The sequence below is a fragment of the Companilactobacillus sp. HBUAS59699 genome (genome assembly GCF_036913575.1).
Taxonomy (GTDB): domain Bacteria; phylum Bacillota; class Bacilli; order Lactobacillales; family Lactobacillaceae; genus Companilactobacillus.
Genome location: NZ_JAYKTV010000002.1, coordinates 388,305 through 617,264, shown reverse-complemented (window position 1 = coordinate 617,264; position 228,960 = coordinate 388,305). Strand labels below are relative to the sequence as shown.

The window sequence follows — 228,960 nt, the reverse complement described above, 5'->3', positions numbered from 1 at the left end:
TTTTTTAAATTAATTATTTAACAACTTGAGAACAAGAAGCTCTGAAGTCGTTGTCGCCGTTGCTGTATCGCAACAACAGGTAATATATTACTATTGAAGTAACACCTTTGCAAGTACTTTTTGAAAAAAAGTTAATTTTTTTTGATTTCTTCGATATCAAGCACTTTATCGATCCAATCACTACTGTAAAAATCCTCTTCGTGAGTGACTAGAATCATTGATCCATCATAGTTTCTAAGCCCTTTACGTAAAGCAGCTTTACTCTCATCGTCCAAATGATTAGTTGGTTCGTCCATGAATAGAAAGTTGGTAGGATCAAACATTAGATCAGCTAATTTGACCTTAGTCTGCTCCCCACCAGAGAGTGAACGAATGTTAGACATGATCTGTTGATTAGTCAATCCCGTTCGAGCTAGGACACGACGAATCTCTTTACTATCCTTATCAGGGTGATCACGACTAACGATCTGGAATGGTGTTTCCATATTGTTGTTCCAAACTAAATCCTGCTTAAAGTAACCGATCTTGACTACTTCTGAAAAATCAAAGTTACCTTCGATCGGTTTGATCTTACCTAATAAAGTCTTGATCAAGGTCGACTTACCGATACCGTTGAATCCTTTAATAACCATCTTCTCACCACTAACGATCGAGAAGTTGAGTTTTTGCTCGAATAAGGCCTTATCATAACCAATCTTGAGGTTATTGACTTCCAGAACCATTCTAGAGCTTGGTATTTCAGCATAGGGGAAACCGAAGCTTCCGATAGTCTTATTCCCTGGAGGTGTCAAAACATCCATATGGGCTAGTTGCTTTTCACGACTCTTTGCACTTTTAGAGCGACTACCAGCTTTGAATTTTCTGATATAGGCTTTAGTTTTAGCGATTTTTTCTTGTTGTTTAACGTAAGCTTTCATGTAAGTCTCTTTATTCGCTGACTTTTGCTTTTGCACTTGTTTCAAATTACCAGTGTACTTAGTGATCTTACCGAATTCAATATCAGCTACACAGTTAACGATCTTATCCAAGAAGTTATAATCGTGGGAAATAACGATGAAGGCACCATCGAAGTCATTCAAATAGTCGGATAGCCATTCAATATGGTTAGTATCCAAATAATTAGTTGGCTCATCTAAGAGGATCATATCTGGCTTCTCCAAGAGGATCTTTGCCAAAATAATCTTTGAACGTTGACCACCACTAAGCTTAGAAACATCGTGGTCGTAACCAATGGCATCTAATCCTAGACCCGTGGCAACTTGTTCGATCTTAGTATCTAGTTCGTAAAAGTCGTTCGCATCCAAAATTTCTTGTAGTTTCCCTGCCTTTACAAGATCATCTTCATCGGGATCATTCATATAGATCTCAGTTAATTTGTCATTTGCTTCATATAGTTTGCTAAAAGCTGTCTGTAAGTATTCTTTGACAGTCATCCCTTCAACCAACTTAGCCTGCTGATCCAAATAACCGATCGTCAAATGTTTTTGCCAGGTGATCTTACCTTCGTCAGGTTCGATCTGTCCTGTCAAGATCTTGATGAAAGTCGACTTACCAACTCCATTCTGACCAGTGATCCCCAAGTGATCTTCTTTATTCACTTGTAAACTTGCATCGTCATACAATCTCTTGTCCAAGAATTGCTGCGTCAAGTTATGTACTTCTAAAACGCTCATATTAAATCTCCTTATGTCTCTTAACACCATAACAAAAGGCTGAAACAATTACATGTTTCAGCCCTCATGTTATTTTTATCTACTATTAATAGTTATTTGGACCTGATCCAGTAAAACTGTGCTCAGGTTCAGTTCTTTCGCTACTGGTAGTACTACTACTACTTGATGTTGTGGAACTCATTTTTATCTCGTAATTTTGTGTCTGAGTTCCTGTGTACTCAAATGAAAAACCAAGCTTCTCATTATACTTGTTGAGTTTAGTCTCTTGATTATCCAAAGTTTCTTCAGATAGATCCAACGACTTCCTCAACTTATTCGATACTCGTTGTAATTCTTTAGTTGGAGCAATCTCGTATGAAGAACCACTGATCATTGATCCATATCCTTGAAGATGATCTGAGCCGATCTTCTTAGCTGCACCACTATAATTCAAGAACATCGATTGCATGTCCGTAAAACTAAGGTTAGTTGTCATTGAATTAGAAATACTATCTAAGACTTTTTGATAACGTGTGAACGTCTTCGCCGAAGCTGCACTCTTAATGATAGCTGTGATAACTTGACGCTGACGTTTTTGTCGACCATAGTCACCTTCAGGATCTTCATATCTCATTCGAGAATAATCCAAGGCTTGTTTGCCATTCAAATGCATCTTGCCCTTCTTGAAATGTGATTCTTTTTCACCAGTATCACCGTAAGAAAAGCTGAACGGCACATCCACGTCAACACCGCCGACAGCATTAACGATCTTCTTCAATGAATTAAAATCGACTTTAACATAATAATCGATTGGAACGTTCAAGAGTTTTTCAGTTGTAACGACTGCACTCTCTTCATTACCAACGTTATAAGCTGAGTTGATCTTAGCGATCTTGTGAGTATTATTACCCACACCCTTCCAAATTTGAGCCATCGTATCACGTGGTACAGATACCATAGTAGTCTTATTTGTCTTAGGGTTGACCGTTACAACGATCATTGTATCGGAATTACCACGATAATCAGTCTCAGTATCTCTGACACCATTATCAGTCGTATCAACACCTAACAGTAAGATTGAAACGGGCTTCTTGTTACTGATCTTAGCTGAGGGTGCTTTGCCATCGAGGGCTTTGTACGTATTTCCCAGAGAATTTTGGGCTTGAGCATACAATCTGAATCCGTAAGCACCAATAACAAAGAAAGCTACTAACAGTGCCAATCCCATTACTTTTAAGAAAGGATGGTTGCCACCACCGCCATTGCCGCTAGACAAGGCACTGTTCCTAGATATCTTTCTTTGTTCTCTAGACATATTATTATTATTGTCCATATTAAACTCCAATTAGTGTATCCGAAATTACAAACTACCTTTTTATTATATATAGATAGAACACAATTATACAGCCCAATTTGATTAACAAATTAAACCAGGCAGACAAATGCATTAGACACTATTATAAAAGTTTAATCAAAACTGTCAAATTTACCCTCAAAAATCAGAATGACGTTATAATTTTAAATAACGATAATTACTTTGTCTAAATCCCGATTGAATAGGGGGTTACTAATGATGAGGAAGACTAGTGCTCAACAAGTATCCGAACTGTGTCTAAAAACAGGTTATCTTTTGATCAGCGGCGGTGCAGAATCGTACCGGATCGAAGATACAATAGAAAGAATTGGCAAATCTCTCGGTCATCAAGTCAACTGTTACGTTACCGTAACGGCGGTTTTCGTTGAAGTTGACGATCATAATTCTAAATTCATCAAGTCGACTCTCGGCGGGACTAATCTGCAGATGATTGACGATATCAATACGATGTCACGTAAATTGGCTGAGAAAAAACTCAGTCCGAAAACTTTTACTGAAGAGATCGAAAAAATTTATCAAGATAAACATACAACGGATTTTCCTTTTTATTTGAAGGCGATCGGGGCTGGTTTTGTCTCCATGGCACCGATGCTGGTCTTTACGATGCCGTTGTATTACTTCTTATATTGTTTTGTTGTCGGTACGATCGGTTACGGGGTCTCATACTACTTGGCCAAACTATCAAGTATGCCCTACGTTGATCTATTTATCTCTGGATTCGTCATTGCTATTCTTTCTATCTTATTGAGTCGCTTCAACTTAGTCGACCAATATCATAATATAATCATCGGAGCTATCATGCCACTGGTTCCAGGAGTAGCGATCACTAACGCTATTAGAGAATTAGTCATGCGTCACGCCTTGAGTTCAGCTGTTAAATTACTAGATGCCTTACTGGTTGCCAGCAGCATCGGTTTTGGCATCGCCACCGCTTTGATCTTATTCTAAGGAGGCCCACATTATGTTGGCAATTTTGTTGAATCTCGCTTTGAGTTCCGCATCAGCGATCGGATTTTCGTTGATTACGAATGCCCCACATCGTGCCGCCGGGATCATCGGGGTAACCGGTGGTTTAAGTTGGACGATCTTTTGGGTCTTAAAAAACTGGGCTCATGTCAATATCCTATTCGCTAATTTTGTCGGTGCACTGACGATCGGACTACTAACTTACTATCTTTCACGAAAATTCAAATTACCAGAAAACATTATTTACATCCCTTGTCTCGTCAATCTTGTTCCTGGGGGCAACGCTTATCGAACTATTCTTTATATGGTTCAGAACAAATACATCGATTCTTTGGAACAAGCTATTACAACTTTTTTGATTGCCTCTTTCTTGGCAGTTGGATTATTCTCGGCCCAATACTTGATCTCACTAGTAAAAGGAATTATCTATTTTCGAAAAATAAAACGTTAATTTTTAGGTTCAATTGACATTTGTTTACTGTATAATCTTCCTTCGTAGGAGGATATTTTCATGCCAGAAACAAAGAATAATGCGAAGACCTTCAGATGGTGGAACATTGCCTTAATCGGTTTTACTTCTGTCTGGGGGTTGAATAATGTTATCAATAACTTCGCCAATCAAGGCTTAGCTGTTGTAACATCTTGGATCTTAATAATGATCTTATACTTTGTCCCATACACTTTAATGGTTGGACAATTGGGATCAGCTTTTCAAAATTCTGGTGGTGGAGTTAGTTCATGGATCAAAATGCTTTCCAACAATAAACTAGCTTACTTCGCCGCTTGGACTTATTGGGTGGTTCACGTTCCATATTTAGCTCAGAAACCACAAATTATCATGATCAGTCTCAGTTGGCTGTTCAAGGGGAATGGATCGTTCGTTAACTCGGCCTCTCCATTACTAGTTCAAGGACTCAGTTTGGTGATTTTCCTTGCCTTTGTCTGGATTGCCAGCAAGGGAGCTGCGACACTGAACAATATCGGTAGTATTGCCGGAATTGCCATGTTCGTTATGTCAATGCTCTTCATCATCTTGGGTGTCAGTGCACCTTTTATCACTCACGTTCAAATCGCTACACCGAATATGTCTGATATTCATACTTATATACCGAAATTCGACATGCAGTACTTCACGACTATTTCGATGTTAGTTTTTGCCGTTGGTGGGTGTGAAAAAATCTCGCCTTACGTTAATAAGACCAAAAATGCTTCTAAAGAATTCCCTCTAGGAATGATCATCCTAGCGATTATGGTTGCTGTTTCAGCCATTCTGGGATCATTCGCTATTGGGATGATCGTTGATTCAAACCATATTCCAGCCGACTTAATGGCTAATGGTGCTTACCAAGCTTTCCAATTCTTAGGCAACAGTTTCCACGTCGGTAACTTGTTCGTCTGGGCGTTCGCCATTACGAATACCTTAGCTTCAGCTGCTGCTCTAGCCATCTCGATCGATGCGCCGCTTAGAATGTTACTCGATGACGCTGATGCTAAGTACATCCCTAAGGCGTTGAGCAAGAAGAACAAAAGGGGTATTGCCATCAACGGTTATTACATGACGGCTGCCTTAGTTTCTATCTTGATCATCGTACCAGCACTTGGTATCAACGGAATGAATGACTTATACAACTGGATGCTTAACTTGAACTCAATCGTGATGCCAATGCGTTACTTATGGGTATTCCTGGCATACATGCTTTTGACGATGCAACTGGATAAGTACAAGTCAGACTATATGTTTGTTAAGAACAAGTACGTTGGCTTTGGATTCGGTCTATGGACCTTCTTCTTAACTGCCTTCGCCTGCATCATGGGTATGGTACCTAAGATGAATATGGCACAAGATCCAAGTTCTTGGTGGTTCCAATTAGCACTTAACATCGCTACCCCAATTATCTTTATCTTATTGGGCTTGATCTTACCTGCGATTGCTAAACGAACTAATGGTCCACAACTTAACGCTTAAAACACAAAAACGACTTCTCTTAATTGAGAGGTCGTTTTTTTAGTACGATTAATCATTGGTCGATGAAGAACTAGTGGAACTACTATTAGAATCAATATTCAATTTCAGATCCGGTGCATTACCACCGTAACTTCTGATCTCGTTCATAATGTCGATCAACTTTTGCTTTTGATCTTCCTTGTCAGAATCGTCGTTCTTATAAGCATCCTTGACCTTTTGCAGTTGCGCATCATATTGCGTCTGTAACTTGGCAACTTTATTCTTTCGTTCTGCTTCACGTTGATCTTCTAGCTCTTCTTTTTGAGCATCGTAGCTGGCAATCTTCTTATTATCCTTTTCAGATTGGAACATTGCCTGACTCATATTCAGATCCTTTTGCAGTTGCAAGATCTGGTCATTGAACTTGATCTTAGCACTTTGACGTTTAACATTAGCGTTCAAATAACGGATTTTTTGAATCTGATCCAGCTTCTTATCATATTGTGACTGCTTCTTGATCGGTGATTCATTGTATTTGTCGATAGCTTTTTGAACTTTGCGTTCACGACTGAATTCTTCTTTTTTGGTTAGATGATAGATGATGCGATAGTCCATATTGTAGAGTCGCTTGTCATTCTTGGTTTCTTGAGCTTTATTAAACTTCTCAAAATTAGTATCGATCACATCTTGAATACTTGGTTTCTTATTGCTCTTGACTACCGTTAGATCATTGCCACTGACTTTGATCGTACTTGGCTTCTTGAAATCAGTATCCTTTTCCTTCAACTGATCGACTAAATATTCACCTTCAGCCTTGAAAGTCGACATTGGCAAGGACTGTTCTGCCCCTGTCAATGTGGAAGCAACGTCATTTCCTGTCCAATTAGCAATCGTGAAGTCTTTGGTCATCCCTACAAAGTAAGAATCCTTAGTATTATCAGTTGTACCCGTCTTACCAGCTGTATGACTGTAATTATCCAAGGCCGCAGCCTTACCGAGGCCATCACTAATTACTGACTGCATGACATTGATCGTCATGTAACTAGCATCGGCCGTATAAATCTTTTTCTTCAAGTGAGTATTCTTGTAAATATAACGTTCATGCGCCGTATCGTAAATACTATTCAAGTTACTTGGGTGAATGAACTGACCACCACGAGAGAAAGTGCTGTATCCTGACGCCATTTCAGTAGTCGTCACACCATAGGTGAAACCACCGATTGCTACGATTGGATTGTTATCTTGCGGTACCAGTCTAGCAAATTCCATCTTAGTCAAATCATTGTAGTAATCATGACTCGTGTCTTCCGAAGCTAATTTGAAAGCAACAGTATTGATAGAATTCTCCAAGGCGTGACGAACGGTCGTCTTACCAGTATATCCGTCATACCAGTTCTTGATAGCTCGACCAGATTCCGCATTGACAGCCGAATCGATCACCGTACTCTGTGGCAAATAGCCGCGTTCAAAGGCTGGTGCATAGGCTGTCAGTGGTTTAGCACTAGATCCTGGCTGACGATAGCCCATAATAGCACGGTTGACTTGATCGCCATCAGTAGTTCGTCCACCTACGACGGCAATGACATCCCCCGTCTTGTTGTCGATCACTGTACTTGACACTTGTGGTGCCAACTTACCGTGCACATCACGACCAGTATAAGCAGCGTATTGCTTCTTGACGATATTTTCGATTTGATTTTGTAGCTCCATGTCGATCGAGGTGTGAATGCTGTAACCACCATCCATCAATTCACCATGGGCACGTTCATAAGCTTGCTGATACTCGGTGTTGTATTGCTTACGTTGGGCATCGGTATCGAATTTGTATTTCATCGTGAATCCAGATGACTTCATCAATTCCTCCGTCGCATTGTAGACGGCATAACTCAAGGCATAGTTATTCGAGATGTCATTATCATACTTGTGCTCGTTAACTTTGATGCCTAAGGGACGTTTTCTAGCGTTACGGTAAGTGCTCTTACTGATCACACCGTTTTTGTAGAAGATGGACAAGACCATGTTGCGCCGCAACAGAGAGCGTTGTGGATAGTTGACCGGATCGTAATAAACTGGGTTATTAGGGATGCCGACTAACATAGCTATTTTATCAATCGATAAATCCTTTTGATCCTGTGAAAAATAATAATTTGCTGCAGAGCTGAATCCATATGATCCGTGCCCCATATAGACATCATTGATATAGAACTCAAGGATCTGCTTCTTCGTAAATTTTTTCTCTAACTGCTGAGCAATGACCATTTCCTTGAGTTTACGATTAACCGTCTGCGATTGATCTTTTAGAACGACATTCTTGACTAATTGCTGCGTCAAGGTCGAACCACCTTCAATTCTACGACGCAGAATCTTAGCCACTAATGAACGTAAAATAGCATAAGGATCGACCCCGTGATGAATGTAAAAACGTTGATCCTCGACCTTAACCAAGCCCCTAGTTATCTTCGGATTAATTTCATTTATCGGTGTATAATCAGAACTCGATTGTGACAACTTCTTGATAACTTTACCGTTACGATCATATATAACGGTACTGTTCTTTGGCTTAAAGTCGCTCTTTGTCAGCCCTTGACTGTAAGAATAACCGTCAGCAATATTGTTCTTAATATCATAACCATACTTAGCCCAAAATAAACCGGTACCGACTAAGATCACAGCAATAATAATTAAGATGACCCAAGGCCATTTTCTATGTCGTTTAATGTGTTTCCTGTGAAGATTCGTTTCTCTCATAATGACTCCTAATTAACATAGAATGTAATACCTGATGAAACGTCAGATTTTAGACTCGACAAGTCCGATGAACTGATCTGCATACCATTGTTATAACTAGATCCACCAGCGTAGATGAAACCGATCGTATTGCCATTACTGAAGTAGATCGAACTCGTCAATGCACTGTTGTTCTTGAACCAGAAGACTGGTGTGGCTGAGTTGAAGTCAGCTGTAGTATTGTCGGCATTACTTACACCTAAGTCTGACAGGTCATCACTCGAAGCACTGGAGACGTATTGACCGAAGTTACTATTACTACTGTCAGTGATGATAGCGTCGGATGACCCAGCTGAAACGATCCGCTTGATAGTATATTTGCCCTTACTTACTTGTGAATTAGAAACACTGATATAACCATCTTGTGCCACATACTTGCTGCCAACTTTGGTCATCAGTGCTAAGTTATTCGAACTGGAATCATAATATAGAACATACTTACCAGTAAGTCCGGCTGCCGTCAAAGCATCTTCAGCATCACTGGAGAAATCAAGACTAGAAACAATGTCTACCTGAGCAGGCGTATACTTCTCAGTCAATGGAGAATTACGTAACTCCTCTAATTCTTGCTTAGCAGCGGCAACCTGTGTACTCTCTCCTTGATGACTAGCATAATAGTCACGCATCTTTTTTACAGCTTCGGTCCATTGTTTCTTGACCGATTTATTTTTGATCAGTTTATAATACGTACTAGACATCGAGACCTTCTTAAAACTCAAACTGGAGTTATCTTCATTGAAGGCATCCCAAACTTTAGAAATATACTTATCCGCATCTTGCGTCTGTTCATACCAGATCTGAATCGTATCTAATTTATTACGTAGTTTTTGATAAACATCTTGGTTTTTTTCTTTTAAAAGATTCTTATCCAGACTATTGATAGTCTCATTAGTCACGTCGTTTCGGTAATCATTCTTACCATCGTACAATTTAGAAATATCTCTTGCACGTTGCTTGCGAGCTTTAACGTAAGTCTCTAGCTGATCGTACTTCTTAACGTTGTCGGCCGAGACCACATAACCGTCTGAAACATCAATCAACTTACCGATAGCATCCAGGGAATGATAATCAAGATCCGTCTTCAAGACTTCCAATTCCTTATCCTGATACTGACTGGATATTTTGGAAGTCACAACCGCATTGACGACTCCACGTGAAAGCATGACAAAGAATATTACGGCAGTAATAATTCCCACTGCCGCAGCACCGATCAGCATATAATCTTTGCTACCCCTTAAATCTTTCTTATCTTTCATTATTTTCTCCAAATACGCATATCTTTTTGTATATTATATATATTAAGGTAACACACTTACAAAGGGTGAAAAATTTGAAAAAATTAAACAAAAAATATATCAAATGGTTAGTTTTACTCGGACTAGTTATCATTATTGGTGCAGCTTATGGCTTCAACGTCTATAACATCAAGAATAAGACCGTCGACAAGATCTCTAGTTTGACGATCCCCTTTTCACTGATAGTTAATCCCAAGAATATCGACGAAGGTATCACACCGAAGTCGATTTCTCTTAAAACTGGCGACATGGAAAAGACTAAATTAAAGGCTATCAGCTTAGTGTCAAAGATCAATGATGATTACCAAAATACTAAGCAACTAGACTTTTTGTCTAGTGATCAAGAGAAATCTCTACTAAAAAAAGTCCATAAAAAGTCTCATCGTTATATTTACCAAATGACCTTATTAAACTTCGGTCGTGACAGCCACGGCAATTACATTACTGTCAGCTGTAATCGCTATGACGACACTAAAAACATCGTCAGCTACCGGTATCGTCTCTATTATAAGGATGATAATATTACCTCAGCTAAATACCTCAATACCAAGTCAAACAAATTCCCACCTAAGTACGTGATCGAAGATACTGAACTAGGAAATTCTGGGATCGATCAAGCGAAGTCATTTATGGAACGAGTCAAAACTACGATCATCAATTCCAACTTAACTATGACTAACGCAACTGATCCTGGTGATTTCAATCAACTATCGCTCAACTTAGGACTGAATCCAGATGATAGTAACAATGGTCTCTACAATTTAGCTAGAAACTCTAATTCACGAGTAACCAACTTCGGGATTGTCGGTTATCAACTATCCGACGTACCAAGATACTCTAGGATATATTTGAAACAACAGACTAAAGATACTAGTTACTACTACACCCTGACCTTCAACCGTAATAGTAGTAAATTTGTTAAATTCCAACGAGGAATTATTTCGACTGACAATAAAAATTAATACTAAAAAAGTCTTTGTAGACATAAAATCTACAAAGACTTTTTATTTTTACAAATTATTAAGCATTCCAAACATCATTTACTTCAATTGTTTGTTCACGATCTGGACCAACTGAAACTGTAGCATATTCAACGCCCAGTTCATTCTTCAAGAAGTCTAAGTAATCTTTGGCTTGTTGTGGTAATTCATCAAGACTCTTAACTTGAGTAATGTCATCATCCCAACCAGCGAAGGTCTTATAAACTGGCTTGCATTGAGCCAAGATGTTCAAGTTAGCTGGATATTCATCAATGATCTTACCGTTCAAGTCATAGCCAGTACATACTTTGATCTCCTTCAAACCTGTCAATACATCAAGACAGTTGAGTGATAGGTGTGTCACACCAGAAACATTAGCTGAGTGACGTAATACAACAGTATCTAACCAACCGACACGACGAGGACGATGTGTAACTGTTCCGTATTCATGACCAGCTTCACGTAAGAAGTCACCAGTTTCATTCTCTTGTTCTGTTGGGAACGGACCAGCACCAACACGTGATGTATAAGCCTTAACAACTCCAATCACGTTATCGATCAATGGTGCACCGATACCAGCACCAGTTGTAACACCACCAGCTGGATTAGATGAAGTAACGTATGGATAAGTACCATGATCGATATCGAGCATGATTCCTTGTGCACCTTCAAATAATACATTCTTACCGGCTTTTAATTCACGGTTCAAATAAGCAGAAGTATCGATCACACGATCCTTCAAACTTTGACCGATCTCATAAAACTTGTTATAGATAGTATCAAAATCCATTGGTTCAGCACCATAGATCTTAGTGAATAATTCATTCTTTTGTTTAAGATTCTCAGTTAATTCTGCTTTGAAAATATCTTTGTCCAAGACATCAGCCATACGGATACCAACACGGGCAGCTTTGTCCATGTAGGCAGGTCCGATACCACGATTAGTTGTACCGACTTTAGAGTTACCTCTGGCTTGTTCTTGGCACTTATCTAATTGAATATGATAAGGAAGGATCAATTGAGCACGATTTGAAATCTTCAAGTTAGTTGTATCAACACCTTGATCATGTAAGCGTTGCAACTCTTCAGCTAGAGATTCAAGATTCAAAACCACTCCATTACCGATTACACTAGTTTTATCTGAGTACAAAATACCTGATGGTACTGATCTCAATTTATAAACATTACCGTTGAGATTCAATGTGTGTCCAGCATTATCACCACCTTGATATCTGGCAATAATATTAGCTTCTCCACTAAAGTAATCAGTAATCTTACCTTTACCTTCGTCACCCCATTGGGTTCCTACTACAACAACTGTTGTCATATCCAATTCTCCTCTTGCACTTTGTATTTTGGGATCTTGGTTCGTTTAGTTTCCTATGTATGTTTTGTTCCGCTCTCTATCCGAAACGAGCTGCGAAAGCCAGACTTCTGCGCTTACTACGGATAAGTGATGCACCAACTTCGTTGGCACCTCCCATATCCTAGGTAATGCTCAAAGTCTCCCGGCTTTCTCCGCTCTCTAATTTTCGGGGATATTAGCGATCGAAGAAAACTTATTATAGGATTTCACGAACAATAGCTTTGCTGTTCCACGAGGACCCGAACGATTTTTTCCGACGATGACTTCGACTTCACCGACATCTTGGTCCTCTTGATTTTCAGGTTCACTATTATTATCATCACCATCTTCATCTCGATAATAATCATCACGATATAAGAAGGCAACAATATCAGCGTCCTGTTCAATTGAACCAGATTCACGGATATCTGACAACATCGGTCGCTTGTCTTGACGCGCTTCAACACCACGAGAAAGCTGTGATAGCGCGATTACTGGCACATGCAATTCTTTTGCTAATTTTTTTAAGTTACGCGAAATAACTGACACTTCTTGCTGTCGATTCTCTTGTCCGGTACCTTCGATCAATTGTAAGTAATCGATGATGACCAAATCTAACTTGCCGGTTTCTTTCAAAAGTCGCCGACATTTTGATCTGATCTCAGCCATTTTCGAACCAGGTGTGTCATCAATATAGACGTTAGTTCTGGATAAACTTCCCATCGCTACAACCAAACTATTCCATTGATTTTCGTCTAATTGTCCAGTTCTGAGCGAATTAGCATCAATACTTCCTTCTGAACAGAGCATACGATTGACTAATTGTTCCGCACCCATTTCTAGTGAGAATATGGCAACTGTCGCTTGATCCTTGGTAGCAGCATTCTGAGCCAAATTAAGAGCAAAGGCAGTCTTACCCATACCAGGACGAGCAGCTAAGATAACCAACTCATCCTTATGCAAACCAGTCGTCAATGCATCGAGATCCTTGTACCCAGTCGACAGGCCAGTAACGTCAGAATCTTGATCGTACAGGCGATCGATTTCTTCAAATGATGACTTCACGACATCCGAGATCTTACGAAATCCTTTGTGATTCCGATTTTCAGAGACATCCATAATGTCACGTTCTGATTGATCAATGATCGTATCAAGATCTTCATCTTCATCAAAACTGCGGCCGACAATATTTGTCGCCGCATTGATCAGTCTTCTTAAAACTGACTTATTCTTGACGATCTTAGCATAGTAAGCCGTGTTAGCAGCAGTTGGCACTGCATTAGCTAGATCAGCTAAATAACTAACACCGCCAATATCCTCGATCTGATTCATCTTATCTAATTCATTTTGAACCGTCACAACATCGACTGGTTCCTCACGGTCATTCAAATTGACCATGGCTTGGAATACTAATTGATTAGCATGTTGATAAAAATCATCCGCTTCAACGTACTCCATTGCTTCAACTAATGCGTCTTGACTAAGAAATACCGCTCCTAAGACGGCTTGTTCAGCATCCTTGTCATTGGGCGGTATTCTTGAAGTTATATCATTATTCATTTATTCCTAGCTCTTTTCAACAATATGAACTCTTATAGTGGCCTCTACACCATCAAAAACCTTTGCGGGTACATTTACGTATCCAAGTGCTTTAGCTCCTTCAGAGAGCACCATTTTGTGCTTGTCGACCTTTAAACCGTATTGCTTGTTGAGTTCCTCAGAGATCTTCTTAGTTGTTACTGAACCGAAGAGTCTTCCATCAGTACCAGCCTTAGCTGGAATCTCAACTACAGTACTGTCTTTTTCAATTTCAGTCTTGAGTTTTTTAGCTTCAGCTAATTCAGCTTGATAATCTTTTTCTTCACGATTTTGTTCAGCCTTTAGCTTAGCCATATTTGCCTTTGTGGCTTCGATTGCTTTGTTATTCTTGATCAAAAAGTTTTGGGCATAGCCTGAAGCTACCTCTTTCACTTCGCCCTTTTTTCCTTTTCCTCTAACATCTTGAGTAAAGATAACTTTCATAATAAAAACTCCTCCTACTTTTTACTACTGTCCGATAATACATCGATCAATTGGTCTTTAGCTTCATCAACTGTCACATCGGCTATTTGTGTCGCTGCATCAGTTAAATGACCGCCTCCGCCCAACTTCTCCATGATAACTTGCACGTTGACCTTTCCTAAACTTCTAGCGGAAATTCCAACACGTCCATCGGGACGTTTACTGATAACGAATGACGCCTCAACATTATTCAATGATAACAAGGTATCGGCTGCTTGAGCAACAATGACTGGATCATATGAACGGTCATTTTCACCGAAACAGACTGCCATTTGACCGCCAACCATCGTGATCGTCTCGATCAAATGATTTCTTTGAATAAAGGAATCGATATTTTCTTTTAATAGGTTTTGGATCAGTGCTTCATCAGCTCCGACGGAACGCAAATAACTAGCTGCGTCGAAAGTTCTCGTACCAGTTCTCAATGAGAACGACTTCGTATCGACTGTGATACCAGCAAGTAACGCCGTAGCTTCGATCTTTTCAACGGACTTCTTATTCTTAGGTTGATACTCTAACATTTCAGTGATCAATTCACTCGTTGAAGAAGCGTATGGTTCGATGTAGATCAACATTGGATTCTCTGGGAATTCCTCACCACGTCTGTGGTGGTCGATCACAACGACTTTTTCATTAGCTTGATTGAACAAACTAGGATTGATCGAAATACTCTGCTTAGAATGATCGACCATTACGATCAAAGTATTAGATGTTCGCAAATTCATTGATTCTTCAGGTGTCACAATATCATTCTTAATATCAGGATCTTTATTGATCAATTGCAACAAGCGACTGACATCAGTGTGGATCGTCTTCGGATCGATCACGACTTTACATGGCGTGTTGTTCATCAAGGCAATTCTTCTGATACCTAAAGAAGATCCAACTACATCCATATCCGGATGCGAGTGTCCCATAACGATCACTTGATCACTATCTTTAAGTAATTCTTGCAGAGCTTCACTGATCATTCGTGCCCGAACACGTGTTCGTTTCTCCATTGGATCAGTATTCCCGCCATAGAACCTAGCCTTCTTACCGATCTCCTTAACAACAACTTGATCGCCCCCGCGACCTAGTGCCAAGTTAAGGTTCTTCTGTGCTTCGTCATTAAGTGTATTAAGATCATCCACTCCGTACGAGAAGCCCATACTCAATGTTAATGGTACGTTTTGTTGTGAAGTATATTCACGAATGGCATCCAAGATCTTAAAACCAGTCTCTTCCATCTTAAACACCTTACCAGTATAGGCAACGATGAAGAAATGATCATCATCGATTCGCTTTAAGAACATTTGCTCACGCGATGCCCAATTCGATAATTCATTAGTAATGTAATTATCCAAATTAGAAATATCACGATCACTCATTGACTGCGTGATTTCAGCGTAATTATCCAAATAAACTTGACCAATTACTGAACGATTATTTTCGTAACGTTTCTCAACTTTGGAGTAATGGGTAATGTCCATGAAGTAAATGACTTTTAATTCAGTTTGAACTTGTACCAAATAGTACTTGTTACCGATCTGAATCGTCTTATGCTTACCGTGATTTTCTTCATCCTCGTCATCATCAACGAACGAAGCCAATTCGGATGAAATATCAGAGATATTCATACTATACACTGAATCGATTCCCGTCTTCTCGACGAAGTAAGGATTGACCCACTGTACTTGTTTGTCATCATCATAGAGCAAAATTCCCAACGGATACTCGACAAAACTGTTGTCCGTTCCTCGATCAATTCGGTACTGCAAATTATTAGTATACTTACCAGCCTTTTCTCCTAAAAGCAAAAATAAGTAGATAAAAAGTACAAATGCAATCACGACTAATAGGGCTTGAATATATCCACTAATAGAACCGTGGACCAAACCAACTATAAAAATCGATATCAACATGACAACTAACGAAATCGCTGTCAGTTGTGTTGAATAATCAACTCGAGAAAGGAAGAAACGTAGATTAGATTTTATCTTTTTCATATTAGTCCCCTCTTAGATATACCCCTTAATTTTATCACAGCCGACAGCTATTTATAGAATAAAATAATTCATCCAAACAATGGCTGTAATAACTAGGACCAAGGTCTAATTTTAAGTAAAAAAAAAGCCCGGACGACTGTCCCGACTTGAATTTTCAAAAATTAGTCTTCTGCAACGAATGGTAATAGAGCCATGATTCTTGCACGCTTGATAGCGATTGTAAGTTTTCTTTGGTTCTTTGCACTTGTGCCTGTAACACGTCTTGGCAAAATCTTACCACGTTCTGAGATAAATCTCTTAAGTAGATCTGTATCTTTATAATCGATATATTCGATATGGTTAGCTGCGATGAAGTCAACTTTACGTCTTCTACGTCCGCCACGTCTTTGTTGTGCCATTTTAGTCATCCCTTCTATATTAGAATGGTAAGTCGTCATCTGATATGTCGATAGGTTTACTGTTGTCAGCAAATGGATCGCTCATATTATTTGAGTTGTTACTGTTATTGTTAGATTGATTATTGTTATTATTATTGTTTCCAAATGGAGACTGATTTGATTGACTTTGTTGATTATTGTATGGAGCTTGATTAGGATTGCTATTGTTGCTGTTGTTTCCACCAAAGTTATTGTTTGATGAATTAGCATTTCTCTTTTCACTTTCAGCTCTAGATTCTAGTAATGAGAAGTTATCGACGACAACTTCAGTTACATAGACTCTTTGACCTTGTTGGTTCTCATATGAACGACTTTGTAGACGTCCATCAATACCAACAAGTGAACCTTTATTAGTAAAATTACTGAAATTCTCAGCAGCCTTTCTCCAGATAACACAGTTAATGAAATCAGCTTCACGTTCGCCTTGAGCGTTTGTGAATTGTCTGTTTACAGCAACTGTAAAACTGGCAACGGCAGCACCACTACCAGTGTACCTAAGCTCAGGATCACGTGTCAGGCGTCCAACTAGTACAACTCGATTAATCATATGTCTGCCTCCTTTAAGTGTTTCACGTGAAACAAATTAGTCTTCACGTTTGATAATCATGTGACGTAGCACGTTGTCATCGATCTTTGATAGACGGTCGAATTCGTTGATAGCTGCATCATCTTCAGCATTTACGTTAATGATATGGTAAATACCTTCTTTATAATTAGCAATTTCATATGCTAAACGTTTCTTTTCCCAGTCTTTTGAGTCGATTACGGATGCGCCGTTGTCTGTAATGATCTTGTCGTAACGATCAATAAGAGTCTTCTTAGCGTCTTCTTCAATATCAGGTTTGATGATATATGTAATTTCGTAATGTGTCATAAATAACTGCACCTCCTTATGGTCTAATGGTTCTACTGAAAGAACAAGGAGCATAAATTAACTACATTTTATACTCACAATGTTAGATTCTATCATAGATTTTCAGTGAATGCCATAATAACTTTCAATAAAAAAACGTTTTTGCCTGACACGTATCCTAAATGATACATAATCAAATTACGCAAAAACGCTAATTATTTTTTATTCTTCTGAATCATTATCTGAATTATCAGTTGAATCAGTCTCAGTTTGATCTGTTACATCATCGCTTGAATTCGACTCATCAGCCTTATCAGAAGTTGTCTCTTTATTGTCAGAATCAGAGTCATCATCGACGTCTTCCTCTTCGATCTTAGCCATAGTTGAAACGATCGAGTCGTCATCAACCTTGATCAATCTAACTCCAAGAGTTGCACGTCCAGTTTGGGAAACCGTATCGACACTGAAACGGATCATAACACCCTTATCAGTGATCAACATAATATCCTCATCACCATTGACAGCTGTAACGCCGGCAATTGGACCATTCTTCTCAGTAACGTTAGCGGTCTTGATACCTTTACCGCCACGACCCTTGATTGGATATTCTTCAACTGCCGTTCGCTTACCATAGCCCTTCTCAGAGATAGTTAGAACTTCTTCGCCAGCTTCAACGATCGATGAACCAACAACGTAATCTTCATCACGCAACTTAATACCACGAACACCTGCAGCAGTACGTCCCATTGGACGAACGTCACTTTCTCTAAAGGTTACAGCATAACCCTTGTGTGTTCCGATAAAGATGACCTTGTCACCGTCTGTTAAGAAGACGTTGTCCAATTCATCCCCATCTTTGAGGGTGATCGAACGTAGTCCAGAATGTCTGATATTAGCGAAGTCAGTCACAGGAGTCCGTTTGACCGTTCCGTACTTAGTTACGAAGAACAAGTAGGAGTTCTCACGGTCAACATCACGATCGACATTGATCACCGTTTGGATCGTCTCACCCTTCTCGATATTCAGTAAGTTGATCACTGGAATACCCTTGGCTGTGCGACCATATTCTGGAACTTCATAACCTTTTGTCCGATAAACTTTACCAGTATTAGTAAAGAACAACAGACGATCATGGGTTGAAGTATAGATCATATGCTCGATGAAGTCGTCATCGTGGACACCCATACCTTGAACACCACGGCCACCACGATTTTGAACACGGAATTCATCCATGGACAAACGCTTAATGTAACCCTTGTGTGTCAAGACGATCAAGATGTTCTCTTCTTCGATCAGATCTTCATCCTCGATATTGGCAACTTCACTCGCACGGATCTCAGTTCTGCGATCATCACCGAATTTCTCTTGGATCTCGAGCAATTCATCATAAATGATCTTATCAACACGTTCTGGCTTAGCCAAAATATCTTGATAGTCAGCGATTTTAACTAACAAGTCTTGATATTCAGCTTCGACTTTTTCACGTTCCAAACCGGTCAAACGTACCAAACGCATATCCAAGATAGCTTGTGATTGTTTGTCAGATAATTCGAAACGATCCATCAAAGTTTGCTTAGCAATACTTGAAGTCTGTGAACCACGAATGACTTTGATGATCTCATCGATATGATCAAGTGCGATTCTCAATCCTTCAAGGATATGAGCACGAGCTTGAGCACGACGTAATTCATATTCAGTTCTCCGTCTGATGACTACTTCTTGGTGCTTCAAGTAATACAACAAGACTTCCTTCAGTGACAAGACACGTGGTGTCTTGTCAACGATGGCAACCATGTTGATACCGTAGGAAATTTGTAATTGTGTCAGCTTGTACAAGTTATTCAAGACTACTGAAGCACTCATATCACGACGAATATCGATCACGATACGCATACCTTCACGATCTGATTCATCGTTCAAATCAGTAATACCTTCAAGTTTCTTGTCACGAGCCAGTTCAGCGATACGTTCAACCAAGTTAGCTTTGTTGACCATATAAGGAAGCTCTGTAACGATAATCTGTTCAGCGCCACTCTTCTTCGTTACAACGTCAACTTTGGCGCGTAGGATAATCGTTCCCTTACCATTCTCGTAAGCCTTTCTGATACCAGAACGACCCATGATGATACCACCAGTTGGGAAGTCGGGACCAGGAATAACTTTCATCAAGTCAGCGATCGTTGCATCCTTGTTACGCATCAAGATGTGTAACGCATCAATAACTTCTTTTAAGTTGTGTGAAGGAATATTTGTTGTCATACCAACGGCGATACCAGTAGCACCGTTAACCAAGAGGTTAGGGAATCTAGCTGGCAAGACCATTGGTTCTTTTTCTTCACCATCGTAGTTAGGAACTAGATCAACAGTATCCTTGTTGATATCGCGCAACATCTCAACTGCCATCTTGCTCATACGTGCTTCGGTATAACGCATAGCAGCAGGTGGATCACCATCGATCGAACCAAAGTTACCATGTCCATCAACTAATGGGTAACGGTAACTAAAGTCCTGCGCCATTCTAACCATTGATTCATAGATGGCTGAATCCCCATGAGGGTGATATTTACCCATGATATCACCAACGAAACGGGCACTCTTCTTATATGGCTTGTCAGGTGTAACGCCCAATTCATTCATACCGTAAAGGATACGGCGGTGAACTGGCTTCAATCCATCACGTACATCTGGAAGCGCACGAGATACGATAACACTGGCAGCGTAATCGACGAAAGATTTTTTCATTACTTCCGTCAAATTAACATTTGCTATTCTTCTATCGTCCAATTTGCAACCTCCTAATTAGTAGTCAACTTCAGCATAGCGTGCATTTTCTTCAATAAATTCTCTTCTAGGTTCAACTTTGTCACCCATCAACATTGAGAAGATCTTGTTAGCCTCGATAGCATCATCGAGATTTACGCGATCCAATCTTCTCTTCTCTGGATCCATAGTTGTTTCCCACAATTGATCAGCATCCATTTCACCAAGACCCTTGTAACGTTGGATCTTTGGTTCTGGTTTTGGTGATAATTGTGATACGAAGTCATCTTTTTCTTTATCAGTATCGAAGTACTTCATCATCTTACCTTGACGAACTTGATACAAAGGTGGCTTAGCGATATAAACATAGCCTGCATCAACGATCGGACGCATGTAACGATAGAGCAAAGTCAAAAGCAGTGTTCTGATATGTGCCCCATCGACATCGGCATCGGTCATAATGATGACCTTGTGATAGCGAGCCTTCGAAATATCGAAGTCTTCACCAAAACCAGTTCCCATCGCTGTAAACAAAGTTCTGATTTCTTCGTTAGCCAAGATCTTGTCCATCGAAGCTTTTTCAACGTTCAGAATCTTACCTCTGATAGGCAAAATTGCTTGTGTCAAACGTGAACGACCAGTCTTAGCGGAACCACCGGCCGAATCACCCTCGACGATGAATAATTCTGAGATCTCAGGATCTTTGCTGGCATTATCAGCCAACTTACCAGGTAAGTTACTGATCTCCAGACCATTTTGTTTTCTCGTTACTTCACGAGCACGTTTAGCGGCCATTCGAGCTTTAGTAGCTAAACTACCCTTTTCAACGATCTTTTTAGCGATACTTGGATTTTCCATCATGAACTTCATGAAGTGCTCACTGAATAAACGATCAGTGATTGTTCGAGCATCAGAGTTACCAAGTTTGGTCTTCGTCTGACCTTCGAACTGTGGATCTGGATGCTTGACACTGACAACAGCAGTCATACCTTCACGAACATCTTCACCAGACAGTTTTTCAGTGTCCTTCAATAACTTGTTCTTGTGCGCATAGTCATTGATAACCCGTGTCAAGGCCGTCTTGAAGCCGACTTCGTGAGTACCACCTTCATAAGTGTGGATGTTGTTAGCAAAAGTCATCAAGTTAGTGTGGAACTCATCTGTATATTGCAAGGCAACTTCAACCGTAATTCCATCTTGAATACCTTCAACATAGATCGGTTCATCAAAGACGACTTCCTTGTCCTTATCCATGAATTCAACGTAGCTCTTAATTCCACCTTCATAGTGGAAGACTAATTTTTCTGCTGTATCAGAACGTTTATCAGTAAAGGTCAATTTGAGGCCCTTGTTTAAGAAAGCCAATTCACGAATTCTAGTCGTCAAGACTTTGTCATCATAAACAGTTGTTTCGGTAAAGATATCTGGATCGGGAACGAAGTGAACACGAGTACCATGTTCAAATTCTGGCGCATCCCCAACGATGTGCATTGGATCCTTTACCTTACCCTTTTCAAAGTCGATCCCGTATTTCTTACCAGCACGAGTAACGACAACATCCAGTTCACTACTCAAAGCATTAACTACTGAAGCACCAACACCGTGAAGTCCACCGGAAACCTTATATCCGCCACCGCCGAATTTACCTCCGGCATGCAGGATCGTATAAACAGTTTCAAGAGCGGGCTTACCAGTTTTCTTTTGGATGTCGACAGGAATACCACGACCATCATCAAAGACCGTGATCGAATTATCCGGTTCAACAGTTACGTCGATCTTTGTCGCAAAACCAGCTAAGGCTTCATCAATACCATTATCAATAATTTCCCAAACTAGATGGTGTAAACCTTGCTTACTAGTAGAACCAATATACATACCTGGTCTTTTACGAACAGCTTCAAGTCCTTCAAGAACTTGAATTTGACTAGCGTCATATTCTTCAGCTAGTTCTTCTTTTTTCTCTAGTTCAGCTTTTCTACTGTTTTCAGCCATTAAACTTCCTCCTGTTGAACTTTTCCATTAGTAATATTTAAAATATTCGGATCCTTAACGATCGATGAATCGACATCTTCCAGCGACGTTGTCGTAATAAAAGTTTGAATGCCGCGGCCGATCGACGAAAGCAAGTGTGTCTGACGTTTTTGATCTAACTCTGACAAAACATCGTCCAACAAAAGAATTGGATAATCCCCCACTTGTTCTTTTATCAATTCGACCTCAGCCAACTTCAAACTCAAGGCGACCGAACGCTGCTGACCTTGAGAACCGAAATCTTGAACATTCTTATCATTGATCAAAAATTTAATATCATCCCGATGCGGGCCGAACAAAGTTACTCCACGCTGGATCTCTTTTTGATAGTTATCTTTGAAAGTCTGCTTGTAGATTCCATAAATATCTTCCAAAGACTTGTCAGTACTGTCATAAAAGCTAGAATAGACAATTTTCAAAACTTCCTGATGATCCGTGATCTGATCATGGATCTTTTCAATATGAACTTGGAGCTTTTTCAGAAAATCCAAACGTGTCTTCACAACTTCAGCACAATAAGCTGACAATTGATCGGATAAAACTTCTAAATAAACCAGATCTTTGGTCTGATGATGCTGGAGTTTTTTCAGATAAACGTTGCGTTGTTTCAAGACTTGTCGAAACTGACTGACCGTCTTCAAATACTGCGACGAGATCTGACCAAATTCCATATCAATAAATTTCCGGCGGATTCCAGGATTGCCTTTGACAATCGATAAATCCTCCGGAGAAAACAAAACAACGTTCAAATTTCCTATGTAACTAGATAATTTACGTTGTTCTAAATTATTCAGTTTTGCTTTTTTTCCTGACTTACTGATGACTAGGTCCAGTTTTAGTTGGCTGGAGTTATCCTTGATCACCACACCAGAGATTCTGGCAAATTCACTGCCCCATCTGATTAAATCTTTATCATTTGATGTTCGATGGCTTCTGGTCAAAGCTAAAAAATACATAGCCTCTAATAAATTTGTTTTACCTTGGGCATTGTGTCCCAAAAAAACGTTAATGTTCGGCGAAAAACCAATCTCTAAAGACTTGTAGTTGCGATAATCCTGAAGTCGAAGTTTTTTTATATACAATTATTCGATTTCAAAACTCTGATCATCGATCTTAACTACATCGCCCTTGTGCAATTTCTTGCCACGACGGTTTTCCGGTTCACCATTAAGACTGACCGAATTCTCTTGTAAGAACCACTTAGCTTGTCCGCCAGTCGAAATGATACCAGCATCCTTGAGTAGTTGACCTAATGTGATAAATTCAGTATCAATTGTTATTTTTTGTGACATACTTACACCCTATTTATTAGATTTATACCATTAAAGACATGCTTTAATTATAGTAGTTTTCAAGTTAAAAAACAACTTAAACGTAATTTAGAGCCCCTCTAAGCAATTTTCGACAAAACTAGTATCCACCCACTAAAAAAGCTTAGAAAAACTCCTAAAGCAAAAATCACAGCTTAAAAACGTAAGACACAAAAAAATAGCTCAGAACGAAATGTTCTGGGCTATTTTTCATCCGTATGATGATTTTTAGAATGTTCTCACTGGTGTGATCAATTGGACAAAGTTCTCTTTATCCTCGACCGGACGCAATGTGAATGGATGAAGTGGTGAAGTAAAACTCATTTCAATTGTCGTGTTACTACCAAATGAACGCAAAGCATCCTTCAAGTAGTCAGGGTTGAAAGAAATGTCTAAGTCTTCGCCTTCGAGATTTTCAAAGTCAAGAACTTCCTCAACAGTACCGACTTCTGGAGAATTTCCATAAAGTGTAGCTTTTTTGTCAGCAGCTTTGATTTCTAATTTGATAACGTTGTTTCTACTTTCGTGTGACAGCAGAGAAGCACGTTCAACCGATGCTAAAAGATTAGAAGTATCAAAAGTCAATCTAGTGTTTGAATCTTCAGGGATCAAACGATCAGTTTCAGGATATCTTCCATCTAACAAGCGTGAGTAGAACATGACATTGTCAAAACTGAATAACACTTGGTTTTCAGAGATCGACATCGAGATTTCCTTAACGGAATCACTGATAGTTCTAACTAATTCTGTCAAACTCTTACCAGGAATGATCAAGTTGTACTCTTCTTCACTCGTGATATTGATCTTACGTTGTGAGAGACGGTGTGAGTCAGTGGCTACTAAAGTTAGCCCTTCACTATTGATGATGAAGTTGACTCCAGTAAGGACTGGACGGCTCTCTTGATTTGAAACGGCGATAACAGTTTGGTTAACGACTTCTTTAAATAGGTCAGTTGGAAAGACTAATTGATTGTCAGTTTCAACTTCTGGTAAGTGAGGATAATTATTTGCATCCAAACCGTTGATCGTAAATTCTGAAACTCCGGATGTAATTAGAGTTTGGTTGTTGTTCAAAACTTCTAATTCAAAATTGTCGCCAGGAAGTTTTTTGATGATCTCGTTGAAGAAACGAGCTGGTAAGACAATTGAACCCGTACTTTCGATTTTTAGATCATTGTCAGTTTCATCCGCTGCAATGAATGAAGTGATAGAAATATCTGAATTACTACCAGTAATTGTTAAACCTGATTCAGTTAATTCAAGTTTCATCCCTGTAAGAATAGGAATAGTAGTTTTGGTTGAAATTGCGCGTTGGACATTTGTAGTTTGATTGACGAATTTTGTTCGATCGATTGAAAATTTCATATGAGCGACTCCTTATTTTAATTAATTAATATATAGATAGCAGTAGTAGTAGGTACTGTTAATTGTGTGGAAAAGTAAGGTGAACCTAAGAGCCTGTTGAAAAATAGCTGTTATTAACAGGTGTGGAAAACTTTAGAAAAACTCCAAAGTTATCAACATGTTAATTTCTCAGTTCATCCTTTAATTCATTGACGGCCATTTTGACGTTGTCATCCTTAATGACTAACTCGGCTATTTTATCACATGAGTGCATTACAGTCGTGTGATCTTTACCACCAAATTCCATACCGATCTGCGGCAAGGAACGATCAGTTAGTTCTCGTGACAGATACATGGCGATTTGGCGAGGTACAACGATAGTTTTGACACGTTTTTTACCTTTTAAGTCATTGATCGAGACGTGATAATACTTGGCAACCTTGTTTTGAATGTCAGCGATCGAAAGACCACGCTTTTCCTTGGATAGTTTGAATAGTTTCAAGGCATCAGCAGCGACTGACTTGGTTATATCGGCGTTTTCAAGTGTTGAGTAAGCTTGAACTCGAATCAAGGCCCCTTCTAGTTCACGGACGTTGGTATCGACTTGTTCCGCAATGTAAGACAAGGTGTCGTTAGGGATCTCTAGTTTTTCTGCTTCAGCTTTATTGCGCAAAATAGCAATTCTAGTTTCTAAGTCAGGAGCAGTGATATCAACGGATAGACCCCATTTAAAACGGGAAACCAATCGTTCTTGCAACTTGGGGATCTCGTTAGGTAGACGATCAGAAGTCATGACGATCTGTTTACCGTTGTCGTGTAATTCGTTGAAAGTATGGAAGAACTCTTCTTGAGTTCCCTCTTTTTCAGCGAAGAATTGAATATCATCTATTAATAGTAGATCGACGTTTCGATATTCTTGTCTGAAATCATCTTGAGTCCTAGTTTGGATCGAGTTGATGAAGTCGTTAGCGAAGGTTTCACTAGTAACATACTTTACTTTGGCGCCAGGTTCGATCTTGATCATCTGGTGACCAATAGCTTGCATCAAGTGAGTTTTGCCTAGTCCCACGCCACCATAAATAAATAGTGGATTGTAAATAACCCCTGGTTCTTCGGCAACAGCGAGTGCAGCTGCGTGCGCCATTTGGTTGCCAGATCCGGTAATAAAAGAATCAAAAGTATATTTAGGATTTAAATGAGAGTTATGGAAGACATGACCCTCATTTTTTTTGGCTGTTTCGGTTTTTACTGGGGTTTCTTCTTGTGGTTGTTCGCCTTTGGCATGCTCATCTTCAGTTTCAATGACAGGATTTAGTTCGATCCCATTGAATTGGTAAGAATACATCGCAATATCTTCGGCGTAGTGACGTTCCCAGTAATCTTTGTGAAGTTCGGTTGGAACAGTTATATGGATGTCATTTCCTTTAATGTACAAAGGTTTGGCACTTCCGACCCAAGTTGTGTAGCTGACTGAGGTTAAACTTTTTTTCAGTTTTTCAGTTAAATAATCCCAAAAGTCGTTTAATTCAGAATCGGATGAATTATTTATATTTTGCACAAATTCCCCCCCAATCTTAGTTGTGTATAATTTTTTCCGGAAAAAAGACATTGTATAGTTTATCATTGTATAAAATAGTTTTCCACAGAACAGACGTTTAAATTAAGAGTCTTTTTGTTATTTAGTTATCCACAGTAGATAACAAGTAAATTTATTGTTTTTAACAGAGTGTTTATTTACAAATTTAGAAGTTGTGGATTCAAGTGGAAACATTTAGTTATTCACACAGTTATCCACAGAACATCTGAAATAAAAGGTAGCAATATCAAGGGGTTAACTCAACTTGTAAACTATTTTTAAAACCTGTGGAAAACTATTTCACAGTAAAAAATCACGCTGGAAAAGTTTGTGGATTTGCTTGTGCAAAACTATTGTTGATAACTTAATACACAGATTATCCACAAGAGAAAAAAACAAAAAATCGCTTGAAAAATCTCCTATTATAGAAAATTTGGTGTTTAAATTAAGCCGAAAGCATGGTATTATATACGAGCAATTGTCTGAAGAAGTGATATTTTAATTTAAAGTTTAAAGTCAGGAGGTTTATTGAATGACTACAAAGAGAACATTTCAACCTAAGAAGCGTCATCGTGAACGCGTCCATGGTTTCATGAAAAGAATGAGTACAAGTAATGGTCGCAAGGTTCTTGCAAGACGCCGCAAAAAGGGTAGAAAAGTATTATCAGCTTAGTTTTGAAGGATCACTAATTTTTGGTGGTCTTTTTTTATTACAACTTAAGAGACTATGGTGACATATGAGAAAAAGTTATCGAATTAAAAAAGAAAATGAATACCAATATGTCTATTCACAAGGAAAGTCATTCGCAAATCGAAATTTTGTTTTGTATAAGATGCCCAAAGAGGGCCAAAAACATTTTCGAGTTGGACTTTCAGTAGGTAAGAAGGTTTCCCACACTGCCGTTGGACGAAATCGTATCAAACGATACGTACGCCAATCTCTATTGGAATTAAAACCTGAAATACCAGCAGAATTGGATTTTTTGATCATTGCTAGAAAACCAGCTGTTGATTTGGACATGTTTGAAACGAAAAAAAATATCGTACACTTACTAAAATTAGGTAAGATTATAGGGTAAGAAAAATAAATAGACTTATAGGTGTAAAAGGTGAATAAAAAAAGCTTAAAGAAATACTTAGGTGTTGCACTCTTATTGAGTGTGGTTCTAGTTTTAGCCGGTTGTTCCAACCTAAATGAGCCAATTACTAGTAGCAGTACTGGGTTTTGGGATCACTATGTCCTTTATAGTTTCTCAAGATTTATTCTATGGTTAGCATCACTCGTTGGAAACAGCTATGGTTGGGCGATCGTACTCTTTACCGTCGTAATCAGAGTTATTCTATTGCCACTTAACTGGTTCCAAATTAGAAGTATGAATAAACAAATGCAGATCCAACCGCAAATGCAGGCTCTGCAAAAGAAATATTCTGCTAAAGATGTCGATACGCAACAAAAATTACGTGAAGAAACACAAAAACTATACAGCGAAGCTGGAGTTAATCCAGTTGCTGGTTGTTTGCCACTGATCGTGCAGATGCCAGTTATGTTTGCCTTGTATCAAGCAATTTACAAGACAACACAATTACGTGATGGTAGTTTCTTGTGGATGCAATTAGGTAAGGCTGATCCGTACTATATTATGGCTATCTTAGCCGCCTTATTTACTTTCTTGAGTACTTACATTTCAAGTTACTCACAGCCAACACAAAACGCGACAACGAAGTTGATGACATACGTGATGCCGATCTTTATCTTCGTGCCCGCTTTAACATTCCCATCAGCGATCACAATTTATTGGGTTGTTACTAATGCATTCCAAGTTCTTCAGACATTGGCTTTCCAGAATCCGTTCAAGTATCGTCGTGAACAGAGAGAAAAGGAAGAAGCAGAGCGTGAGAAACAACGTAAACTTAGAAAAGCTAAGAAACGTGTTTACAAGCGTCGTAAATAATTGACAATTTGAACAAATGTAGTTAAGATGTTTTAGAAATTTGTTTTGAAAAATTGTTATATATAGAAAAGTAGTCAAAGTGCTTTTCCGTCTTTTGGGACGGATTGTGCACTTTTTTTGTGCCTTAAAACAGAGAGTGAAAGAAGCCGGGAAGATTTTGAGCACTGCCTAGAATAAGAAAGGTAGCGCGTAGCGGTGCATTTGTTATTCGTAGCAGGCGCAGAGATCTGGCTTTTGTAACTCTCAAAAAAAAAACTCAAAGGAGATCAAAATGGCAGCAGTAACTGAATATGACACTATTGCAGCAATCTCAACCCCACCTGGGGAAGGTGGCATTTCTATCGTCCGTGTTTCTGGAGACCAGGCGGTCGAAATTGCTCAAAAAATTTATAAGGGTAAGGATCTAGCTAAAGTCCCAACGCATACGATCAATTATGGACATATTTATGATCCTGCTGACGGTAGTTTAGTCGATGAAGTTATGGTGTCAGTCATGCGTGCACCTAAGACTTTTACCCGTGAAGATGTCGTTGAGATCAATACTCACGGTGGAATCGTACCAACGAACAAAGTCTTGCAACTATTGATCGGTGCCGGTGCTCGAATGGCTGAGCCAGGTGAATTCACCAAGCGTGCCTTCTTAAATGGCCGAATCGATCTGACTGAAGCTGAATCTGTGATGGACTTGATTCGCGCTAAGACAGATAGGGCAATGCAAGTGGCTGTCAATCAGTTGGATGGTAACTTGAATCATTTGATCTCTAACTTGCGTCAGGAGATCCTCGATGCCTTGGCTCAAGTCGAAGTAAATATTGATTATCCAGAATACGATACGGAACAAATGACGACTAAGATGTTGTTAGAGAAGGCAAGATTAGTCGGTTCTAACATCGACAGCTTGTTGAAGACAGCTGACTCAGGTGAGATCTTGCAACATGGTTTAGCCACGGCAATCGTTGGTAAACCTAACGTTGGTAAGTCTAGTCTGTTGAATCGTTTGCTCGATGAGGATAAAGCAATCGTTACCGATGTTGCCGGAACTACTCGTGACGTTGTTGAACAATACGTCAATATCGACGGCGTACCGTTGAAGTTGATCGATACAGCCGGTGTTCGTGATACAGAAGATAAGGTTGAAAAAATCGGTGTTGAACGTTCGATCAAGGCTCTGAATGAAGCTGATCTAGTTATCTTGGTCTTAGACTCCAGTCGCAAACTAGAAGCTGACGACCTAGAGTTATTGGATGCTACAAAAGACAAACGACGGATCATTATCTTCAATAAGAATGACTTAGTACCCGTTATAACGCCGGATGATGTTGAACAGTTAAAGTCTGATGACATTGTTATCGTTACATCGGCCATCAAGAATTCCGGGATCGATACGATCAAGCAGACGATCGGCAAGATCTTTAATGCTGGGATCGAAGACAGCAGTAGCGACGTTATTATTACTAGTGCTCGTCAAGCGGGACTATTGCGCCAAGCCAAAGCTAATTTGAATGATGTTATTTCTGGTATTGAAGCTGGGATGCCGATCGATCTAGTCCAGATCGACATGACCTCTTGTTGGGATACATTAGGAGAAATAACTGGTGAGAGTTATCCAGACGAATTGATAACACAACTATTCTCACAATTTTGTTTAGGAAAATAGAAAACAGGTGAAAGAATGCAAGTAAAGGAATTTGATTCAGAGAACTACGATGTCGTCGTTGTAGGAGCCGGACACGCCGGTTCTGAAGCTGCGCTAGCAAGTGCCCGTATGGGTCAAAAAACACTCTTAGTAACGATTAATTTGGACATGGTCGCATTTATGCCATGTAACCCTTCCGTTGGTGGTCCAGCTAAGGGAATCGTTGTCAGAGAAGTTGACGCCCTCGGTGGTGAAATGGGTAAGAACATCGATAAGACATACATTCAGATGCGGATGTTGAATACTGGTAAAGGACCAGCCGTTCGTGCTTTGCGTGCCCAAGCTGATAAGAATATGTACCATCGCATGATGAAGGAAACTTTGGAAAAGGAACCTAACTTAACTTTGCGCCAAGGAATCGTTGAAAAGTTGATCGTTGAAGATGGCGTCTGCAAAGGTGTTGTTACCGCAACTGGTGCTAGATACCATGCCAAGTCAGTCGTCCTGACTGCAGGTACATCATCACGTGGTAAGATCATTATCGGAGAATTGACTTATTCATCAGGCCCTAACAATAGTATTCCTTCGATCAAGCTGTCAGAAGACCTTGAGAAGCATGGTTTCAAATTAACACGTTTCAAGACCGGAACACCTCCACGTGTCAACAAGTCAACGATCGACTTCGACAAGACCGAGGAACAACCTGGTGATAAAGAACCAAATCACTTCTCATTTGAAACACCTGATTCACAATACTTGAAGGATCAATTGTCATGCTGGATGACTTATACTAATGCGACAACACATTCGATCATTCGTGAGAACCTCAGCCGTGCACCAATGTTCTCTGGTGTGATCAAAGGTGTTGGACCTAGATATTGTCCTTCGATCGAAGACAAAATCGTACGTTTCGCAGACAAGCCACGCCACCAGATCTTCCTAGAACCAGAAGGTAAGGATACAGAAGAATACTATGTTGGTGACTTCTCAACTTCAATGCCCGAAGAAGTGCAATTGAAGATGTTACATTCAGTTGCTGGACTAGAACATGCTAAGTTGATGCGTCCTGGTTATGCAATCGAATATGACGTTATCGAACCATGGCAATTGAAATTAAATCTCGAAACAAAAGTCGTTAAGAATCTCTTTACAGCTGGTCAAATGAACGGTACTTCTGGTTATGAAGAAGCTGCTGGACAAGGTTTGATGGCTGGCATCAATGCCGCTTTGCGTGCCCAAAACAAAGATCCGTTCATTTTGCGTAGGGATGAAGCTTATATCGGCGTTATGATCGATGACCTAGTTACTAAAGGTACGAATGAACCTTATCGTTTGTTGACAAGTCGTGCTGAATATCGTTTGATCTTACGCCACGATAACGCTGATCTACGTTTGACCGACAAAGGATACGATCTAGGACTCATCAGTGAAGACCGTTATGCTAAGTTCAACCACAAACGTGACGCTACAAATGAAGAACTAAAGCGCCTAAGTCGTAAGATGATCACACCTAAGATGGCCGAACCATTTATGACTAGTCACAATTTGAAGGGCTTGAAGGATGGCATTTTGGCAGATCATTTGTTGAGACGTCCAGAAGTTCACTATGAAGACATCATCGATATGATCGGTGAACCAGAAATGGGTCCCGTTGATCGTCGTGTTAAAGAGCAAGTTGAAATTGCGGTTAAATACGCTGGTTATATCAAGAAGGAACAATTGAAGATCGAACGATTGAAGAAGATGGAATCAAAGAAGATCCCTGATCGAATCGATTATACAAAGGTACCATCACTAGCAACTGAGGCCGTTCAGAAGTTGAGCAAGATCAACCCTGAAACAATCGCCCAAGCTAGTCGTATCAGTGGTGTTAACCCAGCCGATATTGGTATTTTGAGTGTTTATATTGAACAAGGTAGAATCGCTAAAGTAGCAGGATAACTAAAAAATTTGCATTGTAAGAACCACTGAGGAAAAGTAATAATTTTTCTTCAGTGGCTTTTTTATTAGCACTGCTTTTACAGAAAATTTACATAAAATACACGTTAACAAAATATTTCAAATGTAAATTAATGTAAGAGGTGATTATAATGCATTACTTAGCTATTATTAGCTCTTTTTTGGTTTTACAGTTGTTTATTTTGTATTTACTGGTGAAAGAAGAGTATGAGTTCAAATTTATGATTTCATTGATCGCGGCAGTTTTGATAGCTCTACCAATATTCTTAAGAGATATGGGATTGCGATTTTTAGCTACTTTTCTGCTGGGAATCATTTTGTTTTCAGTCGGTATTTTGATCAGGAAAAAGTCTTATATGTATTTAGGATCTATTTGCTCGCTATTAATTGTGATATCAACTTCTTATTGGATGTACCTGCTACCATCGTAGGCTATAATGGGATTAAAAGATGTGAGGTATGAGTGATGACTCCGATTGAGAACTATATTGCACATGCGCCAGAGAGACAAAAATCGCACTTAGAACAAATGTATCAGCTCTTGAAAGCTGAATTACCAAATGCTTCAGAAAAAATTTCCTATGGGATGCCAACCTTTTTTACGGATGAAAATATTGTTCATTTTGCGGGCTTCAAGCATCATTTAGGATTCTATCCAACACCAGGACCGATCGTTAAATTTGCGGATGAATTGAAGGACTATAAAACCTCAAAAGGAGCGATTCAATTTCCATATACTCAGGAATTACCGGAGAATTTGATCAAGCAAATTGTAGATTATCGAAAGATGGAACTTGATCAAAAATAATTTTCAGAAAACTATTATCTCGAAAAAGACAATATTCAGATTACTTTCAGAAAATGAATATTGTCTTTTTGCTTACCAATAATTTTTGAATATGGAATTAGCATTTAAAAATACTTTCCCAAAAAAGAACTATAAACATACAACATATAGTAATAAAAAATAATTTATATACCATATGTTCCACATGAAACAATTTGTCTTAAATGACTGATATTTCAACGTTTTTCCTGTAAGCGATGACAAATTTTTGCTACACTATTGGAGAAAGTAGAGGTTACATTATGGAAAAAATAGGAGTAATCGGTCTGGGTAATATTGCTCAAAAAGCATATTTGCCAGTTATGGCCAGTTTACAAGATAAATATGAATGGCATTTGACGACAAGAAATGAGGAAAAAGGACGGAAGTTAGCTGCCAAATATGGTTTCACGCATCTGCATCAAACTTTAGATCAGTTGATGGCTGAAAAACCTTTGGCAGTTTTTGTACATACACCCACCAGCACCCATGAGATGATTATCAGACAGTTGTTGCAAGCTGGGATCAACGTCTATGTTGATAAGCCAGTTTCAGAGGATATCGATGTCGTTAAGGATCTTTATAAGTTGGCCGCTGAAAAGAATCTGATGCTGACTTGTGGTTTCAATCGTCGCTTTGCACCATTCAATCAAGAACTTAAGAATTTACCTGATAAACGTTTGATCGTGTCAGAAAAGATTCGTGAGAATTCACCTCAACCAGTGAAATTTGCCATCTTTGATTTAATGATCCATTCTGTCGACACGGCACTTTATTTAATGGACGAACCAATTACAAAAGTGGAAAATCATTTGGTAACTAATGGTGATAACTTGGAGCAGGGATATATAACTTTGGCGACTGAACACGAGCAAGTGCAAATTACGACTAATATGGTTGGTGGTATTAACTTAGAAAAATCCACCGTTCAAACATCACATACTCGTTTAGAAGTGACTAACTTGAATTCATTGAATAAATATGAGACAGGTAGTGCACAACAAGTCTTACGTCCAGACTGGGAACGTAATTTGGTTACTCGTGGATTTGAACCATTGATTCTGAAATTTTTGAATGCCGTAACTAATAGAGAAATGAATCCGATTGATCCTGAATCAGCTATTTTGAGCCATCAGATCTGCACCGACTTATTAAATAGCTAATATCTATATATAGTGGGAATAGGTGTTCTAGATACAGGATGTTCCACATGAAACATTTGGGATGAAAAAAAACAGCTTATTTGGAATTATTCCAAATAAGCTGTTTGTGGTCAATTGTAAATTAAAGTTTTGATGCTGCAGCATCGTCAAGGATCAATGTTACGTCAGGGTGATTTTGCAAAGCACTTGCAGGAACATCTTCAGTAACAGGTCCGTTAACTGTTTTAGCAATAGCGTCGGCTTTGTTTTCACCATAAGCTAGCAAGATGATCTTCTTAGCTTTCATGATCGAACCGATACCCATTGAGTAAGCGTAACGAGGAACGTCTTTTTCATCTTCGAAGAAGCGTTTGTTAGCTTCAATAGTTGATTCTGTAAGGGCAACCTTACTTGTTTTACCATCCAGTGGTGAACCAGGTTCGTTGAAGCCGATGTGACCATTTCTACCGATACCTAGAACTTGGACGTCGATAGGATTGTCAGCGATGATCTTGTCGTATTCTGAAGTTGCGGCTTTTGCGTCAGGGTTTGAACCATCAGGAACGTATGAATTCTTGAAAGGTTTCTTGCTGAATAGATGTTCATTCATAAAGTAGTGGTAGCTTTGGTCGTTGTCAGCACTTAGGCCAACGTATTCGTCCAAGTTAACTGATGTCATATTTGAAAAATCAATGTCGCTATTTGTCATTTCATTATACATAGTGATAGGGCTACTACCAGTTGCCAAGCCAAGAACCTTGGCACCGTTGTTGATCGCAGTAGCAATAATATTGAAGGCTTCTTTACCGCCTAAATTTTGATCTTTAACTTTAATAATATTCATAGTGTTAATCTCCCATCTCTTTGTCTGGTCTAGTCCAATTTAACGTTTTTTTAGGTGAAAGTCAATTAAAAACGATCAGAATATGAAAAAAAATAAAAATTTCAGCATAATCCATGCAAAACTCTCAGAATTTCGGTATATTTTGAGAGTGAGAAAAATTAAAGAGGCTTAAAATTTGGAAAAAATATATGAAGTAACAAGTGGTAAGGTGAATATCAAAGTCACCGGTGATCTGGACAGCGATAAGAAAATTATCGTATTGATCCCTGGTATCAACGGTTCAGTAGAATACTACGACGAGATCACACCTTACTTGCAAAAAAAATACACCGTCATTGCGATAGATCTGCTGGGACAAGGTAAGTCTAGCAAATCAAAAGACGGTGTCTATAGTATGGACGTACTGGCTTGGGCAATTCTTGAGGGAATCGCTCGACTCCGTGTGACCGATAGCATGATCCTGTTTGGATATGGTATCGGCGGTTTAATTGCCAATAGAGTGGCTGAAATACGTGATTTCAGCGTTGCAAAATTAATTATGCTCAATACACCAGCAAATGAGAAGTACGCTGAGATGGACGTTAATTCGTCATTTGCGGCTATACCGTTGTTAGGTAAATTAGCCAAATCACCAGTTAAAGCTAATTTGTATTTCGCAAAGGATTTCGATACATCTAAGTTGAAAAATCCTAACGTCATAAACGATGCTGCCAATGCAGTTGATCGTAAAGTTGCTAAGCAATTGAGTAAGACCGCTGATGAATACTTGGAAGATAAAGCTTTGAATAAGCGCCTAAGAATCACCGCTCTAGCCACCTTGGCAATCTTCTCTGATGATGATCAAATCTTGACCGAAGCTGGTATCAAAGATGCCAAAGCAACAATCGGCCGTGTGCCACACCTTACTATGAAAGACTTGAAGGGTGCAGGTCACGTAGGGATGATCGAGAAGCCAGAAGAAGTGGCTGAGATGATTGCTGAATTCGACGATAACGTTGACGATATTATTAAGATCGATATGTAATTTTTGAGTGCCTGACTGATTTTGGTTTGGTACTTTTTGTTTGAAAAATTGTTGTATTAAAAAATGCCTGAATTTTTGCGTTCAGGCATTTTTTGTGGTGATTTAAATATTTAGATTTTCATTGATTAGTTCAAAGCTACATGAAATGATGCACTTCTAAAACTTAACAATCAAGTAATCGTTAAAAATCTTAGGTTCTTAACTACATGAAATGACGTACTTCTAAAACCAAGCGGTGTAAGTTTGCAATATAAATTGCGGTTCTTAACTACATGAAATGACGTACTTCTAAAACTTCTTACAGAAGAGATTAGCTGATCCACACGGTTCTTAACTACATGAAATGACGTACTTCTAAAACGCCGTATCAAGACATTCTTTTCTGATCTTAGGTTCTTAACTACATGAAATGACGTACTTCTAAAACGAAGGCATCCAATCAACTTCTATTTTGTATGGTTCTTAACTACATGAAATGACGTACTTCTAAAACCAAGCGGTGTAAGTTTGCAATATAAATTGCGGTTCTTAACTACATGAAATGACGTACTTCTAAAACGATGTTGACCGATTCATATTTATACTTTTTGGTTCTTAACTACATGAAATGACGTACTTCTAAAACAAGGAGCAAATAAATAATGGGATTAAGAGAGGTTCTTAACTACATGAAATGACGTACTTCTAAAACTAATATATGCCGATGGCGTTGATTGGAATAGGTTCTTAACTACATGAAATGACGTACTTCTAAAACGTCAAGGTCTACTTGTTGTTATTGTTATTTGGTTCTTAACTACATGAAATGACGTACTTCTAAAACATATCGTTCCTCCTAATTTAATTTCCATGGGGTTCTTAACTACATGAAATGACGTACTTCTAAAACGGGAGGGTGTTCGTAGCTTTGGCCGTGCTAGGTTCTTAACTACATGAAATGACGTACTTCTAAAACTCAGAAAATGGTTAGGAGGACTTAGCTAACGGTTCTTAACTACATGAAATGACGTACTTCTAAAACACAGGCTTGGCGGCAGTGTGAGTAATTGAAGGTTCTTAACTACATGAAATGACGTACTTCTAAAACGTAGTCATCAACGTTAGAAATATAAAACAAGGTTCTTAACTACATGAAATGACGTACTTCTAAAACACTTGTTAAATCCAAAAATTCAGATGGTAAGGTTCTTAACTACATGAAATGACGTACTTCTAAAACTTCTTCCTTGCTGATTATTTTCACTTCCAGTGGTTCTTAACTACATGAAATGACGTACTTCTAAAACAAAGGACTAGGTGGATTAACCATTGGTAATGGTTCTTAACTACATGAAATGACGTACTTCTAAAACACAAGCGATAATTCTTATATTGAACGACTTGGTTCTTAACTACATGAAATGACGTACTTCTAAAACCTTTCAATTTTCTATACTCGTAATAAGATAGGTTCTTAACTACATGAAATGACGTACTTCTAAAACTGCACACTACCGAAGAATTACAAAAGAATCGGTTCTTAACTACATGAAATGACGTACTTCTAAAACATGTATATCAACAAGCTATTCAACAAAGTTGGTTCTTAACTACATGAAATGACGTACTTCTAAAACGCGTAACTGTGTAGTAGTAGTCACGGCCGTGGTTCTTAACTACATGAAATGACGTACTTCTAAAACAGGTGTTTACAATTTTCTTTTTGATATACCGGTTCTTAACTACATGAAATGACGTACTTCTAAAACAATAAAGTCTCCTTTTGTTTTGATCGTTTTGGTTCTTAACTACATGAAATGACGTACTTCTAAAACTTGCAAGAGAGCCTAAAGGACGGTTTTTGTGGTTCTTAACTACATGAAATGACGTACTTCTAAAACAGACTTCACACGAAAGGTAACTATCAATGGGGTTCTTAACTACATGAAATGACGTACTTCTAAAACGTTTTTAAATTCGTTTGAATAGTCATTTTTGGTTCTTAACTACATGAAATGACGTACTTCTAAAACTCAGAGTTAGACGTTCAGCCGAAAAAATTTGGTTCTTAACTACATGAAATGACGTACTTCTAAAACTGGATTGTGATGTTTTTGTGTTAGTTCCCGGGTTCTTAACTACATGAAATGACGTACTTCTAAAACTGATATATCAGTATTTATACGACTTTTGTGGGTTCTTAACTACATGAAATGACGTACTTCTAAAACTAGAGGCTTCATGCAATCTTGGGAACTTCCGGTTCTTAACTACATGAAATGACGTACTTCTAAAACATACACATCGTGTTTTTCATTAAGCTTTTGGGTTCTTAACTACATGAAATGACGTACTTCTAAAACCTTAAGTATTGATAAATCAACAATAACGGCGGTTCTTAACTACATGAAATGACGTACTTCTAAAACCACCTACTTAACGTTAACTTTAAGTCTTAATAATTGAATCGAACGTGATCCTCGTCGATTGAGTAAACTCGGGTGTTCAAGCCGAGTTTTCTCAATGTCATTGGATAAGATTCGAGACTTACTACAGCTAACTTGATGGACTTCAGATAGTCATTCAAATAGTTGATTTGTTCTAAACTACATAGGCGTTCTAACCCATGAAATAGCAACAATCGCTTGTCACTAAATTCTACATAAAATTTAACTACTGACTGAAGTTTATCATAATAATTCTGCCAGTCACCAGTATCTATTTTAAAATTTTTGGATTTAAGTAATTTTGCTAATTCTGGCAATAATTCATACTCAAAAGTTTCGTCATAACCATTGATTGAGTCAAAAATAAGTTCGTTGATTTCTTTATTTAAGTTATCAATCTTATCTCGGTTGATAATTTGATTATCAGCAACGATTTTTTCAAGAACAGCTTTTAAATTGCTAGTAGAGTTGATTTCAAAGCTGGTCAGATCACCAATCATAGCCACTTGTTTAAGTGATGATTTCAAGTTATCTTTTTCATCAACATAGAAGTGGATGTATTGATCAACATCATCGACAAATGTCTCATGTTTTTTCAATTGATTTAATTTAAACAACAATGTAGAGTACTCTTCTTTACATTGGAGGTTCAAGACGGTCATACCATAGTCAATGTCAAACGGTTCATAAGGGTAGATAGTTATGGTTTCAGCGCTCATACGATCACCAACCTTTCGAAGCGATTGTCAGGAGTATCTTTTTTCTTACCAGTAATATATCGCATTGCTTCAAATTGTTTTTCGGTGATAGTTAGAGCTTGGATAAGTCCCTTGCTTGGGGCATACATTTCAACTTTATTTGCCAACAGTTTGGCTGAAGCACTATCGACTAGTACGCAGGTGTAAATCGATTCTTGCATCATAATGAAACCATCTTTGTTTAATTTTTTCATGAATTGACGATAGTTTTTTCGATCCTGTGCAGTCAAAGTCGGTAGATCAAACATTACCATTAGTCTCATAACTCGACACCTCATCTTCATTTTTCAAATTCCACCTTAGCAACGGATTCTTTTTTGATATCTAGGAATTTTAAGCAATTTTGAACGTGTTTTTCGATAGCATTTTTGAGAATGTAGTGCTTATTGTTATAAAGTATCTCTTTTTCTAGGACGGCGAGTATTTCTAGCTTAGTTTCTTGATCGAAATCATCGTTTTTGTGTTCCAAAACGATTTGGTCTACGAATTGTCTAAAGGGTTCCATTAGGTCACTCGATAAGTTGAAGTCATTCTGGTTACTGTGATGATGGACTCCCAATTGTGTTAAGTAACCTTGGGCGACGATCTCTTGATTCATAGATGATAATAAGATCGTATAGCCATAATTTAGCATTTTATTGATATTGTCTTCCTTGTTACCACGACTAAAGTTGCTGCCAAAAAGCGCTGGGAAATATTTCATAGCAATGATCGCTTCACGATTAGTACGGTCGTTGTCTTTCATATTGTTGAACTCTTCGATTATTTCAGTCGTGTCGATTTTTTGTTGTTCTAGAACATGAATTTGGTTTTCAATTTTATTGGTCACAATATTAGTCCAGAGCTGTTCTTTTTTAGGAATTGGCCAAGAAAATTGCTTTTCAATATTTTGATTACGATTATTGTTTGAATAATAACCACTCAGTTCAGCACAAGGATTATGGTCGTTATCGCATAAGATGACTTTAATGTCATCTTCGATTAATTTGGCCATCAAATAACAAGTTATAACAACATCAGTAGTACTAACCACAATGCAATTTATTTTGCGAAAGGCAATCTCATCAAGACCAGTTGGACTCTGTATTATCAGATGATTGGCCTTGTATGACAATTTAGATTTCGAAGCTACATATATCGTTTCCCATCCCATGATTATTCTCCTTTGTATTGATATTTTTGTAGGGATAACTTATAATGAACTTGTTCAAACTACATGAAATGACGTACTGAGTTAAAATCAACATTTATGTTAAATAGTCTTAATTGACTGCTCCCGCGTGGGAGCTATTTTTTTGCCCTTTTTTAGGCTAATCTATGTGAATTCGGGATTCATATAAACCTGTTGGTGACTGGTGGATGAAATCTGAATTGGAGAATTCGTAACCGTTCGGTTTTCTACCAAATGTTTGGGTCTTGATATTTCCAAATTTCAATTTAGCACTTGATGAATTAGCGTGAAGAAGATTTAGTATTTGTTCAATGACTGAAACTTGTTCTGATGCAGATAATTCATCTAATTCGTCGATATTTTCATTAAGTCTCTTAGCTTCACTGCTATAGGTTGGATAGAATGAATTCATTTTTTGAATTATTTGAGAATAAATAGTCTTTAGATATGAATTATCGTAATGACTAATAATAAACTCGTAATCATCACTTGTAGTGTGACTAAGTAATGATAATAGAGCAGATTGCTCGTAAGGTAGAACTAGTTGTTTGGCATTAACTAGTTCGGTTGCTGAAGGTAATGCCACTAATCCACGATCAGCACTATCAACAATCTGGCCAATAGGAACTTCATCGATAAGAATCTCAATATCTTTTTTATGCTTAGTATTGTCAGAGATCCACTCTAATTTATCGATTCTACCAGCGTCGATCTCATGAGCAATACGTACAGGAATATTAACCAACTTCTTCTTACCGTCCAGATTAATGAGGGTGGAATATGATGGCTTATCGCTAGTATAACCACCATAGATCTGTGGATCTAATCCCTTCTTTGTAGGAATCAATTTCTTTTTCTCGTCGGCTTTTTGAATCGTCACATTGTACAGAGTTCCATCATAAATATGAGTCTGTTTAGTGATATTGTATTGTTTAAATTTAAAGGTCTTACTGATATTATCTTTGATCGTTTGATCCCAGATAATTTCGCCATCTTTATTAATTTGAGTATGACCATTGAACATCGATCCGATAATAAATCCATTACGTGAATAGACGGGAACTTTTCCGTCTTTTTTTCTGGCTTCTTTTTTCAGATCTTCGAAGAATTTGGAATAAGCATTGAAGGCTAAGCGCATGTTGTCACGAGGATATTTCTTCAATTGATAAGTCCCAACGATTGTTGAAATATAAGCGTCTTGAGCATGATGGAAGTCGTTAACATTTCTATTTTTGACGAATTCGGGATGTTCGTAGTGATAGTTTTCTTTGTTTAGGTGACTGAAGGCATCACGGAAGCCCATTCCTAATCCGGCACGTGTTTCGATAATTTGGGTATCAGGATAAGTAGCACCGAGAATATTAGCGATATTTTTCACCATTTGAGAAGTTTGTACTAGTTGACGGTTGATGAATCCTTCTTGTTGACGTTCGGTAACTTGAGTTCTAGTTAAGTTAGCGAATTTCTTAGGACCCATGAGACCGGCTTCTTTGAGATATTGCCAACGTTGTTTATTTTTGGCAATGACATCGCTTGGCAAGAGTAAGTCATCCAGTTTTCTTTGATTTTCGTTAGCTTTAACGAGTGCTTTATTTTCCAGTGAATCATCCTTGATATACGACTGAGGTAAAATATGATCTACTTGATAATCAGCTGTGAACAGACGATTAATATCGATTTCAGAATTACTGTATAGACTCTTTCCCATTTGTGAGAAGTACAGCATTAGTCGTTCATTGGAGAGAGCATCTTTTCGTTCTTTTAGTTGATCTTCTAGATCGTCAGTTGGATAAAGAGCATTTTTTAGTTCAGGAGCGAGTTTCTTGACCATGTTTTTAATGTCTTTGTATCTCTTTACTAATTGATTATGTCTAGATTTGGTTATATTACTATCTTGATCCTCTCGAGTGAATTCAATGAAGATATGTTCAGGGTCATGTTTCATGAACTTGGATAGTTCTTGAACGATGGTAATAGCTTGCCAAATACCACGTTTAAGTGCGGGTGAGCCATGTAATTCGTTGATTAGATCCAAGGTATTTTTGTTACCAGCATCGTCCACGTTGTAGTTTTTCATCTGTGTTTCAAAGCCATACTTATCATTCCTAATGATTTCCATGAAATTGCTCTTAGTCTGCCACATTAAATCGAGAATCGAATGGTCGGTAGGTTGATGTTCATTGCCAACTTTCGTATTAACGACCAACTGGGTCAATAATTTATTAGAGAAGCGTCCCCAACCTTGATATCGGATAGCAGCTAGTTTCTTTATTTGTTCTTCTGTATAAAGTTGTGATTTTTTCAGTTTTAGTTTTAAGATCTGTCGATCCTCAAAGACAGTTTGCCATTCGACAACTTGTTCCAATTGTTTAATATTCTTAGGATCATTGACGAAGTCTTCACCGAATATTTGGGCAAACTTCCGGTAAGTCGATAAGCTGGATAGGAATTTGGTCTTATCCGCTAATCCGTGAATCTCAGGAGCAGAATAATAACTTTCTTTGATCAGCCAGTTTTTAAGGCGTTTAGTTGTAACAGTGGTGTGCTTCTTGAAGACTTCGTTATAGATACGTTGTTTTACATCAACGTTTAAGCGCTCGCCACCGTTATTATCTTCGCCAGCACTAGTGATTCTAAGATTGTTTAATTCACTCAGGACCTCATACTCTTGATAGACCAAGCTGTTCTTAGGAACGACTGGTTCACCGATCAAATACGTATCAGTAGCGGTCATTCGACGAATGAAATTATTGGAAGATTTTTCTCGATCGACTTTTTCATCGAAGTTCCAAGGTCTGATAGGACCGTCAGCTTTTCGTTCCATCCAAGCAAAGTCACTCTTATCCTTGCTTTGAAGTGGTCCAACATAGTAAGGGATTCGGAAGTTGATCAGTGACAATATCTTGTCTTTGTTTTCTTTTAGGAAAGGATAATATTGTGCTTGGTTATCGATGATCTTAACTAGTTCATTTTCGTTAAGTTGGAAGGGAATAACACCATTGTCGCTAGTCCTCTGTTTCAATAGGTATTGATGTTTATCGATTTTTTCCAGTGCATCTTGAGCAATTGGATCGTCTTTTTTAGATAAGTATTTTTTAACGTCTTTATAGAAGTCATCGAGATTATATTTACCATCATTGAGATATTTATCATAGGCTTCACGAGCCTTTTTGACGGCCGCACGATCAGTATCGTCTCGCCAGAGTTCTTTTAGTTTCATCAGATCTTCGTGATGGCTTCGATACTTCTTGACTTGAGCAAAACTCAAATAAGTTTCGCCATTTAAGATGTCGTTTAAGACGATAGTACTGTAGATAGGATTAGCTGCGGTAACAACGTGGTATTGATCTTCGGTTAATTGTTGCATAACGTTAGCCAGATCTTCTTCAATGTTTTTAGAAGAGAAACTGATATCTATCTTTTCAGCGCTGTCAATACTGAATAGTTTAGTTAGGTCAGCCTTGTTACCGACAATTAGAGTAAAAAGCTGTTTGTAGATTTGTTTCATATCCTTGTCGGGATTGATCATTGATAGAATGTCACTCACCTTACTGCTAGGACTGGCATTCTTATCCAACAAGATAGTACTGATTTCTTTGAAATTTGTGTCCTCTGGCAAACTAATACCGAATTGTTCTAAGCTTTGATTTAGTTCAGTGAGAGTATTTTCTAAGCCGTTACTCATCTTGGAAACATCAAAGTTTTGGTGTTCATAGGTGAAGTTACCACGATATTTCAAAATATTATGAATTGCCAAATAAATCAATCTAATATCAGTCTTACTGGAGTCTTCTATCAGATGTTTTCTAAGGTGGAAGATGGTAGGGTAGTTATCGAAGTATGTCTTATCGTTGAAATCTTTATCAATAAATAGATTGTATTCGTCACGGGTTCTAGTTTGGTCTTTTTTGGATACCCAGGAATGCTTCATGCGATTCAAAAAGCCTGGATCAGTCTTGAATAATTCTTCTGAGAATAATTCATCGAGCCAGTTCAAACGATTGCGGCGTCTACGATAGCGTCTTCTAGCAGAACGATTGATTCGCCTATCAGCAGCAGTTTCGGCAGTGCTGAATAATCTTACACCCCAAAGATTTTTCTTTTTTGCATGTAACAAATTATAGTTGTCATCTGTTACAGCCCAGCCTACGGAGCCGGTACCAATATCTAATCCAATATTAAATTTGGTCGTTTTTCTATTCATTACTTAGTCCCTCCAGAATAAATAAACATTAAAACACTTTAATTCTATCAAAACTGGAAGCGTTTTACGTGTTTTTATAATAAATATTGCTTTTTTTACGTAGGATTTGACTTCTAAGCACGAAGCATTAATAATCAAAGTAACAAATCAGAAAGTAGGGATGAACATGGCATCACATGAAGCTTTACTTATTATTGATTACACGAACGACTTTGTAGCGGACGAAGGTGCTTTGACTTGTGGAGATCCGGGACAAGCAATCGAGCCAAACATTATCAAGTTAGCGGAGTCTATGCGTAAGAACGATGATTGGGTCTGGCTGCCAACTGACTTACACATTCCGTTCGACCAGTATCACCCTGAATCGAAACTCTTCCCAGCTCACAACGTTAAGGACACTTGGGGCAGGGAGTTATATGGCGAACTCAAGCCTTGGTATGAGAAGCACCGTGATGAAGAAAATATTAAACAATTTCCGAAGACTAGATACAGTGCCTTTGCGGGAACTGATCTAGATATTAGACTACGTGAACGTGATGTAGACACGATACATCTAGCTGGTGTTTGCACAGACATCTGTGTTCTACATACGGCCATCGACGCCTACAATTTGAACTACAAACTTGTGATCCACAACTCCTGCGTAGCCTCGTTCAATCAGCTTGGTCATGACTGGGCAATGGAACACTTTGAAAAAGTCTTAGGTGCTAAAATTACAAAATAGATCAAAAAAATAAACTTCCATTCAAGGAAGTTTATTTTTTTGTATTCACAATCTGTTTTTTAACTAAGTAGTGATCGATGTGGCTGCCTAAGAATAGGGGAACTTTTTCTTCGGTCACATCACTGAAGTCCAAGCCATACCACAATGCTGGTGACAAGGTGAGGTCTTGCAAGAGGATTCGGCCGCCGATCAAAAATCGATCCCAACTCTTCATGAATTCTTGCGCACCTAAGTCTTGGAATTGTTCATTCAAAATAACGAATTTAAATGAACCTACCCGCCGATCAGGCATCATCGAATAATCGGGTGTCTGTTGATCGATAACTTTGTCATCCATCAGCGCATTGACGATTTGGCGAATATAAATATTAACGTGTTGTGATTTCTTGAAGCCGAGATTCAATTGGACGTTAACGACGTTGCGAGTGTGCATCATATCGATGTTGTAATTACATTCGTATGGCTTGTCAGTTTGATTAACGGTAATGAACCAATAAACCTTAGCTCGCTTAGGTTCTTGATCGAGAATTGAATAAATGATCGAACGTTTGACCGAGTAATCATCTTCAACCCGATTCAAAAAGACGAGGTTGGTAGCGAACAAGGGCACACGTTCGTCATCACTGAGACGTTCTAGTTGCGGGATGTAATTGAGTAGTGATACTGATTGACTGTCATCTAGGTACATATCACGGCGTTTGTTTCCGAAGTACCAGACCACCATGATCATCAGAATGAAGGCAGTGATGATGACAGTTACGTAACCACCATGAATGAATTTTACTAAACTGGAAATGAAGAATAAGGTCTCAAGAGTGAAGAAGAAAGCCACGAATATATTAGCGGCAATGCGATGTTTTTTCATGATCAAGAACTGGTGCAACAGGATCGTTGTCATCAGCATGGTCAAGGTGATCGCCAAACCATAGGCTGCTTCCATGTGTTCTGAAGTTCGAAAACTCCACACGATACTCATTGTAACAGCGCACAGCATCCAATTGATCGAACCGATGTAGAGCTGGCTCTTGCTGTCACCGGGAAATTTAACTCGCAGTCTTGGTAGGATCTTCAAACCGATGGCTTCTTCTACTAGCGTGAAAGATCCAGTTATCAACGCTTGTGAAGCGATGATGGCTGCCATAGTCGCAATGACGATCGCAAAGATTTTCATTTGTCCCGGCAACATTTCATAGAAGGGATTAACGGTATTGAGATTCATGTATTGTTTGTCGAGATAATGAGACATTACCCAAGCACCTTGGCCTAAGTAATTGAGCATGAGCATTGTATAGACAAATGGCCAGGTCGCATAGATGTTGCGTTTGCCCACTTGTCCCATGTCAGAGTACAATGCTTCAGCACCGGTGGTTGCCAAGAAGACACTACCGAGGATGAAGATTCCCACGTGATTGACCGGACTAGTTAGGACAGTTAAGGCGTAAATCGGTGATAGGGCTCGTAAGATGGTCCAATCGTTAGTGATATTGATCAAGCCCATAATGCCGATGAAACTAAACCAGACTAACATGATCGGTCCAAATGATTTACCGATGCGGTCGGTCCCAAATTTTTGAATGATAAAAATCGTCATCAGAATGATCGTGACCATAACTAAAATAACGCTCTGATCATTGGGCAGAGTTACACCACCGATTGCTTGACCTTTAAGACCTTCCATCGCAGAAGTAACTGTAACGGCTGGAGTCAAGGTTCCGTCGGCTAGTAGCGCTGAACCACCGATCAATGCTGGAATTATCAGCCATTTTTTAGAACGGACCAAGGCAAACAGGGCGAAGATTCCACCTTCGTTGTGGTTATCAGCTTTCATAGCGATACAAACATATTTGATCGTCGTTATCAGCATTAATGTCCAAAAGATCAAGGAAATACTACCGATAATATATTCAGGCACAGCTTGTTTCATTTTACCGGCATCGTTGATGATCGCATTCATTACGTAAAGTGGTGAAGTACCAATATCACCATAGACGATTCCTAAGGTTATCAACATACCTAGTTTTGAAAATGAGGATGTCGTTTTTTTCATTTCTAATCCTCCTAATCTGTAAAGGTGATACTAGTCGGAAAGGATCGATTCTTCAATAAAACAGTCTTACAAATTTTTTCTCTTGTGACGTAAGTGCTGTGGATTGGATTGCTTGCTCTGTTCATCTTTGAGTGATTGAATTTCATTTTCTAGTTCGCTGAGAACTTCTATTTGCATCTTTTGAATATCGAGTAAGTGCGGCCACTGGACTTCATTGAGCTGATCGATTTTTTCATGCAGTACGCTGATCTCGACTTCAGATTTGGTGTTAGTGCGATAATCATTTTCAGCATCGAAGCGGTCACGGTCAGCTTGACGATTCTGACTCATCATAATGATAGGAGCTTGAATGGCGGCAATGCAGCTGAGGAACAGATTCAAGAGGATGAAGGGGTAAGGGTCGAAGTTCATCCCCATGAAGTGAACGACATTGACCGCCATCCAGGCGACCAAGATAATGATGAAAGTAATGATAAAGCCCCAACTACCACCGAACTTAGCGACAGCATCGGATAACTTCTGTCCTTTGGTCAATTTTCCGTGGATGGTGTCATTGATATTGCGAGTAACATAAGTGTTCTTCGAGAGTTCTTTTTGCAGAGCAGCATTCATCTCACGGTCCATGGCTAAATCGTGTTCAATGGTGTCTTGCATTCTGGCCAAACGGATGACTTGCATATCACGGAGGCAGATAAAGCTGGAGTCCTTGGCAAAATTATTACGTGTTTTTATTTCGTCTTTTAAAGTGTCGTTTAGATCTCTCAGAAACAAACCTTCGGTTAAGGAGAAGTGTTTTTGACAGATAATACATTGTTGGTTTTTTTTGATGGACATGATTATCGCCTCGCATTCACCAAAGATATTAATATGATTTTATTAAATTAACAATTTAAATACACTGAATTAGTTATTATGTTACAAATCGTCTTTTTTGTTTGGAGGGGTGTTCTCTTGCCGCTGGCGAAGGTCAACGATTCCATCTGCCGTAGGACCGATTTCAAACTTCGTTTTCAACCTCGCTTGGAAGCCTGTAGTCTTCCAAGTCGTCCAATGTACTAAGCGATAAATCGCTAAGTACATTTTTACGGCTGATTCCATTGTTGACCTTCGCCAGCTAGTTTTTTTGTTATTTTCGGTTTAGTGCTCAATTGGTAATCAAATAATAATGGAACTTTATATTTTATAAACGAAATAGCACGTAACAACAATTGGATAATTTAATCCATTTGTCATTACGTGCTATTATTTTTTGCAGTATTTAGCTGGAGGTCAGCAGTAATGGAATCAGTAGCGAAAGTGGTGTTAATGCGGAGGTTTTCCGCATTTACAGCACTGGACGTCTTTCTTGATTTGCGGTTTGTGCAAAGCAAGAAAGCGAAGTTCAAGACCGCTCTTTGGCTTGAACTGGTCCCGCTACAGATGTAATTACTGATGACCGGAAGCGGAATAGAACCACAACTAGAATTTAAATAGTACCTTTCTTAAAGGCGGTCTTTAATCCGGCAACTTCCATCAAACTTCTGTCTCCTGAGAGATGTTTGAGTAGTGAAGCTGTGTGCCCCTTGAACTTGTATCCTTTGCTCAAGATTTCAGCAATACCATGATTTTGACCAAGGGATGCGACAGTACCCATTGAATTGTAAACGAATGGTTTGAGTTCTTTGCCATTCAATGCGGCACCGATGTTGTTAGCTACTGAAACACCTTCAGCAGAAGCAAGTTGACCAGTTGTTGGCAATGGACGTTCTGCTCCTTCAGGGATCATAGCGGAATCGTCACCGATGAAGTATGCTTCGGGATGTTCTTCAAGGTTAAGGAATGATGTTGTCATAACACGGTTTCTTCTAGCTTCGATACCAGAATCCTTGATAACATCACTACCACTAACACCAACAGTCCAAAGAATTGTGCTTCCTTCGACCTTCTTTTCAGTGTCTCCATCCATATAAACGACAGCTTTTGGTTCGATCTTAGTGATCTTAGCACCTGTTAGTAGTTTGATACCATTCTTTTCAAGATATGAAACTGCGTAACTAGCAAGGCTTTCATCGAACATTGGTAAAATTCTTGTTGCCATTTCTAGACATGTAACTTTGATTTCTGGAACACCGTATTTTGCTTTAAGAATCTTAACTGTATCAACTAATTCCCCAAGAATTTCGATACCAGTGAATCCAGCACCACAGACAACGATGCTCAAGTCTGCTGGGTCTTGTGATTCTTTGTAGTTAGCAATATTTGCGTTCATTGTTTTGTATATATGTTTTGCTGTTTCTAAGTCTTGGAGGATGAGGGCGTTATCGCTAGCACCTTCTAGGCCAAAGTCTTCAGAGCGGAAGCCAAGAGCTACAACAACATAATCATAATTAATATCGTCGTGATCCTCGAAAGTAACGGTTTTGTTATCGAGGTCGATGTTCTTAACTGTAGCTTGAATGAAGTTGACATTTGAAGGAAGAACAGAACGAATATCAAAAGTAACGGCATCTGCTCTTGTTGTTCCTGCTGCAATCATGTGTAGTCCGGTTTTTTCAACGTGCAATGCATTCTTATCTACTAAATCGATTTGTGTTCCTGCTGGTGCTGTTTTGGCAAGGTCACGAGCGGCCGTTAACCCACCGTATCCAGCGCCTAATACTAAAATATGTGCCATAATAACCTTCTCCTTCATATAATTGATTGAAAAATTGTTTACGCTACCATTATATATCTTTTTATCAAATAAGTGGTACTGATAAGACTATATAGGGTTTTTACTAATAGAATGTTTCAAGAAAAATGGAGCCAAAATTGTAATCAAGATAATGCTGATGATAACTGATGAATAATACTCATCGGATAGCAAGTGGACACTGTAGCCAACTTGCGCCACGATCAGAGCCATTTCACCACGCGAGATCATTCCTGAACCGATAACGTAGGAATCTTTCATGTCGAATCCGGAGATTCTAGCTCCGAATCCTGCACCAATAAGTTTACCAACGATTCCCGTAATAGTGAATAGGAGAATTAACCAAAAATCTTTAATTAAACTATTAAATTCTAGATTTAAACCGATACTGATGAAGAAGACCGGGATAAAGATCGAATAACCAATAATCTCAATATTACGATTTATCTTGGTATTGTAATTGGGTGAATTAGAGATCGCGATTCCGGCTACAAAAGCACCCAAGACGGAGTCTAACTGTGTCCAGTCAGCAAAGTAAGCAAATAATAAGCAGATCACTAAAGCAGTAATGGTAGGCGCATGAGTTGCTTCCAAATAATTAGCTAAGTGCATCATCCCGGGAACGATCCAACGATAGGCAATGTAAGTTGCAATAACGAATAAGACCCAGAGTGCCAATAAGATACCGATCTTCTTGATCGAAAAATTACCAGTCAGAGTACCAGACATGACACTTAAAATCGAAATAGCTAAAATATCGTCTGCGACAGCGGCGCCTAAGATAACAGTTCCAGAGATACTGGATAGATAGTTCAAACTCTTCAATACTTCAACGGAAATTGAGACTGAAGTGGCTGCGAAAACAACTGAAATAAAGATACTTTCGCGCATGTTGATTCCAAAGATCAATGCGGTTAGAAGGGTTAACGCGACGGGTAGGATAACTCCACAGATAGCTACGGTAATACTAGGCCCCAAATGTTTTTTTAGTAATTTTAAGTCACTCTCTAAGCCGGCTAGAAACATCAGCATGATTACACCAATATCAGCGAACAGTTCTAATTCGTGAGTTGGTTTGACAATGTCAAGCAGGCCACGTCCTAAGACGACGCCCAGAATCAGCTGCCCAATCACAGCTGGTAGGTTCATCTTATTGAAAATGTGACTAACAATTAGGGTTAAAAAGAGCATTAAAGCTAGTAGAGTTATAAATTCCATCAGTTCTCCTATTCTTTTTTGATACCGTGAATAAAGATCTTGATCATGGTATTAAGATTAGCGATATTGCGTTTGCGGCGAGCTTCGCTGTACTCGATATATGGAACTAACATAGTTAAGAAAGTTCCCACTTGCACAGGAATAGATAGGTCAGATCTCAGTTCATCCTTGTGTGCTTGGAAGATATTAAATAAGACTTTATAATATCCGCCGTCCCAGTTCTTGCTGATCTCTTTTTTTTCATCATCAGTAAAGACAGTGTCTAGATCGTGTCGCAACATGAAGAAATTGAGCTTGAAATTTTCGACCATAAAGGTAGAAATAGTCGTCAGCATTTCATCAAAAGGAAGATCCTTGTTACGATTGTATTCTTCGTAGAGCTTCTCACTGAATCCGCCGACTTCATGTTCGATAGCTTTTACGTAAAGAACTTTCTTGTTCTTGTAATAGTGATACATATTAGGTTGTGTAATATTTAATTCTTGAGCAATTTTTCGAGTAGATGTTGCTTGATATCCTTGAGATAGGAAGTCCTTTGCGGCTACTCGTAAGATTGCACTCTTGGTGTTAGCCGCTTGTTTATCACGTGAATTCATTTTTTTATCCGTCCTCATGTTCGTTGATTCTATTATAGCCTATTGTTACTAAGTTTTTACGCCATTTATCAATTGATAAGAAATAATTGTGATAAAAAAATAAAGACCGCAAAATCGGCCTTTATTTTTTCTCTCTTATGATATAAATCGGACGCTTCTTAACCTCTAAGAAGATCTTTCCGATGTATTCACCTAAAATACCAATACTGAGTAGTTGGATACCACCTATCAGTAAGATGATCGATACCATTGAAGCCCAGCCAGTTACACTGCTTAATGGGTAGATCAATTTGCGGATAATTATACCAATTATTGCAAAAACGGAAACGACAGAGAATAAGATTCCCATCCAAGTGGCGAACATCAGTGGGCGCTCGGTGAAGTCGATTATTCCAGTAATTGCATATTTGAGAAGCTTCCAAAAGTTCCAAGACGTTTTACCAGCTATACGTTCACGGTTCTTATAAGGAAGGTATTTGGTTCTAAAGCCGACCCAGCTAAAGATACCCTTAGAGAAACGATTGTATTCAGTCATTGAAAGAATTGCATCGACCATCTGACGTGTCATGAGACGATAATCACGGGCACCAGGAATGATCTTAGTTTGGGACATTTTATTGATGACACCATAGAAGGCGTTGGAGAAGAAGGAGATAACAGGATTTTCACCTTCACGATCCATTCTCGCTGTACCGATACAGTCATATTCATCAGATTCTAAGAGGTCGAACATTTCTTCTAACATTTCTGGTGGGTCTTGTAAGTCCACATCCATAACTGCAACGTAGTCACCAGTGACAGCATTTAGACCAGCATATAGAGCTGATTCCTTACCGAAATTTCTTGAGAAAGAAATATAGTGGACTTCGTCAGGGTGAGCAGCTTGTAATTCTTTTAAGACAGGATAGGTCTTGTCCTTGGAACCATCATCCACAAACCAGTATTCAAATTTAAATTTTGTGCTGTCATTTTTTACCTTTGTCATAGCGTCATAGTACAAGTTGATAGTCTCTTGTTCGTTATAACAGGGCACAATTACGGATATGGTTTTCATAGTTTTAGTCACTTTCTTAGGCTTGATTCAAAAAAAGGTACTCAAACAGATGAGTACCATCATAATTACTATTATATTTCTAATGATTCAGGTAATGCAAGGTTGCTACTGTTAGAAGTTCTAATGACACTTACGCTAATATCACGGTTAGTTGCACTTTCAATAGCGTGAAGATCCTTACTGTATTGAACCAAGATGTTAGTGATATCTTGGTTTTTGTCGAGTGACTTAATAACATCATCGATATTTTCAGCAACATTTTGAAGTAACGAAATCGTTTGATCAGTGTCCAATTTGTCTTCTTTGATTACCAATTGGTATAGTTGATCGTCTACACTACCAACGAAGATGGCGTTTTGTGTATCTGGAGAGATACTCTCGAGCCACCATGTGATCAATTCAGCTTTACTGTTGAAGTCATGTTCAAGCAAACCATTTTTGTCGAATAATTGATAGCTTGTGGGGTTGCTATCTTCGAAGATAATAGTTAGAACGATCGATCCATCAGTACGGTAGAAGTTTTGTTCAGTTAGAACTTTTTCTTTGTTAAAGTTTTGAACTGATGACAATTGGCCGGTAGCGTTATAAATATTGGCCTTAACTACTTGATCGTTCTTGTAGTAATTGATGCGGTCGATCTTCTTATCATCGTTGTTGTTGTCATATTCAACTGTCATCAATAAGGTATTACTTTGATCATAAATAACAGTGTCGTGTGACTTAACATCAGTTCTAGTTACCCAGCCGTCGTTTTCAGGGATCGTAACGGTCTTGTCAGTTGGATTAGGGCTAGCTTGCAATTGGTCGAATAAGCTAACAACGTTAGGAATGTGTATCTTAGCGGCTTTTGCATTTTGATCAACTAATTCATTCAAGTGATTGTTGTAGAAGGTTGAAACTAATGTGACTGGTTTTTGTAATTTAGATTCAAGGAATTGAATCGTATCGAAGACGTCACGTTGTTGTGATTCGGTATCGAATGAATCAGCAGTAACGTAGTAATCCTTATCCTTGTCTAAGTAGACGTCACGCACCAAATAGGCTGAATGGAAGACATCTTTAATGTACTTTTCAAGATATTCGATCTTTCCGTTAACTTCTTCCAATTCAGATTCGATTTTTTCACGTTCATCAGCGAGGCTTTGAAGATGTCTTTCAAGACCAGCTTTAGTTTCAATACGATAGTTGCGATCATTCTTGATCTTGTCTTCAATTTGATTGGCTTTTGACTTCAACATATCAATGTTGGAACTGGTGTCATTGATATTCTTATTAGCTTCGTCCAATTCTGTTTGTAGTGAATCGATAGTTTCTTTGATCTCGTCGATATTTTGTTGGATGCCTTCGCGTTCTTTGTACAACTTATCGATCGAGTTCTTTTGATCTTCCATTAAGACCATCATTTTTTGAAGGTCTTTTTCTTCTTTGATAGAAGAAGACATGTCAGTCTCTGCTTGTTCATTCTTAGTTAATTCATCTTTAGCATTGCTTAGTTTTGATTGATTGTCGGATATTTTGTCAGAGAGTTCTTGTTGTTGACTCTTAAAGTTGTTTAATAGTTCATTTTGTTCTTTTTGATCAGCGTGAACACCAGCTAGTCTTTCAGTTTCAGCATCATCATTTTGTGCTTTAACATCAGCTAACTTTTCGTTTGATTCTTTTTGATCGCGTTTTAGAGTGACCAAATAATTATCAAGAGTTTCTTTTTTAGTTTCGTGTTCATCTTTTTCTGAGAAAAGATTCGTTTTGAGGTCGTTACGTAGTTGAGCGTAATGGTGTGAAAGTTGGTCCATTTGCTCTTCAATATTGACACGTTTGTCATGAGTTGTTACTGGAAGTTGTTCTTTTTCTTCGGCTTTTTCTTCGACAACTTCATTTTTTTGATCGTTATTTTGACTTTTTTCTGCGGCAGCCTTATCTCCTTGAGGTGCCTTGGAGGAAGCGGTATCAGTGCTTGGAGCACTCTTCTCTGGATCTGCATCTATTTTGCGTAACATATCTAAAAATTTCACGAATGAATTCCCCCACCAATTGACTTATAATAGTTACTAAAGAGTAGCATTTTTTTAAAGTGGTGTAAAGTTGTTGTGAAGCCCATGTAGGTGCCACTTGAGCTAAATGTTAACATCAAAAATAAGGGAGATTTATATATGAAGATAATGGCCATAAATGCGGGAAGTTCAACTTTGAAATGGAAGCTGTTCGAAATGCCGGAAAAACAAACGATTGCATCAGGTATGATCGATCGTTTAGGATCACCTAAGTCAGTATTTAAACTTAAATACAATGGTGAAAAATTCGAACATGAAGAAGCAATTGAATCAAATGAAATTGCGGTACTATCAGTTTTAGATGCTTTAAAAGATAAAGATATCATTCAAAGATTTGAAGATATTGTCGCTTTTGGTCATCGTGTTGTTGCTGGTGGAGAAGACTTCAAAAAGTCTGAGATCATTACTGAAGAGAACTTGAATAAGATTTTACAATTATCCGAATATGCCCCATTGCACAATAAAATCGAGGCTTATTACATTGACGTCTTCAAGAAATTAGTTCCTAAGGCAATTCAAGTAGCGGTCTTCGATACTTCATTCTTCACAGAGATACCGGAAGTCAACTACTTGTACAGTGTAGATCTAAATGATTACAAAGAATTCAAGGCGCGTCGTTACGGTGCTCACGGTACTAGTCATCGTTATATCGCTCAACGATTGAATGACTTAGTTGACGGTGGCATCAATAATAAGAATGTTATTGTAATGCACTTGGGAAGCGGTGCTTCGATCAGTGCGATCAAGAATGGTAAGGCCTTTGATATTTCTATGGGATTCACACCACTTGCCGGAATTACGATGGGTACTAGAAGTGGTGACATCGATGTTTCGATCTTGCCATATCTAATGAAAAAGTTGGGCCTAACTGATATTGACGATATGATCGATATTTTGAATCATAAGTCAGGACTACTTGGTATCTCTGGTATTTCTGCTGATATGCGTGATATTGAAGCAGCAGAAGATACGAATGATCGTGCTAAGTTAGCACTACAAATTTTCCGTAATCGTATCATCAAGTACGTTGGATCATACATCGCTGAAATGGGCGGCGTCGACGTATTAGCATTTACTGCTGGTGTCGGTGAGAATTCACCTGAAGTTCGTGAAGACGTCTTGAAGGCATTCAGTTATTTGGGTGTAAAAATAGACCCTGAAAACAACAAGTTACGTGGAAAAGAAGTTCGTATTACAACGGATGATTCCAAGATTGCTGCTTATACAGTGCCTACTAACGAAGAATTGATGATTGCTGAAGATACTTATGATTTTGCCAAGTTGTTAAACTAAAAGTGGATCAAAACACCGATAAAGAACGTAACGACTTCGGTCAAAGTAATGAAGAGTAAGTTTTTAATGATAAAGGGGAAAGTTTTCTTCTTAATCGGATCGTCACAGAAGGCCTTAGCATTTTTGTAAACGATCGGTGCAATTAAGAAAGTCAGTAACATTGTTTTAGGTAAGAGTCCGATAATGACTGAACAAGTCAGAGCTAAGTAACCTAGAACATATAGAGATTTTAAGATAAAAATCGCATTATCTTTGCCTAAGTAATAGACGATCGTTTTGCGTCCTAAGGTCTTGTCTTCTTCTTCGTCAGCAATGTTATTTGCTAAGAGAAGATTAGAGATCGAGAAGACGGTCAATAGTGAGGATAATAAAATATCGCCGTAGAACTTGAAATCTAAAATTGCCGCCGGAGCATCGAAGACGTTGATGTAAATCGCAATTAGGTAAATGACAAAGCCCATTGTGAAACCGGCAAAGAATTCACCCAATGGTCCACGATTGATCGGGTGTGGTCCGCCAGCGTATAAGAAGCCGACAGCGAACGAAAATAGTCCCATAAATAAGAGCGGTAAACCAGTGCGGTAGACGATGAATAAGCCGATCACTGCAGCGACTGCAGTGAAGGTAAAATCGATCCAACCGACTAGATGGATATTCAAATGATTAACGCCGATAACGTTAGTGTTCCTGCGAAAACTCTCAGCTCCAGTAGCGTTTTTATAGTCCCAATAGTTGTCATTTATATCGACTGCCATGTTGAATAAAAACATGGCAATAAAGAATAGAATTAAATCAAGAGCATTAATAGACTGCCAGTGATAGTATGAATACAACGTTCCCATTAAAAATGGAAACACACTGGCAGTTTTTGCTTTTATTTCGACTAATTCAAAAAATACAGATGGTTTCACAAAATCATTCCTTTGGATTTGATAAACTATATTATAGAATTAGTTTTAGCTACACTACAAGTAATAGGGTGAGAGGGATTTCATGGCGCATTCAATTTGGAAAGACTATCCGAGTATCGATAGCAAGTTAGATCAAACGACTGCATTTATTCATCGCAGTGTAAAAATTAGAAATACCGAGATAAGTCAAATGATAATTGATTTGACTTCTGGCGGGAAGATGTTGCGACCAGCATTCTTCTTATTATTCAGTGCGTTTGGACCGGATAAAAAACGGGCAAAAGAGCTAATACCACTAGCTGCTTCGCTGGAATTACTTCACGTGGCTACTTTGATACACGACGATGTGATCGATGATTCGCCGTTACGTCGCGGTAAAACAACCATTCATACCCGTTATGGCAAACGTAACGCCATCTATGCTGGAGATTATTTATTTACGCTGTACTTTGAGATGATTTCACGATATTCGCCACAACAAAAAGACATCTTATTGAATTCATTAAGTATGAAAAAGATCTTAATTGGGGAATTAGATCAGATGCTCATAAATTACAATGTTGATGCGACTGCTAAGATGTACATTCGAGAGGTCAGTGGCAAGACAGCTGAGTTGTTCAGCTTGAGCACAGAAATGGGCGCCATCATCAGCGGTGCTGACGAAAAGATGATTCGTTTGTGCAAGAATATCGGACATGATATCGGTATGTCATTTCAAATAATCGACGATATTTTGGACTTTGGTGACAGTCAAACGACTGGCAAGCCTAACTTCGAAGATTTGAAGAATGGTGTTTATACTTTACCGTATATTTTGGGATTGCAAGATAAGAATAGTGATTTAATAGAGATCTTATCGGGAAATGATCTAACTAATGATCAGATCCAAACCGCAGCTGATATTGTGGAACGTGATGGCTATTTGGATAAGGCTAAGGATATTGCTCGAACTTATAATCAACACGCACTGCGAAGAATTAACTTATTACCGAATGGTAAAAATAAAATAGTTCTGAAAAAAGTGGTCAAAAAATTATTGGACCGAATCAAATGAAATAAAAACAAGCTAGTATCCATCGCTATAACGATGAATGCTAGCTTATTTTTTTTAGAGACCTTGGTCCATTTTATACAATTCTTTGAAGTGTTCATTTGTTTGATATAGCTCATGTGGTGAACCCTGCATTTCAATTTTTTCAGAATTCATGAAGATCACATGATCTACATGATCGATACCTTGTAGATGATGAGTTACCCAAATAATAGTTTTGTCCTTCAAAACCGTAAAGAAGGTCGACAATAAGTCGTTTTCGGTAATAGGATCTAGTCCTACAGTTGGTTCGTCCAGTAAGACAACTGGTGCATCTTGCAAGAGGATTCTAGCCAGAGCTAGCCGCTCCTGTTCACCACCAGAGAAATTAGAACCATTTTCACCTACTAGAGTGTTGTACTTATCAGGTAGCGATTCAACGAGATCCTTCAGACCAACTTTTTCCAAAGCTGCTTTGACTTCCGAATCGCTCTTATTTTCGTTACCGAGTCGAACGTTATTCATGATACTAGTATTGAACAAGAACGGTTTTTGATTTAAGACTGAGAAGATCTGTTCACGATGTTCTTGGATCTCTTGAATATCGTGCCCGTTAACGGTAATACCGCCTTTTTGTGGTTTTAAATCACCAAGGATCAATTGCAAAATCGTTGTTTTACCGATACCACTTGGTCCTAGTAGAGCCACTTTTTGACCTCGTTTGATTGTTTGAGAAAAATTCTTGATCAGTACGGGTGAATCGGCATCGTATTCAAAATCAATATTGTCGATTTTGATGTTGTCGAATTTATTAGGATCGAGTTCAACCTGTTTAGGTAAGTTATTTTCTACTGGCTTGAGGGTATTTAAACGAATGATAGAATCGCGATATTCGGGCCACTCTTCATATCCTTGACTGACTGGGATAAAGGTCTCAGACAGTGGGAATAAGCAAAGCACAACGGCAGAAACAAAATTGGCTTGTTCTTGGCCGTTAGTCATTGTCAAATTAGTAAAGACAATGAAACAGATCGCAATTCCAGCAAAAATCAATTGTAGGAATAAGTCCCGATTTCTACGGAATGATTTGGACTTGTCTTTAGAAGTATTAAGTTCAGAGATATTTTTAGCTGAGAGATTCTTGAAGTCCTTTTGACGTCCAGAGATGATCCAGTCGTCAGCGCCTAAGATATTGTCAGTTAAATTAGTGTAGAGATCTGCCTTGATCTGCTTTTGATGTTCACGTCTGGCACTCTCGATCGCTACTGAAGCTAGAGGTACGATCAAAACCTCAACAGCTAGTAATAGGAAGACGAAGAAGCCAAATGCTGGATTGTAGATTCCCAAAACTAGTGATCCTAAAATTGCTAGTAAATAAGAAATAACAGATGGAAAGACAGTTCTCAAATAGAGATTCTGCAAGTGACTGATATCTTCGGACAATAGTCCCATGATATCACCGGTTTTATGATGCTCATTTAAAAAGGTTGCGTCACTCTCCAAAGTTGTATAAAGACGAGTTCTCAAGTTGGAAGTTACTCGAAGGACCCAGTTGTGACTCTTCAATCGTTCAATGTACTTGAATGTAGGACGACCGATACCAAAGGCACGTGTTAATAGGATCGGTACGTAGATCAAAAGAATATTGACTGGGTGTGTAGCGGCCTTGTCGATCGTGTAACCTGAAGTGAACATCAAAGCTGAAGCACAAATAGACGTTACTAAACCTAATAGTAAAACGGTTATCAGTAGGCCCTTATATTGCTTAATATACGGTTTGACCCAAGTATCGTGCTTGAACGTTTTAAAGAAGTTCATTTTGATCACCTCGCATATTAGAGATTAATTGCTTGTAGGCACCGTTATGGCTAGCAAGCTCTTCAGGAGTACCTTGTTCAGCAATTTGACCATTATTCATAACGATAACGTAGTCCATTTCCTTGATCCAATGTAATCTGTGAGTAGCGAAAATCACTAAGTGATCTTTGAATAGCTCCTTCATTGGTTTCTTCAAAGCATATTCCGTCTCAATGTCCAAATGGGCGGTTGGTTCGTCAAAAATCAAAATGTGACGGTCATTTGCCAAGAAGGCACGGGCCAACATGATACGTTGCTGCTGACCACCGGATATCCCTCTTCCACCTTCTCCAATTATCGTTTGATAACCGAGTGAAAGACTGGCTACGAAATCGGATAAGCCAGCTTTTTGAGCTGCTGCTTCTATTTGTTCCTCTGTAGATTCTGGTGCATAAAATGCGATGTTTTCGGCAATAGTACCAGCGAATAAATATGGCGATTGTGGTAAGAAAGTCAGTTCATTTTGCCAAGCACGTTGTTTGAAATGTTTCAATTTTTGACCATTAACCGTTATAACGCCGCTGTCAGGTGTTAAGAAGCCACCCAAAGCTCGAATTAAAGTGGTTTTACCGGACCCGGATTTTCCAATGACACCGATATGAGTGTAACCAGCTAATTTTAATTGATCGATGTCTAAGCTAGAATCAGCATTGGTTTGATCTCTGGTGTAGTTGAAAACTAAGTTCTTAATATCGACCTCGGAGTTTTGATCCCAAGTAAATTTACTTAGAGTATCTTCTTCAGAAGTGTCTTTGTATTCAAGAATCTTGAAAATAGCACTCAGAGCATTCTTTCCATTCAGGGTAGCGTGGTAATCACTTGAGAAATCACGCAAGGGTAGGAAATATTCTGGTGCCAAAATCAAGGTAACTAACGCTGGGAAGAGTGGGAAGCTGTTATTGATCAGTCCTAGGCCTAAGAAGACAGCTAGAATGGCAATTCCAAGCGTTGTCAGCCAATCTAGAGCAAAGGTCGATAGAATAGCAATCCGAAGAGTATTCATTGTACGGCGACGATATTCGTCACTGACAGTATAAATGTTTTTGGCATAACGCTTACTCAGGCCCAACATTTTTAAAGTTGGTAAACCACGAAGAGCATCCAAGAAATGATTGGATAGGATCGTATATTGATGATATTGGGCGTCAGCTTTTGCTTGTGCCGCTAATCCCAAGATAATCATGAACAAGATGACCAATGGTACGATCACGGTCAATGTGATCCCAGAGGCTAAATTTTGCATATAAATATAAATCAATAAAACTGGTGGAATGATCGACATATTCATCAGTTTGGTAAAAATCAATTTGAAATAGTTCTCTATTAAGTCGATCCCGTCTAAGGCGGAGGTTACCAAATTACCAGTACCTTCGGCTGAGATCATTGCAGGTCCTGATGTGTAGACTTTGTCTAGCAATCGGGAGCGCACTTCTTCAGAAGTGTTCTCTGCGTAATTTTCGACGATCTTGTTATTTATCCAGTTGAAGCAATGACGCAAAATAAAGGCTACTGCGAAGAGTGTCATTGGTTGGATAATAGTTTGTAATGATTTTTGTTCCCACGAATTTACTAGTGCTTCTGCTAAAAACTTACCTTGGAATAAAATAGCAAATGCTTGCAAGAGGGTTAGTCCTGCAAGCATTATGAATAGTTTCTTTGTTCCTGGTAAGCTGAATAACCGCTTATCGATCATTTTAATATTTCATCGTACTTTCTCTAGGATTTATTCTCTTAGTAAAGAGTGTGTATGACCAAATGAAGTAGATAGCTACGATTGGAACCAATACAGCGGCAACGATCGTCATGATCGTCAAAGTGTATTGTGAGTTTGCGGCATCTTTGATCAAGATACTGTGTGCAGGGTTTGTAGCAATCATAACACGTGGGAACAATCCGTTGAAGAGAAGGACGATAACCATGCTGAGTGATAATCCACTACCAGCAAAGCTCCAGCCTTCTCTGTCCTTTAATACACCATAGTAGCCTAGAAGTGAGAAGAGGACGATGAGTAATGTAATAACTAATGATGAACCAAATCTCTTCGTGAAGAAGTCTGTTTGGAAGAATACCAATACTGCAAAGACTACTTCGCCGGCAAATAAGATTGGGTAGAGAATTTGGTTAAGTTTTCTAGCACGTTCACGAAGTGGACCTTCCATTCTTAGTCTGATGAAGTTAAGTCCATGGACTAATGATAGAAGTGTACCAGCAACTCCTCCGACAACTGATAACAAGTTAACAACGTCGAAGAACTTAGGGAAGGCATCACCGTTAGCGTTCATAGGGATACCTTGAACCATACTGAGAAGCATCATACATAGTAAGAATGGAGCAAGGAAGCTTCCTAAGAAGAAAGCCCACATCCAGATATTCTTACCAGCTTTTGTTTCAGCATGCTTAACGAATTCGAATGAAACACCACGAATGATCAAGCCTACCAAAACTAACATTAAAACGATGTAATAACCTGAGAACAATGAAGCGTACATAAGTGGCAGTGATGCAAACATGGCACCACCAGCTGTAACTAGCCAAGTTTCGTTACCGTCCCAGTGAGGTCCGATCGAAGTCATGAGAGCAAGACGTTCGTCAAAATCTTTAGCTAGAAAACGAGTCGACATACCTACACCGAAATCAAAGCCTTCAAGGAATAGGAATATCGCAAATAAAAGTCCGATTAAGATAAACCATAAATTAGCGAGTGTCATTTTACAAAGGCCTCCTTTGCAAATGGATCAACGTTTTGTTTTGAGTCTTCCATTTCGTAATAAGGTCCGTGATGAAGTGTTTGTCTACTGTACCAGATCATTACACCACCGAGTAGTGTGAAGAGTAGGAAGTAGAGGATGTTACTGAATAACAAACTACCGACAGTTGATGTTGGTGAAACGGCATCAGCGATAGTAAATAGTCCGTAAACGATCCAAGGATAACGTCCAAATTCTGTAACGAACCAACCAGCTGAATTACCAATGAATGGAATCCAAATAGCGAGTCCAACGATAACCATGAACCATTTCTTGTTTTCGATAGTATCTTTTTTCTTACGTGACCAGATGATACCAAAGAAGGCGATCAACATGATCAATAGATCGATACCTGTCATAACTCTGAAACTCCAGAACAATGTCTTAGGTGGGACGTAGTAATCCATATCCTTACCGAATTGTTTGTCATATTTAGCATGGAGTTCTTTGTTGATGGTATCCATACCCTTAACAGAACCGCTTGTCTTGTGATATGCCAACAAACTCAAGAGTTTTGGAATTTCGATTTGATTAGATGCAGTGTTGTTCTTTGAATCGATCGTTTCGATCACAGTCCAAGGGGCTGGATCTTTGGTATCTTTATAAATACCTTCAGTGGCGGCGAATTTCATAGGTTGATCTTTGATGATCTGTTGCGTTTGAAGATCACCTGCACCGGCTGATAAAATAGCAAAAATTAAACTTACCCAGAGACCAAAACGTAATGAAGTCTTGAAGAAATGATTCTCATTCTTCTTCTTGCGTAGTAGTCCCCAAGCACTCATACCTGCAATTACAGTACCTGCAGTTAGGATAGCGGCCAAGATAACGTGTGGGAATACTTTCCACAATTGTGGATTAGCAACCACAGCACCGAAATCAGTCAATTGAATACGACCAGTGGCGTTGTTGATCTTGAAGCCTGTAGGATGTTGCATGAAACTGTTAGCAGCCAAGATCCAAATAGCTGATAACATAGTACCAATAGCTGTCATCCAGATCATAAATGCGTGAACACCTGGTTTGAATCTATCCCAAGTGAACATCCAGATCCCGATAAAAACAGATTCGATGAAGAATGCCAGTAAAGCTTCAATGGCTAGTGGAGCACCGAATACATCACCCATGAAACGTGAGTATTCAGACCAGTTCATACCAAACTGGAATTCTTGAATAATACCAGTAACAATACCAACAGCAAAACTCAACAGAAAAATCTTCCCCCAGAATTTTGCCATATCAAGATATACCTTGTCTTTTTTAACTGCGTAGATAGTTTCCATAACAGCAACTAGAACGCCCATTCCTATAGAAAAGGGAACGAAGAAGAAATGGAAAACAGTTGTCATAGCAAACTGAAAACGAGCTAAAGAGACAATACTTAAACCAATACCTAACATGGTAATAGCCTCCTTAAGAACAATATTTATATTCCCTTATTTATACACATTTATCATATGATTACTTAGTGAATTAATCAACAATAAGCCCTTACAAATTCAATAAAAAAAAACTTAAGTCAAGAAAATTGACTTAAGTTTGAAATCGGCAATTTTACCTGCGACTACGGCTCTGTGAAGGGTCGTAATTTGGAAAACCATAAGATCCATTAGAGCTGTTATTAGCATTAGGATATTGATTATTGAATTGATTATTATTCATTTGATTGTTTGGCATTGGATTTCCAAACTGATTGTTTTGATTATTATTGAATTGATTACCAGTAAATTGTCCATTGTTACTTGGTGCTGGATAATTCATTGATTGATTTTGTTGAGGAAATTGTTGTTGATTAGGATTTGGACGATTCATATTGTTGCGAGGGTTAAATTGTCCGGATGGTAATTGACGTTGTTGATTCTGCATCGGATTTTGCGGTTGCATTTGATTTTGACCGTAATTTTGTGGTTGATTCATCCCGTTCATCTGGTTATTGAACTGGTTATTATTTTGACGGTTGAACTGATTGTTATTAGAACGTGCTCCGTATTGATCATTCTGTGGAGCAGGTTGATAAGATTGATTTTGGTATGGTTGGTTGTTGAATTGATTATTAGCTTGATATGGGTTTTGTTGAGGGAATTGTTGTTGATTGTACTGTGGTTGTCCCTGCATCTGATTCATTGGCTGTTGATTAAATTGTCCCTGTTGACCAAACTGTTGATTTGGTTGTGCGTAGTTATTTTGTTGATCAAAGCCGTTATTACCATATTCGTTGTTGTAACCATTGTCCGGTTCATCATCTTCTGCAGGTGCAGGATTCATGATGAGGTCAACGATACTGATGATCAAGACGATGGCACCGATAACGATACCGACCCATGACCAGATCACTAAGAACTTAGTATCGGGGAGATTGGAATTAAATAATCCCATCAGTCCGCCCAAAATCAAAATAACAAAACTGACGGCATCCGGAACTATGCTGTAAGTTCGATTTGTCAAAATATAAATTGCTGCCGCAATAATGTAGGTGATAGCCAACAAAATCCCTGCCGCTCCACCAATGGCACCAGTACCGACCAAGGCAGCAATGAAGTTTTCAAAGCCAGATTTGATCATCAAAATGATTGATAGAATTAGTAATAATGTTCCGGCAGAAATTTTTGTAATTCTTACCATGAGTTTAACCCTCCGATTCGTTTAGTGCTTTAACTCTTATTTTACATCATCCTTAACAAAATGGTTAATAGGACCGTATTTATGACCAACATCGATTTCATTCTTGATAGCCTGGTATGTGAATGTCTTGGACGTTCTGATGGCGTCTTCTAGACTTGCCCCTTTGGCCACTTCTGCCACAATACTGGATGAGAGTGTATCGCCAGTACCGTTAACGTGTTCAGTCTTCACGTATGGTTCTGAGATCCAGAATGATTGACCGTCTTCCATAAGAACGAAATCTTCGACAATATCAAGTGTATCGTCAGCGTGCTCACCCTTGATCATGATATTCTTAGGACCTAAGTCACGTAGTTTGTGGGCAGCTTGAACGATATCTTCTTTTGTTTTGAGTTCCATGCCGGATAGTTTTTGTGCTTCGTAGAAGTTTGGAGTAATTAAGTCAGCTAATGGGAATAATTCGTCGATCAAAGTTTGATATGCGTCTGCTTCAAGCAACATAGCACCATGCTTTGTGATAATAACAGGGTCTAGTACGAAGGTACCGAATGGCTTGTCCTTGATTGCTTCAGCCACAGTATGAATAATTTCAGAATCAGATAGCATTCCTGTCTTGAATGCGGAAACTTCAAAGTCATCCTTGATGTCTTTGATTTGGCTCTTGATGAAACTTGAAGGCATATTGATACTATCGTGGATGCCGTATGAATTACCGGCAACTGCGGCTGTCAAAACGGACATACCGTAGACACCACGTGCCATGAAAGTTTTAAGATCAGCTTGTGCTCCGGCACTACCATCAGAGTCAGAGCCAGCTATAGTTAATACTTGAACAAATTCGTTCATAATTTCACCCACCTAGTTTTTTTATAATTTTAACCTTAATCTTAACAGTTAAGTAAAAAAAGTGATATTGATTTGAAAATTTTCTTGAGCTTTACGTTGCGTCATACCTTATACTTCGAATTGTTGGAGGAGAATCAATGGAATATACAATTAAGCAATTAGCTGATATAGCGGGGATCAGCACACGGACCTTACGCTATTATGATCAAATTAATTTGTTGAAACCTAAATATAATAGTAGAAACAATTACAGAATTTATACTGAAAAAGAGGTCAATCAACTGCAAAGGATACTTTTTTACAAGGCCTTGGAGTTTCCTTTGGCAAAGATTCAAATGTTGATGAAAGATGACCGTTATTCCGAACTCTCGGCTTTGAAAGAACAGCGACAATTGTTACGTTTGAAAAAACAAGACATCGAATCTCTTCTGACGACGATCGACAAAACAATCCAAGATAAACAGGGAGAAATAACTATGTCAGATACTGAAAAATTTGCAGCATTTAAAAAGACTAAATTACAAGAAAACGAAGATAACTTTGGTTCAGAGATCCGCGAAAAATACGGCGAAGAAACCGTCACAAAATCCAATCAAAAATTCCTAGATCTGTCAGAGGCAGATGTCCAAAAGATGCAGTCACTGGAAGTAGATATGCTGGCTAACTTAAAGCTAGTTGATGCCAATGATCTTGATTCACAAGCAGCTGAAAAAGCCTATCGAGATCACAAGGAGTGGCTGAGTTATAGTTGGTCTAAGTACGATCCTGAAGCACATCGAGGTTTGGTAGATATGTATCTAGCCGACCCACGATTCGCCAAGTACTATAACGATAAAGCGAAAAGACCGATTGTACAACTATTACACGATGTGGTATACCATTACACAAAATAGTTTATGGGGATGAGTTGAGTGGCAAGGACTAACTGGCAGATTGATGATGAAATTGAATTGAGGCTAGTTCAACCTGACGATGACGAGGCATTGTTCAAACAAGTAGATGCTACGAGAGAGCAGCTAGAGGAGTATATGCCTTGGGCAGAGGATACTAAAACTGCAGCTAATGAACGAAGATTCTTAAAATATTGTCAAAAACAGATTGCAGCTAAGAAATTGTGGCCAGTTACTATTTTAGTCAATGGTCAAGTCGCCGGGATGTTTGACTTTCACGATTTTGATCATCCCAATCGTCACTGTTCAATAGGTTATTGGTTGGGTAAAGAGTTTCAGCACAACGGCGTTATGACTAGAACGGTCAAAGAAGCAGTGAAAATTGGCTTCAATGAATTGAAATTGCATAAGATCAGCATTTTAGCTGAAGTAGAGAATAGTGCCAGTAATGCAGTAGCTGTGAGAAGCGGATTCCATCTCGATGGTACGCTGAGAGGTCATATCTATTCTGCAGGTGAATTTCATGATGCTAATATTTATTCTTTAGTAAATGATCAAGATTAAAAAATGTGCTTCTGAGAAAATTTCTCAGAGGCACATTTTAGTATTATCGATTTAATAAATCTGGATTTTGTTCAACCAAATCATTATAGAAGTTAGCCATAGTCATTGAATAGTATGGATAAAACCACAGCATATACAATGCTAATAACAAAGTACTGACAAAGGTTGACATGCTGCTGGCTAAACTACCAAAACTGGCAATTATTCCTGCCAACATCCACCAGCCAATAAAGCTAAGTTGCAAAACGAAATAACGCCATTTATTTCCATCCATCAACCTGCGGCTGATCGTGATGTAGTCGGTCAATGAATAGCCATCATCCGAACCTCGATCATTTAGATCTTTGTAGACGAAGTAGGTTTGTGAATAAGAAAGTGCCTTTATGATTCCAGGAATAAATAAGAGTAGGGACCATAAGAATATGAAGATATTCATTAAGATATAAACAACTATTAGACGCCACCAGTCGGGATTACGGAAGTAAGTGAAATTACTTGGCAGTGGGTCAAAATCCTCTTCAGGATCTCTTATCCAGTCAAGTCCCTTAAAGTTAGCGGATTGAGTAATAAGTAAAAAAATTGCGCCGAAGATAAAACTAGCTAGTCCAGTAACTGCAATATTCTTTGCTAAGTAGCTTTGATCGATCGTATTTCCGGCCATGAAATCGGTTGTTGAGTTACCAGTAAATTGCATAAAAATAATAACGAACATCGGAAGCATGAATAATAGTGATGCCTTTTTGCGATCACGATGTAGTAAGTTTTTAACAGTTCGCTTCAATTCATATCTGGAGCGATAGTTTTTCATAAATAGATCCCCCTAGTATATTTGTATACATTTAGCATATCTTAAATATTAAAAATTATCATTGAAAAGAGACGGTTATTATTAATTTGTTGGCTGTATATTATGTATACTGATATTTACACAATTAGTTTTATATTTTTATGAATTTTGTATAGAATATATAAGATAAAAGAATCAACAAATACTGAAAAGGGGTATTAGACATGATTGGATTTATTGGTGCAGGTAGTATCGGTGGAGCTGTGATCACAGGATTAGTTAAAAATGGTTTTGATGCTGAAGAAATCATTGTTAAAGGTGGTAAATCAAATCGTACTAAAGATTTGCAAGAACATTTAGGATTCAAAATGGTACAAAAGATCAAACAAATGGAAAACGCCGACCCTATTTTTATTGGTGTTGGTGCAAATGCACTCGACAGTGTACTTTCCGAGTTGAATTCGATCAGTAAGGACAAGTTGGTCATTGCCTTTACTGGTAGTGCCACAGTTGCTAAACTCAGACAAGCACTGCCAGATGCTAAAGTTGCCCATGCCATTCCTAATACACCAGTTAAAGTCGGTGCTGGATTCACAGGAATTACTTATTCCGAAAAGTTCACAGTTGATGAAAAGAAAAAAGTTGCTTCAATCATGGGATATACAGGTCAATTAGTAGAAGTTCCAGAAACACAATTAGGTATTTTAGGAACCGTCGCTGGATGCAGTCCTGCTTTCTTAGATCTGTTCATTGAAGCCTTAAGCGATGCCGGTGTTAAGCATGGATTAGATCGTAAGTTAGCTTATGACGCCGCTATTGGTATGGCAATTGGAGCCAGCAAGCTAGCCTTGCAATCGGATCTCAATCCGTCAGCACTAAAGGACGAAGTGACTTCACCAGGTGGTTCAACTATCAAAGGTGTAGCAGCATTGGAAGAATATGGTTTCCGTAACGCCGTTATAAAAGCGGTTGATGCAGCTGAAGGTGAATAGCTGATTTTTAAAGTTGGTTGGGCCGCTTCCGGTCAGCAGTAATTACATCTGTAGCGGGACCAGTTCAAGCCAAAGGACGGTCTTGAGCTTCGCTTTCTTGCTTTGCATAAACCGCAAATCAAGAAAGACGTCCAGGTGCTGTAAATGTGGAAGACCACCACATTAACACCACAATCGCTACTGATTCCATTACTGCTGACCTCCAGCTAAGTTAATCATAAAACAATAGCACGTAATGATGATTTGGATATGAGTTGTCCGTTCGTCATTACGTGCTATTGTTATTTCTAAGCAGCTACTATTCTAAAATGAACATAACCTAGCTGATGTCGATCAACAATGGAATCCGCCGTAAAAATGTACTTAGCGATTTATCGCTTAGTACATTGGACGACTTGGAAGACTACAGGCTTCCAAGCGAGGTCGAAAAAGGAGTTTGAGACCGGTCCTTCGGCAGATGGAATTGTTGATCGCCGTCAGCGGAATCCACCATCAAACCTTCTTTTTTTTGATTACTGACAGTTTTTAATATAAAATTAAGGAAATAATTTTGAGGGGTTTATAGTAAATGCAAAAACGAAAAGCCTACCGCATTGCTATTCTAGGTATCTTGATGGCGATTATCTTCGTCCAATCACTGGTACCATTTTTAGGATTCATTCCTACAGGTTTCATCAATATTACGATAATTCATATAACCGTCATAGTGGCAGCGATAGTCTTGGGGCCTAAAGACGGTGCTATCGTTGGCCTTGTCTGGGGTTTAGGTACAATGGTACGAGCCTTTACCAGTCCCACCTCGATCATCGATACAACGGTCTTTACTAATCCTATCGTAGCCGTTTTACCACGTGTGATCGTTGGCTTAGTAGCAGGATATGTTTATCTGGCGCTGAAGAATCGTTTCAAAAAACGAGTTGTTGCCATGGGGATTACTGCCGGTATTGGATCATTGACCAATACTTTATTAGTTTTAGGATTAATGAGAATTATGTATGCCAGTGCTCTGTCGCAGGCTTATACGACCCAGACTGATCTGCTTAATAAACTATTGCTAGTCATTGTAGGAACCAATGGATTGCCTGAAATGATTGCCGCAGTCATCATAGCACCAGCCATTTCAGCCGCAATTTTAAAAGCAAATAAATTCTTGGATTAGAATATAAAAAAGATTCGACAAATTTATGTCGGATCTTTTTATTTGGCAGCTGCCATACGTTCTTTGTGTGAAATGATGATTTTATCGGCGATCGCGCGAGCAACATTTTCATTTTTAAGAATAGGACCATGTGAGTAACTCCCGATAGTATTTTTGTAACGCATACCTTCATTACCATCTTCAGGATTATTACCATAGCCCTCGATCATTTTTCCAAATGGCTTGAGGACTGACTTGTCATCGAAATATGTACGTCCTGAGTGGTTCTCGAAAGCACGAACCTTGCCCCATTCAGTTTCATATTCGGTATCACCGATCATGCGACTGTCAGCTTTAAAGACGGTGTGAAATGGCAAAATACCCAAGCCCTTGATCGTTTCACCGTTGGATGTCTCATAGTAGGCACCGAGGAATTGATAACCGCCACAGATGCACAGCATTGGCTTGTTGGCGTTGATGTATTTGTCGATCGTATCTTTGTGACGAACGAGATCCTTAGCAACAACGGATTGTTCAAAGTCTTGGCCACCACCCCAGAATAGGAAGTCGTAGTCAAACGCGTTGAAATCGTCGCCTAAACTAATGTTGTCAACTTGGGTGTCGTAACCTTGTTCTTTGAGTAAGAAGGCGAGGATTTTGACGTCACCGCTATCTCCATATGTATTCATTAAATCTTCGTATAAGTAAGCAATTTTGATTGTTTCAGGCATAATTTTCTCCAATATTAATATAACTATTGTAATATATTTAGTTAATGAGGTGATTAAGTTGACTAAAGAAATTAATAAAACGATTTTAGCAGATTTTCGAAAGAACTTAAATCAAGATGTTTCCAATAATGTCTTGAAAAACGCTGTGGCGCAAGTAGGTATCTTTCAAGCTGCTCAGAATATCGATGCTAAGAGTAAATTGAATCCAACTTTTAACATTGAAGTCCCAACTGGCAAAGTATCCAATCAAAAACGTTCAGGACGTTGTTGGCTGTTTTCATCACTAACTAATCTGCGAACTGAATTTGCGATGAGATACAATGTCAAAGATTTCGAACTATCTCAAAATTATATCTCATTTTGGGATCGTTTGGAAAAGGCTAATTATTTTTATCAAGGAATCATTGAAACGGCAGATTTACCAATTACTGATCGCAAGGTCAATTCATTGTTCAGTCATCCGACTGGTGACGGTGGATTCTGGCAATATGCGACGGATCTGATCAAGAAGTACGGTGTAGTTCCAGCTTATGCCATGCCAGAAACAGCTGTTTCTAATAATACATCAGCCTTTAATTCGACGATCGGAATTATGCTACGTAAGAACGGGATCGAATTACGTGAGCTGGTCAAGGCTGGTAAGTCTGAAGCAGAGATCGATCAACGGATCGAAGCAATGCTTACAGAGGTATATAAGGTCTGTGCATATTCATTTGGTCAACCACCAGTGCAGTTTGAATTGTCGATACGAGATGATAACGGCCAATTGATCGAAGATCCTAGTATTACACCTAAGGAGTTTTTCAAACAATATTTTGCAATGAATCTGGATGATTACGTTGATATTCTGAATGCTCCGCAAGATTCTAAAGAATACGGCAAACTCTATACGATCGATACTGAAGGTAATGTAGTCGGTGGTACTCAAACAACATTTTTGAATTTACCAATGAAACGGCTAAAGGAAATGACGATCGCTCAGTTGAAGGGCAATGATACAGTTTGGTTTGGTAACGATGTCGGCAAACAGTCTCAACGGACTAAAGGGATGCTCTCAGGTGACTTGTATCAAACTGATCAGTTGTTCGGGATCGATACTAAAATGAGTCGTGGGGAAGCCTTAGATTACAAGGAAGCCAATATTTCTCACGCAATGACATTAACCGGGGTCAATGTGGTAAATGATGCACCAAATCGTTGGAAGGTGGAGAATTCCTGGGGAGAAGCTAATGGCGACAAAGGTTACTTCATGATGGATGATGCGTGGTTTAATGATCATGTCTATGATGTGGTCATCAATAAAAAATATCTGACTCAAGATGAATTAGATATGTTAGATCAAGAACCAATTGTCTTACCTACATGGGATTCGATTGGATAAAAAAATACTTAGTACTCAAATAATGAGTGCTAAGTATTTTTTAAACTAAAGCAGGTTTTCCGTACAGATAACCTTGTTGAATATTAATACCAAATTTTTTAGCTAGAATTTGATCGGCCTTGTCTTCGACACCTTCGAGGACGATATCCAAGCGATATTTATCAGCCAAGTCAACCCAGAATGCTAAACATTCGGGGATCTTAGATGCATTTCCACTCATGCGTAAATTTTGCATGGCAAACTTGATTTGATCCACATAAGGCAACAAATATTTAACGTTGTCATACGTGTTAGAACCAGTTCCAACGTCATCGAGAACGACATCAATATCGTATTGGTGAAGCAGAGAACTGATTTCTTTCATTTCGGACAAGGTAGGCGCTTCGGTCAATTCGATCGTTAAGGCAGCTGGGTCAATACGTTTTTTCAAAGCAATGATCGAGCCAAGAGTTATGGGATCATTAGCTTGCTTTTGATTCAAATTGAATGCCAAAACGACCTTGTGTAAGGCGGTATCCAATTTATGTGATATTTTTTCCAGGAGATTTGCTTGCTCGTCGATAGAGATAGCCGTGAAATCTTCGGGTAGTTTCCATGATCCGTTGTCATCTGTTCTTAATAAGAGTTCGTAGCCAAAAATTGATTTATTTTTTTCATCTACTTGTGGCTGAGCAAAAAATCGGTACATAGATGCATCTCCCTTTTCTTTAGTTTATATGTCATTTATTTAAAAATAATTGTAGTCTTAATCACAAATATCATCAATGGTATATACAATTGAAAGCGTTTATGAAAATAAGACATTTCGCCAAATATATCCACTCAGGATAAATATACACCCTGATATGTAAATGTGACAAATAAAAGAAACTAAATTGAGGTTAATTGACACTAAATGGCGGGAGAACGTCTCATTGTAATATTGATGTCTGTCTCATCGCAATTTCCCGAAACAGGAACGACGACATTCTTTGTTTTTTGATAACTGCCAGATTTATTTTTGACGTCCACAGTATAAGAGCCGGGAAAACTTTTGACCAAGTAGTATTCGTTACTGTCTCTTTTAGCAGGCGAAGTCTTCCCATTTACTTTGAATGAAGGTTTGTAAGCATTTGTTTCTACTACAATATTTCGTTTTTCCAATGCCACTTTGTATTTGGGATAGATTCCGAAATAAGTACCAACTTGTATTATTTGAAAGTTACTGTAAGAACTTTCATGTCCAATGATCGTTTTGATTTGTCCAGAAGTGGTTTTATCCTTGGCCAATAATTTCTTTAAAGGCTGCAATTCTTTAGCAGCAATGGAGTGCTTTTGAGGTGTTACGACGGCACTCTCCATTTGATTGATTTTGCCACTAGTTATTTGATTGGAGAGTGCATCGAGCTGTTGGTCTTTAGAAAAATGTGAGACTCCGGTTAAATAACCAATGAATAGAACTATGATCAGTGTAATGGCTACGAAACTTATCAGGCCTCTTTTTTTAATAATTATTTGGAAGATTTCTTTAGTGTGCTCTAATTTATTTGCTGCTGGTTTTTCTTCAGTAGTATTTTTAGCGGGTTCTTCGATTGTTTCTTTATCAGTTTTTTTATCAGATTCATCTTTTTCTTTAGTCATTGTAATTCGCCTAGCATAGAAGCCAATTTTTAACTAATAAAATGTATTTGGCTTCTTAATGAAAATTGTTAAACCTTTTGTGAGGAGTTGTCGAATTTTTTGCCCTAATAAAAAAAGACGCATTTCTGCGTCTTAGATAATTATTTAAAACTACTCTCTTCACGTTCACGTTTTTGTGGTGCGGTATCTTTTAGAATACTCATCTTAAGCAATGCAATACCAGTCAAACCGATCGATGCCAAGAGACCCATATAAAAGCCTGTGTCGATCATACGCTTGATGATAACGTTACTGCTGCTGGCAATATAAGCAATGATGTAAAAGGCAGCTGGGAAGATGGAACAAATCAGTAAAATAGGGTTGCTGTATTTTTTCAGTAGTTGAGAAATTGCACCGATAAAGGCAAAGATTATTGTAATAACAATGGCGTACTTACCATACTGAATGTATTTTGACGGTGTACTTGCTTTTGTTAATAAGAGACCGATATCAAATAGCGTTAGACCACTCTTGTGAGAAATAGAGCCGATTGAAGCCATCATATTGCTATCGAGATTTAGCTTGCTGACAGTCGAGTCGATCGTTAAAACAGGTAATCTAAAGATCGAAAGCATGTTGAGCACAAAGGCGATGGCTTCCATAACGAAGAAGTCTTTAGTTGTAACTACTGTTTTGTCTAATCGATCAATACCAGTAACTTTGGCTAAATAGTCATTTGCTGGTGTTTTCTCACCTTTACTTTTGGTGTAAATCGTTCCTAAGATCACTAGTTCGATAATGATTGCTGCTAGTCCTAGGTACGTATTGATGACGCAAAATAAAATGGCAATGATTACATAAATGGCGATTAAAACCGGATTGTTTTTAATGAATTTTGACATATTTTACTTTTCCCCCTCAAGGATACAATAGTAATAGTATCAAAAAAGAGCACCTATGTGCTCTTTGAGTAATAAAATTATTTTTAAAATTCCATAACCATATCTAGATGGGGAATATTATCTTCTAGATAGACATCGGAGATAGGTTTGAAACCAAAACCGGCGTAGAATTTTTGCAAGTATGCTTGTGCTTGGATCTGAATAGTCTTTCCAGGAAATCTTTTTTTGATTTCCGCAATTGTTGCTGCCACTACTTTTTCACCTAAGCCTTGTTTACGATACTTTTCCACTACTAAGACGCGTCCGAAGTGAATCTTATCGCTATCTTCAATAATACGAGTATAGGCTTGTAACGCACCATTTTCACTTAGGCAGACGTGCAGATCATTGTAATCATCATCGTCAACTTCTTGATAAGGACAATTTTGTTCAACCACGAACACCGCTACACGGGCTTTTAAAATATCTATCAATTTTTTTGGTGTTAATTCATCGGTTCTTTTAACTGTTATCATATATTTTCTCCCAGAGATCATTGTCAGATTTGTTTTTAGAAATTGTGAATATAATATATCTTTTTAGTTGCATATACAACAAAAAGGTAAACTTTGCTATCACTTATAACGGTAACTCAGCATTGAATTCAGTACTAGAATAATATAGGATTAAGAAGTGTGAAACATGTGTTTCACGAGTGGAGGGTGTAAATGAAACCGGAAGAATTTTATCAAGCATTAGCCGCAAAAGGCATTGAATTAAATGATGAGCAGAAGAAACAATTTGAAATTTATTTTCACGAATTAGTTGAAACGAATAAGGTCATGAATCTGACCTCGATCACCGAAAAAGACCAGGTTTATTTGAAGCATTTTTATGATTCATTAGTCTTGGACTTTGTAGATGACAAACTATTAACGGAAGAGTTGACGTTGTGTGATGTTGGTTCAGGTGCTGGTTTTCCTTCGATACCGCTAAAAATCGTTAATCCTAAGTTAAAGATCACGATCGTAGATTCATTGAATAAGCGGATCAAATTTTTAGATGGCTTAGTTAATAAATTAGGCTTAGACGATGTAACTTTGGTTCATGGACGAGCTGAAGAGGTCGGCAAGAATAAGTTATATCGTGAGACATTCGATATTGTAACGGCTAGAGCCGTTGCAGCATTGAATGTCTTAACCGAGCTCTGTCTACCAATGGCAAGGGTCGATGGCACTTTCATCGCTATGAAATCGGAAAAAGCTCCGGAAGAATTGAATAACGCTACTTATTCGATCCAAGTTCTTGGTGGTCAAGTGACAGAACAAAAATCATTTGAATTACCAAATAATGAAGGCATCAGAAACTTTATTTTTATCGACAAAATTAAAAATACACCGGCTAAATATCCAAGAAAACCGGGAACTCCAGCTAAAAAGCCACTCGTGAAATAATCAAATGACCTTAAATTAACTACTATTAAATGTTAAAATTTAATGTATGTATTTTTTCAAAGAATAGGGGAGTAAAATGGCACGAAAAATATCCGTTGCGAACCAAAAGGGTGGTGTAGGTAAGACAACTACCACTATCAATCTTGGTGCGTGCTTAACTGACTTAGGTCAAAGAGTTTTGATAGTAGATATTGATCCACAAGGCAATGCTACAAGCGGTTTGGGTATTAAAAAGGCCAATGTAGAGAAGGATGTTTATGACGTCTTGGTGAATGAATATCCACTCGCTAAAACAATTATTCATTCTAAACATAAGAATCTTGATATTGTGCCAGCTACGATTCAATTGGCCGGTGCTGAAATGGAATTAACAACGATGATGGCACGTGAGACACGTCTTCGTGCAGGTTTAGAAGAGGTTGATGACAAGTACGATATTATTTTGATCGATTGTCCACCATCTTTGGGACAACTCTCTACAAATGCATTCACTGCCAGTGATTCGATCATTATTCCAGTTCAAAGTGAGTACTATGCTTTGGAAGGTTTGAGCCAACTTTTGAATACCATCCGTTTAGTTCAGAAGCATTTCAATAATAATTTGGCAATCGAAGGTGTACTCCTGACGATGCTCGATGCTAGAACTAATTTGGGTGCACAAGTGGTCGATGAAGTGAAATCATACTTCGGTGATAAGGTTTATAAAGCAATCGTTCCACGTAATACACGACTCGCTGAGGCGCCTAGTTACGGATTGCCAATCGTAGATTTTGATGACAAGTCCCGTGGGGCAGAAGCTTATTGTGACCTTGCTAAGGAGGTGTTAAAGCGTAATGGCATCAAACAAAAATAAAAAAGGCCTTGGAAAAGGTATTGACGCAATTTTTTCTGAATTTGAAGCAATCGACGAAAATAGTGAAACCGTCGTTGACCTATCACTGGATGATATTCGTCCTAATCCATATCAACCTCGAAAGACCTTTGACGAACACGCTTTGAATGAATTAGCTAGATCGATCCAACAAAACGGTGTCTTCCAACCTATCATCGTTCGTGAGAGTGTGAATGGTTTTGAAATCATTGCTGGTGAACGTCGCTTCCGTGCAAGTAAGATCGCTAAGCAAACTACTATTCCAGCAATCGTTCGTCCATTGAGCGAATCAGGGATGATGGAGATCGCGGTACTAGAAAACTTGCAACGTGAGGATCTAACGCCGCTTGAAGAAGCTGATGCATATCAAACTTTGATCTCAAAGCTTAACTTGACACAGGAACAAGTTTCACAACGTTTGGGCAAGAGTCGTCCCTACATTGCTAATTACTTGCGTCTGTTGAATCTGCCAGAAGCTACTAAGAAGTTAGTACAAAATGGCGACCTATCAATGGGTCAAGCTAGAACTCTATTGAGCTTGAAAGATAAAGAACAAATCGATAAATTAGCTAAACGTGCAGTTAACGAGGATCTAACCGTTCGTCAGCTGGAACAATTAGCTACTGAAACTAAACATGATATTAAGAAAAAGAAGAAAGTTTCTAAATCTAAATCACCTTATATCCGTGCGACTGAAGAGAAGTTGGTTGAAAAATTCGATACTTCTGTAGCTGTGAAGGAAACTCGCAGTGGTCATGGAAAATTGGAGATCGACTTTACTAATACTGAAGAGTTGAATCGTATCTTGGATATTTTAGGGATTAATTTGGATTAAGAGGATATTTTATGTTTAATTTAGGCGATATTGTGATGATGAAGAAGCCTCATGCTTGTGGGGCTAACAAATGGGAGGTCATTCGAATGGGTGCAGATATCAAGATCAAGTGTCTTGGCTGTGGTCATATCGTGATGATCCCTAGAAATGATTTTAAAAAGAAATTTAAAAAAATAATAACTGAAGCTGCGCAAGTTGATGAAAGCCAAGAAGAATTTTATTTGAAGCAGACACAAATTGCACGACCAAATATTGACGGAAATGAGGAGAATTTATAATGGCTTTAACTGCCGGAATCGTAGGATTACCTAACGTTGGAAAATCAACACTATTCAATGCCATAACAAAGGCGGGTGCAGAGATGGCGAACTATCCGTTCGCTACGATCGACCCTAATGTTGGGATGGTTGAGGTACCAGATAAGCGTTTGACAAGAATCGATAATTTGATCCCTGCCAAAAAATTAATTCACACAACTTTTGAATTTACTGATATTGCCGGAATCGTTAAAGGTGCCAGTAAAGGTGAGGGACTTGGTAATAAGTTCCTTGAGAATATTCGTCAAGTTGACGCAATTGTTCACGTTGTTCGTGCTTTTGATGACGACAACATTACTAGTGTTACCGGAACAGTCGATCCACTAGATGATATTGAAACTATCAACTTAGAGCTAAGTATCGCTGACTTAGACAGTGTCAACAAGCGTTACACCAAAGTTGAAAAAATGGCTAAGAGTGCCAAAGATAAAGATGCTATTGCTGAATTCGAAGTACTTAAGAAGATCAAGCCAGTTCTTGAAGATGGTGGTTCAGTTAGAACGATCGACTTCAATGAAGATGAACAAAAGATCGTTAAGGGATTATTCTTACTAACATCCAAGCCGGTATTGTATGTTGCTAATATTGCCGAAGATGACATGGCTGACCCTGAAGGATCGAAGTATTACAAAGTTATCGAAGACTATGCTAAAAAAGAAGACGCCCAAGTTATTGGTGTTTCTGCTAAGACTGAAGAAGAAATCGCTGAATTAGATGATGATGACAGACGTGACTTCCTTGAAGCCGAAGGTGTTAAAGAATCAGGTCTAGATAAGTTGATCAAAGCTAGTTATAAGTTATTAGGACTTAGAACTTTCTTCACTGCTGGTGGAAAAGAAACACGTGCCTGGACATTCCATGAAGGAATGAAAGCACCACAAGTTGCCGGTATCATTCACTCTGACTTTGAACGTGGATTCATTCGTGCCGAAGTTATGTCATTCGATGATTTGGATGCCTTAGGTAGTGAACAAGCTGTCAAAGAGGCTGGTAAACTACGTGTCGAAGGTAAGGATTACGAAGTTCAAGACGGTGACATTATTGAATTTAGATTCAACGTATAATTTGGGGGAGAATTAATGGCTGACGATTTAAGAGAGAAGAATAAGCAAGCTGCGGAAAAGCAAAAAGTTACTGCAGCTAAGAAATTGAAACAATCAGAGACTACGGAACAAATTTATGCTACTAGTCCTGATGATTTGCGTTCACAACTAAGTAATAAAAACGAAGAGTATGTTTTCAAACTGAACAAGCACTTGCTTGGCGATGGTTTCAAAGAAGACGAGGCCAAAGAAGCAATCGATAAGTTGATGCCAGAGATCATTGATAATCAGATCAAAGGTACACCAGCTAATCAATTGTATGGTCCTGTAACTAAAAAAGCTGGAGATATTGCTCACCCAGTAAAACCCGTTAAGAAAACACCCTTCTGGGCATCATCAGTAGATAATTCGCTATTGTTCTTTGCCTTGTTTGGATTATTGTACGGGATCGTTGCATTGACTAATAAGGATTCCAGTACCAGTAATCAAACTGGTATCATTACCCTAGTTATTCTTTCAGGAATGTGGGGAACTTTATTGACATGGTTTAACATTCAAATGAAGAAACCTAAGAAAGAACGTCCAGGTTGGGGTATCACAATTGGATACTTAGCCGTTGGCTTAATGCTGATGTTTGTTTTCTTAGGAGCCATGACATTCGTTCCAGCAACGATTAATCCATCATTGAATGGGATTGGTTACTTCATCGTTGCCGTAGTTGCCTATGGTGTTCGCTTTGTGTTCCGCCGCTATATGGGAATTCATGATCGTGGATTCTTCTAAAAGTATCAAAACTTGCACATCTGATATTTTGCGTTAGTATGGAGTCGTGATCAAATATGAATTACACAAGAAAGAGCTTCAACGCTAACAACGCCTACTATTTCCTTTGCAATAACTCATATGGTCTGAATAAGACATGGAGGTATTAAGAATGAAAAAGTTAGACAAAAGTGAAAAGAAGAGATTAAGCAAGTTTGCTGAATCAAAGGTCAATAGTAAGGGTGCTGACATCAAGAAGTCATCATTCAAGGCATTTGTCGATCAAATGAATAGTGACAAGTAAAATTTAAAAATAATTGTCGGACTGCCGTTAGGTGGTCCTTTTTTTGTCTCATAAGAAGTTGTTGTATGTCGCTTCCGGTCAGCAGTAATTCCATCTGTAGCGGGACCAGCTCGAGCCAAAAAGCGGTCTCGACCTTCGCTTTCTTGCTTTGCTAAAACCGCAAATCAAGAAAGACGTCCAGTGCTGTAAATGCGGGAAAGTCATCCGCATTAACAGCACAATCGCTACTGATTCCATTACTGCTGACCTCCAGCTAAATCTATTTAATGCATACTAAAAACAGCATATTATGACAATTTGGATAATTTGAGGTATCCATTGTTTGTCATGATATGCTGTTTTTTTATGAAATATAGAATTCAATTATTAATGTTGCTGTAAGATTTTTACTATCTAGTCTAGAAGTAATACGAATTTAGCTGAAGATGATCAACAATGGAATCAGCCGTGATAGTGTACTAAGCGATTTATCGCTTAGTACACTGGACGACTCGGAAGACTAGAGGCTTCCGAGCGAGGCTTAAGACGAAGACTTAAGCCGGTCCCAGGGCAGATGGAATTGTTGAGCATCTTCAGCGGCATAGAAATAACAAATAACTATTTAACCCTAAAAAACATCACAATAGCGTACAACCCAAAACCAATACAAGCTGACTTCAATATCTCAGAGACCCACATTATCTTAGCGCCACTGAGATTTACATTGTTCGACATTTGCCATTGGACAACGCCGAAAATAATAAGTGAAAAAACGAGAATGATAATAAATCGGATTCTTTTCTTTAAGTAGTCCATAGATACTCACTTTCTTTTCCAGTTAGTAATACACTAACATAATATTGTATAATATGACTAGTTGTAAAAATGTGCGCGTGAGAGGTTTATTTAATGAAAATATTAGTTGTAGATGACGATAAAGAAATTGTTGAATTACTCAGTATTTACATCAAGAATGAAGGCTATGAACCAGTGTCGGCCAATTCTGGCCAAGAGGCACTGGACGCATTGGCTGCACACAGTGACATTGCCTTAATGATCTTGGATATCATGATGCCAGGAATCGATGGTATCGAAGTGGTTAAACGTGTCCGCAAGGATTCACAGATCCCAATCATTATTGTGTCTGCGAAGACGACTGATATGGACAAGATCCAAGGACTGATCACTGGTGCCGACGATTACGTTACTAAGCCATTCAATCCTTTGGAAATCATGGCTCGTGTTCGCTCATTGCTACGTCGCAGTGCACAACAAACCTCAAAAAATGTTCCTGACAAACTAGAAGTGGGTCCAATTACCATTTATAAAGATTCGCACGAAGTCGTTACTAGTTCAGGCAATAAAGTTCAATTAACGGCATTAGAATTTGGTGTCTTGTATCTTCTAGCAAGTCACCCCAATCGTGTTTTCTCTGCTGATGAGATTTTTGAACGAGTATGGAAACAAGAGAGCGTGGTTTCGGCCAAAACAGTTATGGTGCACGTAAGTCACCTTAGAGACAAGCTCGAAGAAGCAACAGACGGTGAGAAGGTTATTGAAACTGTCTGGGGCGTTGGCTACAAAGTGGAGGTCTGATTTTTTGAATAAACGAGTTCAACTGGATAATAGAGAAAAAGGTGTCCTCCTGTTTGAAGGAATAGGCACCTTTCTTTTATTTCAGATCATCAATATTACTTTAATCATTATTTCAGATCTCTTCTATAGTAATGAAAATTTCCAAGGCATTGGTCACGTTATAAAAAATATCAACGGTGAACTGTCCAGATCGACTTTTTGGGGAATTTGGTTCTTCTTAGGATTGATCGTTGTGATCGAGCTAGGGATTTCCATCTATGTTGTGATCAAGACTTACCGCCAATTTGAAGTTTACAAGGTGGAATCAGAACTGATCCAAATTGCGGCTGGCGATCTTGATCATAAGATAGATCTTAAGGTCAACAAGAGATTACAAAGTATTGTCGACAGTGTCAACTTGTTAGTCTCGAATACTAATAAGCATATTTCCGAACAAAAAAAATCTGAGGATAGTAAGGATGAGCTAATTGCAAACGTTAGTCATGATTTACGAACTCCTTTGACGTCAGTTATCGGTTATTTAGGACTTATCGAGGGGAAGAACTTTGAAGATATCGAGCAGATCCTCAAGTATTCTCACATTGCATACAATAAGTCACTAGAGATGCAAAATTTGGTCAACTCCTTATTTGAGTATGCCAATGTTGAACAGGCCACAAGCAAGTTATCAGTATCAACTTTTGATATGGCACAGATGCTGGATCAATTGTCGGCCGATTTTGAATTAGAAGCTAACAAGCGCGGTATGGAAATAATCGTGAAGTCCAAACCGGAAAAGATCATGATGAGTGGTGATACTGAAAAATTAGGACGTGTCTTCAATAATCTGATCACTAATGCTTTCAAGTACGGCAAGGGAGCAACTCACCTCTGGCTTGAAGCAGAACAGACGCCAAAAGATGTGATCGTGCGTGTCGCCAATAACGGTCAGTCGATACCACGAGAATCGTTGTCACACTTGTTCGATCGCTTCTATCGTGTAGAGGACTCACGTAATAAAGAGACCGGCGGTACTGGATTGGGACTAGCTATTGCTCAGAGCATGGTCAAGTTACATGGTGGTACAATATCAGTTACATCGGATGATGAGCGAACAGCTTTCATTATTCATTTTCCAATTTCAAAGCAATAGCGAGGAACTCAATGAAAACTTTAATACAAAAAATACTATTACTAATGTCTGTAGTATTGCTGCTACCGATATTTAATCCCCAAACAGTTCAAGCAGCTGAGGAGCCAGAGCTAAATGCCAGTGCGGCGATGGCCTTCGATGAGAAGTCGGGACAAATTATTTATTCAAAAGATCCTGACAAGAAGGTTGCGATTGGGTCTATCACTAAGATAGTGACACTTTATTTAGTAACAAAGGCAATTCATGAAGGTAATCTCAAGTGGACGGATACTTTGACGCCAACAGCTGAACAAGCTGAAATGACGCAAAAAGATGAATTAACGAATGTTCGTCTAGATGCAGACAAATCGTATACAGTCAGACAACTCTATTCGGCAGCTTGGATAGTTTCTTCTAATTCTGCGGCGATGATGCTAGCTCAAAGGGTTGCTGGTAATCAAAAAGCTTTTGTTAGATTGATGCGAAAGACGGTCAAAAATTGGGGCATCAATGATGCTGAATTATACAATGTTTCAGGTTTGAATAATAATGACTTGTATGAGGGGATGTATCTCGGTGACAAGAGCGGCGAGAATAAACTGTCGGTCAATGATATTGCTATTATTGTTAAACACATCTTGGATGAATATCCAGAAGTATTAAAGACAACTTCACAAGCCAAGCTAGATTTCCCCGTCGATAATGAAACCAAAACTTATAATTCATTAAATCTACTATTAAAGGATCAACGTGATTATCAAGCAGGTTATGAATTCGATGGCTTGAAGACAGGAACAACGGAACAAGCCGGTGAATCCTTTGTCGGAACACTGCCAATCGACAACACTAGGATTGTAACTATCGTCATGAATGTCTCCGGTGAAGAGAGTGACAATGACAAACGATTCCGCAGTACGCAAAATTTGGCACATTATGTAAAAGAAAATTTTGTGCATCAAAAAATCATGACTACTGGTGACAGGGTCAATAACAAGTACAAACCAGACCAAGATGTCTATATGTGGTTACCAAGTGAATTTGATCTGGGAACATTAAAGTATGAGATCTCACCGAATGATCTCGGCTTTAAAGCAACAGCTAACAAAAAGACCGTTAGATTGCTGCCAACCAATGCACCAAATGGCTATATCCCTTATACTAAGACTGAGAAAAAATTGAAGATCAAAAAAGTTGCGGTAACGAAGCCTAATTTGTGGGATAAGATCGTCGATTTCTTTAGTAATTTATTCAAATAATTAATGGAATTAGGAGTGCAAATTATGAGTTTAGAAATAAGTAAAGCTATTGATATATTGCAAGAACACGACTTGCTAGTTTCAAGCAAAGTTTTGGACGAAAATTTATTCATGACCCATATCAGCTACAATTCACAAGAAGACCAGACCAACGGGATCTTCTTCTGTAAGGGAAATAACTTCAAAGCTGAATATTTGCAACAAGCAGTAGATGCTGGAGCTCAAGTTTATGTCTCTGAAAAAGACTATGGAATCGGGATCAGTAACCTGATCGTCAAGGACGTTCAGAAGGCATTGTCGATCCTCAGTGCAGCCTTCTATGGTAATCCTGAGCGTGAATTGTTCATCATTGCGTTTACTGGTACCAAGGGTAAGACGACTACTTCTTATTTTATTCATAATATTTTGGACAAGGTTTATCCAGGTAAAGTAGCTTTGTTCTCAACTGTTGACCGAATTGTTGGACCGAAGCCGGAAGACAAATTTAAGTCGGATCTGACGACGCCGGAATCAATGGAGTTATTCCGTGATATGCGTCGGGCAGTGGATAATGGTATGACAAAGTTAGTTATGGAAGTCAGCTCACAAGCTTATAAAAAGAACCGTGTATACGGATTGAATTTTGATATTGGTGGATTTTTGAATATTACTCCGGATCACATCGGTGAGAATGAGCATCCAACTTATGCTGATTATTTGTTCTGCAAGAAGCAATTGCTGATCAACTCCAAGGTCAACATCATTAATGCCCAAACTAACGACTTTGAGACTGTCATTGCGGCTGCTCGTGAGACTAGTCCGGATAAGGATATCTATCTCTTTGGTCGTGATACCAAAGATGCTGACTTCAGTATTTCTAGTAAAGAAGCCACTTTAAGTGATAGCATCTTTGATATAGCCGCTGTAACAGATAAGGGTAAGCAATTAAACATCGATGGCGAATACAAACTATGCGTTGTCGGTGACTTCAATGAGATGAATGCCACGGCTGCTATTATCGCTTCTAAATTAGCTCAAGCTGACGTTAAAGATATCAAGGAAGGATTGCGTACAGCTCGCGTTCCTGGACGTATGGAACATATCAATACTAAGAGCCACGGAACAATTTTCGTGGATTATGCTCATAATTATGCTAGTATGAAAGCTCTATTAGGATTCTTGCGCACAGAATATCCTAAGTCCAAACTCAAGGTAGTAGTTGGAAGTCCTGGTAATAAGGGAATCTCTAGACGTGCTGGATTTGGTAAAGTTCTAACAGAATTAGCAGACAGTGCCATTTTAACGACTGATGATCCTGGTTTTGAGGATCCAGCTGATATTTGTAAACAAATCGACGCTCACATCGATCATTCTAAAGTTGACGTGAAGACGATCATTGACCGTCAGAGTGCGATTCGTGAGATGATCGAAACTAGTTCTGGTGATGACATTGTTGTTCTGGCAGCTAAAGGTGAGGATCATTATCAGAAGACTAATGGCGTCGATGTACCATATCCAAGTGACCCAACTGTTGCAAAGGGCATTTTAAAAGATATCGAGGGATAATTATGAAAAACTTCTTTACAGTTATTGGTGGCATGGGAACTCTTGCCACAGAAAGTTATATCCACTTATTAAATCAACGAACACCGATCACAAAAGATCAAGATTACATGGATTACATTATTGTTAACCATGCGACGGTTCCAGATCGGACAGCACATATTTTAGATAATTCTCAACCTAGTTTTTTGCCACCATTGGTTGAAGATTTGAAGCAACAGAGTTTGTTGAATCCTGCTTTTATGGTGATTATTTGCAATACAGCACATTATTACTACAAAGAATTACAGGCAGCAACTGATATTCCGTTGATCCACATGCCACACTTGGCTATTTCAACGATGAAAAAAGAATATCCTAATGCTAAAAAAGTTGGTCTGATCGCTACCAAAGGTACGATCGAGGATCATATTTATGAGAATGAAATTAAAGACGCTGGCTTCGATTACACCTTGGGTGATCAACAGATCCGGGATGATGTCGAGAGCTTGATCTATGATGACATCAAGGAAAAGGGTCACATGAACGCTAAGAAGTATTATGATATCTTGAAGCGGATGTACAATGAATTCAATTGTGACGTGATTGTTTTGGGATGTACAGAATTATCCTACGCTCAAGAAAAAGCTTCAGATCATCCTTACAACGTCATCGATGCTCAAAGTATCGTCGTTGATAAGTCGATCGAATTGGGAACAATGCTCCGTAAAGGTGAAAAGATCGATTTTTCTAAGATTTATTAACGTTTCTTGTCTAATATTGCATTAGTTAGAAATCCCCATCTATAATTGAAGCTAGGAGGTACTGATTATGTTTAAAAAAATCACGCTTGCGACATTAGTACTATCTGGTGTCTTATTAGCCGGATGTTCTAATCAATCAGCAAGCTCAAATGGTTCTGATACTAAGTCAGAACAAACACAAAAGAGTACCAAAGAAGCAACACCAAAGAAATCTGAAAAAACAGTAACTAAGAGTGATAGCCAAACAACTAACAACGATACTGATGATTCTGAAAGTGCTACTGCCGATTCCCAGAAAAAAACTACCACTGGTGATACTGGCACACAGACCGGTAACAGTGATAGCACAACTTCATCAACCGATGCAGATAATCAACAAAATGCACAAAACACACAAGACAGTACATCAAATGTTAATTTAACCACATCTAATCAGGCAATTGAATATTTGGCTAATGCCTTGAGTACGACTTATGACAATGCAAATACTCAATATGTTGCCAATGGCAAGATAACTTGGAATGATGTAACTGGTTATCAGATCAATGTTTATCTAAAAGGTGCTGATTCACCAGCAGGCAGTTATCTTGTTCAAGCCAATGGTCAATACTCACAGATCTGGTAGAGCTTGATTTGCTTGCCTTTGTAGTTAATATTCGATACTATTCTAGAGGTTGGGATTTAATCCTGAGCTCTATTTTTTTGTGGAAGGAAATAATATGCGCATCGGACGAAGAGAAAAAATAATAGTCATGTCAATCTTAATGATGGTAGTGATCTTGGGAGGCTGTACGCAGACTAAGCACGCTCAAAATACTATTACGACAACTGTTAATACTTATAAAGAACCAGTTCAAAGTGTTGTTGGTAACAAGTATCATGTCGAATCGATCATTAAATCTGTTAACGTCGATCCGCATAGCTTCTCACCATCGAATAATAATGCTAAGCAGATTGCTGACTCAAAACTGATCGTATCAAATGGGTTGGGATACGATGATTGGGTCAATAAATTAGTGACTGCCAATAGTCAAGATAAGAACTTGATCGATTTTTCGAGTGACGTTTTGCATAAAAAGAACGGTGATAATGAGCACGTTTGGTTCGGTGTGTCTAATGTCCAAAAACTCAGCCGTGCAGTTTATCTAAAGATGTCTCAAGAAGAACCAAAAAATAAAGAATATTATAAAAATAATTATCAGCAGTATTCACAAAAATTGAATAAGTTGATTGTCCGTGAACAGAAGTTGAAGCAAAAACTAAACGGCAAGAAGGCCTATGTTACTGAGCCCTTACCATATTATCTGTTGCAGGATCTAGGTGTAACGATTGATAATCCTCATTTTGCCAAAGCCATTGAAGATGATACTGATCCGTCAATTTCGGATATTGAGAACATGCAACAAGGATTAAAGAAACATCAAGTGGACTTCTTGGTGGTAAATAAACAAGTTACTAGTGGAATAATTACTAAGATGACAAGTTTGGCCAAAAAGAATAACGTTCCGATAATTTATTTCACGGAGACATTGCCTAGTGATTTAGGCTATTATCAATGGATGAATGATAACTTAAATCAGATTGAAAAAATTGTAAATAAGTAGTTTTAGTTGTAAATGATAATTTTTACTATTTACAAAAATGATAATTTTGTTTATCCTGTAATATATTGATGCAAATGGATGAAAGGCCTGTGAAGGAATAACTAGTGATTGAAGCGAAGAATTTAACTAAAAAATTTGGAAAACAATTAGTTTTTAAAGATGTAAATTTTAAAATCAACGACGGTGAATTTATTAGTCTAGTCGGGCCTAACGGTTCCGGTAAAACAACACTCGTAAAGATAATTATGGGTATGGAAAAAAAGACCGCCGGTGAATTGATTATGGATAAGAAACAGACGGTCGGCTATGTTCCGCAGTTTCGTAATATCGATATTGATTATCCACTGGATATCGAGAGTTTTGTACGTCTTAACTTGAAGTTCACCATGAGTCCGAAAAAACGGGCTGAAAATAATGAGTTGATCCAGCAGATTCTTGAGAAAACACGATTGACACATTTGCGTAAAAGACCTTTAGGATTGGCATCTGGTGGGGAAAAGCAAAAAGCCTATTTGGCCCAAGCTTTGTTGAATGATCCCCAAGTTTTGATTCTGGATGAATCAACGGCTAGTCTGGATGTTGAAGTTAAGATGCAATTGATGGATCTAGTTCAAGAATTAAATGAAAAATATAATTTGACAGTGATCTTTATCACTCACGATTATGATTTGACGAAGAAATATACTCATCGAGCTTTGTTCTTTGAGAATAATACGATCAAACCGATCGGCGTCGATGAAATTTCAGAAGCAATGTTTGAGTGAGGTGGGATAGAGTATGTTTGGATATGAATTTATGAGAGAGGCTTTTATAGCTAGTACTTTTATCGCTATAACGGCTGGATTAGTTGGAGTTTTTGTTGTTTCAAGGAATATGTCATTTTTATCGCACACACTTTCTGAAATCGGTTTTGCGGGTGCATCGTTCGGTATTTTAATTGGAATATCGCCATTGGCTGGGATGATAATCTTCACCATGGTCAGTTCGATCGCGGTTGGTTCTCTGAGTTCGGAGTCGTCACGCCGTGAAGCTTCGATCAGTGCCATATCGTCGTTATTTATTGGTTTAGGAATTCTGTTCCTATCGCTATCTTCAGAGTCGAGCAGTTATGCAACTAATATCTTGTTCGGTAGTATTGTCGGTATTAGTTCTAAAGAAGTACATCAGTTGATGATCTTGGCATTAGTGGTTATCTTTATTTTTATCATTTTCTATAAGCCATTAGCGTTTGATTCATTTGACCATATCGGTGCGCGTTCAGCCGGCTTGCCGACTCGTATGCTTTCGATCGCATTTCTTGTGACTCTAGCTCTGAGTGTTAGTATTGGGGCGCAGATCGTTGGCTCGTTGTTAGTCTTTATTTTACTGACCCTGCCTGGCGCTACTGCTAAATATCTGGTACACTCAGTTCCTAAGTTAATTATGGTTTCAGTCGGATTGTCGCTAGCTGGTGTCTGGTTAGGATTGTACTTGGCGTTTATTACCAACTGGCCAGTTACATTCTTTATTTCCGCTTTTGAAGTTATTGCCTATTTCCTAGGACTGACTTATAAAAATTGGAAACTAAATCACTAGAGAGCTCACGGGAGAACTATTCGTTATGGATATAAAAGAATTATGGAATAAATATAAAGATGCGATACCGTATTTGATATTTGGTGTTTTGACAACAGTCGTAAATTACGTAGGTTTTTGGTTTTTTACTTATATAGCAGGTTGGAATTATCAACTAGCGAATGCTTTTGCCTACTTGTTGTCAGTGATCTTCGCATATGTGACTAACAAATTATGGGTATTTGATTCACATACGAATACAATGAAGGCATTCTTGCTAGAGATGGGATCGTTCTTCTTGTTCCGTGGAGGTTCATGGATCATCGATCAAGGAACAATGACGATCGGTGTCTCACTGCTTCACATTAATGATATGATCGTAAAATTATTTGCGAATGTCTTTGTAGTTGTTTTGAATTATATTTTTAGTAAATTTATTATTTTCCGTAAGCGCGAAAAATTAGATGGCAAATAAGCATACCTGGCAGCAATGCCGAGTATGCTTATTTTTTTACTATAGAATTATTGATCATTCTGGCATAGTGTTCCAGCCAAAGTAAATGTACTAAACAAACTAAAAAAACTACAACAGAGCAGACAACTAAAGTTAAAAATGTGTTGTCGCCGGTAGTCCGAACGAGAACTAATCCATATACCAAACGTCTGGCATTTTCACACCTTATATTTTGATATATTAATTAAATTATTAAATAATAATGTCAAAAATATACAGGTAGGTGAATGTCATGGGATGGAGTTTTGGTAAAAAGCAATCTTATGAATTACTAATGAGTTCGATACTTATATCAATTTTGATATTTCTAATGGCTTTCGTTATAACGGATCTGATTTGGGTCAGTAGTGTAGTTATGGTGGTTGGGTTTATAGCACTGACAATTGGAATCTTTCCGCTATATCTTCCTAAAATGATCAGTTACTTGCAGGTTAATTTGAAGGGTATTGAGTATTACAATATCGGCAGTTGGAAAGATCGAATCAAGATTATTTTTGAACCAAATAAGTTTCAACTAAGCTGTGTTAATTATCGAGATATGAATGACATTAGCGTTATAACGGCTAGACAAAATGTGGATGCTGATGTTGAAATGAATTCTAAAAGTGGGGTGTTGATCACTAAGAAGAATCACAATAATATTTTTGTGGATGTGTCTTGGTATGACACGGTTGACAATCCTATTTTTGATCGTGCAATGGAGTTTGTTCAGAGTTGTACTAGGTGAGGTGCAGTGGTTTGTCTTGCCGCTTCCGGTCAGCAGTAATTCCATCAGTGGCGGGACCGATCTTAGCCAAAAGGCGGTCTAAGATCTCGCTTTCTTGCTTTGCATAAATCGCAAATCAAGAAAGACGTCCGTGCTGTAAATGCGGAAAATCACCGCATTAACACCACTTTCGCTACTGATTCCATTACTGCTGACCGGAAGCTAAGTTATTCTAGGATAAAAATAATAGCGCATAACGATTGTTTGGATGTAATTTATCCATTTATCGTTACGTGCTATTTTCATTTGTAAATTGGAAATTTCAATAATGAAATCACTTTAGATTAGGTACTAATTTAAAATTAGCTGATGAGGTTCAACAAAGGAATCCGCCGTAAAAGTGTTCTTAGCGATTTATCGCTTAGAACATTGGACGACTTGGAAGACTACAGGCTTCCAAGCGAGGTCGAAGACTGAGACCGGTCCACGGCAGATGGAGTTGTTGAACCTCATCTGCGGTAGCGATCAGCCCCAAAATAATACTATTCCTGAAGCTCACGAACAGCCAAGGCAAAATCACCTAGTGTGGCTGAACCATTGTTCTTAACAATTGGCATAGTAATATATTTTTCAAGTTCTGGGACTACGACATAATCGTTTAGCAGTGTTTTGAATTGTTCACGCACCTTGACTAAGAATGGCTCGCTGACAACTCCACCACCGAAGACGATTTTGTCAGGACGAAGGATCAGGGTGGCTTGAATAGCAGCTTGAGCAACATAGTAGGCCATTATATCCCAGGTGTGATCTGTCAAAGGAACGTCTTTGCCAGGTTTGCCTAGACGTGCATCGAAGGTTGGTCCAGCAACTAGCCCTTCAAGACAATCGCCATGGAATGGACAGATTCCTTTGAAATCTAGGTCATCTGGATGGCGCTTGAGTAAAGTGTGTCCCATTTCAGGATGTCCCATTCCGCCGACGAATTTACCGTCAGAAATAGCACCGGCACCGACGCCAGTACCGATAGTGTAGTAAACTAGAGAATCGATTTTTTCGTTAGACAGTGTCGACATCACGTATTCGCCATAAGCTGAACCATTGACGTCAGTTGTCCAAAACATGGGAACTTTTAATTCCTTTTTTAATGTGCCAATGAAGTCAGTGTCTTGCCAACCTGGCTTTGGCGTTGAAGTTATATAACCGAATTTAGGTGAATTCTTACGTAATTCGATCGGACCAAATGAAGCAACTCCGAGAGCTTCGATATCGAATTGTTTAAAGTAATCAATGCTTTTTTGTAGAGTCTCTTCCGGTGTTGTTGTGGGGAACTGCGTACTATCCTTGATACGATAGTCTTCGTCACCTATAGCACAAACAAATTTGGTTCCACCTGCTTCTATACTTCCAACTAACAATTTAAGTTCCTCCTGTATTTGAAAAATTCTGCAATCGCTTTCGATGATTTAAGATACCATTACAAAAACTGACCGTCAATTGCAATTATTCCAGATTGGGTTAAAAAACATAGGATTACTGTATAATGGATTTATCAGATTCAAGGATATAGGTGAATTTAAATGGCAGTCAAAATAGATGATGTAGCAAGGGTTGCAGGAGTTTCTAAAACTACTGTTTCGAGAGTTCTAAATAATCGTGGCTACTTAAGTGAAAAAACAATAAAAAAAGTTCATGATGCGATGGAAAAATTGAATTACCAACCTAATGCTGTGGCACGACAACTTTATAAAAAAGAAACTAAGCTAGTTGGTTTGATTTTCCCCACGGTTGATAATCCTTTCTTTGGTCAATTAGTGGCTTCACTAGAAAAAAGATTATTTGATGCGGGGTTTAAAGTATTAATTGGTAATTCCATGAATGATTCGTTAAAAGAAGAGACTTACTTAAAGGAATTAATTTCTAATCAAGTAGATGGATTAATTGTTGGTGCTCAAAATCGTGGCATTGATGAATATCATAAGGCAAATTTACCGATTGTTGCGATTGATAGAGTTATGAATGAAGATATACCTGTCATTGCATCTGATAATTACATGGGCGGAAAGCTGGCTACTGAATTGTTGATAAATAGTGGTGCGACTCACATTATGAATACTGACGGACCAGTTAATCTAGAGACACCGGCACATCGTAGACGAGAAGCTTACGAAGATGTAATGAAAAAGCACAATATGATACCTCACACCTATTTGGTTGATTTTAGTTGGGATATTGATCGCAAAAAGCAAGAAATTGAAAAAATGTTTGCGATGTATCCTGATATGAATGGTATTTTTGTCACAAATGATATGGATGCTGCATTGGTTTGGCAAACTGCTACAAGGTTAGGATATCAAGTTCCAGAGGATCTAAAAATCGTAGGGTATGATGGTGCCAATACCACAAGAGTGCTTCTGCCTGAACTTACTACCATCGAGCAGCCAGTTGAAGAAATGTCTAAGATTGCTGTAGATACTTTGATTGCTAGGATAAATGGCAATGAAACACCATTAGAACAAATAATTCCAGTTAAAGTCTGGAAAGGGAAATCAATTTAAGTTTTAGTTAGGGCTAATTTGCTCTAACTAATTTTTTTGTAATTTTATGATAACCGGTTGACATATATTATGTTAGCGATTACAATACTTTTTGAAAACGTTTTAGTAATTATATGTCAACCGGTTGATATAAAATAAATTGGGAGAACTACTATGAGAAAACAAGTATATTTCAAGCTAAGTGCATTTTTTTTCTTCTTCTTCGTTAGTTGGTCCGCTTGTTATTCACTATTTGCTATTTGGTTAGGTCAAGAGATTCACCTGAACGGTGCAGCTACGGGATTAATTTTTGGTATTAATGCTGGATTTACTTTGGTCATGCAACCTCTTTATGGATTTATTTCAGATAAACTTGGAATCCGTAAGAATTTACTAATAGGATTAAGTGGTATTTTGATTTTTACGGGTCCATTTTTCATTTATGTTTATGGTCCCTTATTAAAATACAATGTTTTACTAGGATCTATTATTGGTGGCCTATTCTTAGGTATTGGTTATCTAGCTTCGTGTGGTGCAATCGAATCGTATGTTGAAAAAATTAGTCGTAAGTATGACTTTGAATACGGTAGAGCTCGGATGTGGGGTTCATTAGGCTGGGCAGCCGCAACTTTCTTTGCAGGACAATTATTTAATATTAATCCAAATTATAATTTCTGGATTGCATCAATTGCTGCAATTGTAATGTTTCTAATTATGCTATCTCTTAAAATTGAAATTTCAGATGTTGAAGTTAAAAAAGCCCAATCAGTTAAAGTCGCCGATGTATTCAATCTATTTAAAATGAAAGATTTTTGGTTCTTTATCGTTTTCGTACTTGGTGTGACATGTGTCTACGGAGTTTATGATCAACAATTTCCAAGATACTTTGCAGAACAATTTAGTACTGTCAAAGAAGGAAACTTGATGTTCGGTTATCTCAATTCTTTCCAAGTATTTTTGGAAGCAGGAATGATGTTTTTAGCACCAAAAATAGTTAATAAGTTAGGAGCTAGAAATTCTCTATTATTGGCAGGATTTTTGATGGCATTTCGTATAACTGGTTCAGGAATCGTCAATGGTCCGATTTTGATTTCGATGATGAAGTTGATTCACTCAATTGAATTACCAATTTTACTTGTTTCTGTCTTTAAATATCTTGATGCTAATTTTGAGTCAAGATTATCGTCAATTCTTTATTTAGTTGGATATCAATTTTCAGGACAAATAGGAACGATTGTCTTGTCATCCTTAGTTGGAAAATTGTATGACCAAATGGGATTCAAGACCACATATTTATATTTAGGAATTTTTGTATTTATATTCGCAATAATAGCTGTATTTACTTTGAAAAAATCAAATGAGCGAGAACTCGATACTTCACAAATAGGTCACGCTTAAAACAGGAGATAATTATGCAAACAATTTTAAAGCCAATTGAAATAACGAATGATCGTTATCGTTTAGGATATCACGTTGCTGCTAAATCTGGATGGATCAATGATCCTAATGGATTCTGTTATTTTAAAGGATATTATCATATTTTTTATCAACACTATCCTTTTGCTGCTGAATGGGGTCCAATGCATTGGGGTCACGCTCGTAGTAAAGACTTAGTTCATTGGGAAACATTACCAATAGCTTTGAATCCAGGGGATAAAGAAGATGAAGATGGATGTTTTTCAGGTAGTGCTGTGGTTCATAACGGTAAGATGTACTTAATTTATACTGGTCATCACTATTATCCTGGTGATGATAATCCTGATCATTTTTGGCAAAATCAAAATTTAGCTATCAGTGAAGATGGAATTCACTTTGAAAAATATGAGAACAATCCGATTATCGCTCAAGCCCCTGAAGACAATACGCAACATTTTAGAGATCCAAAGGTTTGGTATGAAAATGGTAGTTGGTATCTTATTTTGGGTAGCCAAGGAAACGATAATCTAGGACGAGTATTAATTTATAGATCTGATAATCTGATTGATTGGAATTATTTAGGGCCTGTTGCTAAATCAGTTGATCTTAAAAAAGAAGGATATATGTGGGAATGTCCAGACTTCTTTAGATTAGGTGATAAGCAAGTATTGTTGATGTCGCCTCAAGGGATTGAGTCTGACGGTATTCATTTTAATAATGAGAATGAAACTGGCTATGTTACTGGGAAATTTAGTTATACGGATAACAAATTTGAACGTAGTAATTTCCAAGAATTGGATAGTGGTCATGATTTCTATGCAACACAAACATTATTAGCACCCGATGGTCGTAGATTATTATTTGGATGGATGGATATGTGGGGTAGCAAGTTCCCCGAAAAGGAAGACGGCTGGTCAGGAGCTTTAACATTTCCGCGTGAATTAAGTTTAAAAGATGATAAATTGTATATGAAACCAGTTGATGAACTGAAGTTACTCCGTAAAGAAGAATTGTTGAAAGGCAAGTCAGATATTACTGGTGATTATCCATTAGAATTCAGTAGTAAACAATATGAAGCATTGATCGAATTGAATACAAAAAATGCAGCTGAATTAGGATTTGTGCTAACTGATTTAAATAATAATAAAATTTTGCAGTTTAAATATTCTAAAAAGAATAATCACGTTTCAGTTGTCAGACAAGGAAATGATGGAGTTAGAGAAACTATAATCCGCAAAACTGATAATTTAAGGTTACACATATTAGTGGATACTAGTTCGGTAGAGATATTTATTAATGATGGAGAAGCTACTTTTACAGAAAGAATTTATAGTGAAGACTCACTTAAATTTAATTTATTATCAGACGAAGAAGTATCAGCTACTTATGATATTTACCAACTAGATACGAATGCAATTGAATACTAAAAAAACAGCCAATCGGCTGTTTTTTTTTTTAATATTTCTTTTTCGTACGGATTTAATTTTTTAATAATTGACTGATCTTTTATGGTAATCATTTCTGCTTTTGATGCTTTGAATGTATCAAACAATTTTAATAAATATCAGTTCCACGAATCTCTTTCAAGATCTTCATTGAACCATCTTTGTAAGCGAGAATTCCGTAAACGATGATTCCAAACACTGCACAGATCGACAGAATGATGGCTGCACCGATCTTGGTTTGACCATTGATAAACTTAGATAGTAGAACGTCAGCTCCATAAACGACGATTAACATAATTGCAGAATCGATGACGATTTTGATCAATTTAATTCCCAATAACTTATCAACGATCTTATATTGCTTGTTGATGATTCTAAAGGCAAAGTGACCCATGATCATGAAGGCTATTGTTGTAGCTACGACTGGTCCGAAGGCTCCCATGTAGATCGTCAAAGGATATTGCAAAGCAGCTTTGATCAAGTAGGCAATGACTAGGAATATCATTGATGTTTTGGTTTTATTATCAACTTGCAGAACGTTCTCTAGGATCATGAAGACGCAGTAGAAAAAGGCCTCGATACATGAAACGGCTAATATTTCTGTACCTAATTTGCTAGGGATATAAAAGGCAGTCCACAAATGGCGGCCGATACCGATCATCCCGAAGGTGGCAGGTAAGATAATAAAGACGGTAAATTGAACCATATTTCTTAGTAACTTCTGGATATTTTCGTACTTAGACTTACGACTGATCAAGGCAGATAAGGCTGGGATGATCGAAGCTGAAACGGAGATGGCTAGAGAAACTAAAACCATGATCAGTTTGTTAGCTTGGAATCCAAACATTGAATACAGATTATCGATCGTGCGTTGACTAGCGTGTAAGACATTTTGGTAGATCAAAACGAATGTTGTTTGGTCAAATAGTTGCAATACCGTCATGATGGTATCAACTAATAGGAATGGTATCGCCGACTTCAACATTGAACCAAAGTTGACTTGGGTCAGTTCACTGTCGGGTACTTCGGCTGAAGTCTTGATGTCTTCAGCAGGAATTGACTTCCGAACTCTGAATCGCATCCAGATCAGGAAGATATAAGCCAATGTAGCACCGATGAAGGAAGCAAAGGTCGACTGATTAACAGCACTCATATAGCTGCCCTTTTGCATGATCATGATGGTATACGTTGCATAGAGCATGTAAGCAACACGGGCAATTTGCTCGATAACTTGTGAAAAGGCTGAGAATGAAATGAAAGCATAACCTTGAATGTATCCACGCATAATTCCTAATGCTGGAATAATCAAGATGGCCACACTTAAGTATTTGATCGGTGTAACGACACGCATGTCTCCGGCAGCGAAAATTATTGCAACATACTTAGCACCGAAGAACATGAAACCAGCTAGTACGATCCCAACCAATGTCATATAGAATGTGTATTTCTTCAGGAGCTTTTCACTTTGATCGTAACGCCCCAACGCATTGTGAGCCGCAACTTCCTTAGAAATAGCTGATGGAATACCAGCTGTAGCGATGATCAGGAACAAGTTGTAGATATTGTAGACCTTACCGTATAACGCATTGGCTGCTCCTAAAGCAACTGGACCAATCCAAATGTTCCACGGAATGATATAGATAACAGCCAGGATTCTTGAAAAAATTCCTGAGATTGATATCCAAAGTGAACTTTTAAGTAGTGAATCTTTTTTCATGAACGAATTTCCAATCTATTACTATTTGTAAAATATTAATACAAAAATCAGTGCTATTAGTGCAGGTAATCCTTGAAGATAAAGGATTTTTTTAGTAGCTGTAAAGGCACCATAAACAGCAACGACGATAATATAGATCAATAATAATATCATGATAGTTTTTAAAACTGAGCCAGTGAAGAATAAGATCATGGCTAGGATCAGGACGCCTAACATCCCGTTGTAGATACCTTGGTTCGATAGAGCAGCTTGTGATTCTTTTTGTTTTACAAAGTTTAATGGCATATCGAAGGCGGCAGCTTGTTTTTCTGGGGCCGCAAATATTTCTAAGACAGCAATTCCAATATGTTCTAAGGCCACTAGTGACACTAGAAATAATGTAAGAATCTCCATAGATAATTCCCCTCCTCTTAGGGTATGTCTACTATAATAAACTGTTTTAGACCTGTAAACAACTTGATAATGTTTTACAGAAAATAGTCCAGAGAGCAATCTATACTTAAACCGGTTTTTGTTTAATAATATGTTTGATGATATTAAATTAGCTCACAAAATTTTCTTTGGTAATACTTAACAGCGTTAGGAGAGATTTTATGGTAATTCTTATTTTGATTCCCATTTTAATTGGGAGTGGCTTGGCGATACAAACGGCGGTCAACTCTAAATTACGTGAATATGTTGGCTCTCCTTATATGGCTTCAACGATATCTTTCACGATTGGCGCGTTGTTTCTGATTGTTTTGACACTATTGAGTTCAGTTGATCCGTTGATCCCAATGGATACTTTTGCCCACAATCCTTGGTGGATCTGGATCGGTGGGGTGTTAGGTGTTATTGCGCTGACGGTCAATCTGTTGTTATTCCCCCGTCTAGGCAGTATTCAGACGGCAGTTTTACCGTTGTTCGGTCAGATCATCATGGGACTGATCATTGACCAGTTCGGGCTCTTCTATGCTCCAAAATCAGGATTAACGTTAGTAAAATTTCTGAGCGCATTACTAGTATCAATAGGAATGTTAATGTCGACCGGGATGATTGGCAAACATCTGACAGGAGATAACAATAATAACTTATCCTTCCAGCTGATAGGTATCGGCTCGGGTTTACTGATGGCGAGTCAAGCGGCGATCAATGGTCATCTAGGAATAGTATTGAAGTCATCTACTCATGCGGCAATGATCTCATTTTTGGTAGGTGCTATTTTGCTTTGGATTTTGATCATAATTTTGCGTGTACCAGTGAAACAGACTAAGGTTGCCGTTCAAGCTGGTAAAAAATACTGGTGGATCTGGATCGGTGGCTTCTTAGGAGCAGCGTATGTCTTTGGTGTGGCGTGGTTAGTTCCGCAAATCGGTACGGGTCAAGTAGTAGTGATCACCTTATTTGGACAATTATTATTCAGTACATTGATCGATCAATTTGGCTTGTTTCAGTCATTCGTTAATAAAGTATCGGTAATTCGAATAATAGGATTAGTAGTGATGTTCATTGGTGTAGCGGGAATACACTTCTTAAAATGAAAACTAAGTGAAGAATTATTATTAAAAAAATTATATAATTAGGCCAACAGCTTCGTTGAAGGGATGGTCCTGATGCAAAATAATACTAAGAAAATTTTGTCCACTGCACTAGTCACCAATTTGGAAAAGAAACCCGTTGATAAAATTACTATCAAAGATATTGTGAATGAATGTGATTTGACCAGACAAACCTTCTATAATTATTTTTCAGACATTTATGAATTAGTCGAGTGGACGGCTAGTGAAGCAGCCGAAAAGGCGTTGGACAATGTTTCTGACTATGAAAATTGGCAACAAGGTTTTTACAATGTCATGATGGCGATCAAAGAGAATCAGTACTTGGTTATGAATACTTATCAGTCAATTTATCGGGACTTGTTAGAGGAATATATTTATCGAGTAATTTATAGTTATATCATTGTAGTTGTTGAAAGACAGGCGGTTGGAATGTCAGTGGATACTAAACATAAGGATTTCATCGCCCATTTTTATAGCTTAGCATTTATTTCGTTGATCTTTGAGTGGGTCAAAGATGGGATGAAAGACGATCCCAAGGAGATAGTTGAACAGACAGGTGTATTGGTACAAGGGGATTTCAAAAAAGCACTCAATAAATACGCCGAATAGTTTACAAACATGGAGAAGTGTAAAGATAATTTACACTTCTCTTTTTTTGTAAATTGTTTCTCCAATGTAGCGGGCTTATCTTAGATTCAGGGCAGATGAGAAACGAAAGAAGGTTGTAATATGAACATTTATAAGACAATGTACCATCCTCATAAACCTGCTGGGATCGATGACCGTAAAGCTAACATTGTTGGTGGAGGAATCGCTGGTCTGGCAACAGCAGTCTTTTTGATCGATGATGCCAAAATGCCGGCTAGAAACATTACCATTTATGAGAAGAAACCAGTCATGGGTGGTTCAATGGATGGAACGAAGAGTAATCAAGGTTATCTCTGTCGTGCTGAACGTGAATTGGAACCTTATATGGAATGTCTTTGGTACCTATGTAGTAAGATACCGTCATTAGAAAATGAAGGTAGAACTGTACTAGATGATGTTGTCGACTTCAATCGTGATGAGCCCATTCATACTGAAGCTCGCGTTATCGTTGATCAAGGTAAGATCGATGGTCACTATCATGAGTACAAACTGGCACCGCAGTACGCTGCCGCAATGAGTAAGATCGTAGCTTCTTCTGAAGAGGAGTTGGCTGATAAGAGTTTGAATGATTTCTTCGATAAGGGATTTTTCAAGACTAACTTTTGGGTTTGTTTCCACAGTCAATTAGCCTTCAAAGATTATCACAGTGTGATCGAATGTCGTCGCTACTGGCAAAGATTCACCTTTATCAATCGTCATGAATACCTCGAAGGATTCATTCATACCAAATATAACGAATATGACGCAATTATTCTTCCTATCGAGAGATTCTTGATCGACAAGGGTGTCAAATTTGTCAATAACTTTTCTGTTTATGACTTAGCACTGGATGATAAGAATGACACGGTTCAAGCAATCTTGGCTCATCAAGAAGGTGAGGAAGTCTCAGTTCCAGTCGACATGAAGGACTTGGTCTTTGTAACCACGGGTTCGATCAGTGAGAACAGTACTTTTGGTGACAACAAGACGGTTGCCATCACTAATACTGATACAAAAGACATGGTAACATTTACGATTTGGAAAAATTTAGCCGGAAAAGATACTAAGTTCGGACATCCGGAGAAATTCTTAGGTCAGATCGACAAGACCAAGTGGATCTCCTTCTTCCCAACTGTTAAAGGTTATCCTGAATTTTTCAAGCGGATCGAAGAGTTATCCGGAAGTAAAGCCGGTACAGGTGGTCTCATGACCTTCAGAGATTCCAATTGGGATATGTCATTTGAAATCCACCACAAACCATTCTTACCATATCAAGCTGACGACGAAGAAGTTGGCTGGGGCTATGGATTATACGGTGAAAACATCGGTAATTATGTCAAGAAGCGCATGTGGGATTGTACCGGGGACGAAATCCTGACGGAACTGTTGTATCACTTGGGGATGTTAGATATTAAGGACGAAGTACTAGCTCATACGTACATGTCGACTGCAATGATGCCATATTGTACTAGTCAATTCATGCCTAGAAAATTAGGTGATCGTCCTAAGGTCGTTCCTGAAGGATGCACTAATCTAGCTTTGCTGGGACAATTCGTAGAGATCGATGACGATGTTGTCTTCACTGTTGAAACTTCAGTCCGTACAGGATTAGAAGCAGTCTACACATTATTAAATGTTGAAAAAGATGTCTTAGAAGTGAACCCATCACGTTATGATATCCGTTATTTGTTGGAACGTATCAAGAGATTCAGAGGTATCAAAGGCAAAGTTACTGCTGATGACTTGCCAGCTATTACACCAGAATCTATTCCAGAAGTAACACAACAGTTGTTACATCTCGTAAATAATGTACCGCCATATTATCAAATGTACTTAGGGCGTGATAAGACAGTACCAACTAAGGTATCAGTCTTACACCCTAAAGCACCGCACTCAAAATAAAATAAACTCCCATAATATAAATAAACGTTATCTCTCTCAACCATAAAAAAGAGACCGCTACCCATGCGGTCTCTTTTAATCTTCATCTTTAATTTTCATGGCATACTTTTCTTCGAACTTACCACGCTGCATCACTTTTGACTGACGGATACTGTCCATCTCTTCATAAGTGATCGAAGCGTCGTCTAAGATTGCACGCATAACCTCTTCCAAGTCCCCCAACTCTTCAACGAGGTTAGCACGAGTATCAGCTGCCTTAACTTCTTTGGCTTCTTCAACTAATTTGTCGCGGAGCGACGTTCGATAGTCGTCATTCGATAAGACTTCGAATTCGGCCTTATCACCGGCAATATCTGGTATTTTGTCACGGACTAGTTTTTTCATATATATTCCCCCTAAAACGAATTACATAAATAGTCTGTAAGGGAATTTTACCATATTTATTGGTCTAGAGCTCTGATTTGTATTCTAAGATGTCACCTGGTTGGCAGTTTAGGGCTTTACAAATGGCCTCTAGAGTCGAGAATCGAATAGCTTTGGCTTTGCCGTTTTTGAGAATAGATAAGTTAGCCATGGTAACGCCGACCGCTTGAGAGAGCTCGGTCAGACTCATTTTTCTTTTGGCTAGCATAACGTCTAAATTAATTATTATCATATGAGTAACTCGGTTTCTTTTTTAGAATTTACTAGGTTTTGAGATAATTTTTGAAGGACGTGTACGAAAGTTCCGACCATTAATCCCAACATGATCAAGAACATTTCCATCATAATACCAACTGGTGAACAGTCGTCAGATTCTATCATAGTAAATAGCGGAAACATAACGGTATAGATGACGGTGATTGCATAGAATAGATTCTTGATTATCTTTAGTGAAGAAATACCAGTATTTGAGAATAGATGTTTGTGATCGATCAAGTGGAGTAAGCGCCAGGAGAAGAAAATAATGGCGTAGGAAAAAATCCCGGATAAGTATAAGCCGATCCCCATTAAGATCTTAAATATGAGGGCCATATCAGGTCGATCATTCCATGAAATCAAATCAGGAAAGAGATAGATACAGACTAGTGTTAATAAAAATAATATTAAACAGAGTACGATTCGTAATGGTATAGTTAATCTTCTCATGATGCCTCCTTTGAGGATCGCACAACGGATTGATTGATCCTTTGCAGTAAGTTGACGAATAGGCCCATTGCTGAAGCAAAAATCACAATGAATATTTCAACGGTGAATGGTGCTGGTGCGTGTTCGATATTCCCTAATACCCCAATGTCAAAAAATGCCAGGAGATAAATGATGGCGATCGAATAAAAGGCGAGCTTGATCATTCTCAACGCAAAGGTACCTGACTCAGAGAATATTCGTTTGTGATCGACTAGATAAAGCAAGCGCCAGGCAAAGAAAATTATTCCATAAGCTGCAAGGGCAGATGCAAAGAGAAAGAAGCCAAAGCTGATCAAAACGATTAAGCTAGCGCCACTCTTGGCCATCCATGTTAATAGTCCGGGAAAAAACACAAAAGTAAAGTGGCTCAATATGGCGGTGATCAATAAAAGAATAAATCTCAAAAATATCGTAAGTATTTTCATAAATATCCTCCTAAATAGTCAGGTCGTTTTCCGATTTGATTTCGATAGCATGATGCAATAACTTCTGTAACATACTGGCAAAAATAGCGATCACAAGTGAAGCTCCAGCCAAGACGCCGCAGATAAGAATTACTCCGGGGGCATCGTCTTTGTCCGCAAAAATAAAGAATACAGGTGATTCAAGCAGATAGACGATACACATACTATAGGCACAGTATTTAATATTTCTCAGTGCGGTGACTGACTTCTTTGAGAAGGCAGCATCGTGATCGATCAGCCTGAGCAATTTGAAAGCTTGATACAAGACGACGTAGAACAAAATTGCAGTTAGATAGAGACCGATGCCTAAGATGATAGTCAAATATAGCTTGTTAGGTAATAAATTATGTGCACCGATCAAATAATGCGGAGCTACAACGATACAGATGGCAATCATCGCCAGCGCCATAACCAAAATAGTTATTTTTAGAAAGATAGTTTCTTTTTTCATTTTTGAAACACCTCAGAATAATTTGTAAATTGAGTATAACATATATTTATCGATAAACGATAAATATTTATTAAAAAACAACAAAAAAGCCATCTTTTGCAAGATGACTTAACTGACAAATTTGAGACCGATAACTGAAATAATAATCAAGAAGATAAAGAAGAATCGCTTAAAGCTCTTTGATTCGTTGAAGAGCCACATGTTCATCAAAGAACCACCAGCAGCACCGATACCAGTCCAGATCGAGTATCCGATGGACATGGGAATGGTCTGCAGTGATAAATATAAAAATGAAAAACTGAAGATAAATGATATGATCATTGAAACTAGTGCTAGTTTCTTTTTGGTGGCGGAATAAAATCCCAGTGATGTAACGCCTGACATCTCACCACAGCCAGCGAGTATTAAAAATATCCAATCCATTAGTGTGCCTGTCTTTCTCCAATATCCGTGACAACTTTTAAGCCAATCACGCCAATAGTCAATAATAGAACGAAGAATAACTTGGCTAAGCTGAAAGGTTCATGATAGATCAAAACGCCAGCTAGGACGACGAAGAGTGAACCTAGACCGACATAGACGGCATAGGTGGTTCCGGCGGGGATGTTTTTACTAGCATCGATCATTAAATAAAAACTCAAGATCAAAATAGCAATTACGATAATAGCGGAAATTAATGAGTGTTCATGCTTCATTGCGGAGACCCAGACCACTTCTAAGAGGGCACCGATGAAGATTTCAAACCAACTTCTGGACATATTTGTCACCTCGAAATAATTTTGTGATAATAACTAATTTACTGGATATATACTATTAGTCAATCGCAAATTGAGCGTAAAAATTGATAAAAAAAATAGTAACATGATACGATATTTCTAAATAAAACCATACAAAGTAGTTGATGAGAATGAATAGGGTAAACGTTGAAATATTTAGCATATACGGCGGATTCTTCTTACTTATATTGGTCGGGATCATTTTAGCATTATTTATCAATGACTTGTTGCGAAGAAGAATGATTTTGGCATGCAATTCGTTACTAATTGATCACGACAAGATATCGAAGGTGGCGTTGAATTCAGAAACTAAAAATTATTTGATCAATAATCATCATCACAATCTTTATCGAATCAATGAACAGATCGAAAGAGAAGATGGTGTTTTAAAGTATCACCTTTGTCTTGGTAAACGAGCTTTCAAATTTTATTTAAAGAAGCGCAATATGTGGAGTTACTATGTCATAGGCGTGAAGATGGATTAGCTTATCGTTATAACGATAAGCTTTTTTTATTTACCGTGAATACCGACCCGGTTTCATTGACTAACTTGTGAAAATCAGCTACCATGTTTATAAATTTTACCTATATAGTATGATAGGCAAAACAAAAATAGGAGGCTCATTCATGTCGGCATGGGAAACAAAATTTGATAAAAAGGGATTCACTTTTGATGACGTTTTATTGATACCTGCAGAAAGTCACGTTCTACCAAACGAGGTTGATCTATCTGTTCAATTAGCAAAGAACATCAAGTTGAACACACCAATCTTAAGTGCAAGTATGGATACTGTTACAGAAGCACCAATGGCAATTGCTATGGCGCGCCAAGGTGGTCTAGGAGTTATTCATAAGAATATGTCTATTGAACAACAAGCAGACGAAGTTCTAAAAGTAAAACGTTCAGAAAACGGAGTTATTATTGATCCGATCTACTTAACAGTAGACGCTCCAGTAAGTGCAGCTGAAGATTTAATGCACACTTACCGAATCAGCGGTGTACCAATTGTTTCTAATACCGAAGAATTAAAACTCGTAGGAATTATTACGAATCGTGACCTTCGCTTTATCAACGATTATTCAGTAAAAATTGATACTGTTATGACTCACGATGATTTGATCACAGCGCCAGTCGGAACTTCACTGGAAGATGCTGAGAAGATCTTGCAAAAGTACAAGATCGAAAAATTACCACTTATCGACAAGGATGGTCGTTTGGGTGGCTTAGTAACAATCAAAGATATTGAAAAAGTTCAAGAATTTCCTAATGCTGCTAAAGACCAATATGGTCGTTTGTTAGTTGCTGCAGCTGTTGGTGTTACAAGCGATACATTTGATCGTGCAGCGGCATTACTTAACGCTGGTGCAGATGCAATTATTATTGATACTGCTCATGGTCATTCAGCTGGTGTACTTCGTAAGATCTCTGAAATTCGTGATAAGTTCCCTGATGCTACATTGATTGCTGGTAACGTTGCTACTGCAGAAGGTACTCGTGCCTTGTACGACGCTGGTGTCGATGTTGTTAAAGTTGGTATTGGACCTGGTTCGATCTGTACAACTAGAATCGTTGCTGGTGTAGGTGTACCACAACTTACAGCGGTTTATGATGCTGCTAGTGTAGCTCATGAATATGGTAAGACAATTATTGCTGATGGTGGTATCAAGTATTCAGGTGACATGGTTAAGGCTCTAGCTGGTGGTGGTAACGCCGTTATGCTTGGCTCTATGTTAGCTGGTACTGATGAAGCACCTGGCGACTTTGAAATTTATCAAGGACGTCGTTTTAAGACTTATCGTGGTATGGGTAGCTTGGCTGCTATGTCTCACGGTTCTTCAGATCGTTACTTCCAAAGCGGTGTTAACGAAGCTAACAAGTTAGTTCCTGAAGGTATCGAAGGACGTGTCGCTGCTAAAGGTGCTGTTGGCGATGTCTTGTATCAAATGTTAGGTGGACTACGCTCAGGAATGGGTTATGTTGGTGCACATAACTTGAAGGAATTACAAGATGCACAATTTGTACAAATCTCAAATGCTGGATTGAAAGAATCACATCCACATGACGTTACAATTACTAAAGAAGCTCCAAACTATTCAGTACGCTAATGAAAAATTAAAAGCCATCAGGAATTTTTCCTGATGGCTTTTTTTTAGTCGTGATATTTTTTTAAGCGTTCGTAATTATCAGTATTCATTTCCCAACCGATACCGCCGATGATCATTAACATTATTGGTAAAACATTGCTCAAGACGTTAGCAATACCAGTAAATGCTAAGATATCTAATCTGAAGAAGTGATTAACGACTAGTAACGTCAGTTTTATGAATAATAAAATAAATCCTAACATAAAGGTTACATTAAAAATAGATTTTAGTTTTGAAGAAGCACTTTTTTGGGCCATATCATAAACTCCTATTCGCTGATTTCAGCGTCCATTTTTCTTAGTAATTTTAGTAAAACTGTTGTTTCATCTTTGGATAGTGGAGCAACTACTTGATTCTCTACTTCTGCGAAGAGATGTCCCAATTCCTTGATGATCGCCATACCTTTGTCCGTTAGAAAAATACGCTTGTTACGGTCGCTGTGACGGTCACGTCTTCTGATAACGTACCCGTCACGCTCTAGATTCTTCAACATGCTTGAGACACTAGCGTCACGAATACTTAGAAATTCAGCAATCTCTCGCTGAATCATTCCCGGTGTTTTTTCGATCAATTCTAGAGTTCTCGCTTGCTGTACCGTTAAGTCGTACTTGTTTGACTTTTCATTGAAAAGTCGTTGTTGGTTAAAAAGTATAGAATGCATTAAATAATTGGTTTCCTGGGCACACTCGTCCATAATTCCCTCCGTGTTACATAATTAACTAAAGTATAGCATAAAGGCTGTCTTCATAGGATTCAATAATTTAAATTTCTTATAGTTAGATATTTAATCATTAAATGCTTGACAGTTAGGTCTATTGGTATTATAACTTTACTTGTCGATATTTTAAATCTTAGATATCTAAGTATTCAAAACGTAGATAAATAAATAGTAAAGAAGTGAGAATAATGTTGTTACGTCATGCGGAAATGAAAGATTTGCCACAAGTTAAACAAATAATTTTGGATGGGAAGGCCCACCTGGCGGCCCAAAATATCAATCAATGGAGAGGACAATACCCGAATATGGATGTCTTAGTTCACGATATTAAGAATGGGTACAACTTTGTTCTCGCTGAAGGTGATGAGATCCTAGGGACTGTTTCGGCTATTCCTGGACCAGATATGAGTTACCAAACACTCGATGGCCAATGGATGACTGAAGAGGGAGAATACATCGCACTTCACCGTGTAGCTGTTTCAGCTAATCATCGCGGGGAAGGTTTATCAACTAAGCTATTCAATGCGGTATTGGATGAACTAGCATTGAATCCTACTATTAAGGGTATAAGAGTTGATACACACAAGGAAAACTTTGGCATGCAACATGTCATCAAGAAGTCAGGTTTCCAAGAAACAGGCTATGTTAAAGTTTTAAACAGCAGTAATAAGGAACAAGTTTATAATATTGGCTACGAGAAGTTGAACTTACCAGTTTCACTTCCAATGGCAAACTAAAAAGAGACCTTTTTGAGGGTCTCTTTTTTAGTTGCTTTTAGATTAGTGTTTAATTTGCAAAATATCAATAATGAACTTTAATTATTTTTTTTGACCAAACTGTGCCAATATCCGTAACCGAAATAGATGATTAAGCCAATGACTGTCCAGATGCCATACATTTGCCACGTGAACGGTTGTAGCTGGGTCATAAGATAGATACAGGCAAAGAAGGAAACAAGCGGAAATATCGGATATAAGGGTACTTTAAATGCAGGCGTCAATTCTTTGGTATTTTTACTGTGACGTAAGAAGATGACACCGATCGAAGTTGAGGCGAATGCTAAGAGGGTCCCAATATTGACCAACTCGGTTATTTTGTCGATAGGTAAGGCTGCCGCTGCGATTGCTGCTGCTAAACCTACTAATAGGGTGCTATTGGCCGGAATGCTGTTCTTGTTGACGGCCTTGAAGTTTTTGGGTAGTAGGCCGTCACGACTGAAGGAATAGATCAAACGAGTTCCGCCGTACATGATCACTAATAATACGGTGGTCATACCCATGACTGCTCCAAGTGAAATGATCCCTGATGCCCAATTTTGATTAAGGATATTGAGGGCGTGTGCTACGGGATCGGCAACGTTCAAATCTTTATAATTAACGGCTCCTACTAGTACGAAGGAAACTAGACTGTATAAAATTGCTACGATCAATAGTGAAGCGATGATTCCGATCGGCATGTTGCGTTTAGGATTTTTGACTTCTTCACTGGCAGTAGAAACAACGTCGAATCCTAAGAAAGCATAGAAGGCGACTGAAGCACCCTTACCGATTCCTCCCCAGCCAAATGGTAGAAAGGGGTTATAGTTTTCAGGTTTAACGAAGAAAGCCGCTACGACAACGAAGAGAAGAATAACGAAGATCTTAACGTAAACCATGATGGCATTGATACGAACAGATTCAGTCAATCCTTGTAAGAGTAATACGGTGGCTAGTAAGACGATCACAAAAGCAATGATGTCAAATCTGCCTTGAGGATTGCCGTTGGTGTGGGCAGCCGATTGTAACGCTTTGGGCAGAGTAATACCGAACCCCGCTAGTAAGTTACGGAAGTATGCTGACCAGCTGACGGCGGTCGATGCAGCTGCAAATAAGTATTCTGAAACCAGTGACCAACCGACTATCCAAGCCACAATTTCGCCGTAGACGGAATATGAATAAGTATAGGCACTGCCGGCTAGTGGGATCGTAGAAGCAAATTCAGAGTAACAAAATGCAGCACCGATACAAACTAAAGCCGCAAACAAATATGTGAAAATAACCCCGGGTCCAGCGTAGTTGGCAGCAATAATACCAGGAGTAATGAAGATACCTGAACCGACGATAACGCCGACACCCATAATGACTAAGTCCTTCGCCACAAGGATTCTTGTCAGAATTACATTCTTATTTTGTAGATCGTGAACAACATCTTTTTTTCGAAAAAGTGACGGCATATTTATCTCCTCTAATTTGACTCTAATCGTATTAGTATAATATAAATACTGTTCAGGATGAAAGTTTTCCAACCGACTTTTTTGGAACTAAAGTGATAATATCTTAATTAATGACTATTAACAATTAATGAGGGGTGAAATTATGTCATTTGATTTTGATAAAGTAAACGATCGTCGTAATACCACTTCTGAGAAGTGGAACGTTAAGGATAACGAACTACCAATGTGGGTTGCGGATATGGATTTCCAAACCGCACCTGAGATTTTGGAGGCGATGCACAAGTCGCTTGATGGAGGCATCTTTGGTTATCAATTTGTACCAGATGAGTATTATCAAGCAGTAGCTAATTGGTTCAAGACAGAACATAATTTTGAGCCTAAGACGGAATGGATGCTTTTTAGTACAGGAGTTATTCCTAGTATTTCAGCTATAATTAGACACCTCACTGATGTTGGCGACAATATCTTATTACAAGAACCCAATTACAACACATTCTATGGCGTTATCGAGCATAACGGTCGTAACGTTACCAATAGTGAATTGATTTATGAAAACGGAACTTATAGCGTGGATTGGCAAGACTTGGAAGAGAAATTATCCGATCCTCAAACCACCGTTATGTTAGTCTGCAATCCACACAATCCAACAGGTCACATTTGGAGTAAGGAAACCTTAACTAAGATTGGTGAATTAGCTAAGAAGCATGATGTTTTGATCATTGCCGATGAGATTCACGGTGACATTTCAATGCCAGGTCATAGTTATGTTCCGTTCTCATCTTTAGATCCTGAAATAACTAAAAACAGCATTTCACTAGTTTCACCAACTAAGACTTTTAACTTAGCACAGTTACATGCTTCAACGATCATTGCTCCTGACGAGAATATCCGAGCAAGAGTTGAACGTGCTTTATCGATCGATGACCAGATCGAACCGGGCATCTTGGCTGTTGACGGTACGATTGCTGCCTATACTAAGGGACATGAATGGTTGGATGGATTGAAGCACTATGTCAGTGATAATCGTCAGCTACTATCTGACTATGTTGCTAAGAATATTCCTGAACTGAGTGTTATTAAGAGTGATGCTACATATCTGGCTTGGATCGATTGTACCAAGGTTACTAATGATTCTGCTGAACTCAATGATTTTATTCGCCAAGAGACCGGATTGTATTTGGCTGAAGGAACTAAGTATCGTGGCAATGGTAATCAGTTCTTACGTATGAACTTAGCAACGAACAAGTCACGTGTTCAAGATGGTTTGGAACGACTTGAACGTGGTGTGCATCAGTATTTGAATCTTAAAAAGTAAGATTTGATTCTGGTTTTGGTTCTGGTTCCGCTTCCGGTCAGCAGTAATTCCATCAGTGGCGGGACCGATTTTAGCCATAAAGCGGTCTAAAATCTCGCTTTCTTGCTTTGCATGAACCGCAAATCAAGAAAGACGTCCGTGCTGTAAATGCGGAAAACCACCGCATTAACACCACAATCGCTACTGATTCCATTACTGCTGACCTCCAGCTCAATATATTTGTATATAAAAATGCGTATCACTAAATTAACTGTGATACGCATTTTTTGTCTGATTGGATAAAAGTATGGTAATTACTTATTACTGTTCTTTCAAGTTAATATCAATTTAGTAAAGAGGTAACACAAATTTAGTTGAGGATGGACAACAATGGAATCCGCCGTAAAAGTGTTCTAAGCGATTTATCGCTTAGAACACTGGACGACTTGGAAGACTACAGGCTTCCAAGCGAGGTTGAAAACGTAGTTTGAAACCGGTCCACGGCAGATGGAATTGATGTCCACCCTCAGCGGCACCCAACAACTAACCTCTAGTTCACTTTTTATATAAAGCGCGACCATAAAAAATAGCCGCAATCAAAAATCCGGCAATTAAGGAAATACCCGTAGAGAGTTCTAAAGGCCCGTGTAACAGTAGATTTATTAGTAGGATAACGATCAAAATGCTTAATATTACTTTAAGTCGGTTGATAGTTTTAATCACAATTACGCCCCCTGAATATTGATAGAGTAACAGACATTAAGAGCTTCTCAAAACGATATCATATATAATGATGTTTAATACTAAATGGAGGTGTCACATGCCACAACAAAAAACTGGATTTACCAACATACAAATGCTGGATCCCAGCATTATTGTCGACTTGCGTTACGCCACTACGAATAATTTTACTGGCAAAGTCATTTATGATTTTACAACTGCTATTGCACGCACGGGTACAGCTGAAAAATTGGCCGTTGCCAGTAGAACTTTAAGAAATCAAGGATATCGGATCAAAGTCTGGGATGCTTATCGTCCGGTAAAGGCTCAAGAAAAACTTTTTGAAGTTTACCCTGATCCGGAATTTGTTGCCAAACCTAATCCTAATTTTTCTCATCAAAAAGGTGTTACTTTTGATCTAACGCTGTGTGATATGAATGGTAAGGAGTTAGAGATGCCAACTTTGTTCGATGATTTTTCAGAAAAAGCTCATCGTAATGCTGAATGTTCTCCTGAGGCGGAGAAGAATTATCAGATCCTAGATACAGCAATGCATAAGGCTGGATTTATCGGCTATGAGAACGAATGGTGGGACTATCGAGATTCAGAAATGGATGACTACGGCCCGGCAATTGCGGATCCCAATGATTATAAATAACTAAATAATTGACATAATTTTGAGATTACTATAATCTCAATGTAACTTACATACAGGCTTCTTTTAGGAGGGCCTGTATTTTTCTTTTTTGTGGGGGGAATAAGGAATGGGACTCTATATATCAGCAGTGGTCATTTTGGTCTTGGTTGCGTTGAGTAACTTAGCAGCCAAGTATATCAAAGTTATACCTCGAACTTATATTAATTTACTTATGGGAATTATTTTTGTTTGTATCCCACTGATCAATTCACTAGTAATTGGCTTTGACTCAGAGTTTTTTATGGTCTTCATAATTGCTCCGTTGCTATTTTTTGATGGTCAGCAGACGAGAAGTTTTATCGTCCAAAAAGGCTTCAAAGATATTTTAGGAACAGCAATCATTCTGGCGTTGTTATCGGCTATTGTTGGATTATTTGCCGTCAATAAGATTTTTAATATTGCTTTGCCGATGGCCTTGATCATGATTGCCATTAGTACTCCGACAGATGCGACGGCGCTGGATTCAGTTCGTGAAGGTCGTAAAGTTCCGAAGCGAACAGAGACTGTGTTGAAAATGGAATCGTTATTCAATGATGCCTCAGGAATAATCTTGCTACAAGCGGCAGTGGTGTGGTACAAGACTGGCCAGTTGTCTTACACCAAGAACCTGGGAGACTTTTTGATTTCTGCTATCGGTGGGGCACTATTTGGAGTGATTGTAGCGTTCGTAACGATGCTGATCCGACAGGTCATTATTAGAAGTCGTTGGAATGTCACTTCATCACATTTAATTATTTATTTTGCGACACCGATTTTAATTTATTTGATTTCCGAAAAACTTGAATTGTCAGGTATTATTGCTGTTGTCAGTGCAGGATTGATTTTTAATGGTGAAATGAGTCGCAGTCGTTTTTCAATACCACGTTACTTGAGTTTTTTCAATCAGACAGTTGATTTCATTGGTGGAGCACTTAATAGTTATGTTTTCGTAGTCCTAGGTATTTCGATTGCTAGGATCGTAACTGACCAGCGGGAGGAACTCACTTCGACTTTGAAATGGCTCTGGATCGGAATGGTGATCTATGTAATCTCTACTACTATCAGGTATTTGTACGCGCGTATTTTGGCGAAAGATTCGCGAATCGAGTCAGTAACTTTTGCATTTGGTGGTGTCCACGGTGCAGTGACTTTGGCCTTGGCATTCTCACTAGCAGGTATGGGTATCAAGGGCAGTAGCTTCGATTTGATCTTATTAACGGAGACGGTAGTTATCATTTTAAGCATGTTAGTACCGACGATTTTGTTTAAATTCATTCTGGATCCAGTTTTAGATGAGGATGATTTGAGAGAGAAGTCCAAGCGAGTGCGTGAAAAAATGGTCGGGATCGGTATAAATTATGTTCATGACTTAGAGATCTCACCAGCCGTTAAAGAGAGTGTGACATTTGATCTACTAGATCAAACACGTAAGACAACGGTTAAAGAATTTTTGCGCCAATGGCGAGGCGTTAATAATAAGCGTTACGTCTTTACGGGATTTCAGGCTGTTGAGGAGCGACAAATTCTGATGAATGCTTTTGAAAAAGAACGTGAATTCTTATATGAATTGTTGGATGGTGTTTCTTTGGAAGAGGCTCAATACATTTACGACGTTTATAGTGAATTACTGATCTCGGAATCATTAGTTTTGGACTACTACGAATAGACACAAAAAAACGGCTATCTATTAGAAACTTAAATAAGTTTCTGACAGATAGTCGTTTTTTATTTGATGATCATCATTAATACAGGAACCACGAACAAACTCAAGATAGTGGTCTCAGTAACCATGATAGCCGCATAATTAGAATCAGCGTGATACAGATTAGCAACTACCGGTGCGTTTGTCATAACAGGCATGGCAGCTTGAATAATGAAGACTTGCTTCATTAGAGTTGGGCCGGGAATGAACAAGAATAAGGCACTCATCAAGAGTGGTGCACAGATGAATCTACCAAACAATATACCGACGTTTTCTTTGTGCAGTGCAATGTTGGTTAGACCGGCATTATAAATTGAGATACCGATGAAGATCATTGATAGCGGAATAGTTAAATTACCGATGTATTGGAAATCTGACATCAAAAAGGCTGGTAGTTTGATGTGTAAGACAACCAAAATCAAACCAATGATGAATCCTAATAGTGGTGGTGAGAATAGCTTGGACAAGGTAGTCCGCCAATTGAATGAACCCTTTTTCTCACCGTCGATTTGGATCAAATAAGTTCCTAAAGTCCAGAAGAATGTCGTGTTAGCCATGTAGTAGACCAAGACATAGGGCAAACTTTGCGATCCAAATAGTGCCATGTTGACAGGAAGTCCAACGAAGACAGTATTCGAGTTGAAGAACATCGATGAGAATAAGCCTTGGTGGTCCTTATCGATGTGTAGAATTTTGATCATCAAAACTGAAATACCGATCAAGATCGTCATCGACAGGCACGGTATGACTAGATTCGGTAAAAGTTTGATCAACTTCTCAGCTGTGAAGTCATTTGTAATGGTGTAGATCATGTAGGCGGGCAAAGCGACTTGTGTAACTAATTTAGCGACGAGCTTTGTGGCATCGTCGGAGAACCAGTCTTTTCTAGCCAAAAAATATCCGACTGCAATCAAGATGATAATTATTAATATTCCCTGAACACTTTGAAAAAATACTCCCATATAGATTGCCTCTTTAGAAAAAATATACCTTTTATCTTACACCTTTTTGCAGAGGTGTTAAAAATTAATCTTCAGTAGCTTCAGTTTCCGTTTCATCATCAGATTCAGAAACAACTTGTTCTTTTTTTCTAGCAGCAGCTTTATCAATTCGATGCTCTCTGACAAAATAAATCATTGTCATTACAACTAGGAATACTACACCAACTAATAGTGAAACGGTAGTTTCTGGATTGAGAAACATAAAGAACAAAATTACGAGTAATGAAGCGATGGCAAGGTAGTTACTTATTGGATAGAACGGCATTTTGAAGGGATGTTCCGCCATATGCTCAGCATTTACTTTTCTAAATTTTAATTCACTGAACAAAATTACGAACCATGGTACCATACCCGGCAAAACACTAGAGCTGTATACGATAACGAAGATATTGTTTGAAGTGTGAAAAATTGCTGGTAAAGCATAATTCAAAGTCAGACCTAGTAAGATCCCTACGGACATAACGATTACAGGTAGATAAGGTACATTGTGCCGAGATAACTTTGTGAAAGCCTTAGGAAGTCGGTGTTCTATACCTAATGTATAGAGCATTCGGCTCGAACTGAAGATTCCAGAATTGCATCCAGATAGAGCAGCAGTCAAAACGACAAAGTTGATGATCTCAGCCGCAAAGGTGATACCAAACTTAGCGAAAGTTTCAGTAAAAGGCGAACCGATCGTACCTAGTTTGTTCCAAGGATAGATCGTAACAATAACAAAGATCGCACCGATGTAGAAGATCAAGATTCTACCAACGATCGAACGGATCGCATGAGTGATAGTTTCTTGAGGATTCTCAGCTTCACCGGCAGTGATACCGATAACTTCGATACCTTGATATGAGGCGACAACGATCGACAGAGCGAAGATGAACCCTTTTAGTCCACCAGTAAAGAAGCCGCCGTTCTTCCAGAGGTTACTGAAACCGACTGGATGTCCGCCATTACCGACTCCAAGCAGAATGACTAATAATCCTAGAATGATCATAAAAATAATCGTTACGACTTTGATGATCGAGAACCAAAATTCCAATTCTCCATAAGCTTTAACTGATGTCAGATTTGCGACTCCCAAAGTCACGACGACTACGACCCCAACGATCCATTGAGGCATATGGGGCCACCAGAAGCTCAAATAGGTACCGACAGCGATGACTTCACTGATACCGACAACTAGCCACTGAAAGACATTGCTCCAGGCGGTTAGATAACCAACGACAGGATGGATATATTCAGTTCCGAATTTAGCAAAAGAACCAGTTGATGGATCGACATAGAGCATTTCCCCAAGTGCTCGCATGACCATGTAAAGGATCAGACCAGCGAGACCATAAGCCAGTAGGACAGACGGACCGGTCCATTTAATAGTTGAAGCTGAACCCATGAATAGACCTACACCAATAGTTCCACCCAATGCAATCATCTGCATCTGACGTGAAGAAAGGCTGCGTTTTAGTTTTTCTTCTTCCATAGAGATACTCCCCTTTCACTTGTTCAAAGACATTAAACAAATGTACGATATGTTGATACCATAATACTATATATTTTCAGTAAAGTACGTATTTTTATGAAAATAACTCGATAAAAAATCCAGATTATACAAAAAGAGTTCTTAATTATTAAAATTAAGAACTCTTTTTATGGAAATGTTCGCATTTACAACTTAAAATTCTTCTTCAGCTTCTTCAAAAGCTTCGTCAGTAGAAGTTGTATTGATTGGTTGGTGATCACGTCCACGTTCACGAACAAAATAGATAATTGTCATGACGACTAAGAAGACGACACCGACTAATAATGAAACAGTTGTTTCTGGATTCAAGAACATGAATACTAGGATCACTATTAATGCGGCAATCGCTAGATAATTACTGATCGGATATAGTGGCATCTTGAAGGGATGATCAGCCATATGCTTAGCATTTAGTTTTCTAAATCTCAATTCACTGATCAAGATAACAAACCATGGCACCATACCAGGTAGCACACTAGAACTGTAAACAATTACGAAGATATTACTTGAAGTATGCAACAAGACCGGTAGCGAATAGTTTAAGATCAAACCGATCAAAATACCGAGTGAGATCGTAATAACAGGGATATAAGGTACTTTGTGTCTTGATAGTTTGGTAAATGACTTAGGCAAGTATTTTTCTATCCCTAGCGTGTATAACATTCGACTAGAACTGAAGATACCTGAGTTACAACCGGACATTGCTGCCGTCAACATAACGAAGTTGATGATCTCAGCTGCGAAGGTAATACCAACTTTGGCAAATGTTTCTACGAAAGGCGAGCCGATCGTACCTAATTTATCCCAAGGGTAAATAGAAACAATAACGAAGATCGCACCAATATAGAAAATTAAAATTCTACCAACGATCGAACGAATAGCACGAACGATGTTTTCTTGAGGATTCTCAGCTTCACCAGCTGTGATACCGATGACCTCGATACCTTGATAGGAAGCGACGACAATCGATAGCGCAAAGATGAACCCTTTCAGTCCACCAGTGAAGAAGCCGCCGTTAGTCCAAAGGTTGCTGATACCAACAGGATGACCGCCGTTACCAACACCTAAGACAATAACTAACAAGCCTAAGATGATCATGAAGATAATTGTGACAACCTTGATCAAGGCAAACCAGAATTCCAGCTCACCGTAAGCTTTGACAGAAGTAAGGTTAGCGACACATAGCGTTGCAACCACGACGACACCAGCGATCCACTTCGGCATTGTCGGCCACCAAAACTCCAAGTAAGTTCCGACGGCGATAACTTCACTAATTCCTACTACTAAGTATTGGAAAACATTGCTCCAAGCCGTCAAGTATCCGACCACTGGGTGAATGTATTCAGTCGCAAATTTAGCGAAAGAACCGGTTGATGGATCAACATAGAGCATTTCCCCTAACGCTCTCATAACCATATAAAGAATCAGACCTGCTAAAGCATAAGCCAGCAGTACTGAAGGTCCGGTCCACTTGATGGTGGAGGCAGAACCCATGAATAATCCAACTCCGATTGTTCCACCAAGAGCAATCATCTGCATCTGTCTAGATGATAAACTACGACTTAGTTCTTTTTTTGCCATACATAATCCCGCTTTCAAAACTGTTCATTAATAATGAACATGTGTATTAATAGTATGAAACATATCATACACTTTGTTTGTGAAATTGTCATATTTTTTTTGAAAATAAGATATTAATTGGATATTACGTGGAAATTGCCTATTATTTAAGTAGGTTCTTAATATTGAAAGTTCAAAATGTTTGTAATTAATTTGGCATTAATCTAAAGTACTAAGGACATATGTACAAAATGACATTGAGAGGGAAATATTATGAGAGCAGTAGTTATTAATGAATACGGGAATAAAGATCAGTTACACATGGAAAATATCGCAATTCCAGAAATCGCTGATGATGAGGTATTAGTTGAAGTAAGGGCAACTTCAGTTAATCCGATCGATTGGAAGTTACGTGAAGGTTATTTAGCTGAATCGATCCCATTGAAGTTTCCTATTGTATTGGGATGGGATGTTGCCGGCGTTATAACGCGTATCGGTCAAAAAGTCCAAAATTTTAAGACTGGTGATAAGGTCTTAGCACGTCCTGACTTAACTAATCGAGGAACATATGCTGAATACACAGCAGTAAAAGAAGATAAATTGGCATTGTTGCCAGAAAATGTTTCGTTTGAAGAAGCTGCCGCATTGCCACTAGCTGGTTTAACTGCTTGGCAAGGTATTTATGAGAATCTTGATGTGAAACCTGGTCAAACAGTATTGATGCAAGGCGGAGCCGGTGGTGTTGGTATTATTGCTATCCAATTGTTGAAGTACCTTGGAGCACACGTGATTACAACAGCTAGTGCTAAGAATAAAGAATTCTTGCAAGGATTAGGTGCTGATGAGGTTATTGACTATCACGAAACTGATTTTTCAGAAGTATTGCAAGATGTCGATGCTGTCTTTGATACGATCGGTGGGGAGACGCTGGAGAAGAGCTACTCTGTTCTAAAAAATGGTGGACATCTAGTTACTATTGCCGGTGCTATTGACGATAAATTGGCAGCTGCTAAGAATATTACTGCCAAGGGTATCTGGTTAAGACCAAATGGCAAGCAACTAACAGAATTAGTTGACTTAGTGAATGATGGCGTTGTGAAGGTCATTATCGACAGCGTTCACCCATTTACTGAAGACGGCGTTAAAGCTGCTCAGGAAGTCAGTGAAACACATCATGCCAAAGGAAAAATCGTTATTTCAATGAAGTAACTGATTATATTAGTAATCCCTCGTTTAATTGATAAATGAGGGATTTTTTTAGTTCAGTTTTTAAAAATTGTATAAAATTCAGAGGATAGATTGCAACGTATGTTCGCATGCTAGTATATTTAAACTAGCTCTAAATAATTTTGGGAGGAAAAGTTTAATGAAGAAATCATTGATCGTAAGTGGATTATTATTTTCTAGCATAATCTTAGGTTCAGTTGCTACACCTGCTGTAGTTCAAGCTTCTGATGATACCGCAACTACCGAAACCACTACGTCAGACTCTACCACTACAACTGGTCAAGTATTAAATACTGTCACATTCAAAGATCCAGATGGAAAAGAATTAGTTACACTAAAGATGTATGGAAAGGTCGGTCAAAGTTTGACCGTTCCAAGTTCTAGTGCATTGACTAATTATTATTTCAACGGATCAGTTCCTGTATTCCAAGCTGATGGTAGCTCATATGATGTTACTGTAACTAAGGCTAGTGATATGGACAACGTTGCAACTTTGAATGTTAGCTATTATCTAGGTGACAAGACTGATGTTGTTGGAACTGAAACAGTTACTGGACCTTACAATACTGTCAAGGCACTGGGCAATATTCCAGCAAACTATAAGTTGGTAAATAGTACTGACGCTAATGTTAAATTGGAAAAGGGTACTAACTCAGTAAGTATCGAAGTTAGACAACCAGTTGCTAATACAGTTATATTTAAGACAGCTGACTATGATCAAGTCGGTACAGCTACAGTTTCTGGCGCTAAAGTTGGTGACACAGTTGCTCTAACAGACGGCCAAATCCCAGCTAACTACACAGTTGCTGACAAGAACATTACTTTGCAAGCTGATGGTAATACACAAATCGTTACTGCCACCAAGGCTGATGCTTCAGGTCTTACAAATTACAAAGCCGTTGGTACAACTGGTAAACTAGGTGCCTTGATCTACACTCAAGACGGTAAAGTGATTACCGGTCGTGGATTAGGTGCAAGTACCGCATGGCAAATCGATAAGAAATTAGTTCTTAACGGTGTTACATATTATCGTGTTGCTACGAATGAATTCGTTAAAGAAGCCGACGTTACATTGTCAAACACTCAAGACGAATCAAACACTACTAATACCGACAATGCTGGATCAAGTACCGTAACAACACCAAAGGATGCTGTGAAGGCAGATAGAACAGTCGTTACAACAACTTCTGATGATCCTACATATTTGTACAAAGGTAATGGTGAAATGATCAAGAACCGTGCCTTGTTACCACACTCAGCTTGGAAAACAAGCAAGATGGGTACTATCAATGGTGTAAAGATGTACAAAGTTGCCACAGACGAATGGGTTCCAGCTAGTGATATCAAGTAGTAATAATTAAATTTATTTAGTTTTATATTTATGAAAGTCTTTTTCAAACTCTTTTTGAGTTTGGAGGAGGCTTTTTTGTTTTGGGTGGGATTTATAAATGGATCATGAAATCCAATTTTATATAGAAAGAAAAATTTGTATTAGATTAAAATGGCCTATTATTAATTGCATTATTGCTTATCCTGTCCTCTTCTTAGATTAAGAATACATAAGAAAAAAATTATAAATATTTTTTCGGTCAAATCAGGATATAATACGTGCAAAATATTGTTTTAATGCCATTTATATTTGATTTTTATAAATATAAAAATTTTATTCCAAGCTATTGCAAAGAATTGGTATCCCTATATCATATTAGTTACGTCTTATGAATACATTTAAAATTAACTACATGAAATTAGGGGGATTTAGGAGATGAAGAAATCATTAGTTTTAACAAGTATTTTATTTTCTAGTATGGCATTGGGATCGGTGATTGTTACACCTGGGACTGTTCAGGCTGTTGCTGATGTTAGCGTTAATGATAAAGAAGTTAAGAATATTTTAGAATTTTATGATGAAAATGGTGATTCTATAGGAGAAATGCAGATTGTAAAAGGAGTTGAAGGTGAAGAGAAAGATATTAGCTCATGGTATATTCCATATGGATATAAATTGAAAAATGATAAAGAAAAAAAAATAATACTTGGAAAAGATGGTGAAATTCGTAAAATAACAGTAGTCAAATCCTTATTTTCTAATGAGGTTCATTTTAAAAACATATTTGGTAGAGATGTTCGTACATTTGATAAAATGGGTGAAGTTGGTGAGGTTGTAGATTTAGATAAGGAAGTACCAAGAGGTTATCGAATAAAAGTTGAAGATAGTAGACTAGAGATTACGTCTGATGAAAAATCTATTAAGACTATTGTTTTAGAATCGGAAGAAATTAAACAAAAAATTATATTTAATAATTGGTTTACTAGCGAAAAGGTAGGGGAATCTTTTGATGCTGAAGGATTGATGGGAAAAGAGATTAACACTAAAGATAAGATACCTTTAGGTTATGAATTATTGGACGAAAATGTATACATTGATTCAAACAGGGAACAAGTTGTTAATGTAAAACCAAAATACTATTCTAATAAAATAAAATTTATAACAGATGATAAAGAGGAATTTTATAAAGAGATTCATGGACAATTTGGATCAACTGAAAATATAAGTGACTACGTACCAAATGGATATATGCTAAAGAAAGATCAATCCAATACTATAACTATTAATTCTAACGAAAAGGATGAAAGGACATTTCAAATAGAAAGAGATAAAAGTGATGAATATTTCGAAAATAAAGTCATTTTTATCGATGATAAAAATGAAATAGTTGATACAAGAACAATTAGTGGAAAACCAGGTAAAATTATCACATTGGATTTGGACAAATTACCTACTGGATACGAAACAAATGATAAATTGCAATTTGTAATCAAAGATCAAGATGATTTTGAACATAAAATAAATGTGGTGGGTAAAAAAATTGAAGTCACAGTAAAAATAGTTGACTACCGTGAGTATAAAGAATTAGGAGAATTTACTTTTACAGGTAAAATGGGTGATAAAGTTTTAATACCTAAAGAAAAAATTCCAAAAGGCTATTCTGAATATAGGGATTTTAATTTACCTTCATTTGTTTATGAGGATGGCTACTTTACTATTTCTTTGAAGAAAAAGGTACAAACACAGGTTAATTTTCTTAATGCTGATGGAGTAAATATTAAAACAACATACTTAAATGGTCTAGAAGGTGACAATGTTACTTTATCAGCGCCTAATGGATACAAATTTATTAATGATTTTAAGACTATATCACATGATTCATTGATTACAGAGCGCAATATATTAGTTGTACCTGATAGAACTTCAAACTCTAAGCCTGATAAAACAAAATTAAAAACAATTGTAACCTTCATTGACAAAGATACTAAGAAATTAGTTTCTAATACTTCAGTAACAGGCAAACAGGGAACTAAACAAACGGTGCAAGTTCCAAAGGGATATAAACTAGCACCTGGTTTTAGCAATGTTGTAAATATGGATAAAAATACTGGTTCTGTGACTATTCAGTTGGTTAAGGTAAATAGTTCTATTTCTGTTAATAAACCGGGAACAGGTAATGGTAATTCTGGTTCTTCTACTAACAAACCAGGAACAAGTAACAACAGTTCCAATCCTTCTTCAAACAAACCTAGTACTAACCATAACAATTCCGAATTAAACACTTCTTCAAAAGGTAAGATAGAAGCCTATCCTGCCAATGTTGCGACGCATTTTTCAAGCATAGCGCCGTTACATGATGATAAGGGGCGTGAAGTTAGAAATCGTGCACTTATGGAGAACTCTAACTGGCATGTTGATAAGAAGATGACGTTGAATGGCAAGACTTTTTATCGAGTAGCCACACACGAATGGGTCAGCGCGGAACATGTGTATGAATATGTAGTCAATAAGACAACTATCACAACAAAAATCGGCAATTATAAACATCTTTATAATTCTAAAGGTCAAATGAATAAGGGCCGTGCCCTAGCAAACAATACAAGCTGGGCAACGGATAAGACAGCTGTTATCAATGGTGTAAAAATGCATCGTGTAGCAACTGATGAATGGGTTGCCGCAAGTGATCTAAAGTAAATAAAAGCACACAAATCAGTTGAGATTTGTGTGCTTTTTTAGACTTTTCAAAAGATGTTTTTTAATACATATTTTGAAAAAGATATTTTATTGAATTGCTAGAAACCCATTGATATAGGCATTCGTATGTAATATATTGAAATTGTCCTCAAGGGATGACGAGTAATTTTATCAGTTTCAAGGCCTTGAAACAAAAAAGCAACTCAAACAAATGAGTTGCAATCATAAAACTGTTTTTCAAATTTTATTGGTTATTTGATTTATTATCCATGAATGTCAAAAGAGCCAAAACTTTTTGAGACAAAGCTTCACGATCTTCACGCGATAATTTAGCAAGATAGTCCAATAGTTCCAAATATTGAATTCCTGAATGCTCGGGTTGGTCAAATAATTCAGGTAATTTCAAATTTACAGCGGTAGAGATTCTTTCCAATTTGTTTAGTGAGATATTGCTATTAACGCCACGCTCGAGTTGAGAAACCAAACTCTCACTGACATCGGCCTTTTCCGCTAATTGTTCAATGGTTAAGCCCAATGACCTTCTCTTGTCACGTATTATTTTACCGATTTCGTTTATCATTCATATACACCTCAAACTGTTCCTTTAGCAACCTTAGTTGAGAATTGGGAAAAAATGAACAGAAAAAATTACGTTATTAAATTGATAATTAACAATATAATGTACTTCTTAAAAAATACTTGATTCATTATACTGTTATATCAATAAAATTAACCATTAAGAATACAAAGACTCTTCGTTCTTTTAATACTTGTTTTACCAAATAAAATAAAAAGGAGTGCAAAATGTTACAAATTAAATTAGTTCCATACAGAGATCAAACTGATTTAGAAGATACAGAATACATTTTTACTGAAAATCTAAATACTACTATCCAGCAATTGGAAAAAAGAAATCATAAAGTTATTGATGTAGACTTTTTTAAGACTGAAGAAGTTTCTTATGCGGCAATCAAATATAAGACGCCTAATAACCGCAAAGAACAATAGAAATGTTTGAATGCATTTTAAAGAACGCATTTTTTATTTGTAATCTATACAGCTTATAATACTGTTAACTAAGTATATATTTCAATATATTACTTAAAATATGTTGTAATAATAAAATATATGTAATATATTGAAAATATACAATGTGTAAATGTTAAATAATACATCAAAGAATAAGGAGAAAATATAATTATGAAAAAATTTCAAAAAAGTATTTTATTAGCAACTTTAGCTGTAACTGGAGTGCACTGAAAGCTATGTTTGACGTGCAATTGATCGAAATATACAATGCTTCGAATTATGCCGGAGAAGATATTGGCGGATTGTATCTTCATGTTAATCAGTAGGAGAGAAAAATTGACATGATGTTCAGTCGACATTGAATTCGGTCACATTACTATGAATGACATTGAAAATAACTTTAATATGACAGAGAGTGATGAATTTACACTTAAAAGTGAATCTGATTTATAGCGGGTGTTTAAAATGGAGGAAATTTGGAAAGTAACTGATATTGATGAAAAATACGAAGTTTCAAATTTAGGCAGAGTGTGCCATCGTTTGATAAAGGGGCCCAATGGTGAAGTAAGATATCGGATGATGAACACTGCCAAGACGGGTAATTACAAGATTCTTAGGATCAGAAACAAGGATGACAAGTACATTGCTTACCCCGTACAGGTGCAAGTTTTGAAGGCCTTTGGAGAATATGATCCTAACAAGAGGATAGTTCACAAGGATGGTAACAACAGCAACAACGCGATCGATAACTTGTTACAAGTGACTTCAAAGGAAGTCGCCGAAACATTAAAAAAGCAAAATAAAATGCACCATTCAAAATTGTTGATTGAACGGTGCGATATAGAAACACGTGAAGTGTTAGAAACGTATGTTTATTATTCTGATGCGGCACGATTTATTCTAGAACACAGTGATTATGAGCAAAATCAAAAAAATATGATAAGAGTGATCAATAATATTCGATATACGGTAACACGTGCCAAGAGATTGCCAGTCAAATATGGCTATTATTGGCGTTCACGTTCACGTGAAGATTGAACTTTGGTGCCGAGGTTCAAGGCCCAGCAAGCGATTATCAGGAATACTAATAGCATTAAGAATGAGTTTTTGGCACCAGAAGCGGTTTTAGCAGCGTAGCTAAGGCCGCTATTTGTGTTTTGGGAGAAGGCAATAACTGTTGATACGATCGATGTTCCCACCGCTCCAGCGAATTGTTGAACAGTATTAAACATACCGTTACCGTCAGCGTTTTGATCGGCGTCTAATTGTTGCAGTGCGTTGGTCATGGTGTTTCCCATTACTGAACCCATTCCCAGCATTAGGAGGATGTAAATAACTAATATTTCCACGATAGTTAAGTGTTGTCCTAACACAAAAAATAAAAGCATTGCGATCAATTGTAGGATTACTCCCAACATGATCGGTTTGCGAGCACCTAATTTATCGTAAATAGTTCCACTCAGTGGAGCGAGAATAGCACCGATGGCGGCACCTGGTAAGACTACCAATCCTGCAGTAAGGGCGGATTGATGATTAACCAGCTGAATATAGTTAGGCAGAATAAACGAAATGCCGAGTGCCTCAAGCTGAATCAAGAAGTAAGCACTCAAGTGTAGGGAAAAAGCCTTGTTGCGAAATACTGTCAAATTCAATAAGGGAGAAGTATTCTTGCTGGAATGTCTCAAGAACATCACTAGAGCAAGGATTCCAATGATAAATGGTATCAAGAATTTTGATGGTGATTGAAGGATCGAAGACAAATTGCTAAAGCCAATGATAATTCCAACGAAAGTTATCGCAATATAAATTAGACCGAACGTATCCAGAGAAGTGTGGCTGGTCTTACTAAATTGTTGAATCGAAAAGAACCCCATGATCATGGCTAGGACAACTATGGGAATCAGGAATAAGAATATTCCACGCCAGCCGTAAGCATCAACGATCAATCCACCATAAGTTGGTCCAATTGCAGGAGCAATGGCGGTTACAAGTGTTCCTAGACCCATTAAGAAGCCGATCTTATCAAGTGGTGCTTGTTCCAAGATGATGTTGAACATTAAAGGCAGAGCAATTCCGGCACCGATACCTTGAACAATACGGCCACTTACTAATTGGATGAAGTTAGGGGCGGTCACATCTAAGACTAAACCGAAGATGAAGAGTATTGAAGCTGTTCCGAAGAGCCTTTTAGCTGAGAAACGTTTTTTTAAGAAGGCTGACAATGGCATCATGATGGAAGCGACTAATAAATATCCCGTAGTCATCCATTGGACAGTGGCTGTATTAACGTTGAATTCTTTCATCAGGGTAGGAAAGGTAATGTTAGTTGCAGTTTCAATGACAACACCACAAAAAGATAATAAACCAGTTGCTAAAATCGAAAAGATTAATTTTGAGTTTAATTGACGAGACATGAAATCTTCCTTTTTATTATAATTGTTAGAATTCAAACTAACTAAGAAAGTTATAACACAATTACGAGATTATATGCTAGTATTTATCTAAAGTTAGACTTTTAACAATCGGAGATAATTACATGAACAGATTATTCGGAACCTTGATCAAGCAGGCTAATAATGCGGTAAATCGGGATGCAGACAAGTTTGCACAAAGATTGGGACTCACTAGTGTGCAAATAAGTATTATTGACTATGTTTCGCATGAAGAGAATGTTAGGAATATTTTTCAAAAAGACGTTGAACGGGAATTTAATATTCGCCGTGCTACAGCAACCAGTGCCTTAAAGTTGATGGAAGAGCGAGATTTGATCGTCCGCGTATCTGTTAAACAGGATGCTCGATTAAAAAGAATCATTCTCACACCGAGAGCTCGTAATTTGGCCAAACAGATAAATGAATATTTCAATCAAACTGAAGAACGAATGATCCAAGCAATGGGAACAGAAAATAAAAATATTTTTAGAAATGCTTTAAAACAAGTAATTGAAGAACTATCTGATTAGTGTGTAGCGTTATGACGATAAAAATAGTTTGACAAATCTTGATCTCAAGCATATTCTCATAGTCATAAATCAAACGGGAGGACTCTTGTTATGTTAATAAATGATATTCAAACAAAAAACAATTGTTGTTGTGGTTCGCATCTTATGCGATCCACTAGTTTGAGTATCTAAATTTTCAGGAGACTCAATTATAGTGATATTCGTGTAGGGTGCAGATAAATTTATCTGCACCCTTTTTTTATATTTTTGAACTAAAAGGGGATAAGCATGTTAGTAAATAATGTATACAAAACCATTGGAAACACACCGTTGTTAAAGCTGAACATTGATGTACCTAATAACAGTAATATTTATGCCAAATTAGAAATGTTTAATCCCGGTGGCAGTATCAAAGACAGACTAGGGATCAATTTGATCGAAGACGGAATTATCAAAGGTCTGATCACAAGTGGAACAACTATCATTGAACCGACTGCGGGAAATACAGGTATTGGCTTGGCATTAGCTGCCCAACGGTATCAGCTACCGGTAAAGTTGGTCGTTCCTGAAAAATTCAGCCAAGAGAAACAGATTTTGATGCAGGCTTTAGGTGCAGAATTGATCAACACACCAGCTGCGGATGGAATTACTGGAGCTATAAAAAAGGCACGTGAATTATCTAAACAAGTTGAGAATTCATATGTACCGATGCAATTTGAAAATGAAGCTAATCCTGAAGCATATTATCGTACAATGGGTCCGGAAATCTTAGATGATATACCGGGAGAAATCGATGCTTTTGTTGCCGGTTCTGGAAGTGGTGGGACTTTTGTAGGAACCGCTAAATCATTGCAGGAGAAAAACCCTCATATGAAAGCTATAACGGTGGAACCCGAAGGATCGATTCTCAATGGTGGAACTGCACACGCACATCGAACGGAAGGCATTGGAGTAGAATTTGTCCCACCTTTCTTTAAAGAAATTACGGTTGATGATGTCAAAACAATTAGTGATGATAAGGCTTTTTATTACGTAAAATGGTTAGCAAAACATGAAGGCTTGTTTGCAGGCAGTTCTAGTGGGGCAGCTTTAGCCGCCAGCTTGAAAGTTGCGGAGGAATTACCAGATAATTCAACCATCGTTACAGTATTTCCAGATTCGAGTGAACGTTATTTAAGTAAAAATATCTACAATTAGACTATAATAAAAATGATTTTAAAGAGGGAGAAACAATATTATGAAATTCAATACAAAACTTATTCATGGCGGTTTCAGTGAGGATCCAACTACAGGAGCTGTTTCAACACCGATTTATCGTTCATCAACTTTCCACCAACACGAACTAGGTGCTGGTCCTAAATGGGAATATGGACGTACAGGTAATCCTACCCGTGCTTCGTTGGAGAAGTTGATTGCCCAGATTGAAAATGGTAAGTACGGCTTTGCCTTTGCTTCTGGATCTGCGGCGATCCACGCAGTCTTCTCAACTTTTTCTGCTGGAGACCATATTGTAGTGGGAAATGATGTCTATGGCGGGACCTTCCGTTTGATCAACAAAGTGCTCAAGCGCTTTGGACTAGAATTCACCTCTGTTGATACACGTGATTTTGATGCAGTGGAAAAAGCCATTCAAGCTAATACCAAAGCCATTTATCTGGAAACACCAACTAATCCCTTATTGAAGATTACTGATATTGAAGGAATCTCTAAGATTGCTAAGAAGCATAACTTAGAAACGATCGTCGACAATACCTTTGCGACACCATACAATCAAAATCCATTAACACTGGGTGCTGATATTGTTGTTCACAGTGCTACGAAGTATTTGGGCGGACACAGTGACGTTGTTGCTGGATTAGCTGTCACAAGTGACGACAAAATTGCAGAAGATCTAGCGTTCTTACAAAACTCGATCGGTAGTGTCTTGGGACCAGATGACAGTTGGCTGTTGATGCGTGGTATCAAGACCTTGGGTGTTAGAATGCGTGTCCACGCTGACAACGCTAAGTTAGTTTATGATTATTTAGATAATAATGATAAAGTCGCTAAGATCTATTATCCAGGCAATCCTGAATCAACTGGTTATGAGATTGCCAAGAAACAAATGCGTACCTTTGGCGCAATGATCTCGTTTGAGTTGCAACCAGGATTAGATCCTAAGAAATTCGTTGAAAGCTTGAAGCTAGTTGATTTAGCTGAAAGTTTAGGTGGAATTGAGAGTTTAATTGAAGTTCCAGCCGTTATGACGCATGCTTCGATTCCACGTGAGATTCGTTTGAAAAATGGTATCAAAGATGAATTGGTTAGACTATCAGTTGGTATCGAAGATTCAGAAGATTTGATCGGTGATTTGAAACAAGCTTTTGATCAGATTTAAGTTGTAGTTAGTGGGGGGGTTCCGCTTCCGGTCAGCAGTAATTCCGTCTGTAGCGGGACCGTCTCGAGCCAAAAAGCGGTCTCGATCTTCGCTTTCTTGCTTTGCATAAACCGCAAATCAAGAAAGACGTCCGTGCTGTAAATGTGGGAAAACCGCCCGCATTAACACCACAATCGCTACTGATTCCATTACTGCTGACCTCCAGCTAATTTATTGATGGTAAAAAAATAATAGCACGTAATGATGATAGGAATATAACTTCATTCCTTTGTCGTTACATGCTATTTTTTATTATTTACAATTAGATATTAAAATAAGATTATTGCTAATTAGAGAGTAAACTTAGCTGATGGTGGACAACAATGGAATCCGCCGTAAAAGTGTTCTTAGCGATTTATCGCTTAGAACACTGGACGACTTGGAAGACTACAGGCTTCCAAGCGAGGTCGAAGACGAAGACTGAGACCGGTCCACGGCAGATGGAATTGTTGCCCACCATCAGCGGAAAGACACCCACCACCCCAACAATAAACTATCTAGTAATAAATTTTCTTTGAATCTGTTCCAACGTCAAACCCTGAGTTTCAGGTACACATTTGTAAGCAAAAGCCCAAGCCACAACGTTGAAGGCGGCGAAGACTAAGAATGTCTTGCCGATCCCCAGACCAGAAATCATAATTGGGAAGATATATCCCACGATGAAGTTAGACATCCATAAGAAGAATGTAGCTAAGCCCATTCCGAATCCTCGGATATTTTGCGGGAATATTTCAGATAATAAGACCCAAACCAAAGGTGCCACAGCACCTTGATAGAAGGCTAAGAAGGCCATCAAACAGAGAATGACTCCGAATGGCAAGAGTGTCTTACTTAATATTTTAGTCATAGTTACTAGAGCAACTAATGAAGCGGTAGTTCCTATGATTCCCATCAACATGTATTTGCGACGGCTGACTTTGTTGATCAGTCTCATACCAATAATCGTAACGATAACGGCAACCAATCCGTTACCAATATTAGCGATCAGTGAAGCACTCTTGGTGAAGCCGGCGTTGGTCAAAATAGTTGTACCGTAATACATCATAATATTGATGCCCATGAATTGTTCCATAATTCCTAAACCAGCACCGATCAAGACTAGGCGACGAATCCAGGGCTTTTTTAATTCCTTTAAAGGTTTAGTTTTTTTATTGTTTAATTTCATAATTGAGTGGATCGTTTGAATCTCACGTTCACCATCAGATCTCTTTCGTCTGATTTTAGAAAGAATTCTTCTAGCTACGGAGTCTTTACCCATCATAACTAACCAGCGTGGAGATTCAGGAGCAAATTGCATGCCGATGAACAGTGCAGTGGCAGGGATCATACCGAACCCTAACATGTAACGCCAGATATGTGGCACATGCACGAAAGTACCGAGTAGGGCATTGATAACGAAGGCGAGTAATTGTCCACCAACGATCATCAATTCGTTTTGAGTAACCATTTGTCCACGCAATTCGGTAGTGGAAATTTCAGATAAGTAAGTTGGAACGACGACTGAAGCACCACCGACACCTAAACCGACTAAGATTCGAAAGAGAATGATCGAAGTGACATTAGGTGAAAGAGCACAACCCAAGGTTCCAACAAAAAAGATAACTGACAAGGCAAGAATCAGACGCTTACGTCCGGCCTTATCAGAGAGATGTCCGGAAATAATGGCCCCAAAAGCAGCGCCTAACGTAACACTGCTGGTAACTAGTCCTTCATTAGCGGGTGAAAGATTTAACTCCTTAGGAGCAGCCATATAGTCAATAGCACCGTTAATGACACCAGTATCAAAACCGAATAGTAAGCCACCTAGAGTTGCTATCTTGGCGATCCGTTTTAATTTATGATCAGCCTGTGTGTTGATCATTTGTATTTGTAGTTTATTTTCATTTACTATCTCATTTTCCGCTCGCATTTAACCACCTCTATAATATTTAAAACCTCAGAAAATTTGATTGAAAACTATGTAAACCACACAAAAAAACAGTGTATTAAGATACACTGTTTTCACTATTTATAATCGAAAATGTGTAGTTAGTACACTATTCACTGTAACACTAACGTTTTAAAGATGTGTAGATAAACCCTTATCTTATTCATTAGAAATAACTGTTCGATATATTTTCTGTAAATACTTTTTGTTAGAAGTACTCGAGTAAATCTTCTTCTTTAAGTTTAGCTTTGGCTTCACTGTCAAGGTCTAGAACAACTTTTCCTTTTTTAAGAACGATCAATCGATTACCATATTTAACGGCTTCGGTCAGGTTATGTGTAACCATTAGACAGGTTAATTTCTTTTCACGAATAACTTTGTCAGTAAGTTCCATCAATTCTTGACTTGTTTGTGGATCAAGAGCTGCTGTATGTTCATCTAGTAATAACAATTCTGGCTTTTGGATGATCGCCATCAAGAAGCTCAGAGTTTGACGTTGTCCACCAGATAGTTTCTCAGTAAAGGTATTTAGTCGATTATCTAGAGTAGGGAGATCCTTAGTGAAATCTTTGAATTCTGCCATATGCTCATTTAGTTTACGCAATCTTAGTCGGCGAGGAAGTCCGCGGCGTTTGGCGAGTAGCAGATTTTCAGCGACAGTCATACGTGGTGATGTTCCCAGCTTTGGATCCTGATAGACACGACTGATGTAACGGCTTCGCTTAGCCAGATTAGTTGAAGTTATGTCTTCGTCATTTAATAAAATCTTACCTGAGGTCAATGTGTTGGCACCGGTAATGGCGTCCAGCAAAGTTGACTTACCAGCACCATTGGTACCTAAGACAACGATGAAGTCTTGTGGTTTGATCGACAAGTTGATGCCATCTAAGATATTCAATTCTTGGCTGTCGTTATAAATTGTTTTAACGGCGTTATCTATTTCTAATAATGATTTCATTTGCTTTTGACCCCATTTCTGAAAGCTCTGAAGAATTGTGCTCTGATCGTTGGTAATGCTAGACATAGAGCAAGAATAATTGCTGAAATCAACTTCAGATCGTTAGTATTGAACCCTAATTGAAGAACGATCATTAAGATCAAGCGGTAAACGATCGAGCCAATGACGATCGTAATCAATCGAGCACTTAGTGAGACGTCAGGATAGATAACTTCACCAATGATGATAGCTGATAGACCAATGACGATAGAACCGATACCCATGTTGACGTCCGCAAAGCCATTTTGTTGAGCGATGAGACCGCCGGTTAGAGCAACGATTCCGTTAGAAACCATGATACCGATGAATTTCATCATAGTGGTGTTGATTCCCATCGAAGCGGCCATAGTTTCATTATCACCAGTAGCGATAACGGCTTGTCCTTTTTCGGTGTTGAGGAAGATGATCAATAGGAAGGTAATGATAGCGATGATAATGATTCCTAAGATGATTCCATTGAAGTTGACTGGTAATTTGTCCAAACCGTAGCGGTTAAAAATATTATCTGGCTTAGTCAGTGACATGTTGGCTTTACCTAGAATACGTAAGTTGACAGAATATAGAGCTGTCATTGTCAAAATCCCGGCAAGTAGGCTTGGAATGTGCAACTTGGTATACATAAAAGCTGTAGCAAATCCAGCGAAAGAACCGAAGATAAACGATACAAGTAGTGCAATCTCAGGTGAATAACCGTGTTGAATCATGATAACAGCAGTGACAGCACCAAGTGGGAAGCTTCCTTCAACAGTCATATCGGGGAAGTCGAGAATTCTAAAAGTGATAAATAGGCCAATTGCCATGATAGCCCAGATGAAACCTTGGCTGATAGTTGATATTATTAGATTCATTTGATGATCTTCCCTTCTGTTTGAGCTCGTTTGATGACTGATTCTGGGAACGTGATATTAAGCTTTTGAGCTTGTTTCTCGTTCAAGATCAAATGGCCTTTTTTAATGAATGTAACAGGCATTGTAGCAGGTTTGCCTTTGCCTTGGAGAATCTTAACAACGTCTTCACCAGTTTGTTCGCCAAGTTCATATTGACTTAGTCCGTAAGTGGCAAGACCACCATCAGATACCATAGTCGTAGCGGCTGGGAAAACAGGAACGCCTTGTTTGGCAGCAATACTTGATAATAGTTTCATACCACTGGCAACAGTATTGTCGGTTGGAACGAAGATAGCTTGAACTTTTTGTGAAAGACTAGTTGAAACTTGTTCTAGGTCGTTAACGTTACTGATACTGGACACGGTGACGTTCATACCTTGTTTAGCAGCTAATTTTTTCATTTTTTTCATTTCAGTTGTAGCTGACATATCACTTGAAGTGTAGATAATACCGATATTCTTAATATCTGGCATTATTTCCTTGATCAATTTTAATTGGCTCTCAAGTGGTGCCTGATCAGAGACACCGGTGATATTGCCACCAGGTTTAGTGTTACTAGGGATGATACCGAATCCCTTAGGATCGGTTACAGCGCCCATGACGATCGGGATGGTTGAAGTGGCATTCTTTAGTGATTGAACTGATGGAGTGGCGATACCGACCGCAACGTCCACGTTATCTTGAACGAATTGTTTACTGATAGTTCTTAAGTTACTCTGATCCCCTTGAGCATTTTGAAATTCGATCTTAATATTCTTACCGTTGATGTAGCCGTGTTTCTTCAAAGTATCATCTAACCCTTTATTGATTTGATCTAGGGCTGGGTGGGACATTAATTGAAGAACCCCAACTTTAGGAATCTGATTCTTAGCTACCGTTTCGTTATGACCGGTGTAAAAAAAGGCAAATATCAAAAAGGCAAATAAGAAAATAATAGTTCCGTATAAACGTTTCATATGTTTCATTTTTTCTCCCCCGTAACTTTCATATAAGTATTATAAAAAACAAAAAGACAATCTCATAGTTTGTGAGATTGTCTTTGAACAAAAAAATCCCACATGGACTCTAGAATTCCATGCGGGCTTAAGTTTTTTAATTAAACTAGTTTAATAAGCCGACACGGATGTGATCCTCTTCAGGCCACATCCATATCGGATCAACCTGAATTATCGGCTTTGCCAACGCTTATTGACGATGTTTAGAGAAATAGTGTTTTTCATAATAAAAATCTCCTAACAGTTTTCTTCAGCTGAAATTCAGTTGAGTAGTTGATGTCAAAAATCATATTTCAAACTTAAAAATTTGTCAACGGTTGAATTCAAAAAATTTATTGGTTAGAAGATATTTGTGCCGTCCTCAGGACACAGATACCTTGATAGATAAGGAATATCTTGGTGGAATTTAGTTTGTAACTTTTTTTGGTAAATGTGTTTCAATTAAAGAGTATTAACGGTGATCATTATTAAAATTACTCAATAATGTTTAGTAGTGATATTATTGAATAATAATTTAAGGTGAAATGATGAATAAAAAATATTTAAAGATAGTTATTGTAGTTTGTCTGGCTATTGTCGCGACAGTATTCACACGTTTTGATGCGTTTCTTTACAAAGATCCAATCATAAGAGTGGAATCAGTCAAGACTTTGGACAAGAGTAAGAATACTGATGAATATAAAAATACTGATATTCAGGTGACCCAACGTGTGACAGGTCGCTTTTTGAATACGAACCATCGAGGACAAAGTATTTCATTGAAGAATACGTATTATCAGTCTCAATTGACTGACCAAAAATACCTCAGTGGTCAGCAAGTTATGTTGACCAAGACGGGTAAACATTATTCGATCAATGACGTTAAGCGTGACACGGTGCTGGTATTTACCATTGGTATTGTCATAGTGTTGTTATTCTGTATGCAATTTAGTCGAGGTAAGTTATTGACCAGTGTTTTACTTAACTTGGTCGTCTACTATGGATTTATGAAAATACTGATCAATACACATAATAGTATTTTGTTATTGATGACCGTTATAACGGCATTGCTGATTTCAGGAATTGCTCTGATCGTGATCTTGGGTCCGACATCGGATGCTTTAATGGCTTACTCTAGCACGGTGATTGCGACTACCGTTTCGATTTTATTGAGTATCTTGTTATTGAAATTATCTAACAACAGTGGTGTGCATCTAGAGTTGACGGATTTTGGATTGCAGCCATACTTTAGTGTTTTCATCTCCCAAGTTATCTTCAGCGTTCTAGGAGTGATCCTAGATGAAACAATGGATATTTCTTCTTCATTGATAGAAATGAAAAGAGAAATTGCTGACGTTTCAGAAAAAACACTCTTTAAGTCTGGCATTAATATTGGTCGAGAATTGATCGGCCCATTGATCAATATTCTGCTGTTCATTGTCATTGCCGAGCACTTGAATGTTGTTCTATTGTATTTGAGCAATGGTAATTCGATCAATTATACTTTTGAGATGACTTTGAGTTTAGGCTTTGCACAATTACTGATCAGTGGGATCGGGATCGTGCTGACGGTACCGATAACTAGTTTTATTGCTAGTAAAATAATTACTAGGAGGGCGGTCTAATGCTGTATTTATTAGGTGCTTTTGTAATTCTATTGCTGCTCGTAGCTGGTAGTCGAGGACTGTCTCTTTTATTTGGACTAGGAATTAATATTATTTCGATCGTGGCACTATTGATTTTGATTGCTGACGGCTTCAATGTTCTCATCACGACCGCAATCGTGTCGGTAATAATTTTGATCGTGGCCATATTTATGAACGTAGAGAATCCTAATACGGCTAACATTGCTTTTAAGACATCACTGTTGATTATGATCGTGATCGTTCTGATCACTATTCCGATCGAGTACTGGGCAAGCGCACAAGGGATGGGAGTTGAAGATCAAGAAGAACTAGAAGGATTTTCACTGGCTGCCGGCGTCTCATTCCCACAATTAGCAGTGGCAATTATCGTGGTTAATAGTTTGGGCGTTATTTCAGAGACTAGTGTAGCGATAACGAGTGGTTTGAATGAAATCGTTGAGAATAAGCCAACACTAACGCCAGCAGAAGTTTTTAATGATGGTTTTTCAGTCGGCAATCGTATCTTGAGTACTCAAACCAATACCTTGCTATTCAATTTTTTTGCAACGACATTTCCACTGTTCTTTTTGATCCATTCCTTAAATGACAATCTTGGTGAAATCATTAATGACAAGTTAGTAGTTGCTGAAGTCATAACGATGCTTATCTGTGCAATCGGTGTTATTATGACAGTTCCAATAACTTCATATTTAGTCTATCGTAACGTTAAAAACAAAAAGGACTGACGATTGTCAGTCCTTTTTTGAGTTTACTATCAAGTTCTTTGAAGCACGGGAAAAGGCCGTGTAGATCCTGTTCTCACCGAATTGCTCGTCACGATAATACATGGAATTTATATCAGCCACGATAACATTATCAAATTCGAGTCCTTTAGCGAGTGCCAAGGGTAAGACCACTATTCCAGATTCAGGCATAGTATCGGTCGTAGTTCCTAATACGATATTATCGATACGCTTATTAAGTGAGTCGGCTAAATGAGAATCACTAGTAATGATCGCCGATAGTTCGTCGTGATCGAATTGTTTGATTTGTGATTTCAGATTTTTTATAAGTTGCTCAAGATCATTATTATCAACAAAGCTTGGCTTTTTACCACCAACCTGAATGATATTGATTTTTTGAAGTAATTCTGGAGATCCATGTTTAACGAAAGCCTTCGTAATTTCACCACTAGAACGATAGCTAGTATATAAGTTTCTTTGGGTGACTTTGATATTGTGCTTCTCAAAAATACGCTTGAGAGTCTCAAAGGTTAACGGATCCTGAGAATTATGAATGGATTGAAATTGGTCACCGACCAAAGTCCATCGAGCATTGGGAAAAGCTGTGATCAAGAATAAAATTTGATCTAGTGAATAATCTTGAATCTCATCGATCATCACGAATTTCAAATTCTTTCTAGCCAAATTTAATAGCTGTAATTTTGTAAAGGCATAATCAAGTTGATTTATCTGCTCAATTTGTAAAACGGCTTTGATTATCTGATTTATATTAAGCCAATTCTTCTGTTCTAACTGTTTCAAAAGCTTCTGATTACGCCACTGCAGCATTCTTTTAGTGGCATTTTTAAAGGCTGCATCGGAATTAGGGGAGATTATTCGACCGAAGATTTGTTCTTGTTCTGAATCAGTTAGATTAGTCAATTCAGCTTGAATTTTTCCATTTTGGGAATCGATCTCGATGCCATTTTCAACTTGATTAATTAGAACTGAGGTCAAAGCGGTGATGCGCTTATCTAATGACATTGATTTGGGAGTTTGGTCAAAATATTGTTTGATCGTTGCTTTATCAAAAACCAGTTTTCCGTTTAACTTGATATTTTTAAAAGAATCGGCTGTTAGATCAAACTTATTCAACTGTTGCGATAGCTGCTGAATATGACTATTTTTATCAGTAAAAGATAGTTGATTACTATTGAATGATCCTAGTAATTGATCAAAGGTCATTTGTAGCGGTGATTCTTCACCTAAACTGGGAAGTACTTGATTAATATAATTTGTGAATAAAACATTCGGCGTTAGTAGCAAAACGTCATCCGAAGTAAGTTTGGTTCGGTATTTATAGAGTAGGTAAGCGATTCGCTGTAAGACGACTGAAGTTTTGCCACTGCCAGCAATACCGTTGACTAGTAATGCCCGACTGTCAGTGTCACGAATGATCACATTTTGTTCTTTTTGAATCGTAGCTGTGATCGATCCCATCTGGCTCTGCTTGTTTGCTTGCAAAGTCTTCACTAGCAGAGGATCTTGAACTGCGACATCAGTGTCGAAAATATCTTGTAAAACATCATCATGTAATAAGAATTGTCGGCGATTATTTAGAGTCACGGCTATTTTGCTATTATTAGCGATGTAATGAGTGGGCCCAATCTGATTATTGTAGTACAAGTCAGCCAATGGCGAACGCCAGTCCAATATCATCGGGTCTTCAGGCTTGGGCGAGAAACCAGCTGCACCAATATAAAAAGGAATCGATTCTGTTTCGTCAGGATATTTCAGATCGATGCGGGCAAAGTAGGGGGCTGGCAGTAATCTTTGAACACGAGATTTCGTGTTTTGAAGTTGAATTTGTTTGTTATTAAAAGAGTCGATCTGTTTGTTCATCGTTTCGATTGCTGCAAAAGTATCCAAATTATCAGTGTAGCTGTCGAAATTCAACGCAGTCTCTTTGCCCGCATTTTGTTTAAAATCTTTTGCCGTACTAGCATTGTCTGCCAGCATTTTATCGATGCTGACTAAGGTTTCTTGCAGTGTCTTGTGGACCATAGTTAGGTGAGCTTGCTCTGATTTGAAAGTATTATCCATCATGATACCTCCTTAGATTAGGTATCTAATGTTAGTACGATGTGGCTATAATTAATAGTCTTGTATTAGGTAAAAAAATCCTTCATAATATATATGAGGAAAGAAATAATCAATTGTAAATAGCATCAAAAATCTCGCACTTACCAAAGCAAGTGCGAGATTTTTTGTGTTTAAATATCGAAAACTATTTAAATGTGTTTGTGATTTATCTCAAAACCAGCTAGTCCGATCAATATAATGAAACCAGTAATGGTTATCAAGATATTTTCTTTATTGCCAGTTTGAGGGAATCTTGTGGATCCTTTAGTCATATATGTTCCGTATGAACCAGGATTTGCGGCTTGTTCAGGTGTGATATATTCAGGAGAACTTGCAGAAGGTTTTTCAGTAGTTATTGGGAATGAAGGATTTTCTGGGAGTTCTGGATTGGTAACAGCTGAATTGTTGCCGGATCCTTCATCGTTCTGATTAGGAACTTCTGGTAAAACTGGTTTTTCAGGTTTTTGAGATTCATTAGGAATAGATGGTTCTTCAGGATTCTCGGGCTCGTTAGGTTCAGCGGGTTGTTCTGGATTCTCAGGTTCACCAGGAATGACTGGTTCACCGGGTTCTTGGGGTTCTTCAGGAGCAGCCGGATATTCAGGTTCTTGAGGTTCATTAGGTTCAGCTGGGTTTTCAGGCTCTTGAGGTTCACCAGGCTCGGCAGGATTTTCAGGTTCTTGAGGTTCGTTAGGTTCAGCCGGATTTTCGGGTTCTTGAGGTTCATTAGGTTCAACAGGTTCTTCTGGTTCCTCAGGCTCGTTAGGTTCGGTAGGATTTTCAGGTTCTTGAGGCTCATTAGGCTCAACAGGTTGTTCGGGTTCAGTAGGTTCCTTTTCATCTGTTGCATTCAAAGGAACGATGGTGCCCTTTTTAACTGTGAACTTGATAGGTGTCTTGTTAACTTCATAGCCTTCGGGAGCTTCGACTTCTGTCAAAGTATATTCACCGTCAGCTAAGAGATCGAATGTAATCTTACCATCCTTATCGGTCGCATATTTATCGATGACTTCACCGTTAGGATCTCTTAATTCATAAACTGCACCGGCAAGTGGTTGTCCGTTAGCATCAGTCTTAGTGAGGACAGCACCGCCGCCATCTTCCTCATCATTAGTCAAGACATCGCTAGCAGTGACGCTAGATGTTTGGTCTTTAGTGATTGTAAATGGTATTAAATCAGTAGATAATTCATATCCTTCAGGTGCCTTAGTTTCCTTGAAAGCATAATCTCCAGTCTTAAGACCATTGATTGAAATGCGTCCTTCGGAATCAGTTACTAAGCCACTTTGAACAACATTTCCGTTAGCATCTAGTAGATCATATTCGGCACCTGGTAGAAGATTACCAGTAGATACTGAAACTTTGTCGAATACAACGTTACCGGTGTCAGGTTCTTCGGTTGGTGGTGTTGTTTCGGGATAATCTTCCTGTGTCAAATCAATGACTTGGTTACGTGATGATGCCAAAACGCTGAATGTCATTGGATTTGGATTAATATCATAGCCACTTGGAGCTTTGATTTCTGTCAAAGTGTAAGTTCCAACCGGTAGATCGTAGATCTTCAGTTGACCATTTTCATCAACTGGGACTTCACTCATTAAGACATTACCATTGCTGTCTTTTAGTTCATAAACAGCTCCGGGTAAGACTTGACCAGATTCATTAGTTTTCTGTAATACTACGTTACCTAATGTAGCAGATCCAGTTCCGTTACCAGAACCACCATAATGAACACTGCTGCTTACGTCACCAGTGATTTGATCTGAGGTCAATGTAGCATTGTCATTATAGGCATTGTCTTGGTGCGGATCGACCTTGATCAAAACTCTGAATGTCATATCAACGGCTGTGGAAACATTTCCAAAGTAGAATTTGATTTCATTGCCGTTTTGAACAACTTGTGGAGAAAGTGTGTTGCCGTCAGCTACGAAATTAGCACTGTCATTATAGTAGCCAGTTGGAGCATAAACAGATCCGTCAACGTATGTTTGACCAGGACTTAGTTTATCAGTTACAACAACGTTAGTTAGATTTTCACTTCTTGGATTAAAAGCGATATTCCAAACAACGTACTTTGGTAAACCATTTTCATCATACTCACTTAACCAACCAACTTTGTTGATATTCCAATAAAGTTGACCGGGATTTTCGTTATTAGCGTTATTACCTCTGACATGAAAAGTGATACTACCTTTTCTGTCGATATTGGTTGAAGATAGAACGTCATTAAAGGTTATTGTACCTGTACGTTCTCCAGCCTTCATTGAAAATGTACCAATTTGAACATTATCTTCATTAAAAATAGGTATATTAGTTAAATTAGCGGTTAATCTAATTGAGCTAGGTAATTCAAATGTTGCTGTGTCTCCAGCTTTTACAGGAATATTATCAGCGATAGACCAATCGTAAGTTACATTGTAATGACTCCAATTGTAGAAGGGGTCATCACTTGAAACTAGGTTGCCATTTGGGTCTTTGATTATCGCATCACTGGAACTCAACCCAGAAACCGCAATGGTGGATTGTGGTTCAATTCCGGTAGTATCAGCCGCATGAGCAGTCTCAGAATTAGGAACTATCCATGCTAGAAGAGCTAAGAAAATCGCAACCATGCTGATCAGAAAGGATGTTCTCTTAATTCTCATGAGTTACATCTCCTTTAGCAATTTGATGCTCTTTTATTTGATTCAACTTGAATTATAGTTCCTTCTCATACCAGTAGATAATAATTAGCCCAATTATTATTTTATATTGATTATATAAATGATAATATGGTATACCAATTATTTAATTATAAAAAAATCCCACACTTACTATGTAAGTATGGGATTCATCAGTATAAGAATTTAAAAATATTTTTGTTTATGGAACTTTATGGCAAATCGTTGCCAGCAGCGAAGTAGACATCATACCATTCTTGTTTTGTTAGATCCACGTCAGCACCCTTAGCACTATCAGCAATGTGTTCAGGGTTCATCGTTCCGATAACTACTTGCATGTTAGCGGGATGTCTCAAAATCCAGGCAGTAGCGATACCGTTCTTTGATACGCCATATTTGTCAGCTAGTTCTTGTAATTTCTTGTTCAATTCAGGGAACTTGTCGTTATCAATGAAGACGCCTTGGAACATACCATATTGGAATGGTGACCAAGCTTGAATAGTTACACCCATACGTCTTGAGAACTCTAATATACCACCGTCATGGTTGATGGAACGTGTGTCAGCCATGTTGGTGTGCATCCCAAAGTCGACCATACCTGTGTGCATAATACTAAATTGTAGTTGATTGATGATCAGTCTTTGATCAACTGCTTCTTGAACCATCAAGTATTGTTGAGGATTGAAATTTGAAACACCGAAGTGACGAACCTTTCCTGATTTTTGAAGTTCATCGAAAGCTTCGGCTATCTCCTCTGGTTCCATCAATGGATCTGGTCTGTGCAGCAAGAATGAGTCGAGATAATCGACACCTAAGCGCTCCAGACTGCCATCAACGGCATCTAATAGATGTTGCTTTGAGAAATCATAGCGATTACCGGATACGATTCCGCCCTTTGATTGGATGTATAGATCATCGCGCTTGACACTAGTTTTTTTCATTGCCTCGCCGAAGATCTTTTCGGAATCACCATCGCCATAAATATCGGCAGCGTCGATAAAGTTGATACCATTATCAAAAGCAGTATCGATTGATTTTGCTGCTTGATCAGGTGTCAAAGCGTTCATGCGCATAATTCCTAGTGCAACAGCGGAAGCTTCCCAACTTGTTTCGCCAATGTAACGTTGTTTCATGTGTATTTCCTCCTCCAATTTAATAACAGTTTAATTATCGTAGTTAGTGAAGAAGTAGTCAAACGATTAGTGGAAAGGATTCCAGAAGCTAGTGCGTGGAACGTAAGGTTGTTTTTGGTTGTGATGACCATTGTTGATCACAATCAGCGGTATCCAACAGAAAAACTCAAAAAGGACTTTGCATTTGTAGAATATAATTGTAGATTCGCTTAGCATAGCCAGCTTGGTTGAAATTTCTGCTGATCTCAGCCTGAAGATCGGACAGATCATCAGTGATTATGCCATCAACATCCATGAACATCATTTGACTCATATCAGAAGTATCATTGACAGTCCAAGCGTAGACTTTTTTGTTGAGAGCGTGTGAACCGTCCACAAAACTAGAATTGAGCGTGGAATATTCCATCGTGAAACCATCGGCGTCGCTAATAGGTACACCAGTAAGATTGAACGAGAGAATATAATTTGCGGCAACATTTGGCATGTCTTTTTTACTTTGCTCAATATAACTATATTTTAATGAATGAACCATATCGCCGTTCTTTTGTAATTGCGTTCCGTATTTTTTAGCAAAATTAGCTACAAAGTCATTGCTATTGCCCTTAACAGACTTGAATTCGACTAATAATTTTTGATGCAAGTTGGTTGCAGTCTGTAAGTAATCATCGAAACTGGCAATATAAGCTGTTTTACCATTTTCATGAATTGGAGTTTCCTGTAATTGCCTCAAGGTCATCTGACTAGGTCGCTTATTGATACCGGCCAAGTTTTTGAGCGTATTATCATGGAAGACGACGTATTGATGATCCTTGGTTTCTTGAACGTCCATTTCAATGTAAGTTGGTTTTTCCTTGGCGGTTTCTTTAAGAGCTGAGATGGAATTTTGAACGCCATTGCCATCATCGACACCACGATGTGAGATCGTCACTGGTCGTTCCATCAACCAGCCTTTGAAGTAGACAGTATTATATGTAACAAAGCTAAAGATCGTTGCCGCCGCGAGTAAGATCCAGAACCACTTGTGCGAGCGATGTCTTTGAGCACGATAAACGTATTGGGTTTTGGTTTGGCTTAGGATGATCAAAGTCGATAGGGATGTTGCGTATAGGCTGGCGAGAATATTTATCAATTGCACTAAGGTCAGATTAGCAATAGCAAGCGGGAATTGAATCAAAGCTATGTGATCAAATCCCCATTGCCCAGCTAAAATGATGCCGAATAGCACAAATGTGGTGACCGTTATAACGATGAAGACGATTAAAAAGGTAGTTAAATAATAGATTGTTTTGCCTCTAGTCATGCGCCAGCTGTGATGCAGTGCATTTTTAATCGTACGATTATCAAAGATCATCAGTGGAATCACGAATAACCAACGCATCCCGATATAAAAGATAATCAGATAAATAATTATCAAAGTTAATCCCCAAGCTAGATGTTCGGTAAATAACCAATCTAAGATAAATTGCGGAACTTTGACTTTACTGAGGAGATTGGAAGAGAAGCCGATACCTACAAAAGGAGTAATTAACAAGAAGTAGATCAAGAAGAAACCAAACGCCTTGAAAGGTAAGCTGGCGATTTCTCGGAAGATAGTTTTTAGGTAGTCGCGCCATTTCATACTGGCTCGTGACTTAATAGCTTGGAAGCTGATCAGTACTAATGCAAACTGACTGAATACCAGTAACAGTATTAGTAATAGCACGATTATTAAACCGATAAAGACCAGTGGCCGTTTAGTAATGATGCTAATCATATTGGTATACGAAACGTATTTGATGCCGCCGAGCATTAGTATCCAATTCGTCAAGACACTTAAGGCAGGCACTAGAACAAAATTAATTAGTAATTCGACCAAAATAATTACTTGGCTATATTTCCAAAAATAGCGCCAGAAGTTACTATTTTGTTCTTTAAACAGTCTAAAACTCCCCATTGATGCGTCCCCCTGATAATTCCATTAATATTAATAATAATACAAGTAATAATTATTAAGTAAATGCAAATAATCTTATTTGTTGACTTAGACCATACTCTAAGAATTATTGTGTACTTATAATTCAGAGAGAAGGTTAACGAGTAATGAAACAATTAAATATTGGTAACACGAATTGGCAAACTTCAGCTGTTGCTTTGGGTATTATGCGCATGGAAGCATTGTCGACTGAAGATGCAGTTAAGGCTCTAGAAACATCAGTAGACAGCGGCATCAATTACATTGATTCAGCTGACATCTACGGTATGGGGCACTCTGAAGAGGTTTTTGGCAAAGCCTTGAAGGAATCATCCATTTCACGAGATAAACTCTATATTCAATCAAAAGGTGGTATCATAGTCGATCCTAATCGCAGTCATGGCAGCTTTGTTTTTGGTAAACGATACGATTTTTCTAAGCAACATTTGATCGATACCGTCGATGGTATTTTGAAGCGAATGCAGGTTGATTATCTGGATTCATTCTTATTACACCGACCAGATCCTCTGATGGAGCCTGAAGAAGTCGCCGAAGCCTTTGATGAATTGCAAGCTAGTGGTAAGGTTCGTCACTTCGGTGTTTCAAACTTTAATCCGCAACAATTCATGTTAGTTCAAGAAGCGGTGGATCAAAGACTTTTGATCAATCAATTACAGTTCAGTATCATGCACACAGGAATGATCGACTTTGGGATGCATACTAATATGCAAGACGCTCGTTCAGTTAACCATGACGGTGGTCTGCTGGAATTCTCTAGAAGATACGGCGTTACTGTCCAAACCTGGTCGCCATTCCAATACGGAATGTTTGCCGGTACATTCATCAACAATGATAAGTTCCCAGAATTGAATAAGAAATTACAAGAATTAGCTGACAAATACGGTGTATCAAAGAATGGTATCGCTACTGCTTGGATCTTGAGACATCCCGCTAATATGCAAGTGGTCATCGGAACGATGAATCCGGAACATATCGCTGACAGTGCCAAGGGTGCCGATGTTAAATTAACTAAACAAGAATGGTACGATGTTTACTTCGCTGCCGGCAATGATTTACCATAAAAAAAAGAGAACTTCGTTTGAAGTTCTCTTTTAGCATTCAACGCCATTTTCAGTACCCTTGTCAGCGGCTCTAGAGTAGTAGTCGATTTTGTGATCGATTTGATCTAGATATCCTTGGACCTCTTGCAGTTGTTTTTCGACTTCTTTACGATGCTGGATCAAAAAGTCGCGACGTTTATCAAGTGTACAATCACCATCTTGACACCAATTGATGAAGGATTTAATATCCTTCAGACTCATATCAGTTCTCTTGAGACAATTGATCGTCGATAGATAATCAAAGTCATGTTCTTTGAAGTATCTGCGTCCGTGATCATCACGATTTACGAAGGGTAAGAGTCCTTTTTTGTCGTAATATCGCAATGTATACGAACTGATGCCGGTTCTCTTAGAAGCATCGCCAATTGTATATACCATAATTTAGCTCCTTTAATAAATTATTCTCGGTAATAATTATAAACGATGATAAATATCATGGCTTATTTACAATTTGGCTAATTGGAAAACAATTCACGATTCAGTACACTTCTTCAATGTTGGAATCGATATTTTTTCATTATAGTTTTTTTCCAAGCATTCCTGTAATGCGGAGATCTCCTTGTATTTTGCTGACAAAGATTTAATAAAAACACGCGCATCGGAGGTTAGACGGCTTCTCGGTGAATTAGTCATTCGGAATTTGCCAGTGAATTTAATATTTTCACTGGTCTTTTTTATTGGCTGATTTGGAAGTGATTTCTGTGAAACAGCTAAGAGCTTATCCTTTTCGAGTAATTCTTTACGTAGTGAGTCGATGTTAAGGACCAAGTTAGCAGTGATAGTTTGATACTGTTCGACTTTTTGTTGATATTCGTCAATTCGTGCTAATAGAGTATTTAATTCAGTTTTTGTCCAGACGATGGCATCACTGCTCAGACTTAAATAACCCAATTGAGAATTTTCCTGGAATTGGAGCGGGCTAATGGGACCGTCAGGAGTTGATCTAAAGGCACAATAGGGCAGATCATGAAAAAATCCCTTAGTGTGTGTCGTGTATTTCTGAGTATGGTTATGAAGATCGTTTTTGATGTCTTCAATAAATGCCTCGATGATCTTTTGAAGTTGATGCTTGTCCTTGTAATGAATTATTAAGAGCGGAATATTATTTTTTTCGCAAAAATTCAAGCGGGCAGTCCCGTTGGCGGACAGTCTTCTAAAAGCACTTTTGGCAGTTTCAGAATTATTCTTCGGTGAATAATGTTGTGCACCATTGTATTCGATGATTGCTAAGAATCCGTTGATATTCAAAGCAAAGTCCACTGGTAACATGGAATGGTCGCTCTTACTTCTAAGATCATCGAATTTTCTTTCACGATCGAATAAGATCTGTAGATTATTTAAAATACCGATTATTTGTGATTCAGGTTCAGAAGGTTGGTCCATATTTTTCTCCCACCTAATTGTGTCGATCGATTAAAAATCAACTGACACATTTTTTTATAGTAGGTACTGAAATGTTTTCGTCATAATTGATCTTTAAGAATCTGTGGATTTCAAACAGATCAGTGCTGTATCTACTGGATAACATTCGGATAAAAGTCTTTGCGTCGTCCGTCAAACGGCTGCGTGGTGAATCGTTTAATCTGAAGCGCCCGATAAAATCAGGTAGTTCAGTGGCAGATGTCTTGGTTGAGATGTCTTCTTCTGTAACTGGTTCAGTTAGTGATTGGATCAGTTCAGATTGTTGTTCGACTTGTTCTTCAAGTTCATGAATATGTAAGACTAAGTCAGAGGTGACATTCTTGTACTGCTCGATTTCGGACTTGTAATTCTCTTCTCGTGCTACCATGGTCTCCAGTCCTTCTTTGGTCCAGAGAATAGCGTGATCGATATTGAAACAGCCCAATTCTTCGATTTTTTCTAGTTTGAGCGGATTTACCGGAGCTTCGGGTGTATCAGCGGTTTTATCGAAATTATAATACGGGAAGGCCGAGAAATAGGCTTTGGTGTTCTTAGTGTAACGAGGTTTGGTATCGTGAATATTGAATTTTATATCTTCTATAAACTTGGGGATGAGATGTTTCATCGCCTTGCGATCCTTATAGTGGATGACTAAGAGCGGAATATCGTTCTTCTCCGCAAATTTGATCCTAGCAGAACCGTTTTTAGTCAAGCGCCGCCAAGCTGCAATAGAACTTGGAGTATTGTTGATCGGTCGGTAGTGTTGAGCACCGTTATATTCGATGATCGCTAAAAAACCATTGATATTTAAAGCAAAGTCGACTGGTAGTAATGAATCATCGTTGACACTTTTTAGATCTGGAAAAACTTTTTCACGTTCGAAAAAAATATTGTGGCGATTGAGTATCTCAATTATTTCTGATTCTGAACTTGAAGGTTGTTCCATTGTGGTAGTCCTCCTCATTTAAGCTATATATATTCTATATAACGAAGTTGAGACTAGTCTAATGAGAACCCTTCAAATCCTGATAAAAACGTTTGAATAGGATTTTTAATAAAGCTGATTAAATTTGTTATTTCAATATGTGAAGTTAATTAATAATCAATTTATTATGTCGCAATTGTATTATTATATTTGACGGACTATCATAAAGTTTGTAAGCACGAAGAGCCAATTACTTTCATTTTGGAAATCTTTTTGATAATCTAATATATCTGTAGGTCAGATTTTTAAATTTGGGCAAAATAAAAACCGATAACATCAAGACTTTCGCTTGATATCATCGGTTAAATGTTATTGCTATGGGTGGCCAGGGGATCGAACCCTGGACCCACGGATTAAGAGTCCGTTGCTCTGCCAGCTGAGCTAGCCACCCATTTGTTAGATGTGTTGTATCAATCAACGAGATATATAATACCATAAGGACAAAATATGAAGCAAGTACTTTTTCAATAAAATTTTTATTTTTTTAAGCTTCAGTTATGTTGATTTTGTTTTAATAACATATAACTAGTATAATATTCACGTCAAGGAGAGATAATATGGCAAAAAAAATTCTAGTAGTAGATGATGAAAAGCCTATTTCCGATATTGTTAAATACAACTTGGAAAATGAAGGCTATGAAGTCATAACAGCTTTTGACGGTCAAGAGGCACTCGATAAGGTAGAAGAAGATGATCCTGATCTAATTCTATTGGACTTGATGTTACCAGTGATCGACGGTCTAGAAGTGGCTAGAACTGTAAGAAAGACTAAAGATACACCGATTATTATGTTGACCGCTAAAGATACTGAAATCGACAAAGTTATTGGTTTGGAACTTGGTGCTGATGACTATGTAACCAAACCTTTTTCTAACCGTGAATTAGTTGCTCGTGTGAAGGCTCGTTTGAGAACGCAGAGAAATGTTCAAAGTGACGAAAGCAAAAATAGCGAAATCAAGATTGGTGATTTAACTATTCTTCCTGATGCCTATACGGTAACCAAAAATGGTAAAGAAATAGAACTAACTCATCGTGAGTTTGAATTATTGTATTACTTAGCTCAGCACATTGGTCAAGTAATGAAACGTGAACATTTACTTCAAACAGTTTGGGGTTATGACTACTTTGGGGATGTAAGAACTGTGGACGTTACAGTCCGTCGTCTTCGTGAAAAAATTGAAAATAATCCTAGTCAGCCCGAGTGGCTTATGACTAGACGTGGCGTAGGATACTACCTCAGAGATCCTGAGGCAGAAGCCTAGTCGTATTTGAACTGACTCTATCAAACGAGTCAGTTTTTTTGTTACATTGAAAGCTGTATAATGAAGATTAACAGACTGTATTTTATAGGTGGAAATATTTTGAAAAATAGATTCGTATTTTTACATTCGATTAACTTCAAAATCGGATTATCTTTTATTTTAATTCTTATTGTCACAATCGAAATAATTGGGGCTTATTTCGTGCAGAGACTTGAGGAACAAAACGTCTCTGACTTTGAGAATTCAATTGTCGTACCAGCATATACACTGAATCAAATTTCAGATAACTTAAACGATAATGACAGTGCCACAAAGGAAAACATCAGCAACGTGATCCAAGATTATGCGCGTAATAATTCGGATATTACTGACATTCAGATCGTTGATCGTAACGGGATAATTGTCGGCACGAAAGATGTTGATAAGTCTTCTTTGATCGGTACTAAGACGATGAAGAATCAAATCAAGCAGAGTATCAGCAATGGTAAGAAGATTACCCAGATCTACTATGATAAGGGAACAGGTAGCTCATATGAGTCTGTCTCACCTGTATCTTCGCCAGATAATAGTTCGATCGTTGGGGCAGTCTACGTTCGTGCCAGCATGGAATCAGTTTACACGGGGATAAATAATATTATTGTCATCTTCCTTACCGCATCCCTAGTAGCGGGATTATTGGGTGCTGTTATCGCTATTTTCATTTCCCGTGCGATTACACGGCCGATCGATGAAATGAAGCAGCAGGCTGTCCGCATGGCTGAGGGAGACTATTCCGGACAAGTTAGAATTTATTCACCCGATGAGTTGGGACAATTGGCAATGGCAGTTAATGACTTGTCGGTCAAAGTTGAAGAAGCCACTGAAAACTCGGAGTCTGAGCGGCGAAGGCTGGATAGTGTGCTGACCCAGATGTCTGATGGGGTTATTGCCACGAATAGATTAGGTAACATTACTGTCATCAACGAAATGGCACAAGAGTTCTTGAATAAGGACGAAGAAGAAGCCGATGGCAAGTCGTTGGTCGAAGTTTTGGGGATCGATGATAAGGTCACCTTTGATGAATTGCTAGAGAATCCGGATCCAATGGTAATCGAGACTAATGATGGACCGGATGAAGATTATGACGTTAATGACGATAATTCGTTGATCTTGAATGCGGACTTCTCATTGATCCAAAGAAATAGTGGCTTCATTAGTGGTATGGTTTGTGTTCTACATGATGTCACTGAACAACAAAAGATCGATAGTGAACGCCGTCAATTCGTTTCGAACGTTTCTCACGAATTGCGTACACCACTAACAAGTATTAGTAGTTACATTGATGCCTTGAATAACGGTGCTTGGAAGGATCAGAAGTTAGCACCACAATTCTTGAATGTTACCGCTGAAGAGACTGACCGTATGATCAGAATGATTCAAGACTTATTGAGTTTGTCACGAATGGATCAAGGTCGTTCGAAGCTAGAAAAAGAATTAGTAAACTTCAACGAATTCTTCTCCTACATCTTGGATCGATTTGATATGATGTTGAAAAAGGAAAAAGCCGATGCCAAAGAAGATGATACGAAAGTTGTCAAAAACTATCGTATCAAGCGCATCTTTACTAATAAAGATCTGTGGGTCGAGATCGATACTGATAAGATGACCCAAGTTATTGATAACATCGTAAATAATGCTATCAAGTATTCTCCAGACGGAGGCGTTATAACGTGTCGTCTATTGGAGACAAATAAACACATTATTATTAGTATTTCTGATGAGGGACTAGGTATTCCGAGAAAGGATATCAAGAAAGTCTTCGATAGATTTTATCGAGTTGATAAAGCTAGATCTCGTAAGCAAGGTGGTACTGGTTTAGGATTATCGATCTCTAAGGAAATCGTGGAACAACACAAAGGTAGAATTTGGGTAAATAGTGCTGAAGGTAAAGGATCAACATTCTATATCTCCTTGCCGTTTGACCCTAATGAGACTGGAGGAGAATGGGATGAAATTTAGTCGTTTAATCGTACAGATCCTGCTAGTGATAGCGGTTATCACAAGTATTGTCCTGTCCTTCTATATTTGGACCAATACTGCACGCTATCAGGCAGGCAGAAATATTGATGTTACTACCACCGATACTGATAAGAACAAGATTCCGATCGATCAGGTGATCAGTCCGACACAAGTCATCTGGCAAGACGGAACTGATCAACGTTTGATTTATAATAATGAAGAGAACATCTCAATGAGTATCCAAAAAGTCATGAAAGACTGGAATATTAGTGAACCTAAGGAAGTCTTCAAAAAAGACGGTGCTCGTTATCAAAAACTGATCCAACAAGAAAATGCGATTCAGCTAGTCTATCCAACTAATATTTCAGTAAAAACACTGGGCTATTTGTTGGACAGCAGTGATTTGAGACGTGCTAAAGATTATTCCTTTGACCGGATCATCTTTACTTTGAAGAATAAAAAAGACAGTTATATTTACCTGGCTAATGACAGCAATTATGCGGTCTATCGGGCTAAGGTCAAGGATGTTTCTTCAGAACCGATCTTGAAATTGGCACGTAAAACTAACATAGATCTAAAAGTCCGTTTGAATCTGTTGAAACACGGTGTCTTCACGTTCTATACAGAACCGATCAAGATGAGAACTTATTCATACGTTATGAGCGGTAAGAAGGATTCTGAATATACAACGGCGCTGTTTGATTCTAACAGCGATGACTTAGTAACGACGCAGACTGATAATGTTTATACTTACAATTATGGTGAGACTAAGCGTTTGGTCTCTGACCACAATAAGGGCGAGTTGACCTTCTATGACTATACCGACACTTCGGTGCCAAAGGATAGATTGTCGTTCTTCCAACGTGGGTATAACAAAGCGGTCAACTTACAAAATTCAGTTTCCAACTTGCGTCTATACGATGCTGACTGGGAGTCTAAAGAATTGACGTATCGTGAATACGTTGAAGGTTTCCCAATCTTTAAGAAGAGCCAGTTTGGATCGATCAAGATCAAGTTCAGTCGTAACGGAACCACAGAATACTTCTTGAACAAAGTTCTAGAAGTCCCTGTTCCATCAGATCAATCAGCTACTACGCTGAAATCAACGACGAATATTTTGAAAGGCTTAGACAGAGCTGGATATTCACCAAATGATATTCAAGACATTCAAGTGGGATATCAGTGGGAAAGTGAAACTGATAATGAAGATGTTATCGACTTGACTCCAACTTACTATATTAAGATCGATGGTCATTGGAAGACTTATACCGATTGGACTAATGAATCTGCAGAGGAGGAATAACAATGGATTTTAGGAGAATTGAAATCATATTTTTGATCGTCTTCTTTTCGTTGGACATTTGGTTGTTATTCTCACTCAAGAATGGTCAACAGATAGTTTCCAGCAGTAATACGACCACTTCTACGGTGGCTGACATGCGTAAGCGTGATATTAGCTTTGGTAAGTTGGATTCTAAGTCAGGAAATGCGTACTATTTAGGTTCACGTCCTAACAATGCTCTGGCTAACAACTTGACTCATTTAAGAAATCAAGAAGTTCAGTACGATTCAACTGATCATAAACTTGATAGTTCGCTGAGTGATCCTATTTCAATTACTAAGTCGAATCAAACTACAAAATTAAATGCTTTTTTGAAAAAAGAATCGAATGTCTTATTCGGTACTAAATATAAGTATTCACCGCAGTTGTCGACCTCATCTCAAATTGTATATGCGCAAACAGATCAGGTTGGAGAGTTGTATGACAAGTCTGGCCGTGTTACATTTGACGTTGAAAATAAAAAGGTTGTCGGTTATACCCAAACTTACGTGGATGATTTGATGATTCTACATGAAAAAGAAGCCACGAAGAGTGAAAAGGATGTTATTTCTAGTTTGTATACTAATTCAGAGATTCCCAATAACTCTAAGATAACTTACGCTAATTTAGCCTACGCTAAATTGACTGAAGCCAAGGGTAGTACGATCTATATACCAGTTTGGTTCGTAACGATCCAGAATAAAGATAGTAAGGTCAATTCCTTGAAGAAGGTCAATGCCTTTACTGGGAATATCATTAAGAGTTCTACAACGGCAGCGACAACAGGAGACGAAGATAGTGAGTGACGATTTAAAGGTTAGTGTTTTAGTTAGCAGCAGTTCAGGTAATGTAACGTACATCGAAACACCCAAGCATCATGTATTAGTCGATGCGGGGATGTCAGGTAAAAAAATCAAAGAGTCGCTTGAGAGCATTGGTAAGGATATCAATGACATCGACTCACTCTTTGTAACGCACGAACACTCTGACCACGTTAGAGGTGTTGGAGTGTTAGCACGTCGTTATGACTTGAATGTCTATGCCAACAAAAAAACTTGGGCAGCTATGTCATCAAAGATCGGCAAAGTTCCTGAAGAGAAGAAGAACATCTTTGAGCACAACAAAGTTTTGACCTTAGATGATTTGGATATTCAGAGTTTTGCCGTATCTCATGATGCCGCTGATCCTCAATTTTATAAGTTCTATCACAATGGTAAGGAATTCGTGATTTTGACTGATACTGGTTATGTATCAGAAAAAGTCGCTAAGACGATTGAGAATGCGGATGGTTACTTGATGGAATGTAACCACGATATCGAAATGTTACGCAATGGCATGTATCCATGGCCGTTGAAACAACGGATCCTTAGCGAAAAAGGACATTTGTCCAACGACGATGGTGCAAGAACGATCATGGATGTCATTGGGAATAAGACTAAGGAGATCTACCTTGGTCATTTGAGCCCTGAAAACAATACTAAACAGGTTGCACGTGATTCAGTAACTGAGATCTTGGAACAACATGACTTTGGTGTCGGACATGATTTTCAAATCATGGATACTGACCCTAAAGTGGCAGATCCGCTGATCAGTTTGTAAAAAAGAATAGAATTATTATAATAGAGGCGTGAAAAACCTCTATTTTTTTACAGAAATTCTTCATAATTTGTTCAAAATTTAAGGTTATATTAAGTATAGTGATAAGTGGGGAAGTGATTACGTAATGGATAACAATAATCAAAATGATTCTAGAATGAATAATGGAAAGAAGCGAGATTCGAAGGTGAAATCAGGAAATTCTTTAGTTAAGATCGGTATTGTAGCTTTTATTTCAGCAATGCTTGGTGTTGGAATTGCTTTTGCTGGTTTTAATTATTTTGGAAACAGTAATGGGGTGGCCGATACGTCTTCAACCGGGGCTGCCGGTACCACGCAAGTAAGCAACACTAAGGCCAATACGGCTAATAGTATGTCAGGCGCTTATAAGAAGGTCAATGGAGCTGTCGTATCAGTTATTAACCTTCAGAAACAAGAACAACAGTCGAGTGACGGCAGTTTGAATTCGATCTTTGGTGATCTATTTGGAGATAGCAACAGTGGTGATAGTTCATCGGACAGTAATTCCGATAACTCACAAAGTAACGACGGTAGTTCTTCTGATAGTAATTCATCGTCTTCATCGAATTCTTCTGACTTACAAGAATATAGTGAGGGCTCTGGTGTTATTTATGCCAAGCAAAATGGTAAAGGCTACATCGTAACTAATAATCACGTGGTTGAAGGTTCGGATTCACTAGAAGTAATTCTGGAAGATGGAACTAAGTTATCAGCTAAGTTAGTTGGTAGTGATTCCACAACCGATTTAGCCGTACTAGAAATTGCTGGTAATAAAGTGCCGGCTACAGCATCATTCGGTAATTCAGATAATGTCTCACCTGGTGACCCTGTGATCGCTATTGGTTCACCATTAGGCAGTCAATATGCTACAACCGTTACACAAGGTATTATCTCAGCCACAAATAGAACTGTGGAAACTCAAGATCAAAATACCGGACAAGTTACAGGTGAAGCTACGGTTCTTCAAACCGATGCCGCTATCAACCCTGGTAACTCAGGTGGTCCACTTGTAAATGAAGCTGGACAGATTGTTGGTATCAACTCAATGAAATTAGCTTCTAATACTGACGGAACTTCCGTAGAAGGTATGGGCTTCGCTATTCCAAGTAATGAAGTAGTTAAGATCATCAATCAATTAGTTCAAAATGGAAAAGTCGAGCGTCCATCACTAGGAATCAAAGTTATTGACCTCGATCAGATAACTGACGCATCACAATCAAGTTTGAAGTTACCAAATAACGTAACTAAGGGTGTCGTGATCTACAGTACGACATCTGGTTCCGTTGCTAAGAGTGCCGGTTTGAAGAAGAACGATGTCATCGTTAAGTTGGGAAACAAAACAGTAAGTTCGGTTGCTGACTTACATAGCGCATTGTATTCGCATTCAGTCGGAGACACTGTCAGCGTTCAATATTACCGTAACGGTAAGTTGAAGACAGCTCAGGTTCATTTAACTAAAAAAACTTCTGAATAAAATGACATGTGGAACTAGTGAATACTAGTTCCACATTTTTTTTTGAACAATAATTGGCCGAAACGTATATATACTTCGTGTTTTTATCGCGTGAATGAAATTGACTTTTCCACAGATGTTAACAACTTGTGTATAAGTGGATAAACTTTAGGAAAAACACTGTCGAAAAGTTATCCACAATCAACATTTTACCTGTTGATAACATGAGACAAGTTGTATAGAAGTGAGCCGTAATGACTGGTATAATAGGTATTTGATATGTTCCACACACTTATACAAACTTTTTTATTTATGTGCATAAGTGGATTAAAATAAAATTCGTTTTTTTACATTTTTCAAATTGTTAATAATTATATATTATGAATATAGGGAGATTGTTATGAATATTAAATTGGTTACAGTTGGTAAATTAAAAGAAAAGTATCTAAAGGCCGGAATCGCAGAGTATGCTAAGCGCTTGGGTGCTTTTTGTAAGTTTGAGATTGTTGAATGTCCAGACGAAAAAGCCCCCGAGAACTTGAGTGAGGCAGAAGATGCTCACGTCAAAGAAGTCGAGGGTGAAAGGATCTTATCCAAGATCAAGGATAAGGAATATGTTATTTTATTAGATTTGCGTGGAAAAGAATTGACCTCTGAACAATTGGCCAAAAAAGTCGATGAGTTATCCACATATGGAACTAGCGATATTACTTTTGTGATCGGTGGATCTTTGGGTGTTAGTCCAGAAGTTACTAAGCGAGCCGACTTTAGTATTTGCTTTGGAAAGTTTACGCTACCTCATCAGTTGATGAGACTAGTTATGACTGAACAGATCTATCGTTCGTTTATGATTATTAATCATCGTACTTATCACAAATAAAAAGGAGCTATCACATGTCGTGGTTATTCGTACTAATACCGGGGATGCTGGCAGGATTAGTCCAAGGATTGACAGGATTTGGTCCAGCAATTGTTTTGATGGTTTTTTTGCCAAGCATTTTGCCAATGGCAAAGGCTGCTGGAGTGGCAGGTATGATACCAGTTATTTCAGTTGTAATGATGGCGATCCACTATCGCCACTATATCAAGTTTAAACGGATAGTTTGGCCGTTTGTCTTATATGCTTTTGTGGCGTCTCTTTCAATTCATCTAGGTGGCTTGTTGGATGTTCATATTTCTCGTGCCATGCTGGGGGGACTGTTAATAGTATTGTCGCTATATTTTTTGTTATCGCATACTAGTGGACAGAAGAAATTTCCGCTCTATGTCGCGATTATTTTTGTTTTGATCTCAGGATTTTTCAGCGGTTTATTCGGGATCGGCGGACCTTTGATGGCGTTATATTTCTTATCATTATCGTCAACGACAGAAGAGTACATGGCGACGGTACAAATGTTCTTCGTCTTAGATATGACTTATACTTCATCGTTTCGAGTCATCAATGGGATCATCGGCGTTAACGAAATACCAATTATCTTGATTGGTGTCATTGGGGCAGCGTTAGGGACTTTTATTGCCAGTCGAATTCTAAATCACATGAATTTAGCACTAGTTAGTAAAGGTATTTATACGTTTATCGGCATCAGTGGTATCTATTATTTAACGTCATCACTATTAGTTTTACTTTAGTTGATATTGATAATTATTTTGCCCTTGGCATGTCCGGACCGAGAATAATTTAGAGCATCGTTTATGTCGTTGAGATCAAAGACGCGATCAATGATCGGCCTAACTTGATCTTTTTCGATCCATTCAGTTAATAATGACAATTGTTTACCACTTGGCTTCATGAATAAAAAATTGTATTGAACTTGAGTTTCTTTTTCTAATTTCGATAAGTTGCGTGTTGCGACTTTGAGCAAAAATTGTTTCCAGTAGGGCAGTCCATAACTCTTACCGAATTTGGCATCCGGTAAGCCAGATACACTGACGATTTTTCCACTCGGTTTGACGATCTTAAATGATTGTTCTAGATTCTTGTCACCCAAAGTATCGAAGACGGCATCATAGTCAGTCAGAACATTCGCAAAATTTTCTTTGTGATAATCGATAATTTGGTCAGCGCCTAATGATTTCACAAATTCAACATTCTTACTGCTGGTCGTTGTGGCAACAAAGGCTCCTAGTTGCTTGGCAATTTGAATAGCAATACTACCAACGCCACCAGAACCGGCTTGAATAAGAACTTTTTTACCTGGCTTGAGATCCATCAAGTCGTGTAATGCTTGATAACTAGTTAATCCTACCAAGGGAATGGCAGCCGCTTCTTGAAAGGTTAGATTCTTTGGCTTTAGGGCAATATCTTCAGTATTGACGGCAATATATTCCGCAAAAGTTCCAATACGATCTTTGCGAGGTCGTCCGAAGACTTCATCACCAACTTTGAATTGTGTAACTTTACTACCAACAGCGACTACTTCACCGGCGAAGTCATTGCCAAGGATCAAGGGCATATCATAATGTAGGAGCATTTTTAAGCCACCAGCCATGGTTCTCAAATCAAGGGGATTAATACTGGCAGCGATTATCTTCACCAAAACATCGTTACTGTTAATATCAGGAATTGGGACGGAAGTTAGTTCCAATTCTTTTTGTTTGTAGCTGTGTATTAAAGCTGCTTGCATTTTGTTTGACATAGTATCTCTTTTCATGGTTTATTTATTTAAACGATTGACAAGGATAATAGACTAGTGAAATCTAAATGTCAATGGTTATAAATGTTGTTGAACAAAGGTTGATTAAGTCATTGATTCGTGGTTTAATGGTTGAAAAATATAAACCAAAGGAGATCAAATGTCTGATTTAACTAAACTGAAACGTGAATTTGCTAACTCTAGCGATTTTCTGATCGCCTTGGGTGATCAGAAACGCCAAAATATTATTATTGCTTTGATGGATCCAAAAATCATCTATCGAGGACTGCAAGTAACAGATCTGATGGATGTAACAGGCTTATCCCGCCCGGCGGTTTCCCATCATTTAAAAATCTTGAAGGATGTAAGATTAGTGGATTATCGAAGAGAAGGCACTAAGAATTTTTATTATTTGAGTCATGAAGGAAAAGAAATCAATAAATTAAAAGAACTGTTAAATCATGTTACGGAGGTTATCAAATGCAATCGACAACTATAAAGAAAGTTTTGATTGTTTTAACAAATACTACACGCTATGGTGAAACCACTGATGCCACAGGTTTGTGGTTAGGTGAAGCAACGGAGTTTGCCAAAATCATGCAAGACAATGGATATCTTGTAGACTACGTCAGTCCTAAAGGCGGCTTCGTACCATTAGATCCTCGGGGGATGAAATACGTAGATACAGAAATCATGGACTTTTACGAAACAGAGGATTTCCAAAAACGGGCTTTGATGAATTCCTTATCGCCTGACGAAGTTAACCCTGAAGATTATATTGCTATTTATTATGCCGGTGGTCATGGTGTGATGTGGGATTTTCCTAATAATCGAGAATTACAGTCAATTGCGGCCAAGATATATGAGAATGGTGGTTTTGTAACTTCAGTTTGTCACGGTATCGCTGGCTTGCTTAACATTAAATTATCAACTGGCGATTACTTAATTGATAATCGAAAAATCACTGGGTTCACCAAATCTGAAGAAATTTTAGCGGGTAAAAAAAGCGTCGTTCCCTTCTTTAACCAACCAGCGGCTGAAAACCGTGGGGCTAAATTTAAGAAACGACGCGCTTACAGTGAATATGCTGTGCAAGATGAACGCTTAATAACTGGACAAAATCCGTTTTCCGCTAAAGCAGTAGCTAGATTACTAGTAAAAAGCTTGAATTAATTTTCGTAAAGTTTGGGAAGTTCGTTTAAGAAATCGGCTCTAACCTTATCGGTTGTAAGATTAACTTCTCCAAAATGGATCCAGTTATTAGTCTGTGGGTCAATTCCCATGTCAGCCAGAGTGCGATTGATAAAGACACCCTGAATCGGGTTTCCAGATTGATTTATAAGGTAGTCTTTGGTGATAGTTGAGGTAGTGATGACAGTTGATTTTTTGATGTTATTTAACAAACCGGTCCAGCCATTTTCCTCATTATAAGCAAAGTTCGCTAGCATAGTTTTGTCTAGGAATCCTTTGAGCATGGCAGGTAAATTATGCCACCAGATAGGGAAGATAAAAATCAACTCGTCTGATGACATAACTATTTTTTGATATTTAGAAACCAATGGATCGGTGACCTCACCACTGCTGTATTTCTTTAGTTCAATGGGTGACAATGCAGGATTGAAATTATCCTGATACAGATCGATTACTTGGTAAGGTTCATTTTTATCGTCGAAATAGTTGGTCATAGTCTCAAGGATGGCGTGATTGAAGCTTCCGTTATATGGGTGAGTGTAGATGATTGTTTTCAATGTGTGATCTCCTCTTCTCTTATTAATTGCAGTATATGTTATGCTTAATCAACAAACAAGTACGGTAATTAAGGTGCGGTACTTACCAAAAGGAGAGCGTCATGGACGATATTACATACGTTAAAAAACATAATTTAGATGATACCGGATTTGCTTATACGATGAATCTCATTAAGGGCAAGTATAAGGTCTTTGTGTTATATGCCTTATCGTTAAATGATCAGCCAATGCGGTATAATTCGTTGAAACGAACACTGGGTAAAATATCGTTCAAAACTTTGACTAATACATTGCGTGAACTAGAAAATGATGATTTGATCGTTAGAAAAGAATATCCACAAGTACCACCCAAAGTAGAATACAGCTTAACTAAGCGAGGACGATCGTTGGTCCCAGTTATGGATGCTATCTGTACTTGGGGTGAAAAAGAAATGAAAAAGCAAATATAAAATTATTAGTACTATATATGGTATTAAATATAAAATTGTATACCATATGTTCCATGTGAAACATTTTGAAAAAAACATGCCAGATACAAAGTTATTTTATAATTCCTAAATCGATCATCGATTGAGCTGTAGCAATGATGGCTGTGCGCGCTGAACGCGGGTGCCAGTCCAACATTGTTACAGCTTTTTTGTTGCTTGTTTCGGCGTATTTTCCTAGTAGTGAAGCCACCATTCTCAATTGTGGATTGAAGAGAGCGGCAGTTTTTACAATGATGTTGGGCATAGTTCTAGTTGGTAGTTTGTCAGCGTATTGTGGGAAAGAATCACGTAAGATATGGGCAACTTCCAACATGGATAAGGTTTCACCAGTGGTAGCTAAGAATCTTTCACCAGCAGCCTTTTGAGAAGTCATTGCCAATAGGTGTAGACTGGCGACATCGCGAACATCGACGTAACCGGAGTCGACATTAGGAACAGCCTTGATCTTGCCTTCGAGTAATTGCTGAATCTGAATGTTTGAGTGTGAATAATCTGCAGCAAGCACTGGTCCCATTACACCGACGGGATTTACAGTTGTTAATTCCAAGCCGTGACCTTGTTTGTTTATGAAGTTCCAAGCCGCCATTTCGGACATAGTTTTGGATTTTTGGTAGGGATGAATATTTTTAGCAGCGAGATTGGACCAATCTTTTTCAGTGTAAGGTGTGGTTCGATTCTTATGTCCGGCAAAAATTGCTCCATAGGCGGAAGTTAAGACGACACGTTTTACGCCATTGTCACGAGCAGCATGGAGAACTCGCAGAACACCATCGACAGCGGGACGAATCATTTCAGCTTCGTTTTTAAAATTCAAAGTGGGAGTGGGTGATGCTGGGTGGATCACATATGTTGCGCCAGCCATTACTTGTTCCCAATTCTTATCGGAAGTTAGATCAGCTTTGGCAAACGATAATTTGGTGAAATCATTAATTCCACCTTGAGCCAGTAATTGTTTGACGAGCTCGATTTTTTTATCGGATCTAATAGTAGTCCGGACGAAATATCCTTGATTTAATAATTGAATGATAATGTGTGAGGCAATGAAGCCACTGCCACCTGTTACTGCAACTAATTGATTATTTGAATTTGTCATTTGAAAGACCTCTTTTTTATTTACTGTTGTTACACTTGTAACATCTGTATTTGAATACTACAATGTTGATAATGAGTTTTCAAGCAAACAGAGGGCATCTGTGACAGAATGGAGAAATTGTAATGGCAGCCACTAAACACGCACAACTTATCAAGCAAGATTCCAAAGATTATTTGACCACAGCATTACTGCAATTATTAGAAACAAAAGATTTGAAAGATATTTCAGTCAGTCAGGTGGTGAAACGAGCCGGAGTCAGTCGTATGGCGTTTTATCGAAATTTTGATACGCTGGATGATTTACTGACTAGTTATTTTGAACCGCTGATAGAGGCAAGATTTGACGAGGTAAAACACAAGACTTCAGAAGAAGACAAATTGAATAAAATCGGCAAGTTTTTCAGTGATTATGCGGACACATTGAAGTTATCAACTGAGCGCGGGTTTGAATATATTATCAAGGATCTCTTTGATAAAAATATGCTGGACTTCTATGATACGATCTCGCTGCCTGATGCTTTGTCCTCAATAGAACGTATCTATTGGACAAAGTTTATGAGCGCTGGAGTCTATGCAATATGGTCAGAATGGCTATTGGGCGGACAAAAGGAGACACTTGCTGAAATTCATCGTTTGATTGGCGGATTTCAGGATTATACGATGAAATTCTTGATCAGTAAATAATTTGTAAAAAAATTCACAATTAGGGTTGACCTTACTGTAAGGACATACCTTATAACTTATATTGGGAGTAACTATGCAAATTGAAGTGGGGGAACTCGAATGTTTTTTCAAAAATTATTTACATCATATAAGATCAATCAATGTGAAATAAAAAATCGATTCGTTGTTCCGGCAATGGTAACTAATCTCTGTGATGAGGATGGTAACATTACTGAAGCATTCATTAAGTATCATGAAGCTAAGGCCCGTGGGGGATTCGGTCTGATCATAACTGAAGATTATGGAGTCGATCCACACGGAGTCGGTTATCAGAATTGCATTCGTCTGTATGACGAATCTCAGGTACCTGCAAATAAGAAGTTGACCGACACGGTTCATATGTATGGAGCCAAGATGTTCGCACAAGTTTTTCACCCCGGACGTCAGACCAACTCAAACGTTAATGGCGGAGTCCAACCAGTGGCAGCTTCCAAGATTCCTGATGCCTTTAATAAGGAGATACCACATGAACTAACAATTAATGAGATCCATGAATTAGTAGCTGAATTCGCTAATACAGCGTGCTTGATGAAGAAGTCAGGTTTCGATGGAATAGAGTTGCACCTAGCACATGGCTACTTATTAGCCGGATTCCTGAGTACACGTCAGAACCGTCGGACCGATGAGTATGGTGGTTGCTTTGAAAACCGTATTCGGATCGTTGATGAGATTTATCAGGCTATGCGGTCACAAGTTGGGGCAGATTTCCCATTGACTGCCAGAATTTCTCTGACAGAAGATACAGTGGACGGTCGTCAGATGCAAGAGACGATGATGATCGTTAAACATTTGGAAAAATTAGGCTTCAATGGTTTGAATTTGAGTAACGGCGAGTATACTTCCTATGCACCAGAACTGATTTCGTCGACCTTTACACCTAAGGGTTACAACATTGAAAATGCCAAACGAGTTCATGATTTTGTCAATATTCCAACGATCGTCGCTAACGGGATCAATGATCCTGCCATGGCTGAAACAGTGCTGGAACAGGGAGCTTGTGACTTTGTCGGTATGGCTCGAGCTTCACTGGCTGATCCTAATATGCCTAGGAAGACAGCTCGTGGACAAGTAGGCGACATTAATTATTGCATTCGCTGTTTGCAGGGATGTGAGGGCAGTCTGTTAGAAGGCAAGCATGTGCGTTGCTTAGTTAATCCAGAGTTAGGACACGAGACAAAATATACCTTCGATGAACACGTCTCTCCTAAAGATGTCTTGGTTATTGGAGGAGGTCCTGCCGGTATGGAAGCAGCCATTGCCGCCACAAGACAAGGTCACAATGTCACACTTTGGGAACAGTCTGGTGAGTTAGGTGGAGAATTTATCTCAGCCATTTATCCACCAGCTAAAGGTGAATATGCTAACTTTTTGGTCTTTTTGAAACATCAGATGCAGGTTTTAAATATTAATGTAGTCTTGCATCAGATAGCAACGATTGAGAATATTAAGAAATTCAACGCTGACAAAGTTATCGTCGCTACCGGAGGCAATCCTAACAAACCTCATCTTAAAGGTATTGAGGCTGATAATATTCACTTCGCTAATGATGTTTTATTAGGTAGAGAACCGATTTCAGGAAAAATCGTCATTGTTGGTGGCGGTGAAGTTGGTACTGAAACGGCTATGTACTTGGCTGATGCCGAACGCGGTCAAGTTACGATCTTAGAAATGACAGCTGACATCGATGCTGGCTTGTTGCGGACCGTGCCTACAAAACGCTTCTTCCGTGATCATGAAGTTGAAATTGTCACACACGCCAAAGTTAAAGAGTTTAAGAACAATGAAGTAGTGATCGATCATGGGGGCCATGAAGAAAACGTATCAGCCGACGAGATCGTTTTGGCGATGGGATATCATGCTGATAACAGCCTACTTCAGGAGTTACAAAGTGAGTTTGATAATGTTGTGGCAGCGGGGGATGTTGTCGAGCCAACCAATGCGTTAGAGGCTTCTACGGCGGGGTTTAAAGCTGGCTATTATATATAAAGTTGGTTTCTAGTTGTCGTTTCCCGCTTCCGGTCAGCAGTAATTCCATCAGAAGCGGGACCGATCTTAGCCAAAAAGCGGTCTAAGATCTCGCTTGGATGCTTTGCATAAACCGCAAATCATCCAAGACGTCCGTGCTGTAAATGTGGTAAAACCGCCCACATTAACACCACTTTCGCTACTGATTCCATTACTGCTGCCCTCCAGCTCAATTTTCATACTGTAAAAAAATAGCACGTGAAATCTATGAGGATGAATTATTCTATCTATCTGATTTTACGTGCTATTTTAGTATGCAAAATATAATCTTATTTGGTGATTACTGGTCTGAATATAACGTAACTCTAGCTGAGAATGGGCAACAATGGAATCCGCCGTAAAAGTGTACTTAGCGATTTATCGCTTAGTACACTGGACGACTCGGAAGACTACAGGCTTCCGAGCGAGGCTTAAGACGAAGACTTAAGCCGGTCCACGGCAGATGGAATTGTTGCCCATCCTCAGCGGCATCCAACAACAAATCTCCAATATAGTTGTTGATTTTAAAATAACAGGATGCTACAATAATACCTGTTAATAATAAAACAACAACTAATTTTAAAAAATCGAGGTAATTAAATATGAAATATGCAATCTCAGCCGCAACTGGACATTTTGGACAAATCGCTATTCGTGAATTACTTAAGGACATCAGCGCAAGTGACGTTATCGCTATTGTTCGTAATGTTGATAAGGCGAGGAAAGTCTTGCCAGAAGGAATTGAAATCAGACAAGCTGATTACACAGACAAAGATGCACTAGTTAAGTCATTGACTGGTGTTGATAAATTACTATTTATTTCATCTGTTCCTGGTGGTAAAATTTCTCGTCAAACACAACATCAAAACGTTGTTGAAGCAGCCCAAGAGGCGGGAATCGATTATTTAGCTTATACAAGTTTCGCAGATGCTGATAATGCCAAATCGGCTTTGTCAGCTGATCATAAATTCACGGAAAAATTGATCAAGGAAAGTGGCTTGAATTATTCATTCTTGCGTAATGCTTGGTACTTGGAAAATGAAGCAAGCTATCTAAAGGCTGGAGCTAATGGACAAGATGCGCTTTACGCTGCAGGTGATGGCAAGATTGGCTATGCATTAGAGCGTGAATATGCCGTGGGTGCTGCCAAAGTTATGGAAATGTCAGATCCTAAGTACGTTTATGAATTCGCTGGGAAACCTGTCTCATACGCTGAACTTGGACAAGCGGTGAAAGAAGTTACTGGTAAGCAATTTGAATTCAAGAGTGTCTCAGATGACGAATACCGTCAGAGTTTAATAGCTTCAGGGTTCGATGAAATGACTGCCAATGTTTTCGTCGGTATGCAAGACATGATGCGTTCAGGAGAACTAGATGTTGAATCGAGTGATCTTCCTGATGTCTTAGGTCACAAGCTAACTCCATTGACAGATGCAATCGAAGAAGTTTTAAATAGATAGTATCGATTATAAGTTAGGAGGAACCATCAATGAAGTATTCGTACAAACTAAGTGACGCGATTCATATTTTGGCTTACGTGGACATCATGCCTGATGGTAGTGAGATATCCAGTAACGATATCGCCTTGAGCATCGAAGCCAATGCCAGTGTGGTTCGTAAGTTGATGGCAAATCTAAAAAAAGCCGGACTGTTAGAGAGTCAAGTTGGTGCCGCTAAACCAAAACTGGCTCGTCCCGCTAGTGAAATAACCTTATTAGATGTCTTCAAAGCAGTTGAAATCAATCATGAATTGCTGCACGTTGATCCTAGAACCAATATGGATTGTCCTGTCGGTGCCAATATTCAGCAAACATTGAATAGTGCTTATGAGCAGATTCAAAAAGCTGCTGAAGCAGAGATGGCATCTTTGACAGTTCAAGATATTATTGATGGTATTAATAAACGGCGTCAGAATGTTGGATAAATAAAAATACTCAGTCGAATCCACTTGGATTTGACTGAGTATTTTTTGTGCTTAAGCAGGATTCAAAGTGAAATGATTATTCATAAAAATCGTAAGAAAATCCTTAAATAGTTTAATAGCAGGATTCAAATTAGTAGGAGTAGTCACACAAACGCAAGAATCCTTGTAAAAAGATGAGATCGAAATAGCGTGATAATACGGACTATTGACCCATGACGGATCATTAGGATCTGACAGAGTTAAGCCATTGTAAGCTAGTACTTTAAAGTAGGCAATTTCAGAATTAGGAACTAAAAATTGATTAACGTGAGAGAGGGAACAGTGATCTTGAAAGATTTCATTGATCTGATGACCATTTGGTGAAGTGAGATAAAAGGTTTCACCCTCTAGATCATCATAATCAAGAGAATCTTTAACTGCCAGTCGATGCTTGTTAGACATTACGATCTGTGTATCTATCTTATTCAGTTCCTGAACATTGAAGCCAGCTTCTTCCCAATGTTTAAAGGCACGGCCAATGCAGATATCGATACTTTCGTTCTTTAAACCGTTCATCATATCCGTAGACAGGAGCTTGTCAAATCTAATATGAACGTTTGGATAAGCTTTACGAAATTTGTCAATTACGGGGAGCAGGGAGTATTCGGAATAATACCCCGATTGAAAGGCAATTGATAGACAATTGTTATTCTCATCCGCGGCATTCTTGGCACAATCAACGGTAGTGTTGATCTGAGACATTGCATCTTTCATCCCATTATAAAAAACCCTGCCTGCTTTAGTCAGTTCAAGTGGTTTACTGTCACGATCAAATAATGGATATCCTAAGTCTCTTTCCAAAAGTGAGAGTTGCCGACTAACTGTTGGTTGAGAAGTATAAAGAAGTTCAGCGGCTTTGGTGATATTTCCTGTTTCAGCGATAAAAAAGAAATATTTGATTTGTTTTAAATCCATAAAAAACACCCCATAAAGATCTAATTTTTAGTGTTAATAGGCAAAGACACACTCCAATTTATAGTTTAAAGATGAATCAAAATTATTGGAAACCATAAGAGAAAACATAGTAGTATTATTTTTTTGAAAGCGCTTCTAGATATTTATATCACAATCTTCTAATTGGTTTTAGTTTATTCCTAATATGGCACAAAAACAATAGTGAATACAAGTTAAAGCCATTTATTATTTGAATAGCACTATACGAAATCGATATTTTACACTACTTTGTGAAGGATGCTACAATTTAGCCGAAGCATGAAAGTAAAGCGATTGTGGAATTGCTTGTTGATCAAATTCTGACTCAAAACGGAGTCAAAGAAGATGAAGATTGAATCATACTTGCAATCACTCTATTTTTTACGTAATCCATGAAAAAAGGAGAATGTGCCATGTCAAAAGAATATATGGATCGAATAACGGCATTAAGAAAAAACTATATGTCTCATCGTGTAGAGATGGATATTTTAGATTCTTATTATGTCACTGAAGGTTTTAAAGCAACAGAAGGACAACCGTGGCAGATCCAAAAAGCAACGGCAATGAAAAATGTTTATGAAAAGAAACCAATCTATATCCAAGATAATGAGCTTCTCGTAGGTGGGGTTGCTTTTAAACCACGTGCAGGTATTTTAAACCCAGACTCCGCTTGTTCAGTTATTGAAAAAGAGTTGGATACGATCAGTACACGTAAGTATGATCCTTTCTATTTATCTGACGAGAACAAAAAACTCTTCATGGAAAAAGTTGCTCCATATTGGCGAGGCAAATGTGTTCTAGATCGTTGGAATGCTATGATGCCAGACGATGTTAGAACTATGAGAGACGGCGGCATGTTGTATGTCGATAAAAAGTTCGTTCGTGGTTATGGTGAAAACACACCTGGCTGGAGAACGCTTCTGAAAAAAGGAATTGGCGGTATCAAAAAAGAAGCTGAACAAAAATTAGCTAGCTTAGACGATTCTGACGGTGAAGATGTTCTGAAGAAGATGATTTTTTATAAATCACTAATCATTACAGCAGAAGGTATCGTTGCCATAGCTAATCGTCACGCGGATCTAGCTGAAGAAATGGCTGAAAAAGAAACTGATGCAACTAGAAAGGCTGAACTACTAAAAATTGCGGAAGTAAATCACCGTGTACCAGAAAATCCACCACGTAACTATTATGAAGCTCTACAAAGCATGCTAACTTATGAATATTGTCTATTCATGGAACAAAATGCTTCTTCATATAACTTGGGACGTATGGATCAATATCTTGCTTACTACTACAACAAGGATATTGAAGAAGGACGCATGACTAAGGACCAAGCACAAGAACTTCTCGACTGTTTCTGGATCAAGATCGCAGAAATGGGCTTGTTCCAAGATGGAGAAAGTGCCGCCTTCTCAGCTGGTTATAATATGACAGTTCAAGTTACAGCCGGTGGTATCGATAAGAACGGTGGAGATGCAGTTAATGATTTGTCTTACATGACAATTCAAGCAACTATGGATACGGCCTTGAAGGAACCCAACATGACAGTTCGTTACAACATAGCTAAGAACCCAGATTCCTTCCTAAGAAAAGCTGCCGAATGTATTCGAATGGGACGCACGATGCCAGCTGTTTATGACGACGATGAAGGTATCAAGATGCTATTGAACAAAGGTATTCCGCTATCTCAAGCATGGGATTGGACCCCATGTGGATGTGTGGAAACAAACCTTGAAGGTCGTTTGAAGTCCTATACAGATATTGGTGAGATCAGTATGGGTGGTGTCATCGATATGGTCATGAATAACGGTCGCAGCCGTAAAACTGGAGAACAAGTTTCTATTCAAACGGGTGATCCTAAGACATTCAAGACCTTTGATGAATTCATGACTGCTGTCAAGAAACAAATCGATTACTTCGTTCATACCATGGCCACGATGAATTCCTACTTGGATTACTTGAGCGAGAATTATCGTCCCGTAGCCGCATTATCATTAACTTATCCAAACTGCATGGTTACTGGTAAAGATTACGCTAACGGTGGTGCAACCTTTAATGTTGGTAATGGTATCAATATTATTGGACAAGCTGATATCATCAACTCTGTTGCCGCTGTTAAGTCATTGATCTTTGATGACAAGAAGATAACGATGGAAGAATTGTGTGAAGCATTAGATCATAACTTTGAAGGATATGACGAAATACAAGATCTCTGTATGTCAGTTCCTAAGTACGGTAACGACGATCCTTATGTGGATACATTCGCCAGCAAGATCTATACCTACTTAGTTGATCAAATCGAAAATTATGATTCTCCATTCGGTCATCTAACAGCAGGTATGTTGCCAGTATCCGGTAATGTTCCAATCGGCCAAAGCGTTGGTGCTTTACCATCAGGTCGTAAAGCATGGTTACCACTTGCAGATGGTATCGGAGCTACCGGTGGTACTGATGTCAAAGGTGCTACAGCCTTATTGAAGTCTGTCAGCAACTTACCACATTCACGCTTTACTCAAGGTACACAAATGAACTTGAAACTAGATCCAAAGATGCTCGAAGGAGATCAAGGATTGAATAACATGATGGTAATGTTGAAGACACAATGTACCTTAGGTATTTATCATACTCAATACAACATTGTCGATCGTGAAATCTTAAAGGATGCTCAAGTTCATCCAAAAGATCATCGTGACTTGCTAGTCAGAGTTGCTGGTTATACAGCCTTCTTCGTAGAACTAGGTAAAGATATTCAAGATGATATTATTCAAAGAACAGAAATTGATCAATTTAATTAATGAAATTATTTTGAGACTTAAAATCACTCAGACTTTATACCAATAGTGATGATTTGGAAGGGGTCGTTTAATATGTATCAAGATTATGAAGGGAGAGATTTAACTGGCACCGTCTTAAGAATTGAAAAAAGTTCGATTTATGACGGAGATGGTTTAAGAACAGTAGTCTTTATGAAAGGTTGTCCTTTGAGATGTAAATGGTGTTCTACTCCTGAAGGGATGCACTCAGAAATCGAAACAACCAAGGATGGCACAATTATCTACGGTAATATTATGACCGTTGAGGAAGTAATGGAAGAAGTTAGAAAGGATATTCCTTTCTACTTTAATTCCGGTGGTGGATTGACCGTTTCTGGTGGTGAGATGTTGTTCCAGGCAGACTTTGTTGCAGCCTTGATCAAGGAAGCTTGCAAAGAGGGAATCAACACAGCGGTTGAAACGTCGTTTTATAGCAGCTGGAGAAAGATCGAACCGATCATATCCTGTTTGAACACAGCGTTTGTAGATTTAAAACTAATGGATAGTTCGAAACATAGAGAATTTACTGGTGTTAGAAATGAAATCATCTTAAACAACATTAAGAAAGCCGGTAATCTTGACATTCCTAACTTCAAATTGATCATTCGCCGACCATTGATTCCTGGTATTAATGATTCTGAAGAAGATTTGACAGCTCTAGGAAAGTTCCTAGAGAAGTTGCCAAAAGTACATCATTTACAACTGTTACCATATCATCGTTACGGGACTGATACGTATCGCAAACTTGGTATTGATTACGAATTAAAGGATAAGAAGACTCCATCAGATGAACATATGAAATGGTGTCAGAGTATCACAAATAATTATGTCAAAACAATAATTTAATAATTGCCTATAGGAGGCGTCTCAATGTTACGTTATGGCTTTATTGCAGCAGGAAATATTATTCAAGCAATGCACAAAGGAGCAGAATTAAATCCAGCATACGATCCAGCTGAAATTGGTATTTATGATATCAACGAAGCAGTTAGAGACTCATATGCCAAAAAGGGTTATGCCACCTATGACAAGATGAGCGACTTAGTCGACAATTCAGATACCCTAGTCTTAGGGGTTACTCCTAAAGTAGCAAATCTAGTTATCGATGAATTGGCTGCTTGTTACAGACCAAATCAATTGTTGTTAACAGTTGTAACCGGGGTCGAACAAGACTGGTACAAGGAACACCTTGGCGAAGATAGTAAAGTTGTTATCTGTATGCCAAATATGAGTTCACAAGTTGGAGAAGGGTCATTTGCCGTTTCTCGTAGTGCAAACTGCAGTGATGAAGATGTCAAAAAGGCAACCGAGATCTTGAACATGTGTGGTCACGTTGAAGAAATACCTGATGGTATGATGGCTGAAGTCTTACCTTTTAATGGATCTGCACCGGGATTCTTCTATCACATTGCAAACTTGATGGCTGAAGAAGCCAAAAACTTGGGCTTAGATCCAGATACAGCAGTCAAATTGTTCGCTCAAACTATGAAAGGCAGCGGAGAAATGATCCTTAAGTCTGACATAAGTTTGAAGGACCTCGAAAAGGCGTTACGACTACCTGGTGGTGCGACAGTTACAGCACTTGAAAAGATAGAATCCATGGGCTTTGATAATCTCTATCACGAGTTCGTCAAAACTTCAGTCGAGAGATGTAGAGAACTAGGTCAAACTACAGCTAACAGTAAGTCTTAATAATAAAAGAACCTAAAGGAGTTGAGCGACTAAAGGAAGAAGAGAATAAGTTATTCAGCGGGTACATCAGATCAAATCAATATAAAAAAACACGGATGAAAGAGGAAAACAAAATGAGTAATTACGATAGACCAATTCAACTAGGAATGCACACATATACTTTACATTTACATGGTTTAGGAGAAAGTTGGGGCTTTTCTGAAGACCACGCTTTTGATCAAAGTATTGATTTATTCAAACTAATGGATTACGCCGTGGAGTGGGGCTTAGACGGCTTGCATGTTACAAATGTTGACTTAGTTTCTTTGGAACCTGAACATTTAGCCAAAGTTAAAAAAGCAGCTGAAGATCATGGACTATATCTAGAATACAATGTTTCATTTAATGCACCTTGTGACCCACGTGTTAACTCAACAGTTAAGGATGCCTTATTGAATGCCAAGGCTATCGGGGCAGATCTAGTTAAGTTCAGTCTAGATATTGACCGTCCACATCCATTGTATGGTTCAAGTTTCGATCCAGATGTTATGAAGCAATTGAGCAAACGCTATGACGAATTCAAAGAGAATCTTCCTTTGTTAGACGAATTAGGCTTAACAATGTCGATCGAAAACCACTGTGATATGTACGCTGATGAAGTTATTTGGTTAGTAGATAAGCTAAATAATCCTAATGTTGGTGCTTGTGTGGATACAATGAATTCACTGAACGTGCTAGAAGGACCAGAAGAATGTATCAAGAAGTTGGCTCCATATGCTAACTGTGTACACTTCTGTGATATCAAGTTAGTTGTTGATCCAGATGGACTTCACTCAATCGGCTGCCCAATTGGACAAGGTGATATTGATACAGCCAAGGTATTACGTACATTACGTGAAAAATCAAACGTAAAACGTATAACCTTTGAAGTAGAATCTGAAATTGGTGACAAGACTCTTGAAGAAGCACAAGAAAATGAAATGAAAGCATGTAAGGAAAGTATCGACTACCTCCGTAACACTCTGAATGTTGGTCTAAAGAATCGCTAGGATACACACGATGAACCTTTAGTTATCAATAAAGGAGGGAACGATAGTGGATGAAAAAAGCTATACAGAAGCCGCCTTATCCTCAGTTCATAAACGCGTCTTTACAAGTGTAGTACTTGGGCAAGTCGCGTGTGGTTATGCCTTAGGAATCGCCGGTACAGCTTTAACAAAGGCAACTGGTCCATTGAACCTATCCAGCTTTTGGGTTGGACTTTTAGGGGCCGGTACCTTGATCGGATTGTTTGGAAGTCTAGTAGTGGGGAATATTGCTGATAAAATTGGTCGTCGCCCATTATTCGTTAGTCATATGATCATCTTCACGATTCTTTCGTTAGCACAATTCTTTGTATCAAATGTGGTGCTCTTATTTATCATAAGAATTGGGCTAGGTATCTCGATAGCTATTGATTACACTATAGGGAATGCCTTACTGATCGAATGGCTTCCAACTAAATATGGATCTCGATTACAAAGTTACATGATTATTTTTTGGATGACTGGTTTCGTGTCATCTTACCTTGCCGGTACAGTTATTACTGGTCTTGGAGACAATACTTGGCGTTGGATCATTATCTCCTCTGCCATCCCAGGTTTGGTTGCGGCCGTTTCTCGTTTGGTCTTGCGTATTCCAGAATCTCCTAGCTGGTTAGCCTCAGTCGGCAAAAAAGAAAAAGCACTTAGTATAATTCATCAGGAATTAGGCGACGAATATACTATTCCTGATGATTCAAATGTCAGTGATAATGAAGATCCTGTTTCTTGGAGTGAATTATTACGTCCAGGAGTATTTCGTAATGTAGTAGTAGGCGGTATCTTTTACGCCTGTCAAGTCTTCCCATTTTTTGGAATTGGAATTTTCTTGCCATTATTAATGGAAAATATGAATGTCGGTAATCCAGCTGTATCAGGTATTCTATACAATGTTTTCCAAATTGTTGGAGCCTGTCTTGGTGTTATCTTATTCAATTATATTTCTAGAAAATTCTTCATTGTTTCTACTTTCTATACTTCAGCAGCAGCTCTAGCTGTTTTGATCATATGGAAGTCGGCTCCGGGTTCAATGATGATGATCATCTTCTCAATCTTTGCAGTCGTTTTATCCGCAGCCGTTATCTTGGAAAACCCATATCCATCAGAGCTGTTTGATTCACGTTTAAGAGGATCTGGACTGGGTGCAGTCATTGCTATCAGTCGTGTTGGAGCGGCATTAGGAACATTCCTCTTACCAATTATTACAAATAATTTTGGCGTTTATGCTACATTGTCCGTTTGCTTAGTTTCCCTATTAATTGGAGGTGTCGTTTGCCAGATCTGGGCACCAGAGACTTCTCATAAATTTGCTAAAAAAGCTGAAAAAACTAAGAAGGCTAAAGCTGTTTTGCCAAATGGACTTGATGCTGTAAATGAAAAAATTTAATGGATAGATAATTAAAAATGCGAGCTGAAATTGATCAGCGCGCATTTTTTGGTGACTTGTTTAATTAAAGCTCATGGTTTAATATTTTTACGTTGTGTTTTGAATTTAAAGAGAAAATAATGGGTGTTCAAATGGAAGAAACAAAAAAGGGCAGTGTCAAAGGCTTACTGCCGCTAGTCGTGTTCCTGATCCTTTACGCGTGGACAGGGATCGTTTCGGGGAAGTTCGACAGTATGCCGCTACTAGTAGGGATGATTATTGCTTCGATCGTTGCTTTAGTGATATCACCACCAAAGGGCACGAAGAAAATATCTTTTTCGGAAAAGGTAATGCTATTTTGTAAGGGCGGGGGAGAACCCACGCTTATCATGATGGTGCTGATTTTTATACTGGCAGGGGCTTTTCAAGGTGTTGCCTCCAAGATGCACGCTGTCTCGTCAGTTACCAATCTGGGGTTGAGTATTTTACCTTCAAATATGATCCTGCCGGGGATCTTTGTCATCGGTTGTATTTTGAGTTTTGCGATGGGGACATCGATGGGAACTATCACGGCCTTGATGCCAGTGGCAGTGGATGTGGCTGCTAAGACCGGCGTTAATCCCGCTTTAATGGCAGGAATTGTCGTCGGTAGTGCCATGTTTGGTGACAATTTATCGTTCATCTCGGCGACTGCGATTGCCTCAGTACAGACACAAGGTGTGGAACAGCGAGAAAAATTTAAATTAAATATTATTACGTATATTCCAGCAATTATTATCAATATTGTTTTATTGGCCTTGTACCCAATCAAAACAGTTGTTTTGACGGGAGCTTACAATTGGAACTTTGTAAATTTGATTCCGTATATTTTGGTTATTGTTCTGTCATTGGTCGGATTGAATGTAATGCCGGTTATGCTAGTAGGTGTTTTGTCCGGCGTAGTGATCGGTGTGATCCATCAAAACTTCGATCTGATCGGTTCGATGCTCTATATTCAAGATGGAATGGCTGGCATGGAAGATATTGCCATTATTTCAGTCGTTGTCGGCGGACTAGTTGAGATCATGAAGTACTTAGGTGGGATTCAGTGGCTGATGGACAAACTTGGTAAACAGACTAAGTCCAAGCACGGAGCGGAATTTTCGATCGGCGCCTTAGTCACGTTGCTATGTATCGCGACAACTAACAATACGATTGCGATTATTACTGTTGGTCCGCTGGCAACTGAGATCGGTCGGAAGTTTAACTTGTCCAGAGCACGAGTTTCAACGTTACTTTCGATGTTTGCGACTCACGTTCAAGGTTTGATTCCATACGCTGGGCAATTATTGGTCGCTGGTGGGATGGCAAAAGTTTCGCCAGTTTCAATTGTGCCTTTTGTTTGGTATTGTTATTTGATGCTTATTATGAGTTTACTATTTGTCTTTTTGGGTTTTCCTAAGGTTAAGGTTACTGATGATAGTGGTTATTCTCATTTTGAGTTGAGTTGATGATGGATGCCGCCTACGGTTGAAAACCAAGGCTGCCGCTGTGGGAACGACTCAAGCCAAAGGGCGGTCTTGAGTCTCGATTTTGAACTTCGCACAGACCGCGAATTTCAAAATCGTCCTGTTTTGTAAACGATAAATCGTTAACAAAACTTTCACTGCGGGCAGCCTTGGTTTTCAACCTCCGGCTGGGTTTTTCTTCTGATTTGTTATTGTTGTTTTTGAAGTGAGCTAATATTTAGTATGTTTTTAATGGCTATATCTCAGAATTTTGATGAGATATGGTCATTTTTTTGTAAAATCTGATTTTAGACGCAAAAAAAATCCTATTATGAATTGTTAAATGAATTGACATTAATTAATTTAGCAACGACAAAAGGATTTATTATCATATCTTATTTTAATTAGTAACTAGAAAAAGAGTATTGCCATCTAACTTACCAATTAATTATCAAGAAGAAGAATTAGCTGATGATGGTCAACAATGGAATCAGCCGTAAAAGTGTTCTTAGCGATTTATCGCTTAGAACACTGGACGACTTGGAAAACTACAGGCTTCCAAGCAAGGTTGAAAACGTAGTTTGAAACCGGTCCAACGGCAGATGTAATTGTTGACCATCATCAGCGGCAGCCAAAGAATTGTTTTTCCCTATTTATCATATGAAGCGATGGAATCAAATAGGTACTTAACAAAAGCTTCACGGTCAACATCTTCTAGAACCTTGATACTGTTCTTTTCTTCAGCATAAATCCGACGGTCAGGATATGTCATACCACGGAATTGATCGTTGGTTAGTGACACGTCCATTGAATAATTCGTACTCTTAGTAAATAATTCCGGAGCAATCAAACTTAGAACGGCACAGGCATCGTGGATCGGAATCTTGGTCATACCTTTTTCCAACTCAGCTGATGAATAGAAATCTAGAATAGCATTTGCCATAATACCGGCTTTGCCAAGATTCTTGATATTGTTGATCTCGTCCATCTTCAAATATGCTTTGTTCTCAGTAAGGTTCAGACCTGACAAGGTAATGGGAACGCCGGAGTTGAAGACGATGTCCATGGCCTCAGGATCAACGTAGGCGTTGAATTCAGCGGCTGTTGTGATGTTTCCTTGAAGGGTCGAGCCACCCATGATGTAAATATGATCGATATTTTGTTTAACATCTGGGAAAGTTTTCAATAATAGTGCGATGTTAGTTAGCGGTGCAGTGGCCACGATACTGACTTTTTCGTCGCATTTTGAGATACGATCGTACATGAATGTAACGGCGTTATCACTTGCTAGAGGATAGTCAGCACTGTTAGCTGGAAAATCATAACCATCCATACCAGTCTTGCCGTGGATCTCACCAGCAGTTTCGATTTCTTTTACTAGCGGATCTGATTGCCCTGATGCTAGTTCAGCGTGGGAACCTAAAAATGTCAGTAGTTTCTTGGCATTAGCCGTAACGTAGTCCAGTTTTACGTTGCCACCAACAGTAGTTACACCGATCAAGTCGGCTTTTTCAGGATGTGCTAGTAAAACTGTTAGAGCGATAGCGTCATCGATCCCGGGATCACAATCCATAATTACTTTTGTCATTCATTTCTACCTCACTTTTTGTTTGTCTTTAATTTTTCAGGTAACTTTTGAAGAGCACGCGTGAAACCTAATCGCTCAAATGCACCTAAACTGGAAAGGATTTTTTGATCATTTTCCTTCATGAACTTATCGATGGCATCTTGTAAGGCTACCGATTTAGGGAGAAGAATGATCTTTTTAAGTCGTGAATCAGTTGAAACTTGAACCCGTTTGATCAGTTCCTTCTTCTCCATGTTTTTGAGAATATTGGTTGCAGTCGAACGGCGAATGTTGAATTCGGCTTCAATATCTCTTTGAAAAATATCTTTTTTCTCCGGCAAGCTAGTTAAGAAGTCTATTATTTGCACTTGCGTTCCAGTTAGATTATATTTAGACGCGAAATCATTGATACTGCGTGAAATCTCATTTGAAGCGACCTTAATAAGATGAGCCACATTACTCGTCATAGTAAGCCTCCCTTGAGAGCTAGTATTACATTCAAATTATATCATGCAAAAATGTTGAAGTGTGGAAAGGACCGACAAAGATGGAATTAAATCAAGAATGGTTCAAAGAACTAGATGTTGGTGAAGTAGTTGATTGCCAATCAGTTGCAGGTGGAGATATCAATCAGAGTTATGCTGTTACAACGCCCAACAAAAAATATTTCTTAAAGGTTCAGGGTGATAATGATAAATCATTCTTTGATCATGAGATCGAAGGATTGAACTTGATCGGCGCGGCAGTCAATACGCCGAAGGTGATCAAGTCGGGAACATATGATAATAGTGGTTATTTACTGACAAATTATATCAACTTTGGCGAAGGCCATGATGGTGATCTCGGTACATTGGTGGCCAAGATGCATGAACAACACAGTGATAAATTTGGTTTGGATCACAATATTTTGAACGCCAAGAATCCTAAGATCAATACTTGGCAGGATAATTGGGGTGAATTCTACGTCAATCAGCGGCTCGAAGTGTTGGTTAAAGAAGTTAAGAATAAGTTTTATTGGAATCAGTATCGCGAAGATCTAATGATGCAATTAGAAGATAAGATCCTGAATTATTACCAGAATCATGAGGTAGTTCCAAGCTTGATGCACGGGGACCTCTGGAATGGAAATGTTGGATATGAGAGCAATGGAGCACCGATACTGTTTGATCCTGATGTTTTCTATGGCAATCGAGAAATGGACCTCGCCATGACATTGTTGTTCGGTGGTTTCGGACGAGAGTTCTATATCAGCTATGCACAGGAATATCCGTTGGAGCCTAATTGGGAAGAACGAATATCTTGGTATCAGACTTATTATTTGTTGGCACATTTGAATTTGTTTGGTGAAGGGTATGGTCCTAGTTTGGAGAATGCGATGCGTAAGAGTATCAACTATTAGACTTGATTAGAATGTAAACAAAGTATGGCGCTCCAATTATGGCAACAATTACACCCACGGGAATTTCTGTCGTCGTACTGATGCATTTGCCCAGTGTATCAGCTGCAATCAATAGACAACTACCTAGAGTTCCTGACAGCAACATGCGACCGCTACTCTTGAAACCGATCAATCTTCGGGCCAAGTTAGGCGTGATCAGTCCGATAAAACCAATACCGCCCGAGATTGAGACACTGACTCCCGCTAGAATTACGGCTGCACCGATCAAAATAATACGTTCACGTCGTAAGGAAATACCTAGAGACTGAGCAACTTCATCACCGAGGCTAAAAGTGTCTAGGACTGTAGACTTGCTGAAGATAATGGTGGTGAAAACAATAAACCATGGTAAAAAAATCAAAATAAATGACCAACTAGTACCCCAAATACTTCCGGTTAACCAATTCATGACGAATTGATAGTTTTCGGGAGATAGTTTGAGAGTGAAGAGTACCATTATGGATGAGAAACATCCTGACAGAGCGACACCAGTTAGCAGCAAGCGATTTGCTGTAATACCGGTGTCCTTTTTATATGCAAAAGAAAATACGATGATAGTACTCAAAATAGCACCAAGTAGGGCCATCATCGGTAACATAAAGAGATTAGCATCTTGATTTTTAATAAAGGTAATAAAGATCATGACCGCTAATCCGGCTCCAGAGTTGATCCCCAAGAAACTAGTGTCCGCCATTGGATTCTGAGTCGTAGTTTGTAATACATCACCGGCAATTGCTAAGGCAAAGCCAACCAAAACAGCAATAACGATTCGTGGTAAGCGAAAATCAAAAATAACGAGCGATTGAGTATAGGTACCGTTACCGATAAGCAGCTGCCAAATTTCAGTCGGTGTGACCTTCATTTGACCGGTGTTTAAATTAATAATTGCCAGGATAATAATCATAACAACTAGGGCTATGACCCAAGTAGTGAGTTTTAATTTTTTTGTCATATGCGCTGGTTGTCCTTTCTAGCGAGATAAATGAAGAAAGGTACGCCAATCAAAGAAATGATAATTCCGAATGGTGTTTCATTGGGTGGATTGATCGTTCTGGCAACAAGGTCGGCGCAGAGAGTTAGATTGGCACCAAGTATCAGTGTCAATGGCATTACATAGCGATAGTCAGTACCGACTAAGAAGCGGGCAATGTGTGGAATGATCAACCCGATAAAGGCGACAGCACCGACCAAAGCCACTGAAATACCAGATAAAATAACAACACAAATGAGAGCTATCAATCTAATAGAATTGATGTTCTTGCCTAGACTTTGTATTGAGTCGTCACTCAAATTGAGTAAATTCAGACTAGGAGTTAGAAATAATGTCACAAATAAGCTAATGACTATCCAAGGTCCTAATGTAGTTAGTTGCGACCAACTGACAGCGGAAATACCGCCAAAGTGCCAAAAGGCTAAGTCTTGTTTGAGTTGGGTAATCAATGCTAGTCCTTCACTGAGAGCAGTAAAAAAAGCACTTATCGCCATACCGGCAAGAACCAAAATGGTCGGACTCAATTGCGCCTTCTTCATAGCACTAAGACCGAAGACTAGGATTGCTGCCAGAGCCGCCCCAAAGACTGAGAAAATAGTAGTTTGCTGAGTTGAAAGTTTAGGGAAGAAGATAAAACTACATGTCAGCATCAATGCCGCTCCAGAGTTGATTCCTAATAATCCAGAATCGGCCATCGGATTTTTCGTAACGCTTTGCATAAGAGCACCACTACAAGCTAGTGCCGAACCGATCGCAGCGGCACCAATCACCCGAGGGATGCGGATCTGTCTAATGATCCGCTGATCTAAATCGCTGGATCGGTAGTTGAAGATAGCGTTCATAACGGTATGATTACTATTCTTGTTAGCACCGTAGCGAATACTTAAGATAAGCAAAAATATCAGAATTATAATTTCAAGACTAAATTGTAAAGTGAAGCGAACTTTGGAATTCAAATAACGGCTCCCTCCTGCCAACGATCGTACGTTAAGATCAATGGTTTATCGTGATCATTGATAATAGTCGCGTCAATATTGAAGATATTACGAAGATTCTGTTTGGTGATCACCTCGCGAACAGGCCCGCTGACCTGTAAAACACCTTTTTTGATGGCAATCAATTGATCAGAGAATCTAGCAGCATGATTTAAGTCATGTAGTGCCATGATGATGGTTCGATGTTCCTTCTCATTGAGTTCCTTGATCAGAAGCATAACGTCGAGTTGATGAGTCAAATCTAGATAAGTTGTGGGTTCGTCCAAGATGATCGTATCGGTATCTTGAGCAATTGCCATGGCGATCCAAGCACGTTGGCGTTGTCCACCAGAAAGAGTACTGAGACGGCGCTCCTTCAGATCCTTAAGAGATGCCCGTTCGATCGCCCAGTCGATTTTTTCGTGGTCGAGCGTGGACAGGGGAGCAAAGTGTTTGCGGTATGGGATCCTACCAAAGGTTACTAGATCTTTGACAGTCATGTCATTTGCAACGTTGCTGGATTGTGGTAGGACAGCCAATTTTTTAGCAATCTCACTAGTTTTTTCGTGATCGATATTCTGACTGTCGAGGAAGACAGAACCATCACAAGGATGTAATAAATGAGCAATCGTTCGTATAAGGGTCGACTTACCCGAGCCGTTAGGTCCGATCAGAGTCGTAATTTGCCCTTTAGGGATTTGAATCGATAAGTCTTGTATTGTTAATTTTTTCTCATAACTAACACAAACCTTCTTTGTCTCAATAATGTTCATTTTGTTACCTCCAAGCTAGTTTTTTGTTGAATCACATATTTTGGGTATAAAAATAATGTGAAAAAGGAATATTCTTGAACTTATTTTACCGCATTGTATTGACTTTTGTTACCGTTTTCACTAATAATCAATATAAATACGGGATTTCTTGGGAGGATGATATTTTGAGGAAAAATAAATTTATAAAGTCGTTATTATTAATTTCGCTATTTTTTGTAGTATTTTTGACAGCCTGTGGCAACAAGAGTGAGGGTATGGAGCAGACTCGTTCATTGACCGATACTATGGGACATAAGGTTGAGGTGCCAACCCAACCCAAACGAGTAGTAGGTAGTTATTTGGAAGATTACTTAGTTGCTCTAGGAATCAAACCAGTAGTTCAGTGGTCAGTTAAGAATGGTTCCGGAACACAGAAATATTTGAAGAAACAATTAAAAAATGTTCCTTTGATCGATTATTCACTGCCCTATGAAGCTGTAACTAAAGCTAAGCCAGATTTGATCTTGATGGGAACCAATAGTGCCGTTGAGAATGGGAAATATGCGCAATATGAAAAAATTGCACCAACATATGTCGTCAAGAATGGAACTGATGTTAAGTGGCGTTCCCAGTTTATGGATGTCGCTAAAGCAGTAAATAAGACTGATAAAGCCAAGAGTGTTTTGAATAAATATGACAAAAAAGTTGCTAGTGTGAAGAATGAACTCAAACAAAAAGCTGCCGGAAAATCAGTGGCAGTTCTGTGGGTAACTAATAATTCAGCCTTTATCGTTAGTGAGAAATCGGCCAGTGGATCATTACTATACGGTGACTTAGGTTTAAAGGTACCAGCACTGGTTAAAGAAGTTTCTAAGAAGGCTACTGCAGATTGGTCAGCCGTTTCGTTGGAAAAATTAGCCAAGTTGGATGCTGATTATATCTTTTTGGTCAATAGTGACAAAGGTGCTAGCTTGTTTAAAGATCCATTGTGGCAAAGTATCCCGGCCGTTAAAGAGGGGAATCTATTCCAGTATGGAGATGATTCTAGTTGGCAATATAAAGGACCAATTGCTTATAGTGAAATGATCGATCAGGTTCGAAAAGATATTTTGAAGTAGAGGATCTATGAACTAATAAGTGAAACTATAAATATAATTATCATTTTTATGTCTATCTTTATTTTACGAGAAGCTATTTTTGTAAAAAATCTCGCTCTCAACTATGATGTGACTGTAGAGAAAAATATAGGGAGATACGAATATGACAAGAGTATTAGTACTTGGTGCGAATGGTAAGATTGCTCGTCGAGCAACACAAATATATCTAGATTCAACGAACGATAGTTTGAGATTGTACTTGAGACGTCCCGAAAGATTACGCGATATCGATAATCGATTAGTTGAGATCGTCGGTGGGGATACAATGGATACAGAAAAGTTAGTTGAGTCAATGAAAGACGTTGACGTTGTTTATGCTAACTTGGCTGGTGGCAATATTGAAGATCAAGCAAAGTCAGTCGTTGAAGCAATGCATTCAGCTGGTGTTAAACGTTTGATCTGGATCTCAACTTTGGGTATCTATGATGAAGTTCCTGGCAAGTTCGGTGAGTGGAATAATAGTACACTCGGTAGCTACATCACAACCTACGCTGCCGCTGCCAAAGTTATTGAAGATTCAGATTTGGAATACACGATCGTTCGTCCAGCTTGGTTGACAGACAAGGATGAAGTCGATTATGAGACTACTCAAAAAGGTGAACCATTCAAGGGAACTGAAGTTTCACGTAAGTCAGTTGCCCAATTGGTTGTTGATATTACACAAGCACCCGATAAGTTCAGCCGTGAATCTGTTGGGGTTGATAAACCTGGTACTGATGGGGATAAGCCTGCTTGGTATTAGAAGTAGAAATTTAAAAAGCTGTTGTTGGAGATTTTCCAACGACAGCTTTATTTTTTTATCTTTGCGGTGAATTGTGATGGGACAAGATTTATTTTTGAGTTATTTTCCAATGATCCTTTTAAAATGAAATATTCTAAATTATCAATTGTGGTATCAGAATTGAAGTTATATATACGGAATAAAATGTAATTGTCTTGGTAATATTTTGATGCGCTTAATTCATTTGAGGTAACAAAGAATGGAGTATTACTGCTGGCAGTTGTAGTTTTAACCTCTATATAAAGAGTTTTTCCATCCGTTTGGAATGATTTAATATCATATCCAGTGCCATCTCCCACTTCTTTTGAGGTGTGAACTATTTCTTTTAATAGTTTGGGATAATTAGAAAGTTTGCGTTTTTCAAAATTCATAACTATATTTTCGCCCATTAATCCAGTATCAGAATTTTTCTCATTGCGTGAAGAGTAATCAATTTTTTTACCAATGAACTTTGTATTGTCTGTTATTGCGGGATCACTTATTTTAAAAGCTTGATTATTAAAACTTTTGTCAACTGAATCGCTGCTGTCTTGAGAGATAAAATATTCTATATTATCAATAAAGTTTGTAGATATTAATTGATTTTTTATTTGTTCGAGGACATTCATCATATCGTGTAGATCCGTTAATATTACATCGTTACTGGGTAAATTATTTTTATCATACTTAATACTTATAATATTGCTTAGTTCATATCCTCTAGGTAAATCGGTACTTGTTATCTTCTGACCCTCAAGTAAGTTTATTGGGATACTTGTCATTTTGGTTGATGGAATAAATAATTCCGATACCAAATATTTAGCAACTTTTTGAATGTTTTCTTTGGCAATCTTAGTTTTGTATTTATCTTTATAAAAAGTCCATCCTTGATTTAAAGATAAGTAGACAAAGTTAGAATTAATTGAGAAAAGATATACGATATCGAATCCTTCCTGTGGTGAAGTACTAATATCCTTATCGAAAATACCAATCCAAGGGATTATGGACCATTGTCCCATTCCTGCAGATCCATGAGATTCATAATTATCAGGTAAGAAATCGTTACTTAAATTATCCTTTATACCTTTTTTTATGGAATGGGCAAGATCGTTATTCTTAAATTCAGATTTTTTTTCTTTTGGTAAGTTATTAAGTATTTTTGAAATTTTTGATTTTAAGTCCATAAAAAATCCCTCCACTTATTAACAATTAATATTATATAAAACATTATATTATTAATTAACAGAGGGAAAAGTTTTATTAAATTAATTGTACAAAGCTAATTTAATCTAAAAAAACATCAGTATCATAGCTATCTGAAATTTTTGATAATTTTGCTTTCAACTCTTCGAAGACTTTAATCATTTGTCTTAGGTCATCAAGGAGAACATTGTTATTAGGTAGATTATTTTTGTCATATTTTATACTTACAATATTTCCTAACTCGTATCCTTGGGGAAGTCCGGTGCTTTTTCTATATTCTGTCAACATAATAGTATCGGTATTCATTCTTGTAGTTATTGAAGTTAATTCAGATTGAATTAACTTGGAAACTTGTTTTATTTTCTGATAGGCATCTTTTTTATATTTCTTATGATATAAAGTCCAGCTTTGATCTAGTGACAGATATACATGATTCCCATCACTTGTAAACAAATAAACAACACCAACTCCTGATGAAGGTCCGTTTGATATATCACGATCAAATATTCCCATCCAAGGAATAGTGGCCCATTTGCTGGTTCCCGCAGAACCTTTAAACTTCATTTTTGTAGGAAGAAAATCTTCTCCGACTGAATTATCTAATCCTGATCTTATTGTCTTAGCAAGGTCGTTGTTTGCATAATTTTTCCTTGATTCGATAGGGTATTGTTCCATAACTGTGTATAGTAGCTCTTTTAAATTCATATTTCACCTCATATTTTTTTGGGAGTTTTAAATTCCCTCCATATATAAATTACGAGATTTATTACATTTTATACGAACTAAAATTCTTTTAATTAACTCATATCTGATAAAATGAAAAGTAATAGTGTATTCTTTTAGGTCAAAGTTATGCGGAGGATATTATGGGGAGAGAAACTGATGAACTTAAATTTGAAAATAAGCTAATTGATTATTTAGTGAATCTAGGTGGTACAAAGCAATGGGACTATGTACCGGAAATCAAGACTACGGATGGTTTGTGGGATAATTTCAAAAATATTATTGAACAAAATAATCAAGATAGATTGGATTCTCCACTTACAGACGGTGAGTTTAAACAAATAAAAATAATTATTGGACAACTAGAAACACCTTATCAGGCGGGGCAATTTTTATATGGAATGAATGGTATTTCACAGATAGAGATAGATCGTGATGATGGACAGCACGTTTATTTGAAAGTCTTTGATCAAGATAACATCGGCGCTGGGAACACTGTTTATCAGATCGTTAATCAAATTGAACGTCCGGCAGTAATTCCTGGTCGTAAGAATCGCCGCTTTGATATTACATTGTTGATTAATGGATTACCTATAATTCAAATTGAAGAAAAGGCTGATGGCCATGATACTAAAGAAGCCTTGAATCAAATGCATCAATATATAGAAGAAAATCAATATTCAGATATTTTTTCAACTCTACAGATCTTAGTATCTATTACACCACACGATGCTCGTTATATGGCTAATTCAACTGCTGACAAGTTCAATACGGACTTTGCCTTTCGTTGGCAAAAAGCTGATAACAATAGTCCGGTGCGTGACTGGCGAGTATTCGCTAATAGTATGCTGTCAATACCCATGGCACATCAAATGGCGACTAATTACATGATTCTAGATGGTACGCCCAGACATCAAATGATCAAAGCAATGAGACCGTATCAAGTGTATGCGACACAAAGAGTTATTCGTAAAATTCGCCAACATATGTTTGGTATTGATGATCAGAGAATTGGCTATGTTTGGCACACAACAGGATCTGGTAAAACAATCAGTTCGTTTAAAGCTGCTTGGCTAGCATCAAGATTACCTAATGTAGATAAAGTTGTTTTCTTAGTAGATCGTGTGGCGCTGACTAATCAAACAGTTGATGAGTATAAAGCCTATGATCCCGAAAATACTGAAGACAGTAACGGTGGTGTCGTAACGGATACGGCTAATCGCTGGGCCCTAGTGAAGAAGTTAAAGAAAAAGGGTAATGGAATAATTGTCACATCTACACAGAAAATGGATTCAGTTGTACGATCTGATAATTTCAAACCAATAGACAAGAATATTGTGTTTATTGTCGATGAAGCACATCGTTCGACTTCAGGAGATATGCTGGAACGAATCAAAAAAGGATTCAGAAAATCTGCCTGGGTTGGATACACTGGAACTCCGGTGTTTGAAACCTCCCCAACTACTAAGGATATATTTGGAGATTTAATTCATGCATACACAATTCGTAACGCTATTTCAGATGGAAATGTTTTAGGATTTAAAGTTGATTTTGAAACAACATTATCTGATTCAGTTTTACGTGATCAATATTTGCCTGCATATTTTAAAAATAGATATCCAGGAATTTCCGATGAAGACGTTGATGCCAAAATAGATAATATGGCGGATGAAGATATGGATGATATGATTGTGCCATCGGTTTACGACAATAATCATAATCACATAGAACTGGTTGTTGATGACATAATTAAGAATTGGAATAAACGTTCTCGTCATGGAGAATACAATGCATTGTTTACAACTCATGTTGGTGGGGGCAAAGCATCGACACCCATGGCGATGGAGTATTATCGAGAATTCAAGAAGAGAAATAAAGAGTTAGAAAAACCATTGAAGATTGGAATAACTTTCAGTCAGGATACATCTAATAGTGACAAGCAATTAAAGAATAACGAAGCCTTGCGTGAAGTAATGGAAGACTATAATAAGGAATTTGGAACGAGCTTTGATGATACTCAGGTAAAAGAGTATGCGGCTCAAGTTGTTTCTAGGTTAAATAGAACAATTGATGATGGTAAGTATCTCGATATTGTTATTGTTGTCGATCAATTGTTAACAGGATTTAATGCCCCACAATTGAATACACTTTATGTTGATCGGACATTGAAGGGTGCGGCATTGATTCAAGCGTATTCAAGGACTAATCGAGTTTATGACATGCTGACTAAGCCGTTTGGTCACATTGTCAACTACCGCTGGCCTCACCATACAGAGGATGTTATGAACGCCGCCTTGGCTTTATACGCTAATCCTGATTCCGCTAATATTGATGTAGAGGTACCGCCAGCAGTAATAGTTGATCCATATGAAAAAATTGAAGAGAAACTAAAAGACGTTGTTGAACAATTATCAGAACATACTAACGGTTTTACCGAAACTCCTAATGTTGATGATCAAAACAAAGTTGAAGAAGTATATTCAGAATTAGGCAAGTATAATCATTTAATGGCGATGATTAAGCAGGACGACAATTATGACGACAATCACCCTGAAAAATTGTTGACTGAAATAGGTCTGGACTTAGACACTGAAGAAGTTCTGACCACTTCATTAGCTAACGATATTAAAAAGAAAATTAGCATAATTAGAAATGTTGATATGTCACAAATTGATTTACAAATTGAACATATAAAAGCCGTTAAGGTTAATTACAATTACTTGGATGAACTGATAGCAGATCTTATGAACCAACATCATAACGGTGATTCAGAAGCAGCTCAAAAAACCGCTAAGGAAATTAAGTCGATCTCTGATAAGGTCGATGATCGTAAATATGCGGAACAAATCAATCGATTCGCTGATGACGTATTGAGTGACAATGTAAGTCACAATAACTACCCAGTTAGTCAAACAGATATTAAGGATTTAGTTTCCGGACATAACGCTAATCGTTTAAGAAATGATATTTTTGACTTCAAGAAGAAGTGGGGACTAGCTGATATAGATTCCTCACAAACAATTAATGAAATAATTGAGAATCATGTTAAAGCAGCAGATGATCTAAATATAGATGGCGTTCTGGATGAAATAATTAGAGAAGGTACTTTTGTTTACCGCACTGATTCTGATTCAGAAGAGGTTAGGAAATTACCTAAGATCAGATACAGAACTGAGTTGAGAAGAGAATCTAGAAAATTTGCTGACCAAATGGTTGATAAATATTAGGAGAAATTATGAGTAAAGCACAAGAAATAACTAGTCAAATTTGGGAAATGGCCAACAGGCTTCGTAGCAATATGGATGCTAGTGAATATCGAAATTATATTTTGGGATTTATGTTTTATCGTTATTTATCAGAGCATCAAGAACAACGTATGGTACAGAATGATTTATTAGATATTGAGGAAGGACAAGACGTTAACGATGCTTATATGGAACAGGCCGGTGGGGATGATCTAAGTTATTATCTTGAAGATCTTGCCGACTCATTGGGATATGCAATTGCACCACAATACACATGGCAAACAATTGTTAATAAGGTTAACGATAATTCAATCGCTCCATCAGATTTTCAAGATATGTTAGACGATTTCAATCGTAATGTTGACTTAAATAGAAATGCTAAACAAGATTTTCATGGAGTTTTTGCGGACATGAATCTTGGTAATTCTAGATTGGGTCAAACAACTGCTGCTCGTGCCAAAGCACTAACAGAAATCGTTAATTTAGTTGATGAAGTTCAATACAAAGATGATGATGGACACGATATTTTGGGTGATATTTATGAATTCTTGATTGCTCAATTTGCTGGTAATTCTGGTAAAAAGGCGGGAGAATTCTATACACCTCACCAAGTTTCTGAAGTTTTAGCCAAGTTAGTGGTTCAAGGATTAGATCCAGAAGAGACTAAACCCAGCGTTTATGACTTCGCCTGTGGTTCAGGATCACTATTACTGACGGTTCAAGAACAAATTAAAGATCGACACTTGTTCTATTATGGGCAAGAATTGAATACAACAACGTATAACTTGGCTCGTATGAATCTGATGATGCATGATGTTTCATATATGAATATGGATTTGAGAAATGCGGATACACTGGAAAGTGACTGGCCTGATGGGATCGATGCTCAAGGTGTTGACCATCCAAGAAGTTTTGATATGGTAGTCGCGAATCCTCCGTATTCAGCACATTGGGATAACAACGATAATAAGATGAAAGATCCACGTTTCAAAGATTATGGTGGCCTAGCTCCAAAAACAAAAGCTGATTATTCTTTCCTATTACATGGTCTGTATCATCTAAGTTCAAAGGGAACGATGGCAATTGTTCTACCACACGGTGTCTTGTTCCGTGGTGCTAAAGAAGAAAAAATTCGTCGTGCACTATTAGAGAAAAACCAAATTGATGCAATTATTGGCTTACCAGCAGGACTGTTCTACTCAACCGGTATTCCAACTGTTGTTATGGTTTTGAAGAAGAACAAGACAAATAAAGATGTCCTTTTCATTGATGCAAGTAGTGATTTCGAAAAGGGAAAGAATCAAAATATCCTTCGACCTCAAGATATTGATAAAATTGTTAATACATATAATGATAGAAAAGATGTCGATAAGTATGCTCATGTTGCTACGATGGATGAAATTAAAGAGAATGACTTTAATTTAAATATACCAAGATATGTAGATACTTTTGAACCGGAACCAGAAATTGATTTAGGAGATATAACTAAACAAATAAAAGAGAATAATAAAAAAATTGAAGAAAATAAAAAGGAGTTACTTTCAATGATGAAAGAACTCACTTCTTCTGATGAAAAAATTCAAAATGACCTTAATGATTTCATTTCTATGTTAGATGACGAGGTGAAACATAATGGATAAACGTGTACCTGAAGTGCGGTTTAAAGGGTTTACTGATGATTGGGAACAACGCAAGCTTGGAGATATCGTAAAAATTATTATGGGACAATCTCCCAGTTCATCTAATTATACTCGAAATCCAAACGATTTTATTTTGGTTCAGGGGAATGCAGATATCAAAAATAATAAAGTTAATCCACGAGTTTGGACAAAGCAAGTAACAAAACTAGTACCACGAGGAACAATTATCTTAAGTGTTAGAGCATCCGTAGGAGATGTTGCCACAACGGACTATGAGGTAGTCATTGGTAGAGGAGTGGCTGGAATAAATGGGAACTATTATATATATCAAATGCTAGTAAAAATGAAGTTATTTAATTATTGGAAAAAGATAAGTACAGGATCTACCTTTGAATCAATAAGTTCAAATGATATAAAGCATGCTGAAATTCTAATACCCAAATTATCAGAACAGACAAAGATAGGAACCATTTTGAAACTCATTAATCATCTTCTTGATCTGCAACAGGATCAACTTAGGCTTTATGTAAAGTTAAGGAAAGGTCTTTTACAAAAATTATTACCATCAGATGATTCTAACTTTCCCAAGATTAGATATCTGGAATTTAATAATGAATGGGAGAAAATTCAACTTGGAAAGGTAGCGGATATTGTCGGCGGTGGAACACCCAGCACTTCGAATGCTGAATACTGGAATGGTGATATAAACTGGTACACTCCAGCGGAAGTTGGAGAAAAAATATATGTAAATGATAGTATGAAAAAAATCACAGATTTAGGACTTAGAAAAAGTTCAGCTCACTTGCTTCCAATAGGAACTCTTCTATTCACTTCAAGAGCTGGAATTGGCAGTACAGCTATTCTAGGAAAAGTGGGAACAACCAATCAGGGGTTTCAATCAATTGTTCCCCACAAAAATGAACTCGATAGTTATTTTATTTATGCTCATTCTTCAAAATTGAAAAAATACGGTGAAATACATGGTGCCGGTTCTACCTTTATTGAAGTATCAGGAAAGCAAATGACAAAAATGATGATAAAAATTCCGTCTATGAAAGAGCAAAAAAACATTGGAAAACTCATCAATAGTACGGATAATGTAATTAAATTAATGAAAATACAATCTGAAACTTTTAATTTGATAAAAAAATATCTATTCCAAAAACTTTTCATCTAAAATTCGAATAATTAAACAATAAAAATACAAAACTTTCGGATAATAAATAATGACATATTGATGTCAAAAATTATTCGGAGGTTTTTTTTCGTGCCAAAAAGAACATCAACACAACTATTTTATAAGTATTACGAGGATTGGATCCATTTATATAAGGTAAATGCGATTAGATCTGTTACTTTGAACAAGTACTATATGAGTTTGAAATGGGTAACTAAAATAGCTCCTGATTTACGTCTTTGTGATTTAACACGAAGAAGTTATCAGGAGCTAATTAATAATTATGCCTTGGAACATGAAAAACAGACTACCAAAGATTTTCATCATCAAGTTAAGGGAGCAATAATGGATGCCCTCGATGAAGGACTAATAAAGCAGAATCCTACAAGAAAAATAATTATTAAGGGTAAAAAACCAGGTAAAAAGAAACCTAAGTTTTTGAATGAACATGAATTGCAGCAATTAATCAGACAATTGAATTTAGAACCCGTAATTAACTGGGACTGGTATATTCTACTGGTCGCTAAGACTGGATTACGTTTTGCGGAGGCTCTAGCTTTAACACCTAAAGATTTTGATTTTACAAAGCAACTTATAAATATTAATAAAACATGGAATTATCGTGCAACCAGCGGGGGTTTTCAACCAACCAAAAATCCTTCATCTGTGAGAAAAGTACAAATGGACTGGCAATTGTCCATACAATTCTCACAAATGATTAGAGAATTACCTGAAGACAAACCTATTTTTGTGAAGCAGCGAATTTTTAATTCCACAGTTAATAATAGATTGGCCGTACTTTGTGAGAATGCTAATGTGCCTGTTATAACTGTTCATGGACTTAGACATACACATGCCTCGGTGCTGTTATTTGCTGGCGTATCAATCGCCAGTGTGGCACGTAGATTGGGACATGCTAATATAACTACTACCCAAAATACTTATTTACATATTATCCAAGAATTAGAAACTCAGGATAATGAAAAAATAATGTTTCAAATGTCTAAGTTGATGTAAAAAGTATATTACCCTGTATTCAGACAAATAGTTTTTGCAGTAGATATCTTTTCAATATTTCCAAATTTTTCAATTCTAATTCTTGTACCTTAATAAATTCGTTAGATTTATTAAGCATAATTCCAATTAATGCTTGTTCTTTTTTATTGGGAACGGTAATAGGAAGTTTTTGTAATGTGGATTCATGAATACGCTTTGAGCCTGTGCCAGTCGCCATACCTTCAGCTTTTTTCCAATAGTCATGTCTTGATACATATTGATAAAGATAAAGAGAATCTACATCGACTATATCTAACGCTGGAACATCCCCAGATGTCACTTTTCCATCAAATTTATCGGGTATTATAGCCATTGACCCATTAAAGAAGTTCTGTTTACCATATAAAAATTGTCCTGACCGTCTTTTGTAGTACGTTGTAGATCCCAAAGATAATGTTTTTCTTGATGAATCAGTACTAATTCCTCCTAGATTAAGTTTAAGTGTCATTATTTCTCGAGTATTTTTAACATCTACTTTAATTTTATCTGGAATTTTTAAATAATCACCTAATTTTTTTCTTGACCATGATTCATTGAATGTATTAAATCTTATTTTAGGTTCTAAATTAGACTTTGTTGGAAACATATTTTGCATGAGAAATTCTTTTTGTAATTTAATTAGCGAATAGTTCCGCTGTTGCAGATCATATAACTTATCTATCTGATCTAATAATTTTCCTATTTCTTTTTGCTCGTCTTTATTTGGTAAAAAAACCTCTTGCTTTTTTACAATATCAGAATTCAAATTTACTTGGCTACCAGGTTGACCATACTTATCCCAATTAGGTCGAAACATCTCTAGCCACTGGAACATGAACTCTATATCAAACAGTGGATTTAGAAATATTAAAAACCCATCGTGTACTCCTGTTTTAACATAATTTATAACAGGTTTACCAACGGTTGCTGCTATACTAAGTAATAAATGCTTTTTAGTTATTATGCGCGTCTTTGCTTGTCCCATTTTGGAAATATGTTGATCTAAATAATGAATTCTACCATTCTGCTCTGTTACATCTGATATTCTTAACCAGCCAATATCACTTTCATTATCAAACCATTTTGGATTTTTTATTGGTCTAGGACTGGCTCCACGAACAATATTTGCAACATCACCCAACTTTCGTTGTTCCCAAGTTTGTGGACTGGAAATAATTAATATTTTGATAATAATTATTCTATGTGTAATGTATTTAAATAGTTATAACGTATTAATATAAAATCAAATTTAATTGTAAGATGATAATTTAACCATTTATTTAACTTTAGTCCTAAAGTATTTTGTTTCAAAATATAAACGATAAAAACCACAAATCTAAAATATCTAAAAAATAAATTCTATTAAATAATTTATGAAATCAACCATTGAAATATTTTGCTATACTTAAATTAAAAATGAAACGGGCAATAAATATGGATTTTGATTATAGGGATATGAAATTAGGAAAACATGGTTTACCTACTTGGGATGCCATGGTTGTAGTGTTAATGAATTTAATGGCTGATGGCAAAGAATATTCAGGTAAACAAATAAAGAAAATGGCTGCGGATGCTATTGGACTGCCTGAAGAATTGCGTAATACTACTTATGATTCATCTAATATGGATAATATGATTGAGAATCGAGCAGGGTGGGGACTTAGTGAGAGTTACACTGCAGGTATCTTTGATCGTCCTAAACGTGGAGTGTATGTGATTACTGATTTGGGTAAAAAGCTATTAAAGGGTAATGATACAATAGATGTTACTTTCATACATAATTTACCCAAATATCAAGAGCATAAGAATGAATTAAAGGAACGAAATAAACGAAGCAATATTGATGTAAACGACAAAGACTCAGAGTCATTCGAAGATATATCTGAAAATATTTCAGAGACAGTGACAGGATATAACAATCAGGTAGCAACGGAATTGTTACGTAGAATTCAGGCTGCTGATCCTAGATTTTTTGAAAATCTAGTTGTGAAGTTACTAGTAGCAATGGGCTACCGTGGACCTAATGGGACTGCAAGAGTTACTCAAAGTACTAATGATGGTGGAATTGATGGTGTTATTAATCAAGATGCTTTGGGTACGAACACTATTTATATTCAAGCAAAAAGATATAATTCAGATAATGTAGTTCAACGCCCAATGATAGACACCTTTTTTGGATCACTGTCTAGAATTCATGCTGATCGTGGCGTTTTTATTACTACATCCAGTTTCTCCAAAAATGCAATTGAAACAGCTAAGGGTTTTTCAATTGTGTTAATTGATGGTATTCAATTAACTGAATTAATGCTTCAGTATCATGTCGGTATTCAAGTGAAGGATAGCTTTGAGTTATTCGAAATTGATGAAGATTTCTTCGAAAATTAGAGTGCTATAAACTAAAGATTAACCAGAAAATAGTATTATTATTAGAAACTAATCCCTCCATTTCCACATTTATGTAGAATGGAGGCTTTTTATGTACCAAGTTCATACTATAATTGATACTAAACACCACCAACAGGAGACAAAAAATGACAAAAAGACTACTAAGCGCCAATCCAAGTGAAATCCTAAAAATGAACGGCAAAGAACTCAAGCAAAGTATCAAGGCCAGTGAAGGCAGGGTGATCGTAAGTGAGAACATCGTAAATCACGGTGTGATGAGCTTCGATAAGATCACTACTTCAGAAATCGCAGCGGCGTTCGGAGCGGACATGATCTTACTTAACATGCTTGATGTCTTCAATCCAGCTATCTTCGGATTATACGAAGGTGAGGATGCGGTAATTCATCATGATGGGCAAAGTATCAAGCGTCTACAAAAACTAACCGGCCGACCAATTGGTGTCAATCTAGAACCAGTCGATCCTGATGCTGATATGGCTGAGGACAGATTAACGATACCTGAGGGTCGGACAGCTAGTCAGAAGTCACTTCAAGAAGCGGAAAAGCTCGGCTTCAACTTCGTGGTTTTAACGGGTAATCCAGGTACTGGGGTCACGAATGAACAAATTGCATCTAACATTAAAATCGCCAAGGAAAATTTTTCTGGACTAGTCATTGCTGGTAAGATGCACGGTGCTGGTGTCAATGAACCGGTCGTCAGTGAAGAATCAGTCCAACAATTCTTAGACGCTGGAGCAGATGTTATTCTGGTTCCGGCTGTTGGGACTGTGCCAGGATTAGACGATGGTACGCTGAGAAAAATTGTAAAATTGGTTCATAAAAACAATGCTCTGGTCATGAGTACGATCGGCACTAGTCAAGAGGGATCAGGTGCCAGTTACATTGAACAGATTGCCATTAGAAATAAGATCATCGGCGTTGATATCCAACATATCGGTGATTCAGCTTGGGGTGTGCAGTCGCCGATGGAGAATATTTACCCCTTGAGCAAGGCCATTCGTGGTGAACGTCATACAATTGCCCGCATGGCTCGTTCGATAAATCGCTAAAGTAAAAAATACCGACTGAGAAGTTTTTCTCAATCGGTATTTATTTACGAAATTTTGTAGAGTTATTTTGTCCTGGAAATAATCTAGAATGGGAACCTGCCCGTATGGCAATCAGGGTCAATTCATTTGTATCGTTAGGATTTCTTCCTATTTTTACCTCCAAACATCACTATTTTCATCCGAAAATAAAAAAATTTCAGAAAAAACTTACGAAAACATTTTTTTTCTGGTATATTAATCCACTGTTGCAACAAAAACGGAGGTAAATATGAGTAAATCTCAAATTAACACAAAACCAACTCATCCATACTTAGCTTTAATGGGTGTTTTAATTGGTGGATTCGTAGGTATGTTCAGTGAAACTTCATTAAACATCGCCCTTCCATCCATCATGAAAGCTTTTTCGGTTGAAACTGGTACTGCACAATGGCTAGTTACAGGCTACATGCTTGTTATCGCGATTGTTCTACCACTTTCAAGTTTACTAACTAAACATTTTTCTACTAGGGGATTAGTTAGATTCGGTCTTATTGATTTCATCGTTGGATCAATAATCGCCGCAATTGCGCCAAGCTTCGCAATTCTATTGATCGGTCGTATGATCCAAGGTATCGCTACTGGTATCATCTTGCCATTGATGTTCTCGATCGCTATGAGAATCTTCCCACCTAACAAGTTAGGTGCTGCCTTAGGTGTCGCTGCGCTTGTTATTATGTTTGCCCCAGCTATCGGACCTACAATTTCCGGTATTATCTTGGGTGTTTTATCATGGAGATGGATTTTCGTTTCCTTCATCGTCTTCCTATTGATCGGCTTGATCTTTATGGAAAAGAATTTAACAAATGTCTTCGAAGTTACTAAACCAGCTGTTGATTGGCTAGCTATTGCTTTATCAACTGTCAGTTTTGGTTTGATCGTCTTCGGTATCAGCTACCTAACTAACAGTATTCCTGTTGCGGTAGTATCCTTGATCGCCGGTTTGATCATCTTGGTCGTCTACATCAGACAACAAATACACGCTAAGACGCCAACTTTGGACTTCGCTGTTTTACGTAGATCTGAATTCGTTACTGGCTCAGTGCTAGTCATGATCAACTTCGGTATTACATTGTCAGCCATGTACTTACTACCAATGTACTTACAAAACGGACTGGGCGTAGCCGTAGCCTTAACTGGTATGGTTATGTTGCCAGGTGGTATCGTCAACGCATTAGTATCATTCGGTGCTGGTCGTGCCTATGATAGTATCGGTGCCCAATGGATGGCACGTTTAGGTTTCTTGATTTCAGCAATTGGTGCTGTAATGTTCCTATTTAGTAACCAAAACAGTTCACTAGGTTACATTATTGGTGCCCATATCGTTCTTATGATCGGTGTTCCACTAGCAATGTCACCATCACAAACTTATGGTTTGAATTCATTGAACGAATATCAATCAGCTGACGGCTCTGCAATTATCAACACATTCCAACAAGTCATCGGTGCTGTCGCTACTGGTATCGCTACAATTCTCTTGAGTACAGGTCAAAACAATTACTTCGCTAATGGCGGACATTCAACTGCCTTGGCATTCACCAATGGTGCTCATTATGGATTCGCCTTTACATTAGTATTGGCTATCTTAGGATTCCTATTAGCATTCCGCGTTCATTCAAAAGCATATGAAGAGGAAAAAGTTGCTAAAGAAGAATCTAAAGCTACAAAGTTAGAAGCTAAGGAAGCTTAGTTATATTTGAAAACAATTGATACGGTTTTGGACCAATTGATGCTTGCAATCAATTGGTTCTTTTTTATATAATAGGTAAATAGTTGTTGAATAATTTGACATATTCCTTTACAATAATAGGGTTGAATAATAAGACAATACTAGAAAAGGGAGGAGGGATTTAGATGTCACAAAATACACATAAAGGCTATACAGGCCACCGCCGTCCCGTTAACGCTAAGAACGGTGAAGAACGCATGGCAAAAGCCCAAGCCGTTAAAGAATTCCTTAAGAGTCGTGAAGAAAAAGCTGCTAAGTAATTAGTTAGTTTGAGCCAACGGATAATGTCTGTTGGCTCTTTTTTTATGGCAAAATGTCATATTCTTTTTTTATTTATAGGTATACCATTAACCTTGAATGGGATTAATTATAGGGAGTTAATGGTATGAGATTTGAACAGTTGAAACGTAAGCCAAACGCTATCGTTAAGAAAAAGATGTATAAAGCCAGAAAGAACTGGGTCGTAGCATCTACGATAGCTTTTATTGGAGGGGTAACTTTATTATCTAGTCAGACTCTTACAGCCAAGGCCGACGATAATACGGACTCGAATATCACACAAACGGAGACGGTTAGTCAAGATACGCAGGCACCACAAGGTGACACTACAGCAAATACTGGAACTATCAACGTTGAGCCTGGTTCTGCGGATCCGAATAATAAGCAACAATCAAGTGAAAATATTGTTGATAATGGTCAGGATAATAATCTTGAAAAAAATGATTCTGGCAATGTAGGGTACGATGGTTCTAATGGTTCAATTCAAAGAGATGATAACCTGAGAATAGATTCTAATGAACAAGAAGGTATAACGAATACGACGGATGTCTCTGATTCAAATGCTGGTGGGATTTATGATACCAGTAATATTGCTTCCGGCAATATAGGTGCTGGATATAAGGGTGGCTCAGAAGTAAAAGGTAGTTCCTGGTACATTAACAGTAAGGGAGTACTTCATATTGATGGTGGTAATTGGGCAGGACTACCTTATGACCCAAGTAATTGGGGAAACCACGTGCAGGATATTACTTCAATTCAATTTGATGGGAAAGTTAAAGCTGGGGATAGTATTGGTTATTTGTTTTATAATTCATCAGCATTAACGGATTTAGGAAATATGAAAGATATGTTCGATACTTCTGATACTACTTTTTTTAGTGAAATGTTTAGCGGATCAGGACTGACGAATTTTGACTTTTCAACTTTGGATTTTTCTAAAGCCGTTGCTATGACCAAAATGTTTTCTGGTAGTCATTTAAAAAGTGTAAATTTATCTGGATTTGATTTCCCTAATAACTCTAACTACTCTGGTTTGTTTAGTAATTGCCCTGAGCTAACGGAGGTCAATATGTCTGGCTTTCATTTTCATAAAAGTTCAAATGTGAATCTTGATATCAGAGATATGTTCTCTGGTGATGAGTCTTTAAATAAAATTATTTTGGATGGAGTAGACACTTCAGAAGTAAATAATATGGGACAATTATTTGATGGAGATACTAGTTTAGAATCTTTGGATTTATCTAGTTTTGAGTATAATGTTGATGATGTTACTGGTAATGATAATACAAATATGCTTCGATTTAAGGATAACTGGAGTGGTGATAGTAGCAAGTCTACAAAAATCAAATCATTAACGTTAAATCCCAATTTGAATTTGTTGGAGAGCGGATTGAACTTTGATGAATCTGAATATTTAGGATGGGTAAGCGATGCTGATCCATCAGCAGATCCTATATCTAGTGCTGATTTAATTGCAAAATACGATCACACTGATAATGCTCCAGATGGTATTCAAACATGGAGTTTAGTTCCAAGACCTACAGTTACTTATACAGTCAACTATTTTCTTAAGGGTCAAGATCCCAAGACTACTAATCCAATTAAGTCTAAAACACTTTCAGGTAATAAAGATAAGACTAGAATGACGATTCCACAGATACCCGGATATGGTTTGGTAAGCGATAATCCTATAATTGTGGATTATTCCGCTGGGGAGAAGCAAACTATTGATGCTTTTGTTGAAACCTTAAAACCTTATACATTAGATATAAATATCACTTATGATGATAATTCAGCTAAACCTCAAGTTATTCAATTAAAAGTACCCGCAAATCCTGGTGATGTAAGTAATAATACCGATATTATTAATCAATTAAATCAGTTATCCTATGATGAGAACAATTTGGATCCTGATAAAACAGAATTTAATCTAGATGCTTTCGCAGAGGGTGCTGGTTCAATGAACCTAACCAAAATAACTGAACTTTTATCTGAAAAAGGTTCAGTGGATGCTAAGAATCCACTGAAACAAAGTATTATTTTTATGTTGGGTTATTTATCGCCTGTATTAAGTAAAGAAGGATATGAGGTTACTGACTTCTTAGATGTGCATTACAAAACCTACGTTCCAACAACACCATCAGATAATAATAGCAACAGTGGTTCATCTGCCTCATCATCAACAACCAAACCGGATCGCGAAGTAGACGACATCAACCAAACATCCGCAACATACAGTGATCAGCCAAAAGTACAGCTATATGACTACGACGGCAACTTGATCGATGGAGAATTCTTAGCTCCCAACACCAGTTGGTATAACGACAAGAAGATGATCCTAAACGGCAAGATGTACTACCGTGTCTCAACTGGCAAGTGGGTAAGTGCCAATGATGTTTACGTCTATGTTGCCCGTAACACATATGTCAGAGTATATAAGGACAACTACGGTTCATTAACAAATGTCCACGGTAAAGCACTAAGCCGAGAGCTTAAACCTGCCACTGACTGGTTCAGTGATCGAACGGTTTATATTAACGGCGAGAAGTATTATCGTGTAGCCACGAATGAATTCGTTAATGCCAATAATGTTTACGAGTATACATATGATTCACCAGTAATTTTGACAAATAACACGACCGCTATTTATGATGAAAAAGGTAATTTAACAACGATCGAACTACCAACTAATTCATCATATAAGACGGATCGTTATGGAGTCATCAATGGTGAAAAGTACTATCGTGTAGCCACAAATGAGTTTGTAAAGGCAGAAGATGTAAATCTATAATAAAGAATTCAAAAAATAGGGTACCCATGGGAGAAAATCTCATAGGTACCCTTTATATTATTATCAAAATTAGTCGTAGACGGCAGACAGCATAAAACAAAAACTATTCAGCCTGCAATTTAGTATAAACATCACTAGGCATATCTTTTTTAAAGACCTCGCGGTAAGTATAAACGTAAGCCCCTTTAGTTGTTACTTCTAAGAAGTGGCCTTGTTTCAACTTTCCCATACCAGTGAATTGGATAGGATGTTCATTACCATCCTTATCATAGCTAGTTAAATTATAATCATAATTTCCATAACCATCTTCATCCTTACCCTTAGCATTATCGATCTTAACGTAACGGGCTTCCTTCTTGACCAAGAAATTATATTGACCCAATGCCTGTGAAAACTGATCGGTACGATCCTTTGTATATGCACATGCACCAACATATGCCAATCCTATAATAGTAGCTGATAACAACAAAAACTTTAGTAGACTTCTCATTTATCCTTACCTCCTGAGAAATATACTAAAGTTTTTTCAATCAAATCTACATTTGTTTCACTTACATTCTTCTTACAAAATCGTAAGCTACTTTAGTCCCCACCAATCGAAGTTGATTGTATAGTCTACGATCTTGTTGAAGATATCAGCAATAATATTTAGCATGATCAACACCTCAAACATATATTTAACTTCTTTACAAGTCTATTATACTGCATATTGGAAGCGCTAACACAATTTTGAACTTTATAAATAAATTTATCCCCAAACTTCATCTTGAATCGATTTTACTAGAGCAAGCTTTGCCCATTCTTGTTGTTCGGTCAAGACATTTCCTTCTTCAGTAGAGGCAAATCCACATTGAGTTGAGAGCCATAATCTATCAAGCGGTAGGTATTGACTAGCTTCTTTGATACGATTGGTGATAACTTGGCGATCTTCTAGTTCACCTTTTTTAGAAGTGATAAGTCCTAGTACTACACGTTTGTCACCAGATACTTTAGCGAGTGGTTCAAAATTACCAGCACGAGTTGAATCGTATTCTAGGAAGTAAGTATCGACATTCTCTTTAGCGAAGACGGTGTCAGCGACAGGTCCATAGCCACCGGCAAAGGCAAAGTCTGAATGATAGTTACCACGGCAGATATGAGTATTGACGGTCAAGTCTTCTGGCAGATCTTTGATAGCGCCGTTGTTCAATTCAAGCAGGATATCTTGGATACCTGAATTGGCGTAGGTTTTGCCATCAGGAGTGGCTAGGAACTTGTCGTCGAGGAACAAACCCCATGAACAGTCATCTAATTGGATAATACGTGCCCCTTCGTCATAGAAGGCAAGAATAGCGTCGTGGTAAGCTTTTTCGATATCAGCGTATAATTCTTCATCAGAATCATAGAACTCCTTGATCTTGTCAGCATTGGTACCACGGACTAGTTCAATATATAGTTGTGCAGGAGCAGGAATAGTTTGTTTAGGTTCAACGCTAGTGCCATCAGTCAATGATTTGAGAAACTTAAAATGTTTGATGAACGGATGAGTTTCTTTGTTGAACTTGATTTTTCCTGAGAGAATAGCGGTGTCGTCACGTGTTTCTTCGTGAGCAAAGTTATAACCTTCGCCATAGTGAATGTGGTCGATACCTTCAAAGCCCCAGAAGAAGTCCAAGTGCCAGTATGAACGTCGGAATTCACCGTCAGTAACGTAATCTAATCCAGCATTGATCTCTTTGTTTACTAGATCCTTGATAGATTCATTTTCAATTGTTGTTAAAGCTGTTTGATCGATATTTCCAGCAGCGAAGTCCTTTCGTGCTTGCTTCAAAACATCCGGTCTTAAGAAACTTCCCACGTGTTGGAATCCAATTTTAGTTTGTGTTTTTGTCATAATTTTTTCTCCTCAAAAGTTTTTTTGTTGTTAAAGTTTAGCCCCAAACTTCGTCAATAATTGATTTTACTAAGGCGAGTTTTTGCCATTGTTGTTCTTCGGTGATGATGTTTCCTTCTTCAGTTGAAGCAAATCCACATTGGGTTGAGAGCCATAATCTATCAAGTGGCAGGTATTGGCTAGCCTCTTTGATACGATCGATGATGACTTGACGATCCTCTAGTTCTCCCTTTTTGGAAGTGATGAGACCGAGAACAACGCGCTTGTCTCCGGAAACCTTAGCTAGTGGTTCGAAACCGCCGGCACGGTCAGAATCGTATTCTAGGAAGTATGTGTCCACATTTTCTTGACCAAATAAATTGTCTGCTACAGGAGCATAGCCACCAGAGAATAGGAAGTCTGAATGGAAGTTGCCTCGACAAACGTGTGTGTTGATAGTTAGGTCATCGGGTAGATCCTTGATGGCACCGTTGTTTAGTTCCAGATAGGTATCTTGAACGCGTTCCTTGACTAATTTTTTGCCTTCGTCAGTAGCTAAGAACTTACTATCTAGTAATCGACCCCAAGAGCAGTCATCCAATTGGATCACGCGGGCACCGGCTTCATAAAATGCGATAATAGCATCGTGATAAGCTTGTTCGATATCAGTGTATAGGTCTTCTTCATTAGGATAGATCCTGTCTAAGGCTTCTTGATTCTTGTCACGAGTCAATTCACGATAGAGTTGTGCGGGAGCGGGGATGGTTTGTTTAGGGAGGATGCCGCCGAGTTCATCAGTGACGGATTTCAAATACTTGAAGTCATCGATAAAGGGATGAGTATTCTTGTCAAAACTAATACGATCAGTTAATACGGCTGTATCATCTCGTGAACGTCCTTTAGAAAAATCATATCCTTCACCGTTATGAGTGTGGCTAACACCTTCAAAGCCCCAGAAGAAATCTAGATGCCAATATGAACGACGGAATTCGCCATCAGTTGCGTAGTCTAAGCCGGCTGCTTTTTGTTGTTCAACTAAGTGCTTGATACAGGCGTCTTCAACTTGTCGTAATTGATCGTGGTTTATTTTGTTCTCTTGGTAGTCTTTTCGTGCCTGCTTTAATTCAGCGGGTCTTAAGAAACTTCCTACATGTTGAAATCCAATTTTAGTTTGTGTTTTTGTCATTATATTTTCCTCCATAACCTCATTAATCCAAAAAAAAATCGTCCCTACATACACAGAATTACTCTGCAATGTAGGGACGATTACCGTGGTACCACCCTAATTTATATTTTGATTGCTCAAAATACCTCAACGACACTAACATGTCCGGGATGATATCGCATCCTTGCGTACCTTTGGCTTTCACCTAGGTAAGACTCCAAGCTCATCTTCAGTTAAACTTTCGTTCCGCCTTTTCACTATCTAGCGGTCACTATGCAAACTACTAATTAACTTACTCTTCTCTTCAACGTCTAATTGGATTAAATAAGTTTTAATTATTTGATTGGTGAATAAATTACACCATGTTTAATTGATTGTCAAACAAAAATTATAAATTATTTTGTTTTAACGATATTCTTAGTCACTTCGCCATTGAGCAATTTGATTTGGGTATCCATTGCTTCGTAGACCATATTATGCACGGCACGTTCAGTGTAGAAGGCAGTGTGTGGTGTGATGATCACATTGTCACGACTGGCAAGATTCTTGAATTTTTCGTTAGGAATCGCATCGAAACTACCGAAGTCTTTTTGGAAAATACCATTCTCATTATCAAGAACATCTAGTCCAGCACCGGCGATCTTGCCCGAGTCTAGGCCATCGATTAGGGCGTCAGTATCTACTAGACCGCCACGGGCGCAGTTGATCAAGTAAGATCCTTGTTTCATCTTGGCGATGGCATCAGCATCGATCATGTGGTAATCCTGTGGTGCTAGTGGTGTATGGATAGAAATAATGTCAGATTGTGCCAGCAATTCGTCCAGTGAATCAACGTAGATCCCGAGATTTTCTAGAGCGGGGTTAGGATCGATATCGTAAGCAATTACCTTGGCTCCGTAACCAAACTGCATAATTCGAGCGAAGACGCTCCCGATATGGCCAGTACCAATAACACCAACGGTTTTACCGGCAATTTCAGTACCGATAGTAGGGGACCATTTAAGATTACCAGCACGGAGTTTGGCATCGAATTCAGGTACTCGGCGAAGCAAGCGTCCAACTAATAAGGATGCGTGTTCGGCGATTGCGTTAGGAGAATAGACTGGAACGTTTGTCAGTGTAAATCCAAAGTCGTTGAGATCCTTAAAATCAAAACCATCAACCCCGACATTTCTAACTGACAGCTTGCTGATACCATAGTCGTGGAGAATCTTCAGTGCTTCACGAGCATAAGGTTCACGTTGCACTGAACAAACGCCATCGTATCCCTTTGCGAGACTCGCATTTTCAGGAGTTAAGATGTCGTGTGTAAAGCCAACTGTAACCTCGGGATGTTCAGCCATCCAGTTTTTTAATGGTGCCTCTTCGTCGCCGCCGCGAACGCCAAATACGTAAATCTTCATAAATAAGTCCTTCTTTCTGTGAATTATATTAGAACATTAATTAAATTCTAATAAACTGTGTAATTAAGTGTAACGCAATTTTCACAAAATAAAAGGGGGTAAAGGGTCAAATCGTGAAAAAAATAATAGTTATGATATTCTTTAGAGAGTAAGGACGGAGGAACATTATCTTGACCAAGAAGTATTCATTACCACAATTATTAGGCTTCGCAATTATGATCGTTACTAATGCGGCTGCCATATTGACAGTCATTCACACTTATCAAAACTCAGCCTTACTAGCTTTGACATCTAGAAGTCTGATCATGTCAGCATTAGGATTAGTGATCTTTGTTGGCTATTCGATCTTGCAATTATTGATTTATTTTTCACTAGTCAGACTGGATGGTTCCTGGGCAGTCATTTTACTTCTGATAGGGATCTGGAGTCATCTCTACTTGATTCCAGCCATCTGGGCACTAGTTACTAATTACATCAAACAAGTTAAAGAATACAAAAATAGACCCATCTCATAAGAGAGGGTCTATTAGTTTGGAATTATTTAGTTGTGTCAACTAAATTCTTAGGTGTTTCACCATCGATCAAAGCCTTGTTGGAATCAAAAGAAACGGTGATCATGTTGTGAACCGCTGTTTCCGTATAAAAGGCATTGTGTGGTGTGATGATAACGTTGAGGCGTTGTGCCAAGTTCTTGATCTTAGGATTTGGTAGGTTATCAATGCTGCCCCACTTGTGTCCGAAGACGGAATTTTCATTATCTAGTACATCTAATCCAGCACCGCCGATCTTGCCAGAGTCTAATCCAGCAATCAAAGCGTCAGTATCGATCAATTCACCACGGGCACAGTTGACGATTATAACGCCGTCTTTCATTTGAGAGATAGCTTCGTCATTGATCATATACTTGTTACTGTCGAATAATGGTACATGTAAGGTGATGATATCTGATTGCTTATAAAGCTCTTCAAGACTATCAACATACAAGCCTTGCTTCTCTATATCGGCGTTATGGTATACATCATAAGCTACCACCTTGGCACCGAAACCTTGCAAAATCTTGATCACAACTCGACCAATATGGCCAGTACCGATGACACCAACAGTTTGTTCACGATATTCTCTACCGATCGTAGGTGCCCAAGTGAAGTCACCGTTATCGAACTTCTTATCTACTTCAGGTACACGACGTAATAGTCGTCCCATCAATAGAACGGTGTGTTCGGCAATGGCATTTGGTGAATAAACGGGAACATTGGTTAATTTCATGCCAAAGTCATTTAAATCCTTGAAGTCAAAATTATCGAAACCTACATTACGAATCGAAATGGATTTGATGCCATATTCTGACAATTTCTTGAGTGCTTCACGTTCATATGGTGTTGTTTGTAAAGTTACGACACCGTTAGAACCATCGGCCAATTCAGCTGTCTCAGGTGTCAAAGTCTTATCAGTATATCCGACTTCAACATCGGGATGGTTAGCTTCCCATTTCTTCAATGATGACAGTTCATCGTCACGAATTCCGTAAGCAAAAATTTTCATAATTCTTCCTATCTCCTTAGTATTGATTAGTCTCCATTAGTATCATATCGATTTAGTATATAGATAGCAAAGACAACGATTACTGCACCGATAATCTCAGGTAAATTAACGCTGTATGATAGGAAAATAACACTTAATACTAGGGTAGTGAATGGTTGAACGGCATCGGTGATACTGATAGTAGCTGCCGTTGTGTATTTAGTACTGAAGACCATCAACAAGAAGGCAATAACATTACTCAAAAGGATAACCGTTATAACGCCGATCAAACTCTTAGTTGAAAGGTGTGGTGGGTTTACCCAAACGGGCGTGAAGATATTAGAGAACAATCCTGCAATCAACATCCCCCAACCAGTCACCAACAAACCATTGTGTTTAGCAATCAATTGTTGAGGAATAACGATATAGAGGGCAGCTGTAATACCGCCACCGATTCCCCAAAGTACTGATACAAATGGAATTGCCAAGTGAGAGATGTCACCACGAGTGATCAATAGAACAACTCCGATCAAGGCTAGTGAGAATGAAATAACGTCGATCCGTAAAACTTTTTTGTGAGTGAAGATAACCGCTCCTACCATGATGAACAATGGTGATAAGTATTGTAAGATCGTGGCGGTTGAAGAGTTACCTGTTTGGATAGCATAGAAGAAGGTGTACATGTTAGCGAAGAGACCAAAGATGGAAAAGGCAATCAAGGTCAATGTATCCTTCCATGATTTAAAAATCGAAAAGAATTCTTTTTTTGGTAGAACAAAAAACGCAATTACTAATAAAATAACACCAGCGACTAAAGTTCTAGTTCCTACGAACCACATAGCGGGGATGTTACTGTCCTTTGCGACAATCTGTTGGACAGCGCCGGAAACACCCCAAATAACTGATGCAAGGAAAGCTAAGAGAAACCCTTTATGCAGGGTTTTCTTAGTCATTTTCTTACTTTCGTCCATAATTTTCCTCCTAAAACGAGCCTAAGCTCTGTATAAAAACACCAATAGAGATATTATACAGTTTAGTAAATCAGATTGCTCAGAAAAAACACTTGAGATTGGAAACTGGGGGTTGTGTTTTTGATGCCGCTGAAGATGGCCAACGACTACATCTGCCGTAGGACCGGTTTCAAACTGTGTTTTCAACCTCGCTTTGAAGCCTGTAGTCTTCAAAGTCGTTCCAGTGTTCTAAGCGATAAATCGCTAAGAACACTTTTACGGCTGATTCCGTTGTTGACGATCTTCAGCTAGGTTGATTTTATCTCCTGTGCAGTATAGTAATTTATCGTTTTTATCCATAAATAAAAATAAGTGTGCACGACAATTTTGTCATAGCACACTTATTTTGGTAGTAATTGATAATTTAGCTAGAGGTAAGCAGTAATGGAATCAGTAGCAAAAGTGGTGTTAATGCGGGTGGTTTTCCCACATTTACAGCACTGGACGACTTTCTTGATTTGCGGTTTATGCAAAGCAAGAAAGCGAAGTCTGAGACCGTTTTGTGGCTCAGACTGGTCCCGCTACAGATGGAATTGCTGCTTATCGGAAGCGGAAGTTGAAGCAGTAAGGAAAAAGGATTAAAGATTCTTATCCATGTTGAATGTTAACTTAGAAAGGTTGATACCCTTTGTGTAAAGTTGACCGAATAACTTGTGAGTCTTATCAGCCATTTCTTTGACAACTTTTTGGTTTCTAGAAGTCAAGAACTTAACTAATTCTTCGCCTTCGTAGTCCTTAGCTAGCTTATCGGTTTCAGCAACGCTCATACGCAAGTCTTGACGAACTTCTGTTAGGAAGTCGATGTCGTCTTGGATGAAGTCTGTGTAGTGTGATTCAACAAGAACCGACAAAGCATTATACATCCAGTAAGCATCCTTAAAGTTGAATTCTAGAGAAGCATCGTTGTAACTAGCATCTGTATCATTCATGTTTGTGTAGAAAGGAATGTATGGTGTATATGTTGGGAAGCCGATACATAACCACATGATAGCAGCGAATTCTTCAGGAACATCGTTTCTGATTTGTAGAACGTGTGAGTTTTGTGTTCTGTTCAAACCGATTGGACGGTAACGATACTTATCAGCGTCAGAAGCATCAGGGCTGAATGGATCGTAAGGTGTCTCATTATAGTGTGAACCAAGAACATATTCAATATCGTCAACTGAGATCTTGTGATCTGTCTTCATGATGAATGGTAGTTCACCATCTTCTGGGTCTTGTTCGATTTCAGGATTGAAGAATTTTTGACCGAACCAAACACGAGGTGTGTTGTAGTGACGATCTTTCATATTATCTGTACCGAAGATATGACGGAAGTTGAATCCAGTCTTATCTGTATTCAAGTGGTTTGCTTCAACGAATTCTTGAATACCATCTGACCACATGAATTGAGAAGGATCATTGAAGTCAACTTGTTGAATTGAGACACGGTTAGCGCAGACAGCATAACTGTCATCAGGGATACGTTGTGCAACCCAGTGATGTCCTGTAACGATCTCCATGTACCAAACGTCGTCACTGTCACTGAATAAGACAGAGTTACCAGCTGGTGAACCATATTTGGCGATCAATTCACCAGTACGTTGAACAGCACCTTTGGCTGAATCTACATATGGTAAGACCATACGTACGATAACATCTTCGTCCATACCGTCTTTTACAAGTGGGTCGAAGGCTAAAGCACGTTCGTTACCATAAGTACTCTCAGTAGCTGACATAGCAACATTAGCACCGTTGATACCACTCTCATCATAGTAACCGAATTGTTTGTAGTCTACGTTAGGAACAGCAGGCCACTTGTATCCATTTTCAGGAACTTCAGCTTCGAAGCCGTTAAGCCATGATTTAACTTTACGGCCTTTTTCACCTTCAACAGCTGGGTTTAATACGAAACTGTGTGGTGCAACTGCAAAAAATGTATCATCATTTCTTGCAATCATCGTTGATCCATCTAAACTGGCGTTTTTACCAACCAAGATAGTTGTACAAGCGTCATCCAAATGATTTTTCTTCATTATTATGAAATCCTCCTATTTAATACTGATTTATATTTTATCATATTTGAAAACGGTATTCATTTACATAGATTATCCATTTAATCCCGAATTAGTGTTATAATTTTTTATATTAAGTATCTAAAGTGGAAGCTAATTACGAATTTTATTAGCTTTATAACTATTTATAATTCGTGAATATGAAACGATTTTCATAAAATCATTGGGGAAGGTGCAAGATGGATTTAAAAACAGTCAAAACTGAGGATTCTTTCTTGAAGAATTTATTACTCGGTTTTCAACATTTGCTTGCCATGTATTCTGGGGATATTTTAATTCCTATTTTAATTGGTGCGGCATTAGGATTTAGTTCAACACAAATGACTTACTTGATTTCAGTCGATATTTTTATGTGTGGGGTCGCAACATTATTGCAAATCAAACGGACACCCTTAACTGGTATCGGGTTGCCGGTTGTTTTGGGATCTGCGGTTGAGTATGTAACGCCGTTACAAAATATCGGACATCATTTTGGGATAGCTTATATGTACGGTGGGATCATTGCTGCCGGAATTTTCATTTTGTTGATTGCTAAGGTATTTGCCAAGCTAAAGCGATTTTTCCCACCAGTAGTTACGGGATCTTTAATTACGTTGATTGGATTTACTTTGATTCCAGTTGCATTTCAAAATATCGGTGGTGGCGATGCTACCGCTAAGAACTTTGGTGATCCAACTGATTTGATATTAGGATTTTCTACAGCACTTATTATTTTGATAATTAGTATTTGGGGACGAGGATTTATTAAGCAGATTGCCGTTCTGATCGGTATTGTCGTTGGTTCTGTTGCTGCAATTGCGATGGGTACGATCGGGTTTTCAAGTGTTCACAATGCACACTGGTTCCAAATTCCACAGCCATTTTACTTTGCTACACCTAAGTTTGAATGGTCATCGATCTTGATCATGTTACTAGCTTCATTGACTTGTATGATCGAATCAACTGGTGTTTATTATGCTTTGGCAGAGATCACTGAACGTGACTTGAGTGAGAAGGATCTGCAACACGGATATGCTTCTGAAGGATTAGCTGCTATTCTGGGTGGAATTTTTAATACCTTCCCATATTCGACTTTCTCACAAAACGTGGCGATCGTTCAATTGTCTGGTATTAAGAAGAACAAGCCCGTTTACTTCTCAGCCTTTCTACTTATCTTACTGGGCTTGATACCTAAGGTTGGTGCCATTGCTACCTTGATCCCAACTTCTGTTCTAGGTGGTGCCATGCTGATAATGTTTGGTACCGTTGGTGCATCAGGAATTAAGATGCTAGCCAAAGTTAAGATGAACAATGAAAATATGCTGATCATGGCAGTTGCCATTGGATTGGGATTAGGTGTCACAGTTCAACCAAGCTTGCTACACTTCTTGCCTTCAACCTTACAAACAATTTTGAATAACGGATTGGTTGTTGGTAGTTTCTCAGCGATTATTTTGAATATTGTTTTGAATCCACATAATAAAGAGGCCTAAGGGTCTCTTTTTTCTTCGCTAAAATTTCGTATTTACAACAAAGATGCATCATAGATTGTTCACATTCTGCCGATATAATTTCCTTAAATAGAAAAAATTAAAATTACTAAAATACATAAAACTATTAAGGAGAACATTATGACAGAAACTAAATATTATTACTTAACCTCATCGATCAAACAAATGAATACGATGTTCAACATCGTTATAGCGACGACTAATCCTTATGAATCGATCCAACACACACTAGACGATACTAAGCATCACATTGAAATAGATCTGCATGAGATCGATGATGATTTCTCGATCGAGAAGAAGGATTCAATGGTTTCAAAATTTCAAAAGGGCGATCAAGATCCGTTGATCAATTCGGAGCCGTTTCAATTAGTTTATGATCAGACGATTATTGCTGAACAGATGACGCAGCACTATTACAGTGCTTATTTCAATGGTAAGTATGATCCTACGGGTATTATCAAGAGTTGGGCAATGGAGCGAGTCTTTGATAATTATCTGAAACCTTTGTTAGAATCAAATGACGACATCGAAGGTGTTTCATTTAAGAGCGACGAGGATGTCAAACTAGCAACTCGTCGTGATTCTGATTATCGTTGGAGTATCAATATCAATAAGCCTAATACGGATGAAAATCTGACTAGCTATTACTTACAGAATGGTTCGATCGCCACGGTCAATAATTTGAATTTTGAAAAGGTACCACGAAGTAAAGTCAGTGAAATGGAACAAGTAACGATTCTAAGTGGCAATTTGACTGATTCGGTGGTTTGGGCTAACGCTGGTATTTCTTCGGGAACCGAAATTTTTCCAAAGATGATTTCTAGGTCTGACCTAACAGGCATGTTTATCGATAAAAAATTAGGTATTGTAAATTTCCGCGATGGGTCGCTGAGTACAAACAAAAAAATATTTCTAAAATGAAGATCTCTCAAGAACAATATCTTGGGAGATTTTTCAATGTTACGTCATATTTTGTTCACATAATCCATCTACAATAAAGGTGTGGAATCGAGAAGGACTCCACAACCTAAAATTAAATTTAAAAACTTAAAAAAACAAAATATGATAAGGAGTAAATGCCTATGACCGAATTTCTAACTAAGACAATCAATGCAATGAATATTCCTTTTATTATTCGGCTTGCATTTGAACAAGATCATGATGATAACTACGACGTTATGATCGACACTTATGAAAAAATGAACCGATATTTGGAAGAAGTTGATCTTCAATATTCACCTTTTCGAACCAACTCATTAGTTTCTCGTTTCCAACGAGGCGACAAGAAGCCACTGCTTAACTCTGAGGCGTTCCAGTCAGTTTATTCAAAGACAGTAGTTGTTGGTGAACTAACTAATGGTTCATTTGAAGTTTATTTCAACGGTGATCCAACTAAATTGATCAAGAGCTGGGCTATCGAACAAGCCTTTAACAAGTTTATGATTCCGTTATTTGAGAATGACAATGTGATTGGAATTTCACTGGAAGGTCGCGGCAACGCCAAATTTGCTGTCAGACCGTCAACTGACTTTGAATGGGAAGTTCAAACGGTTCTCAAGAAGTACAATATGAGATACGGCTCTATTTCTACTGCCAAGATCAACAGTCGTGCTAAGTATCTTGAAAAGGACAGGTTGGATGCCATTCAAGAATTAGCCATAGTTGGCAATGATCTAGTTGATGCCGACATTTGGGCCAATGCAGGAATTGTGGCAGGGACCGAGAAGTTTACCAATTTGATCCAAAACTCATATTTATCAGGGATGTTGATCGATAACAAGGAATCAATCATCTTTGCAGAAGGAGTTTTGAATCGCCATCATAATGAGAAGGACCTTAATCTTGCTAAGATCAAGGAGAAGTAGACAGCGATATTTTAATGTATAGAAAGAAAGAGTGTGCCACAACAGTCGTAGCACACTCTTTTTGTATAATTTATCAATTATTGTTTATCAAAAGTAAAACGCTTAGTCATCCCAAACTTCAACTGAATCAGCGAAGCCATCAGGATTACCGCTCCAAAGGAAGTCTCCATACCAAAGACTGCGTTTATCAGTATCAAAACCACTGATTTCTGCAACGTCCTCATCACTCAATTCAAAGTCATAAATATCTGAGTTTTGAACGATACGTTCTTCGTGAACTGACTTAGGAATAGTAATGATACCACGTTGTAAATCCCAACGAAGAATTACTTGGGCAACTGACTTGTGATACTTGTCGGCGATAGCCTTCAAACGCTTGTCACCGAGCACAGCACCACCACCGAGTGGAGACCAAGCTTCTAGGTAAATATTGTGCTTATCACAGAATTCCTTGATATCTTCTTCTTGGCATAATGGATTGAATTCCATTTGGTTAACGGCTGGTTTGATCGATGCGTGTAAGATAACATCTTTCATCTTAGCAATATTGAAGTTAGAAACACCGATCGCACGAGCTTTTCCGTCACGGTAGATCTTCTCTAAAGCACGCCAAGTATCTAAGTACTTGCCGCTAACTGGCCAGTGGATCAGTAATAAGTCTACATAGTCAGTTTGCAGACGCTTAAGTTGGCCCTCGAAGTTTTCCAAAGTTGAATCGTAGCCTTGATCACCGTTAAAAATCTTTGTAGTTAAGAAAACATCTTCCCGTTTCAAATTGTTGTCAGCCAGAGCCTTGGTTAACCCTTCACCGACACCTTTTTCATTACCGTATTGCTTAGCGGTATCAATAGCTTTGTATCCATGTTTGATGGCCCATTGTACTGACTGCGATGCACCGGAATTGTTTACTTTCCAAACACCTAAGCCAAGTTGTGGCATTTTCACACCATTATTTAGAGTTACAGTTGAATCTAATTTTAAAGTCATATGCTAACCTCCATATAATTATAGTAACGCAAAATATTTTGTGATTCTTGTAAAACGCTTAATGATTTGGTATAGTTCGAGATGTCCACGTCTATCAGGAATGGTAGCTATTTCATAAATGAGAGGTATAGTCCACAAAATGCAAAAGACATTCACAAGTACTAATGAAATAAAATCAGAGATCATTAATCTGTCGGCAATTCTCAACTTGCCCAAAGGAACTGAAGCGTTTATCAGTGATATTCATGGTGAATATGACGAATTCGCACATATTTTGAGGAACGGCTCAGGTAATACTAAGCAAAAGATCGGTGAATTGTTTACAGGTCGATTGACTCAAGAGAGCCAAAAGAAACTAGCATTTTTGATCTACTATCCGTCTGAAATATTGAAGCAAACTAAAAAGAGTATCAAAACTGAACCGGAGTTGTGCCAGTGGTATATGACAACTTTTAATAACTTGATCGAAATGTTGCGCTATACGGCAAATAAATACACTCGTTCAAAAGTAAGAAAGGCGATCAAACCTGACTTTGTCTACATTACAGAAGAACTGTTGTATGCGGATATGACCGATGCTACAAAGCATCAATATTATCGTGAAGTCATGGATAACATTATTAGTTTAGGGATGGCTGACGCTTTTATTATCTCTACTTGTCACACGATTCAACGTTTGGTCGTTGATCACCTGCATATCATTGGAGATGTGTATGATCGTGGTCCACATCCTGACTTCATTATTGAACATCTGATGAAACGCTGGGGCAGCCTGGACTTCCAATGGGGGAACCATGATATTCTATGGATCGGCAGTGCTGCTGGTTCCAAGCTCTGCATGGCAAATCTAGTCAGAATCAGTGCCCGTTATGATAATCTGGATATTTTGAGTGATTCATATGGTATTGATTTTGAGAAACTAGAAAAATTTGCTTTGAAAAATTATCAATCACTAGCTTCATTCAAGCCCAAATCTGATACCGGCACGAAGATCTCCTCTAAGTTAGAAAAGCGCAATAACTGTGTTCAACAGGCTATGGCAATCATGCAATTTAAGATGGAAGGGCACGCTATTAAACGCAATCCTGATTTTGAGATGGAATCACGAATGTTGTTGGATAAAATCAGTGCTGACCGCAAGCACGTTACGATCAACGGTCAATCTTATGATATTACTGATGGCTGCTTCCAATTAGTCGATCCGGATGATCCTTATAAATTAACGAAGGATGAACAAAAGATCCTCGACAACTTGATCCAACAATTTATCGCCTCGCCCAAACTGCGTTATCACATGGGTTACATGCTGAACAACGGTTCAATGTACCTTCGTTATAACGGTAACTTATTGCTACATGGCTGCGTTCCCGTTGATAAAGATGGGGAAATGATGAGTTTGAAGTTAGGTGATAAAGAGTACTCTGGCAAGGAATTGTTTGATTTCTTTGAAGTAACGCTGAAGAACGCCTTTCAAAAGCCACAGACTGAAGATTGTTTTAACTCTGACATTCTTTGGTATCTCTGGACGGGGAAGCTATCGCCACTGTTCGGTAAAGAGGCCATGACAACTTTTGAACGCTATTTCGTTCATAATAAGGAATTACAGCACGAGGTCAAGAATCCTTATTATTCATTGCGCAAGGAAGAGTGGTTCGCTGATAAATTATTAACTGAATTCGGCTTAGATACTGAACAGGGTCACATTATCAATGGTCATACACCGGTCAAAATTGGCCATACACCAATTATGGCTAATGGTAAGATCTTCGTTATCGATGGTGGAATGTCGAAGCCATATCATAAGACAACTGGAATTGGCGGTTATACGTTGCTGTCTAACTCATACGGATTACAACTCGTAACACATGAGCCGTTTACTACTAGGAAACGGGCAATTGAGGATATGACAGATGTTGTTTCGACCAAACGGGTAATTGAGCAGTCGGTTAAACGTAAGACGGTGGCTGATACTGATATCGGAGCCAAATTAAAAAAGCAGATAGAAATTCTATCTGCTCGCTTGAAACATTAATTATTCTGATAAAGCCTTCTTAGGCAAGATTAGATTTAACGCAATACCTACGATGGTAGCAACACCAATACCTGTGAATTGGAATGTTCCAATCTTCAAGTAGGCATTACCAATACCAATAACTAGAATTACTGACGCAATCATAAGATTGTGTTTTTTATTGAAGTCAACTTTGTTATCAACCAAGATCCTCAAACCACTTGAAGCGATAACACCGAAGAGGACAAAACTGATACCACCGATAACTGGTCCAGGAATCGTCTGGATCAAGGCACTTAATTTACCAACGAATCCGAACAGAGCTGCGAAGACGGCGGCACCGACGATAACGTAAACACTGAAGATCTTGTTAACGGCCATAACGCCGATGTTTTCACCATAAGATGTGATAGGAGGACCACCGACTAAACCGGCGAAGATCGATGCGGTACCGTCACCGGCAAGTGTTCGATGAAGTCCGGGGTTCTTAAAGAAATTTCTGTGAGTTAATTCATCAAGCACCATAATGTGTCCCAAGTGCTCGGCCATTGTAACGAAGGCAATTGGAGCAAAACTCAGTATGGCATCCCAATAGATCTTTTTAGGTGTGTAACTGATGAATGGAAATTCAAATTGTGGTAATTGGAGCCAAGGTGTGGAAGCAACTTTGGAGAAGTCCACGATACCAAAGGCAATCGAGATAATGTATCCGCAAACGATACCTAGTAAGATCGCAATGTTACTCCAAAATCCTTTGAAGTACATATTGAATAAGACTGTTAAAAATAAAGTGATCATTGAAATAATAAAGAATTTCAGGTCGTAGTGACCATTATTCATCATCGCATTGTCAGCTGCAGATCCGGCAACTGATAATCCGATAACAATGATGATCGGTCCAACTACGATTGGAGGTAAGGCCTTGTCGATCCAATCTGATCCGGCAAAAGCCACGATCAAAGCGACGACTAAGTAAACTAAACCAACTGCGATAGTACCTTGTGCAACTCCGGCATATCCGGCAGTCTTCATCAAGGCAACACTGGGAACAATGAAAGAAAAACTGGAACTCATGTAGGCAGGAATTCTACCCTTAGTAATTAAGATATGTAAGATAGTACCAATACCAGAACTGAATAGCGCAATACCAGGATCCAAGCCAATCAGTAACGGTACCAGAACAGTTGCTCCAAACATTGAGAATAAGTGCTGTAATGATAAAAGCCACCAGCTACCCAAAGGTGGCTTTTCGTATAGATCAATAACCGCTTCCGGATTTCTATACGATTTATCGTTTGCGTCCATGATACATTTTCCCCCTTTTTATTAGAGAGTGGAGGCAGGCGTTTAAACCTTGAGCATTACCTAGACTAAGGGATTTGCCACGAAGTGGTGAAGCCCTTAGTCGTAGTAAGCGCAGAGGTTTGCCTGCCGCAACTCGTTTTCGAAAACGAGCTCCGAAATCCAGATTCCTGCGCCTGCTACGGATAATGAATGCATCGCTTCGCGCCACCTTCATTACCCTAGGCAGTGCTCAGAATCTCCCGGATTTCTCCGCTCTCTGCAAAAAAATAGTCCTCTATCCCGTGTATATGCGAAATAAAAGACTGAACGTGTACCTTTTTAGCCTCACGGGACCAATGTTAAAGGACTATTAATTTTCTTAATCATAATAGAGTTGAAATGCAATGTCAATAATGAAATACTAGGGTGTATGAATGTAAAGCGCTGACAAGAGGAGAGTATTTTTAAATTATGGTTGAATTGTACATTGTAAGACACGGAGAGACAGATACTAATTATGAAGGCCGTATCAACGGTATGTCGACTGATAAACCCTTAAATGACAACGGGATCAAGCAAGTGGAGGAACTCGAAAAACACATCGATGTTCATATGTTTGATGAAGTTTATACAAGCCCAATGAAGCGAGCTGTGCAAACTGCTGAAATTTTGAACCAAGGAATTCACGAAGTAAAAAAAGATAAAAGACTTTATGAAGCAGATTATGGCAGCTGGGATGGTTTGGCTGAAGCAGAACTAAAAGTTAAGTATCCGGAAGTATTCGATGAGAATAATTACTTATTGCCTAACTACACTAAGTATTGCAAAGATGGTGAAGAATACGCCGATGTCTACAAACGTGTTGAAGATTTCATGAACGATATGGCTAAGAAGGGTGACGAAAAGATCATGGTCGTTTGTCACGGTTTCGTTAGTCGTTCGTTCCTAAAAGTAGTAACCGGTGCTGAAGATATTTCAGCCATTATTCAACCGGATAATGCTGGCGTATCCAAATACACTATTTCAAAATCTGGCAATAAATATTTGAACTACTACGGTAGAAAAAACAATATTGACTAAGCTATTAAATTGAGGTGTAATTTTGGTTCTAACAAATAAAGTTTCTGAACATGATGTCAGAGGCGTCTTTAATTCAATTGCAACAGATTATGACAAAATGAATTCGATCATGAGTCTGGGTACGCATAATAAGTGGCGTACCAAAGCTACTGAAATGATCAGCAATCATCCTAAACGTATTTTGGATCTTTGTTGCGGTACGGCTGATTGGACCATTATGTTGGGAAAGAAGTTTCCCTTAGCACGAGTATCAGGGATGGACTTTAGTCAGGAGATGCTCAAAATTGGTCAAGCCAAAGTTGGCAAATCCGGCTTGGAAAATGTAGAACTTTTAGCAGGGGATGCAATGCATTTGACGTTTCTTGATAATAGTTTTGATGTCGTTACAATTGGCTTTGGCTTGCGAAACGTACCCGATGCTAATGCAGTTTTGAAAGAAATATATCGAATTTTAAAACCAGGTGGACAAGTGGTTTGTCTGGAAGCTTATAAGGTGGAAACCCCAGTCATCAGATTAGGCTGGAAAGTCTACTTTGATAAGTTAATGCCGATGATGGGAAAATTATTCGCTTCTAAGAAGAATGAGTATCAATACTTAGACGACTCAGTTAATAAGTTCGTCAGCATTCCTCAACTAGTGGAAATGTATCATAAAGCTGGTTTTGAAAACGTGCGGGTAAAAGATTTAATGTTAAAATCTGCGGCAATTCATTTTGGCGAAAAAAAGTAGGACTTAACGTCCTACTTTTTATTTGAACTAATATGATGGCTGAGGAACCAAGCAGGGATCACAGCTAGAAGTGTGACGATGACTGTAACGACGAAGGCACCTTGGTAGGCTGAATTCAACTTGGTTGGGGTAACGAGTTGATGGTTCAACTGTGTTTGGATCCAAGTAGCTAATAGGGCGGTTCCAAAGGCACCACCGATGTTTTGTAACATTCGAGATGCAGTGGTGGCTTCAGAGACCAATTCAGAAGGAACGCCGGAATAAGCATCAGACATAATGGGAATGGTCATACCACCTTGAGCGATTCCACGGATGAATAATGTTATTAGAATCAACCAAGTGGCTGTTTTGGCATTGAAGAAGGCAAAAGGCAAAGTACCAATGACAGCTATTGCAATCGAAGCTAGAACGACCCAACGTGCCCCGATTCGATCAGTTAACTTACCGATCTGACTTCTGGCAATCAGTAGTCCTAATCCTTGAGAAATCAAGTAGACACCAGACATCATAACGCTTAATCCACGGATGTTTTGGAGATACAGTGGCAGAATGAACATGGCGCCATTGACAGTTAAACCAGACATCAATAGCAGGATGCTGGAAGCTGTGAAACTAGGAAACTTGAATAGTTTCAAACTGACGAGAGCTTTTTGAGGAAAAAGCAAAGCATAGATAACGTAACTAATTAATAGCGCGATACCGATAAAAATCGGGATCAAGACATCTGAATTGGTGAATTTTCCGCTGGTACTTAACTTAGTAATTCCGAGTATCAGACTGGTAAAGGTTCCACCTAATAGTAGAATGCTTAACCAATCGAAAGCTTTCTTGGCGACGGTCGGTTTGAATTCAGGCATCAAAAAGTATAACAGGATCAATGAAGCTAGAGCGATGGGAATATTGACGTAGAAGATCCAGTGCCAATCGAGAGCTTTGATGATGAATCCGCCGAAGGTTGGCCCTAAAATAGGAGCGAGCACTGCTGGTAAACCGACGATGGCCATGATACTTCCCAGACCTTGAGTCCCAGTAGCGCGTACGACTAAGGTAGTGATAATAGAAATAATTATTCCGGCACCAGCACCTTGGATGACACGTCCGATTATTAAAAGATTGATGTCAGTCGCCAGACCAGAAATAATCGATCCGGTTAGAAAAACAAACAAAGCGCTGAGATAGATTTTTTTGCCACTGTAATGATCTACAGCCCAACCCGCAATGGGGACGACGAGTCCAAGTGCTAGGATGTAACTAGTCGTGACCCACTGTACTAAATTGACGGAACTGTGGAGATCTTTCATAATGGTATTAATAGCAACGTTAGTCATGGTGGTATCAAGCATTGGAGCAATCGCACCGAGGACTAAGATAATAGCAACTTTGACGACGGAGGAGTGGTCAGGGTTGTTGATTTTAGTTTTTATATTTTTGGATTGCATTTTAATTACCTCTGAAGATTTATTCAAGCAAATAAGAAACTCAAGTATCTTATTTATTTGACAGTGAGAATAGTATACCTTAGTATCTTAAAATGCAAGCGAGGAAGTGGATAAATTTGTCAAAAACAGAAGCTAATCATCAAAAACGCCGTCGTGGCGCTGATTTAGAGAATGCCGTTTTGTCTGCAGCGTGGGAACTATTGCAAGAAATTGGATATCATGACTTCACAATGGCAGAAGTTGCCAAACGTGCCAATGCGGCGAAGCCAGTTTTGTATCGTCGCTGGCCGGAAAAGTCAAGTTTGGCGGCAAGTGCGATTTTGAAATTTGGTCCTAAATTAGATGTCAAAATTCCTGATACAGGTTCTCTGAGAGAAGATTTAGTTGATTTCTTCAGTCAATTGATCAAGATCTTTGATATGTTCGGGACAGAAAAATTAAAAGGACTAGTTACAGACCGCTTGAAGTCGATTCCAATGGAAAAACTATTCACAGCGCCTAATTCAAAAAATGAATTGCAGACGGCAGTAGAACAAATCTTAAAGCAGGCTGAGAAGCGTAATGAATTACAATTGAGTAAATTATCACCACGAGTATTACACTTACCGAGCGTGCTGTTTATCAATGAGGTCGTCAGCCAAGAAGTGGTAACTAAAGAAGTCATTGTGGCGATTGTTGACGAGATACTAATGCCGGTTTTTACCGCAAAAAAATAATTGTCACCACTAACCAAACGGTTAATAACGACAATCATTAATTTTATAAGTGAAATAAAAAAGAACATCCTGGGGAGGGATGTTCTTTTAATGTTTTTAGGGGATTAAATATATGTTATAGGGGGGATGAGGTGAAAGGCTTATGTCTCTCATCTACAATTACTAATATACAGGGAAAGTGTGAATCATTTGTTTTCTAAATGTGAAGAAAGTGTGAACTTTTTAAAAATCATTTTTTAACTTGATATAAATTAAAAAATATCAATGTCGGAAGCTAACAATATCAAGATTTAAAATAATAATTTGAATAAAAAGATTATTTATGGATTATTTTGCTATCGAACCCGTTCGATAGGTTATATTAAGAATAGTGAAGAAAGGTGGTAAAATATGGCAAATATTCGTGATGTGGCTAAATTATCTGGACACTCGATCTCGACCGTCTCGCGAGTGATCAACGATCAAGGATATGTTTCTGATAAAACCAAACAAGAAATCGAAGCAGCGATGAAACAGTTGAATTATCATCGTAACGATCTAGCCCGGGCACTCAGCTTAGGGAAAACTTATCGTGTAGGAGTTGTTCTGCCATATATCAATCACCCTTATTTTCAAAAATTAGCTGACGCAATTATTAACGCAGCTTTTTCGCACGATTATCAGGCAACTTTTTTACAATCTAATTATAATCAAGATCAAGAAATCTATTTTTTAGACATGTTGAAGCATCATGCTTTTGACGGATTGATTTTTACGTCTCGTTCGATTTCGTTTGAGAAGATAGTTGAGTATCAAAAATACGGTCCTATCACTTGTTGTGAGGATACGTTTGACTATCCGATCTCGAGTGCTTTTACTGATAGAAAAGCGTCATTCGTCGATGCCCTGCAAATTTTAAAAAATGAAGGATATCGTCACATTGGCATGACTGTCAGTCGGAGTGAAAACACTAGTCAGAGTGCATTGCTGACGACGAGAGCCTACAAGGAAGTTTTCGGCGAAGAGATCAATGATAAATTATTATATCGAGAATCGCGAACTATGTTTGATGGAATAACGGCGGCAGCCCAATTCCTCAACTGTGATAAAAAACTACAAGTTATCTTCAGCAATGGTGATGAGATCGCGGCTGGTGCCAAACGGCAGCTACAAGAAATGCACCGTCAGGATGTCGTGGTCATTGGTCAGGAGAATTTACCGATCAGTTTTTTGATGGATTTTTCAACGATCGATCATCGTTTGACTGACATCGGTGAAGAAGCGTTCAAGTTATTATTTCAGGATGAAATAATCAAGAAACCCATTCCGGCTAAGTTTATCAGGCGTGGAAAGTTGGAAGATCCGCGTGATTATGAGGATGAGATCGATAAAGTTTTGGATTGACTTCTGATATCATAACAGGCATACTTACTTCTGGTGCCAAACCGAGGTAAGGGTATGAGGTCGGCGCGCAAGCGTTTGGAAGATCTTTGCACCTTACCACCTAAACAGCTCTACACATTGTGTAGAGCTGTTTTTATATACATAGTGGATAGTTGGGGACATTTGACTTCCAATCTTATACGATATGATATATAACTTAAGTGTTCGAAAGAACAGTAAATATGCAGTATTTGCCGTTTACCCAGGCTGTAAATATTGGACCTCCTATCACTGATAGGAGGTTTTTTGGTACCAAAAAAGGATTCAGAATGACTGAATCCTTTGGTGATAGATATTGTGAAGTTATTATTTGGCGAAATCTTGAGCGATCCATAGTTGTCCCATTGGGTCGATGTAAACACCAATACCAACTGACTTGTAGTCGGAACTTATCATATTTACATAGTGAAATTGTCCGGGTTCTTCAAGGAACATCTTCAAGAGAGCATCGGATGCTGCTTGACCGGTCTTGAATTTACTTGCCTTGTAGAAGGCACCGATATTTTCACCGACACCGTTAGTTTGATAGTTAGCCTGTTCGAAAGCTGAATCGAAGAATGAACCATCTGGGCGCATGTGTGAGAATATTTGTGATAATTCTTTGGCACGTTGCATAGCGATAGCATTGATTGAGTTGTCAGTTTGTAATGCAGCAACACCATTCTTGGCACGTTCGCTGTTTGTCATTGCATATATGGCACTTTGCATATCAGTAACGGTAGCGCTGCTCTTAGCATTAGGATCAGTAGCGTTAAGTCCGAAGTCGGCTGAATATTCAACATCCGTATTCAAGTTCTTAACGTATAGATGTTGGCTAGCAGCCCATTCGTGTGCTGATACTTTGTAGAAGACGACATTATTCTTGTTGATGATAGCTCTAGTTACAGTCCAGAAAGTTCCATCGGGCAATGAGTTGCCGTCCATTTGTCCAGTTTGATCGTTGTATAGAGCAGCGTTGCCATCAAAGACGACTCCGGTTGATTTTTGAACTGGAGCTTGATGGGATACGTCTGTGACTTCACTATCGATGACATATTCATTTGTGGCTACTTGGTCGTATGTTTGACCATTGATTGTGATGACCTTACCAACAGCCCAGTCACTATTGGCTGAAAGGGCACGATTTCTAACAGCGTCACCTTTCTTAGTGTAAATATAAGTTACATGGCTAGTTCTAACAACGTGTGTAGCTGCAGCGTCAACGTTGTTAGTATTTGCCATTGTCCCCACTGATAATAAAGTTGCACCTGCTAAACCAGTTAGCAGTGATTTCTTAAATAAATTCATATCTATTCCCCTTTAACATAAAATTATTTACACGTCTAATATATATCTTTTATGCCCTAAAATCATTGGCAAATGAGCAGAAAGTGAATTAGAGGCAACAAAAAAACACCCTCGGGGAAAGGGTGTTTTTTATATAGGGGATTAAATATTGTTATAGGGGGGATGAGAAAAGGGATTTCTTGTATCTCTTATCTACAATTTATATAATACAGGCCTATCATGAAGTATCTGTTTGTAAATTGTGAAAATATTGTGAATCTTGGATAGCCAACTTTTAATGATAAGTCTTTTTTATAATTTTAAATTCTGTGTCCAATTTTGAAACGACAACAATAGTTGTCTCCCTGGGGATAACTTTCATCCCACGCTTACTAGTATAACTTATTTTTTGGATAACTACTACTGGTTGATACTTAAAAAAACAAAAAATAGAAACCATCCTGGGGAGGGATGGTTTCTTAGGGGATTAAATATATATGTTATAGGGGGTGAGAAAAGGGATTTCTGTATCTCTCATCTACAAATAATATCATAACTAAATAATATGAATTAAATAATTCCAAATTATGAAAAAAGTGTGAACATTAATATTTTGAAATTGGTCTATATTAATTTTAAATTTATATTGTTAGTTGCATTTTAATGTTATACCACTTATACTATACACATGTTCACTCAAAGAGATGTTGATCGAGGCTGAAAGTCAACAGTGAAAATGGCGTTTTAATTTTTATAGGTTGCTTACCTTTATCAGCACAAGAGATGCAAGAAATTGCAAATTTGGGTGGAACCGCGTTAAAGACGTCCCTAATACAGAAATGTATTAGAGATGTCTTTTTTATTTTCAGAGAGTTAGATATCTGAAGATGGCGCAATTTAGATTGGAAGTTAATTATGGAAAGTAGTTCGAACAAACAAACACTCTCGAGATCGCTCGAGGGTCGACATATTCAAATGATTGCCATTGGTGGAGCAATCGGTACAGGGCTGTTCTTAGGTTCTGGTAGTGCCATTCATGAGGCTGGGCCTTCTATTATCTTGGCATATATGATTGCGGGATTCTTTTGTTTCTTCATGATGAGATCGATCGGTGAACTATTACTATCTGACACTAGTAAGCATTCATTCTTGGATTTCATCAGGGTCTATCTTGGTGATAGGTTTGAATTCGTGACTGGCTGGGCGTACTGGTTGTGTTGGATCACAGTTGCCATGGCGGATCTAACGGCTTCGGGTATTTATATCAAATACTGGTTCCCAGGAGTACCACAATGGCTATCAGCGTTAGTTATTTTATTAGTCCTATTCTCAATGAATTTTGTGAATGTTAAATTATTCGGTGAGATGGAAACGGGCTTCTCGATGATCAAGATCATCGCTATCATTGCACTAGTAGCCGTGGGATTCGGAATGGCAATATTTGGTGCACCGGTTCAGGATGGCAATGCCACATTTTCTAACTTAGTCAACCAAGGCGGCTTTTTCCCAACAGGCTTTAAAGGGTTCTTGATGTCATTTCAAATGGTCATCTTTGCCTTTGTAGGAATCGAAATGGTAGGATTAACGGCTGGTGAAGCGGCTGATCCGGAGATCAATTTACCAAAGGCTATCAATAGTTTACCGATTCGAATCGGATTGTTCTACGTTGGTTCAATGATTGCTATTATGAGCGTTTACCCTTGGGATAAGATTTCAACGACATCGAGTCCATTTGTACAAGTCTTTTCCGGGATCGATATCAATGGAGCAGCAGGTATTTTGAATTTCGTTGTTTTGACAGCTTCATTGTCGGCAACTAATAGCTGCCTGTTCAGTACTAGTCGGACACTTTATAGTTTGAGTCTAAAAGGGAATGCTCCTAAGAAGTTCAAGTTAATAGGAAGAAATGGCGTTCCCGTTTGGGCTTTGATCTTTTCAACGGCGGCACTATTAGTCATCGTCGCCATGAACTTCTTCATCCCATCAAGTGTTTTCAGCTTGATCTCGACCGTTTCAACGATCAACTTTATCATTGTCTGGATGATCTTGATTTGGACGCACTTGAGATTTAGAAAGCAAAATCCAGCAGGTATCAAGATCTTCAAGATGCCGCTATATCCATTCAGTAATTATGTTAGTTTGGTATTTTTCTTCGCCATCCTAGTATTGTTGCTATATATTAAAACAACTAGAATTCCCATGATAGTCACGATCATATTTTGGATCGTCATGTTATCGATTTATCATAAGAGTAAAAACAGAGATACTGAAATTAGCTGAGATTCAGTGAGTAATTAATGGCAGAAGTGGTTTGCTTCCGATATCGAGCATAAGAGATGCAAGAAATTGCGAATTTGGGTGGAACCGCGTTACGACGTCCCTAATACAAACTGTATTAGTGGCGTCTTTTTTTATAAAAAAGGGAGCTGATACTATGAGTGAAAAACAAACTCTTTCTAGGTCGCTAGGAAGTAGACATATACAAATGATTGCCATCGGTGGGGCAATCGGAACGGGATTGTTCTTAGGTTCAGGTGAGGCGATCCACAAATCTGGTCCATCGATTATTTTTTCATATTTGATTACAGGTCTGTTTTGCTTCTTCATGATGAGAGCAATTGGAGAGTTACTGTTGTCTGATACTACGAAGCATTCATTCTTAGATTTCATCAGAATTTATTTAGGAGACAGAGCTGAATTTGTGACCGGTTGGGCATATTGGTTCTGCTGGATAACTTTAGCGATGGCGGATTTAACCGCAACGGGAATTTACGTAAAATACTGGTTCCCACAGATTCCACAGTGGGTAACAGCTTTGACGGTTTTAGTGATTTTATTTGCGATTAATTTTGTGAATGTGAAGTTATTCGGTGAGATGGAATCAAGTTTTTCGATGATCAAAGTTATTGCCATCATCGTCTTGGTCATTGTCGGATTTGCGATGGCAATTTTTCATACTCCAGTCGGCAGTGGACAGGCTGGTTTTAGTAACTTGGTCACTCACGGTGGCTTATTTCCTACGGGATTGAATGGATTTCTACTGTCATTCCAAATGGTAGTCTTCGCCTTTGTAGGGATCGAGATGGTCGGGATAACTGCTGGTGAGACCGATAATCCAGAATTGAATTTACCTAAGGCAATCAATTCCGTGCCGATCAGAATCGGTTTATTCTACGTCGGTTCAATGTTAGCTATCATGTCAGTTTATCCATGGAGTAATATCACGACTGATGTCAGTCCGTTTGTTCAAGTCTTTTCAGGAATCGGGATTAAAAGTGCTGCGGGAATTTTGAACTTTGTAGTTCTAACCGCCGCTTTATCCGCAACTAATAGTTGTTTATTCAGTACCAGTCGGACACTTTATAGTCTAAGTATCAAAGGAAATGCACCGAAAAAAATGGCGATGGTCGGTCGCAACGGTGTGCCCGTTTGGGCCTTGATGTTCTCTGGGGCAGCGTTGTTAGTGATCGTTTTGATGAATTACTTCATGCCAGCTAGTGTCTTCAGTTTGATCTCGACCGTTTCTACGATCAACTTCATTGTTGTTTGGGTAGTGCTTTTATGGACACATGTAATTTATCGTCACCGGACTAAAGACTTAGGTAAGTACCAAATGCCTGGTTATCCATTTACGAATTACTTAAGTTTGGCGTTCTTTATTGGTATTTTGATTCTGTTAATAGTCATTAAGCAGACACGAATGGCAATGATATTTACGATTTTATTCTGGATCGTGTTGGTGATCGTTTATAATTTACGGCGTAAGAATAGTCTTTGATTTTTTTGGGGGAGAGTTCCGCTTCCGGTCAGCAGTGATTCCATCAGAAGCGGGACCGATTTGAACCAAAGATCGGTCTCAA

At 38.3% G+C, this 228,960-nt stretch carries 203 protein-coding genes, 1 tRNA gene and 1 CRISPR repeat array; of the genes, 108 read left to right on the top strand and 96 right to left on the bottom strand.

Going from position 1 to position 228,960, the window contains the following annotated elements; translation table 11 throughout:
- Positions 1-131 precede the first annotated feature (131 nt).
- A complete protein-coding gene (locus U8519_RS06540; protein ID WP_334329499.1) occupies positions 132-1,673 on the bottom strand; it encodes an ABC-F family ATP-binding cassette domain-containing protein in 1,542 nt (513 codons plus the stop codon).
- Positions 1,674-1,758: 85 nt separating this feature from the next.
- Positions 1,759-2,985, bottom strand: a complete 1,227-nt coding sequence (locus U8519_RS06535; protein ID WP_334329498.1) for an LCP family glycopolymer transferase — start codon at positions 2,983-2,985, stop codon at positions 1,759-1,761.
- A 237-nt stretch (positions 2,986-3,222) separates the two neighbouring features.
- Between U8519_RS06535 and U8519_RS06530 the strand changes: the two genes are divergently transcribed.
- From U8519_RS06530 to U8519_RS06520, 3 genes are read left to right on the top strand one after another with little or no spacing between them, the layout of a single operon-like run.
- The gene (locus U8519_RS06530) at positions 3,223-3,975 is read left to right on the top strand and encodes a threonine/serine exporter family protein (protein WP_334329497.1); all 753 of its coding nucleotides are present in this window, start codon (positions 3,223-3,225) and stop codon (positions 3,973-3,975) included.
- A 13-nt stretch (positions 3,976-3,988) separates the two neighbouring features.
- Entirely contained in the window at positions 3,989-4,444 is a 456-nt protein-coding gene (locus U8519_RS06525; protein ID WP_334329496.1) for a threonine/serine exporter family protein, read from the top strand.
- Positions 4,445-4,504: 60 nt separating this feature from the next.
- On the top strand, positions 4,505-5,959 hold the full coding sequence (locus tag U8519_RS06520; protein ID WP_334329495.1) for an amino acid permease: 1,455 nt from the start codon (positions 4,505-4,507) through the stop codon (positions 5,957-5,959).
- Positions 5,960-6,007: 48 nt separating this feature from the next.
- Here the strand turns inward: U8519_RS06520 and U8519_RS06515 are convergent, their stop codons facing one another.
- Together U8519_RS06515 and U8519_RS06510 are read right to left on the bottom strand one after the other, a co-directional pair.
- On the bottom strand, positions 6,008-8,686 hold the full coding sequence (locus U8519_RS06515) for a transglycosylase domain-containing protein (RefSeq protein WP_334329494.1): 2,679 nt from the start codon (positions 8,684-8,686) through the stop codon (positions 6,008-6,010).
- Between the two features lie 8 nt (positions 8,687-8,694).
- Complete coding sequence (locus tag U8519_RS06510; RefSeq protein ID WP_334329493.1) at positions 8,695-9,981, bottom strand: hypothetical protein; 1,287 nt, start codon at positions 9,979-9,981, stop codon at positions 8,695-8,697.
- 74 nt (positions 9,982-10,055) lie between these two features.
- Between U8519_RS06510 and U8519_RS06505 the strand changes: the two genes are divergently transcribed.
- Complete coding sequence (locus U8519_RS06505) at positions 10,056-10,982, top strand: hypothetical protein (RefSeq protein WP_334329492.1); 927 nt, start codon at positions 10,056-10,058, stop codon at positions 10,980-10,982.
- Between the two features lie 58 nt (positions 10,983-11,040).
- On the opposite strand, the gene U8519_RS06500 is transcribed toward U8519_RS06505, so the two are convergent.
- From U8519_RS06500 to dnaA, 13 genes are all read right to left on the bottom strand, one after another.
- Complete coding sequence (locus U8519_RS06500; protein ID WP_334329491.1) at positions 11,041-12,327, bottom strand: adenylosuccinate synthase; 1,287 nt, start codon at positions 12,325-12,327, stop codon at positions 11,041-11,043.
- Between the two features lie 198 nt (positions 12,328-12,525).
- Positions 12,526-13,905 (bottom strand): replicative DNA helicase, encoded by a 1,380-nt coding sequence (gene dnaB, locus U8519_RS06495; protein ID WP_334329490.1) that lies wholly within the window; start codon positions 13,903-13,905, stop codon positions 12,526-12,528.
- 6 nt (positions 13,906-13,911) lie between these two features.
- Entirely contained in the window at positions 13,912-14,367 is a 456-nt protein-coding gene (gene rplI / locus U8519_RS06490) for a 50S ribosomal protein L9 (RefSeq protein ID WP_334329489.1), read from the bottom strand.
- Positions 14,368-14,381: 14 nt separating this feature from the next.
- Positions 14,382-16,394: a DHH family phosphoesterase gene (locus U8519_RS06485; RefSeq protein WP_334329488.1), complete on the bottom strand. Its 2,013-nt coding sequence runs from the start codon at positions 16,392-16,394 to the stop codon at positions 14,382-14,384.
- A 161-nt stretch (positions 16,395-16,555) separates the two neighbouring features.
- On the bottom strand, positions 16,556-16,792 hold the full coding sequence (gene rpsR, locus U8519_RS06480; protein ID WP_057738857.1) for a 30S ribosomal protein S18: 237 nt from the start codon (positions 16,790-16,792) through the stop codon (positions 16,556-16,558).
- A 19-nt stretch (positions 16,793-16,811) separates the two neighbouring features.
- A complete protein-coding gene (gene ssb / locus U8519_RS06475) occupies positions 16,812-17,378 on the bottom strand; it encodes a single-stranded DNA-binding protein (RefSeq protein ID WP_334329487.1) in 567 nt (188 codons plus the stop codon).
- 36 nt (positions 17,379-17,414) lie between these two features.
- Positions 17,415-17,705 carry a 30S ribosomal protein S6 gene (rpsF, locus tag U8519_RS06470; protein WP_334329486.1) on the bottom strand — a complete coding sequence of 97 codons (291 nt, stop codon included), beginning with the start codon at positions 17,703-17,705 and terminating at the stop codon, positions 17,415-17,417.
- Between the two features lie 201 nt (positions 17,706-17,906).
- On the bottom strand, positions 17,907-20,468 hold the full coding sequence (gyrA, locus tag U8519_RS06465; RefSeq protein WP_334329485.1) for a DNA gyrase subunit A: 2,562 nt from the start codon (positions 20,466-20,468) through the stop codon (positions 17,907-17,909).
- A gap of 15 nt (positions 20,469-20,483) precedes the next feature.
- Complete coding sequence (gene gyrB, locus U8519_RS06460) at positions 20,484-22,436, bottom strand: DNA topoisomerase (ATP-hydrolyzing) subunit B (protein WP_334329484.1); 1,953 nt, start codon at positions 22,434-22,436, stop codon at positions 20,484-20,486.
- Positions 22,436-23,557, bottom strand: a complete 1,122-nt coding sequence (gene recF / locus U8519_RS06455; RefSeq protein ID WP_334329483.1) for a DNA replication/repair protein RecF — start codon at positions 23,555-23,557, stop codon at positions 22,436-22,438. The genes gyrB and recF overlap by 1 nt, the downstream gene beginning before the upstream one ends.
- Positions 23,558-23,767, bottom strand: a complete 210-nt coding sequence (yaaA, locus tag U8519_RS06450) for a S4 domain-containing protein YaaA (RefSeq protein WP_334329482.1) — start codon at positions 23,765-23,767, stop codon at positions 23,558-23,560. It lies immediately after the preceding gene.
- A 246-nt stretch (positions 23,768-24,013) separates the two neighbouring features.
- The gene (dnaN, locus tag U8519_RS06445; protein WP_334329481.1) at positions 24,014-25,150 is read right to left on the bottom strand and encodes a DNA polymerase III subunit beta; all 1,137 of its coding nucleotides are present in this window, start codon (positions 25,148-25,150) and stop codon (positions 24,014-24,016) included.
- Positions 25,151-25,310: 160 nt separating this feature from the next.
- Positions 25,311-26,687, bottom strand: coding sequence for a chromosomal replication initiator protein DnaA (dnaA, locus tag U8519_RS06440; protein ID WP_334329480.1), 1,377 nt, complete (start codon positions 26,685-26,687; stop codon positions 25,311-25,313).
- A gap of 550 nt (positions 26,688-27,237) precedes the next feature.
- On the opposite strand from dnaA, the gene rpmH reads away from it, so the two are divergent.
- The 7 genes from rpmH (at position 27,238) to U8519_RS06405 (ending at position 34,241) form a co-directional block, all read left to right on the top strand.
- Positions 27,238-27,378: a 50S ribosomal protein L34 gene (gene rpmH, locus U8519_RS06435; RefSeq protein WP_010625561.1), complete on the top strand. Its 141-nt coding sequence runs from the start codon at positions 27,238-27,240 to the stop codon at positions 27,376-27,378.
- Positions 27,379-27,442: 64 nt separating this feature from the next.
- Positions 27,443-27,784, top strand: coding sequence for a ribonuclease P protein component (rnpA, locus tag U8519_RS06430; protein WP_334329479.1), 342 nt, complete (start codon positions 27,443-27,445; stop codon positions 27,782-27,784).
- Positions 27,785-27,814: 30 nt separating this feature from the next.
- On the top strand, positions 27,815-28,657 hold the full coding sequence (gene yidC / locus U8519_RS06425; protein WP_334329478.1) for a membrane protein insertase YidC: 843 nt from the start codon (positions 27,815-27,817) through the stop codon (positions 28,655-28,657).
- Positions 28,658-28,928: 271 nt separating this feature from the next.
- Positions 28,929-30,314 (top strand): tRNA uridine-5-carboxymethylaminomethyl(34) synthesis GTPase MnmE, encoded by a 1,386-nt coding sequence (gene mnmE / locus U8519_RS06420; protein WP_334329477.1) that lies wholly within the window; start codon positions 28,929-28,931, stop codon positions 30,312-30,314.
- A 15-nt stretch (positions 30,315-30,329) separates the two neighbouring features.
- A complete protein-coding gene (mnmG, locus tag U8519_RS06415) occupies positions 30,330-32,234 on the top strand; it encodes a tRNA uridine-5-carboxymethylaminomethyl(34) synthesis enzyme MnmG (protein ID WP_334329476.1) in 1,905 nt (634 codons plus the stop codon).
- A gap of 484 nt (positions 32,235-32,718) precedes the next feature.
- Positions 32,719-33,060 (top strand): iron chaperone, encoded by a 342-nt coding sequence (locus U8519_RS06410; RefSeq protein WP_334329475.1) that lies wholly within the window; start codon positions 32,719-32,721, stop codon positions 33,058-33,060.
- 281 nt (positions 33,061-33,341) lie between these two features.
- A complete protein-coding gene (locus U8519_RS06405) occupies positions 33,342-34,241 on the top strand; it encodes a Gfo/Idh/MocA family protein (protein ID WP_334329474.1) in 900 nt (299 codons plus the stop codon).
- Between the two features lie 121 nt (positions 34,242-34,362).
- Here U8519_RS06405 and nagB read toward each other — a convergent pair whose 3' ends face one another.
- On the bottom strand, positions 34,363-35,064 hold the full coding sequence (nagB, locus tag U8519_RS06400) for a glucosamine-6-phosphate deaminase (RefSeq protein ID WP_334329473.1): 702 nt from the start codon (positions 35,062-35,064) through the stop codon (positions 34,363-34,365).
- Between the two features lie 175 nt (positions 35,065-35,239).
- Between nagB and U8519_RS06395 the strand changes: the two genes are divergently transcribed.
- On the top strand, positions 35,240-36,088 hold the full coding sequence (locus U8519_RS06395) for an alpha/beta fold hydrolase (protein ID WP_334329472.1): 849 nt from the start codon (positions 35,240-35,242) through the stop codon (positions 36,086-36,088).
- Positions 36,089-36,215: 127 nt separating this feature from the next.
- Positions 36,216-38,496: a CRISPR direct-repeat array (repeat unit 36 nt; unit sequence GGTTCTTAACTACATGAAATGACGTACTTCTAAAAC).
- 26 nt (positions 38,497-38,522) lie between these two features.
- Here U8519_RS06395 and csn2 read toward each other — a convergent pair.
- The 4 genes from csn2 to cas9 form a co-directional block, all read right to left on the bottom strand.
- Positions 38,523-39,233, bottom strand: a complete 711-nt coding sequence (csn2, locus tag U8519_RS06390) for a type II-A CRISPR-associated protein Csn2 (RefSeq protein ID WP_334329471.1) — start codon at positions 39,231-39,233, stop codon at positions 38,523-38,525.
- Positions 39,230-39,535: a CRISPR-associated endonuclease Cas2 gene (gene cas2, locus U8519_RS06385; protein ID WP_334329470.1), complete on the bottom strand. Its 306-nt coding sequence runs from the start codon at positions 39,533-39,535 to the stop codon at positions 39,230-39,232. The genes csn2 and cas2 overlap by 4 nt, the downstream gene beginning before the upstream one ends.
- 17 nt (positions 39,536-39,552) lie before the next feature.
- Complete coding sequence (gene cas1, locus U8519_RS06380; protein ID WP_334329469.1) at positions 39,553-40,425, bottom strand: type II CRISPR-associated endonuclease Cas1; 873 nt, start codon at positions 40,423-40,425, stop codon at positions 39,553-39,555.
- A 157-nt stretch (positions 40,426-40,582) separates the two neighbouring features.
- Positions 40,583-44,647 carry a type II CRISPR RNA-guided endonuclease Cas9 gene (gene cas9 / locus U8519_RS06375; protein ID WP_334329468.1) on the bottom strand — a complete coding sequence of 1,355 codons (4,065 nt, stop codon included), beginning with the start codon at positions 44,645-44,647 and terminating at the stop codon, positions 40,583-40,585.
- 166 nt (positions 44,648-44,813) lie between these two features.
- Here cas9 and U8519_RS06370 point away from each other — a divergent pair, with 166 nt between their 5' ends.
- Positions 44,814-45,371, top strand: a complete 558-nt coding sequence (locus U8519_RS06370) for a cysteine hydrolase family protein (protein ID WP_334329467.1) — start codon at positions 44,814-44,816, stop codon at positions 45,369-45,371.
- Between the two features lie 31 nt (positions 45,372-45,402).
- Here U8519_RS06370 and U8519_RS06365 read toward each other — a convergent pair whose 3' ends face one another.
- The 3 genes from U8519_RS06365 to U8519_RS06355 form a co-directional block, all read right to left on the bottom strand.
- Positions 45,403-47,418, bottom strand: a complete 2,016-nt coding sequence (locus U8519_RS06365; RefSeq protein ID WP_334329466.1) for a KUP/HAK/KT family potassium transporter — start codon at positions 47,416-47,418, stop codon at positions 45,403-45,405.
- A 66-nt stretch (positions 47,419-47,484) separates the two neighbouring features.
- The gene (locus U8519_RS06360; RefSeq protein WP_334329465.1) at positions 47,485-48,072 is read right to left on the bottom strand and encodes a DUF1003 domain-containing protein; all 588 of its coding nucleotides are present in this window, start codon (positions 48,070-48,072) and stop codon (positions 47,485-47,487) included.
- A gap of 261 nt (positions 48,073-48,333) precedes the next feature.
- Positions 48,334-48,516, bottom strand: a complete 183-nt coding sequence (locus U8519_RS06355; protein ID WP_334329464.1) for a hypothetical protein — start codon at positions 48,514-48,516, stop codon at positions 48,334-48,336.
- A gap of 180 nt (positions 48,517-48,696) precedes the next feature.
- Here U8519_RS06355 and U8519_RS06350 point away from each other — a divergent pair, with 180 nt between their 5' ends.
- The gene (locus tag U8519_RS06350; protein WP_334329463.1) at positions 48,697-48,843 is read left to right on the top strand and encodes a hypothetical protein; all 147 of its coding nucleotides are present in this window, start codon (positions 48,697-48,699) and stop codon (positions 48,841-48,843) included.
- Between the two features lie 40 nt (positions 48,844-48,883).
- Here U8519_RS06350 and U8519_RS06345 read toward each other — a convergent pair whose 3' ends face one another.
- The 5 genes from U8519_RS06345 to U8519_RS06325 all read right to left on the bottom strand — a co-directional run bounded on the left by U8519_RS06345 (position 48,884) and on the right by U8519_RS06325 (position 54,969).
- The gene (locus U8519_RS06345; protein WP_334329462.1) at positions 48,884-50,071 is read right to left on the bottom strand and encodes an NAD(P)/FAD-dependent oxidoreductase; all 1,188 of its coding nucleotides are present in this window, start codon (positions 50,069-50,071) and stop codon (positions 48,884-48,886) included.
- 87 nt (positions 50,072-50,158) lie between these two features.
- Entirely contained in the window at positions 50,159-51,307 is a 1,149-nt protein-coding gene (locus U8519_RS06340; RefSeq protein ID WP_334329461.1) for a cation:proton antiporter, read from the bottom strand.
- Positions 51,308-51,315: 8 nt separating this feature from the next.
- Positions 51,316-51,903, bottom strand: coding sequence for a TetR/AcrR family transcriptional regulator (locus tag U8519_RS06335; RefSeq protein WP_334329460.1), 588 nt, complete (start codon positions 51,901-51,903; stop codon positions 51,316-51,318).
- A gap of 121 nt (positions 51,904-52,024) precedes the next feature.
- A complete protein-coding gene (locus U8519_RS06330) occupies positions 52,025-52,957 on the bottom strand; it encodes a glycosyltransferase family 2 protein (protein ID WP_334329459.1) in 933 nt (310 codons plus the stop codon).
- Positions 52,958-53,028: 71 nt separating this feature from the next.
- On the bottom strand, positions 53,029-54,969 hold the full coding sequence (locus U8519_RS06325) for a hypothetical protein (protein WP_334329458.1): 1,941 nt from the start codon (positions 54,967-54,969) through the stop codon (positions 53,029-53,031).
- Positions 54,970-55,107: 138 nt separating this feature from the next.
- Between U8519_RS06325 and U8519_RS06320 the strand changes: the two genes are divergently transcribed.
- Complete coding sequence (locus U8519_RS06320; protein WP_334329457.1) at positions 55,108-56,301, top strand: acetate/propionate family kinase; 1,194 nt, start codon at positions 55,108-55,110, stop codon at positions 56,299-56,301.
- Here U8519_RS06320 and U8519_RS06315 read toward each other — a convergent pair.
- Complete coding sequence (locus U8519_RS06315; RefSeq protein WP_334329456.1) at positions 56,298-57,212, bottom strand: 1,4-dihydroxy-2-naphthoate polyprenyltransferase; 915 nt, start codon at positions 57,210-57,212, stop codon at positions 56,298-56,300. The genes U8519_RS06320 and U8519_RS06315 overlap by 4 nt on opposite strands.
- 82 nt (positions 57,213-57,294) lie before the next feature.
- Here U8519_RS06315 and U8519_RS06310 point away from each other — a divergent pair, with 82 nt between their 5' ends.
- Positions 57,295-58,266 (top strand): polyprenyl synthetase family protein, encoded by a 972-nt coding sequence (locus U8519_RS06310; protein ID WP_334329455.1) that lies wholly within the window; start codon positions 57,295-57,297, stop codon positions 58,264-58,266.
- 54 nt (positions 58,267-58,320) lie between these two features.
- Here the strand turns inward: U8519_RS06310 and cydC are convergent, their stop codons facing one another.
- The 6 genes from cydC to thiD all read right to left on the bottom strand — a co-directional run bounded on the left by cydC (position 58,321) and on the right by thiD (position 66,317).
- Entirely contained in the window at positions 58,321-60,060 is a 1,740-nt protein-coding gene (cydC, locus tag U8519_RS06305; protein ID WP_334329454.1) for a thiol reductant ABC exporter subunit CydC, read from the bottom strand.
- Complete coding sequence (cydD, locus tag U8519_RS06300; protein WP_334329453.1) at positions 60,047-61,792, bottom strand: thiol reductant ABC exporter subunit CydD; 1,746 nt, start codon at positions 61,790-61,792, stop codon at positions 60,047-60,049. The genes cydC and cydD overlap by 14 nt, the downstream gene beginning before the upstream one ends.
- 1 nt (position 61,793) lies before the next feature.
- Positions 61,794-62,807: a cytochrome d ubiquinol oxidase subunit II gene (cydB, locus tag U8519_RS06295; protein ID WP_334329452.1), complete on the bottom strand. Its 1,014-nt coding sequence runs from the start codon at positions 62,805-62,807 to the stop codon at positions 61,794-61,796.
- The gene (locus tag U8519_RS06290; RefSeq protein WP_334329451.1) at positions 62,804-64,246 is read right to left on the bottom strand and encodes a cytochrome ubiquinol oxidase subunit I; all 1,443 of its coding nucleotides are present in this window, start codon (positions 64,244-64,246) and stop codon (positions 62,804-62,806) included. Before U8519_RS06290 ends, cydB begins: the two co-directional genes overlap by 4 nt.
- A gap of 154 nt (positions 64,247-64,400) precedes the next feature.
- Positions 64,401-65,468, bottom strand: a complete 1,068-nt coding sequence (locus tag U8519_RS06285) for a hypothetical protein (RefSeq protein WP_334329450.1) — start codon at positions 65,466-65,468, stop codon at positions 64,401-64,403.
- A 36-nt stretch (positions 65,469-65,504) separates the two neighbouring features.
- On the bottom strand, positions 65,505-66,317 hold the full coding sequence (gene thiD / locus U8519_RS06280; protein ID WP_334329518.1) for a bifunctional hydroxymethylpyrimidine kinase/phosphomethylpyrimidine kinase: 813 nt from the start codon (positions 66,315-66,317) through the stop codon (positions 65,505-65,507).
- 134 nt (positions 66,318-66,451) lie between these two features.
- On the opposite strand from thiD, the gene U8519_RS06275 reads away from it, so the two are divergent.
- Positions 66,452-67,207: a MerR family transcriptional regulator gene (locus U8519_RS06275; protein WP_334329449.1), complete on the top strand. Its 756-nt coding sequence runs from the start codon at positions 66,452-66,454 to the stop codon at positions 67,205-67,207.
- An 18-nt stretch (positions 67,208-67,225) separates the two neighbouring features.
- Entirely contained in the window at positions 67,226-67,768 is a 543-nt protein-coding gene (locus tag U8519_RS06270; protein ID WP_334329448.1) for a GNAT family N-acetyltransferase, read from the top strand.
- 43 nt (positions 67,769-67,811) lie between these two features.
- On the opposite strand, the gene U8519_RS06265 is transcribed toward U8519_RS06270, so the two are convergent.
- Positions 67,812-68,576 (bottom strand): DUF975 family protein, encoded by a 765-nt coding sequence (locus U8519_RS06265; RefSeq protein ID WP_334329447.1) that lies wholly within the window; start codon positions 68,574-68,576, stop codon positions 67,812-67,814.
- A gap of 203 nt (positions 68,577-68,779) precedes the next feature.
- On the opposite strand from U8519_RS06265, the gene proC reads away from it, so the two are divergent.
- From proC to U8519_RS06250, 3 genes are all read left to right on the top strand, one after another.
- Positions 68,780-69,547, top strand: coding sequence for a pyrroline-5-carboxylate reductase (gene proC / locus U8519_RS06260; RefSeq protein WP_334329446.1), 768 nt, complete (start codon positions 68,780-68,782; stop codon positions 69,545-69,547).
- Between the two features lie 339 nt (positions 69,548-69,886).
- Positions 69,887-70,066, top strand: coding sequence for a hypothetical protein (locus tag U8519_RS06255; protein ID WP_334329445.1), 180 nt, complete (start codon positions 69,887-69,889; stop codon positions 70,064-70,066).
- 49 nt (positions 70,067-70,115) lie between these two features.
- The gene (locus tag U8519_RS06250) at positions 70,116-70,706 is read left to right on the top strand and encodes an ECF transporter S component (RefSeq protein ID WP_334329444.1); all 591 of its coding nucleotides are present in this window, start codon (positions 70,116-70,118) and stop codon (positions 70,704-70,706) included.
- 38 nt (positions 70,707-70,744) lie between these two features.
- On the opposite strand, the gene U8519_RS06245 is transcribed toward U8519_RS06250, so the two are convergent.
- Complete coding sequence (locus U8519_RS06245) at positions 70,745-71,416, bottom strand: type 1 glutamine amidotransferase (RefSeq protein WP_334329443.1); 672 nt, start codon at positions 71,414-71,416, stop codon at positions 70,745-70,747.
- Between the two features lie 49 nt (positions 71,417-71,465).
- Between U8519_RS06245 and U8519_RS06240 the strand changes: the two genes are divergently transcribed.
- Positions 71,466-72,797 (top strand): aminopeptidase C, encoded by a 1,332-nt coding sequence (locus U8519_RS06240; RefSeq protein WP_442892127.1) that lies wholly within the window; start codon positions 71,466-71,468, stop codon positions 72,795-72,797.
- Positions 72,798-72,837: 40 nt separating this feature from the next.
- On the opposite strand, the gene U8519_RS06235 is transcribed toward U8519_RS06240, so the two are convergent.
- From U8519_RS06235 to U8519_RS06220, 4 genes are all read right to left on the bottom strand, one after another.
- Positions 72,838-73,485, bottom strand: coding sequence for an EAL domain-containing protein (locus U8519_RS06235; RefSeq protein WP_334329441.1), 648 nt, complete (start codon positions 73,483-73,485; stop codon positions 72,838-72,840).
- A 203-nt stretch (positions 73,486-73,688) separates the two neighbouring features.
- Positions 73,689-74,417 carry a hypothetical protein gene (locus tag U8519_RS06230; protein ID WP_334329440.1) on the bottom strand — a complete coding sequence of 243 codons (729 nt, stop codon included), beginning with the start codon at positions 74,415-74,417 and terminating at the stop codon, positions 73,689-73,691.
- Between the two features lie 140 nt (positions 74,418-74,557).
- The gene (locus tag U8519_RS06225; protein WP_334329439.1) at positions 74,558-75,298 is read right to left on the bottom strand and encodes a hypothetical protein; all 741 of its coding nucleotides are present in this window, start codon (positions 75,296-75,298) and stop codon (positions 74,558-74,560) included.
- A gap of 83 nt (positions 75,299-75,381) precedes the next feature.
- Positions 75,382-75,813, bottom strand: a complete 432-nt coding sequence (locus tag U8519_RS06220; RefSeq protein WP_334329438.1) for a GNAT family N-acetyltransferase — start codon at positions 75,811-75,813, stop codon at positions 75,382-75,384.
- 192 nt (positions 75,814-76,005) lie between these two features.
- Here U8519_RS06220 and rsmG point away from each other — a divergent pair, with 192 nt between their 5' ends.
- The 18 genes from rsmG to U8519_RS06130 all read left to right on the top strand — a co-directional run bounded on the left by rsmG (position 76,006) and on the right by U8519_RS06130 (position 91,489).
- Complete coding sequence (gene rsmG / locus U8519_RS06215) at positions 76,006-76,731, top strand: 16S rRNA (guanine(527)-N(7))-methyltransferase RsmG (RefSeq protein ID WP_334329437.1); 726 nt, start codon at positions 76,006-76,008, stop codon at positions 76,729-76,731.
- 76 nt (positions 76,732-76,807) lie between these two features.
- Entirely contained in the window at positions 76,808-77,584 is a 777-nt protein-coding gene (locus U8519_RS06210; protein WP_334329436.1) for a ParA family protein, read from the top strand.
- Entirely contained in the window at positions 77,565-78,437 is an 873-nt protein-coding gene (locus U8519_RS06205; RefSeq protein ID WP_334329435.1) for a ParB/RepB/Spo0J family partition protein, read from the top strand. The genes U8519_RS06210 and U8519_RS06205 overlap by 20 nt, the downstream gene beginning before the upstream one ends.
- A gap of 11 nt (positions 78,438-78,448) precedes the next feature.
- Positions 78,449-78,715 (top strand): DUF951 domain-containing protein, encoded by a 267-nt coding sequence (locus U8519_RS06200; RefSeq protein ID WP_334329434.1) that lies wholly within the window; start codon positions 78,449-78,451, stop codon positions 78,713-78,715.
- On the top strand, positions 78,715-79,818 hold the full coding sequence (gene ychF / locus U8519_RS06195; protein ID WP_334329433.1) for a redox-regulated ATPase YchF: 1,104 nt from the start codon (positions 78,715-78,717) through the stop codon (positions 79,816-79,818). The genes U8519_RS06200 and ychF overlap by 1 nt, the downstream gene beginning before the upstream one ends.
- A 15-nt stretch (positions 79,819-79,833) precedes the next feature.
- A complete protein-coding gene (locus U8519_RS06190) occupies positions 79,834-80,580 on the top strand; it encodes a DUF1129 family protein (protein ID WP_334329432.1) in 747 nt (248 codons plus the stop codon).
- A gap of 151 nt (positions 80,581-80,731) precedes the next feature.
- Complete coding sequence (locus U8519_RS06185) at positions 80,732-80,863, top strand: hypothetical protein (RefSeq protein ID WP_334329431.1); 132 nt, start codon at positions 80,732-80,734, stop codon at positions 80,861-80,863.
- Positions 80,864-81,751: 888 nt separating this feature from the next.
- A complete protein-coding gene (locus U8519_RS06180) occupies positions 81,752-82,438 on the top strand; it encodes a response regulator transcription factor (protein ID WP_025023524.1) in 687 nt (228 codons plus the stop codon).
- 4 nt (positions 82,439-82,442) lie between these two features.
- Positions 82,443-83,570: a sensor histidine kinase gene (locus U8519_RS06175; RefSeq protein WP_334329430.1), complete on the top strand. Its 1,128-nt coding sequence runs from the start codon at positions 82,443-82,445 to the stop codon at positions 83,568-83,570.
- Positions 83,571-83,581: 11 nt separating this feature from the next.
- Entirely contained in the window at positions 83,582-84,805 is a 1,224-nt protein-coding gene (locus U8519_RS06170; protein ID WP_334329429.1) for a D-alanyl-D-alanine carboxypeptidase family protein, read from the top strand.
- A gap of 24 nt (positions 84,806-84,829) precedes the next feature.
- Positions 84,830-86,350, top strand: a complete 1,521-nt coding sequence (locus U8519_RS06165) for a UDP-N-acetylmuramoyl-L-alanyl-D-glutamate--2,6-diaminopimelate ligase (RefSeq protein ID WP_334329428.1) — start codon at positions 84,830-84,832, stop codon at positions 86,348-86,350.
- A 2-nt stretch (positions 86,351-86,352) separates the two neighbouring features.
- A complete protein-coding gene (locus U8519_RS06160) occupies positions 86,353-87,090 on the top strand; it encodes an amino acid racemase (protein WP_334329427.1) in 738 nt (245 codons plus the stop codon).
- Positions 87,091-87,157: 67 nt separating this feature from the next.
- On the top strand, positions 87,158-87,715 hold the full coding sequence (locus U8519_RS06155) for a hypothetical protein (RefSeq protein WP_334329426.1): 558 nt from the start codon (positions 87,158-87,160) through the stop codon (positions 87,713-87,715).
- 94 nt (positions 87,716-87,809) lie between these two features.
- Positions 87,810-88,694 (top strand): metal ABC transporter solute-binding protein, Zn/Mn family, encoded by an 885-nt coding sequence (locus U8519_RS06150; protein ID WP_334329425.1) that lies wholly within the window; start codon positions 87,810-87,812, stop codon positions 88,692-88,694.
- A 104-nt stretch (positions 88,695-88,798) separates the two neighbouring features.
- A complete protein-coding gene (locus U8519_RS06145) occupies positions 88,799-89,458 on the top strand; it encodes a metal ABC transporter ATP-binding protein (protein WP_334329424.1) in 660 nt (219 codons plus the stop codon).
- A gap of 13 nt (positions 89,459-89,471) precedes the next feature.
- The gene (locus U8519_RS06140) at positions 89,472-90,269 is read left to right on the top strand and encodes a metal ABC transporter permease (RefSeq protein WP_334329423.1); all 798 of its coding nucleotides are present in this window, start codon (positions 89,472-89,474) and stop codon (positions 90,267-90,269) included.
- Between the two features lie 25 nt (positions 90,270-90,294).
- Positions 90,295-90,723, top strand: coding sequence for a GtrA family protein (locus U8519_RS06135; protein WP_334329422.1), 429 nt, complete (start codon positions 90,295-90,297; stop codon positions 90,721-90,723).
- A gap of 271 nt (positions 90,724-90,994) precedes the next feature.
- Complete coding sequence (locus U8519_RS06130) at positions 90,995-91,489, top strand: hypothetical protein (RefSeq protein ID WP_334329421.1); 495 nt, start codon at positions 90,995-90,997, stop codon at positions 91,487-91,489.
- Between the two features lie 521 nt (positions 91,490-92,010).
- On the opposite strand, the gene scrK is transcribed toward U8519_RS06130, so the two are convergent.
- The gene (scrK, locus tag U8519_RS06125) at positions 92,011-92,883 is read right to left on the bottom strand and encodes a fructokinase ScrK (RefSeq protein ID WP_334329420.1); all 873 of its coding nucleotides are present in this window, start codon (positions 92,881-92,883) and stop codon (positions 92,011-92,013) included.
- A 162-nt stretch (positions 92,884-93,045) separates the two neighbouring features.
- Here scrK and U8519_RS06120 point away from each other — a divergent pair, with 162 nt between their 5' ends.
- From U8519_RS06120 to U8519_RS06110, 3 genes are all read left to right on the top strand, one after another.
- Complete coding sequence (locus U8519_RS06120) at positions 93,046-94,023, top strand: LacI family DNA-binding transcriptional regulator (RefSeq protein ID WP_334329419.1); 978 nt, start codon at positions 93,046-93,048, stop codon at positions 94,021-94,023.
- Between the two features lie 153 nt (positions 94,024-94,176).
- Positions 94,177-95,400, top strand: a complete 1,224-nt coding sequence (locus U8519_RS06115) for an MFS transporter (protein WP_334329418.1) — start codon at positions 94,177-94,179, stop codon at positions 95,398-95,400.
- Between the two features lie 14 nt (positions 95,401-95,414).
- Positions 95,415-96,845 carry a glycoside hydrolase family 32 protein gene (locus tag U8519_RS06110; RefSeq protein ID WP_334329417.1) on the top strand — a complete coding sequence of 477 codons (1,431 nt, stop codon included), beginning with the start codon at positions 95,415-95,417 and terminating at the stop codon, positions 96,843-96,845.
- Between the two features lie 127 nt (positions 96,846-96,972).
- Here U8519_RS06110 and U8519_RS06105 read toward each other — a convergent pair whose 3' ends face one another.
- Together U8519_RS06105 and U8519_RS06100 are read right to left on the bottom strand one after the other, a co-directional pair.
- Positions 96,973-98,580, bottom strand: a complete 1,608-nt coding sequence (locus U8519_RS06105) for a putative polysaccharide biosynthesis protein (protein ID WP_334329416.1) — start codon at positions 98,578-98,580, stop codon at positions 96,973-96,975.
- Positions 98,581-98,601: 21 nt separating this feature from the next.
- On the bottom strand, positions 98,602-98,973 hold the full coding sequence (locus U8519_RS06100) for a DUF1304 domain-containing protein (RefSeq protein WP_334329415.1): 372 nt from the start codon (positions 98,971-98,973) through the stop codon (positions 98,602-98,604).
- Positions 98,974-99,173: 200 nt separating this feature from the next.
- Here U8519_RS06100 and U8519_RS06095 point away from each other — a divergent pair, with 200 nt between their 5' ends.
- The 3 genes from U8519_RS06095 (at position 99,174) to U8519_RS06085 (ending at position 102,647) form a co-directional block, all read left to right on the top strand.
- On the top strand, positions 99,174-100,100 hold the full coding sequence (locus U8519_RS06095) for a DMT family transporter (protein ID WP_334329414.1): 927 nt from the start codon (positions 99,174-99,176) through the stop codon (positions 100,098-100,100).
- 72 nt (positions 100,101-100,172) lie between these two features.
- Positions 100,173-100,727 (top strand): TetR/AcrR family transcriptional regulator, encoded by a 555-nt coding sequence (locus U8519_RS06090; RefSeq protein WP_334329413.1) that lies wholly within the window; start codon positions 100,173-100,175, stop codon positions 100,725-100,727.
- Between the two features lie 120 nt (positions 100,728-100,847).
- Positions 100,848-102,647, top strand: coding sequence for an oleate hydratase (locus U8519_RS06085; protein ID WP_334329412.1), 1,800 nt, complete (start codon positions 100,848-100,850; stop codon positions 102,645-102,647).
- A gap of 75 nt (positions 102,648-102,722) precedes the next feature.
- On the opposite strand, the gene U8519_RS06080 is transcribed toward U8519_RS06085, so the two are convergent.
- The 7 genes from U8519_RS06080 to U8519_RS06050 all read right to left on the bottom strand — a co-directional run bounded on the left by U8519_RS06080 (position 102,723) and on the right by U8519_RS06050 (position 105,487).
- Positions 102,723-103,031 carry a nucleoside triphosphate pyrophosphohydrolase gene (locus U8519_RS06080; protein WP_334329411.1) on the bottom strand — a complete coding sequence of 103 codons (309 nt, stop codon included), beginning with the start codon at positions 103,029-103,031 and terminating at the stop codon, positions 102,723-102,725.
- Positions 103,032-103,095: 64 nt separating this feature from the next.
- Complete coding sequence (locus U8519_RS06075) at positions 103,096-103,302, bottom strand: helix-turn-helix domain-containing protein (RefSeq protein WP_334329410.1); 207 nt, start codon at positions 103,300-103,302, stop codon at positions 103,096-103,098.
- Complete coding sequence (locus U8519_RS06070) at positions 103,299-103,775, bottom strand: DUF2975 domain-containing protein (RefSeq protein WP_334329409.1); 477 nt, start codon at positions 103,773-103,775, stop codon at positions 103,299-103,301. Before U8519_RS06070 ends, U8519_RS06075 begins: the two co-directional genes overlap by 4 nt.
- A complete protein-coding gene (locus U8519_RS06065) occupies positions 103,772-104,239 on the bottom strand; it encodes a DUF2975 domain-containing protein (RefSeq protein WP_334329408.1) in 468 nt (155 codons plus the stop codon). The genes U8519_RS06070 and U8519_RS06065 overlap by 4 nt, the downstream gene beginning before the upstream one ends.
- Before the next feature lie 10 nt (positions 104,240-104,249).
- Positions 104,250-104,729: a DUF2975 domain-containing protein gene (locus U8519_RS06060; RefSeq protein WP_334329407.1), complete on the bottom strand. Its 480-nt coding sequence runs from the start codon at positions 104,727-104,729 to the stop codon at positions 104,250-104,252.
- 108 nt (positions 104,730-104,837) lie between these two features.
- Entirely contained in the window at positions 104,838-105,152 is a 315-nt protein-coding gene (locus U8519_RS06055; protein WP_334329406.1) for a DMT family transporter, read from the bottom strand.
- Positions 105,152-105,487 (bottom strand): DMT family transporter, encoded by a 336-nt coding sequence (locus tag U8519_RS06050; protein ID WP_334329405.1) that lies wholly within the window; start codon positions 105,485-105,487, stop codon positions 105,152-105,154. The genes U8519_RS06055 and U8519_RS06050 overlap by 1 nt, the downstream gene beginning before the upstream one ends.
- A 149-nt stretch (positions 105,488-105,636) precedes the next feature.
- Between U8519_RS06050 and U8519_RS06045 the strand changes: the two genes are divergently transcribed.
- Entirely contained in the window at positions 105,637-105,990 is a 354-nt protein-coding gene (locus U8519_RS06045) for a hypothetical protein (RefSeq protein WP_334329404.1), read from the top strand.
- A 142-nt stretch (positions 105,991-106,132) separates the two neighbouring features.
- Positions 106,133-107,611 carry an IMP dehydrogenase gene (gene guaB, locus U8519_RS06040; RefSeq protein ID WP_334329403.1) on the top strand — a complete coding sequence of 493 codons (1,479 nt, stop codon included), beginning with the start codon at positions 106,133-106,135 and terminating at the stop codon, positions 107,609-107,611.
- 44 nt (positions 107,612-107,655) lie between these two features.
- Here the strand turns inward: guaB and U8519_RS06035 are convergent, their stop codons facing one another.
- On the bottom strand, positions 107,656-107,907 hold the full coding sequence (locus U8519_RS06035; RefSeq protein ID WP_334329402.1) for a hypothetical protein: 252 nt from the start codon (positions 107,905-107,907) through the stop codon (positions 107,656-107,658).
- Between the two features lie 11 nt (positions 107,908-107,918).
- Positions 107,919-108,311, bottom strand: a complete 393-nt coding sequence (locus U8519_RS06030; protein WP_334329401.1) for a MarR family winged helix-turn-helix transcriptional regulator — start codon at positions 108,309-108,311, stop codon at positions 107,919-107,921.
- 245 nt (positions 108,312-108,556) lie between these two features.
- Here U8519_RS06030 and U8519_RS06025 point away from each other — a divergent pair, with 245 nt between their 5' ends.
- On the top strand, positions 108,557-109,105 hold the full coding sequence (locus U8519_RS06025; RefSeq protein ID WP_334329400.1) for a GNAT family N-acetyltransferase: 549 nt from the start codon (positions 108,557-108,559) through the stop codon (positions 109,103-109,105).
- Between the two features lie 77 nt (positions 109,106-109,182).
- On the opposite strand, the gene U8519_RS06020 is transcribed toward U8519_RS06025, so the two are convergent.
- Positions 109,183-110,580 carry an amino acid permease gene (locus U8519_RS06020; protein WP_334329399.1) on the bottom strand — a complete coding sequence of 466 codons (1,398 nt, stop codon included), beginning with the start codon at positions 110,578-110,580 and terminating at the stop codon, positions 109,183-109,185.
- Between the two features lie 142 nt (positions 110,581-110,722).
- Here U8519_RS06020 and U8519_RS06015 point away from each other — a divergent pair, with 142 nt between their 5' ends.
- From U8519_RS06015 to U8519_RS06005, 3 genes are all read left to right on the top strand, one after another.
- Positions 110,723-111,895: a MalY/PatB family protein gene (locus U8519_RS06015; protein ID WP_334329398.1), complete on the top strand. Its 1,173-nt coding sequence runs from the start codon at positions 110,723-110,725 to the stop codon at positions 111,893-111,895.
- A 799-nt stretch (positions 111,896-112,694) separates the two neighbouring features.
- Positions 112,695-113,252 (top strand): M15 family metallopeptidase, encoded by a 558-nt coding sequence (locus U8519_RS06010; protein WP_334329397.1) that lies wholly within the window; start codon positions 112,695-112,697, stop codon positions 113,250-113,252.
- Between the two features lie 106 nt (positions 113,253-113,358).
- Positions 113,359-114,936 carry a cation:proton antiporter gene (locus U8519_RS06005; protein ID WP_334329396.1) on the top strand — a complete coding sequence of 526 codons (1,578 nt, stop codon included), beginning with the start codon at positions 113,359-113,361 and terminating at the stop codon, positions 114,934-114,936.
- 59 nt (positions 114,937-114,995) lie between these two features.
- Here U8519_RS06005 and U8519_RS06000 read toward each other — a convergent pair whose 3' ends face one another.
- The 3 genes from U8519_RS06000 to U8519_RS05990 form a co-directional block, all read right to left on the bottom strand.
- A complete protein-coding gene (locus U8519_RS06000) occupies positions 114,996-115,934 on the bottom strand; it encodes an AEC family transporter (RefSeq protein WP_334329395.1) in 939 nt (312 codons plus the stop codon).
- A gap of 64 nt (positions 115,935-115,998) precedes the next feature.
- Entirely contained in the window at positions 115,999-117,441 is a 1,443-nt protein-coding gene (locus U8519_RS05995; protein ID WP_334329394.1) for an amino acid permease, read from the bottom strand.
- A 192-nt stretch (positions 117,442-117,633) separates the two neighbouring features.
- A complete protein-coding gene (locus U8519_RS05990; protein WP_334329393.1) occupies positions 117,634-119,061 on the bottom strand; it encodes an amino acid permease in 1,428 nt (475 codons plus the stop codon).
- Between the two features lie 252 nt (positions 119,062-119,313).
- On the opposite strand from U8519_RS05990, the gene U8519_RS05985 reads away from it, so the two are divergent.
- The 3 genes from U8519_RS05985 to U8519_RS05975 all read left to right on the top strand — a co-directional run bounded on the left by U8519_RS05985 (position 119,314) and on the right by U8519_RS05975 (position 124,291).
- The gene (locus U8519_RS05985; protein WP_334329392.1) at positions 119,314-120,249 is read left to right on the top strand and encodes an NADP-dependent oxidoreductase; all 936 of its coding nucleotides are present in this window, start codon (positions 119,314-119,316) and stop codon (positions 120,247-120,249) included.
- A 157-nt stretch (positions 120,250-120,406) separates the two neighbouring features.
- Complete coding sequence (locus U8519_RS05980; RefSeq protein WP_334329391.1) at positions 120,407-121,618, top strand: SLAP domain-containing protein; 1,212 nt, start codon at positions 120,407-120,409, stop codon at positions 121,616-121,618.
- 414 nt (positions 121,619-122,032) lie between these two features.
- Positions 122,033-124,291, top strand: coding sequence for an MSCRAMM family protein (locus U8519_RS05975; protein WP_334329390.1), 2,259 nt, complete (start codon positions 122,033-122,035; stop codon positions 124,289-124,291).
- Positions 124,292-124,535: 244 nt separating this feature from the next.
- Here U8519_RS05975 and U8519_RS05970 read toward each other — a convergent pair whose 3' ends face one another.
- Positions 124,536-124,871, bottom strand: a complete 336-nt coding sequence (locus tag U8519_RS05970; RefSeq protein ID WP_334329389.1) for a helix-turn-helix domain-containing protein — start codon at positions 124,869-124,871, stop codon at positions 124,536-124,538.
- Between the two features lie 224 nt (positions 124,872-125,095).
- Between U8519_RS05970 and U8519_RS05965 the strand changes: the two genes are divergently transcribed.
- Positions 125,096-125,299, top strand: a complete 204-nt coding sequence (locus tag U8519_RS05965) for a hypothetical protein (protein ID WP_334329388.1) — start codon at positions 125,096-125,098, stop codon at positions 125,297-125,299.
- Positions 125,300-125,785: 486 nt separating this feature from the next.
- Positions 125,786-126,358: an HNH endonuclease gene (locus tag U8519_RS05960; RefSeq protein WP_334329387.1), complete on the top strand. Its 573-nt coding sequence runs from the start codon at positions 125,786-125,788 to the stop codon at positions 126,356-126,358.
- On the opposite strand, the gene U8519_RS05955 is transcribed toward U8519_RS05960, so the two are convergent.
- Entirely contained in the window at positions 126,328-127,734 is a 1,407-nt protein-coding gene (locus U8519_RS05955) for an MDR family MFS transporter (protein ID WP_334329386.1), read from the bottom strand. The two genes, U8519_RS05960 and U8519_RS05955, sit on opposite strands and share 31 nt — an antisense overlap.
- 122 nt (positions 127,735-127,856) lie before the next feature.
- On the opposite strand from U8519_RS05955, the gene U8519_RS05950 reads away from it, so the two are divergent.
- The 4 genes from U8519_RS05950 to U8519_RS05935 all read left to right on the top strand — a co-directional run bounded on the left by U8519_RS05950 (position 127,857) and on the right by U8519_RS05935 (position 131,195).
- Positions 127,857-128,282: a MarR family winged helix-turn-helix transcriptional regulator gene (locus U8519_RS05950; RefSeq protein WP_334329385.1), complete on the top strand. Its 426-nt coding sequence runs from the start codon at positions 127,857-127,859 to the stop codon at positions 128,280-128,282.
- Positions 128,283-128,549: 267 nt separating this feature from the next.
- A complete protein-coding gene (locus U8519_RS05945; protein ID WP_334329384.1) occupies positions 128,550-129,458 on the top strand; it encodes a PLP-dependent cysteine synthase family protein in 909 nt (302 codons plus the stop codon).
- A gap of 40 nt (positions 129,459-129,498) precedes the next feature.
- Complete coding sequence (locus U8519_RS05940; protein WP_334329383.1) at positions 129,499-130,638, top strand: trans-sulfuration enzyme family protein; 1,140 nt, start codon at positions 129,499-129,501, stop codon at positions 130,636-130,638.
- Positions 130,639-131,000: 362 nt separating this feature from the next.
- Entirely contained in the window at positions 131,001-131,195 is a 195-nt protein-coding gene (locus tag U8519_RS05935) for a hypothetical protein (RefSeq protein WP_334329382.1), read from the top strand.
- Here U8519_RS05935 and U8519_RS05930 read toward each other — a convergent pair.
- The 4 genes from U8519_RS05930 to trpX form a co-directional block, all read right to left on the bottom strand.
- Positions 131,171-132,586 (bottom strand): sugar porter family MFS transporter, encoded by a 1,416-nt coding sequence (locus U8519_RS05930; protein ID WP_334329381.1) that lies wholly within the window; start codon positions 132,584-132,586, stop codon positions 131,171-131,173. The genes U8519_RS05935 and U8519_RS05930 overlap by 25 nt on opposite strands.
- Before the next feature lie 226 nt (positions 132,587-132,812).
- Positions 132,813-133,562 (bottom strand): ABC transporter ATP-binding protein, encoded by a 750-nt coding sequence (locus U8519_RS05925; RefSeq protein ID WP_334329380.1) that lies wholly within the window; start codon positions 133,560-133,562, stop codon positions 132,813-132,815.
- Complete coding sequence (locus U8519_RS05920; protein WP_334329379.1) at positions 133,559-134,449, bottom strand: ABC transporter permease; 891 nt, start codon at positions 134,447-134,449, stop codon at positions 133,559-133,561. Before U8519_RS05920 ends, U8519_RS05925 begins: the two co-directional genes overlap by 4 nt.
- Positions 134,446-135,444 carry a tryptophan ABC transporter substrate-binding protein gene (gene trpX / locus U8519_RS05915; protein WP_334329517.1) on the bottom strand — a complete coding sequence of 333 codons (999 nt, stop codon included), beginning with the start codon at positions 135,442-135,444 and terminating at the stop codon, positions 134,446-134,448. The genes U8519_RS05920 and trpX overlap by 4 nt, the downstream gene beginning before the upstream one ends.
- A 563-nt stretch (positions 135,445-136,007) precedes the next feature.
- On the opposite strand from trpX, the gene U8519_RS05910 reads away from it, so the two are divergent.
- Positions 136,008-137,087, top strand: coding sequence for a YibE/F family protein (locus U8519_RS05910; protein WP_334329378.1), 1,080 nt, complete (start codon positions 136,008-136,010; stop codon positions 137,085-137,087).
- Entirely contained in the window at positions 137,087-137,833 is a 747-nt protein-coding gene (locus U8519_RS05905) for a YibE/F family protein (protein ID WP_334329377.1), read from the top strand. Before U8519_RS05910 ends, U8519_RS05905 begins: the two co-directional genes overlap by 1 nt.
- 6 nt (positions 137,834-137,839) lie before the next feature.
- Here U8519_RS05905 and U8519_RS05900 read toward each other — a convergent pair whose 3' ends face one another.
- The 4 genes from U8519_RS05900 to U8519_RS05885 all read right to left on the bottom strand — a co-directional run bounded on the left by U8519_RS05900 (position 137,840) and on the right by U8519_RS05885 (position 145,677).
- Entirely contained in the window at positions 137,840-139,915 is a 2,076-nt protein-coding gene (locus U8519_RS05900) for a HelD family protein (RefSeq protein WP_334329376.1), read from the bottom strand.
- A 185-nt stretch (positions 139,916-140,100) separates the two neighbouring features.
- Positions 140,101-142,596 (bottom strand): SpaA isopeptide-forming pilin-related protein, encoded by a 2,496-nt coding sequence (locus U8519_RS05895; protein ID WP_334329375.1) that lies wholly within the window; start codon positions 142,594-142,596, stop codon positions 140,101-140,103.
- 227 nt (positions 142,597-142,823) lie between these two features.
- Entirely contained in the window at positions 142,824-143,744 is a 921-nt protein-coding gene (locus U8519_RS05890; protein WP_334329374.1) for an aldo/keto reductase, read from the bottom strand.
- A 166-nt stretch (positions 143,745-143,910) separates the two neighbouring features.
- A complete protein-coding gene (locus U8519_RS05885) occupies positions 143,911-145,677 on the bottom strand; it encodes a glycerophosphodiester phosphodiesterase (protein WP_334329373.1) in 1,767 nt (588 codons plus the stop codon).
- A gap of 146 nt (positions 145,678-145,823) precedes the next feature.
- Between U8519_RS05885 and U8519_RS05880 the strand changes: the two genes are divergently transcribed.
- A complete protein-coding gene (locus U8519_RS05880; protein WP_334329372.1) occupies positions 145,824-146,777 on the top strand; it encodes an aldo/keto reductase in 954 nt (317 codons plus the stop codon).
- 30 nt (positions 146,778-146,807) lie between these two features.
- Here U8519_RS05880 and U8519_RS05875 read toward each other — a convergent pair whose 3' ends face one another.
- From U8519_RS05875 to U8519_RS05860, 4 genes are all read right to left on the bottom strand, one after another.
- Positions 146,808-147,194, bottom strand: a complete 387-nt coding sequence (locus U8519_RS05875; protein WP_334329371.1) for a MerR family transcriptional regulator — start codon at positions 147,192-147,194, stop codon at positions 146,808-146,810.
- 93 nt (positions 147,195-147,287) lie between these two features.
- Positions 147,288-148,199, bottom strand: coding sequence for a hypothetical protein (locus U8519_RS05870; protein WP_334329370.1), 912 nt, complete (start codon positions 148,197-148,199; stop codon positions 147,288-147,290).
- A 37-nt stretch (positions 148,200-148,236) separates the two neighbouring features.
- Positions 148,237-149,163, bottom strand: coding sequence for a hypothetical protein (locus U8519_RS05865; RefSeq protein ID WP_334329369.1), 927 nt, complete (start codon positions 149,161-149,163; stop codon positions 148,237-148,239).
- 357 nt (positions 149,164-149,520) lie between these two features.
- Positions 149,521-149,593 (bottom strand) — tRNA-Lys (locus tag U8519_RS05860).
- A 166-nt stretch (positions 149,594-149,759) separates the two neighbouring features.
- On the opposite strand from U8519_RS05860, the gene yycF reads away from it, so the two are divergent.
- From yycF to U8519_RS05820, 8 genes are all read left to right on the top strand, one after another.
- A complete protein-coding gene (gene yycF / locus U8519_RS05855; RefSeq protein ID WP_334329368.1) occupies positions 149,760-150,464 on the top strand; it encodes a response regulator YycF in 705 nt (234 codons plus the stop codon).
- 99 nt (positions 150,465-150,563) lie between these two features.
- The gene (gene walK / locus U8519_RS05850) at positions 150,564-152,462 is read left to right on the top strand and encodes a cell wall metabolism sensor histidine kinase WalK (RefSeq protein ID WP_334329367.1); all 1,899 of its coding nucleotides are present in this window, start codon (positions 150,564-150,566) and stop codon (positions 152,460-152,462) included.
- Positions 152,452-153,765 (top strand): YycH family regulatory protein, encoded by a 1,314-nt coding sequence (locus U8519_RS05845; RefSeq protein WP_334329366.1) that lies wholly within the window; start codon positions 152,452-152,454, stop codon positions 153,763-153,765. The genes walK and U8519_RS05845 overlap by 11 nt, the downstream gene beginning before the upstream one ends.
- Before the next feature lie 2 nt (positions 153,766-153,767).
- A complete protein-coding gene (locus tag U8519_RS05840; protein ID WP_334329365.1) occupies positions 153,768-154,589 on the top strand; it encodes a two-component system regulatory protein YycI in 822 nt (273 codons plus the stop codon).
- Positions 154,519-155,382 carry an MBL fold metallo-hydrolase gene (locus U8519_RS05835; RefSeq protein ID WP_442892125.1) on the top strand — a complete coding sequence of 288 codons (864 nt, stop codon included), beginning with the start codon at positions 154,519-154,521 and terminating at the stop codon, positions 155,380-155,382. The genes U8519_RS05840 and U8519_RS05835 overlap by 71 nt, the downstream gene beginning before the upstream one ends.
- A 124-nt stretch (positions 155,383-155,506) precedes the next feature.
- The gene (locus U8519_RS05830; RefSeq protein WP_334329364.1) at positions 155,507-156,874 is read left to right on the top strand and encodes a S1C family serine protease; all 1,368 of its coding nucleotides are present in this window, start codon (positions 155,507-155,509) and stop codon (positions 156,872-156,874) included.
- A gap of 379 nt (positions 156,875-157,253) precedes the next feature.
- Positions 157,254-157,733, top strand: a complete 480-nt coding sequence (rlmH, locus tag U8519_RS05825) for a 23S rRNA (pseudouridine(1915)-N(3))-methyltransferase RlmH (protein WP_334329363.1) — start codon at positions 157,254-157,256, stop codon at positions 157,731-157,733.
- Positions 157,734-157,747: 14 nt separating this feature from the next.
- A complete protein-coding gene (locus U8519_RS05820; RefSeq protein WP_334329362.1) occupies positions 157,748-158,482 on the top strand; it encodes a sulfite exporter TauE/SafE family protein in 735 nt (244 codons plus the stop codon).
- Here the strand turns inward: U8519_RS05820 and U8519_RS05815 are convergent.
- Entirely contained in the window at positions 158,479-159,477 is a 999-nt protein-coding gene (locus U8519_RS05815) for an NADP-dependent oxidoreductase (protein ID WP_334329515.1), read from the bottom strand. The genes U8519_RS05820 and U8519_RS05815 overlap by 4 nt on opposite strands.
- Positions 159,478-159,646: 169 nt before the next feature.
- Between U8519_RS05815 and U8519_RS05810 the strand changes: the two genes are divergently transcribed.
- Both U8519_RS05810 and U8519_RS05805 read left to right on the top strand, forming a co-directional pair.
- Entirely contained in the window at positions 159,647-159,985 is a 339-nt protein-coding gene (locus U8519_RS05810; RefSeq protein ID WP_334329361.1) for an ArsR/SmtB family transcription factor, read from the top strand.
- On the top strand, positions 159,982-160,659 hold the full coding sequence (locus tag U8519_RS05805) for a type 1 glutamine amidotransferase domain-containing protein (protein ID WP_334329514.1): 678 nt from the start codon (positions 159,982-159,984) through the stop codon (positions 160,657-160,659). Before U8519_RS05810 ends, U8519_RS05805 begins: the two co-directional genes overlap by 4 nt.
- On the opposite strand, the gene U8519_RS05800 is transcribed toward U8519_RS05805, so the two are convergent.
- Positions 160,656-161,234 (bottom strand): NAD(P)H-dependent oxidoreductase, encoded by a 579-nt coding sequence (locus U8519_RS05800; RefSeq protein ID WP_334329360.1) that lies wholly within the window; start codon positions 161,232-161,234, stop codon positions 160,656-160,658. The two genes, U8519_RS05805 and U8519_RS05800, sit on opposite strands and share 4 nt — an antisense overlap.
- A gap of 101 nt (positions 161,235-161,335) precedes the next feature.
- Here U8519_RS05800 and U8519_RS05795 point away from each other — a divergent pair, with 101 nt between their 5' ends.
- Positions 161,336-161,683, top strand: coding sequence for a winged helix-turn-helix transcriptional regulator (locus tag U8519_RS05795; protein WP_334329359.1), 348 nt, complete (start codon positions 161,336-161,338; stop codon positions 161,681-161,683).
- Positions 161,684-161,774: 91 nt separating this feature from the next.
- On the opposite strand, the gene U8519_RS05790 is transcribed toward U8519_RS05795, so the two are convergent.
- Complete coding sequence (locus U8519_RS05790) at positions 161,775-162,815, bottom strand: SDR family oxidoreductase (RefSeq protein WP_334329358.1); 1,041 nt, start codon at positions 162,813-162,815, stop codon at positions 161,775-161,777.
- A 122-nt stretch (positions 162,816-162,937) separates the two neighbouring features.
- Between U8519_RS05790 and U8519_RS05785 the strand changes: the two genes are divergently transcribed.
- From U8519_RS05785 to U8519_RS05770, 4 genes are all read left to right on the top strand, one after another.
- Complete coding sequence (locus U8519_RS05785; protein WP_334329357.1) at positions 162,938-163,498, top strand: TetR/AcrR family transcriptional regulator; 561 nt, start codon at positions 162,938-162,940, stop codon at positions 163,496-163,498.
- A gap of 99 nt (positions 163,499-163,597) precedes the next feature.
- Positions 163,598-165,523, top strand: a complete 1,926-nt coding sequence (locus U8519_RS05780) for an oxidoreductase (RefSeq protein ID WP_334329356.1) — start codon at positions 163,598-163,600, stop codon at positions 165,521-165,523.
- Positions 165,524-166,143: 620 nt separating this feature from the next.
- Entirely contained in the window at positions 166,144-167,001 is an 858-nt protein-coding gene (locus tag U8519_RS05775) for an NAD(P)H-binding protein (protein WP_334329355.1), read from the top strand.
- Between the two features lie 29 nt (positions 167,002-167,030).
- The gene (locus U8519_RS05770) at positions 167,031-167,465 is read left to right on the top strand and encodes an Rrf2 family transcriptional regulator (RefSeq protein ID WP_334329354.1); all 435 of its coding nucleotides are present in this window, start codon (positions 167,031-167,033) and stop codon (positions 167,463-167,465) included.
- A 51-nt stretch (positions 167,466-167,516) separates the two neighbouring features.
- Here U8519_RS05770 and U8519_RS05765 read toward each other — a convergent pair whose 3' ends face one another.
- Entirely contained in the window at positions 167,517-168,419 is a 903-nt protein-coding gene (locus U8519_RS05765; protein WP_334329353.1) for a LysR family transcriptional regulator, read from the bottom strand.
- A 431-nt stretch (positions 168,420-168,850) separates the two neighbouring features.
- Here U8519_RS05765 and U8519_RS05760 point away from each other — a divergent pair, with 431 nt between their 5' ends.
- From U8519_RS05760 to U8519_RS05735, 6 genes are all read left to right on the top strand, one after another.
- The gene (locus U8519_RS05760; protein WP_334329352.1) at positions 168,851-171,232 is read left to right on the top strand and encodes a glycyl radical protein; all 2,382 of its coding nucleotides are present in this window, start codon (positions 168,851-168,853) and stop codon (positions 171,230-171,232) included.
- A 72-nt stretch (positions 171,233-171,304) separates the two neighbouring features.
- A complete protein-coding gene (locus tag U8519_RS05755) occupies positions 171,305-172,096 on the top strand; it encodes a glycyl-radical enzyme activating protein (RefSeq protein ID WP_334329351.1) in 792 nt (263 codons plus the stop codon).
- A 24-nt stretch (positions 172,097-172,120) separates the two neighbouring features.
- Entirely contained in the window at positions 172,121-172,942 is an 822-nt protein-coding gene (locus U8519_RS05750) for a pyrroline-5-carboxylate reductase family protein (protein ID WP_334329350.1), read from the top strand.
- 113 nt (positions 172,943-173,055) lie between these two features.
- Entirely contained in the window at positions 173,056-173,970 is a 915-nt protein-coding gene (locus U8519_RS05745) for a sugar phosphate isomerase/epimerase family protein (protein WP_334329349.1), read from the top strand.
- 46 nt (positions 173,971-174,016) lie between these two features.
- On the top strand, positions 174,017-175,387 hold the full coding sequence (locus U8519_RS05740) for an MFS transporter (RefSeq protein WP_334329348.1): 1,371 nt from the start codon (positions 174,017-174,019) through the stop codon (positions 175,385-175,387).
- Positions 175,388-175,518: 131 nt separating this feature from the next.
- Positions 175,519-176,856 carry a Na+/H+ antiporter NhaC family protein gene (locus U8519_RS05735; RefSeq protein ID WP_334329347.1) on the top strand — a complete coding sequence of 446 codons (1,338 nt, stop codon included), beginning with the start codon at positions 175,519-175,521 and terminating at the stop codon, positions 176,854-176,856.
- A 646-nt stretch (positions 176,857-177,502) separates the two neighbouring features.
- On the opposite strand, the gene U8519_RS05730 is transcribed toward U8519_RS05735, so the two are convergent.
- Together U8519_RS05730 and U8519_RS05725 are read right to left on the bottom strand one after the other, a co-directional pair.
- A complete protein-coding gene (locus tag U8519_RS05730) occupies positions 177,503-178,441 on the bottom strand; it encodes a nucleoside hydrolase (protein ID WP_334329346.1) in 939 nt (312 codons plus the stop codon).
- A gap of 11 nt (positions 178,442-178,452) precedes the next feature.
- The gene (locus U8519_RS05725) at positions 178,453-178,887 is read right to left on the bottom strand and encodes a MarR family winged helix-turn-helix transcriptional regulator (RefSeq protein WP_334329345.1); all 435 of its coding nucleotides are present in this window, start codon (positions 178,885-178,887) and stop codon (positions 178,453-178,455) included.
- Positions 178,888-178,967: 80 nt separating this feature from the next.
- Between U8519_RS05725 and U8519_RS05720 the strand changes: the two genes are divergently transcribed.
- Entirely contained in the window at positions 178,968-179,819 is an 852-nt protein-coding gene (locus U8519_RS05720) for a fructosamine kinase family protein (RefSeq protein WP_334329344.1), read from the top strand.
- On the opposite strand, the gene U8519_RS05715 is transcribed toward U8519_RS05720, so the two are convergent.
- Genes U8519_RS05715 through U8519_RS05705 form a run of 3 tightly spaced genes read right to left on the bottom strand, consistent with a single transcriptional unit; the run spans position 179,809 to position 182,596 of the window.
- Positions 179,809-180,810 (bottom strand): FecCD family ABC transporter permease, encoded by a 1,002-nt coding sequence (locus U8519_RS05715; RefSeq protein ID WP_334329343.1) that lies wholly within the window; start codon positions 180,808-180,810, stop codon positions 179,809-179,811. The two genes, U8519_RS05720 and U8519_RS05715, sit on opposite strands and share 11 nt — an antisense overlap.
- Entirely contained in the window at positions 180,807-181,805 is a 999-nt protein-coding gene (locus tag U8519_RS05710; RefSeq protein ID WP_334329342.1) for a FecCD family ABC transporter permease, read from the bottom strand. Before U8519_RS05710 ends, U8519_RS05715 begins: the two co-directional genes overlap by 4 nt.
- Positions 181,802-182,596, bottom strand: a complete 795-nt coding sequence (locus tag U8519_RS05705) for an ABC transporter ATP-binding protein (protein WP_334329341.1) — start codon at positions 182,594-182,596, stop codon at positions 181,802-181,804. Before U8519_RS05705 ends, U8519_RS05710 begins: the two co-directional genes overlap by 4 nt.
- A gap of 161 nt (positions 182,597-182,757) precedes the next feature.
- Between U8519_RS05705 and U8519_RS05700 the strand changes: the two genes are divergently transcribed.
- Positions 182,758-183,693, top strand: coding sequence for an ABC transporter substrate-binding protein (locus U8519_RS05700; RefSeq protein WP_334329513.1), 936 nt, complete (start codon positions 182,758-182,760; stop codon positions 183,691-183,693).
- A gap of 142 nt (positions 183,694-183,835) precedes the next feature.
- On the top strand, positions 183,836-184,474 hold the full coding sequence (locus U8519_RS05695; protein ID WP_334329340.1) for an SDR family oxidoreductase: 639 nt from the start codon (positions 183,836-183,838) through the stop codon (positions 184,472-184,474).
- Positions 184,475-184,521: 47 nt separating this feature from the next.
- Here U8519_RS05695 and U8519_RS05690 read toward each other — a convergent pair whose 3' ends face one another.
- Together U8519_RS05690 and U8519_RS05685 are read right to left on the bottom strand one after the other, a co-directional pair.
- The gene (locus U8519_RS05690) at positions 184,522-185,676 is read right to left on the bottom strand and encodes an MrcB family domain-containing protein (protein WP_334329339.1); all 1,155 of its coding nucleotides are present in this window, start codon (positions 185,674-185,676) and stop codon (positions 184,522-184,524) included.
- A gap of 100 nt (positions 185,677-185,776) precedes the next feature.
- Complete coding sequence (locus U8519_RS05685; RefSeq protein ID WP_334329338.1) at positions 185,777-186,400, bottom strand: MrcB family domain-containing protein; 624 nt, start codon at positions 186,398-186,400, stop codon at positions 185,777-185,779.
- Positions 186,401-186,561: 161 nt separating this feature from the next.
- On the opposite strand from U8519_RS05685, the gene U8519_RS05680 reads away from it, so the two are divergent.
- The 4 genes from U8519_RS05680 (at position 186,562) to U8519_RS05665 (ending at position 193,497) form a co-directional block, all read left to right on the top strand.
- Positions 186,562-189,645 carry a type I restriction endonuclease subunit R gene (locus tag U8519_RS05680; protein ID WP_334329337.1) on the top strand — a complete coding sequence of 1,028 codons (3,084 nt, stop codon included), beginning with the start codon at positions 186,562-186,564 and terminating at the stop codon, positions 189,643-189,645.
- 8 nt (positions 189,646-189,653) lie between these two features.
- Entirely contained in the window at positions 189,654-191,303 is a 1,650-nt protein-coding gene (locus tag U8519_RS05675) for a type I restriction-modification system subunit M (RefSeq protein WP_334329336.1), read from the top strand.
- Entirely contained in the window at positions 191,296-192,480 is a 1,185-nt protein-coding gene (locus tag U8519_RS05670; protein ID WP_334329335.1) for a restriction endonuclease subunit S, read from the top strand. The genes U8519_RS05675 and U8519_RS05670 overlap by 8 nt, the downstream gene beginning before the upstream one ends.
- Before the next feature lie 90 nt (positions 192,481-192,570).
- Positions 192,571-193,497 (top strand): site-specific integrase, encoded by a 927-nt coding sequence (locus tag U8519_RS05665; RefSeq protein ID WP_334329334.1) that lies wholly within the window; start codon positions 192,571-192,573, stop codon positions 193,495-193,497.
- 19 nt (positions 193,498-193,516) lie between these two features.
- On the opposite strand, the gene U8519_RS05660 is transcribed toward U8519_RS05665, so the two are convergent.
- Entirely contained in the window at positions 193,517-194,656 is a 1,140-nt protein-coding gene (locus tag U8519_RS05660) for a restriction endonuclease subunit S (protein WP_442892124.1), read from the bottom strand.
- Between the two features lie 293 nt (positions 194,657-194,949).
- Between U8519_RS05660 and U8519_RS05655 the strand changes: the two genes are divergently transcribed.
- From U8519_RS05655 to U8519_RS05635, 5 genes are all read left to right on the top strand, one after another.
- Positions 194,950-195,900, top strand: a complete 951-nt coding sequence (locus U8519_RS05655; RefSeq protein ID WP_334329333.1) for a restriction endonuclease — start codon at positions 194,950-194,952, stop codon at positions 195,898-195,900.
- Between the two features lie 146 nt (positions 195,901-196,046).
- Positions 196,047-196,970 (top strand): DUF7916 family protein, encoded by a 924-nt coding sequence (locus U8519_RS05650; RefSeq protein WP_334329332.1) that lies wholly within the window; start codon positions 196,047-196,049, stop codon positions 196,968-196,970.
- Between the two features lie 268 nt (positions 196,971-197,238).
- Positions 197,239-198,696: an MFS transporter gene (locus U8519_RS05645; RefSeq protein WP_334329331.1), complete on the top strand. Its 1,458-nt coding sequence runs from the start codon at positions 197,239-197,241 to the stop codon at positions 198,694-198,696.
- A gap of 164 nt (positions 198,697-198,860) precedes the next feature.
- Positions 198,861-198,995: a hypothetical protein gene (locus U8519_RS05640; RefSeq protein WP_281273190.1), complete on the top strand. Its 135-nt coding sequence runs from the start codon at positions 198,861-198,863 to the stop codon at positions 198,993-198,995.
- Positions 198,996-199,120: 125 nt separating this feature from the next.
- Positions 199,121-201,805, top strand: coding sequence for a BspA family leucine-rich repeat surface protein (locus U8519_RS05635; protein WP_334329330.1), 2,685 nt, complete (start codon positions 199,121-199,123; stop codon positions 201,803-201,805).
- A gap of 103 nt (positions 201,806-201,908) precedes the next feature.
- Here U8519_RS05635 and U8519_RS05630 read toward each other — a convergent pair whose 3' ends face one another.
- The 4 genes from U8519_RS05630 to U8519_RS05615 all read right to left on the bottom strand — a co-directional run bounded on the left by U8519_RS05630 (position 201,909) and on the right by U8519_RS05615 (position 206,225).
- A complete protein-coding gene (locus U8519_RS05630) occupies positions 201,909-202,295 on the bottom strand; it encodes a YxeA family protein (RefSeq protein WP_334329329.1) in 387 nt (128 codons plus the stop codon).
- 258 nt (positions 202,296-202,553) lie between these two features.
- Positions 202,554-203,681: a 5-methyltetrahydropteroyltriglutamate--homocysteine S-methyltransferase gene (locus tag U8519_RS05625; protein WP_334329511.1), complete on the bottom strand. Its 1,128-nt coding sequence runs from the start codon at positions 203,679-203,681 to the stop codon at positions 202,554-202,556.
- Positions 203,682-203,715: 34 nt separating this feature from the next.
- Positions 203,716-204,843: a 5-methyltetrahydropteroyltriglutamate--homocysteine S-methyltransferase gene (locus U8519_RS05620; protein WP_334329328.1), complete on the bottom strand. Its 1,128-nt coding sequence runs from the start codon at positions 204,841-204,843 to the stop codon at positions 203,716-203,718.
- Between the two features lie 374 nt (positions 204,844-205,217).
- Entirely contained in the window at positions 205,218-206,225 is a 1,008-nt protein-coding gene (locus U8519_RS05615; protein ID WP_334329327.1) for a D-2-hydroxyacid dehydrogenase, read from the bottom strand.
- A 170-nt stretch (positions 206,226-206,395) separates the two neighbouring features.
- On the opposite strand from U8519_RS05615, the gene U8519_RS05610 reads away from it, so the two are divergent.
- Positions 206,396-206,740, top strand: a complete 345-nt coding sequence (locus U8519_RS05610; RefSeq protein WP_334329326.1) for a hypothetical protein — start codon at positions 206,396-206,398, stop codon at positions 206,738-206,740.
- A gap of 22 nt (positions 206,741-206,762) precedes the next feature.
- Here the strand turns inward: U8519_RS05610 and U8519_RS05605 are convergent, their stop codons facing one another.
- From U8519_RS05605 to U8519_RS05595, 3 genes are all read right to left on the bottom strand, one after another.
- Positions 206,763-207,767: a D-2-hydroxyacid dehydrogenase gene (locus U8519_RS05605; RefSeq protein WP_334329325.1), complete on the bottom strand. Its 1,005-nt coding sequence runs from the start codon at positions 207,765-207,767 to the stop codon at positions 206,763-206,765.
- Between the two features lie 26 nt (positions 207,768-207,793).
- Positions 207,794-208,717 (bottom strand): DMT family transporter, encoded by a 924-nt coding sequence (locus tag U8519_RS05600; protein ID WP_334329324.1) that lies wholly within the window; start codon positions 208,715-208,717, stop codon positions 207,794-207,796.
- A 617-nt stretch (positions 208,718-209,334) separates the two neighbouring features.
- Positions 209,335-210,771: a C69 family dipeptidase gene (locus U8519_RS05595; RefSeq protein ID WP_334329323.1), complete on the bottom strand. Its 1,437-nt coding sequence runs from the start codon at positions 210,769-210,771 to the stop codon at positions 209,335-209,337.
- Between the two features lie 218 nt (positions 210,772-210,989).
- Here U8519_RS05595 and U8519_RS05590 point away from each other — a divergent pair, with 218 nt between their 5' ends.
- The 3 genes from U8519_RS05590 to U8519_RS05580 all read left to right on the top strand — a co-directional run bounded on the left by U8519_RS05590 (position 210,990) and on the right by U8519_RS05580 (position 214,165).
- Positions 210,990-212,282 (top strand): nucleobase:cation symporter-2 family protein, encoded by a 1,293-nt coding sequence (locus U8519_RS05590; RefSeq protein WP_334329322.1) that lies wholly within the window; start codon positions 210,990-210,992, stop codon positions 212,280-212,282.
- Between the two features lie 138 nt (positions 212,283-212,420).
- On the top strand, positions 212,421-213,221 hold the full coding sequence (locus U8519_RS05585; RefSeq protein ID WP_334329321.1) for a hypothetical protein: 801 nt from the start codon (positions 212,421-212,423) through the stop codon (positions 213,219-213,221).
- 161 nt (positions 213,222-213,382) lie between these two features.
- A complete protein-coding gene (locus tag U8519_RS05580; protein WP_334329320.1) occupies positions 213,383-214,165 on the top strand; it encodes a hypothetical protein in 783 nt (260 codons plus the stop codon).
- Positions 214,166-214,267: 102 nt separating this feature from the next.
- Here the strand turns inward: U8519_RS05580 and U8519_RS05575 are convergent, their stop codons facing one another.
- Positions 214,268-215,152: an aldo/keto reductase gene (locus tag U8519_RS05575; protein WP_334329319.1), complete on the bottom strand. Its 885-nt coding sequence runs from the start codon at positions 215,150-215,152 to the stop codon at positions 214,268-214,270.
- 139 nt (positions 215,153-215,291) lie between these two features.
- On the opposite strand from U8519_RS05575, the gene U8519_RS05570 reads away from it, so the two are divergent.
- Positions 215,292-217,184, top strand: a complete 1,893-nt coding sequence (locus U8519_RS05570) for a fructose-1,6-bisphosphatase (protein ID WP_334329318.1) — start codon at positions 215,292-215,294, stop codon at positions 217,182-217,184.
- Here U8519_RS05570 and U8519_RS05565 read toward each other — a convergent pair whose 3' ends face one another.
- Complete coding sequence (locus U8519_RS05565) at positions 217,185-218,468, bottom strand: solute carrier family 23 protein (RefSeq protein WP_334329317.1); 1,284 nt, start codon at positions 218,466-218,468, stop codon at positions 217,185-217,187.
- Between the two features lie 450 nt (positions 218,469-218,918).
- Between U8519_RS05565 and U8519_RS05560 the strand changes: the two genes are divergently transcribed.
- Positions 218,919-219,527, top strand: coding sequence for a histidine phosphatase family protein (locus U8519_RS05560; protein WP_334329316.1), 609 nt, complete (start codon positions 218,919-218,921; stop codon positions 219,525-219,527).
- Between the two features lie 22 nt (positions 219,528-219,549).
- Positions 219,550-220,257 (top strand): demethylmenaquinone methyltransferase, encoded by a 708-nt coding sequence (locus U8519_RS05555; protein WP_334329315.1) that lies wholly within the window; start codon positions 219,550-219,552, stop codon positions 220,255-220,257.
- A gap of 11 nt (positions 220,258-220,268) precedes the next feature.
- On the opposite strand, the gene U8519_RS05550 is transcribed toward U8519_RS05555, so the two are convergent.
- The gene (locus tag U8519_RS05550; protein ID WP_334329314.1) at positions 220,269-221,696 is read right to left on the bottom strand and encodes an MDR family MFS transporter; all 1,428 of its coding nucleotides are present in this window, start codon (positions 221,694-221,696) and stop codon (positions 220,269-220,271) included.
- 116 nt (positions 221,697-221,812) lie between these two features.
- Between U8519_RS05550 and U8519_RS05545 the strand changes: the two genes are divergently transcribed.
- Positions 221,813-222,412, top strand: coding sequence for a TetR/AcrR family transcriptional regulator (locus tag U8519_RS05545; RefSeq protein ID WP_334329313.1), 600 nt, complete (start codon positions 221,813-221,815; stop codon positions 222,410-222,412).
- A 390-nt stretch (positions 222,413-222,802) separates the two neighbouring features.
- Entirely contained in the window at positions 222,803-223,795 is a 993-nt protein-coding gene (locus U8519_RS05540; protein ID WP_334329312.1) for a LacI family DNA-binding transcriptional regulator, read from the top strand.
- 345 nt (positions 223,796-224,140) lie between these two features.
- Here U8519_RS05540 and U8519_RS05535 read toward each other — a convergent pair whose 3' ends face one another.
- The gene (locus U8519_RS05535; RefSeq protein ID WP_334329311.1) at positions 224,141-225,121 is read right to left on the bottom strand and encodes a CAP domain-containing protein; all 981 of its coding nucleotides are present in this window, start codon (positions 225,119-225,121) and stop codon (positions 224,141-224,143) included.
- Between the two features lie 894 nt (positions 225,122-226,015).
- On the opposite strand from U8519_RS05535, the gene U8519_RS05530 reads away from it, so the two are divergent.
- Complete coding sequence (locus U8519_RS05530) at positions 226,016-227,380, top strand: amino acid permease (protein ID WP_334329310.1); 1,365 nt, start codon at positions 226,016-226,018, stop codon at positions 227,378-227,380.
- Positions 227,381-227,534: 154 nt separating this feature from the next.
- A complete protein-coding gene (locus U8519_RS05525; protein ID WP_334329309.1) occupies positions 227,535-228,878 on the top strand; it encodes an amino acid permease in 1,344 nt (447 codons plus the stop codon).
- Positions 228,879-228,960 lie beyond the last annotated feature (82 nt).

Bases quoted from the DNA above. Each gene is read 5' to 3' on its own strand.
- U8519_RS06540 (WP_334329499.1), bottom strand. From the start codon at position 1,673: ATGAGCGTTTTAGAAGTACATAACTTGACGCAGCAATTCTTGGACAAG.
- U8519_RS06535 (WP_334329498.1), bottom strand. From the start codon at position 2,985: ATGGACAATAATAATAATATGTCTAGAGAACAAAGAAAGATATCTAGG.
- U8519_RS06530 (WP_334329497.1), top strand. From the start codon at position 3,223: ATGATGAGGAAGACTAGTGCTCAACAAGTATCCGAACTGTGTCTAAAA.
- U8519_RS06525 (WP_334329496.1), top strand. From the start codon at position 3,989: ATGTTGGCAATTTTGTTGAATCTCGCTTTGAGTTCCGCATCAGCGATC.
- U8519_RS06520 (WP_334329495.1), top strand. From the start codon at position 4,505: ATGCCAGAAACAAAGAATAATGCGAAGACCTTCAGATGGTGGAACATT.
- U8519_RS06515 (WP_334329494.1), bottom strand. From the start codon at position 8,686: ATGAGAGAAACGAATCTTCACAGGAAACACATTAAACGACATAGAAAA.
- U8519_RS06510 (WP_334329493.1), bottom strand. From the start codon at position 9,981: ATGAAAGATAAGAAAGATTTAAGGGGTAGCAAAGATTATATGCTGATC.
- U8519_RS06500 (WP_334329491.1), bottom strand. From the start codon at position 12,327: ATGACAACAGTTGTTGTAGTAGGAACCCAATGGGGTGACGAAGGTAAA.
- dnaB (WP_334329490.1), bottom strand. From the start codon at position 13,905: ATGAATAATGATATAACTTCAAGAATACCGCCCAATGACAAGGATGCT.
- rplI (WP_334329489.1), bottom strand. From the start codon at position 14,367: ATGAAAGTTATCTTTACTCAAGATGTTAGAGGAAAAGGAAAAAAGGGC.
- U8519_RS06485 (WP_334329488.1), bottom strand. From the start codon at position 16,394: ATGAAAAAGATAAAATCTAATCTACGTTTCTTCCTTTCTCGAGTTGAT.
- rpsR (WP_057738857.1), bottom strand. From the start codon at position 16,792: ATGGCACAACAAAGACGTGGCGGACGTAGAAGACGTAAAGTTGACTTC.
- ssb (WP_334329487.1), bottom strand. From the start codon at position 17,378: ATGATTAATCGAGTTGTACTAGTTGGACGCCTGACACGTGATCCTGAG.
- rpsF (WP_334329486.1), bottom strand. From the start codon at position 17,705: ATGACACATTACGAAATTACATATATCATCAAACCTGATATTGAAGAA.
- gyrB (WP_334329484.1), bottom strand. From the start codon at position 22,436: ATGGCTGAAAACAGTAGAAAAGCTGAACTAGAGAAAAAAGAAGAACTA.
- yaaA (WP_334329482.1), bottom strand. From the start codon at position 23,767: ATGTCACAAAAAATAACAATTGATACTGAATTTATCACATTAGGTCAA.
- dnaN (WP_334329481.1), bottom strand. From the start codon at position 25,150: ATGAAATTTTCAATCGATCGAACAAAATTCGTCAATCAAACTACAAAT.
- rpmH (WP_010625561.1), top strand. From the start codon at position 27,238: ATGACTACAAAGAGAACATTTCAACCTAAGAAGCGTCATCGTGAACGC.
- rnpA (WP_334329479.1), top strand. From the start codon at position 27,443: ATGAGAAAAAGTTATCGAATTAAAAAAGAAAATGAATACCAATATGTC.
- mnmE (WP_334329477.1), top strand. From the start codon at position 28,929: ATGGCAGCAGTAACTGAATATGACACTATTGCAGCAATCTCAACCCCA.
- mnmG (WP_334329476.1), top strand. From the start codon at position 30,330: ATGCAAGTAAAGGAATTTGATTCAGAGAACTACGATGTCGTCGTTGTA.
- U8519_RS06410 (WP_334329475.1), top strand. From the start codon at position 32,719: ATGACTCCGATTGAGAACTATATTGCACATGCGCCAGAGAGACAAAAA.
- U8519_RS06405 (WP_334329474.1), top strand. From the start codon at position 33,342: ATGGAAAAAATAGGAGTAATCGGTCTGGGTAATATTGCTCAAAAAGCA.
- nagB (WP_334329473.1), bottom strand. From the start codon at position 35,064: ATGAATATTATTAAAGTTAAAGATCAAAATTTAGGCGGTAAAGAAGCC.
- csn2 (WP_334329471.1), bottom strand. From the start codon at position 39,233: ATGAGCGCTGAAACCATAACTATCTACCCTTATGAACCGTTTGACATT.
- cas2 (WP_334329470.1), bottom strand. From the start codon at position 39,535: ATGAGACTAATGGTAATGTTTGATCTACCGACTTTGACTGCACAGGAT.
- cas1 (WP_334329469.1), bottom strand. From the start codon at position 40,425: ATGGGATGGGAAACGATATATGTAGCTTCGAAATCTAAATTGTCATAC.
- cas9 (WP_334329468.1), bottom strand. From the start codon at position 44,647: ATGAATAGAAAAACGACCAAATTTAATATTGGATTAGATATTGGTACC.
- U8519_RS06370 (WP_334329467.1), top strand. From the start codon at position 44,814: ATGGCATCACATGAAGCTTTACTTATTATTGATTACACGAACGACTTT.
- U8519_RS06365 (WP_334329466.1), bottom strand. From the start codon at position 47,418: ATGAAAAAAACGACATCCTCATTTTCAAAACTAGGTATGTTGATAACC.
- U8519_RS06360 (WP_334329465.1), bottom strand. From the start codon at position 48,072: ATGCAAGACACCATTGAACACGATTTAGCCATGGACCGTGAGATGAAT.
- U8519_RS06355 (WP_334329464.1), bottom strand. From the start codon at position 48,516: ATGGAATCAGCCGTAAAAATGTACTTAGCGATTTATCGCTTAGTACAT.
- U8519_RS06350 (WP_334329463.1), top strand. From the start codon at position 48,697: ATGGAATCAGTAGCGAAAGTGGTGTTAATGCGGAGGTTTTCCGCATTT.
- U8519_RS06345 (WP_334329462.1), bottom strand. From the start codon at position 50,071: ATGGCACATATTTTAGTATTAGGCGCTGGATACGGTGGGTTAACGGCC.
- U8519_RS06340 (WP_334329461.1), bottom strand. From the start codon at position 51,307: ATGGAATTTATAACTCTACTAGCTTTAATGCTCTTTTTAACCCTAATT.
- U8519_RS06335 (WP_334329460.1), bottom strand. From the start codon at position 51,903: ATGAATTCACGTGATAAACAAGCGGCTAACACCAAGAGTGCAATCTTA.
- U8519_RS06330 (WP_334329459.1), bottom strand. From the start codon at position 52,957: ATGAAAACCATATCCGTAATTGTGCCCTGTTATAACGAACAAGAGACT.
- U8519_RS06320 (WP_334329457.1), top strand. From the start codon at position 55,108: ATGAAGATAATGGCCATAAATGCGGGAAGTTCAACTTTGAAATGGAAG.
- U8519_RS06310 (WP_334329455.1), top strand. From the start codon at position 57,295: ATGGCGCATTCAATTTGGAAAGACTATCCGAGTATCGATAGCAAGTTA.
- cydC (WP_334329454.1), bottom strand. From the start codon at position 60,060: ATGAACTTCTTTAAAACGTTCAAGCACGATACTTGGGTCAAACCGTAT.
- cydD (WP_334329453.1), bottom strand. From the start codon at position 61,792: ATGATCGATAAGCGGTTATTCAGCTTACCAGGAACAAAGAAACTATTC.
- cydB (WP_334329452.1), bottom strand. From the start codon at position 62,807: ATGACACTCGCTAATTTATGGTTTATCTTAATCGGACTTTTATTTGCG.
- U8519_RS06290 (WP_334329451.1), bottom strand. From the start codon at position 64,246: ATGTTAGGTATTGGTTTAAGTATTGTCTCTTTAGCTCGTTTTCAGTTT.
- U8519_RS06285 (WP_334329450.1), bottom strand. From the start codon at position 65,468: ATGGTAAGAATTACAAAAATTTCTGCCGGAACATTATTACTAATTCTA.
- U8519_RS06275 (WP_334329449.1), top strand. From the start codon at position 66,452: ATGGAATATACAATTAAGCAATTAGCTGATATAGCGGGGATCAGCACA.
- U8519_RS06265 (WP_334329447.1), bottom strand. From the start codon at position 68,576: ATGAAAAACTATCGCTCCAGATATGAATTGAAGCGAACTGTTAAAAAC.
- proC (WP_334329446.1), top strand. From the start codon at position 68,780: ATGATTGGATTTATTGGTGCAGGTAGTATCGGTGGAGCTGTGATCACA.
- U8519_RS06255 (WP_334329445.1), top strand. From the start codon at position 69,887: ATGGAATCCGCCGTAAAAATGTACTTAGCGATTTATCGCTTAGTACAT.
- U8519_RS06250 (WP_334329444.1), top strand. From the start codon at position 70,116: ATGCAAAAACGAAAAGCCTACCGCATTGCTATTCTAGGTATCTTGATG.
- U8519_RS06245 (WP_334329443.1), bottom strand. From the start codon at position 71,416: ATGCCTGAAACAATCAAAATTGCTTACTTATACGAAGATTTAATGAAT.
- U8519_RS06235 (WP_334329441.1), bottom strand. From the start codon at position 73,485: ATGTACCGATTTTTTGCTCAGCCACAAGTAGATGAAAAAAATAAATCA.
- U8519_RS06230 (WP_334329440.1), bottom strand. From the start codon at position 74,417: ATGACTAAAGAAAAAGATGAATCTGATAAAAAAACTGATAAAGAAACA.
- U8519_RS06225 (WP_334329439.1), bottom strand. From the start codon at position 75,298: ATGTCAAAATTCATTAAAAACAATCCGGTTTTAATCGCCATTTATGTA.
- U8519_RS06220 (WP_334329438.1), bottom strand. From the start codon at position 75,813: ATGATAACAGTTAAAAGAACCGATGAATTAACACCAAAAAAATTGATA.
- rsmG (WP_334329437.1), top strand. From the start codon at position 76,006: ATGAAACCGGAAGAATTTTATCAAGCATTAGCCGCAAAAGGCATTGAA.
- U8519_RS06210 (WP_334329436.1), top strand. From the start codon at position 76,808: ATGGCACGAAAAATATCCGTTGCGAACCAAAAGGGTGGTGTAGGTAAG.
- U8519_RS06205 (WP_334329435.1), top strand. From the start codon at position 77,565: ATGGCATCAAACAAAAATAAAAAAGGCCTTGGAAAAGGTATTGACGCA.
- U8519_RS06200 (WP_334329434.1), top strand. From the start codon at position 78,449: ATGTTTAATTTAGGCGATATTGTGATGATGAAGAAGCCTCATGCTTGT.
- ychF (WP_334329433.1), top strand. From the start codon at position 78,715: ATGGCTTTAACTGCCGGAATCGTAGGATTACCTAACGTTGGAAAATCA.
- U8519_RS06190 (WP_334329432.1), top strand. From the start codon at position 79,834: ATGGCTGACGATTTAAGAGAGAAGAATAAGCAAGCTGCGGAAAAGCAA.
- U8519_RS06185 (WP_334329431.1), top strand. From the start codon at position 80,732: ATGAAAAAGTTAGACAAAAGTGAAAAGAAGAGATTAAGCAAGTTTGCT.
- U8519_RS06180 (WP_025023524.1), top strand. From the start codon at position 81,752: ATGAAAATATTAGTTGTAGATGACGATAAAGAAATTGTTGAATTACTC.
- U8519_RS06170 (WP_334329429.1), top strand. From the start codon at position 83,582: ATGAAAACTTTAATACAAAAAATACTATTACTAATGTCTGTAGTATTG.
- U8519_RS06165 (WP_334329428.1), top strand. From the start codon at position 84,830: ATGAGTTTAGAAATAAGTAAAGCTATTGATATATTGCAAGAACACGAC.
- U8519_RS06160 (WP_334329427.1), top strand. From the start codon at position 86,353: ATGAAAAACTTCTTTACAGTTATTGGTGGCATGGGAACTCTTGCCACA.
- U8519_RS06155 (WP_334329426.1), top strand. From the start codon at position 87,158: ATGTTTAAAAAAATCACGCTTGCGACATTAGTACTATCTGGTGTCTTA.
- U8519_RS06150 (WP_334329425.1), top strand. From the start codon at position 87,810: ATGCGCATCGGACGAAGAGAAAAAATAATAGTCATGTCAATCTTAATG.
- U8519_RS06140 (WP_334329423.1), top strand. From the start codon at position 89,472: ATGTTTGGATATGAATTTATGAGAGAGGCTTTTATAGCTAGTACTTTT.
- U8519_RS06135 (WP_334329422.1), top strand. From the start codon at position 90,295: ATGGATATAAAAGAATTATGGAATAAATATAAAGATGCGATACCGTAT.
- U8519_RS06130 (WP_334329421.1), top strand. From the start codon at position 90,995: ATGGGATGGAGTTTTGGTAAAAAGCAATCTTATGAATTACTAATGAGT.
- U8519_RS06120 (WP_334329419.1), top strand. From the start codon at position 93,046: ATGGCAGTCAAAATAGATGATGTAGCAAGGGTTGCAGGAGTTTCTAAA.
- U8519_RS06115 (WP_334329418.1), top strand. From the start codon at position 94,177: ATGAGAAAACAAGTATATTTCAAGCTAAGTGCATTTTTTTTCTTCTTC.
- U8519_RS06110 (WP_334329417.1), top strand. From the start codon at position 95,415: ATGCAAACAATTTTAAAGCCAATTGAAATAACGAATGATCGTTATCGT.
- U8519_RS06105 (WP_334329416.1), bottom strand. From the start codon at position 98,580: ATGAAAAAAGATTCACTACTTAAAAGTTCACTTTGGATATCAATCTCA.
- U8519_RS06100 (WP_334329415.1), bottom strand. From the start codon at position 98,973: ATGGAGATTCTTACATTATTTCTAGTGTCACTAGTGGCCTTAGAACAT.
- U8519_RS06095 (WP_334329414.1), top strand. From the start codon at position 99,174: ATGGTAATTCTTATTTTGATTCCCATTTTAATTGGGAGTGGCTTGGCG.
- U8519_RS06090 (WP_334329413.1), top strand. From the start codon at position 100,173: ATGCAAAATAATACTAAGAAAATTTTGTCCACTGCACTAGTCACCAAT.
- U8519_RS06085 (WP_334329412.1), top strand. From the start codon at position 100,848: ATGAACATTTATAAGACAATGTACCATCCTCATAAACCTGCTGGGATC.
- U8519_RS06080 (WP_334329411.1), bottom strand. From the start codon at position 103,031: ATGAAAAAACTAGTCCGTGACAAAATACCAGATATTGCCGGTGATAAG.
- U8519_RS06075 (WP_334329410.1), bottom strand. From the start codon at position 103,302: ATGATAATAATTAATTTAGACGTTATGCTAGCCAAAAGAAAAATGAGT.
- U8519_RS06070 (WP_334329409.1), bottom strand. From the start codon at position 103,775: ATGAGAAGATTAACTATACCATTACGAATCGTACTCTGTTTAATATTA.
- U8519_RS06065 (WP_334329408.1), bottom strand. From the start codon at position 104,239: ATGAAAATACTTACGATATTTTTGAGATTTATTCTTTTATTGATCACC.
- U8519_RS06060 (WP_334329407.1), bottom strand. From the start codon at position 104,729: ATGAAAAAAGAAACTATCTTTCTAAAAATAACTATTTTGGTTATGGCG.
- U8519_RS06055 (WP_334329406.1), bottom strand. From the start codon at position 105,152: ATGGATTGGATATTTTTAATACTCGCTGGCTGTGGTGAGATGTCAGGC.
- U8519_RS06050 (WP_334329405.1), bottom strand. From the start codon at position 105,487: ATGTCCAGAAGTTGGTTTGAAATCTTCATCGGTGCCCTCTTAGAAGTG.
- U8519_RS06045 (WP_334329404.1), top strand. From the start codon at position 105,637: ATGAATAGGGTAAACGTTGAAATATTTAGCATATACGGCGGATTCTTC.
- guaB (WP_334329403.1), top strand. From the start codon at position 106,133: ATGTCGGCATGGGAAACAAAATTTGATAAAAAGGGATTCACTTTTGAT.
- U8519_RS06035 (WP_334329402.1), bottom strand. From the start codon at position 107,907: ATGGCCCAAAAAAGTGCTTCTTCAAAACTAAAATCTATTTTTAATGTA.
- U8519_RS06030 (WP_334329401.1), bottom strand. From the start codon at position 108,311: ATGCATTCTATACTTTTTAACCAACAACGACTTTTCAATGAAAAGTCA.
- U8519_RS06025 (WP_334329400.1), top strand. From the start codon at position 108,557: ATGTTGTTACGTCATGCGGAAATGAAAGATTTGCCACAAGTTAAACAA.
- U8519_RS06020 (WP_334329399.1), bottom strand. From the start codon at position 110,580: ATGCCGTCACTTTTTCGAAAAAAAGATGTTGTTCACGATCTACAAAAT.
- U8519_RS06015 (WP_334329398.1), top strand. From the start codon at position 110,723: ATGTCATTTGATTTTGATAAAGTAAACGATCGTCGTAATACCACTTCT.
- U8519_RS06010 (WP_334329397.1), top strand. From the start codon at position 112,695: ATGCCACAACAAAAAACTGGATTTACCAACATACAAATGCTGGATCCC.
- U8519_RS06005 (WP_334329396.1), top strand. From the start codon at position 113,359: ATGGGACTCTATATATCAGCAGTGGTCATTTTGGTCTTGGTTGCGTTG.
- U8519_RS06000 (WP_334329395.1), bottom strand. From the start codon at position 115,934: ATGGGAGTATTTTTTCAAAGTGTTCAGGGAATATTAATAATTATCATC.
- U8519_RS05995 (WP_334329394.1), bottom strand. From the start codon at position 117,441: ATGGAAGAAGAAAAACTAAAACGCAGCCTTTCTTCACGTCAGATGCAG.
- U8519_RS05990 (WP_334329393.1), bottom strand. From the start codon at position 119,061: ATGGCAAAAAAAGAACTAAGTCGTAGTTTATCATCTAGACAGATGCAG.
- U8519_RS05985 (WP_334329392.1), top strand. From the start codon at position 119,314: ATGAGAGCAGTAGTTATTAATGAATACGGGAATAAAGATCAGTTACAC.
- U8519_RS05980 (WP_334329391.1), top strand. From the start codon at position 120,407: ATGAAGAAATCATTGATCGTAAGTGGATTATTATTTTCTAGCATAATC.
- U8519_RS05975 (WP_334329390.1), top strand. From the start codon at position 122,033: ATGAAGAAATCATTAGTTTTAACAAGTATTTTATTTTCTAGTATGGCA.
- U8519_RS05970 (WP_334329389.1), bottom strand. From the start codon at position 124,871: ATGATAAACGAAATCGGTAAAATAATACGTGACAAGAGAAGGTCATTG.
- U8519_RS05965 (WP_334329388.1), top strand. From the start codon at position 125,096: ATGTTACAAATTAAATTAGTTCCATACAGAGATCAAACTGATTTAGAA.
- U8519_RS05960 (WP_334329387.1), top strand. From the start codon at position 125,786: ATGGAGGAAATTTGGAAAGTAACTGATATTGATGAAAAATACGAAGTT.
- U8519_RS05955 (WP_334329386.1), bottom strand. From the start codon at position 127,734: ATGTCTCGTCAATTAAACTCAAAATTAATCTTTTCGATTTTAGCAACT.
- U8519_RS05950 (WP_334329385.1), top strand. From the start codon at position 127,857: ATGAACAGATTATTCGGAACCTTGATCAAGCAGGCTAATAATGCGGTA.
- U8519_RS05945 (WP_334329384.1), top strand. From the start codon at position 128,550: ATGTTAGTAAATAATGTATACAAAACCATTGGAAACACACCGTTGTTA.
- U8519_RS05940 (WP_334329383.1), top strand. From the start codon at position 129,499: ATGAAATTCAATACAAAACTTATTCATGGCGGTTTCAGTGAGGATCCA.
- U8519_RS05935 (WP_334329382.1), top strand. From the start codon at position 131,001: ATGGAATCCGCCGTAAAAGTGTTCTTAGCGATTTATCGCTTAGAACAC.
- U8519_RS05930 (WP_334329381.1), bottom strand. From the start codon at position 132,586: ATGCGAGCGGAAAATGAGATAGTAAATGAAAATAAACTACAAATACAA.
- U8519_RS05925 (WP_334329380.1), bottom strand. From the start codon at position 133,562: ATGAAATCATTATTAGAAATAGATAACGCCGTTAAAACAATTTATAAC.
- U8519_RS05920 (WP_334329379.1), bottom strand. From the start codon at position 134,449: ATGAATCTAATAATATCAACTATCAGCCAAGGTTTCATCTGGGCTATC.
- trpX (WP_334329517.1), bottom strand. From the start codon at position 135,444: ATGAAACGTTTATACGGAACTATTATTTTCTTATTTGCCTTTTTGATA.
- U8519_RS05910 (WP_334329378.1), top strand. From the start codon at position 136,008: ATGATGAATAAAAAATATTTAAAGATAGTTATTGTAGTTTGTCTGGCT.
- U8519_RS05905 (WP_334329377.1), top strand. From the start codon at position 137,087: ATGCTGTATTTATTAGGTGCTTTTGTAATTCTATTGCTGCTCGTAGCT.
- U8519_RS05900 (WP_334329376.1), bottom strand. From the start codon at position 139,915: ATGATGGATAATACTTTCAAATCAGAGCAAGCTCACCTAACTATGGTC.
- U8519_RS05895 (WP_334329375.1), bottom strand. From the start codon at position 142,596: ATGAGAATTAAGAGAACATCCTTTCTGATCAGCATGGTTGCGATTTTC.
- U8519_RS05890 (WP_334329374.1), bottom strand. From the start codon at position 143,744: ATGAAACAACGTTACATTGGCGAAACAAGTTGGGAAGCTTCCGCTGTT.
- U8519_RS05885 (WP_334329373.1), bottom strand. From the start codon at position 145,677: ATGGGGAGTTTTAGACTGTTTAAAGAACAAAATAGTAACTTCTGGCGC.
- U8519_RS05880 (WP_334329372.1), top strand. From the start codon at position 145,824: ATGAAACAATTAAATATTGGTAACACGAATTGGCAAACTTCAGCTGTT.
- U8519_RS05875 (WP_334329371.1), bottom strand. From the start codon at position 147,194: ATGGTATATACAATTGGCGATGCTTCTAAGAGAACCGGCATCAGTTCG.
- U8519_RS05870 (WP_334329370.1), bottom strand. From the start codon at position 148,199: ATGGACCAACCTTCTGAACCTGAATCACAAATAATCGGTATTTTAAAT.
- U8519_RS05865 (WP_334329369.1), bottom strand. From the start codon at position 149,163: ATGGAACAACCTTCAAGTTCAGAATCAGAAATAATTGAGATACTCAAT.
- yycF (WP_334329368.1), top strand. From the start codon at position 149,760: ATGGCAAAAAAAATTCTAGTAGTAGATGATGAAAAGCCTATTTCCGAT.
- U8519_RS05845 (WP_334329366.1), top strand. From the start codon at position 152,452: ATGAAATTTAGTCGTTTAATCGTACAGATCCTGCTAGTGATAGCGGTT.
- U8519_RS05840 (WP_334329365.1), top strand. From the start codon at position 153,768: ATGGATTTTAGGAGAATTGAAATCATATTTTTGATCGTCTTCTTTTCG.
- U8519_RS05835 (WP_442892125.1), top strand. From the start codon at position 154,519: ATGCCTTTACTGGGAATATCATTAAGAGTTCTACAACGGCAGCGACAA.
- U8519_RS05830 (WP_334329364.1), top strand. From the start codon at position 155,507: ATGGATAACAATAATCAAAATGATTCTAGAATGAATAATGGAAAGAAG.
- rlmH (WP_334329363.1), top strand. From the start codon at position 157,254: ATGAATATTAAATTGGTTACAGTTGGTAAATTAAAAGAAAAGTATCTA.
- U8519_RS05820 (WP_334329362.1), top strand. From the start codon at position 157,748: ATGTCGTGGTTATTCGTACTAATACCGGGGATGCTGGCAGGATTAGTC.
- U8519_RS05815 (WP_334329515.1), bottom strand. From the start codon at position 159,477: ATGCAAGCAGCTTTAATACACAGCTACAAACAAAAAGAATTGGAACTA.
- U8519_RS05810 (WP_334329361.1), top strand. From the start codon at position 159,647: ATGTCTGATTTAACTAAACTGAAACGTGAATTTGCTAACTCTAGCGAT.
- U8519_RS05795 (WP_334329359.1), top strand. From the start codon at position 161,336: ATGGACGATATTACATACGTTAAAAAACATAATTTAGATGATACCGGA.
- U8519_RS05790 (WP_334329358.1), bottom strand. From the start codon at position 162,815: ATGACAAATTCAAATAATCAATTAGTTGCAGTAACAGGTGGCAGTGGC.
- U8519_RS05785 (WP_334329357.1), top strand. From the start codon at position 162,938: ATGGCAGCCACTAAACACGCACAACTTATCAAGCAAGATTCCAAAGAT.
- U8519_RS05780 (WP_334329356.1), top strand. From the start codon at position 163,598: ATGTTTTTTCAAAAATTATTTACATCATATAAGATCAATCAATGTGAA.
- U8519_RS05775 (WP_334329355.1), top strand. From the start codon at position 166,144: ATGAAATATGCAATCTCAGCCGCAACTGGACATTTTGGACAAATCGCT.
- U8519_RS05770 (WP_334329354.1), top strand. From the start codon at position 167,031: ATGAAGTATTCGTACAAACTAAGTGACGCGATTCATATTTTGGCTTAC.
- U8519_RS05765 (WP_334329353.1), bottom strand. From the start codon at position 168,419: ATGGATTTAAAACAAATCAAATATTTCTTTTTTATCGCTGAAACAGGA.
- U8519_RS05760 (WP_334329352.1), top strand. From the start codon at position 168,851: ATGTCAAAAGAATATATGGATCGAATAACGGCATTAAGAAAAAACTAT.
- U8519_RS05755 (WP_334329351.1), top strand. From the start codon at position 171,305: ATGTATCAAGATTATGAAGGGAGAGATTTAACTGGCACCGTCTTAAGA.
- U8519_RS05750 (WP_334329350.1), top strand. From the start codon at position 172,121: ATGTTACGTTATGGCTTTATTGCAGCAGGAAATATTATTCAAGCAATG.
- U8519_RS05745 (WP_334329349.1), top strand. From the start codon at position 173,056: ATGAGTAATTACGATAGACCAATTCAACTAGGAATGCACACATATACT.
- U8519_RS05735 (WP_334329347.1), top strand. From the start codon at position 175,519: ATGGAAGAAACAAAAAAGGGCAGTGTCAAAGGCTTACTGCCGCTAGTC.
- U8519_RS05730 (WP_334329346.1), bottom strand. From the start codon at position 178,441: ATGACAAAAGTAATTATGGATTGTGATCCCGGGATCGATGACGCTATC.
- U8519_RS05725 (WP_334329345.1), bottom strand. From the start codon at position 178,887: ATGACGAGTAATGTGGCTCATCTTATTAAGGTCGCTTCAAATGAGATT.
- U8519_RS05720 (WP_334329344.1), top strand. From the start codon at position 178,968: ATGGAATTAAATCAAGAATGGTTCAAAGAACTAGATGTTGGTGAAGTA.
- U8519_RS05715 (WP_334329343.1), bottom strand. From the start codon at position 180,810: ATGACAAAAAAATTAAAACTCACTACTTGGGTCATAGCCCTAGTTGTT.
- U8519_RS05705 (WP_334329341.1), bottom strand. From the start codon at position 182,596: ATGAACATTATTGAGACAAAGAAGGTTTGTGTTAGTTATGAGAAAAAA.
- U8519_RS05695 (WP_334329340.1), top strand. From the start codon at position 183,836: ATGACAAGAGTATTAGTACTTGGTGCGAATGGTAAGATTGCTCGTCGA.
- U8519_RS05690 (WP_334329339.1), bottom strand. From the start codon at position 185,676: ATGGACTTAAAATCAAAAATTTCAAAAATACTTAATAACTTACCAAAA.
- U8519_RS05685 (WP_334329338.1), bottom strand. From the start codon at position 186,400: ATGAATTTAAAAGAGCTACTATACACAGTTATGGAACAATACCCTATC.
- U8519_RS05680 (WP_334329337.1), top strand. From the start codon at position 186,562: ATGGGGAGAGAAACTGATGAACTTAAATTTGAAAATAAGCTAATTGAT.
- U8519_RS05675 (WP_334329336.1), top strand. From the start codon at position 189,654: ATGAGTAAAGCACAAGAAATAACTAGTCAAATTTGGGAAATGGCCAAC.
- U8519_RS05670 (WP_334329335.1), top strand. From the start codon at position 191,296: ATGGATAAACGTGTACCTGAAGTGCGGTTTAAAGGGTTTACTGATGAT.
- U8519_RS05655 (WP_334329333.1), top strand. From the start codon at position 194,950: ATGGATTTTGATTATAGGGATATGAAATTAGGAAAACATGGTTTACCT.
- U8519_RS05650 (WP_334329332.1), top strand. From the start codon at position 196,047: ATGACAAAAAGACTACTAAGCGCCAATCCAAGTGAAATCCTAAAAATG.
- U8519_RS05645 (WP_334329331.1), top strand. From the start codon at position 197,239: ATGAGTAAATCTCAAATTAACACAAAACCAACTCATCCATACTTAGCT.
- U8519_RS05640 (WP_281273190.1), top strand. From the start codon at position 198,861: ATGTCACAAAATACACATAAAGGCTATACAGGCCACCGCCGTCCCGTT.
- U8519_RS05635 (WP_334329330.1), top strand. From the start codon at position 199,121: ATGAGATTTGAACAGTTGAAACGTAAGCCAAACGCTATCGTTAAGAAA.
- U8519_RS05630 (WP_334329329.1), bottom strand. From the start codon at position 202,295: ATGAGAAGTCTACTAAAGTTTTTGTTGTTATCAGCTACTATTATAGGA.
- U8519_RS05620 (WP_334329328.1), bottom strand. From the start codon at position 204,843: ATGACAAAAACACAAACTAAAATTGGATTTCAACATGTAGGAAGTTTC.
- U8519_RS05615 (WP_334329327.1), bottom strand. From the start codon at position 206,225: ATGAAGATTTACGTATTTGGCGTTCGCGGCGGCGACGAAGAGGCACCA.
- U8519_RS05605 (WP_334329325.1), bottom strand. From the start codon at position 207,767: ATGAAAATTTTTGCTTACGGAATTCGTGACGATGAACTGTCATCATTG.
- U8519_RS05600 (WP_334329324.1), bottom strand. From the start codon at position 208,717: ATGGACGAAAGTAAGAAAATGACTAAGAAAACCCTGCATAAAGGGTTT.
- U8519_RS05595 (WP_334329323.1), bottom strand. From the start codon at position 210,771: ATGAAGAAAAATCATTTGGATGACGCTTGTACAACTATCTTGGTTGGT.
- U8519_RS05590 (WP_334329322.1), top strand. From the start codon at position 210,990: ATGGATTTAAAAACAGTCAAAACTGAGGATTCTTTCTTGAAGAATTTA.
- U8519_RS05585 (WP_334329321.1), top strand. From the start codon at position 212,421: ATGACAGAAACTAAATATTATTACTTAACCTCATCGATCAAACAAATG.
- U8519_RS05580 (WP_334329320.1), top strand. From the start codon at position 213,383: ATGACCGAATTTCTAACTAAGACAATCAATGCAATGAATATTCCTTTT.
- U8519_RS05575 (WP_334329319.1), bottom strand. From the start codon at position 215,152: ATGACTTTAAAATTAGATTCAACTGTAACTCTAAATAATGGTGTGAAA.
- U8519_RS05570 (WP_334329318.1), top strand. From the start codon at position 215,292: ATGCAAAAGACATTCACAAGTACTAATGAAATAAAATCAGAGATCATT.
- U8519_RS05565 (WP_334329317.1), bottom strand. From the start codon at position 218,468: ATGGACGCAAACGATAAATCGTATAGAAATCCGGAAGCGGTTATTGAT.
- U8519_RS05560 (WP_334329316.1), top strand. From the start codon at position 218,919: ATGGTTGAATTGTACATTGTAAGACACGGAGAGACAGATACTAATTAT.
- U8519_RS05550 (WP_334329314.1), bottom strand. From the start codon at position 221,696: ATGCAATCCAAAAATATAAAAACTAAAATCAACAACCCTGACCACTCC.
- U8519_RS05540 (WP_334329312.1), top strand. From the start codon at position 222,803: ATGGCAAATATTCGTGATGTGGCTAAATTATCTGGACACTCGATCTCG.
- U8519_RS05535 (WP_334329311.1), bottom strand. From the start codon at position 225,121: ATGAATTTATTTAAGAAATCACTGCTAACTGGTTTAGCAGGTGCAACT.
- U8519_RS05530 (WP_334329310.1), top strand. From the start codon at position 226,016: ATGGAAAGTAGTTCGAACAAACAAACACTCTCGAGATCGCTCGAGGGT.
- U8519_RS05525 (WP_334329309.1), top strand. From the start codon at position 227,535: ATGAGTGAAAAACAAACTCTTTCTAGGTCGCTAGGAAGTAGACATATA.